The 230,686-nt window shown below is 52.5% G+C and carries 191 protein-coding genes, 6 tRNA genes and 4 pseudogenes (2 of these 201 cut by a window edge); 137 read left to right on the top strand and 64 right to left on the bottom strand.

What is annotated here, in order from left to right:
• The 4 genes in view from thiE to METLU_RS0112795 are tightly spaced (at most 3 nt apart) and all read right to left on the bottom strand, a layout consistent with a single transcriptional unit that may run on beyond the window.
• On the bottom strand, positions 1–105 hold the 5' portion of the coding sequence (thiE, locus tag METLU_RS0112810) for a thiamine phosphate synthase (protein WP_036243093.1). Its footprint begins 528 nt before the window's first position; the window shows 105 of its 633 coding nt (coding positions 1–105); it begins with the start codon at positions 103–105; the stop codon falls past the left edge of the window.
• A complete protein-coding gene (gene thiD, locus METLU_RS0112805; protein ID WP_027158558.1) occupies positions 105–884 on the bottom strand; it encodes a bifunctional hydroxymethylpyrimidine kinase/phosphomethylpyrimidine kinase in 780 nt (259 codons plus the stop codon). The genes thiE and thiD overlap by 1 nt, the downstream gene beginning before the upstream one ends.
• Positions 885–886: 2 nt before the next feature.
• A complete protein-coding gene (gene hemJ, locus METLU_RS0112800) occupies positions 887–1,312 on the bottom strand; it encodes a protoporphyrinogen oxidase HemJ (RefSeq protein WP_027158557.1) in 426 nt (141 codons plus the stop codon).
• Positions 1,313–1,315: 3 nt separating this feature from the next.
• Positions 1,316–1,816 (bottom strand): peroxiredoxin family protein, encoded by a 501-nt coding sequence (locus tag METLU_RS0112795; RefSeq protein WP_027158556.1) that lies wholly within the window; start codon positions 1,814–1,816, stop codon positions 1,316–1,318.
• Between the two features lie 95 nt (positions 1,817–1,911).
• On the opposite strand from METLU_RS0112795, the gene serA reads away from it, so the two are divergent.
• The 28 genes and pseudogenes from serA to METLU_RS0112645 all read left to right on the top strand — a co-directional run bounded on the left by serA (position 1,912) and on the right by METLU_RS0112645 (position 28,558).
• Positions 1,912–3,495 (top strand): phosphoglycerate dehydrogenase, encoded by a 1,584-nt coding sequence (serA, locus tag METLU_RS0112790; RefSeq protein ID WP_027158555.1) that lies wholly within the window; start codon positions 1,912–1,914, stop codon positions 3,493–3,495.
• A gap of 9 nt (positions 3,496–3,504) precedes the next feature.
• A complete protein-coding gene (locus METLU_RS0112785; RefSeq protein WP_027158554.1) occupies positions 3,505–4,146 on the top strand; it encodes an HAD-IB family phosphatase in 642 nt (213 codons plus the stop codon).
• Positions 4,147–4,214: 68 nt separating this feature from the next.
• Positions 4,215–4,970 carry a YebC/PmpR family DNA-binding transcriptional regulator gene (locus tag METLU_RS0112780; RefSeq protein ID WP_027158553.1) on the top strand — a complete coding sequence of 252 codons (756 nt, stop codon included), beginning with the start codon at positions 4,215–4,217 and terminating at the stop codon, positions 4,968–4,970.
• A gap of 51 nt (positions 4,971–5,021) precedes the next feature.
• On the top strand, positions 5,022–5,522 hold the full coding sequence (gene ruvC / locus METLU_RS0112775; RefSeq protein WP_027158552.1) for a crossover junction endodeoxyribonuclease RuvC: 501 nt from the start codon (positions 5,022–5,024) through the stop codon (positions 5,520–5,522).
• Complete coding sequence (gene ruvA, locus METLU_RS0112770; protein WP_027158551.1) at positions 5,519–6,118, top strand: Holliday junction branch migration protein RuvA; 600 nt, start codon at positions 5,519–5,521, stop codon at positions 6,116–6,118. The genes ruvC and ruvA overlap by 4 nt, the downstream gene beginning before the upstream one ends.
• Complete coding sequence (gene ruvB, locus METLU_RS0112765) at positions 6,115–7,149, top strand: Holliday junction branch migration DNA helicase RuvB (RefSeq protein WP_027158550.1); 1,035 nt, start codon at positions 6,115–6,117, stop codon at positions 7,147–7,149. The genes ruvA and ruvB overlap by 4 nt, the downstream gene beginning before the upstream one ends.
• A gap of 139 nt (positions 7,150–7,288) precedes the next feature.
• Positions 7,289–7,690: a tol-pal system-associated acyl-CoA thioesterase gene (gene ybgC / locus METLU_RS0112760; protein WP_027158549.1), complete on the top strand. Its 402-nt coding sequence runs from the start codon at positions 7,289–7,291 to the stop codon at positions 7,688–7,690.
• Entirely contained in the window at positions 7,680–8,357 is a 678-nt protein-coding gene (gene tolQ, locus METLU_RS0112755) for a protein TolQ (RefSeq protein WP_027158548.1), read from the top strand. Before ybgC ends, tolQ begins: the two co-directional genes overlap by 11 nt.
• Entirely contained in the window at positions 8,354–8,800 is a 447-nt protein-coding gene (gene tolR, locus METLU_RS0112750) for a protein TolR (RefSeq protein ID WP_027158547.1), read from the top strand. Before tolQ ends, tolR begins: the two co-directional genes overlap by 4 nt.
• 7 nt (positions 8,801–8,807) lie before the next feature.
• Positions 8,808–9,923, top strand: a complete 1,116-nt coding sequence (gene tolA, locus METLU_RS0112745) for a cell envelope integrity protein TolA (protein ID WP_027158546.1) — start codon at positions 8,808–8,810, stop codon at positions 9,921–9,923.
• A gap of 104 nt (positions 9,924–10,027) precedes the next feature.
• On the top strand, positions 10,028–11,314 hold the full coding sequence (gene tolB, locus METLU_RS0112740) for a Tol-Pal system beta propeller repeat protein TolB (protein ID WP_407939092.1): 1,287 nt from the start codon (positions 10,028–10,030) through the stop codon (positions 11,312–11,314).
• A 59-nt stretch (positions 11,315–11,373) separates the two neighbouring features.
• Positions 11,374–11,961 (top strand): peptidoglycan-associated lipoprotein Pal, encoded by a 588-nt coding sequence (pal, locus tag METLU_RS0112735; RefSeq protein ID WP_027158544.1) that lies wholly within the window; start codon positions 11,374–11,376, stop codon positions 11,959–11,961.
• Positions 11,962–12,834, top strand: coding sequence for a tol-pal system protein YbgF (gene ybgF / locus METLU_RS0112730; RefSeq protein ID WP_027158543.1), 873 nt, complete (start codon positions 11,962–11,964; stop codon positions 12,832–12,834).
• A gap of 2 nt (positions 12,835–12,836) precedes the next feature.
• Positions 12,837–13,481, top strand: coding sequence for a 7-carboxy-7-deazaguanine synthase QueE (gene queE / locus METLU_RS0112725; RefSeq protein ID WP_027158542.1), 645 nt, complete (start codon positions 12,837–12,839; stop codon positions 13,479–13,481).
• 6 nt (positions 13,482–13,487) lie between these two features.
• Positions 13,488–14,162 (top strand): 7-cyano-7-deazaguanine synthase QueC, encoded by a 675-nt coding sequence (queC, locus tag METLU_RS0112720; RefSeq protein ID WP_027158541.1) that lies wholly within the window; start codon positions 13,488–13,490, stop codon positions 14,160–14,162.
• 56 nt (positions 14,163–14,218) lie between these two features.
• Positions 14,219–14,294, top strand: a tRNA-Lys gene (locus tag METLU_RS0112715).
• A 144-nt stretch (positions 14,295–14,438) separates the two neighbouring features.
• Complete coding sequence (locus METLU_RS0112710) at positions 14,439–14,873, top strand: hypothetical protein (protein WP_027158540.1); 435 nt, start codon at positions 14,439–14,441, stop codon at positions 14,871–14,873.
• A gap of 871 nt (positions 14,874–15,744) precedes the next feature.
• The gene (locus tag METLU_RS0112705) at positions 15,745–18,384 is read left to right on the top strand and encodes a vWA domain-containing protein (RefSeq protein ID WP_027158539.1); all 2,640 of its coding nucleotides are present in this window, start codon (positions 15,745–15,747) and stop codon (positions 18,382–18,384) included.
• Positions 18,385–19,122: 738 nt separating this feature from the next.
• Positions 19,123–19,404 (top strand): IS3 family transposase, encoded by a 282-nt coding sequence (locus tag METLU_RS0112695; protein ID WP_027158537.1) that lies wholly within the window; start codon positions 19,123–19,125, stop codon positions 19,402–19,404.
• Positions 19,405–19,451: 47 nt separating this feature from the next.
• On the top strand, positions 19,452–19,763 hold the full coding sequence (locus tag METLU_RS27935) for an IS3 family transposase (RefSeq protein ID WP_155920550.1): 312 nt from the start codon (positions 19,452–19,454) through the stop codon (positions 19,761–19,763).
• Positions 19,685–20,074 (top strand): IS3 family transposase, encoded by a 390-nt coding sequence (locus METLU_RS25300; protein WP_051299904.1) that lies wholly within the window; start codon positions 19,685–19,687, stop codon positions 20,072–20,074. The genes METLU_RS27935 and METLU_RS25300 overlap by 79 nt, the downstream gene beginning before the upstream one ends.
• A gap of 247 nt (positions 20,075–20,321) precedes the next feature.
• The gene (locus METLU_RS0112685; RefSeq protein ID WP_027158536.1) at positions 20,322–21,422 is read left to right on the top strand and encodes an AI-2E family transporter; all 1,101 of its coding nucleotides are present in this window, start codon (positions 20,322–20,324) and stop codon (positions 21,420–21,422) included.
• Positions 21,423–22,214: 792 nt separating this feature from the next.
• Entirely contained in the window at positions 22,215–22,541 is a 327-nt protein-coding gene (locus tag METLU_RS0112675; protein WP_027158534.1) for a hypothetical protein, read from the top strand.
• Positions 22,542–22,557: 16 nt separating this feature from the next.
• A pseudogene (locus tag METLU_RS0112665) lies at positions 22,558–24,122 on the top strand (IS3 family transposase).
• A 161-nt stretch (positions 24,123–24,283) separates the two neighbouring features.
• Entirely contained in the window at positions 24,284–25,507 is a 1,224-nt protein-coding gene (locus METLU_RS26760) for an RCC1 domain-containing protein (RefSeq protein ID WP_196806540.1), read from the top strand.
• 77 nt (positions 25,508–25,584) lie between these two features.
• Positions 25,585–26,469 carry an IS982 family transposase gene (locus tag METLU_RS0112655; RefSeq protein ID WP_027156585.1) on the top strand — a complete coding sequence of 295 codons (885 nt, stop codon included), beginning with the start codon at positions 25,585–25,587 and terminating at the stop codon, positions 26,467–26,469.
• A gap of 784 nt (positions 26,470–27,253) precedes the next feature.
• Positions 27,254–28,237, top strand: a complete 984-nt coding sequence (locus METLU_RS28675; protein WP_231383603.1) for an NUDIX hydrolase — start codon at positions 27,254–27,256, stop codon at positions 28,235–28,237.
• Positions 28,238–28,558, top strand: a complete 321-nt coding sequence (locus tag METLU_RS0112645; protein ID WP_027158531.1) for a hypothetical protein — start codon at positions 28,238–28,240, stop codon at positions 28,556–28,558.
• A gap of 13 nt (positions 28,559–28,571) precedes the next feature.
• Here the strand turns inward: METLU_RS0112645 and METLU_RS0112640 are convergent, their stop codons facing one another.
• The gene (locus METLU_RS0112640) at positions 28,572–31,121 is read right to left on the bottom strand and encodes a DUF7948 domain-containing protein (protein ID WP_155920549.1); all 2,550 of its coding nucleotides are present in this window, start codon (positions 31,119–31,121) and stop codon (positions 28,572–28,574) included.
• Between the two features lie 433 nt (positions 31,122–31,554).
• On the opposite strand from METLU_RS0112640, the pseudogene METLU_RS27345 reads away from it, so the two are divergent.
• From METLU_RS27345 to METLU_RS28670, 6 genes and pseudogenes are all read left to right on the top strand, one after another.
• A pseudogene (locus METLU_RS27345) lies at positions 31,555–31,698 on the top strand (DNA-binding response regulator); the annotation flags it as partial.
• A 106-nt stretch (positions 31,699–31,804) separates the two neighbouring features.
• Positions 31,805–32,335: an SRPBCC family protein gene (locus METLU_RS0112630; protein WP_027158529.1), complete on the top strand. Its 531-nt coding sequence runs from the start codon at positions 31,805–31,807 to the stop codon at positions 32,333–32,335.
• Between the two features lie 455 nt (positions 32,336–32,790).
• On the top strand, positions 32,791–34,593 hold the full coding sequence (locus METLU_RS28385; RefSeq protein ID WP_231383602.1) for a DUF3450 family protein: 1,803 nt from the start codon (positions 32,791–32,793) through the stop codon (positions 34,591–34,593).
• Positions 34,590–35,114, top strand: coding sequence for a MotA/TolQ/ExbB proton channel family protein (locus METLU_RS0112620; RefSeq protein WP_051299903.1), 525 nt, complete (start codon positions 34,590–34,592; stop codon positions 35,112–35,114). The genes METLU_RS28385 and METLU_RS0112620 overlap by 4 nt, the downstream gene beginning before the upstream one ends.
• Complete coding sequence (locus METLU_RS0112615; RefSeq protein ID WP_027158527.1) at positions 35,111–35,545, top strand: ExbD/TolR family protein; 435 nt, start codon at positions 35,111–35,113, stop codon at positions 35,543–35,545. The genes METLU_RS0112620 and METLU_RS0112615 overlap by 4 nt, the downstream gene beginning before the upstream one ends.
• Positions 35,546–35,952: 407 nt before the next feature.
• On the top strand, positions 35,953–36,348 hold the full coding sequence (locus METLU_RS28670; protein WP_231383601.1) for an energy transducer TonB: 396 nt from the start codon (positions 35,953–35,955) through the stop codon (positions 36,346–36,348).
• Between the two features lie 703 nt (positions 36,349–37,051).
• On the opposite strand, the gene METLU_RS0112600 is transcribed toward METLU_RS28670, so the two are convergent.
• The 3 genes from METLU_RS0112600 to METLU_RS0112585 all read right to left on the bottom strand — a co-directional run bounded on the left by METLU_RS0112600 (position 37,052) and on the right by METLU_RS0112585 (position 41,105).
• On the bottom strand, positions 37,052–38,257 hold the full coding sequence (locus tag METLU_RS0112600) for a DUF21 domain-containing protein (RefSeq protein WP_155920548.1): 1,206 nt from the start codon (positions 38,255–38,257) through the stop codon (positions 37,052–37,054).
• 11 nt (positions 38,258–38,268) lie between these two features.
• Entirely contained in the window at positions 38,269–39,588 is a 1,320-nt protein-coding gene (locus METLU_RS0112595) for a ferredoxin reductase family protein (RefSeq protein ID WP_027158523.1), read from the bottom strand.
• Positions 39,589–40,448: 860 nt separating this feature from the next.
• Positions 40,449–41,105 carry a response regulator gene (locus METLU_RS0112585; protein WP_027158521.1) on the bottom strand — a complete coding sequence of 219 codons (657 nt, stop codon included), beginning with the start codon at positions 41,103–41,105 and terminating at the stop codon, positions 40,449–40,451.
• A gap of 332 nt (positions 41,106–41,437) precedes the next feature.
• On the opposite strand from METLU_RS0112585, the gene METLU_RS0112580 reads away from it, so the two are divergent.
• The 13 genes and pseudogenes from METLU_RS0112580 to METLU_RS26755 all read left to right on the top strand — a co-directional run.
• Positions 41,438–43,249, top strand: a complete 1,812-nt coding sequence (locus tag METLU_RS0112580; RefSeq protein ID WP_027158520.1) for a methanol/ethanol family PQQ-dependent dehydrogenase — start codon at positions 41,438–41,440, stop codon at positions 43,247–43,249.
• Between the two features lie 61 nt (positions 43,250–43,310).
• Complete coding sequence (gene moxJ, locus METLU_RS0112575) at positions 43,311–44,165, top strand: methanol oxidation system protein MoxJ (RefSeq protein ID WP_027158519.1); 855 nt, start codon at positions 43,311–43,313, stop codon at positions 44,163–44,165.
• A 7-nt stretch (positions 44,166–44,172) separates the two neighbouring features.
• Complete coding sequence (gene moxG, locus METLU_RS0112570) at positions 44,173–44,649, top strand: cytochrome c(L), periplasmic (protein ID WP_027158518.1); 477 nt, start codon at positions 44,173–44,175, stop codon at positions 44,647–44,649.
• Between the two features lie 199 nt (positions 44,650–44,848).
• The gene (locus tag METLU_RS0112565; protein ID WP_027158517.1) at positions 44,849–45,133 is read left to right on the top strand and encodes a methanol dehydrogenase [cytochrome c] subunit; all 285 of its coding nucleotides are present in this window, start codon (positions 44,849–44,851) and stop codon (positions 45,131–45,133) included.
• A 281-nt stretch (positions 45,134–45,414) separates the two neighbouring features.
• Complete coding sequence (locus METLU_RS0112555; protein ID WP_027158516.1) at positions 45,415–46,431, top strand: AAA family ATPase; 1,017 nt, start codon at positions 45,415–45,417, stop codon at positions 46,429–46,431.
• 242 nt (positions 46,432–46,673) lie between these two features.
• Entirely contained in the window at positions 46,674–47,303 is a 630-nt protein-coding gene (locus METLU_RS0112550) for a hypothetical protein (RefSeq protein WP_027158515.1), read from the top strand.
• Positions 47,304–47,308: 5 nt separating this feature from the next.
• Positions 47,309–48,163, top strand: a complete 855-nt coding sequence (locus METLU_RS0112545) for a DUF58 domain-containing protein (protein WP_027158514.1) — start codon at positions 47,309–47,311, stop codon at positions 48,161–48,163.
• A complete protein-coding gene (locus METLU_RS0112540) occupies positions 48,160–49,050 on the top strand; it encodes a hypothetical protein (protein ID WP_027158513.1) in 891 nt (296 codons plus the stop codon). The genes METLU_RS0112545 and METLU_RS0112540 overlap by 4 nt, the downstream gene beginning before the upstream one ends.
• Entirely contained in the window at positions 49,047–50,027 is a 981-nt protein-coding gene (locus METLU_RS0112535) for a vWA domain-containing protein (protein ID WP_027158512.1), read from the top strand. Before METLU_RS0112540 ends, METLU_RS0112535 begins: the two co-directional genes overlap by 4 nt.
• Positions 50,024–50,584 (top strand): hypothetical protein, encoded by a 561-nt coding sequence (locus METLU_RS0112530; RefSeq protein ID WP_027158511.1) that lies wholly within the window; start codon positions 50,024–50,026, stop codon positions 50,582–50,584. The genes METLU_RS0112535 and METLU_RS0112530 overlap by 4 nt, the downstream gene beginning before the upstream one ends.
• Positions 50,584–51,555, top strand: a complete 972-nt coding sequence (locus METLU_RS0112525; RefSeq protein WP_027158510.1) for a vWA domain-containing protein — start codon at positions 50,584–50,586, stop codon at positions 51,553–51,555. Before METLU_RS0112530 ends, METLU_RS0112525 begins: the two co-directional genes overlap by 1 nt.
• A 2-nt stretch (positions 51,556–51,557) precedes the next feature.
• Positions 51,558–51,983, top strand: a complete 426-nt coding sequence (locus METLU_RS0112520; RefSeq protein ID WP_027158509.1) for a hypothetical protein — start codon at positions 51,558–51,560, stop codon at positions 51,981–51,983.
• 48 nt (positions 51,984–52,031) lie between these two features.
• A pseudogene (locus METLU_RS26755) lies at positions 52,032–52,374 on the top strand (integrase core domain-containing protein); the annotation flags it as partial.
• A 24-nt stretch (positions 52,375–52,398) separates the two neighbouring features.
• Here the strand turns inward: METLU_RS26755 and METLU_RS0112510 are convergent.
• From METLU_RS0112510 to METLU_RS25275, 5 genes are all read right to left on the bottom strand, one after another.
• Positions 52,399–54,216: a hybrid sensor histidine kinase/response regulator gene (locus tag METLU_RS0112510; RefSeq protein WP_027158508.1), complete on the bottom strand. Its 1,818-nt coding sequence runs from the start codon at positions 54,214–54,216 to the stop codon at positions 52,399–52,401.
• Positions 54,217–54,232: 16 nt separating this feature from the next.
• A complete protein-coding gene (locus METLU_RS0112505; protein WP_027158507.1) occupies positions 54,233–54,934 on the bottom strand; it encodes a response regulator in 702 nt (233 codons plus the stop codon).
• A 105-nt stretch (positions 54,935–55,039) separates the two neighbouring features.
• Positions 55,040–60,175: an AAA family ATPase gene (locus METLU_RS0112500; RefSeq protein ID WP_027158506.1), complete on the bottom strand. Its 5,136-nt coding sequence runs from the start codon at positions 60,173–60,175 to the stop codon at positions 55,040–55,042.
• A gap of 545 nt (positions 60,176–60,720) precedes the next feature.
• The gene (locus METLU_RS26750) at positions 60,721–63,939 is read right to left on the bottom strand and encodes a PAS domain-containing protein (protein ID WP_051299901.1); all 3,219 of its coding nucleotides are present in this window, start codon (positions 63,937–63,939) and stop codon (positions 60,721–60,723) included.
• Positions 63,940–64,221: 282 nt separating this feature from the next.
• A complete protein-coding gene (locus METLU_RS25275) occupies positions 64,222–64,668 on the bottom strand; it encodes a hypothetical protein (protein WP_051299900.1) in 447 nt (148 codons plus the stop codon).
• 853 nt (positions 64,669–65,521) lie between these two features.
• On the opposite strand from METLU_RS25275, the gene METLU_RS0112485 reads away from it, so the two are divergent.
• A complete protein-coding gene (locus tag METLU_RS0112485) occupies positions 65,522–66,262 on the top strand; it encodes a TSUP family transporter (RefSeq protein WP_027158505.1) in 741 nt (246 codons plus the stop codon).
• Positions 66,263–66,551: 289 nt separating this feature from the next.
• Here METLU_RS0112485 and METLU_RS0112480 read toward each other — a convergent pair whose 3' ends face one another.
• A complete protein-coding gene (locus tag METLU_RS0112480) occupies positions 66,552–67,190 on the bottom strand; it encodes an MlaC/ttg2D family ABC transporter substrate-binding protein (RefSeq protein ID WP_036243750.1) in 639 nt (212 codons plus the stop codon).
• A gap of 75 nt (positions 67,191–67,265) precedes the next feature.
• Positions 67,266–67,640 (bottom strand): hypothetical protein, encoded by a 375-nt coding sequence (locus METLU_RS0112475; protein ID WP_027158503.1) that lies wholly within the window; start codon positions 67,638–67,640, stop codon positions 67,266–67,268.
• Between METLU_RS0112475 and METLU_RS0112470 the strand changes: the two genes are divergently transcribed.
• A complete protein-coding gene (locus METLU_RS0112470) occupies positions 67,632–68,489 on the top strand; it encodes an NAD(P)-dependent oxidoreductase (RefSeq protein WP_027158502.1) in 858 nt (285 codons plus the stop codon). The genes METLU_RS0112475 and METLU_RS0112470 overlap by 9 nt on opposite strands.
• Positions 68,490–68,875: 386 nt before the next feature.
• On the opposite strand, the gene METLU_RS25270 is transcribed toward METLU_RS0112470, so the two are convergent.
• Positions 68,876–69,355 (bottom strand): DUF6567 family protein, encoded by a 480-nt coding sequence (locus METLU_RS25270; RefSeq protein ID WP_231383600.1) that lies wholly within the window; start codon positions 69,353–69,355, stop codon positions 68,876–68,878.
• Between the two features lie 384 nt (positions 69,356–69,739).
• Here METLU_RS25270 and METLU_RS0112460 point away from each other — a divergent pair, with 384 nt between their 5' ends.
• The gene (locus METLU_RS0112460; protein WP_027158501.1) at positions 69,740–69,973 is read left to right on the top strand and encodes a hypothetical protein; all 234 of its coding nucleotides are present in this window, start codon (positions 69,740–69,742) and stop codon (positions 69,971–69,973) included.
• Positions 69,974–70,087: 114 nt separating this feature from the next.
• Here the strand turns inward: METLU_RS0112460 and METLU_RS0112455 are convergent, their stop codons facing one another.
• From METLU_RS0112455 to METLU_RS0112405, 11 genes are all read right to left on the bottom strand, one after another.
• Positions 70,088–71,029 carry a glycosyltransferase family 2 protein gene (locus METLU_RS0112455; protein WP_027158500.1) on the bottom strand — a complete coding sequence of 314 codons (942 nt, stop codon included), beginning with the start codon at positions 71,027–71,029 and terminating at the stop codon, positions 70,088–70,090.
• The gene (locus METLU_RS0112450; RefSeq protein ID WP_027158499.1) at positions 71,022–72,224 is read right to left on the bottom strand and encodes a glycosyltransferase family 4 protein; all 1,203 of its coding nucleotides are present in this window, start codon (positions 72,222–72,224) and stop codon (positions 71,022–71,024) included. The genes METLU_RS0112455 and METLU_RS0112450 overlap by 8 nt, the downstream gene beginning before the upstream one ends.
• A 72-nt stretch (positions 72,225–72,296) precedes the next feature.
• Positions 72,297–73,151 carry a glycosyltransferase family 2 protein gene (locus METLU_RS0112445; RefSeq protein ID WP_027158498.1) on the bottom strand — a complete coding sequence of 285 codons (855 nt, stop codon included), beginning with the start codon at positions 73,149–73,151 and terminating at the stop codon, positions 72,297–72,299.
• A gap of 5 nt (positions 73,152–73,156) precedes the next feature.
• Positions 73,157–73,972, bottom strand: coding sequence for a glycosyltransferase family 2 protein (locus METLU_RS0112440; protein WP_231383599.1), 816 nt, complete (start codon positions 73,970–73,972; stop codon positions 73,157–73,159).
• Between the two features lie 10 nt (positions 73,973–73,982).
• Positions 73,983–74,927, bottom strand: a complete 945-nt coding sequence (locus METLU_RS0112435) for a class I SAM-dependent methyltransferase (RefSeq protein ID WP_027158496.1) — start codon at positions 74,925–74,927, stop codon at positions 73,983–73,985.
• Between the two features lie 280 nt (positions 74,928–75,207).
• The gene (locus METLU_RS25265; protein ID WP_051299899.1) at positions 75,208–76,524 is read right to left on the bottom strand and encodes a lipopolysaccharide biosynthesis protein; all 1,317 of its coding nucleotides are present in this window, start codon (positions 76,522–76,524) and stop codon (positions 75,208–75,210) included.
• Positions 76,525–76,548: 24 nt separating this feature from the next.
• A complete protein-coding gene (locus METLU_RS0112425; RefSeq protein ID WP_027158495.1) occupies positions 76,549–77,799 on the bottom strand; it encodes an O-antigen ligase family protein in 1,251 nt (416 codons plus the stop codon).
• A 3-nt stretch (positions 77,800–77,802) separates the two neighbouring features.
• Entirely contained in the window at positions 77,803–80,163 is a 2,361-nt protein-coding gene (locus METLU_RS0112420; protein WP_036243086.1) for a polysaccharide biosynthesis tyrosine autokinase, read from the bottom strand.
• Positions 80,164–80,213: 50 nt separating this feature from the next.
• Positions 80,214–81,326, bottom strand: coding sequence for a polysaccharide biosynthesis/export family protein (locus tag METLU_RS0112415; RefSeq protein WP_027158493.1), 1,113 nt, complete (start codon positions 81,324–81,326; stop codon positions 80,214–80,216).
• Positions 81,327–81,340: 14 nt separating this feature from the next.
• Positions 81,341–82,765 (bottom strand): undecaprenyl-phosphate glucose phosphotransferase, encoded by a 1,425-nt coding sequence (locus METLU_RS0112410; RefSeq protein WP_027158492.1) that lies wholly within the window; start codon positions 82,763–82,765, stop codon positions 81,341–81,343.
• Positions 82,766–83,181: 416 nt separating this feature from the next.
• On the bottom strand, positions 83,182–86,832 hold the full coding sequence (locus tag METLU_RS0112405; RefSeq protein WP_027158491.1) for a hypothetical protein: 3,651 nt from the start codon (positions 86,830–86,832) through the stop codon (positions 83,182–83,184).
• A 363-nt stretch (positions 86,833–87,195) separates the two neighbouring features.
• Between METLU_RS0112405 and METLU_RS0112400 the strand changes: the two genes are divergently transcribed.
• The 5 genes from METLU_RS0112400 (at position 87,196) to METLU_RS0112380 (ending at position 93,256) form a co-directional block, all read left to right on the top strand.
• Positions 87,196–88,662 carry a sensor histidine kinase gene (locus tag METLU_RS0112400; protein ID WP_231383598.1) on the top strand — a complete coding sequence of 489 codons (1,467 nt, stop codon included), beginning with the start codon at positions 87,196–87,198 and terminating at the stop codon, positions 88,660–88,662.
• A 52-nt stretch (positions 88,663–88,714) separates the two neighbouring features.
• Positions 88,715–89,251, top strand: coding sequence for a hypothetical protein (locus METLU_RS0112395; RefSeq protein ID WP_231383702.1), 537 nt, complete (start codon positions 88,715–88,717; stop codon positions 89,249–89,251).
• 5 nt (positions 89,252–89,256) lie between these two features.
• Positions 89,257–90,858, top strand: a complete 1,602-nt coding sequence (locus METLU_RS0112390; protein WP_027158488.1) for a sensor histidine kinase — start codon at positions 89,257–89,259, stop codon at positions 90,856–90,858.
• A complete protein-coding gene (locus METLU_RS0112385) occupies positions 90,855–91,583 on the top strand; it encodes a response regulator transcription factor (RefSeq protein ID WP_231383597.1) in 729 nt (242 codons plus the stop codon). The genes METLU_RS0112390 and METLU_RS0112385 overlap by 4 nt, the downstream gene beginning before the upstream one ends.
• 599 nt (positions 91,584–92,182) lie before the next feature.
• Positions 92,183–93,256 carry a rod shape-determining protein gene (locus METLU_RS0112380; protein WP_027158486.1) on the top strand — a complete coding sequence of 358 codons (1,074 nt, stop codon included), beginning with the start codon at positions 92,183–92,185 and terminating at the stop codon, positions 93,254–93,256.
• A gap of 306 nt (positions 93,257–93,562) precedes the next feature.
• On the opposite strand, the gene METLU_RS0112375 is transcribed toward METLU_RS0112380, so the two are convergent.
• A complete protein-coding gene (locus tag METLU_RS0112375) occupies positions 93,563–94,279 on the bottom strand; it encodes a YebC/PmpR family DNA-binding transcriptional regulator (protein ID WP_027158485.1) in 717 nt (238 codons plus the stop codon).
• A 432-nt stretch (positions 94,280–94,711) separates the two neighbouring features.
• On the opposite strand from METLU_RS0112375, the gene METLU_RS0112365 reads away from it, so the two are divergent.
• The 3 genes and pseudogenes from METLU_RS0112365 to METLU_RS29300 form a co-directional block, all read left to right on the top strand.
• Positions 94,712–95,392, top strand: a complete 681-nt coding sequence (locus METLU_RS0112365) for a VOC family protein (protein ID WP_027158484.1) — start codon at positions 94,712–94,714, stop codon at positions 95,390–95,392.
• 43 nt (positions 95,393–95,435) lie between these two features.
• Positions 95,436–96,149 carry a hypothetical protein gene (locus METLU_RS0112360; protein WP_027158483.1) on the top strand — a complete coding sequence of 238 codons (714 nt, stop codon included), beginning with the start codon at positions 95,436–95,438 and terminating at the stop codon, positions 96,147–96,149.
• Positions 96,150–96,176: 27 nt separating this feature from the next.
• Positions 96,177–96,318: pseudogene (locus METLU_RS29300) on the top strand (IS701 family transposase); the annotation flags it as partial.
• A 14-nt stretch (positions 96,319–96,332) separates the two neighbouring features.
• On the opposite strand, the gene METLU_RS25260 reads toward METLU_RS29300, so the two are convergent.
• Both METLU_RS25260 and METLU_RS0112350 read right to left on the bottom strand, forming a co-directional pair.
• Entirely contained in the window at positions 96,333–96,908 is a 576-nt protein-coding gene (locus METLU_RS25260) for an Hsp20/alpha crystallin family protein (protein ID WP_081679095.1), read from the bottom strand.
• Positions 96,909–97,471: 563 nt separating this feature from the next.
• Positions 97,472–100,216, bottom strand: a complete 2,745-nt coding sequence (locus tag METLU_RS0112350; protein WP_027158482.1) for an Ig-like domain-containing protein — start codon at positions 100,214–100,216, stop codon at positions 97,472–97,474.
• 808 nt (positions 100,217–101,024) lie between these two features.
• On the opposite strand from METLU_RS0112350, the gene METLU_RS0112345 reads away from it, so the two are divergent.
• The 7 genes from METLU_RS0112345 to METLU_RS0112315 all read left to right on the top strand — a co-directional run bounded on the left by METLU_RS0112345 (position 101,025) and on the right by METLU_RS0112315 (position 110,432).
• Entirely contained in the window at positions 101,025–101,369 is a 345-nt protein-coding gene (locus METLU_RS0112345) for a hypothetical protein (RefSeq protein ID WP_027158481.1), read from the top strand.
• A gap of 395 nt (positions 101,370–101,764) precedes the next feature.
• Positions 101,765–102,406 (top strand): DUF4912 domain-containing protein, encoded by a 642-nt coding sequence (locus tag METLU_RS0112340; protein WP_196806539.1) that lies wholly within the window; start codon positions 101,765–101,767, stop codon positions 102,404–102,406.
• A 5-nt stretch (positions 102,407–102,411) separates the two neighbouring features.
• On the top strand, positions 102,412–104,073 hold the full coding sequence (locus METLU_RS25255) for a glycoside hydrolase family 57 protein (RefSeq protein ID WP_051299898.1): 1,662 nt from the start codon (positions 102,412–102,414) through the stop codon (positions 104,071–104,073).
• A 174-nt stretch (positions 104,074–104,247) separates the two neighbouring features.
• A complete protein-coding gene (locus METLU_RS0112330; RefSeq protein WP_027158479.1) occupies positions 104,248–105,753 on the top strand; it encodes an endonuclease/exonuclease/phosphatase family protein in 1,506 nt (501 codons plus the stop codon).
• Positions 105,754–105,779: 26 nt separating this feature from the next.
• Positions 105,780–107,372, top strand: a complete 1,593-nt coding sequence (locus METLU_RS0112325; RefSeq protein ID WP_027158478.1) for a phospholipase D-like domain-containing protein — start codon at positions 105,780–105,782, stop codon at positions 107,370–107,372.
• 359 nt (positions 107,373–107,731) lie between these two features.
• Complete coding sequence (locus tag METLU_RS0112320) at positions 107,732–108,976, top strand: MGDG synthase family glycosyltransferase (RefSeq protein WP_027158477.1); 1,245 nt, start codon at positions 107,732–107,734, stop codon at positions 108,974–108,976.
• A 397-nt stretch (positions 108,977–109,373) separates the two neighbouring features.
• On the top strand, positions 109,374–110,432 hold the full coding sequence (locus METLU_RS0112315; protein ID WP_196806538.1) for a glycosyltransferase family 4 protein: 1,059 nt from the start codon (positions 109,374–109,376) through the stop codon (positions 110,430–110,432).
• A 66-nt stretch (positions 110,433–110,498) separates the two neighbouring features.
• On the opposite strand, the gene eutC is transcribed toward METLU_RS0112315, so the two are convergent.
• Complete coding sequence (gene eutC, locus METLU_RS0112310; RefSeq protein ID WP_027158475.1) at positions 110,499–111,242, bottom strand: ethanolamine ammonia-lyase subunit EutC; 744 nt, start codon at positions 111,240–111,242, stop codon at positions 110,499–110,501.
• 2 nt (positions 111,243–111,244) lie between these two features.
• Complete coding sequence (locus METLU_RS0112305; RefSeq protein WP_027158474.1) at positions 111,245–112,621, bottom strand: ethanolamine ammonia-lyase subunit EutB; 1,377 nt, start codon at positions 112,619–112,621, stop codon at positions 111,245–111,247.
• A 796-nt stretch (positions 112,622–113,417) separates the two neighbouring features.
• Here METLU_RS0112305 and METLU_RS25250 point away from each other — a divergent pair.
• Complete coding sequence (locus tag METLU_RS25250) at positions 113,418–115,130, top strand: di-heme-cytochrome C peroxidase (RefSeq protein WP_051299897.1); 1,713 nt, start codon at positions 113,418–113,420, stop codon at positions 115,128–115,130.
• A gap of 53 nt (positions 115,131–115,183) precedes the next feature.
• On the opposite strand, the gene METLU_RS25245 is transcribed toward METLU_RS25250, so the two are convergent.
• From METLU_RS25245 to gdhA, 3 genes are all read right to left on the bottom strand, one after another.
• Positions 115,184–115,924 (bottom strand): glycerophosphodiester phosphodiesterase, encoded by a 741-nt coding sequence (locus METLU_RS25245; RefSeq protein ID WP_051299896.1) that lies wholly within the window; start codon positions 115,922–115,924, stop codon positions 115,184–115,186.
• A gap of 149 nt (positions 115,925–116,073) precedes the next feature.
• Positions 116,074–117,636 carry a coiled-coil domain-containing protein gene (locus METLU_RS0112290; protein ID WP_027158472.1) on the bottom strand — a complete coding sequence of 521 codons (1,563 nt, stop codon included), beginning with the start codon at positions 117,634–117,636 and terminating at the stop codon, positions 116,074–116,076.
• Positions 117,637–117,915: 279 nt separating this feature from the next.
• Positions 117,916–119,259 (bottom strand): NADP-specific glutamate dehydrogenase, encoded by a 1,344-nt coding sequence (gdhA, locus tag METLU_RS0112285; RefSeq protein ID WP_027158471.1) that lies wholly within the window; start codon positions 119,257–119,259, stop codon positions 117,916–117,918.
• A gap of 255 nt (positions 119,260–119,514) precedes the next feature.
• Between gdhA and METLU_RS0112280 the strand changes: the two genes are divergently transcribed.
• Both METLU_RS0112280 and METLU_RS27930 read left to right on the top strand, forming a co-directional pair.
• Positions 119,515–119,769 carry a DUF504 domain-containing protein gene (locus METLU_RS0112280; protein ID WP_027158470.1) on the top strand — a complete coding sequence of 85 codons (255 nt, stop codon included), beginning with the start codon at positions 119,515–119,517 and terminating at the stop codon, positions 119,767–119,769.
• 23 nt (positions 119,770–119,792) lie between these two features.
• Entirely contained in the window at positions 119,793–120,065 is a 273-nt protein-coding gene (locus METLU_RS27930; protein ID WP_155920547.1) for a hypothetical protein, read from the top strand.
• A gap of 27 nt (positions 120,066–120,092) precedes the next feature.
• Here the strand turns inward: METLU_RS27930 and METLU_RS0112270 are convergent, their stop codons facing one another.
• Positions 120,093–120,542, bottom strand: coding sequence for a PA2169 family four-helix-bundle protein (locus tag METLU_RS0112270; protein WP_027158468.1), 450 nt, complete (start codon positions 120,540–120,542; stop codon positions 120,093–120,095).
• Between the two features lie 232 nt (positions 120,543–120,774).
• Here METLU_RS0112270 and METLU_RS0112265 point away from each other — a divergent pair, with 232 nt between their 5' ends.
• A complete protein-coding gene (locus METLU_RS0112265; RefSeq protein WP_027158467.1) occupies positions 120,775–121,239 on the top strand; it encodes a CreA family protein in 465 nt (154 codons plus the stop codon).
• Between the two features lie 9 nt (positions 121,240–121,248).
• On the opposite strand, the gene METLU_RS0112260 is transcribed toward METLU_RS0112265, so the two are convergent.
• Positions 121,249–121,623 (bottom strand): DUF4870 family protein, encoded by a 375-nt coding sequence (locus METLU_RS0112260; protein ID WP_027158466.1) that lies wholly within the window; start codon positions 121,621–121,623, stop codon positions 121,249–121,251.
• Positions 121,624–121,815: 192 nt separating this feature from the next.
• On the opposite strand from METLU_RS0112260, the gene METLU_RS0112255 reads away from it, so the two are divergent.
• The 5 genes from METLU_RS0112255 to METLU_RS26745 all read left to right on the top strand — a co-directional run bounded on the left by METLU_RS0112255 (position 121,816) and on the right by METLU_RS26745 (position 127,807).
• Positions 121,816–122,139, top strand: coding sequence for a DUF1840 domain-containing protein (locus METLU_RS0112255; RefSeq protein WP_331271270.1), 324 nt, complete (start codon positions 121,816–121,818; stop codon positions 122,137–122,139).
• Between the two features lie 93 nt (positions 122,140–122,232).
• Complete coding sequence (locus tag METLU_RS0112250) at positions 122,233–122,862, top strand: LemA family protein (protein WP_027158464.1); 630 nt, start codon at positions 122,233–122,235, stop codon at positions 122,860–122,862.
• Between the two features lie 9 nt (positions 122,863–122,871).
• Positions 122,872–123,717 carry a TPM domain-containing protein gene (locus METLU_RS0112245; protein ID WP_027158463.1) on the top strand — a complete coding sequence of 282 codons (846 nt, stop codon included), beginning with the start codon at positions 122,872–122,874 and terminating at the stop codon, positions 123,715–123,717.
• Positions 123,718–123,762: 45 nt separating this feature from the next.
• On the top strand, positions 123,763–124,263 hold the full coding sequence (locus METLU_RS0112240) for a TPM domain-containing protein (RefSeq protein WP_027158462.1): 501 nt from the start codon (positions 123,763–123,765) through the stop codon (positions 124,261–124,263).
• Positions 124,264–124,555: 292 nt separating this feature from the next.
• On the top strand, positions 124,556–127,807 hold the full coding sequence (locus METLU_RS26745; RefSeq protein WP_051299895.1) for a hybrid sensor histidine kinase/response regulator: 3,252 nt from the start codon (positions 124,556–124,558) through the stop codon (positions 127,805–127,807).
• An 85-nt stretch (positions 127,808–127,892) separates the two neighbouring features.
• Here METLU_RS26745 and METLU_RS0112225 read toward each other — a convergent pair whose 3' ends face one another.
• Positions 127,893–128,099 (bottom strand): cold-shock protein, encoded by a 207-nt coding sequence (locus tag METLU_RS0112225; RefSeq protein WP_027158461.1) that lies wholly within the window; start codon positions 128,097–128,099, stop codon positions 127,893–127,895.
• A 347-nt stretch (positions 128,100–128,446) separates the two neighbouring features.
• Between METLU_RS0112225 and rpiA the strand changes: the two genes are divergently transcribed.
• From rpiA to METLU_RS0112205, 4 genes are all read left to right on the top strand, one after another.
• Positions 128,447–129,133 carry a ribose-5-phosphate isomerase RpiA gene (gene rpiA / locus METLU_RS0112220; RefSeq protein ID WP_027158460.1) on the top strand — a complete coding sequence of 229 codons (687 nt, stop codon included), beginning with the start codon at positions 128,447–128,449 and terminating at the stop codon, positions 129,131–129,133.
• A 61-nt stretch (positions 129,134–129,194) separates the two neighbouring features.
• Complete coding sequence (locus METLU_RS0112215; RefSeq protein ID WP_027158459.1) at positions 129,195–129,689, top strand: peroxiredoxin; 495 nt, start codon at positions 129,195–129,197, stop codon at positions 129,687–129,689.
• A gap of 170 nt (positions 129,690–129,859) precedes the next feature.
• Complete coding sequence (glyA, locus tag METLU_RS0112210) at positions 129,860–131,143, top strand: serine hydroxymethyltransferase (protein ID WP_027158458.1); 1,284 nt, start codon at positions 129,860–129,862, stop codon at positions 131,141–131,143.
• Between the two features lie 30 nt (positions 131,144–131,173).
• Positions 131,174–131,800, top strand: coding sequence for an SGNH/GDSL hydrolase family protein (locus METLU_RS0112205; protein ID WP_027158457.1), 627 nt, complete (start codon positions 131,174–131,176; stop codon positions 131,798–131,800).
• Between the two features lie 40 nt (positions 131,801–131,840).
• On the opposite strand, the gene METLU_RS0112200 is transcribed toward METLU_RS0112205, so the two are convergent.
• Complete coding sequence (locus tag METLU_RS0112200) at positions 131,841–132,536, bottom strand: hypothetical protein (protein ID WP_027158456.1); 696 nt, start codon at positions 132,534–132,536, stop codon at positions 131,841–131,843.
• 176 nt (positions 132,537–132,712) lie between these two features.
• Between METLU_RS0112200 and ppnN the strand changes: the two genes are divergently transcribed.
• The 4 genes from ppnN (at position 132,713) to METLU_RS0112180 (ending at position 137,850) form a co-directional block, all read left to right on the top strand.
• Entirely contained in the window at positions 132,713–134,083 is a 1,371-nt protein-coding gene (gene ppnN / locus METLU_RS0112195; protein WP_027158455.1) for a nucleotide 5'-monophosphate nucleosidase PpnN, read from the top strand.
• 47 nt (positions 134,084–134,130) lie between these two features.
• Positions 134,131–136,452 carry a DNA topoisomerase 3 gene (locus METLU_RS0112190; RefSeq protein WP_027158454.1) on the top strand — a complete coding sequence of 774 codons (2,322 nt, stop codon included), beginning with the start codon at positions 134,131–134,133 and terminating at the stop codon, positions 136,450–136,452.
• A gap of 109 nt (positions 136,453–136,561) precedes the next feature.
• The gene (locus METLU_RS26740; RefSeq protein ID WP_051299894.1) at positions 136,562–137,386 is read left to right on the top strand and encodes an NUMOD3 domain-containing DNA-binding protein; all 825 of its coding nucleotides are present in this window, start codon (positions 136,562–136,564) and stop codon (positions 137,384–137,386) included.
• 23 nt (positions 137,387–137,409) lie between these two features.
• Complete coding sequence (locus METLU_RS0112180) at positions 137,410–137,850, top strand: single-stranded DNA-binding protein (protein WP_027158453.1); 441 nt, start codon at positions 137,410–137,412, stop codon at positions 137,848–137,850.
• Positions 137,851–138,264: 414 nt separating this feature from the next.
• On the opposite strand, the gene METLU_RS0112175 is transcribed toward METLU_RS0112180, so the two are convergent.
• Positions 138,265–139,896, bottom strand: a complete 1,632-nt coding sequence (locus METLU_RS0112175; protein ID WP_155920546.1) for a DHA2 family efflux MFS transporter permease subunit — start codon at positions 139,894–139,896, stop codon at positions 138,265–138,267.
• Between the two features lie 6 nt (positions 139,897–139,902).
• A complete protein-coding gene (locus METLU_RS0112170) occupies positions 139,903–140,928 on the bottom strand; it encodes an HlyD family secretion protein (protein WP_027158451.1) in 1,026 nt (341 codons plus the stop codon).
• 1,183 nt (positions 140,929–142,111) lie between these two features.
• Here METLU_RS0112170 and METLU_RS0112155 point away from each other — a divergent pair.
• From METLU_RS0112155 to METLU_RS0112130, 6 genes are all read left to right on the top strand, one after another.
• A complete protein-coding gene (locus METLU_RS0112155; protein ID WP_027158449.1) occupies positions 142,112–143,686 on the top strand; it encodes a fatty acid--CoA ligase in 1,575 nt (524 codons plus the stop codon).
• Positions 143,687–143,732: 46 nt separating this feature from the next.
• Positions 143,733–144,635, top strand: a complete 903-nt coding sequence (locus METLU_RS0112150) for a TauD/TfdA dioxygenase family protein (RefSeq protein ID WP_027158448.1) — start codon at positions 143,733–143,735, stop codon at positions 144,633–144,635.
• Complete coding sequence (locus METLU_RS0112145; RefSeq protein WP_231383595.1) at positions 144,635–145,177, top strand: FcoT family thioesterase; 543 nt, start codon at positions 144,635–144,637, stop codon at positions 145,175–145,177. Before METLU_RS0112150 ends, METLU_RS0112145 begins: the two co-directional genes overlap by 1 nt.
• A 355-nt stretch (positions 145,178–145,532) precedes the next feature.
• Positions 145,533–151,364, top strand: coding sequence for a non-ribosomal peptide synthetase (locus METLU_RS0112140; protein ID WP_196806537.1), 5,832 nt, complete (start codon positions 145,533–145,535; stop codon positions 151,362–151,364).
• A complete protein-coding gene (locus METLU_RS0112135) occupies positions 151,354–152,784 on the top strand; it encodes an efflux transporter outer membrane subunit (RefSeq protein WP_027158445.1) in 1,431 nt (476 codons plus the stop codon). The genes METLU_RS0112140 and METLU_RS0112135 overlap by 11 nt, the downstream gene beginning before the upstream one ends.
• Before the next feature lie 364 nt (positions 152,785–153,148).
• Positions 153,149–153,607, top strand: a complete 459-nt coding sequence (locus tag METLU_RS0112130) for a hypothetical protein (RefSeq protein WP_027158444.1) — start codon at positions 153,149–153,151, stop codon at positions 153,605–153,607.
• Positions 153,608–153,641: 34 nt separating this feature from the next.
• On the opposite strand, the gene METLU_RS0112125 is transcribed toward METLU_RS0112130, so the two are convergent.
• The 12 genes from METLU_RS0112125 to METLU_RS0112070 form a co-directional block, all read right to left on the bottom strand.
• Positions 153,642–154,364, bottom strand: coding sequence for a type II secretion system protein (locus tag METLU_RS0112125; RefSeq protein ID WP_027158443.1), 723 nt, complete (start codon positions 154,362–154,364; stop codon positions 153,642–153,644).
• 182 nt (positions 154,365–154,546) lie between these two features.
• Entirely contained in the window at positions 154,547–154,978 is a 432-nt protein-coding gene (locus METLU_RS0112120) for an REP-associated tyrosine transposase (protein ID WP_027158442.1), read from the bottom strand.
• A gap of 148 nt (positions 154,979–155,126) precedes the next feature.
• Positions 155,127–156,584, bottom strand: a complete 1,458-nt coding sequence (locus METLU_RS0112115) for a type II secretion system protein (protein ID WP_027158441.1) — start codon at positions 156,582–156,584, stop codon at positions 155,127–155,129.
• A 73-nt stretch (positions 156,585–156,657) separates the two neighbouring features.
• On the bottom strand, positions 156,658–157,752 hold the full coding sequence (locus METLU_RS25230; RefSeq protein ID WP_051299893.1) for a hypothetical protein: 1,095 nt from the start codon (positions 157,750–157,752) through the stop codon (positions 156,658–156,660).
• 94 nt (positions 157,753–157,846) lie between these two features.
• The gene (locus tag METLU_RS0112105) at positions 157,847–160,264 is read right to left on the bottom strand and encodes a DUF3438 family protein (protein WP_231383594.1); all 2,418 of its coding nucleotides are present in this window, start codon (positions 160,262–160,264) and stop codon (positions 157,847–157,849) included.
• A gap of 28 nt (positions 160,265–160,292) precedes the next feature.
• A complete protein-coding gene (locus tag METLU_RS0112100) occupies positions 160,293–160,829 on the bottom strand; it encodes a hypothetical protein (protein ID WP_027158439.1) in 537 nt (178 codons plus the stop codon).
• The gene (locus METLU_RS0112095) at positions 160,826–162,046 is read right to left on the bottom strand and encodes a type II secretion system F family protein (protein ID WP_027158438.1); all 1,221 of its coding nucleotides are present in this window, start codon (positions 162,044–162,046) and stop codon (positions 160,826–160,828) included. Before METLU_RS0112095 ends, METLU_RS0112100 begins: the two co-directional genes overlap by 4 nt.
• A 49-nt stretch (positions 162,047–162,095) precedes the next feature.
• Positions 162,096–163,883 (bottom strand): ATPase, T2SS/T4P/T4SS family, encoded by a 1,788-nt coding sequence (locus METLU_RS0112090; RefSeq protein WP_036243079.1) that lies wholly within the window; start codon positions 163,881–163,883, stop codon positions 162,096–162,098.
• 169 nt (positions 163,884–164,052) lie between these two features.
• Entirely contained in the window at positions 164,053–164,745 is a 693-nt protein-coding gene (locus tag METLU_RS0112085; protein ID WP_155920543.1) for a hypothetical protein, read from the bottom strand.
• A 7-nt stretch (positions 164,746–164,752) separates the two neighbouring features.
• Entirely contained in the window at positions 164,753–166,147 is a 1,395-nt protein-coding gene (locus METLU_RS0112080; protein ID WP_027158435.1) for a hypothetical protein, read from the bottom strand.
• Between the two features lie 441 nt (positions 166,148–166,588).
• Positions 166,589–167,533, bottom strand: a complete 945-nt coding sequence (locus METLU_RS0112075) for a type II secretion system protein (RefSeq protein WP_027158434.1) — start codon at positions 167,531–167,533, stop codon at positions 166,589–166,591.
• A gap of 815 nt (positions 167,534–168,348) precedes the next feature.
• The gene (locus METLU_RS0112070; protein WP_027158433.1) at positions 168,349–169,425 is read right to left on the bottom strand and encodes a calcium/sodium antiporter; all 1,077 of its coding nucleotides are present in this window, start codon (positions 169,423–169,425) and stop codon (positions 168,349–168,351) included.
• Positions 169,426–169,650: 225 nt separating this feature from the next.
• Here METLU_RS0112070 and METLU_RS0112065 point away from each other — a divergent pair, with 225 nt between their 5' ends.
• The 3 genes from METLU_RS0112065 (at position 169,651) to METLU_RS0112055 (ending at position 171,072) form a co-directional block, all read left to right on the top strand.
• Complete coding sequence (locus METLU_RS0112065; protein WP_027158432.1) at positions 169,651–170,046, top strand: hypothetical protein; 396 nt, start codon at positions 169,651–169,653, stop codon at positions 170,044–170,046.
• An 82-nt stretch (positions 170,047–170,128) separates the two neighbouring features.
• Positions 170,129–170,620, top strand: a complete 492-nt coding sequence (locus METLU_RS0112060) for a macro domain-containing protein (RefSeq protein ID WP_027158431.1) — start codon at positions 170,129–170,131, stop codon at positions 170,618–170,620.
• A 62-nt stretch (positions 170,621–170,682) separates the two neighbouring features.
• Positions 170,683–171,072 carry a VOC family protein gene (locus METLU_RS0112055; protein WP_027158430.1) on the top strand — a complete coding sequence of 130 codons (390 nt, stop codon included), beginning with the start codon at positions 170,683–170,685 and terminating at the stop codon, positions 171,070–171,072.
• A gap of 169 nt (positions 171,073–171,241) precedes the next feature.
• Here METLU_RS0112055 and METLU_RS0112050 read toward each other — a convergent pair whose 3' ends face one another.
• Positions 171,242–172,117 carry a ribose-phosphate diphosphokinase gene (locus METLU_RS0112050; protein ID WP_027158429.1) on the bottom strand — a complete coding sequence of 292 codons (876 nt, stop codon included), beginning with the start codon at positions 172,115–172,117 and terminating at the stop codon, positions 171,242–171,244.
• A 14-nt stretch (positions 172,118–172,131) separates the two neighbouring features.
• Positions 172,132–173,667: a thymidine phosphorylase family protein gene (locus METLU_RS0112045; protein ID WP_027158428.1), complete on the bottom strand. Its 1,536-nt coding sequence runs from the start codon at positions 173,665–173,667 to the stop codon at positions 172,132–172,134.
• Between the two features lie 149 nt (positions 173,668–173,816).
• On the opposite strand from METLU_RS0112045, the gene METLU_RS0112040 reads away from it, so the two are divergent.
• The 6 genes from METLU_RS0112040 to METLU_RS0112015 all read left to right on the top strand — a co-directional run bounded on the left by METLU_RS0112040 (position 173,817) and on the right by METLU_RS0112015 (position 179,025).
• Entirely contained in the window at positions 173,817–174,374 is a 558-nt protein-coding gene (locus METLU_RS0112040) for a DNA-3-methyladenine glycosylase I (protein WP_027158427.1), read from the top strand.
• A gap of 7 nt (positions 174,375–174,381) precedes the next feature.
• Positions 174,382–175,248: an ion transporter gene (locus METLU_RS0112035; RefSeq protein ID WP_027158426.1), complete on the top strand. Its 867-nt coding sequence runs from the start codon at positions 174,382–174,384 to the stop codon at positions 175,246–175,248.
• Positions 175,249–175,295: 47 nt separating this feature from the next.
• On the top strand, positions 175,296–175,736 hold the full coding sequence (locus METLU_RS0112030) for a VOC family protein (protein WP_027158425.1): 441 nt from the start codon (positions 175,296–175,298) through the stop codon (positions 175,734–175,736).
• 69 nt (positions 175,737–175,805) lie between these two features.
• Positions 175,806–177,158 (top strand): chromate efflux transporter, encoded by a 1,353-nt coding sequence (chrA, locus tag METLU_RS0112025; protein ID WP_027158424.1) that lies wholly within the window; start codon positions 175,806–175,808, stop codon positions 177,156–177,158.
• A 553-nt stretch (positions 177,159–177,711) separates the two neighbouring features.
• The gene (locus METLU_RS0112020; RefSeq protein ID WP_027158423.1) at positions 177,712–178,263 is read left to right on the top strand and encodes a hypothetical protein; all 552 of its coding nucleotides are present in this window, start codon (positions 177,712–177,714) and stop codon (positions 178,261–178,263) included.
• Between the two features lie 126 nt (positions 178,264–178,389).
• Positions 178,390–179,025 carry a hypothetical protein gene (locus tag METLU_RS0112015; protein WP_155920542.1) on the top strand — a complete coding sequence of 212 codons (636 nt, stop codon included), beginning with the start codon at positions 178,390–178,392 and terminating at the stop codon, positions 179,023–179,025.
• 168 nt (positions 179,026–179,193) lie between these two features.
• Here the strand turns inward: METLU_RS0112015 and METLU_RS0112010 are convergent, their stop codons facing one another.
• Positions 179,194–180,375 carry a pyridoxal phosphate-dependent aminotransferase gene (locus tag METLU_RS0112010; RefSeq protein ID WP_027158421.1) on the bottom strand — a complete coding sequence of 394 codons (1,182 nt, stop codon included), beginning with the start codon at positions 180,373–180,375 and terminating at the stop codon, positions 179,194–179,196.
• Positions 180,376–180,483: 108 nt separating this feature from the next.
• Here METLU_RS0112010 and uvrB point away from each other — a divergent pair, with 108 nt between their 5' ends.
• From uvrB to METLU_RS0111950, 12 genes are all read left to right on the top strand, one after another.
• Positions 180,484–182,490 (top strand): excinuclease ABC subunit UvrB, encoded by a 2,007-nt coding sequence (uvrB, locus tag METLU_RS0112005; RefSeq protein ID WP_027158420.1) that lies wholly within the window; start codon positions 180,484–180,486, stop codon positions 182,488–182,490.
• 59 nt (positions 182,491–182,549) lie between these two features.
• Positions 182,550–182,626 (top strand) — tRNA-Val (locus METLU_RS0112000).
• Positions 182,627–182,692: 66 nt separating this feature from the next.
• Positions 182,693–184,600, top strand: a complete 1,908-nt coding sequence (thrS, locus tag METLU_RS0111995) for a threonine--tRNA ligase (RefSeq protein WP_027158419.1) — start codon at positions 182,693–182,695, stop codon at positions 184,598–184,600.
• A gap of 21 nt (positions 184,601–184,621) precedes the next feature.
• A complete protein-coding gene (gene infC / locus METLU_RS0111990; RefSeq protein ID WP_081679092.1) occupies positions 184,622–185,146 on the top strand; it encodes a translation initiation factor IF-3 in 525 nt (174 codons plus the stop codon).
• 72 nt (positions 185,147–185,218) lie between these two features.
• On the top strand, positions 185,219–185,506 hold the full coding sequence (gene rpmI / locus METLU_RS0111985) for a 50S ribosomal protein L35 (RefSeq protein ID WP_434487524.1): 288 nt from the start codon (positions 185,219–185,221) through the stop codon (positions 185,504–185,506).
• A gap of 15 nt (positions 185,507–185,521) precedes the next feature.
• Complete coding sequence (gene rplT / locus METLU_RS0111980; RefSeq protein WP_027158416.1) at positions 185,522–185,884, top strand: 50S ribosomal protein L20; 363 nt, start codon at positions 185,522–185,524, stop codon at positions 185,882–185,884.
• Between the two features lie 147 nt (positions 185,885–186,031).
• Positions 186,032–187,051, top strand: coding sequence for a phenylalanine--tRNA ligase subunit alpha (pheS, locus tag METLU_RS0111975; RefSeq protein WP_027158415.1), 1,020 nt, complete (start codon positions 186,032–186,034; stop codon positions 187,049–187,051).
• Positions 187,052–187,077: 26 nt separating this feature from the next.
• A complete protein-coding gene (pheT, locus tag METLU_RS0111970) occupies positions 187,078–189,453 on the top strand; it encodes a phenylalanine--tRNA ligase subunit beta (protein WP_027158414.1) in 2,376 nt (791 codons plus the stop codon).
• A gap of 4 nt (positions 189,454–189,457) precedes the next feature.
• Positions 189,458–189,754, top strand: coding sequence for an integration host factor subunit alpha (gene ihfA, locus METLU_RS0111965; protein ID WP_020157696.1), 297 nt, complete (start codon positions 189,458–189,460; stop codon positions 189,752–189,754).
• Complete coding sequence (locus METLU_RS0111960) at positions 189,738–190,091, top strand: MerR family transcriptional regulator (protein WP_027158413.1); 354 nt, start codon at positions 189,738–189,740, stop codon at positions 190,089–190,091. Before ihfA ends, METLU_RS0111960 begins: the two co-directional genes overlap by 17 nt.
• A gap of 90 nt (positions 190,092–190,181) precedes the next feature.
• Positions 190,182–190,258: transfer RNA gene (locus tag METLU_RS0111955), tRNA-Pro, on the top strand.
• A gap of 260 nt (positions 190,259–190,518) precedes the next feature.
• Positions 190,519–191,526, top strand: a complete 1,008-nt coding sequence (locus METLU_RS0111950; protein WP_027158412.1) for an IS630 family transposase — start codon at positions 190,519–190,521, stop codon at positions 191,524–191,526.
• A gap of 36 nt (positions 191,527–191,562) precedes the next feature.
• Here the strand turns inward: METLU_RS0111950 and METLU_RS0111945 are convergent, their stop codons facing one another.
• Positions 191,563–191,841: a hypothetical protein gene (locus tag METLU_RS0111945; protein ID WP_027158411.1), complete on the bottom strand. Its 279-nt coding sequence runs from the start codon at positions 191,839–191,841 to the stop codon at positions 191,563–191,565.
• 1,195 nt (positions 191,842–193,036) lie between these two features.
• Between METLU_RS0111945 and METLU_RS25225 the strand changes: the two genes are divergently transcribed.
• The 6 genes from METLU_RS25225 (at position 193,037) to METLU_RS0111910 (ending at position 200,799) form a co-directional block, all read left to right on the top strand.
• On the top strand, positions 193,037–194,086 hold the full coding sequence (locus tag METLU_RS25225; protein ID WP_051299891.1) for an endonuclease/exonuclease/phosphatase family protein: 1,050 nt from the start codon (positions 193,037–193,039) through the stop codon (positions 194,084–194,086).
• A 310-nt stretch (positions 194,087–194,396) separates the two neighbouring features.
• The gene (locus tag METLU_RS0111930) at positions 194,397–196,100 is read left to right on the top strand and encodes an ABC transporter transmembrane domain-containing protein (protein ID WP_081679091.1); all 1,704 of its coding nucleotides are present in this window, start codon (positions 194,397–194,399) and stop codon (positions 196,098–196,100) included.
• Positions 196,101–196,477: 377 nt separating this feature from the next.
• Positions 196,478–197,830, top strand: coding sequence for an IS1182 family transposase (locus tag METLU_RS0111925; RefSeq protein ID WP_027158409.1), 1,353 nt, complete (start codon positions 196,478–196,480; stop codon positions 197,828–197,830).
• Between the two features lie 450 nt (positions 197,831–198,280).
• A complete protein-coding gene (locus METLU_RS0111920; RefSeq protein ID WP_081679090.1) occupies positions 198,281–199,483 on the top strand; it encodes an ammonium transporter in 1,203 nt (400 codons plus the stop codon).
• Positions 199,484–199,497: 14 nt separating this feature from the next.
• Positions 199,498–200,211 (top strand): hypothetical protein, encoded by a 714-nt coding sequence (locus tag METLU_RS0111915; protein WP_027158407.1) that lies wholly within the window; start codon positions 199,498–199,500, stop codon positions 200,209–200,211.
• A gap of 135 nt (positions 200,212–200,346) precedes the next feature.
• Positions 200,347–200,799: a hypothetical protein gene (locus METLU_RS0111910; RefSeq protein WP_027158406.1), complete on the top strand. Its 453-nt coding sequence runs from the start codon at positions 200,347–200,349 to the stop codon at positions 200,797–200,799.
• 56 nt (positions 200,800–200,855) lie between these two features.
• Here METLU_RS0111910 and METLU_RS0111905 read toward each other — a convergent pair whose 3' ends face one another.
• Genes METLU_RS0111905 through METLU_RS0111895 form a run of 3 tightly spaced genes read right to left on the bottom strand, consistent with a single transcriptional unit; the run spans position 200,856 to position 206,772 of the window.
• The gene (locus METLU_RS0111905) at positions 200,856–204,575 is read right to left on the bottom strand and encodes an FAD-dependent oxidoreductase (RefSeq protein ID WP_027158405.1); all 3,720 of its coding nucleotides are present in this window, start codon (positions 204,573–204,575) and stop codon (positions 200,856–200,858) included.
• Positions 204,576–204,634: 59 nt separating this feature from the next.
• The gene (gene rsgA, locus METLU_RS0111900; RefSeq protein WP_027158404.1) at positions 204,635–205,522 is read right to left on the bottom strand and encodes a ribosome small subunit-dependent GTPase A; all 888 of its coding nucleotides are present in this window, start codon (positions 205,520–205,522) and stop codon (positions 204,635–204,637) included.
• Positions 205,522–206,772 carry a M48 family metallopeptidase gene (locus METLU_RS0111895; protein ID WP_027158403.1) on the bottom strand — a complete coding sequence of 417 codons (1,251 nt, stop codon included), beginning with the start codon at positions 206,770–206,772 and terminating at the stop codon, positions 205,522–205,524. The genes rsgA and METLU_RS0111895 overlap by 1 nt, the downstream gene beginning before the upstream one ends.
• 90 nt (positions 206,773–206,862) lie before the next feature.
• Between METLU_RS0111895 and orn the strand changes: the two genes are divergently transcribed.
• From orn to METLU_RS0111870, 5 genes are all read left to right on the top strand, one after another.
• On the top strand, positions 206,863–207,426 hold the full coding sequence (gene orn, locus METLU_RS0111890) for an oligoribonuclease (protein ID WP_027158402.1): 564 nt from the start codon (positions 206,863–206,865) through the stop codon (positions 207,424–207,426).
• Between the two features lie 6 nt (positions 207,427–207,432).
• Complete coding sequence (crcB, locus tag METLU_RS0111885) at positions 207,433–208,140, top strand: fluoride efflux transporter CrcB (RefSeq protein WP_027158401.1); 708 nt, start codon at positions 207,433–207,435, stop codon at positions 208,138–208,140.
• Positions 208,137–208,454 carry a DUF190 domain-containing protein gene (locus tag METLU_RS0111880; protein ID WP_027158400.1) on the top strand — a complete coding sequence of 106 codons (318 nt, stop codon included), beginning with the start codon at positions 208,137–208,139 and terminating at the stop codon, positions 208,452–208,454. Before crcB ends, METLU_RS0111880 begins: the two co-directional genes overlap by 4 nt.
• Before the next feature lie 23 nt (positions 208,455–208,477).
• Entirely contained in the window at positions 208,478–209,749 is a 1,272-nt protein-coding gene (gene serS / locus METLU_RS0111875; protein ID WP_027158399.1) for a serine--tRNA ligase, read from the top strand.
• A 290-nt stretch (positions 209,750–210,039) separates the two neighbouring features.
• The gene (locus METLU_RS0111870) at positions 210,040–210,552 is read left to right on the top strand and encodes a hypothetical protein (RefSeq protein WP_155920541.1); all 513 of its coding nucleotides are present in this window, start codon (positions 210,040–210,042) and stop codon (positions 210,550–210,552) included.
• Positions 210,553–210,976: 424 nt separating this feature from the next.
• Here the strand turns inward: METLU_RS0111870 and METLU_RS0111865 are convergent, their stop codons facing one another.
• Complete coding sequence (locus tag METLU_RS0111865; protein WP_027158397.1) at positions 210,977–212,164, bottom strand: OmpA family protein; 1,188 nt, start codon at positions 212,162–212,164, stop codon at positions 210,977–210,979.
• A gap of 159 nt (positions 212,165–212,323) precedes the next feature.
• Here METLU_RS0111865 and METLU_RS0111860 point away from each other — a divergent pair, with 159 nt between their 5' ends.
• The 5 genes from METLU_RS0111860 (at position 212,324) to METLU_RS0111840 (ending at position 214,626) form a co-directional block, all read left to right on the top strand.
• Entirely contained in the window at positions 212,324–212,773 is a 450-nt protein-coding gene (locus METLU_RS0111860) for a tetratricopeptide repeat protein (RefSeq protein ID WP_231383593.1), read from the top strand.
• 7 nt (positions 212,774–212,780) lie between these two features.
• The gene (gltX, locus tag METLU_RS0111855) at positions 212,781–214,184 is read left to right on the top strand and encodes a glutamate--tRNA ligase (RefSeq protein ID WP_027158395.1); all 1,404 of its coding nucleotides are present in this window, start codon (positions 212,781–212,783) and stop codon (positions 214,182–214,184) included.
• Positions 214,185–214,231: 47 nt separating this feature from the next.
• Positions 214,232–214,307 (top strand) — tRNA-Ala (locus METLU_RS0111850).
• A 29-nt stretch (positions 214,308–214,336) separates the two neighbouring features.
• A tRNA-Glu gene (locus METLU_RS0111845) sits at positions 214,337–214,412 on the top strand.
• Positions 214,413–214,550: 138 nt separating this feature from the next.
• A tRNA-Glu gene (locus METLU_RS0111840) sits at positions 214,551–214,626 on the top strand.
• Positions 214,627–214,871: 245 nt separating this feature from the next.
• Here METLU_RS0111840 and METLU_RS0111835 read toward each other — a convergent pair.
• Both METLU_RS0111835 and METLU_RS0111830 read right to left on the bottom strand, forming a co-directional pair.
• A complete protein-coding gene (locus tag METLU_RS0111835; RefSeq protein WP_027158166.1) occupies positions 214,872–216,224 on the bottom strand; it encodes an IS1182 family transposase in 1,353 nt (450 codons plus the stop codon).
• 141 nt (positions 216,225–216,365) lie between these two features.
• Positions 216,366–216,602, bottom strand: coding sequence for a hypothetical protein (locus tag METLU_RS0111830; protein ID WP_027158394.1), 237 nt, complete (start codon positions 216,600–216,602; stop codon positions 216,366–216,368).
• Between the two features lie 476 nt (positions 216,603–217,078).
• Here METLU_RS0111830 and METLU_RS0111825 point away from each other — a divergent pair, with 476 nt between their 5' ends.
• The 4 genes from METLU_RS0111825 to METLU_RS0111810 all read left to right on the top strand — a co-directional run bounded on the left by METLU_RS0111825 (position 217,079) and on the right by METLU_RS0111810 (position 221,612).
• Entirely contained in the window at positions 217,079–217,528 is a 450-nt protein-coding gene (locus METLU_RS0111825) for a host attachment protein (RefSeq protein WP_027158393.1), read from the top strand.
• Between the two features lie 359 nt (positions 217,529–217,887).
• A complete protein-coding gene (locus METLU_RS0111820) occupies positions 217,888–219,975 on the top strand; it encodes a V-type H(+)-translocating pyrophosphatase (RefSeq protein WP_027158392.1) in 2,088 nt (695 codons plus the stop codon).
• 18 nt (positions 219,976–219,993) lie between these two features.
• The gene (locus tag METLU_RS0111815; protein ID WP_027158391.1) at positions 219,994–220,308 is read left to right on the top strand and encodes a hypothetical protein; all 315 of its coding nucleotides are present in this window, start codon (positions 219,994–219,996) and stop codon (positions 220,306–220,308) included.
• A 122-nt stretch (positions 220,309–220,430) separates the two neighbouring features.
• The gene (locus tag METLU_RS0111810) at positions 220,431–221,612 is read left to right on the top strand and encodes a BaiN/RdsA family NAD(P)/FAD-dependent oxidoreductase (protein WP_027158390.1); all 1,182 of its coding nucleotides are present in this window, start codon (positions 220,431–220,433) and stop codon (positions 221,610–221,612) included.
• A gap of 511 nt (positions 221,613–222,123) precedes the next feature.
• On the opposite strand, the gene METLU_RS29175 is transcribed toward METLU_RS0111810, so the two are convergent.
• Positions 222,124–222,465, bottom strand: a complete 342-nt coding sequence (locus METLU_RS29175) for a transposase (RefSeq protein ID WP_407939113.1) — start codon at positions 222,463–222,465, stop codon at positions 222,124–222,126.
• 261 nt (positions 222,466–222,726) lie between these two features.
• On the opposite strand from METLU_RS29175, the gene METLU_RS0111800 reads away from it, so the two are divergent.
• The 8 genes from METLU_RS0111800 to METLU_RS0111760 form a co-directional block, all read left to right on the top strand.
• Entirely contained in the window at positions 222,727–223,449 is a 723-nt protein-coding gene (locus tag METLU_RS0111800; RefSeq protein ID WP_081679089.1) for a DUF445 domain-containing protein, read from the top strand.
• A complete protein-coding gene (locus METLU_RS0111795; RefSeq protein WP_027158388.1) occupies positions 223,449–224,222 on the top strand; it encodes an alpha/beta fold hydrolase in 774 nt (257 codons plus the stop codon). The genes METLU_RS0111800 and METLU_RS0111795 overlap by 1 nt, the downstream gene beginning before the upstream one ends.
• A 1,090-nt stretch (positions 224,223–225,312) precedes the next feature.
• The gene (hfq, locus tag METLU_RS0111785; protein ID WP_020160432.1) at positions 225,313–225,552 is read left to right on the top strand and encodes an RNA chaperone Hfq; all 240 of its coding nucleotides are present in this window, start codon (positions 225,313–225,315) and stop codon (positions 225,550–225,552) included.
• Positions 225,553–225,641: 89 nt separating this feature from the next.
• The gene (gene hflX / locus METLU_RS0111780) at positions 225,642–226,907 is read left to right on the top strand and encodes a ribosome rescue GTPase HflX (protein ID WP_027158386.1); all 1,266 of its coding nucleotides are present in this window, start codon (positions 225,642–225,644) and stop codon (positions 226,905–226,907) included.
• Between the two features lie 174 nt (positions 226,908–227,081).
• A complete protein-coding gene (hflK, locus tag METLU_RS0111775; protein WP_027158385.1) occupies positions 227,082–228,275 on the top strand; it encodes an FtsH protease activity modulator HflK in 1,194 nt (397 codons plus the stop codon).
• Positions 228,275–229,132 carry a protease modulator HflC gene (gene hflC / locus METLU_RS0111770; RefSeq protein WP_027158384.1) on the top strand — a complete coding sequence of 286 codons (858 nt, stop codon included), beginning with the start codon at positions 228,275–228,277 and terminating at the stop codon, positions 229,130–229,132. Before hflK ends, hflC begins: the two co-directional genes overlap by 1 nt.
• A gap of 100 nt (positions 229,133–229,232) precedes the next feature.
• Positions 229,233–230,423 (top strand): ATP phosphoribosyltransferase regulatory subunit, encoded by a 1,191-nt coding sequence (locus tag METLU_RS0111765; RefSeq protein WP_027158383.1) that lies wholly within the window; start codon positions 229,233–229,235, stop codon positions 230,421–230,423.
• A gap of 13 nt (positions 230,424–230,436) precedes the next feature.
• A protein-coding gene (locus METLU_RS0111760) for an adenylosuccinate synthase (protein WP_027158382.1) crosses the window boundary here: on the top strand, positions 230,437–230,686 show its beginning. Its footprint extends 1,043 nt past the window's final position; the window shows 250 of its 1,293 coding nt (coding positions 1–250); the start codon lies at positions 230,437–230,439; its stop codon lies beyond the right edge, outside the window.

Raw genomic sequence — 230,686 nt, 5'->3', positions numbered from 1 at the left:
GGCAGCGCCGCCGCGGATTGCCGCCGCGACTTCTTCAATAATCATGTCGATGGTTTTGTGGTCGGTCTGCGTGATCGCGTAGAGACCGGTCTGTGGGAATTTCATCAGTCGTCGATCCAGAAAAAACGGTTGGGGTTGTGCTGGCCCTGGCCGGGCTGGTAGGCGGCCTCCAGGGCGTGCCAGGTATAGTCCTGGGCTTCCATGGCAGCCTGGAAAGGGTCGAGGCCCTGCGCGATCAGGCCGGCCACGGCTGACGCCAGCGTGCAGCCGGAGCCATGGTAACTGGCCGGCAGCCGGTCCCAGGTAAAGGTTTCGAGGCAGCGGCCGCCATGGAACAGTTGATTGCTGACCGCGGGCGAAGTTTCATGCGTGCCGGTAATCAGCACATAATCGCAGCCTTTATCGAGCAGCGCCAGACCGCAGTCATGCAGATCGGTCAGGCCGGTCAATCTGCGCGCTTCCTCGCTGTTGGGCGTCAGCATAGTCGTGCAGGGCAGCAACAGGTTCGTGACAGCCGCAATCAACCGTTCGCTTGCCAGTTCGGCGCCGCCGCCTGCCGCCAGTACCGGGTCCAGTACAACCGGGATTTGCGGATGTCTGGTCAATATCGCATGAATGGCGGCGGCCGTGTCATGATGTCCGATCAGGCCGATTTTGATGGCCTTGACCGGCAGGTCGGCCAATAGCGTGGTAGCCTGGCTGATGATGTCGTCCGGCTTTTGCGGAATCAGCTTTTTGACATTGTGCGTATCCTGTTCGGTCAGGGCCGTGATCACGCTGGCGGCATGGCATTGGTGGCTGACCAGGGTCTCGATATCGGCCTGCACGCCGGCGCCGCCGCTGGGATCGTGGCCGGAGAAGCACAGTACAACGGGTCGGTTCATCATCAGAAGGGTTTAATGACGGCCAGAATCACAATGCCGAGCAGAAACAGGACCGGCACTTCATTCATCCAGCGGTAAAAGACATGACTGCGCCGGTTGCGGTCGTGCTTAAAATCGAGCAGCCAGAGTCCGCAGAAAATATGATAGACCGCCAGCAAGGCCAGCAGCGCCAGCTTGGCATGCAGCCAGCCGGCCGTCCCGTACAGGGCCCAGGCATAGTCGGCCAGCATCCAGATGCCGAAGACGAAGGTCAGGATCATGCCCGGCGTGGTGATGCCGTAATACAGTTTGCGCTCCATGATTTTGAAGCGTTCGTTGCTGATTTCGTCATCGCTCATGGCGTGATAGACATACAGGCGCGGCAGGTAGAACAGGCCGGCGAACCAGGTGACCATGAAAATCAAGTGAAATGCTTTTAACCAGAGCATGGCTTATCCTTTTAGCATAGCTTCAATACGGGTCTTCATGTCATCAGGGTCAAACGCGCCGATTTTCTGCAGCGCAATCGATCCGTCAGGCGTGATCAGGAACGTGGTCGGCGTGAGCCGTACATCGCCGAAAGCTCTGGCATGCTCGGCCTGCAAATCCAGTGCAACCTCGTAAGGCAGCGACTTGTCTTTAGTCAGGGTGACGACGTGATTGGGCGGGTCGTAGTACATGGCGACGGCGATGATTTCCAGTCCCCGCTCATGATAATTCCTGTAAAGATCGATCAGATGCGGGATTTCTTCCATGCAGCCGGGGCAATCGGTTGCCCAGAACGTGACCAGCACAGGCTTGCCGCGCAGCGTATTCAGGGCGATTTTTTTGCCGGTAATGGTCGTGAAAGTCGCATCAGGTGCCGGCGTCACGGTTTTGCTAAGGCCTATCCAGAGACCTGCCGCAATCAATGCCAGTAACAACAAACCCAGAAACCAGTCTTTAAATTTCATTATTCTAAAGTGTCAACTATTGTTAATATCGGGATTATAGCAAAGCTGTTAGTCTATAGGTCCATTTAGCGCGTCGTCTTCCGGAGAATTGCCTTATGAAGAAAATTCTTATTTCAGACAAATTGGCAGAAGCGGGTATCAATTATTTACATGATCAGTCCGATATACAGCTGCATATCGAGACGGGATTGGATGAAGAAGGGCTCTGCAATATTATCGGCGACTATGATGCGCTGCTGATACGCAGCGATACAAAAGTCACCAAAAAAGTGTTGCAGGCCGGCAAGCGCCTGAAGCTGATAGGCCGTGCCGGCATCGGCGTCGATAATGTCGATCTGGCCGCAGCCACGGAACAGGGCATTATCGTTATGAATACGCCTGATGCCAATGCCACGACCACGGCTGAATTGGCCATCGCACACATGATGTCGCTGAGCCGGCACTTGCCGGTGGCCGACCGCTCGATCCGCGCGGGCAAATGGGAGCGTTCCAGACTGATGGGGGCTGAAGTCGCGTATAAGACGCTGGCCATCGTCGGTTTTGGCACGATAGGACGCATCGTCGCTCAGCGCGGTTTGGGCCTGAAAATGCGCGTGATCGCGCACGATCCTTTTGTCACGCCGGAGATATTCGAGGAGTTCGGCGTGGAGTCCGTGGAACTCGACGAATTGTTGAGGCAGGCCGACTACCTGACCCTGCATTGCCCGCTGATCGAGAAAACACGCAACCTGATAGGCAGCAGCCAGCTGACCATGATGAAAAAAGAGGCAATGCTGATTAACTGCGCCAGAGGCGGGCTGATCGATGAGAGTGCATTATATGACGCCTTGAAGAACGGCCAGATCGCCGGCGCGGCGCTTGATGTCTATGAGCATGAGCCGCCAGCCAATTCACCCTTGCTGGAACTGGATAATATCGTGTTTACGCCGCATCTGGGCGCATCCACGTCGGAAGCGCAAGTCGCAGTCAGCGTGGAGATCGCCAGGCAGGCCGTGACTTTTCTGAAAACCGGAGAGGCGGTTAATGCCTTGAACCTGCCCAGATTGTCGGCCGAAGAGCTGAAACGGGCGCAAGAGTTTATGACGCTGGCCAATATTCTGGGCAAGGTGCTGGTTAATCTGGCTCCCAAGCCGCTGGAAAAAATCGAGGTGGCGCTGTTCGGCAAGGCGGCGGAGGTCGAGGCGCGCCCCGTTTCGGTGTCTGCGCTGATAGGCGTGCTGAGCGGACAGGTCTCGGTACCGGTCAATCGCGTCAATGCCGAAAATATCGCGCGGCGCCAGGGCATTTCCCTGATCGAGTCAAAAACGCACGAAACGCAGGATTACCTGTCGCTGATCAAGGTAATCGGGCATTACGCGGACCAAAGCATTGCGCTGGCCGGTGTCTTGCTGGGTGGTCGCCATCCGCGCCTCATTTCCATTGATCAGTTCGATATTGAAGTCGTGCCCGCAGGTACAGTATTGATTACCCGCCATGATGATAAACCGGGCGTGATATCGGCTATCAGTGCCGTATTGGGTAATGCCGATATCAATATCTCCCGAATGGAAGTTAGTACGGCCGATAACCAGAATCAGGCCATGGCAGTCATCAGTGTTTCCAAACCATTAACTGATGATTTATTGCAGCAACTGTGTGGCATTGCAGCCGTGCATAAAGCGACACAGATTAATTTGTGAGTTTCAATTATGAGTTTCAATATCGTTTGTTTTGATTGCGACAGCACGTTAAGCTGGATAGAAGGCGTAGACGAACTGGCCCGGCGCGTTGGTCTGGGCGAGGAAATGTCCAGGTTGACTGAGGCAGCCATGAACGGCGAGGTGCCGTTGGAAGCGGTTTATGGACAGCGTTTGTCGCTGATCAGGCCGGATCAGTCCAGTATCGACTGGCTGGCGGATTTGTATATCGAGGAAATCGTCCAGGGGGCCGAGGAGGTGTTTGAGACGCTGTCGGCGCAAGGCAAGGAACTGCATATCATCAGCGGCGGCATCCGGCAGGCGCTATTGCCTTTGGCCCGGTATCTGGATCTGGCCGAAAGCCATGTGCATGCCGTCAATGTTTATTTTGACGAAGAAGGCTGCTATCGCGGTTATGACCAGGCTTCGCCTTTGGCCAGAACCGGCGGCAAGGCTGAGTGTTGCCGGGAGTTAAGCAGGCCACAAGCCTCTGTCGTTATGATTGGCGACGGCAAGACCGATATGGAAGCCAAGCAGGCGGGCGCTTATGTGATCGGCTTTGGCGGTGTGATGGACCGGCCTGTTGTGCATGAACAAGCCGATGTTTATGTTGCCGGACCTTCCTTGACCGCCGTTCTGCCGTATATTTTATAAAGTGTATCGATTAGCGCCGGACAGAATGTTAAAATTGATAAATTTTAAACTGTTACTAGAGAGAGACAATGGCTGGACATAGTAAATGGGCTAATATCAAACACCGCAAGGCAGGACAGGATGCCTTGCGCGGCAAGCTTTTCACTAAAATCCTCAGAGAAATTTCGGTGGCGGCAAGATCCGGCGGCGGCGACCCTGCGACTAACCCGTCCTTGCGGACGGCGATAGACAAAGGCCTGGGCGCCAATATGAAGCGCGATACCATTGAAAACGCCATCAAAAAAGCCACCGGTACGCAGGAAGGCGTTCACTACGAGGAAGTGCGCTATGAAGGCTACGGCCCCGGCGGCACGGCGGTCATGGTTGATTGTCTGACCGATAACCGCAACCGCACCGTTGCCGAAGTACGCCATGCCTTCAGTAAAGCGGGCGGCAATCTGGGTACAGACGGTTCCGTGGCTTATATGTTCAACAAGGTCGGCATTATCACTTATGCCGATTCAGTTGATGAAGACGCGCTGATGGAAGCCGCCCTGGAAGCCGGTGCAGAGGATGTCGTGACCAACGATGACGGTTCGAAGGATGTCATGACCACGCCGGAGAATTATCTGGAAGTCAAGGATGCGCTGATTGCGGCGGGTTTTCAGCCTGACAATGCTGAAATCACGATGCAGGCATCAACCAACACCGAACTCGATGCCGAAACCGCGGAGAAAATGATGCGTCTGATAGAGCGGCTGGAAGACCTGGACGATGTGCAAAACGTCTATTCCAATGCCGACATCAGCGAAGACATCATGGAGCAGTTGTCTGAAAAGGCATAAGGCATATCGGCTTTTTAGCCTTGAAATTATTATCGGCAGGCACCATTCATTGTGACGCGTATTTTGGGGATAGATCCTGGTTCAAGAATTACCGGTTACGGCATCATCGAGGAATCGCCTCGCGGTTATAGCTATATAGCCAGCGGCAGTATCCGCGCTAAAGCCGATTATTTTCCTGACCGGCTCAAACAGATCTTTGATGGTATTCTGGAAATTGTCGATTTGTATCAGCCTGAGCAGATGGCCATAGAGCAAGTCTTTATGCATAAGAATGCAGACTCCGCGCTTAAGCTCGGACAAGCCCGCGGCGCGGCTATCTGCGCTGTGCAGGTAACGGGTCTGCCGGTGTTCGAATACGCCGCCCGTCAGGTCAAGCAGGCACTGGTGGGCAAGGGCAGTGCCGAAAAGCTCCAGGTCCAGCACATGGTGAAAATTCTGCTGAATCTTCAAGGCGAGTTGCAGATCGATGCGAGTGATGCCCTGGGGCTCTCGCTTTGCCATGCCCACTACCAGCAAACCGCGCTGCGTTTGCAGCAGGGGTTACTGCGATGATAGGTTTTTTACGCGGCAAGCTGGTACTGAAAGCGCCGCCGATGCTGTTGCTCGATGTGCACGGTGTCGGCTATGAAGTCGAAGCGCCGATGACGACTTTTTACAACCTGCCGGCTATCGGCGAAGAAGTCCAGTTGCACACGCACCTTGTCGTTCGCGAAGATGCCCATATTCTGTTCGGGTTTTCAACCGAATCGGATCGCCTGATGTTCAGGAACCTGATCAAGGTCAACGGCGTCGGCCCTAAATTGGCCTTGACGATTTTATCCGGGCAGAGCGCCGAAGAATTCCATCATTGCATCCTCAATAATGACACGCAGGCCCTGGTTCGCTTGCCGGGCGTAGGCAAAAAAACCGCTGAGCGCCTGATGATTGAAATGCGCGACAGACTGCCCAATTTAGGCGATGCGGCCCCGATGCGGGTCGATGTTTCGGCTGCTCAGGCGGCTAAAAATCCGAGGCAGGAAGCTATCAGCGCTTTATGCGCATTGGGCTACAAGCCGCAGGACGCCGCAAAAATGGTGCAGAGCATCGGCACTGAAGATAAAAGCTGCGAAGATATTATCCGCTTGGCATTGCAAGGCGCCTTAAGATGATAGAAAGAGATCGAATGGTTACCGCCCACAGGCTTTCCGATGAAGAGCGGCAAGACCGGGCTATCCGGCCCAAACGCCTGGCCGACTACGTTGGCCAGAAAGAGCTGTGCGCGCAAATGGAGATTTTCATTCAGGCGGCGACAGCGCGCCAGGAAGCCCTGGATCATGTCCTGATCTTTGGCCCGCCGGGCCTGGGTAAAACCACGCTGGCCAATATTATAGCGGCCGAAATGGGCGTCAATATCCGCCAGACTTCAGGGCCGGTACTCGACAAGGCCGGCGATCTCGCCGCGTTGCTGACCAATCTTGAAGCGCACGATGTCCTGTTCATCGATGAAATACACCGTTTGAGCCCGGCGGTTGAAGAGATTCTTTATCCGGCCATGGAGGACTATCAGATCGATATCATGATCGGCGAAGGGCCGGCCGCGCGCTCCATCAAGCTGGATCTGCCGCCATTCACGCTGGTGGGCGCGACGACCCGCGCGGGTCTCTTGACTTCGCCGCTGCGCGATCGCTTCGGCATCGTGCAAAGACTGGAGTTTTACACCATTGACGAGTTGGCCAGCATCGTCGCGCGTTCGGCAAACGTGCTGGGCGTCAACATGGAGCAGGCCGGCGCCTATGAGATTGCGCGCAGGTCGCGCGGCACGCCTCGTATCGCCAACCGCTTGCTGCGCCGCGTGCGGGACTTTGCCGAAGTCAAAGGCAACGGCATCGTGACGGAGGAGATCGCCAATCAGGCGCTGACCATGCTGAAAGTCGATAACAACGGTTTCGATGCACTGGATCGCAAGTTGTTGCTGACCATGATTGAGAATTTTGCCGGCGGACCGGTAGGGCTCGATACGCTGGCGGCGGCTATCAGTGAGGAGCGCGGCACGATTGAAGATGTGCTGGAGCCGTATTTGCTGCAGCAGGGATTCATCATGCGCACACCGCGCGGGCGGGTGGTGACGCAGCATGCCTATCTGCATTTCGGTCTGCAACCGCCGCAGCAATTGGGCGCATCGGAAGACATATTTACATAATAACTATTTATTTAATCAAGAGCTCAGTGGCATAAAAGGGTGGCTTTTTAGTCGCCCTTTATGCTTTAAAGCGTACCGCCTCTCAATTTCCAATATCAGCGTAGTTTTAGAGGACTCATCAATGAGGGAATAAAGAACAATGAAAAAATTTATCTGGCCGGTAAGGGTTTATTACGAAGACACCGATGCAGGCGGCGTGGTGTATTACGCCAACTACCTGAAGTTCTTCGAACGGGCAAGGACCGAAATGTTGAGGGCTATGGGGTATGAACAGGATCAATTGATGGCGGAGGGCATTATCTTTGTTGTGCGCTCTATCCAGGTTGATTACCTGATCCCGGCCCGGTTCAATGAGCAATTACAGGTCAGTGCCGACTTGAGCCTTATCAAAAAAGCCAGTTTTGATTTTGAGCAACAAATTACACGGGGCGATGAGGTCTTGTGCCGGGGCATGGTGCGAATTGCCTGCCTGGATGCGCAAACCATGCGCCCTAAAGCGATTCCTGAAAATATACAAGAGCAGTTAAAGAATGAGTGCTGATTTATCCATTTTTCACTTAATTACAGAAGCCAGTTTTGTCGTTCAATTTGTCATGCTGATATTACTGACGGCTTCGGTAGTATCGTGGACATTTATCTTTTCCAAACGCAAAGTGCTCAGCCGGGCTCTGGAAATTACCGACGAGTTCGAAGAACAATTCTGGTCCGGCGTGCCCTTGGCCGATCTCTACAGAAAGCTGACATCCAAGGACTTCGAACCGGAAGGCATAGAGAAAATATTCCTCGCCGGCTATAAGGAGTTCTCCCGCATGCGGCAGACCGGCAATGTCGAGCCCGGCGTGCAAGTGGAAAGCGCGCAGCGCGCCATGCGTATCGAGCTGTCACGTGAGCTGGACCGGCTTGATGAGCATTTGCCGTTTCTGGCGACCGTCGGATCGACCAGTCCTTACGTTGGCTTGTTCGGTACGGTATGGGGCATCATGAATTCTTTCCGTTCATTAGGAAATGTCCAGCAGGCGACACTGGCGCAAGTGGCGCCCGGTATTGCCGAGGCATTGATTGCAACCGCTATTGGTCTGTTCGCCGCGATCCCGGCCGTTGTTTCCTATAACCGGTTTTCCACGCGTCTGGATCGGCTGACAGGACGTTATGAATTGTTCGTCGAAGAGTTCGTCGTATTATTGCAAAGGCAGGCGCACAACAAATGAGTCCACAAGAAAGCAGTAAACGCGGCCGCGGCCGAAGAAAACCCATGGCGGAAATCAATGTCGTCCCCTACATTGACGTTACCCTGGTATTGTTGATCATCTTCATGATCACAACCCCCATGCTACAAACCGGTGTGAAAGTCGATCTGCCCAAGGCCGAATCGGCAACGGTGGAGCAGAAGGATGATCCTCCTCTTGTCATTACCATCGACAAACAGGAACAATACTTTATCAGTAATGGCGACGGCAAGGATGAGCCTGTGCAGCCTGAGGCAATAAGCGCGCGAGTGATAGCCATCTTAAGCGGTAAACCGCAAACCCAGGTTTTGATCAATGCCGATGAAACGTTGGGATATGGCAAAGTGGTCAAGGTAATGGCTGAATTGAAAAGGACCGGTTTGTTAAGCAATGTAGGGTTGATGACTAAACCTGAAGAGCAATAGAGAGTAGATGGATAGTCAAAAACGATTTGTATGGCCATTTATCCTGGCTTTAGCTTTGCATGTTGTTCTCTTTAGTCTGTTTGCTTTAAGTTTCGACACCAAACCTAAAGAGAGCAGTGAACCTGCGCCGGAGATTATTCAGGCTTCTCTGGAAGAAATTGATGTGCCTCCAGAAGCCGATGCTCGACCTGAGAAGCAGGATGAATCCCGGGTGGAGCAGCAGAAAGCTGCGGAAGAAAAACGGCAACAATTAGCAGAGCAGCAAAAAGCCGAAGCCGCCAAAGCCGCTGCGGAAAAAGCTGAGGCTGAAAGAGCTGCAGCAGCTGAAAAAGCCTCGGCTCAGGCTGAGGCAGAAAGAATGGCCGCCGCCAAAGCGGCGGCCGAGCAGGCCGAAATAGCAAAAGCCAAGGCAGTTGTCGAAGCCGCCAAAGCCAAGGCGGCAGCCGAAAAGGCAGCGGCTGAAAAAGCCGCCGAGAAAGCCGAGGCTGCTCGAGCCAAAGCGGCAGCCGAAAAAGCTGCCGCTCAAAAAGCTGCCGCTCAAAAGGCTGCGGCCGAAAAGGCAGCCGCTGAAAAAGCTGAAGCTGCCCGAGCCAAAGCGGCAGCAGAAAAGGCTGCGGTTGAGAAAGCGGCAGCCGAGAAAGCCGCCGCCAAGAAAGCTGAAGCCGCCCGAGTCAAAGCAGCCGCTGAGAAAGCGGCTGCCGAAAAAGCTGCCGCCGAAAAGGCCGCAGCAGCAAAGGCTGAAGCTGAAAGAATGGCTGCCGCCAAAGCGGCAGCAGAGCAGGCGGAATCAGCAAAAGCTAAGGCAGCGGCGGAAGCGGCCAGGGCAGCAAAAGCCGCAGCTGGAGAAAATGCTAAAAATGCGATTCAGAAAAAAGTAAATAACAGCTGGATCCGTTCACCTTCTGCCACAACTGGCATGAAATGTACCATAAAGGTCAGGTTGACTTCAGGCGGTCAAGTGATTGGCGAGCCCGTTATTATTGCATCCAGTGGCGATGAAATTTTTGATAACTCCGCAGTCAACGCGGTTTTAAAAGCTCAGCCACTGCCTGTGCCTACGGACAGGGAATTGTTTAACAAAGAGTTTAGATCGTTTACGTTTACATTTGAGCCAAGAGGATAAGTTTGTGCCTCCAACCCGTGCTGTTTTTCTGGGTAAAAGTGTTTAAAGGTAGATCAGGTAGTATTTCAACCGGTTTTTTTGAATTAAATGACAGAGGAAATGATGTGAGTTTTTTTAGAAGAATGTTGTTAGTCGGCCTGATCGGGTTTCATGTCCCGATTACTCAGGCTGAAATGAATATCGAGATCACCGAAGGTATTGAGAGTGCCATGCCCATTGCCGTGGTGCCTTTCGGTTTTCAAGGGACAGCCGGTATGCCTGTTAATATCGGCTCGATTGTTAACTCGGATTTGGGGCGTAGCGGTTATTTTAAAACGCTGGATGAACAGAGTATGCTGAGCAGGCCGAGCACGGCAGAAGAGGTCAGATTCAACGAATGGCAGTCTTTAGGGCAGAATTACCTGGTGATCGGGCAGGTGGCTGAAGAGGCGGGCCAATATAATATTCAGTTTCAAGTATTTGATATCTACAAAGGCACTCAGGTGTTGGGCTACCGAATGGTCTCGCCACCGCCTGAACTGCGCAGAACAGCCCACCAGATCAGCGATATCATTTTTGAAAAACTGACCGGCAACAAAGGTGTCTTCAGTGGCCGGATTATCTACATTACCAGCCAATCGCAAGGCAAAAATCAGCGTATACACAGACTGCAAGTCGCTGATGCTGACGGGTTTAATCCTCAAACCATCGCGTCATCGCCTGAGCCATTGATGTCGCCGGCCTGGTCGCCTGACGGCAGAAAAGTGGCCTATGTATCGTTTGAGAGAAAAACGGCGGGAATTTATGTGCAGACACTGGCAACAGGTGAACGGCAAAAAGTGGCCGAATTTCCCGGCATTAACGGCGCGCCGGCCTGGTCGCCTGACGGGCAGAAGCTGGCGTTAACCTTGTCCAAAGACGGCAATCCCGATATTTATGTGCTGAATCTGTCCACGCGCTCATTGACCAAGCTGACCCAAAGCTATTCAATCGATACAGAGCCGAGCTGGTCACCTGACGGCAGTCAGATCGTTTTCACTTCGGATAGGGGCGGTAAGCCGCAACTGTATATCATGCCCAGTAGCGGAGGTGGGGAAAAAAGGCTGACGTTTACCGGTGATTATAATGCGGGAGCCAGTTTTTCACCGGACGGTAAAAATATAGCGATGGTGCATGGCAACCGCGGCGATTATCGCATTGCCGTGATGGATCTGGCGACTCGTACCGTTAACGTATTGACCGAAGGGCGTCTGGACGAATCTCCCAGTTTTGCTCCGAACAGCAATCTGATCTTATATGCTTCGCGAAAAGGAGGCACCGGTTACTTATCGGCTGTGTCAATAGATGGTAAAATGCAGCAAAAGCTGGTCTTTGATAGTAGCGAAGTTCGCGAACCGGCATGGTCACCCTAGAGCTGTTGGCGGTACCCTATTTTTAAAACAGAATTAATTATTTATTTATGGAAGTTAAAATGAAATTCAATAAAGCAATATTGGCATTGGCAATCAGCGCAACCATCTTGACCGCTTGCAGCTCAACTGATGAGCAGGACGCAAGTCTGACCGACGGCAGCCAAAGTGGCGCGGCCGGTATCAATGATGCCTCGACCAGCGGCTTCAGCAGCGGTTCCGGCATTTCTGGCTCGGAAATGGGCAGCGGCTCGGGCTCGGGTTTTGGCAGTGCAGGCGGCATGGGTCCGGAATTTAGCGATCCGAATAACCCGCTGTCAAAACAAACTATATATTTCATGCTGGACAGCAGTCAGGTACAGCAGGATTTTGTACCGGTCGTTGCCGCTCACTCACAATACCTGCTTGCAAACCCCGGACAACACATAGTGCTGGAAGGCCATGGCGATGAGCGTGGTTCTCGCGAATACAACATTGCATTAGGCGAGCAACGTGCAAAAGCGGTCGCCAGCATGATGAAAGTACAAGGGGTCAATGAGGGTCAGCTTGAAGTTGTCAGCTACGGTGAAGAAAAACCGGCAGCATTTGGACACGATGAGTCATCCTGGGAACTGAACCGCCGTGTTGAACTGGTCTATCAAGGCAAATAAATGAAATCGCGCTTACTCATGCTGTTATGTGCCTGTGGCACTGCCTATGCGGAACCAGGGGCATTGCCACCCGTCATTGACAACTCAACCTATCCTGCTGGAGCGGCCAATCAGGGCTCAGTTCCTCCTAATGCTGTATATGAGCTAATGGCGCGTGTAGAGCAATTGCAGACTGAAGTGCAGCAGCTTACAGGCAAGGTGGAAGAGCAGGCCTATCAGATTGCAGAGCTGAAAAAAAGTCAGAATACCATGTATTCCGACTTTGATGAGCGCCTGAGCAGCATCGAGAATAATGCGACTGGTGGTGCTCCAGCGGGTGCTGAAACTGTACCAGGTCAGGAAGGTGCGGTTGACCCGGCTGCTAGCGCGGCCGATCCTGCTGCAGCACCAGCACCAGCACCAGCACCAGCACCGGCACCGGCAGCGAATACACCTGCACCGCAGCTTGAGCCCACAGTGCAACAACCGGCTGCGCCTCAAGCTTCTGAAAGTGAAAAACAGCAATATCAGCAGGCCTATGAAGCTTTAAGAAAAGGGCACACCAGTGAGTCAATCACCCAATTCAATACCTTTCTAAGCCAATACCCTAACGGCGCCTATGCAAGTAATGCTCAGTACTGGCTGGGCGAGGCGCATAAAGTCAATCAGGACATTAATTCGGCGCGTACAGCTTTTAACGCTGTTATCCAGAATTATCCGAGCAGCGCCAAAGCCCCTGATGCTCTGTTGAAGCTGGGGTATATTGAATTTGATCAGCAAAACTGGGTCAAAGCGCGTGAATATTTAACCCGAGTTACGGTTGATTTCCCTAGCTCGACTGCAGCCCATCTGGCAAAAAAGAAATTGCTGCAGCTTGAGGATGCCAAGCCCTGATTGTGAGTTCATTACGTATAACCGAAATTTTCCATTCGCTACAGGGTGAGTCGAATACGGTAGGTCTACCTACTGTGTTTATCCGGCTCACCGGCTGCCCGTTAAGATGTGTCTATTGTGATACCGCTTATGCATTTACTGGTGGTACTAAAACCGAGATCGATGCCATTATTGATCAGGTTGAGCAATACGAGACCCGCTATGTTACCGTCACGGGTGGAGAGCCTCTGGCTCAGTCATCGTGCCTGCAATTAATGACAAAACTGCTCGACAAGGGCTATGTTGTCTCGCTGGAAACAAGCGGTGCGCTTGACGTATCCGCCGTTGATTCGCGTGTAAGCAAAGTCATGGATCTTAAAACACCAAGTTCAGGCGAATTAAGCAAGAATCGCTATCAAAACATCGACTATTTAACGCCTAAGGATCAAGTCAAGTTCGTTATCGGCAATGATGAAGACTATGAATGGTCGAAAGCGATTTTAGCCGAGTATGATTTGCCCGGCCGCCGCTGCGAAATCCTGTTTTCGCCGACCATGGGTCAACAGAATCCGACCGAACTGGCCGAAAAAATCCTGCGCGACAGACTGCCTGTTCGCTTCCAGGTACAACTCCATAAAATACTTTGGGATGATGCCCGGGGTAAATAACCTGAAATGTCAAAAAAAGCCGTTATCCTGCTGTCAGGTGGGTTAGATTCAATTACCGTGCTGGCCCTTGCCAAAAAGCAGGGGTTCAAGTGTTATGCCTTAAGTTTCGACTATGGCCAGCGGCATAATGCCGAGCTGAAAGCGGCGGCGCAGATAGCGGCCGACTATCAGGTCGAAGAGTATAAAATCATCAATATCGGCTTAAGCTCAATCGGCGGATCTGCGCTGACTGATGAGCATATCGCCGTGCCTGATACGTTACAGGAAGGCATCCCGGTCACTTACGTGCCGGCCAGAAATACCATCTTCCTGGCCTTCGCGTTGGGTTGGGCGGAAGTTTTAAATGCCCACGATATTTTCATCGGGGTCAATGCCATCGATTATTCCGGCTATCCTGATTGTCGGCCTGAGTTTATCAAAGCGTTTCAACAACTGGCGAATCTGGCTACTAAAGCGGGTGTAGAAGGCGAACATTTTACTATCCATACACCGTTGATCTCGCTCAGTAAAGCCGAAATTATTAAGCTGGGCACCGAACTGGGTGTGAATTATAATCGCACCGTTTCCTGTTATTCTGCTGATGAGCAAGGCCGGGCGTGCGGCGTCTGCGATGCCTGCCGTCTGAGAAAAACCGGTTTTACCGAGGTCGGAATAGTGGATCCAACGCGATATCAAAAATAAATTAAAAAAGAGTTGCAAGATCTAAATTAATCCTTATAATAGGCATTCTTTGTTGAGGGTCGTTAGCTCAGCCGGTAGAGCACCGCACTTTTAATGCGATGGTCGTGCGTTCGAATCGCACACGACCCACCAACAAAACCCTTGATGTTCAAGGACTTCAATCAAATGCCATCGGTTGAAGACGCTTTAAACTCATCATGGTGCACAAATAAATGCGCAAATAGCGCATGAACAAATTGCGCTCTGATTGTTTAAATCGTTTCAGAGATCACAATCATGGCAACTATCAGAAAATTATCGAACGGCAAGTATCGCGCCGACATTCGCAAGAACTACACGTTCATTCAAGCGAAAACATTTCTATCAAAAAAACAAGCTGAACAATGGGCATCAGAGATTGATGCGAATATCGAAGCTATCTTGGCTTTGTCTCCCAGCAGATTGAAAAATCTGATACCCGAAATGGTCAGTGAAATGGGCGGCTTAGACCTGTTCCAGAAACTGGGCATCGAGTTGGAATTCATGACTTTCGAAGACCTTGCCAATGAGTACATGAAGCAGTGGTCCAAGAAAGATCCTAATCAAATCCCCGGAACGGCTTATTGGCTGGCTGTATTTGGTAAGCAGCCTATTAAAGCCATAGCTATCGACGACATCCGCAAAGCCATGGATCATTATGCCAAGGCAAGTGCCTTAAAGGCGATGGTATAGGCAAATCCCGAGCAACCAACAAACCTCGCTCCAGCAATACGGTATTAAGGCTGAAAGCAGTCTTGTCTAGTATCTTCAAATATGCCATCAGGCGAGGCTACCTGAAAGAGAATCCGGTCGAGGGTATTTTCATTGATGCCACTCCTAATCAAGTCGAACGGTTCCTGGACGATAGGGAACGGAAAGCACTCTGTAAAACAGCGTGCAATATTTACCAGTTTCAGCGTCCGTTTTTGCCATCCTAAAAAATAAAGGTATTTATAGGTCAATCAGATAGTAATTTTTAACTGGAAATCTTGACGCTGTTTGCTGGCAAATATTCGGCGCTGATTAACAAGTTATCAGTTGATTATGACCTTGGCACATGCTTGGGCTTAAATTCCTCCTTATTGACAGAGCCTGTTAACAAGGCATTGAGCTTATATGCCTGATCAAGAAAGGACGAATAATCTCGGTTGATGGGCGGGCTATCCACTGCCGAATTGTTCTAATCCCTGAGCCTAATCTCATTAACTGATAGTCCGTCTGCGCCTATCGAAAATTAACGCAACAGAACCGTAATATCCATACCAGTTTATCATGCATAAAATGCATGTTATCCCATTTAGAAATACAAGGCTTTTAGAAAACTATTGCTCTACATTATTTTCTAGTATATAAGATAAGCGGCTTAGATAATCGTTTGTTATATCATGCGAAAAAATCTTGAATTAGGTGAGCTATAACTCATATCTGTGAACTTAAATTCTATTGAAAAACCGCAAGCATGATACTTTGTTAATTGTGAGTTTTAACATCATTAATAGAGGTATTACAAAAAGAATAATTTTTATCATTATTAAGTTAGATTAATTTTAACAGGGAGCTATTTATGAAAATGATTAAGGTTATAAAGGTTTTAATATTTTTTAGTATATTGCAAAACAATGCATTTGCTTTTAAGCCTACAGCAGAATTTGGGCATGTAGGTATTGTAAGAGATGCCATTAAAGGGTCGCTAGATTCACCAAATCCAATTGAACGAACAACTTCAAATGGCAATACTATAAAATTCTCTGATCGTGCGATAAAAGAAATAAGAGATTCGGATGCAGAAGTTGACCATTCAATTGACTTTTTAAATGCATCCGCACATTGTGATAATGAACTGTTAGAAAACTGTAGTGATCGCATATTACAGATAAAAAACTTTATTATTGCTAATCTAAAAAGTGATCAATCCCGCAATGGCCCCTTAGCGAGATATAATTTAGGTAGATTACTTCATACTTTACAAGATTTTTATTCTCATAGTAATTGGGTTGAAAAAACAAATGGTTCTGAACCAAATTCAAATTTAGGTAACTCTATAATTAACAGTGTTAGTGATACCACTACCACTTGTGAAGCTGATGGTGCATCTCTTATCACTACTGGACTTACCTCTGGTTATTTTCCCTTGAATGAGACAAATAAATGTGCACATGGATTCGAAGGTACTATTGGTAACGTAACAATATTTCTTGAAGGTATTCACAAAGATGATCCTTCACGAAATAAACATGGAGAAGCCCGTGAGGCAGCGGTAAAGGCAACTCGAAATCTTATTGAAGAAATTCTTGATGCAGAGGGAATTAAAGGTAATGATTTAGCTATTGCTGAGTTTATGGATGCGTATGGCACATTAGGTTTTGTGGTAGACGATACTGGTAGTATGGGAACTGAAATTTCTCAAGTCCAAAATATTGTTACCAATGTTCTTCAGTTGGCTCAATCAGACCCAGACATCAGTCCCACAAACTATCTTTTTGAGCGCTTTGGTGATCCTGATGTAGGTGAGCCACTTATTTCTAAGTCTGTTTCTGAGATACTTAATGCGGCTTTTTCTCTTTCACCTAATGGTGGCGGTGATTGCCCAGAACTTTCACAAACTGCTTTACTAAAAGCGATCAATGTTGCAGAGGTACGAGGTCAGTTGCACTTATTCTCTGATGCATCTGCTAAAGACTCTGAATTGAAGAACAAAGTAACAGCAGCAGCGCAGGATAAAGATATTAAAATTAATTATGAAATAACAGGCTCCTGCTCTCCAATTGATCCGGCCTATATTGAAGTTGCTCAAGCAACTGGAGGCCAAGTATTTTTTATCGCCCCAACAGAAGTTGATAAATTGTTTAACCTTATTAAGCCATCACTATATGGTGATCTCGAACCAATGCTTTTAGTCCGTGGTGTTCATGATGGAGCTGTTAAAGAATATACAATACCAGTAGATTCAAGCACAACAGGGTTAACCATATCAGTAACCTCCGATAGTTTAACTACTGCTAGTATTTTTCGACCAACAGGTGAAGAAGTTACTGCATCAGATTCAGATGCCTCAATAACTTCTCTGGCTACTGCAAAAATAATATCACTGACTAAACCCGCCACTGGAGAATGGAAATTGGCAGTTTCAGGTAACGGCGTTTTTTCAGTATCAATTTCAGGCAATAGCACAATTAGTCTAAATGATTTTGATTTTGTTGAAGAAACTGGTCGGCCTGGGCATACAGGGCTTTTTTCTATTAACGGACAACCTGTAAAGAATAAAACCCCTATTACAGCAAAAGCTTTTATCACCGGAGCTATAGATACAGCAACATTTGATTTACGCACTGAAGAAGGTGCTCTTATTAAAACGATAGCTCTTGATAGAGGAACAGGGGAAGTTGCAATTGATGAATTTGTCGGTAATTTTGTTTTGCCCAATGAGCGATTTCGTGTCTATGTCTCTGGAAAGGATGCTTTGGGAAATGCCTATATGCGTGTTTTCCCTAATGTGTATAAAGCTCAAAGTGTGAGCATTTCGCCTGAGTTGGCAAGTGCAGAGCTAACGGCTAACACTACGACTACAGTTAAGTTGACAATCACTAACTTTGGAACCGCTGATCAGTTTACAATTTCTGCAACGAACTCAATTGGTTTACCTCTATCAATTAACCCTACCATTGTTTCTTTAGGAGAAAATGAATCAAAAATTATTGAAGTTACTTTAACAGCACCTGACGTACAAGCTCTAAGTAAATTAAGTGGCGGCATATTAATTGTAGAAGCAAATAGTCAGTCAAACAGTGGGATTAATAACACTGCTGTGGTTGATTTAACTATTGGGACAAGTAATAACTTAACTGTTAACATTGATGTTAAACCGGGTAATAGTAATAATACTATAAACTTGAGCTCTGATGGGGTTGTAACTGTTGCAATTTTAAATACACAAATTGCTAAGGGAGATACAATTGATTTCGATCCTGCTTTGATCGATCAAAGCACACTAAACCTTTCTGGATCAGTAGCTCGGCAAAAAGGTAATAGTGGTCATATTGGCAATCTCGTAGATATTGATGGAGATGGGGATCAGGATCTAATTGTTCAATTTGAAACATCTGCTTTAGAATTGTCCGAAGAAAATACATTTGCTATATTGCAAGGGGTTTTACTTGATGGAACTAAAATTTCGGGCGAAGATTTTGTTTCAGTAGTGCCGTAGAATCAGTTAATCGTTTTTATCGAGAGTTTTTAATATAATATAAAAATAATTACTGCAATTAATGACATGAAATTGCAGTAATTTTTTTGTATAAGGAGATGCATGTTCTATCAAATATTTAAAAAAATATTTATTTATTTGTTTTTGACGTTAAATTTAATCGCGGCATTTTGCATACTATATGTTGGAAGTGATTTCTTTTCTACAAATTGGGGCAGAGGTCACATATGGGCGGTAATTTTTTTAGCTTTATTTCTATTAGTTAATTATTTTCTATATGGTTTAATAGTTAAAACGAAATATGTGGGGTTTATTGCGGTAACATTTATTTATTCTTTTATTGTTTATTTTTTATTATATATCGTTAAAATCCAAATTAGATAAACCGTGGCAGAAAAAACGGATCTTCCGGATTTCCCGTGGACACCACAACATTTTGCTTTTATTTCAGAATTTGCTCTTATTAATTCTTAAACTCTGTTTTCCTCTGCTTCTGTCAAGTTCAATCCGTGGTTCTGTTGCTTCGCAAAGGCTGCATCGGTTTCGGTAAGCTATGTGCTCAACCAACACCGCTTAAATTTACTCGTATGATCGGCTTCAAAGGACACCTCATCGAAAAAGACATCATTCTGACCGGTGTCCGTTGGTACCTAGCTTACAGAAATGGACCCAAAAAATTAGACAGTGGCTTAAGTGATAAAACTGCTCTATTGTGATCTCAACGCATGAGGAGAAACAATGAGCAAGAAAAGAAGAAATCACTCGTCAGAGTTTAAATCTAAAGTGGCGTTAGCGGCATTAAAAGGCGATAAAACGCTATCAGAGCTTGCCCAACAATTTGACGTGCATCCAAATCAGATTACTCAATGGAAGCAACAAGTCGTAGACAATGTCAGCCAACTCTTTGCCAAAGATTCATCCGGCAAAGCGCATGAAGAAAACCAGATCAAAGAGTTGCACGCCAAGATTGGCCAACTCACGGTAGAAAACGATTTTTTGTCCAAAGTGCTCGGTCGCTAGATCGGGCACAACGCAAAGAAAAAATTGATCCTCAGGCGGAGCTAGCTGTGACTCAACAATGCAAATTGCTGGCGTTGAACCGCTCCAGCGTCTATTGCCGGCCTGTCGATGTCTGCCATGAGGATCTGAGGCTGATGAAAGCCATCGATGAAATTCATCTGGAGCAGTCGTTCAGAGGGAGCCGGCGGATACGCGACGAACTGCTTGATCGAAAGGTTGTCGCTTATATCAACCGCAAGAAAGTCCAACGGCTGATACCCATAGGGCACAAGTGCGGAAGATGGGCTTGGTCGCGCTCTATCCGAAAAAGAAAACCAGCCTGCCTGGCAACGGCCATAAAGTCTATCCTTATCTGCTGAAAGGCTTGAGCATTAGCCGTCCTAATCAGGTTTGGGCAACCGATATCTGTTATATTCCGATGGCCAAAGGTTTTCTCTACTTGGTCGCGGTGATGGACTGGCATAGCCGTAAGGTCCTGAGCTGGCGCCTGTCGAATACTATGGACACCCGCTTTTGCCTGGAAGCCTTGGAGGAAGCGATTGAGCATTCCGGAACGCCTGAGATTTTCAATACGGACCAGGGCAGTCAATTCACCAGCGAGGTCTTCACCAGCAGACTCAAAGCCCATCAGATCCAGATTAGCATGGACGGCAAGGGCCGCTGGGTGTAAATCAGCGTTGAATATTTTCCACCAACCGGCATGGTAGTAATTTAATAAACCTATTAAATAACAATTACTTGAGTAGTGGTTTGGAAAAAATTGGACGCTCTTTTTATTAAGAAAGTGGCAAAATTTCAATGCCGATTGACAGCCTGAGAACATTTATCTCGCCAATTGACGACGAAGAGTGTCCGGCATAAGAGCCCTTGCTCTACGCTGCCGACAACTTGACAGTACCAGATAAAGGAATGAAAACATGAATGTGCCGTCCAACTTTGATGCCGACCTAGAAAAGCGCTTGTCCGACCGACTGATGGATGTTTTCATCCGAACCGGATTAATTCTCGTCATGGTCATACTGTGCTACGAGATTTTCCCCCCCTTTCTTTCCCTGATGGTGTGGGCTCTGATTCTGGCGGTAACCCTATATCCGGCCCATCAAAAGCTGGCAAACAAGATGGGCGCTAAGCAGGGACGTGCAGCTACGGTGATAGTGTTGGCTGGCATATTGCTGATCGTGGTGCCCACTACCGTGCTGGTCAACTCGATAGGCGATGCCGTTGATCATTTGATCAACGGCATAAGGAATAATACTTTGCAGATTCCCCCGCCATCTCAGGCGGTGGCGGAGTGGCCGGTTGTTGGCAAGAAGGTGTACGGTGTTTGGTCAAAAACCCATGCTGATCTGCCGTCTTTTGTGCAGAGCATGCAACCGAAAATCGGTGAGCTGTCGAAAAAGGCCTTGGCGATGGTTGCCAGCATAGGAGGTAGTCTCGCTATGTTCCTGTTCTCCTTCATCATCGCTGGAATCATGATGGCCTTCGGTGAGGCCGGCGCCCAGAATATGCGAGCTATTTTCGATCGCATTGTCGGCACCGCGCGAGGCGGAGAACTTATAACACTCTCTACATCGACCATTCGCGCAGTCGCCCTAGGGATCCTCGGGGTCGCTTCGATCCAGGCCATTATTATTGGACTATTATTGATCATCGCCGGTGTTCCTTTGGCAGGAGGATTGTCCCTGATTGCGCTGGTTCTGGGCATCGCGCAGATTCCGGCCATCATTGTTACCTTACCAGTAATTGGCTATATCTGGTCCAGTGGGGACTATACTACCGTGGCAGCTATCAGCTATACGATTCTACTGTTCATCGGCGGCTTGTCTGACAACGTCCTGAAACCGCTGATGCTGGGTCGCGGAGTCGATGCTCCAATGCCCGTGATACTGCTGGGTGCTCTGGGTGGAATGGCAACCAGCGGTATTCTAGGCATGTTCGTTGGAGCGACCTTGCTGACACTGGGCTATCAGATCTTCATGCAGTGGGTGGCTGCTAATCCCGACATAAAACAGGCGTAGTTAGGGGCGTGGTTCGCAGAAAAAAGATTCAGACGACACGCATCATGCAAGCAAAGCCACGAGGCACGCAGGGGACTGCCTTGCTGGGGGGGGGCATGCTGCTCAGCGCCTGCACAATCGTTGGGCCTGACTTCAAGCGGCCTGAGGTACCTTGGCTCGATGCTTGGTGCCTGGGTTTAAATTCCTCCTTACCGACAGAGCCTGCTTACAAGGCAGCGAACTGATGCACCTGATCAAGACAGGGCAGAAGATCTCAGCCGACGAACAGAGTTAACCGCCGAATAGTTCTATGCCTTAGTGGCCTGATTCCGCCAGCCAATGGCGCTTGTTTACACTCATAGAAAATTAATGCAACAGAACCAGCTTGGCCAGGTAGCATGAGAGCTATCATCCCTTCTGATAGGGCAAAGTCATTAATACTTGGTAATTGTAGAGCAGGAGGTATGTACCTCTAGCTATGAGCAGTTATAGGTTAGGCCATTCGATGCCAACGCGAAGTTGGAGTTAAGGCTGGCGCGTTTATGAAGGCAGAGGCGAAGCAGAGCAAATTGTTCAGCTTTTTATCTATAATGACGTAAGCGGAAGTACGCTTTATATATTGCGTGATTATGATGAGCTTTTATATGAAGAACCTCATCTGATTGAACGCTTTTTTAAGAGTCGACATTAAAGACGAGTATTTTTGCGGTTCGAAAAACTTGCCCGAAGATAGGGGCTTTATCAGACTGGTTTCTACCTCCATTTGGCTGAGGTCAAATATCGACAGAAACTAAAATAAATCAATAAAGAATAATGAAAATAAAAATCAGACTGGCAATGTTGCCACTCCTTGGACTGGGCAGCATCGCCTATGCGGATAGCTATGATCCCGCCACCAATCAGCTCACAATACCAACCATCACTGTTGAAGGCACCACCTACGAGAATGTGCTTATCAGAGTGGGTAATGTGCTCAGCTACAATGAGGATGTGGATCTCGCAGGGACGGAGGATTCGTATGACCCAGTCACTAACATCCTGACCATCCCCTACATCGTTGTTAATGAAATGGCTTATACCAACGTGAAGGTGACGGTTGCCCCCTGTGTCAGGATAACTGTCGCCTCTAATTTTCATTGATTGACTATTAGAGGTAATGAAATTGAAAAAGAAGACTTATTATACGAAAGCTTTTCGCCAACAGGCGTTGGAGAAAGTTTATAACCGGGGCGATCGTACCGTTCAAGCGATTGCCGATGACTTGAACATAAACAGCTGGACGTTGAAGAACTGGATGAAATTACCGAAAAACGTGGTTGAGGGCCAAGCCGACCTGATGACAAAACGACCTCAAGACTGGAATCAGAGCGAACGTTTTCAACTGATCCTGGATAGTCAGGGCAAGGCAGGGGAAACATTGCATGCCTGGTGCCGGGAACAAGGGATTTTTCCGCATCATTTACACGCCTGGCGTAAAGCCTTTGAAACCGGCACGTCGGAGACTGCCGTCAGTCGCGCTGACTGGCGAGAACTGCAAGTGAGCCATCAAGCGTTACAGCGGGAGCTGAAGCGCAAGGAAAAAGCCTTGGCGGAAGCGGCGGCCTTACTGGTTCTGCAAAAAAAGTATCAGGCGCTCTGGGAGGAAAAGGACGCATGATTTCCCTGTCAGAGCGCCAACAAATTGTGTCTTGGCTAGACGAAGCCCACGCCGCCGGAGCCCGTCGGCATCGAGCCTGCGACTTATTGGGGATCACCTTGCGCACATTGCAGCGCTGGCAGCAATCGGGTGAAGTCGCGGAAGACGGTCGTCGCGGCCGCCAGCTGATTCCCGCGAACAAACTCAGTGAGCAGGAGCGTCAGTCCGTGTTGTCGGTAGCCAATTCGGCCGAATTTGCCGCGCTGGCGCCCAGCCAGATCGTGCCGATTCTGGCCGAGCGGGGTCAGTATCTGGCTTCGGAATCGACCTTCTACCGGATCTTGCGCGAGGCGAAGCAACTTCAGCATCGCCAGGCCAGTCGGGCGGCCACCGACTGCCGCAAGCCGAAAGCCCTGAAGGCCACGGCGCCCAATCAGCTGTACAGCTGGGATATTACCTATCTGCCCACGGCCGTCAAAGGGGTATTCCTGTATCTTTATCTGTTTATGGATGTTTACAGCCGCAAGATTGTCGGTTGGCAGGTGTACGAACGCGAAAGCAGCGAATGGGCGGCGGACATTGTGCGGGATATCGTGCANCGGGAAGGCNTCCCCCGTCAGCAGGTGACCCTGCATTCTGACAACGGCGGCCCCATGAAGGGCGCCACGATGCTGGCGACCCTGCAGGCCTTGGGCATCCTGCCGTCGTTCTCGCGACCGGCGGTGAGCAATGATAATCCGTATTCGGAAGCCTTGTTCAAGACCCTCAAATATCGGCCGGACTATCCGGTCCACCCCTTTGCGGATTTGAATCAGGCCCGACGCTGGGTGGCTGGCTTTGTGGACTGGTATAACCATGAACATCGGCACAGCGCCATTCAGTTTGTCACGCCAGATCAGCGGCATAGCGGACAAGACTTCGCGATTTTGAAACAGCGAAAGGCGGCCTATCAAGCCGCCAAAAAGCGCCGTCCGGAACGCTGGCGGAGCAAAACACGAAATTGGGAGCCTGTACTTGAGGTCTATTTGAACCCTGACCAGAAGGACAAAAATATAATTCGGCAGGCGCTGAAAAAAGCGGCCTGATTTAACTGTTGAGGCGACAGTTATTTTGACAATTACCGGTTGGGCAGGTGCTCAGACTGACAAAATCGGTCAGCTACGATCCAGTCACCAATCAGCTCACAATATCAACCATCACCGTGGCAGGGAAAACCTATAGCAATGTCCTCATTACCGTGGGCGAAGTGCTCAGCTACAACACGGGTACTCCAGGCGCTGCACTTTCATACGATCCGGCTACCAATATCCTGACCCTCCCCCATATTACGGTTGATGGCATAACTTATTCCAATGTGAAGGTAACGGTTGGGGAAGTGCTCAGCGCCGATGAGCCGCCAGCCCCTCCTGAAACCATTAAAACGGCTACCGACTTTACCTCGGTTTTTTCAAATGAGTGGACATTCGCCGCGTTCAAATCCGACGGCAGCCTGTGGACATGGAGCTACGATAGCTTGGTGCCCAATCAGATCGGTACTGACTATGCCGCCATCGCTCTGGGGAACGGTCACAGCGTGGCACTCAAATCCGATGGCACGCTATGGGCATGGGGAAATAACGCTTATGGCCAACTGGGTGACGGCACAAGGACCAGTAGCGATGTGCCTAAGCGGAAAGGGAGGGGATTCACCAAGATTGCCGCAGCGAATGCTCAAACCCTAGCCCTTAAGGAAGACGGCAGCCTATGGGGGTGGGGACAAAACAGTTGCACTTTTCGGAATATCAAAGGCACGGATATCCTTACACCCAAGCAGATAGGCACGGGTTACACTGATATTGCGGCCGGAGGAAACTCCATGGTTGCCCTGAAATCCGACGGCAGCCTGTGGGCAGGAAAACTCGGCTGCGTTAATGGCTCCCTCACCGATAGCTTTGTGCCCAAGCAGATTGATACGGATCAGTACACCGCTGTTTCGACATCAGAGTTTAACTCCCTTGCTATCAAGTCCGACGGCAGTCTGTGGGCATGGGGCTACAATACTGAGGGCCAGCTCGGTGACGGCACCCTCATCCCAAGTTTTGTGCCCAAGCAAATAGGCACGGGGTTCACTAAGGTTGCGCAGGAGCCTCATCATACCGTCGCCCTTAAATCCGACGGCAGCGTATGGACATGGGGGGCGAACCGTAGCTTGGCGCCCACACAGATTGGAACAGGCTTTATCGACATTGCCGCAGCAGGGAATGTCACTCTGGCCGTTAAGTCCGATGGCAGTCTATGGTGGGCGCGAGGGGACAGTGCCCTTGGCCAATCTGAGGATGGCCCCACGGGTTACACAGCGTTTGTGAATAGCCAGGGCAGGAAGGGCAGCGGCCTGACAGGTTCCTGGTGTCATGTTCACGGTTGTTGGGTCTTTGACAGCGAAACCGGCAGCACAACAGGAAAGTACTATGATAACCTGAGTTCGGGATAAAAAAGGGAGCAGGTTCTTGTTATAAAAGAGAAAATAAGTTTTCGACGCTAACTTTCTCCGAACAAAAACCTGCCTTTATGAAATTAACACACTTATTCTGCGATGTGGACGATTTTTGCCAAACCTTTATAGCGGACTGGCAAAAAAATCAATTAACCCAAGGTAAGAAGAAACGCCATCGTCTCCATCGGATGAGTGATAGCGAGATGATCACGATTTTAGTGGCTTACCATCAAGCCGGTTTTCGAACCTTCAAATGGTTTTATCTGAGGCATGTGCAGCGCTATTGGCGAGCTGAGTTTCCTAATCTGCTAAGCTATAATCGCTTTATCGAGCTGATGCCAAAACTGTTGGCGCCGCTCACCGCCTTTATGGCCAGTCGCCGAGGCGCTTCGGCAGGTATTGCCTTTATTGATTCAACACCGCTGGGCGTGTGCGAGAATATCCGTATTCCCCGGCACAAAACCTTCACCCAGGAAGCCGGGCGCGGCAAATCGTCGACCGGCTGGTTTTATGGCTTCAAATTGCATCTGATCGTCAATGACCAGGGCGAGATTCTGTCATTTTGCATCACACCGGGCAATGTCGATGATCGCAAACCAGTCCCCGATCTGGTGAAATCATTGACGGGAAAGCTGTTTGGCGACCGGGGCTATATTTCCAGGAAGTTAACTGACTTATTGGCCCATCAGAATGTCACGCTGATTACTACGCTGAAGAAAAACATGAAGCCGCAAGTGATGGATGTGTTTGACAAATGTTTGCTGCGCAAGCGTAGCATCATTGAAACGATCAATGATCAACTCAAGAATATTGGCGATCTTGAACACTCGCGGCATCGTTCTTTGAGCAACTATTTGTCCAATATCATCGCTTGTCTGGTGGCCTATACCTATCAGGAGAAAAAGCCGGCTCTCAATTTGCGCGATGTCGATTGGTTGCCTTTTATTTCGAATGCTTAAACCGAACTGAGGTTATGATAGCTTACTTAATAGCGCTGTTTATGGCTATGAGAGCAAATACGCGGGGACATTAACGAAGACCATGACCTGGTCTGTCGATACGGCTGCCCAAACATTGACTTATCGCTTTACCTGGGCTGAGCAGATCAACAGCAGCAGTGACTATTCTCAAGCTATGAGCGAGCCAGAACAGACAGCCTCATTTCAATTCCAAAATGACGGCTCGGAGTTGGTTTTTGAGGGTGGAACGTACTACAGAAGATAACCTTCAGACTTAGACTGAAGGGATTGACGCAGACAGGCTTTTCAGGCTGAATCGCCTGCCTGCAACCTAGCTGATCGCTTTTCGGCTCAAATAACCATAAGCTGATGAATGAGAACTGCTCCTCACCCCAAAGAGAGGCACATGCTTCCCAAGATGGTCAATCACCATCCCAGACTTCACACCCATCGTCATCAAGAGCTTTTCAGGTTGAAGCGTAGGCTTATTGATTTTTAATCGCTTGTTTGTACTATTTGAATCGAGGGTTATAAAGCAAATGGGTATTGAATATTTACCGGTCAGTCGCATGAAAATTGGCAGCCGCAAATGGAAATATGGGATGCTGATTCATAGTTAAACATCGCATTTGAGTGCACAAATAATGCGCATCTTGAAAAAAACACTCAACTATTCATCATTACCCGCCAGAAAAATGACCTCTATCAGCTTTTTGCAGGTGGTACAGCCGATGATCCTGATTATGTCGAAGAATGGGCCGGAGCACCGTTTATCATCGAGTCCATGCTCAATGACATTGCTGAAATGGGCGAGCCGGAGAAGCCGCAGTTGCAGCTCATTAACTGCGCCAATGAACTGGCGCCAGCTGATCCCTCTGAGTCCAATGTCGGCGATGATCCAAACATGAAAGAAGAAGATTGCAGTTACCAGAAAATACTCGATGAGCTCACTGAATTGGCCAAGATGAGCAAGCACCTGCAAGTCACTAATGGCGGTAATGAACAGGCCCAGCCTGATCCATCTGTGCCCGACATCAGTTCGTATCCGCCCATGATGCAGGAGGTGTACCAGAAATCGCTGTGTCCCGGCACACGTCTCAACGATGAAGGCGAACTGATTGATGATCCGGGCGTCTGTCATCCCCGGCTGAACGATAAAAGCGAATGGGTCTGGATCAAGCATCCTACCGCCCCTACACCGATGTCGGCCTTTGACGATGCCATGAAATGCGCCGTCATGCTGGCCAATGGCCAGTCACCGGCCTCATTAAATGGCATCGCTTTCCAGCCCTGGCAGAATGCGCCAAAGACCCTGGCCGAGTGGGTGCATGTGGAAGGTCAGGCTGGAATTGATGAACCACCCCTGGTGCCCAAAAACGGCAAGCAACTGGCTGCCGGCGTGGTGATTGAGGAATCCGATGGTCGCTTTTGGCTCGTGGCGCCGACCAACGGCTTTGGGGGCTATAAGGCGACCTTTCCGAAAGGCCGGTTGGAGCCGGGCATGGGACCGCAGGCAACCGCCATCAAAGAGGCGTTTGAAGAAGCCGGGCTGCAGGTTGAAATTACCGGCCTGATCGGCGACTTCGAGCGCACGACCACGATCACCCGTTACTATACGGCCAGACGGGTTGGTGGTTTGCCGACGCAAATGGGTTGGGAATCGCAGGCGGTGATGCTGGTGCCGGAGTCGCAGCTATTGAAGGTGCTTAATCACGCCAATGATCACAAGGTGATTGAAATATTGGAAGAACTCAGCGGCAAAGGCTGAGTGATAGTCAAAGAACAAGGCAGACCGCCCATCCTGGCCGGCGGCACCGATCGCCTGGCGCCGCGCCGATACCGCTGTTTTTCTATCCGGACATCGAGCAGGCTGTGGCGTTTGCGACGGAAAGCTCGAAAACAACCGATGGCGCTGAAGTATGCCTCGATGCCTGCCCGTGTTTGTATAGCCGGCAGCTGTCGGGCTTTGAATGGCGAAAATAAGGCACAGGTGCTGTTTGCCGAGGGTGGCTCATTCGGTGGGGATGTCAGGGAGTCGGCGCCCCCCGAGCTGCCGATCTCCCCGAGCTCCTCCCCTGGCGCGCACTGATCGTCTGCATGGTTCAGGGGGGCGTGGTGACGACGTTCACGGTCACGCGGGCCGCGTGCGCGACCGAGGTCCCCGGAAACCCGATGATCCACAGCGTGTACGTGCCGGGCGCGACGGTGGGTGCGACACCGATGGTGAGCGTGAAAAAGAAGGACCCATTGGGCGGAAGGGAGCCGATGTCCTGGGGGAAGCCGGGCGCCGTGAAGCCGGCTGGCAGCGCCCCTCCGGTCGGCTGGGCAAAGATCCCGAGCTTCACGGCCTCTCCCGTGAACCCATTCAGCGAGTTCACCGTCACCGTCGCCAGGCCCTGTCCGCCCGGGGTGACGTTGATCGTAGGAAGGGGCGAGAAGGAGTAGTCCCTGACGAGGACGAGCTTAGCAACGAACCCATCGCTGGCGCCACCGCCGTACCTCGGCTGAGCGGCTCCCAGCTGGTCTGCGTTGCTCTGTGGGATCTCGCCCGCCAGATACACGTTGAACCCCGAGATGGACGGCGGAACGGCGAGGGCAGTCGCTACATCGGACGATCCAAAGGATTCGAAGGCCGAGTTTCGGAGGACCGTCGGGTCCTTGATCGGGCTTTCGGCGAAGGCCTTCAGGTCGTACCCGAGTACCCACAGAAAGGCATCAGGGCCGGTGATCCCCTCCGGGTCCGTATCGCGTGACCCCGCCACGTTGACGACCGGTCCGGAGAACGAGCCGCCGATACCCAGCGCGAGCACCCGGTCGAAGCCGCTGGCTCCCACGAAGCTCGCCTGGATCACGCTCGCCAGGCTGGAGTTGAGACGCGCCACGAAGCCGTCCGTGGCCCCTCCGAACGTCGGAAAGAGCCCTCCCAGCGTTCCCGGGAAGCTCGAGGCAGTGGTCTCTCCGCCGACGAACACGTCCGGCCCTGAAACGGCTATGGCATGCGCGATGTCCTGACCAAGCCCTCCGAGGTAGGTGGCCCGCACGTGCGTGGTCAAATCGCTGGTCAGGAGCGCCACGAAGGCGTCGGACTGGCCGTCGGGATAATGGATCTCCTGAGCGCCCCCTCCTGTCTTCGGAAAGTCCGTCGAGACGGTTTCCCCCGTCGCGTAGACGAACCCCGCCGAGACCGCGATGGCGTTGATGGAATCGGAGGAGCGGCCTCCCAGGTACGTCGCCTGCGTCAGGCTCTTCAGATCAGCGGAGAACGCGGCGATGAAGCCGTCGTCCGTGTTCTGGCCGACAGGGCGGATGACCGGGTCCCCGTTCAGCGGCTGAGCGCTGTCGAGAATCCCGACAAGATCGTGCGAGGCCGTCCGGCCCGCCACGAACACGGCATAGGCGCCCCCGAAAAGAGCCACGCTGCTGGCGGCGTCCTCGTCGGTCCCTCCGAAGTAGGTCGCCTGGGTCAACGTCTTCAAGTCTGAGGTAAGGAGCGCGGCGAACGCGTCCTTGCCTCCCGCGTTCTGCGGTCGGGCGCCTCCGGTCGTCCCCGGAAAGTCTGTCGATGTCGTCGAACCTGTGACGTAGATGCCGGCTTCCGAGACCGCGAGGCCGCTCACAGAGTCGTCGTCGGTCCCCCCCAGGTACGTCGCCTGGATGATCGTCTTCAAGTCCGAACTGAGGAGGGCAACGAAGCCGTCGCTCGGGCCCGCCAGGGCAGGTCGGGCTCCTCCCTCCGTCCCCGGGAAGTCTGTCGAGTCGGTGGTCCCCGCCACAAGCACGTTCGACGCCGAAGCGGCTGAGGCGGTGACGCGGTCCCCGCCTGATCCCCCGAGGAAGGTGTTTTGGATCAAGGGATCGATCACGAGCTCCTTCGTCCGATCGTACTGCCCCACTTCGAAGCGGTAGCTCGTTCCATCAACCGCATAGGCGATCTCCACAGGATGTGCGTGCCCCGCAACCGTTTGGTAGGCCTTCGGCCTGCTGAAGACGACCGTGCCGAGCCCCGTACCCACCTCGAGTTCGCCCTTGTCGTTCGCCCGGAGGAACGTCGCGCCAGAGATCCTCACTCCGATCTTCTCGGGCCTCGCGCCAGGCTTGACGTGGAAGAGTTTCTCGACGGTTGCGCCCGCCGCCCTCAGCTCGACCTCGATCCCCTCGTACACATCACCGAGGGTCACGCGACCGTAGGTCGGGACGTTCGTTCTCCAGGCGGACTTCTCACTCCCGATCAGATAGTTCACCTCGGTTGGTACCTTCTCTGCGCCTTCCACCAACGCAGCGGCGCCGCCGACGAAGGCCTCTTTCAGGGACCAACCCGTCGTCCCGGCCTTGCCGGACACCTTCGGGAGGTCGTACACGATCTCGCCGATCCGGGTGACATAAACAGTGCCGCCATCGACCCCCGCATAGAACCTCACCCGCTCGTCGGTCTGCCCCTGGTTCGTGATGAAGGGCACGCTCGGATGAATGAGCTTCCTGCTCACCTGCGGCGAGGGCGAGCCCGAAGTCTCTCGCGGCTCGCCGCCATGCTTGGGCCAGGCGAGCACGGTCGCCCCCTGGAAGGCCAGCAGCCCCAGGAAAAAGTACCATAAGCCCAGAAACCGGCCACGGGAGCCCGGCTTCCTGTTCCTTTGCCGCATTGAGTATTGCATGATTCCTCCTCCGGGCTCGGGCCTGTCCATGGCGCGCATCCTCCGTTTGGGCAGAATCTGAGCCTCGCAGAGTTTGAGTTTAGGAAAAATAAATGCTTTTTTTCTAGAATTTCTATGATCGGCTTCGCTGCATCAAGTTCCGATCAGGGCTGTTCAATGCGTGATGCCCTGATAGTTTAAGATGCCCTCCTGGTTAATGGCGTTGTCATAGAGCCATCTGTGCCGGTCCAGGGTGAAGAATCAGGTGCGGTAGATTTGGGCCAATTTTCGCAGGATGATTGTCATGAACGGTAAGTTTTTTGTACATTCTGGCTAAACCTCTAAAGATTGCCCTGATCCAGTCGTGATACAAGGATAAATGTTAAGTTAACTCATCCGCTGCCCGAATCCCGGCCTTTCTTGATAAAGCCGGTTTCATCGATCACCAGCACGGACCCTGCATAAAATCTCCGATGAGCTATGTTTGGGCTTTAAAACCGTGGCCAATCACGGCACACTGATCAAAAGCAAGCTCAAGGTATCGACAACGGCAGAGTTGGCGCATATCGCCATGGTGCTGGATGTCATGAAAGGCTGATCTGATGAGATAAGGAATTATCCCCATTGATATCAGGAAATTTGCCCGATGCTTTTCAATTGAATTTATCAATACTATGCCATTTTTAACAAAGCATAGTATTGATATGAAGTTTACACCCGCAGCATTAATCGCTTTTCTGTTATTTCCTGTATTGTCCCTAGCCCATGGCCCGACACCGCAAAAAGCTAAAGAGAGCATAGTCATCAATGCCTCGGTCGATACGGTCTGGAATGCCATAAAACAATTTGACGGCATCTCGGGCTGGCATCCTGACGTCAAGGAAAGCACAGGCGACGACAGGCATGAGTCCGGCGGCAGGCGTACAATTACACTGCAAAACGGCGGCCAGCTAGTGGAAGAACTGGATTTCTACAGCGACAATGATCACGAATACAGCTATCGCCTTAAAACCGAAAATGTTCAGGCGTTTCCGACCAGTTCCTACTCCATCGGGATCCAGGTAGCTGCCGGGGAAACGGCCGACAGTAGCGTGGTCACCTTGAAAAGCCGCTTCTACCGCGGCGATACCGGCAATACGCCGCCCGAAAAACTTAATGACGAAGCGGCTGTCAAGGCGATGAACGAGTTTTTCAAAAACGGCCTGAGCGGCCTTAAGCGAAAGCTGGAAAAGTAAGCCTTTCAGATTTAACGCCAAGCATAGGCAAACGGATCGGCTGTCACGATCTAAGCCGATGGACAGTCAACCCCGGGAGAGGCGCAACAACCTCTCCCGCAATAGCTTCAATGACAGTAAAACACGATGCCACATACGGGTAAATTTATCTGTCTGCCAGCACGGCCAATAGATCACCATACCCTGCAACGACACGAATTTATTCGCATCTATACAGAACCCGATTCAAATCAGTTAATGAACAGATTTTAACTGTTAATTTCGGTTTGTTCTGAAATATGCTTATTACTGATAACACATGTAGGAATATTGTCGCTTTCAGGCGCTTTTCCCATTGCCTTATCAGTGCAATGCGATTATTTTCATCAATTCGACATCCAAGCCGAGACATATTCGCCTACCTAATGCTTGTTATGTTTCTTCACTGCCAAATGCGGTCAGTCCTTGCCGCCTTTATGCTGGCCTTCACTCCGCTGCTGGTTCATGCAGCGCCGCCCCCGCATGCCGACAGCCAGGGCATCAGACAGCCGGCGATGCCGTCCGCGGATGCCGCTGATAAAACGCATCTGCTTGAAACCCTCAACCAGCTTGACTCGCAGCTTCACAACCTCCTCAATAGCGCCGTTTCGGCCTTGAGGCAGAGTATTGATACCGCCCCACCGTTCCTGATCAAGGAGCGCCGCGCACGCATCGAACGGCTGGAAAAGCTGCTGCGCAATGCTGATACAGATTTGGCAGAGCAGTTTCGGCGCGTCATGGAAGCTTACCGGGTCGAGCTCGATTACGCGAAGACCGTCGAGGCTTATCGGGACATGCTCCGGATCGGCCAAGAGGAACGCCTGGTGGACTTTCTCAGCATCGGCCGTCTCGCGCTCTATTACCAGACGCTGGACGGCTACGAATCGGGCATCTGGCTCGACGGCCCGCAGCAATGGCGGCGGCTTTCCGGGGAGGAAAACGAAGCCATCACCCAGGGGCTGCGCACGGCCCGCAAACTGGATCCGCCCCAATTGATCGTCTTGCCGCTTCCTGGCAGCAAGCCTGGCATGACTGCTCAGGCCGACCAGATCGTTCCTGCCTCACCGGCAAAGGCCGGAAACGGAAAACTGGCGCCAGACTCGTCAGCGGCGGCGGATGCCCGATTGACGGCAGCACTGGCGGCCAAAGAGGGCTTATTCATGAACATCAGAGAAAGCGCGGCGCAGCTCAAACCCTATTACCAGCAGTCTTTGCCAACGGGTGACGCCGATAGCCAACGGAAACTGATCAGCCGGCTCGCCGATGACCGCCATATCCCTGTCACAGACGAGCTGGCACAGCTGTTCGCCAGCCTTAAGGCGCAGCTCGACGTCTCAGGACGCATCTCGACCTTCCGGGCTCCGGTTTACGCTCCCAACGGACAGGCGGCCGAGAAAGAAGTGCTGCGGCTCGGCAGCTTCAGCTTTATCGCCGATGGGCGTTATCTGGTGTATGCGCCCGAAGTGGACAGGCTGACCGAACTGCCTCGGCAGCCGGCCTCACACCTGCTTGATCTGGCGCTGGATTTTCCGAAGACGGATCCGGACGCGCTGGCGCCTGTGGCAATCGACCCCTCCGCAGGCCAGACCCTGCAGTTATTGGTGCAGGTCCCAAATCTGCGCGAGCGCATCGACCAGGGCGGCGTGGTCGGCTATCTGATCCTGGCGCTGGCTGCGTTTGCCTATGCGCTCAGCGGCTACCGCTATGTGGAGCTGACCCTGGCCGAAAAACGCATGCGCAGACAGCTGCAGTCATCCGAGTTCCGGCTGGACAATCCGCTGGGGCGCGTGCTCGCCCGGCTTGACGGCACCACGATGAACGACGAGGAGGCGCTCTACCTGACCGTCGAGGAAGCCTTGACCGGCGAGCAGACCCATCTGGGGCGGGCGCTGGCCTTCCTGAAACTGGTGGCCGCCATTGCGCCTATGCTGGGCCTGCTCGGCACAGTGACCGGCATGATCAAAACCTTCCAGGCGATCGCCCTGCATGGCTCGGGTGACCCGAAACTGATGTCGGGCGGCATTTCGGAAGCGCTGGTCACCACCGTCGAGGGGCTGGTGACCGCCATTCCGATTCTGCTCTTGCACAGTCTGCTGGCCAGCAAGAGCCAGTCGCTGGGCAGTCTGCTGGAGGCGCATGTCGCCGCCACACTGGCGCAACGGTTCGAGCGTCGGCATGCGGCCATGATGGCGGAAAGTCCCCGCAAAGTTCTGGTAAACCGGAAGGATGATGAAAGATGAATGGGCGAACCTTCGAGGCCTTCATGATCTTCCTGCAACAGTCCGAGCAGCACATCGAGGAGCTGATGGCGCTGGGCGGGCCGGTGATGTGGCCGTTGGTAGCCGTCTCCGTATGGCTGTGGATGCTGATTCTGGAACGCTACTGGTTTTTGCTCCATAACTTTCCGGCGCTTGTCAAACGCGGCGTGCCGGTCCTGCGCTCTTATGCCGAAATGGAGATCAAACAGGCTGAAATGGCCCTGGCGCTGCGCCGTCATCTGCGCCTGATCAAGACCCTCTCCGGCATTTTGCCGATGCTGGGTTTGCTGGGCACGGTAACCGGCATCGTCGCAACCTTCGATCTGATCCGCATATTCGGGAGCGCCGAAACGCGTATCGTCGCACACGGCGTTTCGCAGGCCTTGATCACCACTTTGGCGGGGCTGGTGATGGGGCTATTCGGCGTGGGCGTGGGCTATGATCTCAACCGGCGCGCGCGGGCCGGACAGCGTCGCTTTGCCGAGTACCTGAGGCGGTCATGAAAAGACGGAGCCTATTCAACCGCCGCCTCGATGGCGAAGAAGACAGCTCCGATGCGATCAACCTGACGCCGCTCATCGACATGGTGTTCATCCTGCTGATATTTTTCCTGGTGACGACCTCCTTTATCCACGAATCGACGGTGGCGGTGCGGCGTCCGAAAGCCGCGACGGCCACGCCCGCGCAGAATGCCGAAGTGGTCGTCACGATCGCCGCGGACGAGCAGATTTGGCTGAACAATGCCGCCGTGGATATTCGCCTGCTGCGCGCCCGCATTGAGCAACTGGGCCTGGCAGGCCCGACCCGGTCAGCTATTATTCTAGCCGATACCCAGGCCAGTACTGGACTGCTGGTCAAGGTGATGGACCAACTGCGTCTGGCCGGTTTCACGAACATCTCAGTAGCGGCCAGCACGGCCTCGGACCCGCCGTGAACAACACGGAGGAGGCCGGTAGGCCGAACCATTCGGTCCGCATCCTAGCCGGGGCTTTTGCTGCAGCTGTGGTTATCAATCTGGCCCTGCTGCTGATGATCGGCTTCTTGATCAGCCGGCGGGAAAGCCAGCAGGCTTCCGCTCCGAACCCGCAGCCGATCGATTTCATCCGCGTCGCGCCCAAGCCCGAAGAACCCAAGCCCGTCGCGCCCAAAGCAACAGTCAAGGATGCGAAGGACCTGCGGCCCAAGTCCGGTAGCCCGGCATCCGGGCCCGCCAAGGCTTCGGCAGGACGGACGCGCCGCCCCGGCGCGCCCAAAAAACCTGGGAAAACCAAGTCGGCAGCGCCGCCCGCCCGGCCCCGGATTGACGTCCCCGAGCAGGGCACGGGCACCCCGTTCGCCCCTGTGCCGGGGTCGGACTCACGCCTGACGGCGCCGCCATCGCAATGGCACGGGGAAAAAAAGCCCGCGTCCGATGATGGCAGGGAAGCTTCCGGCGGTGGCGGCGGAAACGGGTCGGGCGGCCGGAATCTGGTCGTGCTGCACCGCGTGCCGCCGCGTTATCCGTCCAGAGCCGAGGCGCGGGGCATCGAAGGCTGGGTACGGCTCGAAATTACTGTATCCCCGACAGGTACCGTCAGCAAGGCCCGGGTCGTTGACGCCAGCCCCAAGGGCGTATTCGATCGGGCCGCGCTCGAAGCGATCCGGCAATGGCGCTTCAAGCCTGCCTTCAGGGAAGGCCGGGCCGTCGAACAGCAGGCGGATCAGACAGTCAGGTTTCGGCTCAAAAAGCCGCACTGAACCGCTGCATGACAGAGGTTGACCTTTAGCATGTAGGTCGGGTTAGGCTTTGGCCGTAACCCGACATTTGCGATGTAGAATCAGGATAAAGATAAGTGCGGAAAATACATTTTATTTATAGCGTGTCATTGGGGCCTCGCTTTTCTTTGTAAACGGCGCGGCGGAAGCCCAGCCGTCCGCTGTCCATCCGAATCAGCCCGCTTATCCGGCGCAGCAATGGGTTCGTGATCCGTTCACGCCCAGCGCGCTGATGTATGAAACGGTCGGGGCGCAGTCCGGGATGGCGGGCAGTACGTATGGTTTCGTGCCTTCTGCGGAAAATGGCGGAATTCCTAAAATGAAGCTGCGGGGCTTGCTGAATCAGGAGGAAGGCAATTTTATCGCTTTGCTTGAGGTGGAGGGGGGGGTACCTTTATGGTACGGGAAGGGGATGAGTTCAATATCGATCCGTCACAACCCCAGAATGCGATTCGCGTCGATAAGATAACGCGTCTGAGCGTTACGGTTGAGACCGGCATGCTCGGTTCAATCCGGGTTCTGAGATGATTTTCGCAAGATACTGTATCTGAGGAAAGAAGACCGTTGGCTTCGATGCCGATCAGTTAGCAGCTGTGCGGAGTCTTGGCGAAAAACCGGCATGGGCGGCTAACCTGAGTCCATCACAGGTTGGAAAAGTGTTTGTTCGCACCCGAATCGCTGCCCGTTAAGGCGTTAACGGCGCGGCGTGAGGGGCGATTTTGCGTAACAAGCGCCCGAGCAGGTCCGAACCGGTAATGATGCGGCGTTGAGCCTCCTCCCAGACCAGGATCAGATCTTCGTCGATGACGTCATCCCCGGGCTTTTCCGACCGCACGGTAAGCCGGTGCAGTACATGGCCGAGCGGCTGGGCCGGATCGGATACCACCAGCGGAAAATGGCAGAGTGTTTGCGGATCAAATGGCGTTTCTCCGAACAGCGCGGCGCGCAGAAACATTGGAGCGTTTATTATACGGCGAGGTGCGTTGCGATCGTCCACCAGCACGACCCATTTTTTGCCGGAGGCGGCTATTTCGCTCAGGAAGGGGTCTTCCGCGCTGCGCTGCAATTTTGGGAATACGGGGCGACCGCCCCGAAACGGCAGGCGAATAACGCTGCGCGGATCCAGCGGCTCACCTTCCTCGCCGACCGGGATGTCATCGAGCATCAGAAAATTGATGGCGCCGATGGCCTCGGTCCGGCCGATCTCGGTATCGTTTTCTCGCGCATGATGCTCAAGCAGATGATGCAGTTCACGCTCCCGCAGCCAGGGTATGCCTTCCGGGCCGATCCAGGCATCGAGCAGTTTTCCCGACGGCCAGGCCAGCGGCCACAGCAGCACCTGATAGAAGCGCAACAAAGGCATGAGCGAACCCGCCACGCGCAGCGCGTGATGTGAAAAATAAGCTTGAGGGACGATCTCGCCAAACAGCGTGATCACCACCGTGGAAAAGAAAAACGCCGACAAACCGGCCAGCACCGAATCGGCCAATAAGGTTATCACCACATTGACGGAGACGTTGCTCCACAAAATGGCGGTGAGGGTGAAATTGGAATTCCGGCGCAGGGCCAAAACCCGCCGGGCGTTCCGGTCGCCATTTTCGGCGATGGTCTCGAGATGCAGGCGGCTCAAGCTGAAGACCGCCAGATTCAGGCCCGACAGTGCCGCCGATTGAGACAGGCAGATGAGAATGCCGGCCCAGATTGGTAGCTGGTCCATAGGCCATTCTTCAGCGGGCTGAACATCGCCGAGAGCCTCGCGCCAGCCGGCCAAAATAGCTGACCATTCGCCAGGATCGACTCCGCCGATACGCAACACGGCCAACGCCAGCGCAATGATGACCAACAGGGCGGAGGTGACAGTGCCGGAGTGGCGGGCATGGACATGGAGCATTGGCGTCTCCTTTAGACTAGATTGAAACGTTCCGAATAAACCCGGTTGAGGGCGGCTCCGCGAGCGATCAGGACCGGCTCGACGCTGTCCATCATAGGCGGCGGGCCGCACAGAAAGTACTCGATCACGCCGTTGTCCTCGGGCAGATAGCGGTCGAGTAAATCCGCATCGACGTAGCCGGTCTCTCCGTGCCAGTCTTCCGGTGGCTTCGTCAGGACATATACCAAAGTCAGCGGCAGCTTGGCGGCTATTTCGTCCAGTTCGGCGCGGAACAGGATCGAATCGGCGTCCGAGTTGGCGTAAATCAGGCATAACGGAAAATCGCTGCCCAGATCGCGGTAGGTGCGCAGCATGCTGATGATGGGCGTGATGCCGACGCCGCCGGCGATGAAGACCGCGCCGCGCGAACTGGCCGCATCATGGAAGAATACGCCGTAAGGCCCTTCCAGCCAGGCACGGGTGCCTGGTTTGACCTCGCTCAGACCGTCGGTGAAGTCGCCGAGCGCCTTGGCGGTGATCGCCAGCCTGTCGGTACGGACCGCGCTCGAGCAGATCGAGAAGGGATGTTGTTGGAGCGAAAATGGCGTATCGCCGAGCGTCAGCCACGCGAACTGGCCGGGGCGGAATTTCATGCCGGTGTGGCCTTCGGCCTCGAACACTAACGTCGTGGCATCCCCGGGTTCTTGTATGACTTCAACTACCCGCCACGGTCGCCGGAGCATTCTGAAAGGGCGCAGCAGGCGCGAATCAAGAATCAGCAACAGTCCTAATCCGACCAGGCACACCAGGACCCACTTTTTCCAGTCCGGCGCGAAATAGTTGTCTACCAGCAATGCGTGACCGAGTCCGCCTGTAACGATCAGCAGCGACAAGACGCCGTGGAGGGTGCGCCATCGCTCGTAGGAAAGCCCGAATGTCAAGCGCAAGAGAGAACTGGTGACTAAGACCAGCGTCGCGAAAACGACGAAGCTCAACGATGCGGCGCGCATCAGGTCTGCGCGCGGATCGAGAAAAGCCAGATAGGCTGGATCGGCGCTGAGCATCGCGGCCGGATGAGCCAGCACTAACAGCAGGGCGAAGATGCCGAGCTGACGATGAAACTGCAGTACATTATCCATCCCCGCTCCCTCGGCAAACCAGCGGTGGCGCCCTGAGACGGCCGGCTGCATGGCCAGCACGCCGAGCGCAAGCAGGCCTAGCATGGCGCCGAATTCAGCCGGGAATGACCGTGCCGGCGGCACTTGAAACCCGATCGCCAGCGCTGTCGGCAGCAGCGCTAGCCCCAAGTAAATGATAATCCATGACAGCGTTTGCCAGAAACCGTATTTCAATTGCGTACCCTCGTTATCGTAATCGACAGTTCGGAGGCAACCGTCGGCTGTTAAAGCCCTGCGTGCTTTAAATCATGATGCTGCCGCGCGCGAGGGGCGTAGGAAACGTTTTTGAACGATTGGGTCAAAAAAGACCACGGCCACATTAAGACTTGCCGGTAGTCCTTGTCGGATCTCGAAGCGGCACGCATCAACCTTTCCTGACGCATAGGAAAACTGGCCGCCGGTTCAGAATATACTCGCCGCGCCCGTTTCCGGTCAAGAAACTAAAAAATAGCCGGGTCGGCTTCATCGCAGTTCAGCCCGAAGGGCCGGAAAAGGCGTTGCAGCGGGAACCGGTTTTCGAACCGCCGCCAAAGCTCAGGGGCCAATGGCGAGATCAATTTCAGCAATGCTAAGGGCAATGGACGAGAAACGGATTCGCCCACCGGGCCGGGATAAGTATCCGGCCAGTACGGGTTTGAGTAAACAGGCGGTCTTTCTTGAGGCATGGTCCGGCAACAATACCCGTTCTGGCCTCTTTGACCAATCGGTTATGACTTTTGTCCTGTACTGGCACTTTAATTAACTGATGTTACGCAGCTGTAGGGTCGAATTCACTTGTGCCCCATGGGTATTCGACCCGTGACCCCCGCGATATACCGGCAGTGCGAATGAATTCGCACCTACAGCGCATAAAATAGCCGTGCCGTCAGATCTGCCGTTGGCATTCGTCCCCGAGACGCCTGAAACGATTTATGGGTAACATCAGTTAATTAAGGCGGTCGAAAGCCTGCCGATTAGCCAGGGTGCTTGACTAAAGCGCAGTAACCGGGGCTGAATTGCCGGACGTCGCTCATGAAGAGCGGGAAACTCGGCGCTCATTCCACCTCATGCTCCAAAATCCCCTGCCGGCCGGCCAGCAAGGTCATTTCGGCTATCGTGGTCACGCCCAGTTTTTCCTTGATCGCCGTGCCATGGTTGCAGACCGTCTTGTAGCTCAGGCAGAGCTTTTCGGCGGCCTTGTGCGTGTTGTAGCCACGGGCCAGCAGGCAGAAGACGTCGAATTCACGGGGTGACAGCAGCCCGATCCTTTCCGACTCGTCATGGCCCGTCCCCATCGTGATCGCCAGCTGCTGCGCCAACTCCGGGTCCACATAGGTGCCGCCGCCGGCAATCTTGCAGACCGCCGTCACCAGCGTCTCGGGCATGCTGTTTTTAGTGATATAGCCTTTGGCGCCGGCTTTGATGGCGCGTGTGGCATAAGTCAGTCCGTCATGAATGCTGAACACCAGAATCCTGCAGTTCGGGTCCCGGTTGATCAGCCGCCTGATCGTTTCAAAACCGCCGATGCCCGGCATCGACAGGTCCAGCACCACGATATCCGGCTGATGCTGGCTGAAAAGCTGGCAGGCCGTCTCGCCCCGATCCGTTTCATAAATCTTCCCGATGTTATCGGATAACGCCAGATAGGTCTTATAGCCTGCCCGGACGACGGCATGGTCATCCACCAATAATACATCGATCTTACGTGACACTCAGTTGCTCCCCTACAAATTCACTCATGATGCGTTGTTTTAGCGGACAAGACTATGGGAGCTTTTCCCGTTTTATCGATGCGGGCCGGACAGGGGAAAATTTCACGGGCATTTGAGGCAAATTTCCCGGTCATTTCGGGGCTAATTCCGTAACCCGGGCAGAGCCGCCTCCCGTATCATTTCCGCCCAGCATAGCCTTGCGCGCCGATGAACGACAAGGCATTTCGTTTTGATCAAGAAAGCTGACTGCTGCAAGTTCTCACAAACAAACACCTTCGGCGCGCATGGGCTAGGCCTTATTAATCAGTGCATAAAAATAACCTGGAGGAAATATGCGGATTTCGAAATTTGCTCGTCATGTGGGGACGACAACGGCGCTGGCGGCGGGCATTCTGCTGGCCTTGTCGCAACCGGCGCAAGCCAATAAAGAGCTGGACCAGATGTCGCGCCAGAACACCAATTGGGTGATGCAGACCAAGGACTACAGTTCCACGCATTACAGCGAGTTGTATGACATCAATATCACCAACGTCAAGAACCTGAAGCCAGCCTGGAGTTTTTCAACCGGCGTGCTGAATGGCCACGAAGGCGGGCCTCTGGTCGTTGACGGCATCATGTATGTTCATACGCCTTATCCGAACAATGTTTTCGCCATCGATCTGAATAATCCTGACAAAATATTGTGGGAATTCAAGCCCAAGCAAAATCCGGCGGCCCGTGCGGTAGCCTGTTGCGACGTCGTCAACCGCGGTCTGGCCTATGCGCCGCAGGGCAAGGATTATCCGGCCACGATCTTCCTGAACCAGCTTGACGGCCATATCGTCGCGCTGAACGCTAAAACCGGCGAGCAACTGTGGAAAATGGAAAACTCCGACATCGCCATGGGCTCGACCCTGACCGTCGCGCCGTTTGTCGCCGAGGACAAGGTCATCGTCGGCACGTCCGGCGCCGAACTGGGCGTCAGGGGCTACGCGACCGCCTATAACATCAAGGACGGCAAGCAGGCCTGGCGTGTGTTCGCGACCGGTCCCGATGAAGACATCAAATTGTCGAAAGACTTCAATAGCGCCAACCCGCATTACGGCCAGTTCGGCCTGGGTCTGAAGACCTGGGAAGGCGACGCCTGGAAAATCGGCGGCGGCACCAACTGGGGCTGGTACGCCTATGATCCCGACCTGAGAATGCTCTACTACGGATCAGGCAACCCGGCGCCATGGAACGAAACCATGCGTCCCGGCGACAACAAGTGGACCATGACCATCTGGGGCCGCGACATCGATTCCGGGGAAGCGAAATTCGGCTATCAGAAAACGCCTCACGACGAGTGGGATTATGCCGGCGTCAACTACATGGGCCTGTCCGAGCAGATGGTCAACGGCAAAATGACCAAACTGCTGACCCATCCTGACCGCAACGGCCTGGTTTATACCCTGAACCGCGAAAACGGCGATCTGGTCAATGCCTTTAAAATCGACAACACCGTCAACTGGGTCAAGCACGTGGACCTGAAAACAGGCCTGCCGGTGCGCGATCCCGAATATTCGACGCACATGGACCACGAAGCCAAAGGCATCTGTCCTTCGGCCATGGGTTACCACAACCAGGGCATCGAGTCCTACGATCCGAACAGACAACTGTTCTTCATGGGCGTGAACCACATCTGCATGGACTGGGAACCGTTCATGCTGCCTTACCGCGCCGGCCAGTTCTTCGTCGGCGCCACCTTGAACATGTATCCGGGACCTAAAGGCACCTTGGGCCAGGTCAAGGCCATGAATGCGGTCACCGGCGAATTCGAGTGGGAAGTCCAGGAAAAATTCGCGGTCTGGGGCGGTACCACGGCAACAGCGGGCGACCTCGTGTTCTACGGCACGCTGGACGGCTACATCAAGGCGCTCAACTCCAAAACCGGCGAAGAGCTGTGGAAGTTCAAGCTGCCTTCCGGCGTGATCGGCCATCCGATTACCTATAAACACGACGGCAAGCAGTACGTCGCGATTTATTACGGCGTGGGCGGCTGGCCCGGCGTCGGTCTGGTATTCGACCTGAAAGACCCGACAGCCGGTCTCGGCGCGGTCGGTGCGTTCAAGGAACTGGCGCACTACACCCAGATGGGCGGCGGCGTCATGGTGTTCTCTCTGTAATCATCTGAAAACGTAGTAGGGCGGGCGGCAATGAACCGCCCGCCATTACCCTGAGGACAATATGCGATTCAAAGCAACTATTTTAACCGCTCTTTCCCTGGCGATGGGCCTTGCGGTCTCCGGCGCTTATGCACAGGAACCGCTGAAAGTCTGCGCCGCGGAAGATGAAATGCCGTACTCCAATAAAAAAGGGGAGGGCTTCGAGAACAAGCTGGCGCAACTGGTCGGCGAGGAACTGGGCCGGAAAGTCGAATACGTGACCTGGACCGATCCGCGCTTCTACCTGCGCGATTACCTGGACAAAGGGCTTTGCGATGTTTCCATCGGCATGGATACGGGCGATACGCGCGTCCTGACCACGCGGCCTTATTACCGGTCCGGCTACGTGTTCATCACGCGCCAGAACGACAATCTGGATTTGCAGAACTGGGACAGCGAAGTCCTGCGCAAGGCTGAGCGCATCGCCTATGTGCCGGGTTCGCCGGCCGAGGTCATGATGCGCGCCATCGGGCGCTACAACGACATGTTCAATTACGAGCAGGAACTGGTCGGCTACAAGTCCAGGCGCAACCAGTACGTCAAGTACGATAACGCCAAACTGGTCTCCGAGGTGGCAGCGGGGCGTGCCGAAGTCGCCGTGCTGTGGGGGCCTGCCAGCGCACGGTATGTCAAGGAATCGGCAGCACCACTCAAGGTGACGGTGATCCCTGACAACAATGCGCGCGCCGACGGCGAGAAAGTAGGCTTTCACTACAGCACCTCCATGGGCGTGCGCAAAGGTGACGAGGCCCTGCTGGCGCAGCTGAATCAGGTCATCGAAAAACGACAACAGGATATAAGGCAGATTCTGGAAGCAGAAGGGATTCCCCTGCTGCCCGAACCGGAACCCGCTTTAGCCATGAAGAAACAGGATTAACAACAAAATGAAATGTAACTATTTAACAGCCGCCGCGTTCGCGGCCCTGGCTTTGTCGAGCGCCGGCGCTCAGGCGGACATCACGCTGAACCATGCTATCACCGGCGAAGTGCTGGACATGAGCGTCGCCAAATCCGGCGGCAATACCGATGCGTTCAAGCAATTCATGCAGAAAGGCAAAAACCCCTATAACGGCGACAAGGGAGCGATCGAGAAGGGTAAAAGCCTCTACATGACGGGCTGCTCCGGCTGCCACGGCCATGAAGCGGAAGGCAAGCTGGGACCGGGTCTGGCCGACGACTACTGGACCTATCCGGCCAACGCCACCGACAAAGGCCTGTTCGAACTGCTGTTCGGCGGCGCCAACGGCATGATGGGACCGCAATACGTCAACTTCAGCACCGATGAGATGCTGCATATCATGGCCTTTTTGCGGGATATCTACAAAGGTGACCCGAAAAAAGCCAAATGGTTGAAAGACTGACGTTACGGCATCTCCGTTATCTATCCCGTTTGCCGCGCCGGGCGCCGCCGCTTTTAACCGGGGTAGGCTGGGTTGATAAACCCAGCATTCGGAGCCGCCCATGCCGGGTTTCCGCTAAAGCTCCAACCCAGCCTACACGTGCTGTAGGGTACGCATTGCGTACCTTTTCAGCTAAGCACTAAATAACGAGGACACGACAATGAAAAAATTACTTTTACTCGGCTTCGCAAGTCTTATGGCCACGCTGTCATTTTCCGCATCGGCCTATGACGGCACCAACTGCAAGGAGCCCGGCGTGTGCTGGGAGCCCAAGCCGGGCTATCCGGAAAAGGTCGCGGGCAGCAAGTATGACCCGAAGCACGATCCCAACGAACTGAATAAACAAGCGCAGTCCATTAAGGAAATGGAAGCCCGGAATGAAAAGCGCTGGGAGCATTTGAGCAAAACCGGCAAGTTTGTTTATGACGTAGAGGAAATCAATTAAGGATTTCCACAGGGACAGGCACGAGCCCCCTCTCATGTTTGTCCTGCACCGAAGCCTGAAGCGATAGGCTTTGCCTCAGGCTTCAATTCTCATGCATTTTTTTAAGACTAAGGATACGGTGGAGGATAACTTCCCCGAATTTTGGCAAGTGCGTGTAGGGGCGATTTTAATCGCCCTGGGCGAATGAATTCGCCCCTACATAAGCGCTGATTTTAGCCAAAGACTTAAACCATACTTGCTCCGTTAAGACCTCCCCTTAACGGAGTTTTTTTATAGCAAACATGACAGACAACCAGCTCAACGACTGGCGCGCCAAGGCGCTGCAGTTCGAACAACAGATCAACGGGATTGTGATCGGCCAGCCCTCCGTGATCCGCAATATCGTCCTCGCCGTGTTCGCGCGCGGCCATGTATTGCTGGAAGGCCAGGTCGGCGTCGGCAAGACGACGCTGCTGCGCGCCATTGCCCATGGCCTGGGCGGCGATTACCAACGCGTCGAAGGCACGATCGATCTGATGCCCGCCGATCTCGTCTACTACACCTACCTGGACGAAGCCGGCAAGCCGCGCGTCGATCCGGGGCCGTTGCTGAAGCAGGGCAGCCGGCTGGCGACTTTCTTTTTCAACGAAATCAACCGTGCCCGCCCGCAGGTGCATTCGCTGCTGCTCCGGGCTATGGCGGAGCGCAGCATCAACGCCTTCAACCGCGATTACGAATTTCCGCACATGCAGGTGTTCGCCGACCGCAACCGTGTGGAGAAAGAGGAAACCTTCGAACTGCCGGCCGCCGCAAAAGACCGTTTCATGTTTGAAATCGGCATGACGACGCCGACGGACGACACGGTACTGGATGAACTGATGTTCAACCAGCGCTTCCATGACGTCGACCGGCTTGTTGCGGGCATGGAAACCGGCGGCATCGCTTATTACGAACTCAACGATCTGGCGGTCATGCTGCAAGAGAACATACAGGGCACGCCGAAACTGCGCGCCTATGCCCTGGCGTTGTGGAAAGCCTCGCATTACCCGCAGGACTACGGGATCGAACTGACCGACGTGGACATGAGCGCGCTGCTGCAGGCCGGCGCCAGTCCGCGCGGGATGAGCTACTTCATCCGCGCCGCCAAGGTCCGCGCCTGGCTGGAAGGTCGCGATGCCTTGCTGCCCGAGGACCTGCAGGCGGTCTATCCGGTCACGATGGCGCATCGCATCTTTTTGAGCCCGATGTACGCCTACCGGAAGGATGAACTGATGCCCGAATTGATCAACGGCATTCTTAACCAGATTGCCGCACCGTGATTGAATGGATGTCAGAGTTGAAAAGGTAGGGTACGCATTGCGTACCTTTTGCGGCTGGGCAATTGGAACGCTCGGCAAGGTACGCAATGCGTACCCTACAGTTCTGTAGGGTCGAATTCATTCGACCCGGGACATTTGCATGCTGGGCAATATGACTGTTTTTGTAGTGCGAATACCCTATAGGGCACAAGTGAATTCGCACCTACGCCTTGATAGCGATAAGTTATTCAGATGAGCAACCCATGAGCGTTAAAAAATACTTTGATTTAATCAAACCCAAAACGGATCTCGGCGATTTGGCCGAACAATACCTGACCTGGGCCGGCGTCAGTTTTATCTGCTTTTTTATTGCCGACGGCTTCGATCATCTGGCGGAAGCGTCCTACGCGGCCTATTACACGGGCGCCATTAACGAGGCCGTCAGTACCCGGTTCTGGGTGTTGCTGGGCGTCACCGGCCTGTTGCTGTTCTGCATGGCGTTGCCTGTCGTTTTTCTGGCGCGCCGGCTGCCCGCGCTCGTTCAGGTTTCCCATTACCTGCGCCGCATCACGCAGGCCTTCTGTCTGATCGCGTTCAAGATCGGCGCTCTGATTGTCGGCATATGGACCGCGCATTTCCTGCACTTCAGCGACAAGGACCACATGCTCGCCTCGAAATCGCTGCTGATCGACGATATCGGCTTTTTCTCCATACTCGCGCTCGGCACATTAAATACACTGTACTGGCTGATCGGCGAGGGGATTTACAACCGCGACGACCGGAGCTATTCGGGGCTGGTCGGACTGATCCTGGATTGGCCCGTCAAGTACAGCTTGCCCGCCTACACCGTCTTCACCGGCGCCGTCATGTATTTAATAGCGAGCCAGCAGTAAACGCCATGTCAACCGCTCCCGAAACCTTCCGCTACCGGCTGGCAAGTCCCGCAGGCAGCGTTTTTCCCGGCGCGCATCCGGGACAGATGGTCAGCAGCGGCCAGCTGTTCAAACGCCATGAACCGCTGATCGCGGCGCCCGACCCCCGGCGCATCGATCTGCGCGCCAGCGTGCTGGACCCGTTCGGCAGCTATCAGGTGCGCGTCTACCAGCAGAAAAGCACGCTCGATGTCTACCTGATCGCCGACCTGTCCGCGTCGATGTCGTTTTCCGGCAGCCTGAACAAACAACAAATCCTGATCGATTTTCTATTGTCGGCCGCCAGCTCGGCTTTCAGTTACGGCGACAGTTTCGGTTTTATCGGCTGCGGTCGACAGCTGGAACAGCGCTGGCTGCTGCCGGGCTGCCGGCAAATGGGGCGCATCCGGGCGCTGGCGAAAAATCTGGAAAATCATGTTCTGGCACAAGGCTGCGAAAGTCTGCCGCAAACGGCGCGCTTGCTGCCTGCGAGCCGGGCGCTGGTGTTTCTGTTGTCCGATTTCCACTTCGGCGCTGACAGGCTGCAGAGCCTGATGCATGCGCTCAACCGGCACGACGTGATTCCTCTGGTGCTGTGGGACAGCGCCGAATACGCCGATCTGCCGCCCTGGGGGCTGATCAGATACCAGGACATGGAAAACGGCGCCATGCGCACCCTATTCATGCGTCCGGCGCTACGGCAGAAAATCGTCCGGGCCTTCGAGCAGCGCCGGCGGCAGCTGCAGCAGGCATTCCGCGCCTTCGGGGCCGAGCCTTTGTTTATCGACGGGCGTTACAAGGCCGAACACATCGATCATTATTTTCAACAGAGGGCCGCATGAGAACCCTATTGACCGGCATCCTGCTGGCGCTGTCGCTGCTCGGCTGTTCGGACAAATCGTCTGTCGGCGAGGTCGAACTGCTCGCGCCGCGCCCGTTCGGGTATGTCATCGGAGACGAGATTCAGCATCGCATCCGGGTCGAAACCCGCAACGGAGTCAAGCTGCAAGCCGGCAGCCTGCCCCGGCAGGGCGCGCTCAACCGCTGGCTGAATCTCAATGACATCAAGGTCGAAGAAAGCAAGACCGGCGGCGGTTTCCGTTACACGATCGACCTGACCTATCAGGTCTTCTATGCCCCTAATGAAGTCAAAATGCTGACCATTCCGGGCTTCAATCTCGTGCTCGGGCAAGGCGACAAGACCGCCGAACAGGCCGTGCCGGCCTGGCCTTTTACCCTGTCGCCCCTACGTGGGCTGGCTATAAGACTGGATGAGTCCGGCGAATACAAGCGTTCCGACGCCATGCCGCCCGCACTGCGGACCGACGGCCCGGTGCTCGGCATGATCGTCGCCGGCCTGATCGCCTTGGCTAGCGGGGGCGGTCTGGCCTATCTGTACGGCTATCTGCCGGGGCTGCCGCGGCGCAGCATCTTCAAGCGCGCCGGCGGGAAACTGGCGCGCCTGTCGGGTCAAGAACTGGAGCAGGGCCTGACGGTGTTCCATGAGGCCCTGAACGCGCTGAACCGTCAGCCGCTGTTCAAGCACAAGCTGGCCGGCTTTTACCGGCAGCATCCGCAATACCGGCAACTCGGCGACCAGCTGGAATGGTTCTTCAACTGCTCCAACCGCTATTTCTTCGCCGGCGAAGCCGAGTCCGGCGTGGAAGCTCTGGGCCGGCTCAGAAAGCTCTGCGCGACCTGCCGCGAGATCGAACGGGGCAGCAAATGAATTTTGCCGTCGAAACGCCGTGGGTCCTGGCGGGCCTGCTGTTCATGCTGTGGCCCCTGTTCGATGACGGGGTGCGGCTCAGCCCTTATCCGTGGCTGGCGATGCTGCCGCCCGATGCCGTTTCCGCCGGGCTGACCACTTTGCTGCGCATACTCGGCATGGCGACGATCGCGGCGCTGGTGCTGGGCCTGGCCGGCCTGCACCGGACCGAGCAAAGCATCGAACGCATCGGCCACGGCGCCAACATCGTCCTGTTGCTGGACCGCAGCAACAGCATGGACAACACCTTCGCCGGCAAGGCGCCGGATAGCGCGGAAGAATCCAAGGCCGCGGCGGCGCGGCGCCTGCTGACCGAGTTCGTCGCCGGGCGCCCGCACGACATGCTCGGCATCGCCGAATACAGCACCTCGCCGCTGTTTGTGCTGCCGCTGACGGAAAACAAACAGGCGATCCAGGCGGCCATCAACGCTACCGCCGCGCCCGCGCTCGCCTATACCAATATCAGCAAGGGCCTGGCCATGGCCATGTCCTTTTTCGACAACCGGGAGCTGACCGGCTCGCGCATCGTGCTGCTGGTGTCCGACGGGGCCGCGGCCATCGATCCGGACAGCGAACTGCAGCTTCGGCAATGGTTCAAGCAGCAGCAGATCCGCCTGTACTGGATTTTTCTGCGCACGGCCAACAGCCCCGGCATTTACGAATTGCCGACGGACTCGCGCAACGACAACGCCGAGGCCATGCCGGAGCGCTATCTGCACCTGTTTTTCACCAGCCTGAACATTCCCTATCAGGCTTATGAAGCGGAAAGCCCGGACGCCATGCAGAAAGCCATCGCCGATATCGACCGACTGGAACACCTGCCCCGGCATTATCGCGAACGCATCCCCAGACAGGATTTGTCGGCGCTCTGTTACCAGTGGGCCGCCGGATTGATGCTGGCGTTGCTGGCTTTGAAATTGTGTGAGGTAAGAAGGTGACAAGAACCTTGAGAAACGCCGCGCTGTGGGGCGTGCTGATGGCGAGCAGCTTCGCCGTTTTTTATGAACTGTGGGCGCTGTACCGGATCGACCGGGAAAACGCCTGGATGGAGCAACTGGCTTCGGGCCATGATATCGATATCGAAAAACTGGTCGGCGCGAAACCGGAAGTCAGGCTGGCGAGAGCGGTTTACTTCAAGAGCAAGCACCGTTACGACGAGGCCCTGGCGACGCTGAGCCTGATCATGGATGCGGGCGATCGTGCGCTGCAGGCCAAAATTCGCTACAACCTCGGCAACGTCTATCTGGAGCAGGCGGTTGAACAGGCCGAAGCTAAAAATTTCAATGAAGCGCTGCCGCTGGCGGGGCTGGCGAAGCAGGCTTACCGGCAGGCGCTGGCGCTGGACAGCCGGTTCTGGGACGCCAAATACAACCTCGAGGTCGCCATGCGCCTGCTGCCGGAAATGGACCGGGTGACCATCAAGGACGACAGCCCCGACAACCGCAAATCGCAGCCGTGGACGACCGTGCCGGGCTTTCCCAGAGGCCTGCCTTGATGAGCTTTTCCGGCGTGCACAAGGATTACCGCTTCTGGTGCCTGGTCCTGGCGCTGACCGCCATGCTGGCGCTGTTCGCGCATCCCCGTGAGCGGCAGAAGCGTCCGGTCTATAACCTGGCCTTCATCGTCGATATTACCCGCAGCATGAACGCGCAGGACTACCGGCTGGACGACAGCTCCGTCAGCCGTCTGCAGTATGTCAAACAGACACTGCGCGAATTGCTGCCGAAGCTGCCGTGCCAGTCGAAAGTCGGCCTGGGCGTGTTTACCGAGCGGCGCTCGACCCTGATGTTCGAGCCGATCGAAGTCTGCTCGGGCTTCGCCGAGCTGGATGCGGCCATCGCCGAACTGGACTGGCGCATGGCCTGGGCGGCGGACAGCCGGATCGCCGGCGGCCTGCTCAGCGCGCTGGAAATCCTGCAAAACAACGATTCCAGGGTGGTGTTTGTGACGGACGGACAGGAAGCCCCGCCCGTCAATCCGCGCTATCGCAGCGATTTTTCGGCTATCAAGGGCAAGCTGGACGGCATGATTCTCGGCGTCGGCGGCCTGCAGCCCGTGCCCATCCCGAAATTCAACGCCAACGGCGAACCTGCCGGCTTTTACAGCGCCGAGGATGTGCCGCACCGTTCCTCGTTCGGCGAGTCCAACCTCAATCCCGAAAAAATCGAAGGCTACGACGCCCGCAACGCGCCGTTCGGCCGGGAGGCGGCGACGGGCAGCGAACACCTGGCTTCCCTGCGCGAGCCGTATCTGCAACAGCTGGCGTCGGAGGCAGGCCTGCGCTATCACCGGCTGACCGATATCGATGCCTTGAACGAGGCCCTGCAAACGCCCGATTTCGCCGTACAGAAACCGGTGGACGCCGATGTGCGCTGGAAAGCGGCCGTCGCGGCGCTGGCGCTGCTGCTGCCGATTTACGGCGGCCTGTTTAAACGATACTTACATAGAGCAATAACCAGAGTTTGACTATGCAAAACTTAAAAAAGACCTTCACGTTTTCGCCACGAATGATCCTGCTTGCCTCAACCCTGATCGGCAGTCCGGCCTGTTTTTCAGAGCAGCAAAAAGAAGATATCCCCAATCTGGTCGGTGTCTGGACCGGAGAAAACACTACTTATTCAGAACAAAAGGGACATTCAAGCTGGGTTAAAACGGTCGAAATTTCCGAGCAGAAAGGGCGCATATTCAAAGGACACTTCACTTTTTCGGCCGGGACTAAACACTTTTTTGGGGTTATTTATCCTGATAACACATCATTTACCTGGGTTGGCGCGGATAGCAAAGGCTATAATCATGGCCGTATTCTGAGCAAGGATCATGTCAGCGCCTGCTATGCTGAGTCTGGATCGGACGCCACTATCGGCTGTGCCGATCTGGTAAAGAAAAACCCATGAAATTTCAATCGAACTGACGATTCGGAGCGCTATCGCCACAGGCCGAAAGAGGCGATCGTTCATGCTGACCGGGGCGGCTAGTATTGTTGTGCCGCTTACCGGCGACTGATCTCAAAATACCCATTGATTTGCAGTATGAGTAAAAAAGGCCTGTTACGATAATGCGGCCATGGAAAGCTGGAACCATAGCTTCAAAGTCGAAGCGGTTCATGGTGAGCGATTTCTAACCCGAGCAGATGCTAAGCATCAAGTGTTCGACTGGTTTGAGGTGTATTACCATCGCAAAAGGCTTCACTCCCAACTAGGCTATCTCAGCCCGGAAGCTTTTGAAACAAAAAAAATCGCTGAGTCGAGCGTCTATAAAATCAGGGCAAGATCAATTTTGCCCTGATCCATTAGAGACACAAGGACGGGCTTAACCTGGTATTCGGTCGGGAAATGATGGCTGGGTCAGGGCACACAGTAGTTCGTCAAAATCGACCGGTTTGGTCAAATAACCGTTGAATCCGGCTGTTCTCGCCTGTTCATAATCCACTTGACGCCCATAGCCGCTCAGGGCGATCAGATGCGTCATTTTCAATGCGGGATGTTGCCTGAGCGCCCGCGCAACCGCGTAGCCATCCATACCGGGCAGACCGATATCGAGCAGCACGACCTGCGGCCGTTCAGCCAGCGCGGCTTCCAGGGCCGTATAGCCATCGTAAGCCAGCAATACCTCGTGCCCTTCGCTGCTCAGCAACAGGGACAGACTCTGGGCGGCATCGCGGTTATCGTCGACCACCAGAATGCGGAGCGAACCTTCATCCGGCTTCGAATCTGCCGGATAGAGAACCGGGCAAACCAATGATTCCCGCAGGCAGGGCAGACGGATGACAAATTCGCTGCCTTGGCCGCGACCTTCGCTGTAGGCCCCAACCTCGCCGCCGTGCATCGTCACCAGGCTTTTGACCAGCGAGAGGCCAATGCCCAAACCGCCTTCCGCGCGGTCGATGGTGCGGTCCACTTGATAGAACAGTTGAAACAGGCCAGGTAATGCCGAAGGATCGATGCCCCGGCCGTTGTCGCGGACCCGGATGAAGACCTTATTGTCCGCTTGTTCAACGCTCAGACTGATGCAGCCACCTGCGTCGGTATACTTGGCGGCATTGTTGAGCAGGTTCGAGACGACTTGCGACAGCCGGACCAGGTCGCCTTCGACATAGACAGGTTCAGGCGGCAGGTGTACGGTGAATGCATGACGGCGAGCCTCGATCAGCGGCTGACTGGTTTCCACCGCCCGCTGCACGATAGCCGCTACCGCGAGAGGCTCCTTCTTGAGTTCGATCTTGCCGCGGCTGATGCGCGAGACATCCAGCAGGTCATCGACCAGCCGGACCAGGTGTTCGACCTGGCGACCGATGACGTTGTAACACCAGGCCTGTCGCGTTTCGTCCAGGCTGGAGCGCTTCATGATTTGCACGGCGTTGCTGATCGGCGCCAGCGGATTGCGCAGTTCGTGGGCCAGCATGGCAAGGAATTCATCCTTGCGTTGATCGGCTTCGCGCAAGGCCGCTTCGGCCTGCTTGCGCTCGGAGATATCACGGCTCACAGTGGCGATACCAACTGGCTCGCCGGTATTGTCTTTGATGAAGAACACGTTGTAGATCATCCAGATGGGGGCGCCGGTCTTGAAGTGGCGGAACCTGATTTCTACATCAGCGTGGCCCTCGCGCACAACGCGCGGGAAGAATTCATCAAGGATGAATCGCTGGTCTTCAGGAAAAAAAAACGCCTGGATTGGCGTTTGGACGCATTGTTCCATGTTGTCGAGGCCGATCAGGCGCATGCCGGCTTCATTGATGTAGAATGGATTGAAATTCATGTCGCACATGCCGATGAATTCCATGCTGTTTTCGGCCAGTGAAACGAATTTTTGCCGTTCCAGCTCCATGTGCTTGCGTTCGGTAATATCGCGTAGGGCGATGACGTAGCCGGGTTGTCCATCCCATTCCAGCGGCGAGGAACGCATTTCTGCCCAGGCGAGTCCGTTCGGGCGGATCAGATTAATATCCTGATGGCTGTTTTTATCAGGATTGAGTGGAATCGCCAATGATTGACCTATTATCGGACTGCGTGCCAGCAAGACTTCGGCAGCCTGGTTGGCATAGAGCACGACACCTTGGGTGTTTACAACCAAAACACCATCAGTGATGGTGTCGAGAATCAGGTCAAGCTTGGAGGAAGGGGCTGCCATAGTGCGATAAGTTTGCTTAAACGATGATGGTTTGTACGCCGATTCCTTTAGCTTCGGTAGTAATGGCTGCAATGATTGAAGGTACCCGCGACAGATCGCCGAGCAGTTTCAGCACGGGTTCCGGCACATCGCGCACCAGCATCGGCGTCGCAAACACGTCTTTTTCCAGCGCTTTTTCCGGCATGCCCAATACTTCGACGACGTCCAAAACCCACTGTCCGGGGTCGTAAAGTTTGGCGAGCGCAACGGTAATCTGCTCGACCATACGGCGGGTTTCGTTGTTCAACGATACCACGTACAGGGTTAGAACCAGTTTATGCTGCGTTGCGCGCCGTACTTGCTGAGGAGAGGCATTACGGGCAATCTGGGCGATATTGCGAATTTGTTCGGAAGACAGCGGCTTGCTGGCCAGTTCGAACTGAAAGCCTTCCTCATGTATGTCCTTCAGTTGCTCCATGTATTCGGAGGCAAAGGCGGTGACGATATAAATGTTCAGCGCTTCATCAATGGCTTTCAGACGGCGCAAGGTTTCCACTCCATCAATGCCGGGCATGCGCAGATCAAGAAAAATCAAATCGGGACGTTCGGCAAGGGTCATTTCGATGCCTTGCAATCCGTTCTCGGCTTCGCGAACCGAGAAGTTGTCATTTTCCAGGATCAGTCTGAAGGCGCCGCGCACCGCAGGATCGTCGTCTATTACCAGAATTTTACTTACCATATATCGTCTTTTTTGTGTATTGGGTTTTAAATGCTCAAACACGGGGGGAAACTTAGCCGCAAACAGCAGAGTCGTTCCAAGTCGTGTCTATTGGGGTTTGAATACTCAAACATGGGGGAATCGTAGCCGCATGCAGCAGCCGTGTCCATGCAAACTCTCCACCTGTATACTGCCTCCGATATCCTGAACCAGACGGCGGATGACTGACAAGCCCAGGCCGGTACCTTTTCCGGGGGGCTTGGTAGTAAAAAATGGATCAAAAATTTTGCTTTGCACATCTTGCGGAATGCCGGAACCGTTATCGGCTACGCTCAATTCCAGCATCCTCTCCATGGGCCTGACTATGATTTTGATTTGTGGTTGCTGGCTGCCGGCTAGCGCGTCGCGGGCATTAATGATCAGATTGACCAGAATCTGCTGCAGACTGTCGGCGCAACAGTGGATGGCCGGCAGATTGTCGGCGGCATCAAGCTCAACCTTTATGTTATTTTTGCTCAATTCGCCTTCCAGCAGCAGCAGACTTTGCCTGATCACTTCTACCATCTGACACTTGCCGCTTGGTGTCGATCTGTTGTGAACAAACACCAGCATGTTGCTGACAATCTTCTTGATGCGGTGAATTTGCTGCAGCGCCTGATCGAGCACTTCCTTTGATTTTTGATCGGGGCTTCTGTCCGCGGCGAATTCGACAAAGTTCATCACGCCCATCAGCGGATTATTGATCTCATGCGCCACGCCGCCGACCAGCGTCCCCAGTGCCGAGAGTTTTTCCATCTGCAGCATGTGCTCCTGATTCTCCTGCAGTTTTGTATAGGCCAGCCGGGTTTGCTCCAGGAGGCGGGCGTTTTCCAGGGAAATTGCAGCCTGGGCGGTCAATAGTTCGGTCATATCGGTTTTTTCGGCGGTAAATACACCAGTCGACAGCCGATTTTCCAGGTAGAGCAGGCCGATGAGTTCGTTTTGCTTGATGATCGGCAGGCACAGTACCGAACGTAGCCTTTGCGCTTGCACTTCCGGAGTATCCTGAAACTCGCCTTCGGTCATCGCATCGTGCAGCAGCACTTTTTTACGCGTGCGCAGCACGTAATTGACGATGGCGTGGCTGATGTCGCTGTGGGTCTGGTTAAGACTGAGATGCTGGCGATTAACGATGTGTTTTTTGCCGACATGGCTTTCCGCGGCGATCAGCAGTTCATCCTTATCTTTGATTAGCAGGTAGCCGTGCTGAGCCCCCGAGCTTTCCAGCACTACGGTCATGATTTTTTGCATGAGCCGATTCAGATCGACTTCCGCCGACAGGGCCAGCGCCGATTTTATCAGATAATTGAAGTCGAGATTCGGCAGAGTAGCCTGCACGTCAAAGGCAACGTTTTTTTCGGCGCGGGTTGCGTTGTCATGGTCGATATAAGGGTGACGTTGCTGCAATAATGCGCTTTTGCGGTCGGCGCGGCACATCCGGTACATGCGCCGTGCCGCGTCGTAATAAAGTTCGGCATCGCCGAGATTGCCGGCTGTCATCACCTCGGCCAAGGCTTCGTATAAATGACCGGTGAGCAGCCCGTAGTTTTGTGCCTGGGCGATCGCGATGGCATCCAGATACAAGTTGCGCGCTTCGCGCATCTGGTTTCGGGCACGGGCGATCTCAGCATGAACAAAGGCCAGAAAGGGCTTCAGCAGCGGTCCGAGACGGGCCCAGGTTTCCAACTCTGCCAGCAGCGGCGCGATTTCCGCTTCAAGCGCCGGCCAGTCGGCATCCTCCGGCCAGCGCAGGCGATTGACTATACGGAAGACATACCAGAGACGCTTCAGCACGTTATCGGTCAGGCCGTGCAGATAGCGTTCCACCGTTTGCAAGGACACTGCCGCCGCCGCGTAATCGCCCAGATAATGCTGCGCGAAACCCAGCAGCGCAAAATAACTGCCGGAAGCGGCGACATAATTGTCGGTTTCCCATCGCGCCAGCGTATCGGTCATATCCACCGGCTGGTAGTCGGGTTTCATCGGCGCCACCCAGCCGGCCAGCACGGCTTCGGCAAGGCCGACCGAGAATGACAGCTGGTTCTTGCGGGAAAAATGCAGGCATTCCTCGGCGGCTTCTTCAACCAGGCGCAGGTTTTTGCCTTGTACCTGCAAATTCCACATCAACGGTCCGTAGGACAGGCCTGCGTTATACAAATCGCCGCAGTTCTTGCCGCACTGTATGGCTTTGTGACTGTAATCGACGATCTCGGCCGGATGGCTGCGCGAGTGCATGTTGCACCAGACAATGCCGTTCATGCCGCGGGTGGCGCCGAAGGTATTGGGGTGTTTTTCGCACAGGTCGTGGGCCAGATCCTGGTAAAGGAATGCCTGTTCGAACTTGCCCTGTTCGCCGAGATTGAGGCCCATGATCGAAAACGAATAAATCACCGATTCGTCCATGCCGCCCTGCAGACAATGCAGCGTTGATTGCGCCGCTGACAGGTACAGTTGCGGCACCAGGCCGGACATATAGAGATCGGGGATCAGCTCGCTGTAAAACGCCAGTTCGATCTTGCTTTTGCGGTCCTGGGTAAAAGGCATGTGCAGAATGGTCGTCCAGACATCGCTCTGTTGTTCGATATCCGCCATTAAGGTCAGCATCCGCTGTTGGGCTACCTCGGGCTGCTCGGGAATTGGCTTGTCAAAATAGGCCAGGCCGCGGTTGGCGGTAGCTATCGCCTTGTTGAAATTGCCGAATGAAGACAGCGACGTGGTCTGTTCCGCCAGGGCTTCGGCCTTGTCCAGGTCGCTGACGGCGTGTTCGATCAGATAATTGATCAGCACTTCCGATTTTTCGTAACGGCCGCACATCAGCTCAGTCTTGGCCAGACGCTGGTAAATGCGAAATGTCAGATCGTAAGCCTGCTGCCAGCAGTTGTCCGGCAGATAGTCGTGAGCTTTCTGGAAAAAATCGTTGGCGGCATCGCCGGCCAATGCATCCAGCGCCTTGTTGCCGGCCTGGAAGTTGATATTGACCAGCCGATAGGCCAGATCAGGATCCATGTCCGCCGGACGACCGAGATTAAGGTGGGCGGCAATGGTAAACAGGTTGTCAAGGGCTTCAAGAGGGGTTCCTGCCGGTACCGCTTGCAGCAGACGGTTGCCGATGCGCCAGTGGATAGCGGGCTTGGCCTGGGCGTCGACCTGGCGCAGTACCGCTTCCTGAACCCGGTCGTGAACGAACTGCAGATCGGATTTGTTTTCCAGCAGCATGCCCAGATTCAGTACCGGCTTCAAATCCTCAAACAGCTGTTCGATACGGATATCCAGTACCAGCGCCACATCTTCGGCGCTGAAACGGTTGCCCATGCAGGCGCAGTGGTCGAGGATATGCAGGGTTTTGATGGGCAGCTTGCTCACTTTGGAGCTGAACAGTTCCACCACCGAGGTCGGCATCCGCGTGTCGCGAATCCGCTTCATGTCCCAATGCCAGTGCTGTTCGGCATCGGTATTGAGCAAATCCTCGTTATACAGCCAGGCCAGACTTTCGCTGACGAACAGCGGGTTGCCTTCGGTGAGGTGGGCGATAAATTCCGCCAGATTGGCCGTGGTTTCCAGCGAGGAATTGAGAATGTAGGCCACCATCTCGTGGCAGTCGGCGTCGGTTAAGGCCTCTACGCGAATTTCCGCGAACGGGCTGTGGTTTTCCTGAATCTTGCGGATCAGCTTGCTGAGCGGATGGCTGCTGTCGACTTCGTTGTGCCGATAGGCGCCCATGAAAAAAAGGAAAGGGTGCTCATGATGGTTATCGAACAGGTTTTGCAGGAAATCGAAGGTTGCGCTGTCGCACCATTGCAGGTCGTCGATAAACAGCACCAGCGGATTATCCTCGCTGGCCAGACAGGCCAGAAAGCGGCCGAACAAATTGTTGAAACGGTTGCGGGCTTCCACTGGCGGCAGATGCGGCACTTCCGGCTGACGGCCGATGATGAATTCCAGTTCCGGCAGTACATCGACGATGACGCCGCCGTCGTCACCGACGACATCGAGTATTTTCCTTCGCCACGCCTGAACCTGCACGTCGCTTTCAGTCAAAAAGATGCGTATCAGATTGCGCAAGGCCTGGATCAGCGAACTGTAAGGGATGTTTTTCTGGTATTGGTCGAATTTGCCGGAAGTGAAATAGCCGCGATTTTTGACCAGTGGTTTCTGCAGTTCCTGAATCAGCCGGGTTTTGCCGATGCCGGACAGGCCGGAAATAAATACCGAGCGAAATTTGCCCTCGATGACCTCGTTGTATTGCTGCTGTATCAGCTCACTTTCGGCCTGACGGCCCACCATCTTCGAAATAAAGATGACCCGGCGGCTACGATCGTGCTGGCCAACCGTAAATGCCGATACGCTGCCGGTGTCGGTGTATTCCTGTTTGCAGCGGGTCAAGTCGGCCAGCAAACCCGAGGCGCTTTGGTAACGCTTCTCCGGTTGCTTGACGGTGAGTTTGGCGATAATATCGGCCAGGACCTGGGGAATCTGCGGCTTGAGCTGATTGACTTTAGGCGTTTCCTCGGCCAGATGCGAGTGAATCAGTTCCAGCGGATCGCTGGAAAAAAACGGCAGCTGACCGGTAAGCAGCTCATAAAACATTATCCCTAATGAATACAAATCGGTGGAAAAATCTACTCTATAGTTGATGCGGCCGGTCTGTTCCGGCGAGGTGTAGGCCAAAGTATGGCGTACGAACTCCGGGTCGTAGATAAAATGGCTGACGTCACGAATGTCGAGAGGCGTGATGAAATCGGTCAGCCGCAGGGTTAGCGTCCCTGGCTGGACCAATATATTGTGAGGCTTGACGCCGCCGTGGGTAATGCCGGCATCGTGCACCGCCTGGAGCGTATCGGCCAGTGTACAGGCCAGCGTAAAAAAATCCTTGAGATCGAGTTTATCTTGCTGTTTTGCCCAATAGTTCAGCGGTTGTCCGGCAAACCAGGGCTGAACGATAAACTGCTGGTTGCCGTATGATTCCAGCGCAATCGGCGTGGAAACCCGCGGATCGTGCAGCACTTTCAGGCGTTCAATTTTCTGGCGCAGGTGTCGGGATTGATCCTCCCAGCTCGACAGCTGTTTCAGCAGTTTGATGATCAGGGGCTGGTCGGGGACGTGTCTGTGGTAGCCTTTGAATACCACGGCCTGCAAGCTTTCTCCTAGCTTTTCGGTGACGATGTAGTTACCCAGTTTGGACGCGCCCTGCGGTTGATTTTTTGTTATCGCTATATCAATCATTTGCTATTGTAAGTCGCGTGTATTGGCGCGATTGAATTTTGAGCACTGTTTTGTGCCCAATCTCTATAGGAAGCTCGCCATGCTTCGCGAAATAGTCATCCGATGTCCAGCGGATTCAAGTACGTCAATAATTTCATTACGGGAGAATAATTTTTATATAGCTATTAAGGTTATTAGGGCTGAAAGGAAAAGTCTTAATAGTAAGGCTGAAAGTAAAATAAAAAAATAAGTACAAATACCTACCAAACTCATGCTGAATTTAATATTGCACGATATTCCGCTTGTTAACCTGATGTATGGATGGCTGCATCCAAATGGCGCTCCAGACTGTAAACAGTCGGGTAGAGATGGCGTATCAATGCGCCATTTCCTCGCCGTGCGCGCAAGTCCCTGCACACGGCTCAAGTCTCTACAAAGGCGTTTTTCGATACCCGATTTTCACCCGGTTACAGGATGACCTTTGCTTTTTCCTTATTCCTCTACCCGCACTGCCATCGGCGTTCCTTACGGTTCGCTTGCCGACGGGTATCGGCGGCGATACGGGCTTAGATTGGTATCTGGTCGGGAAATGATGGCTGGGCCAGGGCACACAGTAGTTCGTCAAAGTTGACCGGTTTGGTCAGATAATCGTTGAATCCGGCTGTCTTCGCCTGTTCTCGATCCATCGCCCTTCCGTATCCGCTCAGGGCGATCAGATGCGTCATTTTCAATGCGGGATGTTGCCTGAGCGCCCGCGCAACCGCGTAGCCATCCATACCGGGCAGGCCGATATCGAGCAGCACGACCTGCGGCCGTTCAGCCAGTGCGGTTTCCAGGGCCGTATAGCCATCATTGGCCTGCAATACTTCGTGCCCTTCGCTGTTCAGCAACAGGGACAGGCTCTGGGCGGCATCGCGGTTATCGTCGACCACCAGAATGCGGAGCGAACCTTCATCCGGCTTCGAATCTGCCGGATAGGAAACAGGAGCGGCTGGTGATTCCCGCAGGCAGGGCAGGCGGATGACAAATTCACTGCCTTGGCCGCGGCCTTCGCTGTAGGCCCCGACCTCGCCGCCGTGCATCGTCACTAGGCTTTTGACCAGCGAGAGGCCAATGCCCAAACCGCCTTCCGCGCGGTCGATGGTGCGGTCCACTTGATAGAACAGTTGAAATAGACTGGACAGTGCGGAAGACTCGATGCCCCGGCCGTTGTCGCGGACCCGGATGAAGATCTCGTCGTCTGCCGGTTCAACGCTCAGACTGATACAGCCACCTGCATCGGTATACTTGGCGGCATTGTTGAGCAGGTTCGAGACGACTTGCGACAGCCGGACCAGATCGCCTTCGACATAGACCGGTTCAGGCGGCAGGTGTACGGAAAATTCATGGCGGCTGACATCGATCAGCGGCTGGCTGGTTTCCACCGCCCGCTGCACGATAGTCGACACCGCGAGAGGCTCCTTCTTGAGCTCGATCTTGCCGCGGCTGATGCGCGAGACATCCAGCAGGTCGTCGACCAGCCGGACCAGGTGTTCGACCTGGCGACCGATGACATCGCGGCACCAGGCCAGCCGTGTTTCGTCCAGATTGGGCCGTTTCATGATTTGCACGGCGTTGCTGATCGGCGCCAGCGGATTGCGCAGTTCATGCGCGAGCATGGCCAGAAATTCATCCTTGCGGCGGTCCGCTTCGTGCAATGCCTCTTCAGCTTGCTTACGCTCAGTGATCTCCTCGACTATGACGCCGAAACCGGTGATCTCTGCAGCATTATCATACAAAGGATACCAGTTTGCGTTCCAGTAGCGCCTTACGCCGGGCATTGAGGGAGTTTCGCCGCTGATCTCGTGGTTTTTCACAGGCTTTCCTGTCATTAGCATCCGGTCAACAGCTTTTTCCACAACAGGCAGTAGCAACGGCGGTACGATGTCGTGGATGCGTTGACCGATATGGGCGGCGGCCGGAAGGCCATTGAGAGCCGCGAGCTTGTCGTTGATAAGAAGATGGCGCAACTCGCGGTCCAGGTAGGCAAAGCCGACGGGAGCCTGTGCCAATAACCCGTCGAGGAGCGCATGAGCCTTGACCAGCGCCTCCTCAGCCTCTTTGCGTTCGCTGATATCGAACTCATGCACCACGAATCCCCGCACTTGGCCATCGGCGTCGACGTCCGGGGAGTACGTTGCGTGAACCCAGCGTGGACCGCCTTTGGAAAAGGGTACTTGATGTTCGAATTCGACCTGTTCTCCGGCCAGGACCCTTTCCAGGTAAGGGCCGAGGGTTTGCCAGGCCGGCTCACCGATAACGTCACGCATATGATGTCCACACACCTGTTCAGGAGTATAGCCGAACCACAGTTCGTAGTTCTTATTGACACGAAGGTATCGACATTCCCTATCAATATAAGACATCAGTGCCGGTGCGTTATCCATAGTAATCTGGAGCAGATCACGCGCTTCCTCCGCTTCATGTCGCGCCGCCTCCAGTTCGGTCGTACGCTCGGCCACGCGTTGCTCCAGTGACGCATTGGCTTCGCGTAGCGCCTGTTTGGCCCGCTTCATTTCAGTGATGTCGATGCCCACTTCCATGATCATCGGTGAGCCGTCGGTGTCCGTGAAGGGGAAGTCGTGAATCTCGTAGTCGTGGTCGTCCGGGCCGGTCCATTGCCATTCCTGCGGTGTATGGGTTTCAAATACCTTGAAGGTTTCACATTCGGCGCATGGCTTGTTGCGGTTGAACAGATAGTTATAACAGGACCGCCCAAGGGACTTGCCGTAGCGCTGCGCGAAGAAGCGGTTGGCGAAGGTTACCTGGTAATCCTGCGACAGCAATATCACATAGACCGGCAGCGCTTGCAGCACATCATGCAGGCGCTGACGTTCCGCCTGCACGGCCGTGTAGGCCTGGGCCAGTTCATCCGTGCGCAGTTCCACCTGACGACGAAGCTGCCAGGTCCACAGACCTAACAAAGTCAATAGGCCGGCGGCGGCTAATGCGCCCCGGACCACATATTTAACCGGAAAAGACGGCGTCTCATAGATGCTCAGCCACTTTCTGTAGAGCCGGTCATATTCGCCGCTGGCTTTGACGATGGCCAGGCCCTGATTGAGGCGATCGCGCAGTTCGGTGTCGCCTTTGCGTACGGCGAAGCAGAACTCCCGCCGGTATTCCTTGAGCAGTGGGCCGGGCGTGACGATTTTCTCCAGGCCGATGTTATGCACCAGCGCGTTGCCCTGTAGCAACGGCGCCAGCACTGCGTCATAGTGGCCTGAAGCCAGCAGGCGAAAGCCGTCAGTCAGACTGTCGACGAGCACCAGTTGCTGATTGAAACCGCGGCTGGCAAGCGCCTCGTGAGAAACGTCCGAGCGCAGCACGATGATACTCAGGGTACGGGCCTGCTCAATAAATTTTATAGGATCACGCCCTTTGCGGACGAAGAAACTGTCATGGGCGATCGTGTGCGGTTCAGTGAATTCCACTTGGTCTTCGCGTTCCAGCATGCGCGCCACTATTGGCAGCGCATCTATCTCGCCCGTCTTGAGTTTTTGCCAGACCGTGCCCCAGCGGTCTGGCTGAAAGGTGACAGGAATATCCATCACGGCGGAAACCGCAGTGAACAGTTCAACGGTAAAACCGATCGCTTGGCTCCGATCATCAATATCGGCATAAGGCGGAAAGCCGATACTCGATCCAACGCTTAAGGGCGATTGTTGTTCCGCGTTCACGAAACCGGGAAAGCTCAGGATGGCCCAAGCCAGTGGCAGTGCCAATAGCCTGATCCAGCGCTTCATAGGGAGTGCGCACGCATTATCAGGCTGAAGTGCTGAAAAGTGATACGGTTGGCCAGAAAATAGAGTAGCGGCAGCATCTGTCGCAAGGCTTGATAATATTTTCACAATCAACGTCCTATGATCGGCTCAAAAATAACGGGCCGCTTAAAATATTCCAAAGTCACAGTAGCCGCCATATTGCACCAGCCTCATGTCCATGCTTAGGTGAGCGCCTATTGGCTGTAGCTATCATGGCACTAGTTCCACTATTCTGAATATAGGTGAAATTACATAGGTTAGGATTTACGCAAGGCGCATAGTCAGGGAAGGCTTTCTGAGTTGTTGAATCAGGAAGTCTTCCATTAAGCCCTGTTTTAGCTGATGGACGGTACGACCAGCTGATCGGGCGAGTTCCTTGAGCCGGCCCCAGGCCAGCAAAGCGCAGGCGATATGATTGCGCTGAATACGCATCGTGCGCCGCTGACCGCGCTCAAGCCCGGCCAGATGTTTGTTTTCGCAGCTTCCAGCGAAAGCGGCACGCCTCTTGTGCTGTCGTCGTGGCGATCCGGGGCGGTCATCGGTCACGGCCCGAACCGTGCGGCGGATGGACAGCTCAACCCGGAACAAACGCACCTTGTGGTCTTTGGGAAAGCTCTTGTTCTTGATGGTCTTGCCCTGTCCGAACTCCGTCGGGCGCCAGCCTGACGCATCGCTACGCCGATAAGGCCGCGCACCACCGGAATCATCCACTTGGCGATTAGCCGTGAGCGGGCAGTCATAGACTTTGTGCAGGGATTCAATAACGGCATCAGCGCGTTCAAATATCCTTATTAATCTAGGATTCTGCGTAAGTCCTAAGTTATAAAGTTATCATCTCTAACTCTTCAATAACCATAGAATGTTCATCAAAAACCAATTTATTTATGATTAAAAACCAATCTATTTTTAATTAAAAATCAAATTATTAGCGGTATATTATCCAGACTGGCGCGATATAGGTTTCCAGGGATTATGAAGTAATGGAGCTAATCCGACTGTTGGCTTCTGACTGAACTGCGTCATTCGCGAAAGACCGAACTCGAATCACTCCGGTCATTCACTTATTTTTAAGAACTGATGTTACGCACGGGTAGCTTTTTATGCCGTTTGCCGCTCCCGGGTACTACAGGCGCTTGACGTATGGGCAAATTGTCTGCGTAACATCAGTTAAGAAGAGATACCGGCTGAATTAATCGATTGGCGCGGTTTTTGGCGCAGGCCCGGTGTAATGATGGATTGGACATGTTCGGTTCATACCGGGCACATGGGATTTCCGGTTATTCTAGCACCTATAGTCATGCGCCACAGGGAAAGAAGATTATCCTGACGGAAAGAGGCATGACCAGGGTAGAAACTGCGGCACTTATGGAAGATACAATTTCATCAGCCAATCAAATAATATGATTGATCGGCGAAAATGCTGTTGATGTCGACAAGCGAATGCTAATCTACCCGGTTACCCGCTACAGAGGAAAGCGATGAATATTGCTCACAGACAAAAGACTGATAAAAGCGGACACTGAAAATTGATAATTGTTGGAAGCGGTTTTGGAATTTTTTGACTATGTTACTCGATTTCTCGCTTGGCCAAACGCTGGTCATTGCCTTATTGTTCGTCTGGACCGGCTTTGTACGGACGGGTCTTGGCTTTGGCGGCGCCGCGCTGGGTTTGCCGCTGATGCTGTTCGTACACAACGATCCGCTCTTGTGGCTGCCCCTTATCGGTACGCATTTACTGTTTTTTTCCGGCCTGACATTGCGTACCCGCTTGCATAATGTTGATTGGCGGTATTTACGGTGGTCTTCGATTTACGTTATTCCCCCGGCGGTCATCGGCGTATTTGGTTTAGTGAATCTGCCGACCCTGTGGTTGAATGTGTTCATTTATTCAATCACTTTGTTTTATGGTTTGACGTGGTTATTCAACCGCGCCATTGAAAGCCGCAAAAAGTGGGTAGATAAGGTACTGCTGGTTTTGGGAGGCTATGTCGCCGGCACATCCTTGAGCGGAGCGCCCTTGATGGTCGCCGTATACATGCGTTATGTCAGCAAGGATCAATTGCGCGACACCTTGTTCGTGTTGTGGTTTATCCTGGTCAGCATCAAAATGACGACGTTCATTGCTTTATCGGTTGACTTGCATTTTCTGGCCGCGCTGGCGCTGATACCGATTGCCGCGGTTGGACATATGCTGGGTCTGAAGGCGCATAACGCCATCATGCGCAATGATTCGCTATTTAAACGATGGATTGGCGGCGGCCTGGTCATTGTCAGTGCTTTAGGACTATGGCATTTGCGGATGTGAAACAGTGGCTGTTTACTTAGTAATGAGCATTGAATAAATCAGGGAATTGTAGGTGCGAATAAATTCGCACCTATATCAGAAAATCATCCGCACGCTTGAGGAAGTTATTTTATGCTCGATCCTTAGCATCAAGACTGAACGGCAGCAATGTCCATCACATCGTTTTTTCATTAACGGTTCATTTTCAATTGAGTGAAAAAGTGGCAGCCGAAAGCGGAAAAAAGAAAGCTCCGATCCACCGCCTTGCACCATTACTTGTCCCTGATAAGCTGTACTTGCCCGGGCGTTCTTAGCTCTCGCCTTTGGGCACGGGTTTATTGTTTTTGTCGATCAGCTGTTGAATGACGCTGTCAATCGAGCCGGTTTTCGCAATTTCCTCGTTAAAAGAAGTGCGATAGTTAGTCACCAGGCTGATGCCTCCAATGATGATGTCATAGACCTTCCACTCGCCTTGTTTATTTAGCAACATGCGATAGTTGACATCAATTGGTTGCTGCCTCGGTTGGTGCACCTGCGTTTTTACAAGGGTCCGGCCATCGTCTTTGTCGTCTTTATAAGGGCTGTAGGTGATGCTCCAATCTTTATACTCCAGAAATGCCCTGGTATAGGTGCGCACCAGCAAGGTTTGAAACTCCTTGATGAAGCGCTGTCTTTGGTCGGGGGTGGCTTTGCGTATATTCTTGCCTAATACCAGCAGCGACACTTTGGACATGTCGGCGAATTGAGCCACGATCCCGTCGACGAATTGGACCGACTTATTAAAGTCGTCTTGATAGACGGATTGTTTTAACGTCTGCTTGATTTGTTCCGAGCTGTTTTCAATGATCTGCCGGGCCTGGGCGGTATCCTCGGCGGCGAGCGCGGCAGGGGACAGGGCGATAAAGCCGAAAAGGGGTATCAGTAGAGACAACAGTTGCCTGTGAAACATAGAAATCTCCAGAAAATATGTTAGAGCCAGTTGAAAATTGACCAGCTTCATAGCCTGATTTCGGCTTTATATTAGTCAAAAAGCTGACAATATTCTTCCTGTAAATTTGTAAGTTTGGAATCGAAACGCTTGCTCAAACTTCAACCGGTAAGGAGGCAATTTGCAACCTGCGCCAACATCAATCTTATCTTTACGGATATTGCTGTGCAGCCCCGTCTTATATTCCAGGTTATACCATTCAAGATACACATCTGGCTGACTAATAAGAGTAATGATAAGCCTATTTCTATCCATACTGTATGTGTTCGTAAAACGGACGATATAAACATCGCCAGCCACCGGCCCGGACTGATGATATGTTTTGGGCATAAGTGGAATAGAAACCGGATTAATGATAAAAAAGTTAATTTGGCCACTGGTTTTATTGGAAAGGAAACGATCATGACGCATACAAAACCCAAACTTGCCTGGCTCGGCGCCGGACTGATGGGAAATCCGATGGCTGGCCGGCTGCTGGCTGCAGGCTACCCGGTCCGGGTCTGGAATCGCACCCGCGCCAAGGCGGAAGCGCTCACAAGCCAAGGGGCAACAGTCGCCGATACCCCGACCGATGCCGTAACCGGCAGCGATATCGTTTTTACGATGCTCAGCGACGCCGAAGCCGTTGAGACGGCCTTGTCGGGCGTCGAGTTGCCGGGCAAGACGCTGGTGCAGATGTCGACCATCGGTCCCGGCGAAAACCGTCGCCTGGCCGGACGTATCGAGGATGCCGGCGGCGCTTATCTGGAAGCGCCGGTGCTCGGCAGCATCCCGGAGGCGAAGTCCGGCAAATTGATCATCATGGCGGGAGGCTCCGAAGCTACGTTTGCCGAAGTGAAGCCGATTCTGGCCTGTCTGGGCCCGGAGCCGCGCTTGGTTGGTTCCGTCGGCGAGGCTTCCGCGCTGAAGCTGGCACTGAATCAGCTGATCGCTTCGCTGACCGTGGCCTTCTCCACCAGCCTGGGATTCGTCGAAGAAAACGGCGTGGACGTAAACAGTTTCATGGAAGTGCTGCGGCAAAGCGCCCTTTATGCGCCGACCTTCGACAAGAAACTATCGAAAATGCTGGAGCACGACTACCGCAATCCCAATTTCCCCACCGAGCATCTGATCAAGGACATCGACCTGTTCAAACGGGAAGCCCGGAGCGTCGATACCCAGGCGCTCGAAGTGCTGCTTCAATTATACGGGCGCGCCCGGGCCAGCCATGAACGGGAGGATTACTCCTGCGTGTATGACGCAGTCACGAAACGTTGCTGAATTGAGCCGGAACAGGCCGGGATAAACCCTCGCTGCGAGGCGGGAAGCCGAGTAGTCCCCAGAAGCGATAGTGCTGGGCGTTTTCCCGAAGCGTTTTTTGCGTAGGGAAAATGCAAAGCTTTCCGACATCGCGTCGAGTCATTGTGGACTCATGCCTTAACCCCTTGCTGGGTTAAGGCGAAGGCCGCAGGACGGCTGGGGCGCCGCAGGCATAAGCGGTCGCGTGATTTTTGCTGCTTGCTTGGGCTGGGATGCCCAAAACAAGCTTTCGCAAAAATAGCGACTCCCCGGGCCTTCGAGCAGCCATTGGTAACGTTTCCGTTAACATGGCTGCCCGGTCAGGCATTTCATTATCTGTAGCATTCGACATTCTGGATGCGCGCTTCCTAACGCATATTTTGGGTATCCGGGACGCTTATCGGCTCCGCATTATCGGTAAATTCGATAACATCGGCTCGAACAGTAATCTTGGGCAGAGCGAATAGAATAAAATAAGTCGATGTCTGTTCATGCATCACATTGACAAGCGCCTGTGATTTTCCCTCGGTAACACCGGCTGACTGGTAAAGTTGGGTTATTGCCTCTTCGTAACGTGGAGACTTGAAGTTGAAAAGGCCCAGAAAGCTGAACCCGACACTTCGGCCAGACGCATTCGCTCTTATGATCTTGAAATTTTTCCTCGATAAATCGACTGAAGTGGCCGTTAATATCTGAGTTCCAGCAGGTGCCGGGACCAGCCCGGATAAGGCAGGAAGCGACGGGAGCGCGGCAGCGCAACCGGTAAGCAACCACAGGATTGACAGTATCTTCAATGATTGCATCATAAAACAATACCCCCAAATTGCTTGTTGGTTATTATCGCCCATATTCAATGGACAATATAAATAGGCTCACAGTTGCCTTAATTTGGGTTCATTTAAGCCGCTCACGCACCAGCATTGTGCAGTCTGACGCAATTACAAGCTGATGTTACGCAGACAATTTGCCCCTGCGTCAAGCGCTTGTAGGGTCGAATTCATTCGACCCGAGACGCTCGCTCAAGCTTTCCAGCAATCGATATGGCGCTTGTTGAGTGCGAATGAATTCGCACCTACACCACTGTAGTGCCCGGGAGCGGCAAACGGCATAAAAAGCTGCCCGTGCGTAACATCAGTTACAAGCTTAAAAGATCTGATTGACTGATTCAGATAATGGCATCTTTTATGCTTCCATAAAGCTTATTTTTCAATTCAATAATTTGACCTTTCGAAATGAAAAAACTAACCCTGGATCAGTTTAACCAAGTTTATCTGGAATGCCTGGAGGAATCAGAACGCGTGGAACATACAGAAATGATTATCGCTCGATGTTATCACGCCAGTTTGGGGCAGATCTTATTAATTATGGATACCAAGGAAGGCATAGTGATCATTCACCAGGATTACGACTCTCTCGGTTTGGGAAGGAGTCCCGCATTAGGCGGCAAATTTGAAAACTGCTTGTAGCTTATCGGAAAGCCCAGGCTTTATGATCCGAAAGGGTCAGCTAATTGAAGAGAGCGATCCTGCCAGAAGCAGTTTATGGCTTTAGCAGGATAACTTTCTCTAAGGCAGGCGTTTTTACATTTGTTTATATTTTGCGGCAGAACCTGGCAGGGCGGTAAGCCAGTAAGATCGATGCAGACTGAAACAACGACTGACAGACCGGGGCAGGGTGCCGCCCATCTTGAAGCCCAGCCATTTAAGCGCCGTCCGCAGCATGGCGGAAGGAATCAGCCAGGGTGCTTTTTTCAGGAGATAACGCATCTCCGATATGACGTAGCGCCGTCCTTCGCCGGATGCCCCGCCAAATAGCTGTTGGAGCCATGGCGTATGGGTGTGGAAAACGCCGATGTCGAAGTAGCGCTTGAATTCGTCCAGAAAATGGTAGTCGTGAGAATGGAACACCTGCGCATCGGCGCAGTAGGCTATTTTCCAGCCAGCGGCCAACATCCTTCCGGCCACATAAGTGTCTTCATTCATGATGGTGTCGACGGGGAACCCGCCCGCCTGCATCAGTGCGCTGCGCCGATAGGCGGCGAAGGAGTTGGATATAAAGGCCGTTTTGATGCCGAAGCGCTCTCGGTCCTCCAGGCCGCGCAGCTGGCTCTCGGGCGGATAATTGAAAAGACGGGCGTGGGCAGCAATCGGGCCTGCGTTCCGATGCGGAAGCTGGCGCCCGTAGGCCGCACCGACTTGCTCATCCTCGAATGCAGCCAGCAACTGCTCGACGGCATCGGGATTGGCCAATAAGGCATCCTGAGTCAGGAACGCGATGATATCCGCCTCCCGCATCATATCCACGCCGCTTTGGCGAGTCCCGCCATGGTTGAACGCGGCCTTGGCAATAACCTTCACGGTAAAGCCATAGGCACGTGCCAAGGCTGCGGTGTCGTCGCTGGACGAAGAATCGATCACCAACAGATAGTCCGGTTTCCGGGTCTGCTGCTCGAAGGCTTTAAGCCAGGAGTGCCAAAGCCTGCCGGCATTCAAGGTAGGGACGATCAGGCCGACCTTACTCATACGATGAACCCTCCGCCAGTTGTTGCGGCGCACTGCCAAGACCCGATTTAGTCAACGCTTGCCAGACCCGGTCGCCAAGCTTGACGGGATCGAGCTGTTGCTCGACATACTGCCGGCCATTGGACGACATCTGCTGCCACTCCGGCCTGTTCAGCGCTTGCGCTTTACGCAGCACTTTGCATACCGAAGCCTCATTTCTGTCGAAAATGAAGCCGGCGCCAAACGATTCGACATTATCCCATGCCAGTCCTCGAGCCACTAAAACCGGGCGTCCTGCCGCCAGGGCTTCGGCCACCACATTGCCAAAGTTCTCGCGCATGCCGCCGGCTTCCTCCAGCCCCGAAGGCAGCACCAGAAAATGACTGGACGCCAGCAAATCCATGACCTCGTCGCGCTGCAGATAGCCCCGGTAAGTGATAGCCCCTTGCGCCTGTTCGACCAGCGCCTGGAACTCTTCGAAATAGTCGCCGTCGACGCTTCTGCCGGCGATCACCAGCCGATCGGTAGGCTGGCGAACCTTCAGCCATGCCCTGATAAAGGCGTTGATGCCTTTTTCCTGCTGAATGTGGCCCAGAAAGCAGAGTTTCATGCCTTCTCTGGTCGGATGTGGCGCCACTTTAATTTCACGGCTGTCGATGCCGTTGGGAACCAGCAGTATGCGGGCATCATCGCCGAGCACGTTGCGCACGCCTTCGGCCTCGGTGTCGCTGGTGCAATGCACGGCGATGGCCCGGCGCAGGGTCGGAAAGGTCAGCCATTTATAGTAAAGCCATTTATGGGGTTTTTGCCGCCGGATCAGATCGACATGCTCAGGCATCAGTCCCCCATGCACCGCGACCATGAACGGACGGCGCAGCAGCACACAGAAAACAGCCGCAAGCGTGGACGGCCAGGTGGCGATGCCGTGGATATAGACCACCGGTGCCCGCTGGCACAGTTTAAACAAGGCGGGAATGGCGCCAAGCCCGAAGCCCCATCGTCTGAAGCCATAGCAATGATAGAGATCAATCTCCACCTGTTCGCCAAGCTGCACCTGCTCGGGGCGCAGCCGGCCGTCGATGGACTCGTCGGATGAAACCAGCGCCATCCTGTGGCCTCGTTCCGCCCAGGCCTTGGTCAAAACACTGGCTGTGACGGATACCCCGCCGTAACCTTTGGCCGGCGGTACATGCGTAGTAACGATACCTGCATTCATAATATTTTTCCTGAATCTGTCTGTGAATAAATAATGATTATCGAGTGACCCATGTTGGTCTTGTGTAACGCATTACCGTCCATACGCCAGGAACCCGCGCCAGATGCCGACGAGATTGTAAAAAGAATAGGTCAGCTTTTTCGGGTTCAATAAAACCAGCGCCAGCAGCATCTTGATGGCGGGAGCTACGAACATCTTGCGGACGATGTAATACAGAATGAACACGTCCTGCTGATTGGCGAATTTTCTGATGTAAGCCCCGACCCCGGTGGAATACATCAGCATCCTGCCGGTTCCGAGCTTGTAGTGATCCTTGTCGGCGTGATAAACCTTAATGTCCGGGTTATAGAAAGCGGTGCAGCCGGCGCGCAGCAACCGGTACAGCAGTTCAAAACCCTCGCCGCCGGAATATTTTGAGCCGATGCCGAAGTCGTGATCCATGTGGAATTGCCTGCGATCGATCCGGTTCATATTGAAAAACTGCGTGAATTCGACGCCCATCATCCGGAAGCGTGAAAAATACTGGGCTTTCCGGCTGTTGACGCCAATGCTGAAGCGGTCGGATGAAAAGTCATATGACCCCGCCACCAGGATGGCGAGATCTTTACGCTGCTCAAATTCCGCTACGACATTTTTCAGGACATCCCTGTCGTATACGCAATCATCATCAGGAAAGGCGATGATGCCGCCCTTGGCAAAGCCGATGCCGTAATCCCGTGCCCTGGCGTTGCCCGCAAAATCCACTTTGACATGGTTAACCTCAAAGCTGTTTTTGAACGATTCGACGATAGCATCAATTTTACCGTCCTTGTTCTGATCGATAATGATCAACTCAAAGTCTTCATAGGTCTGGTACCGTAGGGACTCCAAAAAATCAACCAGTTCGGTATCTCTTCCCAGCGTTGCCAAAACGAGTGAAACTTTCATATTTATCACCTTGACTGAGTGGCGGCCTTTGCCTGGACATAGATGGTTGCCTCATACCAGGTAAACATGAGCGCAAACTCCAGCCCTGCAAAACCGTCCAGAAAACCACCTCGCAACACAAAGTGGTATAAAAACCGGGCGACAACCCTGAGCCAGGATCGCCCCAACAGGACGCTTAGTCGCCCGCGCGTGGTCATTACGGCGCCCGCTGTCGGCTTAAGCCGCACCTCTTGTGCGGCCTTGCCGACATGTTTATGCATCCATTCAATGATTTCGCCGTGATAAAAATAGTGTTCATAAGGAATATCGGAGTAGCCGATCCGGCACGTATCGATAACGGCTTCGCCATGTCCGGTATGGTTGCGGACGAATCGGACGGTCTCCCTGCGCACCAGCCTTGGATGATAAATGGGATAGCCGGGCGCGTGGTTCAGGCGCTTTTCCCGCAGATACAGGATCGACGGCACCATCAGCACATCGATCGAGTCGATGCCGGACATCCCGGATTCAAACCAGTCATAGAATTTTTCGGGATAGATTTCGTCGGCATCGACAAACAGGATCCAGGGCGTATCTATCCCGCATTGATTGATGGCGAAGTTGCGCTGCTCGGCAAAACCGGGCCATGGATTGGTGTAAATTCTGCAACCGCGACTCTCGGCGATGGCCAGCGTGTTGTCGGTACTGCCTGAATCCACGATGACGATGGGATAGCGGTCAGGGATGGCCTCCAGGCAACGGGGCAGGTTGGCTTCCTCGTTTTTAGTCAAAATAGCGACAGTCAGCATAGGTTCTTTCTGAAATTTCTGGTTTGAACGCACGGCAAGTCTGTTATTTCTTGACCGCATAGAGGTTAATGTAAATGCCCAGTCCAAAGAAGTTCATCAGGCCGGCAAACGGGATCTGCAGCAGCCTGACCAGCGCGTCGGCGGCGACAGCCGGCCTTCCTCGCAGGCCCAATCGTTTCGATAGCGCGTTGAACGGCACCCGGGTTATCTGCTCCACCTTGACCACATGGAAGCCGTTTTGCTCGACCAGGGCTGTCAGGCCTTTCTCGGTAAAGTAATTGACATGCTCCGGCACCCATAAACAGGCGTTATCCTTCGTCCCCAGCAGCTTGACCAGAAACGAATCGTAATTAGGCACGGCGCAGGCCAGAACGCCGCCGGTGGTCAGCAGGTCGGATACCTTGCGTATCGCACGATTCGGCTCAAGCAGATGTTCCAGTACCTGCGACATCAGCACCACGCCGAACGGTTCGGAGGGTTCAAAGTCCTCGAACATGACAGGGACCGGCTCATCGCCATTCAGCTTGCGGAACACCTCGTTTTCGTATTCGCCAGGATTGATGCTGACCGTTTGATAACCCGCTTTTTTGAGCGCCCGCGTGTAGAAACCGAAGCCTGAGCCAATGTCCAGCGCCCGGTGGTTATCCGAATAATTGAACTGGTCCGCCTGCCGGGCCATGCGTTCGGCATCCACCGTGCAGTTGGGAAACTCGGCCTCCCGGTCCAGCACGTCCTCGATAGTGACCGGCTGGGTCAGCGCCTGGCCCGAGTATTGATAGATGGCCTGCAGCCATTGCGCGTGCGGCGGCTGGTTCAGAAAGCCTGTGCCGCAACTGACGCAACGATAGATATGGAATTCCTTGTTGTCCGCGCCGTCCGTATACTGAAAATTTTTCGTCCGCCAATAGCTTATTTTTATGCTGCCGCAAGCCACACATTCGTGCAGAACGTCGCCATATATTTCTGAAACTGCTGGTGCATATGCCATAGTATTTTTTCTTTTGATAGGGCTGTTAACAAAAAACAGGGTTGACTGATGTTACGCACGGGCAGCTTTTTTAATCCCGTTTGCTGCGAACATTGCGGTTCTCCGTAGGTGCGAATTCATTCGCACTTAACAGAGCCATGCCGCCTTCCGGAAAGCTCGGCGGGCGTCCCGGGTCGAATTAATTCGACCCTACAGGCGCTTTGACGTAGGGCAAATTGTCCGCGCAACATCAGTTAAATAATTTTATATTTCGAACATTAGCCGAGCATTACGAGCAGCTTCAGGCTGCGGCATTGCAACTTGCCGCCTCGATTTCGTCATTGTGCTGCAAGCTGATGATCCGCCATGGCTTGGCCAAGAGCGCCAGAACCAATGTCTCGACACCGTAATAGATAGGGTTGGCCATGGCCGCCCCCATCAGGCCGTAGTATTTCACCATCAGCGGAATGCTGATGACCGCCGCCACAGCGCCGCAGACGCGGCCAAGCAAAAACAGCCGGGTTTTTTTATTGGCTAGCAGCGGCTGGGCCACTACGGTTCCCAGGGCATGCAAGGCAGATCCGACCGCTATGGCGGGCATCAGCGCAACCGCTGAATGATACGATTTTGCCAGCAGCAAAGCCGCCACCCAGTCCTTGGTAAACAGCAACAGCGACACGCCAATAATGCCCATGGCAATCACGCAGCCAATCCATAGCCACAACAGCTTGAAGCCTTCCTTCATGCGGTTCTGCGAACATTTCTGAAAATAGGCCGGCTGAAAAGTGCGCAGCAGAACCATCGCGCTGCGGTTGAACGCCTCGTTGATAATCAGGTAAGTCGCCGCGTACAAACCCACATCGGCGGCCGTCATCATGTAGCCGATGACATAGCGGTCGCCCAGGCCGTTGAGCCAGAAAATCAATTCCATCGGGATCAGGGGCAGGGCATAGGCCCAGACATCCTTTCTGAAATTGCGCGACCTGACCGGCCGGCGCTCCTTGTTGGCGTCGGCTTTCACGCGCTGGATCAGCGACCAGACCGTATTGGAGATCAGGCTGGCCAGGATGTAGCCCAGCAATATCCATTCAGCCTGACGGCCCAGATACCAGACCAGCGAGATCGAGAGCACCGGCCGCAGGATGCTGTCGGTGGTCTGCCACAGGCTCGCCCCCCGTTGCCTGCGCTCACCGATCAGCAGTTGAATGCCCAGCTCCCGCCGCACCGTTACCGCCAGCAGGACGCCTGCAAGCGCAAACAGCCAACTGTCATTATGGGTAAGATAACCGTATACGGCGCCGCTCGACACGAGAACAATGATCGCCAGCGTCGTGGACCGTGCCGTCAGGCTGGCCACGACGCCATGCAAATCGGCGCGCTCCAGCTTGTTCTGGCACTCCGGCAATATCCGCATGCCGGCGCAGATGAAAGGATAGGAAAAAAGACTCACGCCCAGCGCCACAAAGCCGTTCAGCAAGGCGACCTGCCCGTAGGTCTCCGGCGTGACCAGTTCGGTCAGGATGCGAGTGCCGGCCAGCAACGCGATGGCGGACGCCAGTTGCCCGAACAGCGCCCAGAACGCATCGCCGAATAATCGTTTTTCTTTCAATAGTCCCATAGTGTGTCCTTTAAAGGCTCGCTGTCAGTAGGGGCGCCGATAGTAGGAATCCGGAATTATCGGGCCGTCCTTCAAGGGAGCCGGGCTGGACTGAAGCCCGGTTCCCAATACCAATCCCCACAGGAACATGAGCATCGCGTTTTGCGGAAAATACTCCCACATATTGAAGGTCAGTCCCGCAACGAAAATAAACATGATCACCAGGCCCTTATTGGGGTGGACGGACATCCTTGTCGTCATCCATAGAAAACCGACATAGGCCAAAAGGCCGATCAGGCCATAACCGTTCAACAGGAATAAATACAGACTGTCGGAGTCGAATTGCCCTGGAAAATGCTCGGCGCCGTAGAGGACGTTGATCGTATTGGAACTGAGCCCCAGGCCCCAGCCGAACAGCACATCCGCAGGCCCGTCGATATAATTGGAAAATATCCGCTGCCACAAATCCAGGCGGCCGTCCTGGGTGGGGTCCGCGTCATCGCGGCCGCTGAGCAGGGGGCTGGATGCCAGTATCAGCGCGCCGACGGCCAGAATCGGCGCCGGCATGACCAGCGCCCAGCGGTCGCGCGGACGAAGCGCCGCATAAATCTGAAAGAACACCACCAGCAGTGAGCTGATCAGCGCGGTGCGCGAACCGCTCAGCAAGGCCAGAAAGATGCTCACGCCCATCCACTTGCGCATGCCCGGCACCACGGCGAAAAGCAGCGAGCAGGTCGCCATGGCCGCGCCGAACAGGTTGGGGCTGACGAAGGTGCCGAAAGGCCGTCCGCCGCCCAGTAGCGACACGCCCAGTATAGGCGGCGCCCACAAGGCCTGGGTGATCGCCAGTACGGTCTGGAGCGCAATGTAATAACGAAGATAATACGCGAATTTATAAAGGACATATTGACCCGCGCCCAGGCGACTGGCCGCGAAGCCGATCAATGCCACGGGCATGTATTCGAAAACGCGCAATCCCGCCATCGGCACCACCAAAGGCAGGTCCAGATAGAGCGCATAGGCGACTTCACACAACACATAAGTGGCTATCAGGCTAAGGAATGCAAACACGGAGCCGGTCAAAATACCTTGCCGCAAGCGCGGTTCAAGAAATCCGTATACGATCAGCACCAGCAGCATGACTTCGCGCAGTATCCGCAAACCGAAGTCCTGTTCGCCGTAAACCTCTTTCACCCCGTTCCAGTTCGACTCCATCTGCGGCAGGGCGGCCACCGTCGAAGCGCAGACCAGCGCGAACAGCAGAACCGGCAAGTCTTTCTCCAGGCGCAGGTTCATCGCTTAAACCTGTTCATCATCCATCGCTAAAGAGGACAGCACCTCGGGTTCCTCGTTTCTTTTGAACCAATCCTCGACCGCCTGATAACCGGGTATTTTTGCGGACAGGCTTTTTTCCTCCGTATCGATCTGACTGCCGTAAGCGTAACCGTAATAAGGCGAATACGATGAGCCTTCTTTCATGTTGTTGATAATAAAACCGTTCGGTTTGATGCCGACCTGCTGGAAGCGTTTAAAACTGACTTCCAGTTCCTGCGCCGTATAGCGGCCTTCCTTGACGACCAGGAAGGTGGCATCGGCGTACTTGCCCAGAATGGCGGGATCCGTCGCGCCCAGAATCGGCGGCGAATCAATCACGACATGGTTGTAAAAGCTCTTTAACTGTTCGATCGTCTCCTCCAGATTGCCGATCACCAGCAATTCCGCCGGATTCAGAACCGTGCTGCCTTTCGGTATGAAATCCACCCCGACTTCGGGCAGGCTGACGATCACCTCGCCCAGCGTGGCCCTGCCGGCCAGCAGGTCGGAAAGCCCCGGCTGGCGGTCGACGGAGAACGCATCATGCAGCCGGCCGTTGCGCATGTCTGCGTCGATGATCAGCACGCGTTTTTTGATGCTGGCCAGCAGTGCCGCGAGGTTGGTGCTGACGAAGGATTTGCCCATGCCGGGAGCCGGGCTGCTGACCATGATGACCTTACTCTCGTTGCTGGCCAGGGTCGCTTCCAGGGTGGTCCGCAGGCCGCGCAGCGACTCGACGGAGATATCCTGGGGGTCCTGGCTGGCCAGGATGCCGGGCTCGCGCGTTTTGCCCTGGTCGATCAGGCGCGCCAGCCGTTGCTGCTTCTTGCTATGAGGAATGGCTGCGTACAGCGGCAGGCCCACCTGATATTCCAGCAAGGCCGGATAATTGTCGTGGCGCTGCAGGGAATGTCTCAGGAATACCATAGCGGAGCCCCCGGTCAGACCCAGCAGGCCAGCGATGGCCAACAGCATGCCGGGCCTCGGCCAATAGGGCTTTTCCGGCGTGACCGCGAAATCGACGATACGGGAGTTGCCCAGGGAACCGGCGGCGGCGATGCGCTGCTCCTGGGCGCTGTTCAACAGCGAGGTATAAAGCTCGGTATTGACCTGCACATCACGTGACAGGCTGACCACGCTCTGTTGGGTGCGAGGCAGATCCCTGATGCGTTTTTCCAGTTTCGACAGCTTGCTATTGACGCGCTTGATTTGCGCGTTGGTGGCTTGCATGTCCGGATGAGCGGATTCCAGGCGCTGGCTTTGCTCGTCGTATTTCTGTTTGAGCTGGATGCCCAGGGTTTCCATTTCCGCGGCCTGCTTCAGCAGTATTTCGGCCTCGGCAGAGATGTCGACCGCGCCATGTTTTTGCCGGTAAACGCTCAAACCCTGCTCCGCCTTTTCCAGGCGATCCTTGACGATAGGCAGCTGGCTTTCCAGGAAAGCCAGTTTTTGCCCGGCTTCCGCGGACTCCCAATTGACCGTCGCGTTGACATAAATGGCGGCAATATCGTTGACCGATTTAGCCAGCTGCTCCGGGTCCTTGCCTTTCAGTTCGACGCTGAGAATATCCGTATCCTTGGAAACTTCCTTGACGGAAAAAGCCTTCTGCAACGTTTCGATGGCTTCCAATGAAGTTTTCCGGGTCAACTTGAAATGCGTGCCGGGACGCGCTTCGAGCTCGGCGATTTTGACGGCCACAGGCGCGCTCTCGCCGATGTCGGCGGTGACGGATTCGCCTACGGGTCCTTCGGCCAACGGCTCATCCTTCGGACCCAGCAACTGGAAACGGCCTGCTTCCAGCGCGATCAGGGTAAATTCCTTGCCCAGATAGCGATCAGGCACAGTGAAGGTGTCGACCTTCAGCTTTTCGCCGCCCCAGGCCCAGCGGCCAAATCCCCACCAGGGACTAGCGAGGCCGTCGTGGGCATCGTGTTTGCGCGCCAGGGTCTCGCCGATGACGGGAAAATAACGCGGGGAGGCTTCCACCGTCAGGTTGAGATTTTCCACCACTTTGCCCAGAACCGAACGGGAACGGAGGATTTCCACTTCGCGTTGCGCTCTCGGGCTTTCGGCTTCGGACGGCGCCTGGTTCGCTTCGCTGCGCAGCGGCGCCGCGAGCAGCGCCTTGTTCTTGTCGATCCGCAGCAGCGCGTCCGCCTTGTAAGTGCGCGGCGCCAGCATCAGATAGACTGTCGCGACCAGCAATACTGACACTAAAGCCAACAGAATGGTCTTTCTGCCTTCGATCAACAGGTCGACATAATCTCGAATACTTACGCTACGCTCTTCAATCCGGGGGAGCGGATTCAGCGGTGGAATTGAGTTAACTTCATTCTGTAAATACATAATCTTTTTTTCCTGATCGTGTGAGAACAAGCTCTTTCCCTCGAATGCCATTACATCCCCATGAAGGCAGCGCGCGACATGACCGAAGTGAAAGATGACGGTAGGATCTGGTTAAGTACGCGTGACCACTGGGTGACGCCCGCCGTGCCCACGAAAACGGTATCGTGCGCCTGCAGCGGAAACTGGTCCGCAAGTATCAAGGCGTCAGGGGATTCCGCGTTCAACTGGAAAATTTCCGGTTTTAGCTCGCCTGTGCGGATCACGTAAATCTCTTCCGGCCGCGAAGAGTTGAAATCGACGCCATAAGCTTCCGCGAGCGCCTGTGCGAGCGTCATCCGTTGGCCATTGCCGATTTGCAGGGCCTGCTGCCGGCCTACCTCGCCCATGACGAATACCTTGCTGTCCCGGCGGTCGGGGATGTTAAGCACGTCGCCGTCCCTGAGCAGCAGGTTCTGGTCAGCGCCGCCTTTTTCGTATAGCTTCAGCACATCGATCTTATAGAGCTTGCCATCGCGGGCCAGGGTTACGTTGCTCGAATCGGCTTCCTCGGTCACGCCGCCGGCGCGGCTGATGGCTTCTGCAATGGTCAATGGCGTCTCGTTCATGGACTGGACGCCCGGCGTTTTGACCTGGCCGACGACGGCAGCCCGATGGCTCTGGAAAGACAGCACGCGGACATCGAGTTTGACTTTCTTGAAGTATTTGGAAAGCCCTTCGGTCAGCAGTTCCCGAACTTCGGCGACGGTTTTCCCTGCCACTGGAATATTGCCCACATAGGGGTAATAAAGCGTGCCGTCATCCTGAACCGTCTTGCCGGCCAGTGTGGGGTCGATTTTCTCGCTGCCCGGATCGTTCAGCTCCGGATGGTCCCAGACCGTGATTTGCAGTCTGTCGTGCGGACCGATCTTATAAGCGGTCATGGGGTTGGTATCCATCGGGAGATTATTGACCTCCTGTTTCGCATTTGCCCGCTCGATGATCAGATCGGCGGTGATCGGGATGATCTTCGCTTTTTCCTTGACCAGCTTGCCGTCTTTCATCGTTGGAACCTCGATATGCGATAACGGGCTGTTGGTCTCCATTTCCATGCCCGGCGTCAGAGAACACGCCTGCAGCAGCACGACCGGTATCAGAGGAATTGATCTAAACAGGGATCTAAACATAGCGGGTGTATTCCTTAGTAGGCATTTTTGTTGATAAAACCGGACACCAGGGTGCGCAGTGCAATTTCCAGATCGAACCAGATGGACCAATGCTGGATGTAATACAAATCGTGTTCGATGCGGCGGTTCAAGTCGGTATCTCCGCGCCAGCCGTTTACTTGCGCCCAGCCTGTCATACCTGCCTTGACCATGTGCTTTTTCATGTAATTCGGCACTTGTTCCTTGAATACTTCTACAAAATCCGGGCGTTCCGGACGCGGGCCCACCAGAGACATGTCGCCCATCAGTACATTGATCAGTTGCGGCAACTCGTCCAGGCTGGTTTTACGCAAGAAGCTGCCGAAGCGGGTAGCGCGATTCTCGCCAGCTTTAGCCCAGACCGCGCCGGTTTTGGATTCAGCGTCCACCGGCATCGAACGGAATTTTAAAATGGTGAACTTACGGTTGTTCCAGCCGACCCGTTCCTGACGGTAAAACACCGGCCCGCGAGAACTCAGCTTGACGCCGAGGGCGATCAACAACATCAGCGGACTGATCAGCGTCAATATGATAAAGGCGAACAGACGGTCTTCCAGCTCCTTGACATAGCGGTTGACGCCATGCAGAGGAGAGACCGAGACATCCAGCGTCGGGATGCCGGCCACCGTGTTCAGGCTCAGGAACTTGCTCTGTTTGAAGGCGAAACAATCGATGACCAGCCGGATGCTGACCGGCAGATGACGCAGTTCATGTTGCACACGTTCGGCTTGCGATACGCCTTCTAACGGGAATGCGACCCAGACCTCGTCGACGGCTTCGCGCGTTACGATAGCGGCCAGATCGTCCAGTTTGCCGAGGCAGGGCAGAGAATCGTCCACGGGAATCGGGTTGCCGGACTGATCGTCTACATAACCGATGACATGCAGGCCTGCCCAGGATGATTGATTCAACTGCCGGCTGGCCGCAATCGCCATCTGGTTCAGTCCGACCATGACGACCCTGCCCTGCGACAAGCCATGAGCGCGCAACCAGCGCAGCAGATGGGAAAACAGGCTGCGGGCAATGAGGACGTATACTAGACCCAGTCCTCCCCAGGTGGCGATCCAGCGGTAACTGGAGCCGAACCAGAATTGCAGACGAACCAGGGCGACGATGGAAATGACCGACACCAGGGCCGATGCCCAGGCCCTGACGATGCGGGCTATTTCGCCGCGCATCACATCATTGTGCCAGGGGCGGTAAACCTGCCCGATTTCGAAAAAAATGATGGCTCCCAGAATGCCAAGGGCGATCACTATGCGGTGGTAAGTATCGATGACGAACTGTCCATGCCAGAAGTAGTAGGCAGTCCAGGCGGCGAAAAACAGCATTGCAATGTCGATAAATCTCAGCAATAGGATCGCCGTATGTCCATATTGCTTGAAGAGCCCGTTGAAGATGTTTCCAACACTGGGTGGCATATTCGCTAAACCTCTGTTTTTTATGTTCACAATAATGAGCGGCCAAACCGCTTATCCTGAAGGTCAACGCGGGATTCGCATTGATTTAGGGTAAAGACTACAGAGGCAACATGAGGGAAAACCGAAGAGTTTGATTAAGATTGGATGAAGATTTTATTAATTTTTGATGAGGAATCGCGCGGGGCTGGAATGCCCCGCGTCTAAATTACAGTCAATGTCAGTTTCGGGTCAGGCTGTAGGGTCGAATTCACTTGTGCCCCATGGGTATTCGACCCGAGACGCCCGCCCAAGCTTTGTAAAAAGCGTTATGGCTCTTGTTGAGTGCGAATGAATTCGCACCTACAAGCGCATTGGGTCGATTGACTACCCTTTCTTTACGAAGCTTGAACCGAATCGAGGTTAAATTACAGTCAATGTCAATTCCGGGTCAGCCGTTCATAGTCGGTTCGGGTCAGCACATAGACCGGGCTGGCGGAAACGGGGATATTGGCGTTCCCGGCAGCATCGACCGGGAGCGCCCGGACATGGCCTACCACATCGGCCAGCACCCAGGATTTGCCCGAATCCAGCCGCAGCGGCCAGTTGCCGGCTGTCTCATCCGTCCGCCAGAGCATCAGGGTCGGGCCGAAATGGGCGGCCTGAATGTTGGCGTCCCTGGTGTCGAAAGCCTTATAGGGCAGGCCGTCGATCAGGGCGCTCGCGGTATACAGCGCCGCCTCTCCGGGCTTGTGGCCCATGGAATAGTCCCAGAGCCTGCCATAAGCCAGGTCGTATTCATGCGCGATGCAGAACGCCAGCCCCAGGTAGTCGCTGCGGCTGTTGACCCAGGCAATTACTTTCGCGGCCTGTTCCGCCTGCCAGCGGCGTCCGGTGAAGCCATGCATGGCCTTGGCGCCCGTCTCGCCCAGCCAGAACGGCAGGCTGTTTTTCTTGCCCAGGCTGGCGTAGGCGGCCAGCACGCCGCGCTCATCCTCGCTGTCGCCATTGCCGATAGGTCCGCCGAAACGGGGCGGTTTTTGCGGATAGGCGTGGATGTCCCAGGCGTCCTGATACTGATCCAGGCCAAGTTTCAACACCTCCTTGAACCACTGGCCCGAGCCCTGGCCGTTCATGTCGCCGGGCCGGACCAGGCTGCCGCCGACGTAATGAGCATCGCCGCGCGCCTTGTGCGCCTGTTCGTATTCCCACTTGGCCCGTTGCACCCAGTGCTCGGGGTTGCGCAGTTTTTGCCATTCAGCCTCCGGGCGGATGTCGATCTCGTTAGTCGATTTGAAAAATCGGGTAAACGGCGCGGCCGCGCTAATGAATTTCTGGCCGTCTTCAGGATTGTCGTTGAGCCATGAGCTGTCGCCCGAGGAATCGGCGAACAGAACCAGGCCGCGTTTCTTTGCCTGCTCCCATTTCGCGCGATACTGAGGATCGAAGCCCGGATAAGTGCCATAGCTTCTGTAGATGCCCATGCGTTCCAGCCAATTGAAATAGCCGCCTTCCTGCCCAAAGCTTTTATCGCCGTCGGCCAGGGCGTAATAGTCGTTGTTCCAGAGTTTCTTGCTGTCCAGCCGCTGCTTTTGCTCGGCAGTTCCTGCCACGACCGTGAAGCCGTCGGCGGGATAGGTCATGATCAACCGGCCTTCCGGCGTATGCAGGGCAGCGTAAACGGCGTAATAGCCGGTCTCCGGCGTTTTGCCGAAATCGACCTCGACTTTGCCGGGGAACAGTCCCGCTATGTCTTTCGTCGCAATCTCGTTGCCGCTGTAATCGACCAGGCGCAGGCGCAATTTGGCCTGAAACCGTGGTAGCGGCGCCTGCAATTCGGGTTCCTCCAGAATCGGATGCCAGCGCATGTCCACGCGCAGTTTGAGCGGATCGCCCGGATGGGGCAGATTGGCCGGCGCGTCTACGGAGATCAGCGGGCGCAACCTGGCGGCCGTTACGTTCAGCGCCGGATCGACGGTGGGATCGGTCAGTTGCGTCTTGATCGAATTCAGCGGCCGACCGGACGGATCGGTAAATTGGCCTTTAAAGAAAAAACGCTGGCCCTGGCCGTGCTGCATCACCAGTTTGACCAGCAGGCTGTGCCAACCCGGCGAAAGGTTCAGCGCCGCGACCTGCGGCGCTTCGGGCCGCTCCGACAGCGCAGTCGCCACCAGACCTTCGGTGGTCAAGCCCTTAAGCAGACTTTTTACCGTTTCGCCGACTGACGAAAATCCGGACGGTGGATTAGGGTCATTGTCCAGTTTGACTGGCTGCCCGTCCAGCCAGCCCGCGGTCCTGATGCCGGATTGCTTCAGATGCAGCAGGGCCTGCGTGGCCTGATCGACATGCAGATAGAGCTGCGCATAGCCGCTGCCGCGCGACCAGCCGTAGGCGTGTTGGGTGTTGGGTTCGATGGCCGCGGTGCCGTCGGATTCTATGGGGGCCATCCGCCAGGTTCGCATTTCCCCGCCCATCATTTGCAGGCTGAGGTAGGGCTGATCGGGATTCGGGCGCAAAACAGTCTCGCTATCCAACCCGTAAACCGAAACACCGGCCAGGCCATCCTGCACACCGCCGACCAGCCAGGCAGCGGGCACGCCTCCGTGCAGCGGCTTTGGCTCATCCTTTTTGATTTCAGCCGGTTTGGGCATCATGCCGGCTTTAGCCGGATCGGCAAGAAATCCGGGCACATCGGCTTCGCTTTTGGGATTGGCCAGGACGCCCAGCATGCTGTAGTGATCATCGGTCATCACGGCAGCGGGCAGCGCCGGCAGGTTCAATTTCCGGGCCAGGGTTTCGGCTTCCGGTCCGACCAAATAGGACACTGAAAATTTGTCGTAACTGGGCCGTGCGGCATCGGCAGCCAGGCCGCGGAACAGAATCTCGTCGTTGTCGCCTTGGCCGTCGAGTACATAGAGATGCTGCCTGGCATTAGACTCGGTTTTGCTCAGCGCCAGAAAGCGGTTTCTGGCCTGGGCCTGCGCGGGTTTCATCCAGTCTCCGAGCGGCGTTTCCAGCTTGAGCAGGAAGGCGTCGAACACTTTGGCGCCGTCCGCCTTGCCGGTATTATTGATTTCCAGCCAGCGGTCGCCGGGCAACACGGTGACGGTTGACGGGGCTTGCAGCCACTGATATTCCCATGGCGAGGTGTTGGTCAGATCGAAGTTGCCGCGTGTGGCCAGTTCTTCGGGCTTTGCCCCGGCCTTGACCGTGAAGTTTTGAGTTACCTGGGAGACTTCCCCGCCGCTTTTGTAACGGGCGAAGACATGATACAGGCCCGGCGTCATCGCCGGATCGAGTTCAAAGCGAAAGTTCGCGCCCCAGTTTCCGAAACCCTGATGGAATACCTGAACCTCGTCCTTTTCCGTCGTCAGCGCTCCGGCGCCGGGACCGGGCGCGGCGGTGCCGAGCCGGACCTGCACGGTAGGGTCCTTTTCCGCCGAGGCGCTTGGTGCTTTGCCCAGATCCAGCAGCACCAGCGGCCGGTCCGTCGTGCCGCTTGCCGGCAGAGGCGGGGAGAGCAGGAAGGCGTCGAAGACCTTGGCGTCATGCCCGGCGCCAGTATCCCTCACCTCGATAACGGCATCATCCGCCTTGAGGTTGACGGGCGATTCCGCGGCTATCCAGGCGTAATCCCAGCCCTTGGGTTTCATGGACAGTACGGCGCGCTTCTCCAGTCTGGACTGGTCGGGCCCGGCCCAGACTTCGAAGGACTGCACGCAGACATCGGGTTCTCCGCCCTGCCGCCAGCGCGCCCAGAAAGTGTAAGGTTTGGCGGACTGGCCGGGTTTTATCTTGAAGCGGAAGTTGACCTTCCAGGTGCCGAAGCCGGGGTGCAGGGAAGTGATTTCATCCTTGTCCGTTTGAATCGAAGCGTCACCTTCATGGGCGGATACCTCCCCTCTGTAGACCTGCATGGTCTTGTCGTCGACGCCGCCCGGTTCACTGCCCAGCTCAAGCAGGAGCGCAGGACTTTCGGCTGTGCCCGTTGCCGATAATCCCGCGAGTCCGGCGGCATGGGCGGGGGACAGTCCGGCCGGCACAACCAGCGCTGTCTGTATGGCAAGAAAAAATATTTTCAATGATTTCATGGGGTTGACTGTTTCCGGGCGGGGTGGCCTGATGCGGCAAAATGAAGCTCAACTTAATCTCGATCTATTAAGCCAATATTAAAGGTCAAAGCCTAAGATGAGCTTAAAACTTCACGGGGTCTGATAAATAAATGTATCATAGAGACAAAAAGCCGAACCAGAGTTGCATGGAATATTGGGTTTTCGATGCCGGAAAACAGACTTCCATGCCGCTCCGGCGTCTCGAATGGATTATCGGAAAGCGAGGTTACTTTTGACGATCCAACACAAAAATCAATGAAAGAGTCCATTACCGCCTTTATTCAAGAAAATTTTAGAAAACCGGATTTATCAATACTATCAAGATGGTTTGCATCCGCTTTTATGCGGCTGAAGTTCAAAAACCTCCTGTCGCTGAAATCGCTTATCGTTCTGGGCTTTGTCGTTGCGGTTATTCCTCTTTTTCTGGACGTGATGTACGCGGCTTATGCCATGCGCGACACGGCGACATTGGGCAGGACCATCAATTTCCAGGTCTTCGAACAGACCAAGACCATCCGCCAGGTTTTGCAGAAAGCTTCCGATATCGAGCGAAAAGCCAGACTGTTCGTTCTGCTGTCGGACCCGGCTCTGCGCCAGCCTTATGAACAGCAATCGTACGAAAATGCGCGGGCATCGTTCAAGCAAGGCTTGAGCGAATTGCTGAAATTGCATGTGGATAACAAAATCGCTCTGCTGGTCAACGAATTATCGGAAAAGGAAAATCTGATTTATCAACAGATCATGGGTGCGGCGGGTGAGAATAATCCCGAATTGCCGATTGATGAGGCTTTCCAGGGATTGCGGGAAGCCTCCAATACGCTTTCGCGCGAATTCGAGAGTCATGTCGACCATGAATTCAATGAATTGCGCCAGCAGTCCGAATCCCTTGAACAAGGGCTTTTGATCAAGGGCGCGGTCCTGTTGCTGATCTCGGTGATCTTCATTGTAATACTGCTGGTCGTGCTCTCGCGTTCAATGCGGCAGCTGGATGTCTCCATTCGCCGCCTCGGATCAGGAAATCTCGCGGAGCCCATCCTGGTCACAGGCCCTTCGGACCTGCGCTATCTCGGCAATCGCCTGGAATGGCTGCGGACGCATTTAATGGAACTGGAGGTTTCGAAGCAGCAGTTCATGCACAACGTTGCCCGCGAGATCGAGATGCCGCTGGAGAGCATCCGCGAAGACGCGCAACGGCTTGCGGACGCGGCGGAGCATGAATCAGACAGGGCGCGGCAGGAGATCGCGCTGACCCTGTGCGCCAACAGTGAAAAGCTGAAAACCGTGTCCGAGGAGCTGGTTCGCTATAGCCAGATCAACTCGATGCCGGAAATGAAACTGAAAAATACCGTCAATATGAAAGACTTGCTGGAGTCCGTCATCGGGGAGTTTCAGCCCCTTCTGCAAGCCAAAGCGATCGTTTTGAAGAAACTGGTCCGGCCGGTCGAGATTTCCGGAGTCCATGAGCAGTTACGAGGCATTATCGAACAGTTGATTTCCAATGCTGTGAAATACTCGCCGATGGATGGCGAAATACGCATCATGCTTCGCGATGCGGGCATGCAGATGGAATTGGAAATCGAGGACGAAGGACCGGGCATCGGCCCTGACGAGCGTTCGCATGTCTTCGAACCGTTTTATCGCGGCAAGGCCGCCCAAAGTAGCGATCATGCGGATGGCCCCGGCCTGGGGCTGGCTATGGTCAAGGAATATGTCGCCAATCATCAGGGGAGAGTCGATATTATTGACTCAAGAGAAGATGAATGTGGGGCCCGCGTCCGGGTTCAAATACCGCTAACCGGAGAGGCCTGAGGAATCTATGTTGTCATTACCTATTCGATTAATAAGCCTGGCGTCAGCTTTGATGCTGATGACCGGGTGCGCCCAGCTCAATTCCGGTATGAGGGGCGGATTTTTAAACAGTTACAGCGATCCCTATGCCCGGTCAGATTATGAAGAACTTCTTACTTTTGGTGACAACATGGCCCACATGTCGGCCTCATCGCGCGCCGATATGTGTCGGACATTAGTGAAACGTCAGAAAGGATCGCGCGATCCCGGCGTTCAGTTACACCTTATGGTGGGCCGTTTGCTTTCCGATTCCTGCGGTTCGATTTCTAAAGTTCTGAGAGGGGTGGACACGATTCCGCCGGGATACCTGTCCGACTCGCGTCTGCAGAGATTTGTTTCCATTAATACGGAAGCCTTAAAACGCATGAACAGTGGGTCGAGAAGGTCCGGCTCCGTGGAAAGCAGACAAAAAAAATCCCAGACCGTGCTTGAATCGAATGATTCAAAAGGATCAAGGAAAGATGAAAACCGGCTGCTGCGGGAAAAGCTGGAAGCCATCAGATCCATGGAAAAGCAAATGGATGAGAGCGAGAGCGTCGACGAAAATTAGACCGTATGTTTCGTTTCCGATTGGCGGTAGTTATCGCTGTCTCGTTTGGTTTTGTCCTGTTTCTGGGGTTTATACTCCATTGGGGGTCAAACCGGGTTGAACTGTATTTTCAGCGCAGCCAAACGGCGTATGAGACTTTCGATCATTATGAGCAACTGTCTCAGGAGGCTTATCGTCACTTCAAACAGCGCATGGATCGGCTGATAACGGAAAATCCAGTTGCGGAAACCGGTGTGCAATTATCCAAACAGCATCTCTACGAAGCGATGGATGAACTCAGAAACACCGCGATAAACACGCAGGATGCCGGGGATTCTACTGAAGATTGGCGGGACAATCGGGCGGAACTGGAAAGGGTTGCCCGTTTCACCGCTTTCCTGGAAGCCAGCGAATATCGGTTCGATGAAGTTGAACGGTTGCATCAGCAGGGCAAACGCGATATGGCAGTGCTTGCGCTATCGAAATTTTCGAAAGAGGAAATCGACGGAAAATTTCAGCCATTGATTGATGCCGCCATCGATGCTGAACGGGAAAAGGCCAGACAAGCCAAGGAAGAACTGGAAGGATTGCTTGCCCAGTCGCGTTGGCTTGCCATCCTGGCTTCATTGATCGCGGCGTTGTTTAGCCTCGCGTCCGGCGTATTGCTCTTTCGCGGCGTCAGGAAGCCTATCGAAGCGTTGATGAACGGCACCGACGAAATAGCCTCGGGCAATCTGATTCATCGCATTGCCCTCGATACGCGTGATGAATTCGCCTATCTTGCCGCGCACTTCAATGAAATGGCTCAGAAGCTGGAGCTTCAGCAGGAAAAACTGCGCGAGGGACGCGCCGTGCTGGAGAAAAAAGTGGCTGAACGCACCTTCGAACTGCATCAATTGAATGAAGAATTAAAACGCATGGATATTGAGCGGTGTGAGTTTTTAGCCGACATCAGTCATGAACTGCGCACGCCGATTACCGTCATTCGCGGCGAGGCGGAGGTGACATTGCGGGAAGACGAACTGGATGCCGAAGCGTACAGGGACGCTTTGCAGCGGATCGCCGAACTGTCGATGCAGCTGGGGAAATACGTCAACGATCTGTTGTTTCTTGCCCGCGCCGAAACCGCCAACATGCAATTTGAATGGGACAGGATGGATCTGGCCGAACTGGTGGCCGGCACTGTCGAGGATTTTCAGGTCATGGCCCAGGAAAACTCGATTTCCGTTTCCCTGAATGCGCCTGCTGAACCGGTGTGGGTGCTCTGCGACAAACAGCGGCTTCGGCAGATGTTGTTCATTCTGGGCGACAATGCCTGCCGATATTCGAATCCGGGCGGGCACATCGCGGTCGACTTGTCGACAGACGGCGGCGAGGCATGCCTCAGCGTCAGCGATCAGGGCATCGGCATACCCGCCCAGGATCTGGAGCGTATTTTCGACCGTAACTTCCGCAGCAAAAATGCGCAGCATCTGCGGGACGATGGCACAGGCCTGGGCTTGCCCATGGCCAAGTCGATCATGAAAGCGCACGGTGGGCGCATCACCGTAACCAGCACCGAAAATTCAGGCTCGAAGTTTACGGTAACGCTGCCGCTAATTTCGGCAGAACAGGATAATGCCATATGAACGAGAAATACTTTAAACACGACAGCCTCTTAAGCACTGGTTATATGCGCGTGCTGCTGGTGGAAGACGATGAGCGCATTGCCGATTTTGTCCGCCGAGGACTGAAGGCCGAAGGCTACGCCGTAGAGGTGGCCCGCAGCGGGCATGAGGCCATACCGCTGGGCACCGAGGGGCAATTTCAGGTCATCATCCTGGATCTGGGCCTGCCTGATCTTAATGGCCGGGAGATTTGCGAGCGCTTGCGCAGCAATGGCGTCGATACGCCGATTCTGATGCTGACGGCCAGGGATACGGTACAGGACAAGGTGGCCGGCCTGCGCTCCGGCGCCGACGATTATATGACCAAGCCCTTCGCATTCGAGGAACTGCTGGCGCGCATCGAAGTGCTGATGCGCCGCCGTGGCGTTGAGATCAAACCGGAAACCAAGGAATTGCGGATAGCCGATCTGGCCTTGAATATTGAAACCCATGAAGTCAGGCGCGGGGATGCATTAATCGACCTGACGCCCAAGGAATTTGCCCTGCTGGAATGCTTCATGCGCATGCCGGGCAAGATGCTGAGCCGCACCCGGATTCTGGAGCAGGTATGGGGCTACAGCGCCGATCCATTGACCAATGTGGTGGATGTCTACATTCGCCAATTGCGGCGCAAGATCGATGACGACTATGAGCTGAAACTTCTCAAGACCGTGCGTGGATTCGGCTACAAAATGGACGCTTCCTAGATTCGAGCCTGCTTTCAGCCAAGACCTCGGCTGTCAAAAAGCGTTGGGTTACAGGCAAGATGGCACATAAACAAAATGTAACCGCAATGCAGGGATTTATAACAAGCCGAGAAAAGTGCAAACAGCAGATTTGGTTAAACAGACAATAGTTACAGATGAGAAGCAGTTTTATGATTGACAGCGAACCGTCTGTTGATATCCTGCAAAACTCAATTAGAAATATGCACCTTTAATAAGGCACTTTTGTTGACAGATGCAAAATTTGTGTCTAGTTTTAATGAATCATCTAAACCATCTGAATCAGTATTATCGCTAATTGCATAACAAAATTTACTTGTAAGAATCCGGTATTTTTAATGTTTCTGGCTAAGCGTGCTCTTTGATAATACCCATCCGTTTGTTGTTAGTAGGTTGAGAAAAACCATAAAAACCGACCAAAATCCCCTGTCTGATGCCTTTATATAGTCAATATGTAATAAATCGATATCGGATACAGATGATTGTGAAAAACATTCGTCCAAATGAGTTTTGACTTACCTGCTAATACCCGATTGATTGATAAAGTGGTCCTATTTATTTCCTAACAGGAACCATCCTCAGTGCTATTCAAAAAAATTCGTGGCGCCTTTTCTAGCGATCTGTCCATCGACCTTGGAACTGCCAACACCTTAATCTATATTGCGGGACAAGGCATCGTCCTGAATGAACCTTCGATCGTCGCCTTCAAGAAAGATAAAGTCCGCGGCACTCAGTCGATAGCGGCCATCGGCGCTGATGCTAAACGCTTTGTCGGCCGGACGCCCGGCAACATTACCATCATTCATCCGTTGAAAGACGGCGTGATCGCAGACTTTGCGGTCACCCAACGCATGCTGCGCTTTTTTATCGAAAAAGTGCAAAAAAGTAAAATTTTGCGTTCGAGTCCACGTATTTCGATCTGTGTGCCTTCCGGCTCGACCCAGGTCGAGCGCCGGGCGATCCGCGAATCCGCCATCATAGCAGGCGCGCGGGAAGTGTTTTTGATCGAGGAGGCGATGTCCGCCGCTATCGGTGCGGGGCTTCCGGTCCATGAAACCATCGGCTCGATGGTACTTGACATTGGCGGCGGCACGTCCGAAGTCGCGGTGATTTCAATCAGCGACATCGTGTATTCAGCATCGATACGGATTGGAGGCGATCGTTTCGATAACGCAATCATCAACTTTATACGCCGTAACTATGGCACATTAATCGGCGGACCGACCGCCGAAAAAATCAAGATCGAAATCGGCGTTGCCTGCCCCGGTAGCGAGGTCAAGGAAATTGAAGTGATTGGGCATAATCTGACCAGGGGCGTGCCGCATGGTTTTGTGCTGAACAGCAATGAAATTCTCGAAGCGTTACAGGAGCCGTTATCCGCTATCGTCAGCATCGTTAAGACTGCACTTGAGCGAACTCCGCCCGATCTGGGCGCTGATATCTCAGACCGCGGGATCTATCTGACTGGAGGTGGCGCGCTGTTGAAAGATATTGACCGACTGATTGCCAAAGAAACCGGTTTGCCCGTATTTATCGCAGATGACCCGCTTACCTGCGCCGCTCGCGGCAGCGGTAGGGTGCTGGAAATGATGGGTAAAAAAGGAGTCTCTGCTTTTTCTCTGTGTAACGCGGCTACACCGGCTTTAATCAGATAGATAGGCTGTTCGACTTCATAATCGATCGTCTTATCGAGGAGCCTGGACAAGTACGCGCAGAGTCAGTATACAAAGGCCGAGCCGCACTGAATACAAGGGCAACTGCTAGAGCCGAGGCAATGAATGCTGGAGGCAAAGCGATTTCGACTCATTGAGCGATTGGAGTAATACCCTTCAGTAGACATGATTAGCAAAACTCACTGATCGCTTAGGGTCGCTGTGAGACTTTCAACCTTATCGAAACTATCGATTGCTGACTGTCTGCTTTATCAGCCGTGCACACGGCTGATAAGGCGGACAACGCTGTCAAAACTCGACATCGTGATAAACATTCTGCACATCATCCAGATCATTCAACATATCCAAAAACTTCTCAAACAACGCAAGATCATCACCGCTAATTGTCGTGGTAGTTCTTGGCAGAAACTGAATTTCGTCCACCTCAAAATCAATCTCACCAAAAGAATCCGATAAAGCCTGTTTGGCTTTGAAATAGTCGGCTTGAGGCGTGAACACGGTGACTTTCCTCTCATCGCTTTCAATATCGGTAACGTCGACATCGGCCGAAAGCAGCACCTCAAGAACCGCATCCTCGTCGGCATTGTTAAACGCCAGGATGGCAGCATGGTCAAACATGTGGCTGACCGTGCCTTGCGTGCCGATTTTACATTTTGTTTTGGTGAAACACTGGCGCACATCGCCAAAAGTACGGTTAGGGTTGTCGGTCAGGCAATCTATGATCACCATGCACCCTCCCGGGCCAAAGCCTTCATACCGCGCAAGCTCGAAATCTTCGCCGCCGCCGCCTTTAGCCTTGTCGATGGCTTTCTCGATAACATGGGCAGGGACCTGGTCTTTCTTGGCGCGCTCGATCAAACCGCGCAGTGCCAGATTTCCAGATGGATCTATGCCTCCGGATTTAGCGCATACATAGATCTCACGGCCATATTTGCTGTAGACCTTCGCCTTGGCATCAGCCGTTTTGGCCATGGATACTTTACGGTTTTGATAGGCTCTACCCATTTTGCTGCTGCTCCAAATGAAAATAATAAAGCCGCAGATTTTACAGATAAGTGTTGGCATAGGAAACTGATGAATTCCAAACAATGCTGCCTGTCAGGAATTCTCGGTCATGCCGCATGAGTTCATTGCACTACATCGTCCGATGTAGGCTGGGTTGGAGCTTTAGCGGAAACCCAGCATAGGCGACCGAAATGCCGGGTTTATCAACCTGGCCTGTCGCTGTTAAAAGCGCCGGTGTTCGGCACGGCAAACGGGATGAAAATTACCCGTGCCTAACATCAGTCAAAAAAAATGCGAATCATCAGGTCAAACGTTATAGAACGCATGATATAGCGCTAATAAATTGATTTTTGATCACCGATGTCTGTCTATTGAAGCGTTGAATTGGGTAGCTATACGGAAACTTATAATTGTTTGTCCAGGAGGCACGCCATGATCCGATCGCACATGGATCACATAGTCATTACAGCCCCTTCGCTGGAACTCGGCGCGGAATACGTCCGGCAGACGCTTGGGGTGAACCCGCAAGTTGGCGGCGAGCATCCTCGCATGGGCACTCATAACTGTTTGCTGAAATTGGGAGAAAAGCGCTATCTCGAAGTCATCTCCATAAATCCGAACGCTCCCCGGCCAGTCCGGCCGCGCTGGTTTCAGCTCGACGAACCTGATCCGTCTCAACCCGTTCGGCTGGCTACATGGGTTGCCCGCACGGACGACATCCATGCAGCGACAACGGCTTCGCCAATACCTTTGAGCGAGGTCGAGCCCATGAGCCGTGGCCAACTGAACTGGCTGATAACCCTGCCTGCGGACGGCAGCCTGCCTCTGTATGGGATTGCGCCGACTCTCATCCAATGGACCGCCGGGGGGCATCCGGCTGCTACGCTGCAGGAAAGCGGATGTGCGCTTGTGCGCCTTGAAGGATTTCATCCGGAACCTCAGGAGGTCATTAACATGCTTGGGTCCATCGGTTTTGACGGTGATTTTCGTGTCTGTGAACTGCCGCCAGACCAAAAGCCGTATCTTGTTGCCCACATTCAGACAGCCGCGGGTATGCGGCAGCTGAGCGCCCCTGGCTTTTCGCTCAATCCAGATGCGCCGCAGGCCGGTTAGCTCCGCGTTATACTTTCGTTATTCAGGAGGAGGGCAGGTGCACATGATTACAAGAAGTCTGGAAATTCGTCGCGCCGGTATTTTCGTGCTCCTGTGTCTTTCAGCCATCGGCGCTTATCCGGGGCGGGCGCAATCAACTGGAACCGTAAATCATCCCCAAAATACATTCACTGGACCCTGCGTGGGGTTCCATGCTCATCTTTTGCAAAACGGGCCAGCGGATTCCCAAGGGGTATACCATGCTGAGTGGGCCGGATGGGCCGGTTATGCGACTTTCTATGTCAACTATCACTCCGGGTGGACATATAGAATCACCCAGTCGAAACCCGTCAGTAACGGTTATCAGGTTTGTGTTAAACCCGCTGACCTCAAGGCTAATTTTTACTCATCAATCACGAAGGACATTCTTCGGTGGACTCCAAAAAACCAAGTTTCACCGGCTTGCTCCCAGGAAAATGCCGATTGGACCAAGGCGGCGCTGGACCATGAAAATGACCATGAGAAAATCACCAACCGGTACATCGAAGAAAAAAACCGGACCTGGAGCCCGGCGGGTTTTCAGCCCGAAGCATGCGGCGAGGGCATGAACGAAAACGAGGCCGGGGATAAAGCCAGGGCGGCATTGGAAGAAATAATCAATTCCCGCCTCCAGACGGAAGCAGAGCAGTTAAAAGAAAAGATCATGAAAAAGCACAAGGCGCATGACGAGGCACATCCGGTCAGGCTGATCAATTGCAGTATCTGTGAGGCGGACTAATGCGCTATCTGCCGTTCAAATCGAGCCGGTTGCTCCATTTATGCTGTATTCAAGTTGGAATGCCTGGCGTTGAAACACAAAGCGAGCCATTCCAGGCTGAGAGCAAAGCGTTTCATTAAAGCTGTCCCGCCGGGCTTATACTGAACTCCAGGCCCGGCGGGCTGCGTAACCTCAGCGATTAAGCTACTGTATTTCTATAGATTTGCGCTGGCTTTGTGCTGTCTTTGGAAGGGTAATTCTTAATATCCCATCGCTAAACGACGCCTTGACATTTTCAGTATCGACATTGTCGGGCAAGGATAAGGTGCGCTGATATTCGCCTCGCGATATTTCTCGGCGTAAATACCGGCCTTCCTGCGTTTTTTCCTCTTTGGTGGAGGCACGGATGGTCATGATCTGATTGTTGATTGACACATCCAGATCTTCCTTTTTAATGCCGGGCAGTTCCGCCTGAACCTCGATTTCGTTGTCGCGATCCACGATATCGACTTTGGGAAAGCCTCTTGCCATCCCCAAACCCAAGCCTCTCTCCTGACCCATGGGAAAATTCCAGTCAAACAATCGAGGCCATTTGCGCGATAAAAAGTCATCAAACAAATTATCGAGTTCATCAAATGACATCAGACCTCTGCCCGATGATCGCTGCATGCCTTGCTGCCCTTGCTGCTGCGTACCTTGTTGGGTATCAGATCCACCCGTATTCTTTTGTACATTGACTTCGCCGGTACTCTTTTCTGTACTAGGTTTGCTACTATTCATGAGGGTCTCCAAAAAATTCAATCACTATGTAATAGCCACTGAAGAATCCAGAATCAGCAGGCGTTCACTATACGACGATCATTTCTTGTAACTACGCTTTCCGCTCCTGGCCAGCCATCAAGTGCTTAGTCTGGCTTGCCTCATCTGAACGCTTAATAGATCTGTATGGCCTATCCGTACACTGCAAGATGCTTAATGTATTCCAAAATTATTATCACTTTCTCCAAAAAAAGGAATTCGTCCCAATACCTATTCAGAATCCGGAAGACGAAAGGGAAAAGTATTGGGCGTGTGTAACAGACGTCATACCCGCTATTGGCTTATCTTGAAAGAAGCGACGAGGCAGGCTGTTCCTTCAACGGTAGCCTGTCGGTGCAGGCGATGCCAGCCGTTGCAAGCACGTGTTGTGAAGGCGGCACAGGAAGGCCGGCACTAAAGGTGAAAGCTTTACAATGGTTGCTGACCAGGTGGCGCCGGGTGCGAAAGGCGCCTTTTTACCGGCATGGCCTTATTGACAGGAAACCAGCAATCTTCGGGCATCATTGCCGGCTTAGTGGCTATTATTATTTTTTGGCGGCAGGGGCATAGCGGGTCAAGCTAAACTGCAATGGATCAGAGCCTGTTACCAATACCATTTGGGCGCTTACCGGGCCTTGGCTGGCGCCATTTTTTATCAGTTTTACAAAAGGCAGAATGACTTTCCCGGTTTCAGGGATAAAAGTCACGGCATCATCCGAAGTTGCCGCGGTCTGATCAGCGGTTTCCAGCATGAAACCAGCGCCGGTCGGGCTGCCAGGGAGATTGATGAGTCTCAGGATTGCCCGAAATTTTTGATTGCCGACAATAACAACCGGCAAGGTCAGAATATTGCTGTCAAAAGAGAAAGAGGCTGTATGCGAAATATTCGGAAAGCCGGGCTCTTCCAGGATAAACCGCATGGGATCAGAGCCTGCTAATAGCGTCAATTGAGCATTTTTCGAGCTTGTCTTGGCGCCGTTTTCTATCACATCTACCGACGGTATCAGCACTTTCCCGGTTCCACTGTTATACGTTGCCGGATGCTCCGAAGATGCTGTCGTCGGTACGGCGCTGTTCAGCACGAAGCCATAGCCGGTCGGACTGCCTGCGAGTGTAACGAGCCTCAGCGCTGCACGGAATTTTTGGCTGCCGACATTGACGACCGGAACTGTTAGCGTAGTTCCGTCAAAAGAGGCCGTGCTAAGGAGAGGGGGCTTTCCTCCCGGCGAGTCGGTATCTCTAGGCGGTGGCGTGCCTTTAACGGGGGGAGGCGGCTCCGTCCCGCCATCGGTCTTGGGGGGGGATGTTGTTGCGACGATTTCCACAGCGGCGTAGTTCCAGCGATTACCGGTCGGCTCGGTGTCATGGATGTCGACCAGGCCGAGGGCATCGGACGGCGCGGCGGTCGATTGCACCCAAAAGGTATTGCCTGTTGCCGTATCGACCCATTGGTGGGCAATCACCTGTCCATCCACCGGCTTTCTGGCGACTGCACCGCTCCAGTCGTTGCCGACCGCCCATACCCAGTTACCGGCCTCTATGCCGGGCAGAGGGATATCCGGGGCGCCGGACGAAGCGCCTGTGGCGCCCTGAACGCCTGTGCCGGCGGCGTTGGTGAATGCACCTACAGCAAGCGAGCCATCATAAGCACCGTGCTCAGGTGTTGACGTGATAATGGCATTGGTCAGCACTCCAGACGCTCGCGCCGACCAGATTTCTGATGTGCCGCCTTGGGTATTGCTGCGTTTAACCAGCTTCCAGGGCAGGCCGGCACCCCTTACCGTAGCTGTCTGCGCTTGGTTGGGCGGACCATCGTAGGCAACGAAAGCAAGAAGCAAATCTCCCGATCTCGTGGTGGAAAATGGGGGCGTGGTTATTGCTCCAGATCCGTTTTGGGCAACAGCGGCATCTTTTCCGATAAGATTAGGCGGCGGCGCAGAATTGTCTACAGTGACGGTCATTTTTGCCAATTTGCCCGCATTGTCGGTATGGCCGGTATGGCCGGCCGCGTCGCTGGCCGAGGCGGTCAGCGTATGCGGGCCGTCGGCCGTTGCCTTCGTGTTCCATCGGGTCATGAAGGGCGGGCTGGTCACTGCGGAACCCAGCGGCTTATTGTCGATAAAGAACTGTACTCTCGAGACGTGGATATTGTCGGTCGCGGTCGCAGCGACCTGAACAATGCCTGATACGGTTGAATCAGCCTCAGGATCAGTTAATGTGATGGTCGGCGAGGTGGTATCCGACTCGCCCTGGGCCGCAGGCAGCACCTCCACGACGGTTGAGGTGCCGGTGCGGTTCGCCGCATCGGTGATCTGGGCAGCGAGCCAATGGCTGCCGTTCGTTACCGTCGTCGTGTCCCAGGCAAAGGGATAATCCGGTGGTGAGGTACCCATGCCCAGGGGGGCGCCATCGAGGAGATACTGCACGCCGGCCTTGCTGGTTGTCTGCGTATTCACTCTGAGAGAGATTGTGCCAAACAGGTGGTCGCCGTCCTCCGGCGATATCATGGCGATACCGGGCGGTGTCGAATCCGGGAAGACGGGCGCAAACGTCTGCACCACGGTGTTGTCTTTGATCACGATCCGGATGTCGGTAATGTTGTTTTTCTCGTTATCCTCGATGAGAAAATTGTTCGGGTCGGCGATAGCCCGGAACCAGTAAGTGCCGTCAGGCAGACCGGGCTGTCCGGTGGCGGAATCTGTAGGGAGTGTAATGGACTGGCCAGGGTCCTTATAATCGTAATTATCCACATAACCGACGGCTTGCCCGCGCAGAGAGGTCGGGTCGGTACATGGGCCCTGGTTGAGGAAGGCGCCGAAATTCGGCAATGTCTTATCATAGGCGAATGAGTTGCCAATACAAAAACCGATTTTGGGGCTAAGCGCCACGGGAGCCCCGACGCCACCATCCGATGCGACCGAGTAAAGTCCGAAGGCTGCCATGGGGAAATGGAAATGTCCATGTTCTGGGTGAAACTCGAACGCGCCAGGCACACGAATCTTTCTGGAGATCGACCATTGATCAGCGTCGAGCGAGTAAATATGCTGGAGTCCCTGATAATTACCAGAGGCCTCGTTGTAACTAGGCTGAATCTCGAGAGGGCCTGGGCCGGCGTTAGCGATATTGTGCGTGTAACGGAACTCCAGTCCGGACTCTGCCTGTTCAATCTTCATCTCATCTGCTGGGATAATGTTCCACAAATCAGGCAGTTGTTCGATGGCCTCCGCAGGGGGCGGAGTAGCAAAGCTGCTCATCGCCAGGAGTAAGACAAGAATAGCTTTTCTAGACATACTAACTCCTTAGAAATCCAAGTAATAACAGACTCGTCCGGTAAAACCGAATGTCTGCTTCTTTCGATAAGGTCAGCGCTTTTGGCAATATTGATTAGCGCTCAGTGAGTTATGTAATCATGCGGCGATATAGCATTGCATGCCTTATTCCCTGCCGACTTATATCGCACGCGAAGGTAAAGCCGTTTGTACTTTACTAATCTTTAATGTCTAACTATCTTTCAATGTCTAACTATCTTTCCTGTAACTTATTTTTAACCTCTGCATCTGTTTGATCCGCTTTTGCGAAAGCCTAATCTTGCAGAGGAGGCAACAGGGCTACTCCTTTCTCTCTCTTGCAGAGACCCATGCATGGATAAACCGAATATCTTCCAGTTATCAAATTATTGTGCATGTTTATGATCGGTAATTATTTCTGCTTCTTACTTAACCAGGCAATGGGTACAAATACTTAAGAGTCTGTCCAATATCTCCATGGCAATAGTGCCCAAAAAGCCGGATTGAAAACGCGGTGGACAATATCTATAAGGCTTAAGAAAAGGTCTCAGCCTTCTTTTCCCGAGAACTGAAATGAACTACGGGCTGTCAACAGTTTCAGCAGAAGCAATAGCAAAGTGAACGGGGTGGCATGGAACTCGAATTGAGAGCGGCAGTGACTAAACAGCTAAATCAAAAATGTTAGGCTGTCTGAAAAGCTGTTTCAGGTAGTTGCCGCACATGACATCCCGCAGCAATCAGATCCCCGTCAAGCCGCCTGGAAAATTCGAATCCTGGATGGGTAACCCGCTACCGATAGAGGAATTAGAAAATGAAACAAGTTACTGCAAGACAGCATCTTAACGACATCGTAGCCAACATACGCGCTGCCGAGGTTCTAATTGTGCAGGCCAGCAGAGAAACATCCGATGTAGTAACGCTTATTCAACTGAATACTGAATATTTGGCATTAGATTCCTATCTATCTCAGGTTTTGCACACACTCGCACTTTTGGATGACGCGCTTTTTCAAACAGCTACTGACGCCTTAAAACAGCAATCAGTCGTATTGCAGCAAGAAGAGGAAGATATTGGACTGACTGTCCGTAATCTTGATCTTGCTTCAGAAATTGCGGGTTATCTGGCGCAGGCTGCGCAAACCGCGGAAAGGTTGTAAAACCCATTTAACCAAGATAAAGATGAGTTGAGCGTCCATATGAAGCTCATGAACGGGCGGCCCGATAATGGTTTTTTTCGCAGTCCTGTAAAGTTCCAGGCGGGCACGGTTGTAACCCCCGCATCTTTCCGTCATGAGCGAATCCGGATTGCGCCAGAAGGATATGACCAGATATAACTCACCGGACGCTGCTTTTGTTTTGTAAAGCCATCGGCTGTTTAAACAGATCATACGGTTCTGCAGGCCGGAGAATTGCTCTAGACCATACGGAATTTACTCCGTATACTTGGGTGCCTGTTTCTCCCGGGGCGTCTTCAAAGACAGCCTAAGAGAAAACGAGCTGTATTTATGCTGTATTTATTCAGTTGCACGGATGAATTTTAGACAAAGTAATCGTGACATTTAAGGCTGGTGGGGTGGCGTTTTTGCATTCGGGATATAGTTCCAAAATCAATTTATCGACGGAAGAAATACTTGGAATAAGTCAGGAGATCAGTCGGGATTTTGCGCCATGCTTTTCAAGCCAGGTGCCGGAACTTGTCGAAAAAATCAGGCTTTCGCCAAGAGAACTGTTGGATATCGGCGAAGAAATCAGCCGGGACTTTGCCCCGAAAACAGCTTACAACAATCCTGAATTAGTGCTTTTGCCCGTCGATCCCCAGCACCTTTATGCCTACTGGCACCTTGGGGAAAACCGGGAAACTCCCCCGTCTGATGATGATTCCAGGACGCAACTGACCTTGAGGATTTATCCGCTGCCCGATGAAGAGCGGGAAACCGCCGAAACGGCATCATGGTTCGACATAGCCATTGATGATTCCAAGACTCAACAAAAAGTAGCCTTACCAGAGACAGTTGATGAAACCGCCTATTCAGCTGCCATTGGCACATGTTATTCGGATAATAGCTTTATCGCTTTCGCATACTCGAACATCGTTCATACGCCCCATGGGCAGATGACATGGCACCAGGACCATGAAAACACCGCTCCATGCGGCGCGAGCAAAAATGCCTCGGGCCGAGGAATCAGCAGATAACCGTGATGGTAAAAAGCGTATCGCGTCCTGCTCGGCAAGGGTTCCTGAGCATCATTCTCCACGCGCACCTTCCCTATGTGCGGCATCCTGAGCATGACAGTTTTTTTGAGGAGAACTGGCTGTTTGAAGCCATCACCGAATGTTATCTGCCGCTTATCGGCGTGCTTGACAGGTTACATGCGGATAACGTGGATTACCGGCTGACGCTGTCATTGTCGCCGACGCTGATATCCATGCTGCGCGATGACCTGCTGCAAACGCGCTATCTGAAATATCTGCATAGCCGGCTCGAATTGGCTGAAAAGGAAATCATCAGAACCCGCAGGCAGCCGGAGTATCAAAAATTGGCAAGGCTGTACCGGCGCTTTTTTTCAAATGCGCTGAACACTTACCAGGACCGCTATCAAGGCGATTTATTGACGGCTTTTAAAAAACATCAGGCCACCGGCAGGCTTGAGTTGATAACGACTGCCGCGACCCACGGTTTTCTGCCGCTGCTCAATGTCAGTGAAACCGCAGTCCGCAGCCAGATCAATACGGGCATCGCAACGTTTAAAACCTATCTGGGTTGTGCCCCGGCCGGCTTCTGGCTGCCTGAATGCGGCTATTATCCCGGTCTGGAGGCCGTGCTGGCCGATGCCGGCATCCGGTATTTTTTTGTCGACACCCACGGCATCACGGATGCCAGCCCGCAACCCCGTCATGGCGTTTATGCGCCGATAGACTGCGGCAACGGCGTCGCGGCTTTCGGGCGTGATCCTGAGTCGTCACGGCAGGTCTGGAGCGCGAAAGAAGGCTATCCGGGAGATGCGGACTATCGCGAATACTATAGCGATATCGGTTTTGAGCGGGAGCTGGATTATATCTCCCCCTATATTCTCGACGGGAAAACCCGTATCAATACCGGCATCAAGTACCATCGCGTGACCGGCAGGAACCAGCCTAAGGACATTTATAATCCGAGGCAGGCACGGGCGAAGGCGCACGAACATGCCCGGGATTTCATCGACAAGCGCCAGCGTCAAATTGATCAGCTTGGCGCCACCATGGACAGGCCGCCCATTATTGTCGCGCCTTACGATGCCGAACTGTTCGGTCATTGGTGGTTTGAAGGCGCCTATTGGCTGGAATGCGTGTTGAGACTGGCCAGTGAAAACGCCAACGGCGTCGAGCTCATCAGTTGCGGCGATTATTTAACACAGCAGCCCGCGCCGCAGGTTTCTACACCCGCGGCATCAACCTGGGGTGATGAAGGCTATTCCGGTTACTGGATAAATGAGGCCAATGACTGGATTTATCCTTTGCTCCACAAGGCGGAACTGGACATGGAGAAATGGGTTCGGGATGTTCGTGGCTTGACGCTCACCCCGTTACAGAGGCGGGCTTTAAATCATGCGGCCAGATCGATTTTGCTGGCCCAAGCATCTGATTGGCCTTTCATCATGAAATCGGGGACAACCGTCGACTATGCGAACAAGCGCATTACCGACTATCTGGCCAGATTTAACTATTTACACGACAGTTTTCGCAAGAACAGACTTAACGAGCGCTATTTAACCGCTCTGGAGATCATGGATAATATTTTTCCGGACATTGATTTTCGGGATTACAAGTCTTCAAGCGTAAGGGCGGGGCCCAAATCTCATCCGTATCAAGGTAAGGCTTAAGACTGCGAAGACACGAAGAACAGGAAGTTTTACCCTGTTTTACAGCGCCCTCCGTGGTAAATTAATCAATCTGTTTACACTCGATTTTTTGTCAGGGGCTGGTTTTTGATCCGGCATGCCTGATTATCTTTTCTTCCGGCTTGTATTTCATGGCAGGAATCGCGGGGACAAGGAATGAACAAAATCCAACTGCTGTACGTTGAAAATGTGATTAGCCGAAAAAAGGCAGGCGTTCGGCAAACGTTACGCTTTTTTACGCGGGTCGAAGACGTCAGTTATGACAAGCGGATCGATGTGGTCTGGGCAGGTGAAGATGGTGTATGGCAGACTTTGCCCGCAAGCTGGCACAGCAAGCCGGAACACGATAAGGAGTACTGGCAGGCCCGGATGGATTTTAGGCTTGCGCCTGACAAATCACTGCCCGGCAATATCCGGTTTGGATTGCGCTATCAGGTTTCGGGCGTCGAGTACTGGGATAACAATCAGGGACTGAATTATTCCAGCCAGGCCGATTCAGGCGTCAAGCTGACTTGCGCTCTCCCCGTTTTGAATATCGACTTTGCGAATAAGCTGGACGACGGACAAAAAATCGTCCCGGTTACGGTAGCGGCAGACAAGTTCACGGATGCCGACAAAGTGACCGTACACTGGACAACGGATAACTGGCGCCACACCCATAAAACCCCCTGTCATTTTAAAAGAGACCACTGGGACAAGGAGGCGCTCAGCAATGCCCGAAATCCCAATCAGTACGGGATTGCAATCTGGAAAGGCTGGCTCAGGATCGGCCAGGCTTTTCGCTTGCAATACAGCATCTCCGTTGAGCGCGACGGCCAGGTTTTTTGGGACAACAACTTCGGCAAAAATTATTCGGTCAGCCGCGAGCCGCTGAAAATCCTGATTCTTAATCTGCATTGTTATCAGGAGGACAACCAGGATTATAAGTTTTCCCAAATAGCCAGGGCGATTGAAGAACTGAATATCGATGTTGTCTGTCTACAGGAAGTGGCTGAGCTTTGGAATGACGGGGCAGGGGACTGGGAATCCAACTCCGCCAGGATAATTAATGACCGTCTGGCCAGCCCCTATCATATCCACACTGACTGGTCGCATCTGGGATTTGACAAATACCGTGAGGGCGTTGCCATTTTAAGCAAATATCCGCTTACCAAGCACGACGCCAGATATGTGTCGGGCAGCCATGATGTCTACGACATTCACTCCAGAAAAGTGGTCATGGCGCAAATCAGGGTGCCTTACATAGGGTCAGTTAATGTGTTTTCAGCGCATTTAAGCTGGTGGGAAAACGGGTTTTCCGAGCAGTTTAAACGACTGTGCGAGTGGGCCGATGCCAAACAGTCGGCACACGTCAAAGCCACGCTGCTGTGCGGCGATTTTAATATTGCCGCCGGATCGGCCGGCTATCATCTGGTGGTCGATGCCCATCAATATGAAGACCAGTATCTGGCCGCTAATTCGCAGGGCCTGTTTGAAAAAATCTTCAGAGTCAACGATCCTCACTGGCAGGATTATCTGAATGATGATTACCGTATCGATTATATTTTTTTGAATAAAGCCAGCGGGCTGCGTGTTACTTCAGCAAGGGTTTTGTTTACCGAGCAGGATTATGGGAGGGTTTCTGATCATTGTGGTTACTTCATGGTCTTTGAACCTAAATAAAAATTATAGGATACAAGGATAAAGATATGCAGATAGCTGAGCAGTGTGCCTATCCCACTCATGGAAACCTGGGCGGCGCTTTTGAACGGGTTAATGATTTTAATGATAAATTCTATATTCGTTGGGGAAAAATAGATTTTGATGTGTTTTTTGGCGCTCAGGCCAATGTAAAGGTGATTTTAAAAGTCTACCGCGATGCGGTCTGTGAAACCTACATTGTCGATACCGATGCCTATGATATTCAGTGGAATCGTCACAAGCGTTGTACACGGGATTTTTATATCCACCGGTTTTCCAGACATTTCGGGCCAATCAACTGCGTCAAGTTCGCCTTTATTGTGCATCTGAATGAGCGCTCCATCGCCTCTCAGAACGAATACATCTTCATGGATTCGCAGCAGTTGCAGGGAGACCAGCCGCAGTACCGAAAAATTACCGCGGATTGGGCCACAGCCAACAGCTATCGGACGTACGAACTGGATGCCGGTGAATTGCAGCGGGATGTGGACTGGTATAACCATCATTTCGAAGCCTTGCAATTGGTGCCCAAGTTCACCAAAGGACAACAGCACCATCCTTATCATCCCAAACGTTATATTCACGACCTTATCGACAAGGTTATCCGCTGCAAGCACCAGAATCCTGAACGCTTGTGCACCATAAAAGTCAGTGTGGATTGCATTGACGACCATGATTTTATCAGTCATCTGCTTCATGCCAGCCATCAGGGGGTTTGGGTTCAGTGCATCGTGGACTGGCGAAAAATGACTTTGACCAATAGCCACAACTATGCGCGATTAAAGCGCTCCCGGATTGAATTGATCGGCGTGTTTTGCACTCCCAGACATCATCTGATCGAAGTGGAGCCGGATATGCATACCAAATTCATTATTTTTAATGACGAGGATTGCATACTAGGTTCATTCAATATCACCTTCGATCGCTGGTGGGCTAATTGGGAATCGGGGATGACCTTCCATTCCAAAGGCATCTGCCGTCTGCTGGACAATATCTTCCAAAGCCAGCGGGGCGGCATGAATCAAAAATACGGCATCAATCCTTTAAGCCACTTCAACCTGCTCTATACCTTCGGACGGCACGTCATGCTTAACGGCAAGCCTTACCGGCCTCATCAGGCCATATTGGCCGAAATACACCGGGCCAGACATTCGATCAAACTGACATTATTCCTGATCGGCGACTTGCTGGGGGATCATCATGACAGCGTGGTCAATGCTCTGATACATGCCCATAACAGGGGCGTCAACGTACATATCCTGCTTAACGGCCATCTGGCCAGACAGGGGCGCATCGGTATAGAACGGCCGATGGCCGAAGAACTGGCCCGCCCGTTGCTGCCGGCCATAGACCGCTTGAAGTCTGCCAATATTCCGGTGGGGCTGGTTTACGGACAAGACGACCACCCGGTGCCTTATTCCCCGATTCATTCCAAATACTGCATTATTGATGATTATATAGTGATCGAAGGCAGTTTTAACTGGTACAACACCTCGGTTTTTTCCCATGATCTACTGGTCGTGGCCGCCAATCACGAAGTGGCAAAGCCTTACCTGCATGAGTTTGAGCAAATACAACGATCATTCAGGGTATATTACTGAATCAGTTTGAGGGGCAAACAGGGCTCCATCGATGAGTTGCAGCATCGGCGGTATCGGTTTGCCGCCCGGTCGGCGCGGCATAACTCAATCGTTAGTTGGAAATTGAACTGTTTTTGACTAAGGCCGGGTTTTCGGAGAATACCCTCGTGATCGTATTTGGCGCCTGTTTGTATCAGTTACACTGGCTTGGTCAGCCAAATAACAGGTCAGTCAGGATTGATAATAAAGGGCGCCAAGAAAATCCTGAGCAAGCCTGGGCAGGCCGTTGTACTCGATATCCAGGAACAAGTCGGATTGGACATCCTCTAATTGAAAATCTTGTCCAGGTTCCAGACAACTCAAACAGGTTCATTATATTAATGAAAAAACGGGTTTTGATCATATCGGCGGGTGTAGGAACGGGTCACATCAAAGCGGCCGAAGCTTTGGAGAAATCCTTTGCCGCCGACGGCCGGGTTGCGGAAGTCATCAACAACGATGCGCTGCAATACACCAACAAGCTGTTCCAGGAATTTCATTCCGGCTTTTACACATCACTGGTACGATCCGCGCCCAATTTCCTCGGCTGGTGGTATAAAACCAGCGATGAACCCTGGTACACGGACAGCATGCGGCACATGATAGACCGGCTCAATACCAAACCGCTGGTACGGTTCATCCGGGAATTCGACCCGCATATCACCGTCTGCACCCACTCCATGCCCGCCGGCATCATCTCCCATCTCATTGCAAGTCAACAGTTGCAAGCGCATCTGTCCATTGTGGTCACGGATCTGGATTTTCATGCCAAATGGCTGTCGCGCGCATTCCATCGCTATTTTGTCGCCATCGATGAAACCAGGGCGCACCTGGAAATGCTCGGGATTCCCCGCGAAAGAATCACGGTATCCGGCATACCCATTGATCCCGTTTTTCAACGGCCCGTCAACCGGGCAGAAGAACGGCTTCGGCTGGGATTGCATCCTGAAAAGCCGGTTTTGCTCCTGTCGGCGGGCGCTCTTGGCCTGGGACCTACCGAGTTCATGGCGGAGCGAATGCTCAACCTGAGTAGCGATGCGCAGACGGTGGTGGTTTGCGGACACAACGATGAACTGAAACAGCGCATCCTGCGATTGGTCGACAGCCGAAGCGCCCGCTTTAAGGTGCTGGGTTACACCGAGGAAATGCACAAGCTGATGAAAATGGCCGACATATTCATTGGCAAACCCGGCGGCATGACCACCTCCGAGGCTATCGCCTGCGGATTACCCATCTGCGTGGTTTCGCCCATCCCCGGACAAGAGGAAAGAAATAGCGATCATTTATTGGAAGAAGGCATTGCCGTTAAGTGTAATGACCTGACTACGCTGCCTTTCAAACTGGAGCGGCTGCTGGAGGATCCGGACAGGCTGAGCCGCATGAAAGCCAATGCTTTGCGCTTTGCCAAACCAGCGGCTTCGACAACCATTGTCGATACGCTGCTCGAAGACCGTCTTCCGGCATTATCACTGACCAAAAGTCAGCAAGCGGCAATTGCTCTGGCCGCGGGGCCGGAGAGCCAGCGCCGGTCCTATATTGCCGGCCCTGTCCCTTACAATACTTTTAAATTTCGCAAACAACAGTAGCGGGCAGTTCGTACTGCTGTCTGTGCGTTGGAAGTAAAAACCAGGTTTCTCCTGGGCTTTCCATGCGGGCGATTTGAAAAGGCTCTGCCGCAAATATTCATTTGGCCTGAACTTTTACTTTCAGTAACCACATAGTCCGGCAAAAATACCCGTTTTGGCCTATTTCATTAACAGGATATGACTTTTTATCCTGTACTCGGATCAAAGATACGAAAAGCTTTTTGCCGGCATGGTTTCATTAAATGGTCATATTCAAGCTATAGCATTGGCGGTTGGCAACCCATCCTGTTGAGTGGAAGATCCATGGTTTTGATTTAAAGACTCAGCACGATTGGCGAATGCCGGCCGCCTATTCCACTGTTGACGGATATAAACATACACCTTCCAGGAGAGCTTTATGACATTGCGAATTGCCTTCATCAGTGATGCCTGGCATCCACAGATAAATGGCGTTGTGACAACCATCGAAAATACGTGCTCAACCCTGGAACGATCAGGACATCGGGTTAAACTCATTACGCCGGATCAATTTAAAACAATGCCCTGTCCGACTTACCCTTCAATCCGATTGGCGCTTGCCTGTTATGGAAAATTGCAAAGGCAACTGGATGATTTCAATCCTCACCACATTCATATTGCCACGGAGGGACCATTGGGAATGGCGGCGAGACGCTATTGCCTTAACCGGAATCTGGCCTTCACCACGTCATTTCATACATTATTTGCGGAATACGTTAATTTGCGCTTTAAAATCCCTGTATCGTGGAGTTACGGCTTTTTACGCTGGTTTCATGCGCCGGCAAAAAGGATCATGGTTGCGACTCCCTCGGTGGAATCGGATCTGATTGCAAGGGGATTTAAAAACAGCATGGTCCGCTGGTCCCGTGGCGTGGATACGGATCTTTATCATCCAAGGGATAAGGCTTTTATATCACTGCCTCGCCCTGTCTCGATGTTTGTCGGAAGAGTGGCCATTGAAAAGAACATCGATGCTTTTTTATCCCTGGATATTTCAGGCACAAAAATTGTGGTGGGAGATGGGCCGCTGCTGAAAGAACTTAAAGCCAAATTTCCTGAAGCGGTGTTTGTCGGTTTTCAGACAGGCGAACACCTGGCCAACTATATGGCGGCCGCGGATGTGTTTGTGTTTCCCAGCCGCACCGACACCTTCGGCATTGTCATGCTGGAGGCATTAGCCAGCGGCATCCCTGTCGCGGCCTTTCCGGTAAGGGGGCCGGTGGATGTGATTGCCAGCGATAAGGTAGGGAAGCTTGATGAAGATTTAAAACAGGCGGTTACCAAGGCTTTGCAATTAGACGCCAAAGATTGCCGGAATTATGCCTTCAACTATTCCTGGGCCAATTGTACCGAGCAATTTTTTAATAATCTTGTCCCGGCTTTTGAACAGAATAAACAAATGATAAGTCACTCAGTCATTGAGCATCTTGAAAAATAACGTTTGTTCAGCGGCAAAAGCCAGAGTAGCTGATCCTGAACCACCAACGCCAGATATTAGATATCATTAGCCGAGCAACTGTTTCGGCATGTCATCCTTGAGCCGTACGCCTGAAAAACCGCGTTGCAATGCTTCATGAATCAAATAGGCCAGTTTGGCCGCCGCAGCCTGATAGGGCAGGCCGTCAGGCGGACGGATATTGGAGATGCAGTTGCGTTCGGCATCCGTATTACCGATACGAGGCGCGTACGTTAAATAGATGCCAAGGCTATCCGCGGCGCTAAGTCCGGGCCGCTCGCCGACGATGATCACGGCCAGACGCGCATTCAGCAGCGCGCCGATTTCATCCGACAGCGCCACCCGGCCATCGGGCGCCAGGCAGACCGGGCCGAGACGCAGACCACTTCGTTGATAAGTATCGACGATCGCTTCCAGCAGCGCCAGTCCATGGCTGTCCACGGCGGTCGACGACAAGCCGTTGCTGATGATCAGCGCTACATCGATGGCTTCGGCTGTGCGTGACTTGAGCCGTTGTCGGCTTGCCTCGTCAAGACAGCGGCCCAGGTCGGGCCTAAGCAGATACTGCACTCGGCTGGTGATCGGTGTTGCCAGGATCAATGCTTCCAGGCCGAGCATTTCGACCGCCTTCGCGAAGCGATCAATCGCCCAGGGCTGATGCACCGCGTCCCGGGTCGCTGCATGGGCGAGCTGGAAATCGAGCAGGGCCGATGTCGGCAGACTGCAACCTGCCCGGCCCTGGGCAATTCTGGCTTGCGTAAACTGGCGCAGCGTGTTCCAAGGATCGTTCATGTTTAAGCTCCCGAAAGTCCGGAGAAATGGCTCAATAACGGGGTGGCGGCACGACCGTCCGCCAGACTGTTCCGGCCATTGAAGATGCCCATTCTATCCAGCCAGGCTTCGAACTCCGGCGCGGGCCTTAAGCCCAGCACCTGCCGCAGGTAGAGGGCATCGTGAAATGAGGTGCTCTGATAGGCCAGCATGATGTCGTCAGCGCCCGGAATCCCCATGATGTAACTGCACCCGGCAACGCCGAGCAGGGTCAGCAGGTTGTCCATATCGTTCTGGTCCGCCTCGGCGTGATTCGTGTAGCAAATGTCGCAGCCCATCGGCAGTCCCAGCAGCTTGCCGCAGAAATGGTCTTCCAGGCCGGCGCGAATAATCTGTTTGCCGTCATAGAGATATTCGGGGCCGATAAAGCCGACGACGGTATTGACCAGCAGCGGTGAAAACTCTCTGGCAACGGCATAGGCCCGCGCTTCGCAGGTCTGTGCATCGACGCCGTGATGGGCATTCGCAGACAGCGCGCTGCCCTGGCCGGTTTCGAAATACATCAGATGATGGCTGCCGCGCCCTAGCGATTCGGCCATGGCCTTGGCTTCCCGCAATACGGCCAGATCGATGCCGAAACTCCGATTGGCCGCTTCGGTGCCGGCGATGGATTGGAAAACCAGGTCGACCGGGGCGCCGCGCCGCATCAGTTCCATGCTGGTCGTAATGTGGGACAGCACGCAGGACTGCGTCGGAATTTCGTGACGTGTGATGATCTCATCGAGCAGGTTCAGCAGTGTATGGACGTTATCGAGATTATCGGTCGCGGGGTTGATTCCGATGACGGCGTCGCCACTGCCATAGAGCAGGCCGTCCAGGATACTGGCGGCGATGCCGCGCGGGTCGTCCGTGGGATGATTCGGCTGCAAACGGGTGGAAAGACGTCCGGGCAGGCCGATGGTGTCGCGGAAACGGGTAACGATCCGGCAACGGCGCGCCACGGCGATCAGATCCTGATTGCGCATGATCTTGCTGACGGCGGCGACCATCTCCGGCGTCAGCCCGGCCGCCAGCGCCGACAAATCGCTGCTGTCCGCCAGCAGCCAGTCGCGAAATTCCCCGACGGTCAGAGCCGCGATGGGGCCAAAGGCCGCGGCATCGTGTTGATCCAGGATCAGCCGGGAGACTTCATCGTGTTCCGGCGCAATCAGGGGCTCCTCGATGAAGGTCTTTAACGGCACTTCAGCCAATACCCGTTGAGCGACGGCCCGCTCGACTTCGGAACCGGCCGCCAGTCCGGCCAGTTCATCAGCCGCCCGCTGGGGGGAAGCCCTGGCCATCAAGGTCCGCAGGTCGCGAAAGTTAAAATGCTTGCCATGCAAGGTCGTGTAATAGTTCATGTTTTAGCCCGGTTGCCTGACTCATCCTGTCATTCGATAAACTCACGAGAGTAAGACAAGTATATGACCCGAATGTGTCAGTCTGAATAACGCGCCGACGGCTATTGATTGATATTGCCGGTTTTTTAACCGGCGGATTACGCTCCCATGCCCGTTAGCTGGGTGAGGCGGTCTTGCTATGGCAGGATTGTTTTTGTAGCCACTCAATCTAAATATTAGAAAAGATCCGGCGAATTCATGGCAAGAGAGGTTGTTTCTTTCTTGCCGGACACAGTCCGATATAACCTTCGCAGACGCTGTGTTGTAAATCGTTGTATCAAGTCCAAACAGAATAATACAATTTTCAAAGTCATGACGATTAAACTTATCTTTAAGAATTATTAATTGATTATTACTGAATCGACATACACTCCTTATTAAGGTATCCGAAAAATTGACTATGCTTGTTAGGATAATAAATTTAATATATTAAAAGGGTTATTATGTTTTAAATGCATTTCAACTCTAAATTTCCTGCCATAAGCTATTCAATATCCAATAAGCGTTGATTAATAATGTCAAAATGAACCAGTAAAAACTCTAAAATAATCCTATGCTTTTAGTAAAAACAGCCCCCCTTGAAAGTTATTATCCTGTTCCAGGTCAGGCAGGAGATTCGATAATCTCCAGGCTTGACTGCGGCGTTATCAGATTTGCTGATAGTGGTCACGGAAAAGAAAAAATAATAAACAACAGTCAATTGCTCACGATGCCTTTGCGTGGTTCTGGGCAGATTTCATACGATTGAGGATCAAATATGCAATTTCGTAATTTTAAAATCGGCCTCTTCGCCGCCTTGCTGTCCGGCTTGGGCCAGGTCGGGGTTTCGGCTGCGGCGGCGGATCATGCCGGTAAGGACAGCGTCCTTTACCTGAATCAAAACTGGAATGATGAAGAGCGGCACAGCTTTTATTTTACGCCGCAAGGATCTTATCTTTTGCCTTATGCGTGGTTTCTGGCGCTGGAACAGCCGGATAACGACGAGCCGTTCATCAGTCCAAAATACGTCGAGCGGTTCGGTTATCTTGCCGATGACGAGGCCTATGCGTCCGGCAATCCGGACGGATTACCGATCGGATTCGCCAGGGAACCGGCAGACAATGGCGAGGACTGGGTCGGCATGACCTGCGCCGCCTGTCATACCGGAGAAATCCGCTATCAGGGGCGAACCATCCGAATCGACGGCGCGCCGACGCTGGGCGATTTCACCACATTTGAGAAGAGCCTGATCCAGGCGCTAGGGGCGACGCTGGAGCAGCCGGAAAAATTCGACCGATTTGCTCAGGCTGTATTGGCCGATCCAACCGAGGCAAACAAGGCGGTATTGCAGGCGCAAGTGTCCGATCAATTGGCTTGGCTGGCGCAGAATGACGCTCGCAGCACGCCGACTCATCCATACGGCTATGGCCGCGTCGATGCGTTCGGCATCATCATGAATGAGGTCTTTGGCCGCGATCTGCAACAGCCCGGCAATGTCCGCGTACCCGATGCGCCGGTCAGTTATCCGTTCCTGTGGACCTCGCCGCGACTGGATTGGGTGCAGTGGAACGGGTCGGCCAATAATCCCTTTGGCCGCAACGTCGGCGAGGTGTTGGGTGTATTCGGCCACGTCAATCTGACCGGCCCGCTTGACCAGTTGGGCAAGAGCACGGCCAGGCCGAGAGAACTGTTTGAACTGGAGAAACTGGTGGGCAGTTTGACATCACCGAAATGGCCGGTATTGGCGCTGGGGCCGATCGATAGCGAAAAGGCCGCCCGCGGGCGCGTGCTGTACTCGGCATCGCGCGGCAACGAACCTAGCTGCGAGTCCTGTCATTCCCTGCCGGATGCGAACGGGCTCTATCCGATGACGCCGGCGGAAGAGAACCTCTTCGGCGTCAGCTTCATCAAAACGGAGATGACCGAACTCGCCAAGATTGGCACCGATCCGGCGATGGCGTTGAACTTCGCGACCCGCAACGTCAATACCGGCGGTCTGGCGCCGCTACTGCCGGCGCCCTTCACCGGAGCAACGGAAGTTCCAGCGCCTGCACTGCTGTCGATACTGGTCGGCATGGCCGTATCCGACGGCATCGCCAATGCCTATCCGCCGTTCAGTCCAGCGGAAACCGCCGAACTGATCGGTTACCGGCTCAAGGCGCAGGGCTTGCCTCCGTACAGGCCAAAAAATCTGCTCGCCTATCGCGCCCGTCCGCTGGATGGCATCTGGGCAACCGCACCGTATCTCCATAATGGCTCTGTCCCTAATCTGTATCAATTGCTGCTGCCGCCTGACGAACGTCAGCAAACGTTCTATGTGGGAAGCCACGAGTTTGATCCGGAAACAGTCGGCTATCGTTCGAAACCGGGCCAGCGTGCCTTCCTGTTCGATGCGAGCCTGCCTGGCAACCTGAACACGGGGCATTATTACGGCACTGATCTTACCGACGATGAGCGCCGGGATCTGATCGAGTTTATGAAGACCTTATAGCATTTCGGGAAGCGGCGCGCAGGGTTATCGGGTCTGCGCGCCGCTCACCAGGTTCAATGCGAAATCCAGTCCGGCCAATTAACGGTGGTTCCATCGCAACCCGCATCGATGGTTGTTTGTATCAATGCCAGGACTTCCTCGCGACTCCCGTTTACGCCCCAGGCTCTGACTTCAGGCACGACTGAACGGGCAAGGCGGACAGCTTTTTTCGTGAGCAGGTCCGCGCGGGGGCAGATTTGAAATACTTCAAGCGCCCTGGCTTTTGAAAGTACGTCATCATCTATTTTCCGCACCAGCCAGCCTAAGCGCAAACAGGGAGCAATGGCGCTGACTCGCTCCAGCGTTTCGTATGAAAAGCTCGTAATGATGACATGGTCGCCTAAATTAAAATCCTCGATAACGCGGCAAACCTGACCGGGGAGTTTGTCGGATTTTCCTTTCAGCTCTACATGATAGGTAATTTCAGAGCCGCATTCCTTAAACAGGTCCTGGAGCCTTAGTATTTTTTCGCCATGAAACAAATAGGGTGAGAACCAGGACCCCATATCCAGTTGCGACAGTTCCGCCCAACTCATGGCCTCGACATAGCCTGGGTGACCATAGCGCTCCAGCGATAAGTCATGGCATATTACCACTTCGCCATCTATCGACAGTTGAACGTCCAGTTCGATATCTTTTACGCCCATATCCACGGCCAATTTAAAGGCGGCCCATGTGTTTTCGGGCGCATAGGCAGACGCCCCGCGATGGGCGATGATCCTGAAAGGCCTTTTAACGATGATAGGCAACTGCATGGGCTTTCCTCTTTTTAACGTACGTTAGGGATAGAGGTACGGAGACCCTGCATGGCAAGGAGCGTTGTCAAAATGGACAGGCAGCCATTTTGACAACCTTCAAAGGTAGAGGCAAATCTGCCGGAAGCAGATTTGAAATCGCCTAAAATTTAGGCATTGGGCTGGAATTTGCGGAAAAGGCTTTTTAGCTGCGTTGGGATTTTCTTGTTCGCCCCGTCAGTATTATTTGCCTCATTATTGGAGAGCTGTTGCGCTGCCGCAAGCGCCGACAGAGTCTCATATTCATCCTGTTTTTCTTGCGCGGCCCGTGACTCCTCCGCAGACGATTTCCGGGTGCCGAACAGGTTTCTGATTTTTCCGGTTACGCTGTCGGATTGTTCCTTAACGGCATCAGATGGCTGGCGTTCCGCGCTTGGAGATTCTGGTTGAATGTCTTCTCTGGCATTTTCTGAAAGAACGGCCCGGGGTTCTTCGGCCGTTTTATCGGTTGTGGCTGTTTCGCCGGCCAGTTTTTCATCCAGTTTGGCTATCTGCTGCATGGCGTTGCCGAACATGTGTTTGAGTTTGCCGGAAAACTTGGGGGATTTTTCTTCAGAAAGCTGCGATATTGCGCTGGAAGGTTCGGCTTGAATGATTTCTATGTTGCTTTCAACCAGGACAGGCTGGGGTTCTTCGGTTGTTTGATCGGCTATAACAGGCTCAGCGGCCACTTCTTCATTCAGTTTTGTCGTCTGTTGCTTGGCACCGCCAAATAGGTATTTGATTTTGTCGTTTACATCATTGGTGTGATTTTCAACGGGTGCCAGCGGTGGCTGTTCGATATCAATGGATACGGCAGGCGCCTCGCTCACAGTCTCTTCCGGTTCAACCGGAGCCTGTTGCTGTTGCTCAGTAACGGGCGGTTGAATTTGTTCGGATTGTCTGGCTTTTTCCAGTTGCGCAATAAGAATGTTCTGCGCAAATATTTTTTCTTCCAGCTGCAATTGCTGTGTTTTCGCATGCGCCCATTCGGCCGCCAGTTTCTCTAATTCAGCCAGGCGTGTCAGATCGGAATGCTGTTTTTGAGCGGTGTCTGAGATTTGCTGTTGCAGCAAGGTGTTCTGTTTTTCCAGTTTGGCAAGCTGATGGGTTTGAGTGTCCAGCTGGGCTTGCAGCGTTTCAAGCAGCGTTTCCTTTTCAGTCAGCTTGGCCGTTTCTGCCTGATAAGCCTGCTGCAATTCGGTTTTGGTTTGTTGCTCGGCGCGCAAGCGTTCGGTTAATTGCGCAATGGCGGCACTGTATTGCTGCCACAAGCCTTCCAAGTCTAGATTACCTTCAGCAGAGGAAGTCGGCCTGTCCAGATTGAAGCTGATTGTCAAGGCCCGAAGGCTATCGTTTAGCTGCATATTATGCTCGGTAATGCGCCTTTCGAGGTCCAATGCACGTTGCGTTGCCGTATTGGCGGCTATCTCTGATTCCTGCATGCGTGCGGTATTGGCGCTTAACTCCTCTTGCAGTTTTTGTGTCTGCTGTTGCGCGGCATCAAGGCTATTTTGGGCTTCTTTTACTTTGGTACGATTTCTTCTGTTTATAAAGGCAATTCGGGTCCAATAAAACAGGACCGTCAGCAACCAGACAGATGCCGCCAAAGCCGCGGCATACGCAGCATTATCAAGGGTAAATTGATACCATTGGAAAAGCAGATCTTGAATAATGGGTAAATAGGCTTGCATAGGAATGATCCTTGATCAAGATAATTGAAAAAAGCAAATGATAACCGTAAAAGATAACCTGTACGGCAAACAAATACCAGTCTGATCTTAATGATTATTATTAAGAAAAATCGCAGTAAAGTTATCGCTGCGGTTTTGAAGATGGGGTTACGTCGGAACGGCTGATTGCAAGCACCCGACGCCAATATACATATTGGCGTCGGGTGCTTGCTTTAAATTGTCCGTCTTAGAGACGGGCCGCTATTGCGGCTTTCGGCGCAAAGCTGGCTGGCTTTTGCCTCACAGGACCCCTTGCGCCAACATGGCATCGGCCACTTTCACAAAGCCGGCCACGTTGGCGCCGTCCACATAGCTGAAGCTGCCGTCTTCACGTTCGCCGTATTGCACGCAGGCTTGATGAATGCCCTGCATGATTTCCAGCAGACGATGGTCGACTTCTTCGCGCGTCCATGACAAACGCATGGCGTTCTGGCTCATTTCCAGCCCGGAAGTGGCTACGCCGCCGGCATTGCTCGCCTTGCCCGGTGCATAGAGCACGTCGTTGGCTTCGAACAGTTTGACCGCTTCGATGGTCGTGGGCATATTGGCGCCTTCCGCCACGCATTTTACGCCATTCTTGATCAAGGTAGCGGCATCCACGGCATCCAGTTCGTTTTGCGTAGCGCAAGGCAGCGCGACATCAACGGGCACATTCCAGGGCTTAATGCCTTCGTGAAATTCGCTGCCCGTGCGTCTGGCGTAATCGCTGACGCGGCCATAGAGATGATTTTTCACTTCCATCAGCTCGGCCAGTTTTTCAGTGGTGAAACCTGCGTTGTCCACGATCGTGCCGCTGGAATCGGACACAGTGACGACCTTGGCGCCCAGTTCCATCGCTTTTTCCACGGCGTATTGCGCCACGTTGCCGGAACCGGATACGCTGACGCGCAGCCCTTCAAAAGAGAGGCTCTTCCGTTTGAGCATTTCCTGAGCAAAATACACAGTGCCGTAGCCGGTCGCTTCAGGACGGATCAGGGAGCCACCAAAGCTCAGCCCCTTGCCGGTGAGCACGCAGTCAGCCCGGTTGGTCAGTTTTTTCATCATACCGGCCATAAACCCGACTTCGCGTCCGCCCACGCCGATGTCGCCTGCAGGCACATCGGTATCGGCGCCGACATGACGGAATAATTCAGTCACGAAAGCCTGGCAGAAGCGCATGACTTCACCGGGGCTTTTGCCTTTAGGATCGAAGTCGGAACCGCCTTTGCCGCCGCCCATGGGCAGCGTGGTCAGCGCGTTCTTGAAGGTTTGCTCGAAGGCCAGGAATTTCAGGATCGAGAGATTGACTGACGGATGGAAACGCAAGCCGCCTTTGTACGGGCCAATGGCCATGCTGTGCTGAATGCGGTAGCCGCGGTTGACCTGCACGGATCCATGGTCATCAACCCAGGCGACACGGAACATGACGATGCGCTCGGGTTCGACCAGCCGGTCCAATAAGCCATGCTCGGCGTATTTCGGGAAGCGCGCAATGTAGGGCCACAGGCTCTCCATTACTTCCGTCACTGCCTGCAGGAATTCTGGCTGGCCTGGGTTAAGTTGGGCCACATGGGCCAGAAATTCTTCACAACTTTTGTATTTCATTGATCTTGTTGCCTCAGGGTTAGTGGGCTTTAAAAAAGCCTCTTTTTGTGTATAAAAAATATCGATTCCATACTATAGCGATTCTACACTATTAATTTTCAGAGGCTAAATTGTTAAGAAAAAAAGGAGGTCGGCATGGCATTCATGACGGAATTTCGCTGTTGATCGGCAATGCGGTTTCTTGTCGCAGCATGGCACAAAGTGACTAGACGCCAGTCAAAGCTTGATATAACGAAAGTGCCAGGTTTTTCAACCATGCTGCCCATTCAAGACCTGCTTAATCGCATCCGCTGGGACGAAGAGTTCGGCCGTGCGGAATTTCGAATCGGCTATTATGACCGCATCGAGCGCAGCCTTGTGGTGAAGGCGCTTGCCGACATCAAGTTTCCCAAAGACAGCCATAGTGTTTTTGAATGGAATGACAGCGAAGGGGAAACCCATACCGTCCCGCTGCATCGCATCAAGGCTGTATACCGTAATGGCGAGCTGATTTGGCAGCGGACTCATTGATGCCATGACAGGAGCGTTTCATTTTGACAAGCCCAGCCGCGAAGCCAGATAAAAAAGCTCGTGATGGCCTGGAAGACGTGTTGCGCGTGGAACGGCTCAGGATCAATATTATTTCTACAACAGGGCCGGCGATAGATATCCCGGAACTGTCCCGCCTCGTCAGCGCGGGGGAGCATCAGGATGCGCAGGATATGGCCCGGCGTCTCGGCCTGACCAGGCATCCGGCTGAAGGCATTTATGACGGTGGGGGCGATTGTCGAAAGCAGGCGTTTCAGGAGCAGCCGCCCCCACATTAAAGACATGAAAAAGCTATTGACCGGGACTTATTGCTGCATCTGACCTTGTAACAGGGTATGTACGCGTTCCATATTAGCTATGACGCCATTATGCTGCATTTCAACCATCTCGCGAACATCGGGAGGCAGATCCTCCTGCAAGGCTTTTTCGTAAGCCTCCACGGCATGCTGTTCACCGCGTTCGCATTCTTTCAGTATTGAGGTTTTATCGGCACCGGTTACTGCCGATTTCAGATTTACCCACATGCGATGAGCGGCGCCCGAAAAACTGCCTTCGGTTTCCGGCTCGCCTCCAAGGCGGCGCACTTGCTCCTGTAGCATCGCAGCGCCTTCAGCGCACCGCTGAGACGTTTTAGTGAAAAAATTCAAGAGTTCCGGATCAGTGACTTCCTCTGCGCAATCGTGGAATTCCCGTTCGCCGTCTTTAGATACTTCGATCAGATCATTAAGGACGGAAATTGTTTCTTCGTTAGTCATGGTGATACTCCTCAGAAATGTTTCTTGATAGGGAGTGTTACCGTGTTTGAGATTGAGTAATGTTCATCGATAACAACCACTTAGACTGAATTAGTCTTTTGTAAGTTCATGCCTGCTGCTAATGAATACCCGGCCGGAATCGCCGTCGTATCAATTCTTTATTCAAAAACTACCCGCATTGAATTCCCGCTGTTACAATCAGGGCACCGATAAGCCAACCGCAGGAATTAACATGAAACAGAAACTGGTGTATTGTGCCTTGCTTTTCAGTTTTTGGATGCCCGCCGCGCACTCCGAGGAGGTTGGCTGCGTGATGACAGCCTGGAAATTGATCGGCGCCAACCACAAGGTGTGCGTACAAGCCTTTGATGATCCCAAAGTGCAGGGCGTCACTTGCCATATCAGTCAGGCCAAGACCGGCGGCATTGCCGGCACATTCGGCGTCGCCGAAGACCCGTCCCAGTTCTCGATTTCCTGCCAACAGGTCGGGCCGATCGTTATCAATGGCAAACTGCCGGAAGAGGAAACCGCGTTTAGCGAAAATACCTCGCTGCTTTTTAAGGAAACGCGCGTTTCCCGTCTGTTTGACGCTAAACGCAATACGCTGATCTATCTGGCCATCAGTCGCAAGCTGATTGAAGGCGCGCCGGCCAGCAGCGTCTCCACCGTGCCTATCATGCCGTGGGGCGGCCGGTAGTATTGCCGGCTACAGCATGTTTTCATCAATGGGTTTGTTGGAATGTAGCGCATACCAGCCAACAGAGATGCGATAGATCAGCCACAGCACGGCCGCAATCAGTACATAGCCGCCGCCCATAAACATCATCAGCCCGCTGATCGCAAACAATGACAAAGCGATCCAAACGGTTTTTATTTGCCAGTTGAAATGGGATTCCAGCCACGTTCCCTGGACTTCCTTACGCTTCACCAGATTGATAACGACGCCTACCAGCAAAGGCAGTCCCGCCAATGCAAATGTCAACACCTGACACAGGTAAACAAAGGCGGTAACTGTTCTTAATGTTTTCAGTCTCTCATCTTTTTCCGATTCGTTTTCTACAGGTGTAACACTGTCAGCCATGATCAATCTCCAAATTAATTTAACTCGGTCTTGGACGGGGCTTTCTCATACCCGACGCAGAATTTGCAATTAATTAACATAAAGAAGATGATTTTTATGTCGGCTAGCGCACCGAACGTTTTAAAAGAAGAAGAATATATTGCTAAAAAATGGGTATAACCTCAGCGGGCCTGCTCTCGCGCAAATTAGGAGATGTATATGCTGGTAAAGTTCATGACTAGATCTCATGCGGATATCATTCTGTTTGGCGACATCGCGCAGCGGTTGCTGAAAATGATGGGTCATAGCGGCACAGTGCCCAGCGCCATTCAGGCCGAGGATGTCCCGGCAGCGCTTGAGCGCTTGAAAAACGCCGTCGAGATAGATGCGCCGGCACCTGTCGATTTGCCTAAAAATGCTCAGGAGGACGAGGCGAAGGAGCCGGTCGTCAGCCTTAAACATCGGGCTTTGCCTTTAATTGAACTGTTCATCACTGCGGCACGGAATAATAGTTATGTGATGTGGGAAAAAATGTAGCCGACGTAGGCGGATGAGCTTTCGCATCACGATGCATTGCTAGATCAGTCATGCTGATGTTGACGCAGAAAAATTTAAATTAAGGAGAATGCCATGCGTAAAAGTATATTTTTAATAGGGTTCGTGTTGATGACCCTGTCTTTAAACGGCTGCGGCTACAATACGCTTCAGACCACGGACGAGCAGATCAAGGCAAGCTGGGGCGAAGTGTTGAACCAGTACAAGCGCAGAGCTGATCTGGTGCCGAATCTCGTCAATGTGGTAAAAGGCTATGCCAGTCATGAACAAGAGGTGCTGACCCGCGTCACGGAGTCCAGGGCCAGAGTCGGCGCCATCCAGGCGACACCGGAATTGCTCAACGATGAGCAGGCTTTTGCCAAATTTCAGGACGCCCAGGGCGAGTTGTCTTCCGCCTTGACGCGCCTGCTGGCCGTGGCGGAAAGCTATCCGCAATTGCAGGCCAATACCCTGTTTCGGGATCTACAGGCGCAGCTGGAAGGCACGGAGAACCGCATTGCCGTTGCGCGCAATCGCTATATCCAAGCGGTACAGGAATACAATGTCACCGTGCGTTCTTTCCCGACCAATTTGACGGCGATGATGTTCGGTTACAAAACCAAGCCTTCCTTCGCGGTGGAAGATGAGCAAACGATAACCACGCCGCCAAAAGTCGATTTCAACGCGCCCCCTGCGGGCATGCCCTCGCCTGAAAGCGGCCGTTAAGCATAGCGCATGAGAGCGGTGGTCCTGGCGTTACGCTCAATGGCTGTAGCGGTATTTCTGCTGGCAGCCGGGCTGGCCATAGCCGATGTGCCCGTTCCTGCTCTGCAGGCTCGGGTCACCGATTTGACCGGCACGCTGTCTCCGGCTCAACAAAGTAGGCTTGAGCAGGCGCTGATGGAGTTCGAGGCGCGCAAGGGCAGTCAGATCGCCGTGCTGATCATTCCGACGACACAGCCCGAGGCCATCGAGCAATACGCCATGCGCGTGGCGGAAACATGGAAGCTGGGCAGGAAAGGCATCGATGACGGCGTGCTGTTGCTGGTCGCCAAGGAAGACCGGGCATTGCGCATCGAAGTCGGTTACGGGCTGGAAGGCGTCATTCCAGATGCCGTGGCCAAGCGCGTGATCAGCGAGATCATCATCCCTTATTTTAAGCAGAATGATTACTTCGGCGGCATCGAAGCCGGTGTAAGCCGTCTGATCCGCCTGATCGACGGCGAACCTTTGCCGCCGCCGGTCGAGAAAGATGTGTCCTGGTCCGGTTTCGAGGATTTTCTGCCGCTCGGGTTTCTGCTGGTTTTGGTCGGGGCCGGGCTGTTCCGCATGATTTTCGGCCGCCTGCTCGGCGCTTCTATCGTCGGCGGTCTGGTAGGGATTCTATTCTGGCTCATCGTCGGTTCACTGTTGGGCGCGCTGATCGCGGGCCTGTTCGCCTTTCTGTTTTCGCTGGGCGGCATGCGTAGCGGCGGCTTTTGGCCCGGCGGCGGAGGCTTTGGCGGAGGTTTTGGCCGTGGCGGCGGATTCGGCGGCGGTGGCGGCGGTTTTGGCGGCGGCGGCGCGTCGGGCCGTTGGTGAATCGCTTTAGCCGCACCACTTATCACAGGTTGAGATTAATAATTTATGAATCTTAAACGCATTATGAGGCATCTGTGGACAGACCGCTGGACGGTTCGGCGGGCTTTTCCGGCCCATGCCATGCAAACCATTGAAGCTGCGATTCGTCAGGCCGAAGCCGGCCATCAGGGGGAAATTCGTTTCGCCGTTGAAACGTCGCTCGACTGGGGGCCCTTGTTAAAAAGCCAGACAGCGCGCGAGCGGGCCATTGACGTTTTTGCCTTGTTACGGGTCTGGGATACGGCTCAAAACAATGGCGTGCTGATTTATCTGTTATTTGCCGATCGTGATTTTGAAATTGTCGCGGACCGGGGCATAGATGGTCATGTGGGCAAACAGGGATGGGAAGCGATCTGCCAGGATATGGAGTCGGCATTCAGGCATAAGCAGTTTGAGGCAGGCGTTATTGGCGGCATCAAGGCTGTCAGCGAGCATCTGGCAAGGCATTATCCGGGGGGGCAGGGCGCTCAGGCCAATGAACTGCCCGACCAACCGGTTCAGTTGTAGAAAACAGAGGACATATAATCAGGCGCGCCATAGCAACCGAACTCATGCGATTTATTTGCTGCCGCTGATGTTGCACGTAAGGGGGGCAGTTTTCCGGATCACTGCCTGAAGCATCGGCAGGATGGTTAAAATGCCTTGCCCATACCGAGCAAAACGGTATAGAGTTCAGCCCTGATAATTAAAAAATTACTTCCAAATTCCGAGCCCTTAAGCGGAGGGCCGAACCAAATCCCTGGATAATACGTTGCCTGAGTCAATCTATTTAAAGCACGAAAGGTCTTTATGGAACCGAATGGCATGGCTCCCGATTCCCGTCCTGCTTGCTGCGATATTGATATTATGGGCAGCGGATTCGCAAATATCGTATGAATTACCCTATCTCCAGATAGGTCTGTCATTCTGTTTCTCGACGCTGGCATCACTGCTCATCGCTTACCTGATTGGCCGCAGTTTCATGGTCTATGGCATGCCGGGACTGTTGCTGTTGGGCTGCGGCGTCCTATTCTGGGGCTCTGCCGGATTTCTGGCCGGTATCGCCACATTGATAAGGGATGGTTACGAACGTATCGATCAGAACACTCTGGTAACCATTCATAATATTTGTGCCTGGCTATCGGCCTTGTGTCATTTGACGGGCGCGGCCTTTTCATTAAGGTGGAGACTTACCCTGCGTGCATCGTATCTCTGGCTTGCGATAAGCTATGCGGTCGTTTTTGGCGCTGTGGGGCTAGTCGTTTGGACGGTGTTCTCGGGCTGGACTCCGGTTTTCTTCGTACAGGGCCAGGGCGGGACGCCGGTGCGCCAGTTCGTACTGGGCTCGGCTATCGCCATGTTTGTCTTCACTGCTATCCTGCTGCGGCCGATTAGCTGCTCACGCCCGTCCTTTTTTATGTACTGGTATTCCCTGGCGCTGCTGTTGCTCGCGGACGGACTATTCGGCGTCATGATCCAGTCCGTCCATGGCAGCCTGTTGGGCTGGACAGGGCGCGGAGCGCAATTCCTCGGCGGCGTCTATATGCTGGTTGCGGCCTTCATGTCGATGCGTGAGCCGAGCGCATACGAGATCCGACTGGAGCTCCCGGCGGATAATAGGCGCTATTATTACGGCATTACTGTTGCGATAGTCATTGTCGCCGCTATCGTGCGCCTGGTGTTCCTGCAGGAGCTGGAGATGCGTGTCGCCTTCATAACCTTCTATCCGGCCGTGATGATCGCCGCGTTCTACGGCGGCATGCGGGCCGGCTTGCTGGCTATCGTGCTATCCATTCTTTTGGCGGATTATTTCTGGGTCGGCCAGGAAGGACAGTTTTCCATTGAAGAATCAAGTGACTGGCTAGGTATAGCGGTTTTTGCTGCCTCAGGGGTCTTGATCTCATGGATTACCGAGACCATGCACCACGCTCAGGCACGAGTTGCCGTGGCCGAGACCGAAGCCCGATTTGTCGCTGAACGCAAGAGTAAGGAAGCCGAGCTTCAAAAGCTTAACCGGACGCTCAGCGTGATCATGCGTAGCAGCCAGATAATGATGCGTGCCACTGATGAAATGGTGTACCTGAATGAGATATGCCGGATCATTGCCGAAGACTGTGAGCATATAATGGTGTGGATAGGTTATGCGGAGCATGATGAACACAAGACTGTCCGGCCGGTCGCCCATGCCGGCTTCGAGAAAAGCTATCTCGAAAATCTGAATGTCAGCTGGGCGGATAACGATCAGGGGCGCGGCCCTACCGGCACGTGTATCCGCACCGGAAAGCCCAGTATCTGCCGCAATACGCTGACCGATCCCAACTTCAAACCCTGGCGTGAAGAGGCTTTAAAGAGAGGGTATGTCTCGTCGCTCGCCTTTCCCCTGCTGGCTCATGATGTAGTCTTCGGCGCCATAGCCATCTATTCCACACAACCGGATCACTTCTCGGAGGATGAAATTGAATTGCTCGCCGAGCTGGCGGACGACCTCAGCTTCGGTATCGCCGCGCTCAGATTGCGTCAGGAGCACAAACAGGCCGAGAAGGCGCTGCAACGCAGCGAGGCGCGGTACCGCTCGCTTTTCGAGACGATGACCGAAGGGCTTATGTTCAATGAAGTTATTTGCGATGACTCAGGCAATCCTTGCGATCTGCGTGTCCTGGAAGTCAACCAGTCGTTCGAGCATCAGACAGGACTGAAGGCCAGTTATATCGTTGGTCACACCATTATGGAAATATTCCCGGAAACAAAGCCGTCACGATTTGAAATTTTTGGCAAAGTGGCTCTAACTGGCGAGCCCGCGCACTTTGAAATGTGGGCGAATACCCTGGGACGGTGTTTTGAAATGAGCGCCTTCCAGACCGAGCCGGGCCGGATCGGGGTCATATTTTTCGATGTAACCGATCGCAAGCGCGCCGCGGAAACACTGCAGGAAACCCATCGCCGCAAGGATGAGTTTCTTGCCATGCTCGCTCACGAGTTGCGCAATCCGTTGGCGCCTATCTGCAATGCCGTGCAGGTGCTGAGGAAAATTGATCGTGCCAATCCTACCGCCGATTGGGGGTATGATGTCATTGACCGGCAAGTGCAGCACATGGCCCGGCTTCTGGATGATCTGCTGGATACGGCCCGCATTATTCAGGGTAAGATCATACTGAAAAACCAGCTTATCAATCTGGGCGATGTCATCGCCTGCGCGGTTGAAAGTTGCCGGCCGTTCATCGAATCCAAAAAGCACCGCCTCGCTATTTCACTGTCGACGGAACCGCAATGGCTGGAAGGCGACGCCATGCGGTTGGAGCAAATTCTGATAAACTTGCTGAACAATGCGGCTAAATACATGAAGGAGGGAGGCGATATCACACTGAGCGTTGCGAGGGAAGGCGATTGGGCGATGATTCAGGTTCAGGATGCCGGCATCGGTATTGCGCCCGAACTGTTGCCGCATGTTTTCGATATTTTCACGCAAGCAGACCGGTCACTTGCACATTCCCAAGGCGGCCTGGGGCTGGGACTGAATCTGGTGCAGCGCCTGGCTGAACTGCATGGCGGCTCTGTCACGGCTGCCAGTGCAGGCCTTGACCTGGGCAGCGAGTTTACGGTGCGGCTGCCGCTCCTGCCGGCCGAGCATGTGGCCGTTGTCTCGGCTGGTGAGCTGATTCCGGCCGGTTCTCTTGAAACAATCCCGCAACTTCGGATTCTGGTAGTCGACGACAATATCGATGGCGCTGAAAGTCTTGCCGTCCTGCTCCGTTTGTCAGGGCATGAGGTGGTGACCGTGGCATGCGGCACTGATGCGCTGGCATGTTCTATCGATTTTCGGCCTCAAATCGTTATACTCGACATTGGCCTGCCTGACTTAGACGGTTATGAGGTCGCGCAACGGTTGCGTGAATTTCCTGAAACGCAGTATGCGAAATTGATTGCCGTGACCGGTTATGGACAGGACGAGGATCGAGAGCATTCGCGGATGGCCGGTTTTGACTACCACTTTCTTAAACCGGTCGATTTTGATGCTATCAGCGGGATTTTAATGACAGTTTCCAGCAGTTTTGCGCCGGAGTTGCAGCCTTAATATGCGGGCTAACTAATAGGTTGGGTTGTCAACTAGATGCAGACGGCAACGCAATTGCTTGTGTCGCCGTTTGCTGGAGCGTGCTTTAGCCGATTACAGTTACGTCTTCAGCTTGCGGGCCTTTTTGGCCTTGTGAAACGTTAAACTGTACTTTTTGTCCTTCATCAAGCGATCTGAAACCGCCTGCGCTCAGGATATTTCTGAAGTGTACGAAAACATCAGGGCCGGATTTTTGTTCGATAAAGCCGAAACCTTTCTCGGAGTTAAACCATTTAACGATGCCAGTAGTCATTGTAGACATAATAAGTCCTATAAATATATTGAATTAAAGCCTTAAATCAGGCTGGAAGAGCTGGTAAATTTGGAAATTACAAATGAAGTACAGGACGAGAAACTAAAGAAGAAACATCGAAATGGAAAACAAAGGGTAAATCATATTTTCTAGCTGGCGCCCATTGTAGGCGTTATTTCAGAAGTGTCAAACTTTAATTTTGAAAGTGGCGGGTTTTTATCTCGAGCGCCACGGTGTCAATCGAGGGTTTTTCAGGATTGTAATTTTTTGAAAATACCAGTGGTCATCTCCCGGCCGGCGGATGTACTATTTATTTCAGACTGCTTGAATCAGCCCAGGAGCGCAGCATGAACGATAAAGAACTGGTCGCCCGGCATGCGGCCCAGCAGGTCAAGGATGGCATGATCGTCGGCCTTGGCACCGGCTCGACGGCCAATTATTTTATTGATGAGCTTGCGCGTCGCCGTTCCGAGGAAGGCTTGCAGGTAACCGCGGTGGCCAGTTCTATAGTCAGCACGATCAAAGCTCAGGAACTCGGGTTGCCGTTGGTGGCGCTGGAACACCTGACCCGGCTCGATCTCTACGTCGATGGCGCCGATGAAGTGACGCCGGATATGACGCTGCTGAAAGGCCGCGGATACGACCTGGTTCGGGAAAAGCTGTTGGCAAGAGCCAGCGATACGTTTATTGTGCTGGTCGATCGGACCAAGCAGGTGGGCCGTATCGGTGAACATTTTCCTGTGCCGGTCGAGGTCATGCCGTTCGCGTGGCAGCTGGTCAAGAAGAGGCTCGAGGCGCTGGGCGGACATGGCGATCTGCGCCGGAATGCGGCTAAGGACGGGCTGGTCGCGACCTCCTACGGCAGCCTGGTGCTCGATATGGTTTTCAACCCGGAGCTTGACAGCCAGGCGCTGGATGCCGCCTTGAACGGTACGCCGGGCGTCATAGAGCATGGCATCTTTCGCGGGCTGGCCAGTGCTGTTTTTATCGCGGCAGAGGGGCAGATTCAGGAATACTGGGCCGCGCCTTGTTAGCGGCCGGATCGAGCTTTAACACGATTTTCACTGTAGATTTTATAGAGACCAAGGAGTACATATGTTAGAGAAAGACCAAGAAGCACCATTTTTCAGAGCGATTGATCAGAACAATAAATTAGTGTATTTATCAGATTACTATGGCAAGAATGTCGTGCTGTATTTTTATCCGAAAGACGATACGCCCGGTTGCACGATAGAAGCCAATGACTTTACTTCGCTGGCCCAGGATTTCGCCGATCTGGATACCGCCGTGATAGGCGTCAGCAAAGATACCTGCGAGTGTCATAGAGCTTTTATAGATAAATACAACCTGAACGTGCAATTGCTGGCCGACACCTCGGGCGAATTATGCAACAAGTACGGGGTCTGGCAGGAAGTCGAAAAAGAAGGCGAAAAGAAAATGAAAATCGTGCGTTCGACTTTCATCATCAATAAAGATGGCGTGGTGGAAGAAGCCATGTACGGCGTCAATCCCGAAGGGCATGCGCAGGAAGTATTGGAGAAGGTCAGCAAGTTATCTCCTAAAACCGAAACCGAAGAAACTGCCGATTGATATCTTTGATTAGCCACAGAGGATACGGATATTTTAAGTAAGTTCTTCTGTTCTTCTGTGGTTTCATTTCCTCTAACACTTAGAACCTACCGTCTGATCTCGCTTTTTACCCGATATTGCCTTCACTGTGGCGAACTATTTTCTACGACCATCGCTATTCCAACCCGACAATGACCAGACCCAAGCAGGACTTTTTTTCAACAGGGCTCAGTGAATCCGATCCCGAAATATGGCAAGCCATTGCTGGCGAATTAAACCGTCAGCACGATCAGATTGAATTGATCGCTTCGGAGAATTTTGTCAGTCGCGCGGTATTACAGGCGCAGGGCTCCATCCTGACCAACAAGACCGTCGAAGGCTATCCGGGTGGTCGCTACTACGGCGGCGCCGAGTTTGCCGATCGTATAGAACAACTGACGATCGACAGAGCCTGCCGCCTGTTCAACTGCCGCTACGCCAACGTGCAGCCGCATTCGGGCAGCAACGCCAATCAGGCGGCTTTTTTGGCCTTGCTTGGCTACGGCGATACGATATTGTCCATGGATGTGGTGGCAGGCGGGCATATCAGCCACGGGCATCCGGCGACCCAGACAGGACGGCGCTACCGCATCGTCAGTTACGGCGTGAGCCGCGAGAACGAATGCATCGATTATGTCGAAGTGCGCCGGCTCGTACAGGCGCACAGGCCAAAGCTGATCATTGCCGGTGGCTCGGCTTACAGCCGGATTATCGATTTCCCCAGGTTCAGGGAAATCGCTAATGAAGCCGGAGCTTATCTGCTGGTTGATATGGCGCATTTTGCCGGCCTGGTCGCGACCGGCTATTATCCCGATCCGTTTCCGCACGCCCATGTCGTGACGACGACCACGTATAAGAGCCTGCGCGGCGCGCGCGGCGGCATTGTTCTGGCCAACGACGAGGCTATCGCCAGAAAAATCGCGGCAGCGGTCTTCCCCGGCGTGCAAGGCTCGTTGCTGCTGCATGCGATTGCCGGCAAGGCAGTGTGTCTGGGTGAAGCGCTGCAACCCGAATTCAAAGCCTATAACGGGCAGGTGCTGGCCAATGCCAAAACCCTGGCTGGAGGACTGGCAAAAGCGGAGTATCGTATCGTGTCCGGGCAAACCGATACCGGACTGATGCTGGTCGATCTGACAGCTAAAGGCCTTAACGGCGCCCGGGCCGTGGTCGCGCTGGAAAGGGCAGGGCTGACCTGCAATAAAAACCTGATCCCCTACGATCCGTTGCCGGCCGAAATTGCCTCTGGCATCCGCCTGTCGGCCAACGCCGGCACGACGCGCGGTTTCGGCATGGCCGAGTTTGCACAAATCGCTGGCTGGATTGCCGAAGTATTGGATGGGCTGGCTGAAAATGCCGATAATGCGGCCGTGGAAGGCCGTATCCGCGAACAAGTGACAGCCTTGTGCCGGGCATTTCCGATCTACTCTGAAGTTTAACTATTCCATTCCAAAAAAGGCTGCAAACACATGAAGACGATACTCTGTTATGGCGATTCCAATACCTGGGGCTATATTCCGGGCCAGGGCCGGCGCTATGCGCCTGACATACGCTGGCCCGGCATTCTGAGCCGCGAGCTTGGCGATGATTACCGTGTGGTCGAGGAAGGCCTAAGCGGACGCTATACAGTCTGGGATGAACCGTTCAGGCCCGGTCGCAACGGCGCGGTGCTGCTGCTGCCGTTGCTGCAATCGCATGCGCCGCTGGACCTGGTGATCCTGATGCTGGGCACGAATGACGTGCTGCATTTCAGGGATAACACGGCGTTCGATGCGGCACGCGGCGCGGGCATACTGATCGATATCGTGCAAAAAAGCGGCTGCGGGCCGGATGATCTGCCTCCTGATGTGCTGTTGGTCAGTCCGCCCAGAATCACCCGGCTTTCCGCCGAACTTAACCTCAAGTGCCATGGCTTGCCTGAGAGGTCGGCTGAATTCGAGCAACATTACGCCGCCGTCGCCAGTGCGGCCGGCTGTTATTTTATCGATGCCGCCGATTACTGCGAGCCCAGCCCCTCTGACGGCGTGCATCTGGATGAAGCCGGGCATTTGGCGCTGGGCATGGCGATGGCCGCCAAGGTGCAGGCCTGTGTTTAGTCTGACCGGGTAAAGAAGCGTTTTCGCCAGCGCTTTATTCCTATCGACCGTCCTGATGCCGGTTGCCGCGATCGGGGCGCTGTTTTCGATCTTGTCCAGGCGCTGTCATTCTGCGTTCATCCCTCCGATTCCCGTGCTGCTGGCGGTCACCGTTCGAGGGTCTTTGCTGTTGGGCTCGGTCCGGCATTCTGCGCTCCTCCCGGCGAGGCCCGCGGCTTTCATGCTGCCAGCGGTGATCGTCTCTTGCGCCGCCAAATTGCCTTGGATCAGAGCGGCCGGCTACAGGCGCTGTATAATCATGCCGGGCCCCGTTCTTCCGGCGGTTGTCATCCCGGAATCTTGGCTGTTCGGCATGATCCGGCATTCGGCGATCTTCCCGATGAGATCCGTGGTCTTCGTGTTGCCAGCGAGGCTGCACCCAGTGATGCGAGTTGTCTTGTGGTCTTCGAGCGGGATAAGAGCGGCTTTCATGCTGATGGGGCGGTTGATAATGGTCATGAGACGGTCTGCCATAATCAGCCTGCCAGCGTGGCCGGTAGACATCATGAAAATGATTGCCCCCCGGACTGTAATGGCCATAACCCGGCGTGCTCCGGTAATAATCTCTTTCGACAACCGTGTAGCCGCCGCCGCCATAAGATACGCTATCGGGATAATAGGCTCCGGAATAATGGGCGCAGGCGCTCAGCAGCAGCATCAAACCGATAGCAAATATCTTTTTAATTAATGCATTCATTTGTTATATCCTTCGATATACGGGTTTTGACTGGAGCATAGGATAAGAATGCTGAATGATATATGAACTGCCGGAAAAATAGTGCTGTATACAACCATTTTCTCCGTCCGATACGTACCGAACCTGAGAATGCAGGCGGTAGGCAATTAGATAATACAAACATTTAAAGGAATACAATGAAACATAAAGTAGTCGATGCACTCATTTCCCCTGAAGGCCGTCTCGATGTGCTGTCCAAGGTTGAAGTCAGCAAACTGCTGGATACCAGCCAGGGCGGACTCTACCAGGTATTCCGCAACTGTTCGCTGGCGGTGCTGAACTGCGGCAGCGCCATGGATGACGGCAAGGAACTGCTGGAACGGTACGCGTCGTTCGATATTCACGTGGTTCAGGAAGAGCGCGGCATCAAGCTGGAAGTGACAGGCGCGCCCGCGCATGCCTTTGTTGACGGCAAGATAATCAAAGGCATCAATGAACACCTGTTCGCCGTGCTGCGCGACATTGTTTATATCAGCGACGAGATTAACGACAATCCGAAAATCGACCTGGAAACTACGGACGGCATCACCAACGCCGTTTTTCATATCCTGCGCAACGCCAACATCCTGCGCCCGATGACCAACCCGAACCTGGTCGTGTGCTGGGGCGGACACTCGATCGACCGCATAGAATACGATTACTCCAAGCAGGTTGGGCATGAAATGGGCCTGCGCGGCCTGGACATCTGCACCGGCTGCGGGCCGGGCGCGATGAAAGGGCCGATGAAGGGCGCCGCCGTCGGCCACTCCAAGCAGCGCATCAAGAGCGGCCAGTATCTGGGCATCTCGGAGCCGGGCATCATCGCGGCCGAATCGCCGAATCCGATCGTGAACGATCTTGTGATCATGCCGGATATCGAAAAGCGTCTTGAAGCCTTCGTGCGCACCGGTCACGGTATCGTCGTATTCCCCGGCGGCGCCGGCACGGCCGAGGAAATCCTCTATATTCTCGGTGTCCTGCTGCATCCCGATAATGAAGACATGCCGTTTCCGCTGATCTTTACCGGGCCTGACACAGCCATCGACTATTTCAATGAAATCGACCGCTTTATCGGCGGCACGCTGGGGCCGAAAGCGCAGCAGCGCTATCAGATTATCGTCGACAATCCCGTGCAGGTCGCGCGCGAAATGCATGAGGGCATCAAGCAGGTGCGCCATTTCCGCAAGGAAAAAGGCGATGCCTATTATTTCAACTGGTCATTGAAGGTCGATCCGGTCTTCCAGCAGCCGTTTATTCCCACGCATGAAAACATGCGCAATCTGGCCCTGCACAAGAATCAGGAAACGCATGTGCTGGCCGCCAACCTGCGCCGGGCCTTTTCGGGCATCGTCGCCGGCAACGTCAAGGCCGACGGCATTCGTACGGTCGAGCAATACGGCCACTTCGAAATTCGCGGCGACGCCGGTATCATGACGCTGATGGATTCCCTGCTGGCGTCGTTTGTCGCGCAACAGCGCATGAAACTGCCCGGCAAGGCCTATACGCCCTGTTATCGCGTCATCAAATAAGGGCATTTGGTACAATGGGCAGGATTCAGTCTTGCCCCCTTTGTTTTATGAAAGTCATCTTAACGGAAAAGCCGTCCGTCGCCCGCGACATAGCCCGCTGCCTGAACATCCGCAACAAGCGCGACGGCTATTTCGAGGGCAATGGCTACCGGATCACCTGGGCCTTCGGCCATCTGGTCGAGCTGAAAGAGCCGGACGACTATCACAAGGAATGGAAGCGCTGGTCTTTGGAAGCGCTGCCCATCATCCCCGAAAAATTCGGCCTGAAAGCGCGCGGCGATGCTTCGGCTAAAAAACAGCTCAACACGATCAGGCATTTGTTCAAGGAAGCCGATGAAATCATCTGCGCGACCGACGCGGGACGGGAAGGCGAGCTGATCTTCCGCTACATCCTGTCCTGGAGCCAATGCCTGAGCAAGCCGTTCAAACGCCTGTGGATCAGTTCATTGACGGACGAGGCGATACGCAAAGGCTTCGCCCAACTGCAGGACGGCAGGCTTTACGACAATCTCTACCGCGCCGCCAAATGCCGCAGCGAATCGGACTGGATCGTCGGTCTAAACGCCACGCGGCTTTACACGCTGAAATTCGGCCAGCACGGCACGCTATGGACCATAGGCCGTGTGCAGACGCCCGTGCTGGCGCTGATTGCGCAGCGTGATATGGAAATCGCCCACTTTATCCCCAAGGACTTTTGGGAATTGCAGACCCTATACCGTGACACGGCTTTTCAGTACGCCGGCGGGCGCTTCGATCGACAGGCCGATGCCGAGGCACTACTGAGCCGGGTTGACGGGCACCCGTTTCAGATCACGGCCGTCAAAGGCAAAAAGGAAACGGTCAACCCGCCCTTGCTGTACGATCTGACCGATCTGCAAAAAGACATGAGCATCCGCCATGGCTTCACAGCCGATCGCACCCTGACCTGCGCGCAGCAATTGTACGAGAGGAAACATATCACCTATCCGCGCACGGACAGCCGTTATTTAACTAATGACATGAAAGCCGGCATGAAGCCGCTACTGGAAAAACTGCGTGGACCGTTCGGGCCCCAGATAGCGCCGCTCGACCTGGACAAACTCGCTTTGAGCGCGCGCTATTTCAATAATGCCAAGGTCACCGATCACCACGCCATCATCCCGACCACGACGCTGCCCGGCAGCCTGTCCTACGACGAGGAAAAACTCTACCAGGCCATCGCCATACGCTTTATCGCGGCCTTTTATCCGCCCTGCATCAAGCAGGTCACGACGGTTCAGGGCGAAACCAATCAGGTGAAATTCAAAACCACCGGCACGGTCATCGTGTCACCGGGTTGGCAGGCGCTGTACAAAAACGACGAGAAAAAGGACAAGGAGCAAAAAATCCTGCCTGAATTCAGACAGGGCGAGACAGGGCCGCATCAGCCCTCGGTCAGCCAGGGCAAGACTACGCCGCCCAAGCCGTACACGGAAGCGACCTTATTGAGCATGATGGAATCGGCCGGCAAAACCTGCGACGACGAAACGCTCAAGGAAGCGCTCAAGGAAAAAGGCCTCGGAACCCCGGCGACACGGGCCGCGATCATTGAAACGCTGATCAGGCGCAACTACATCGAGCGTCAGAAGAAAAACCTGTGCAGCACCGAAGCGGGCCGCCATCTGATCGCTATCATCGCCGATGACCGGCTGAAGTCGGCGGCTATGACCGGCGAATGGGAGTCCAAACTCAAGAAAATTGAACAGAACGCCTATGATCCGGAACAGTTCATGGCCGAGATCATCCAGTTCACGCAAAAAATCAAGGATGAATCGACCAAGCCGCTTTACGATGCGGGCAGGCTGGGCGAATGCCCATTGTGCCGCAAGCCGGTGATTGAAGGCCGGAAAGGCTACGGCTGCAGCGGCTGGAAAGAAGGTTGCCAGTTCGTGCTGTGGAAGGAAGTGTACGGCGTGCCAATCACGCACGAGCTGGCTAGCCAGTTGCTACAGCATGGCCGGACCCTGAATGCTCATGCCGTCCATATCGACGATGACGCGTTCAATGCCCAACTGACCCTGAACGGGCAGGGCGAGACGGGCTATATCAAAGCCATGGGTCAGCCGATGCCAGCCATAAAAGAAGCCATTGCCGCCTGTCCGCTGTGCAACGGCCAGATCATCGAAACGGCCAAGGCCTACAGTTGCAGTGAATGGCGCAACGGCTGCAAGGCCGTGATCTGGAAAACCATCGCGCACAAGAAAATCACGGCCGCGATGGCGAAAAAAATGCTCAATACCGGCCAGACAGGCGTAATGAAAGGCTTTAAATCGGCTAAAGGCAGCGCTTTCGACGCCAATCTGAAATTCGTCGACGGCAAGGTTCAGATGGACTTCAGCAAACCGGCTTGAGGTCTCGATATAAGGTATAATAGCTGCTTGATCAATCACGAGAGATAAAGATGAGCAACGTATTCAGCTTTACTGGCACAGTCTAAGCGGATTTTATAGGTGATGTATCATGGAAGAAACAGGAATACTTTATAAGCTAACATTTCCTAACGGAAAGTCTTACATAGGTATAACTAAGTACTCCATTGAACATCGTATAAAAATACATATCCGTGCCTCAAGGAGTGGCAGAAAGTTAGCTATTTATAACGCCATAAGGAAATATGGAGAGGACTCTTTTGAAGTGCAGGTTCTTGCAATAGCTCATCCAGACGATTTGCCAAGACTTGAGATAGAGGCTATCCGTGAACATGATACGTTTGGACCTAATGGATACAATTTGACCGCTGGTGGAGAAGGTACGCTTGGCAGGTCTTTTATTGTTTCAGAAGAAACTAAAGCGAAAATATCTAAAACAACGAAAGGAAGAATCGGAAGGCCTATTTCAGAAGAAACAAAGCAGAAGTTAAGGAATGCAAACTTAGGTAAAAAAGCATCTGAAGCAACAAAAAAGAAAATATCAGCTTCTCTTATAGGAAAACAAAAAGGAAAAATTATTTCAGAAGACACAAAAGCAAAAATATCAGCCTCTTTAACAGGCAGGAAGCTAACAGAAGAGCAAAAGTACAATCTTACTAAAAGCCGTGCTGATAAAGTTACTGGCATGACAGGGAAATCACATTCAGAGAATACAAAACAAAAAATAGCACTATCTCGTATAGGCAAGCGCATTGATTACCAACACTCAGAAGAAACAAAGCGAAAAATTTCAGAGGGTAATAAGGGAAAGATAATATCGGAAGAATCAAAAGCAAAAATGTCAGCCGCTGCTAAAAATAGATACGCAAAAAATAGACTTGAAAAAGATAACGCTACATTGTCTATGATTTTTTAACTAGAGAAAATAAGAGGATAAACATGTCAAATGTTTTTTCATTTCACGGGACTGTAGGTCGTGACGCGGAAGTCAGGTATTTGCCATCGGGCCAGGCCGTGTTGAATGTCACGGTCGCTAACAATATCGGCTTCGGCGACAAGCAGCAAACGTTATGGGTGCGAGTGGCCTTATGGGGCAAGCGCGCCGAAGGCCAGCTGCAGAATTACCTGAAAAAAGGCCAGCAGGTGTTCGTCTCCGGCGAACTGACGCTGAGGGAATATCAGGCCAATGACGGTTCCACCAAAACCAGTCTGGAACTGAACGCCAACATCCTGGATCTGGTCGGCGGCCGTAACGCCGAAGGCAGACAAAGCGAGCCGCAATCCCAGCGAGGGGCTAAACCAAACCAATCGTCATCCGCGCAACAGGATGCAGGCTACGATAATTTTGATGCGCCGTATGATGACGATATCCCGTTTTAATTGAGAATTTTACTTTAGTAACTGATGTTACGCAGACAATTTGCCCATACGTCAAGCGCCTGTAGGGTCGAATTCACTTGTGCCCCCTGGGTATTCGACCCGAGACCGCTCGCCAAGCTTTCCAGAAATCGGTATGGCTCTTGTTAAGTGCGAATACCCAGAGGGCACAAGTGAATTCGCACCTACGCGAGCATTTGGCCGCTTTCGGTAAAGTAGGCTCAAGCGCTGTCGTGCCCGGGAGCGGCAAACGGCATAAAAAGCTGCCCGTGCGTAATTCAGTAAAGAATATAAAAAGCCACTGTTTTAAGTGGCTTTTTTATTGGCATAAAGAAAATTAGTGTTAAGTGTTTTTTGATCTTGCCGTTCTGATTTCAAAAGAGCGGCGTTGGGCCTCCGTGTTTCACTGATGATGGGTCAACGCCGGCCAGCCGCGGCGCCACCCGCCGCCGGCGCTATTCTGACCAACGGTATCAGCAATAATGCCAGGAAGAAAACCAGGGCCAGGTGATGGAACAGGGTATTGACGGTGAGCACTTCCGCTTCGCGCCTCACCAGACCGTAAACCTGCTTCAGCGCGGCCAGATCGTTGTCCTGCAATGACGCAGTGCTGAACCGTTCCTGTAAGCCGCTCAACAGGGCTTGCGTCGCTGTCGAACCGGGCTTCACCGCCTCGCGCAATAGAGCGTAATGTTCCTTGTTCAGCCGAATCATAAGCGTATCGGCGATTGCCAGGCCTATGGCTCCGCCCAGATTTCGCATGAGATTGTACAGCCCGCTGGCGTTTTTCACTTCTTCAGGCGGTAGCGTGCCGAAGGTCAGGTAATTGATGGGCAGGAAGCAGAACATCAGGCAGAAGCCCCGGAGCGCCTGCGGCCAGAAAAATTCCCAGTAACCGGCCTCATGGGTCAGATTGCCGTTCATCAAGGTCCCGAGGCCGAAGCCGAACAGCCCTACCGCCAACGTCAGGCGCGGACCCAGCTTTTTGACGACCCGCCCGACGATGAAGGCGGATGCGAACTGAAACAGTCCGGTGACCATGATGTACTGGCCGATCTGCAAGCTGTTCAGGCCTTTGACGGTGGCCAGATAGGTCGGCATCAGGAAGATGATGGAGTAAAGCCCGATGCCGAGAATGAAGCTGAACAGGCAGCCGATGGCGAAATTGCGGTTGCGGAACGCCCACAGGTCCACGATCGGGTGTTCGATTGTCAGTTCCCGATAGAACATGGCGATGCCGGAAGTCGCCGCGATCAGAGTGAAGAACACGATCTCGCGGCTTTCGAACCATTCTTCGCGCACGCCTTCTTCCAGCACGAATTCCGTGCTTCCAAGGAATACGACGATATACAGGATGCCGCGGAAGTCAATCCGCTTAAGCAACGCCCAGTCCGGCTCGTCCAGCCTCAGAAACAGTCCGGTGGCCACGGTTACCAGTATTCCCGGCACCAGGTTGATCAGGAACATCGTGTTCCAGGATGCCGTTTCGGTGAGATAGCCGCCCAGCACCGGGCCCGCCGTGGGCGCGACCGTCACCACCATGGCGACGACGATCGTCATCGTGGGCTGAAGATGGCGCGGGAACAGCGTGTAGGTCACCGCGAACACCGACGGGATCATCGCCCCTCCGAAAAATCCCTGGAAGGCGCGGAACGTCACCATGGACGGCAGATCCCAGGCGAGCGCGCACAACAGGCTCATCACGGTGAAGCCGCCGCAGGACAGGGCGAACAGGTAGCGCATGGACAGCGCCCGCCCGAGCCAGCCGGACAAGGGAATGATCGCCACTTCCGCTATCAGATAGGCGGTCTGCACCCAGGTAATCTCGTCCTGGGTCGCCGATAGCGCGGCCTGAATCTGTTCCAGGGAACTGGCGACGATCTGGATATCCAGCACCGCCAGGAACATCCCTAAGACCATGGCGAAAAAACCGATCCATTGCTGGAGGCTGACGGTCTTCTCGGCAGGATCATTCGAGGCCGCGATCTCGGGCGGCTTTTCGTTGGGGGCCGGCGACCGGGACGGGTCGGGCTTGACTACCGCTGCCATGCCGGCCTACCCGACCCTGACCTTGACCACCGTGGACAGGCCCGGCTTCAGACGATTCAGGTCAGTGCCGGGCCTGAACCGGATCTTTACCGGCACGCGCCGCACGATCTTGGTGAAATTGCCGGTCGCGTTTTCCGGCGGCAGCAGGCTGAATTCGGAGCCGGAAGCGGGCGAGAAGCTGTCCACCGTTCCTTCGAACCGGATGTCGGGATAAGCATCGACCAGGATGTCTACCGGCTGTCCCGGCTGCATGCGTCCGATCTGAGTTTCTTTGAAGTTCGCCTCCACGAACAGGCCGTCGGTCGGAATCAGGTACGCCAGCACGCTGCCGGGCTTGACCAGTTGCCCCACCTGCACGCTGCGATTACCGATGATGCCGGCGATGGGGGCCATAATGCGCGTGTTCTCCAGGTCGATGCGGGCCAGTTCCAGGGCGGACTGGGCCGCCTTCAGTTTGGCCCGTGTCTCGTCGATCCGTGCCTCCAGGGAGGCCAGTTCGCTCTCCGCTTCCTGCCGTGCCGAGAGGGTTTTCTCCCGTTGAGCCGCCGCCTGCTTGAGGGCGGAGTCGGCGGCGTCGCGGGTCTGGGCCGAAACCGCTCCTTCCGCGGCCAGGTTGGCGAAACGTTTCGTATCTTTCGCGGCGCGTTCCAGATCGGCTTCCGCGGCGGCGATGTTGGCTTCCTGCTGACGGATTTTGGCGCTCTGCGTGCGTTTGTCGGTTTCCAGCGTATGGATGTGCGCCATTTCTATCAGGACTTGCGCTTCCGCCTGGGCGGCCCTGGCTCGGAAATCATGATCGTCGATGACGACGAGCAGATCGCCCGGCATCACTTTCTGATTGTCCTCGAACAGTACCTCCTTGACGTAGCCTGTCTCCTTGGGGCTGACCAGGCTCAGATGCGACTTGAGGTAGGTGTTGTCGGTCGTCTCGAAGGGGCGAATCTCCTTGAGCCAGTACATGATGCCGAGCGCTATCGCCGACGCGAGTATTAGAACGGTGAGGATTATTCTCGGAGAAAGGGAGAGGCGCATGTTCTTTCGTTGCCTTTTCAAACGGTGTAGTAGTCCAAAAAACAGAAATCCGTCAAACCCGAAAGCGGATGCCCGGGTTGACAGTCGTTATCCGGCGATTAAGTGGATCAAGCTGCTGGCACAGGTGCCGGACGGTCTGCTGACTTCACATTTTTTCAATCCCATTTTTTGCACAATTTTTTCCTGCGTTTTAAAGATATATAAATTGTTAAGGGCACTGAAGAACTCCAAAGTCCTTAAATAACACTCACGGGAAAACGGCCCGGCTATCTTGAAAAACCAGGCCCCGTGGTTTTCCGGGGGCGCTTCTTTCTTATGTAACAGATTACGCGGACAATTTGCCCTGCGTCAAACGCGCCTGTAGGGTCGAATTAATTCGACCCGGGACGCCTTGTCAGTCATTAGTGCGAATAAATTCGCACCTACAAGCGCATGGAATCGTTTTCGGTAAAGGCGGCTCAAGAGCTGTATTGAGCGGCAAACGGCATAAAAAAGCTGCCCGTGCGTAACATCAGTTATGTAACAGCGATAGCATCCTGAGCCAACGGACAGGCATACTCCCAATCGAAAACTTCAGCAAATACCATGCCAGTCGATGCGGGTACTCCGTGGCCGGCGCACCGGCATCCGGCTGTTAATGCCGGCTTTGCAAGTCGGGTGAATAGAGAAACAATCCGGTCTTCAACGGCTAACGCATGCATATCGGCAGGCCAGGGATACCGGCGGCGGGATCGATACCTTATATGAAAGCCTTGTCGACGGCGGATCTTCGGGCGCCTCGAAGCGGGTACTGTTTGACTATACACGTCAATTATTTGCGAAGCAGGCCAAATGACACAATCCAATGCACTGGCGGCACAGCAACGCATTGTTTTTAATGATTATATTTATTCATCCGGTCAAATCACCCAAAACAATTGCGGTAAATAACATAATTCATTGATAGAAATTAATGAATGCCGGGAAATCGATGAATGCGCCGGGAATTTTCCGGATAAAGTTGTGCGACTCATGCTCGAACAGGGCTGTTTAAAATCGGTACACTCCCCGCCAAATCTGGCTCTCGGCTTGTTTTTCCGCCCGGCAATCCGGGTTGGATTGTCGATTGGCACAGCTATTGCTGACAGGTTAAGCAATATCTATTTCCTCCAAGAACGGGCCTATAAGAATGAGTCTTTCCCCCATGAAATCCAGTGAGTTTCAGACCCTTGCCGAGATGTGTATCCAACAAGCCAAAGCGAGGCCGGATGCCGTCGCCTTCCTATCGGGTAACCATCGACAAACGTTTCTGCAGATCGATCTAGGCAGCAATCAAGTCGGCCACGGATTGACGGCGGCCGGCGTTAAGTCCGGCTCCAGAGTGGCGATACTCGGCAAGGACACCATCGCTCACTATGAGATTCTGTTCGGCTGCGCCAAGATCAAAGCGGTGCTGGTCGACCTGAACTGGCGGCTGGCCCTTCCTGAGATACTTTATATCCTGAATGACAGCGAAACTGAAGTGCTGTTTGTGGCGCAGGAGTTTTTCCCGTTAGTGGAGTCTCTGGTTCCGCACCTAGCCTCTGTCCGGACGATCGTCGCCCTGGACGGTGCGCATCCGGAATGGTCGCTCTACGAGGACTGGAAAACGGCGAAACCGGCTACCCCGATCGCTTGCGAATACTGCGCCGACGATGTGGCCGTGCAGATGTATTCCAGCGGCACGACCGGGCGGCCGAAAGGCGTGCAGCTCGCAAACTACAGTTTTTTCAGACTGATGCAAGGCATGCGGAAGGCCGGCGACCCGTGGATGTCGCTGAATCCGGGCGATACCCTGCTGCTGTCCCTGCCGCAATTTCACATAGGCGGGCTCTGGTGGGCCATGCAAGGTTATGCGGTCGGCGCTGCCGGCGTCATCGTCGACGCCTTCGTCGCCTGGCAGGCTTTACAGTTAATCGAGCAGCACCAAGTCACCAAAGCCGTGCTGGTGCCATCGATGATCCAGCTGATGCTGGAAGAACCCAGCTGCGCGAAAACCTATTTATCGTCAATCAAGGGACTGGTCTATGGCGGCTCGCCGATCTCCCCGTCACTGCTGCGCAAGGCCATGGAAATCTTCGGCTGCGACTTCTTCCAGATATATGGCCTGACCGAGACCGGCAATATGGCGGTGTGTCTGCGCCCCACCGATCATTGCCCGGAGGGCAATCCGAGGATGAAAGCTGCCGGCAAGCCCTTGCCCGGCGTCGAAATCAAGATCGTCGACGGGCAAGGCCGGACGTTGCCGGCAGGGCGCAGCGGCGAAATTTGCATTAAATCGCCCAGCAACATGCTGGGCTATTGGAAGAATGAATCCGCTACCGCCCAAACACTGGTCGATGGCTGGGTACATACCGGCGACGTAGGTTATATGGATGAGGAGGGCTACGTCTATGTCTGCGACAGGATCAAGGACATGATCATCTACGCGGGAGAAAACCTGTTCCCCGCCGAAATTGAAGCCGTACTAAGCGAGCATGAGGCGGTTGCCGAAGTCGCTGTCATCGGGATACCCGATGAAAAATGGGGGGAGGTTGTAAAAGCCTTTGTCGTGCCGCGGCAGGGCGGCGTCATCAAGCAACGGGAGTTGATTGATTTCGCCAGAAGCCGTATCGCGGATTTCAAAGTGCCTAAATCGATAACGTTTGTCGATGCCTTGCCGAGAAATCCGAGCGGTAAAGTCCTTAAACGGGTGCTGAGGGCGCCGTTCTGGCAGGACCAGGACAGACAGGTTAGTTAGTCAGTCAGTCAATTCACAATCTAGAGCATACAAGGAACAATAAATCATGAACGCAGTGGTATCAGAAAATCAAGTATCCATCACCGAAGCCGCGCCAGGGAAAATCGGTGCCGAGGTGCATGGCTGGGATGTTACGACCTTCACCCCGGGTTGTCCCGAAGCGGAAATGCTCCGGCAATTACTCTACCGGAATAAACTGGTTGTCATGCGCGGTCAGCGTCTTGACATGAACGAACAGGAACAAGTCAACTTCACCAGGGCGGTAGGCCGGCCTCAGGTTTATTTTCAACCGAATTATCACCACCCTGATTACCCCGAAATTTTCGTTTCCAACAACCTCAACGAAGACGGCAAAAAATTCGGTGTTTCCGGTACAGGCCGCTACTGGCATACGGATTGCTCTTTCGAGAAACATCCTCTGTCCTTTACCTCGGTACGCCCTATCTTCTTCCCCAAATCGGCCAGGGAAACCTCGTACATCGACATGGCCCGCGTCTACCGCGAACTCCCCAATGATCTGAGACGTTATGTGGATGGCAGGATGGCCATGCAGGAAGCCTGGCCGCGCTATAAAGTGCAACCGTGTGACATCGACCGTTCGATTGAGGAACTCATCGAGAACTTCAAAGCAGAATGTCCGCCACAGGCCCATCCTGCCGTCATTGAACATCCGGTGACCGGCGAGAAAATCCTTTATATCAGCAGCGGTTTCACCAGCGGACTGGTCGGCCTGTCCTATGAGGAAAATCAGCGGGTGATGAAGGCTCTGTTCGAATTCGTCGAGCAGCCGAAATTCATCCACACGCATTTCTGGGAGGAAGGCGACATGATTATCTGGGAAAACCGTACATTGATCCATAAAGGCTCCAAGGCCAAGCCGGGCGAATTCAGCAGAATGTACCGCATCGGCATCTACGACGATTTGCCGTTTTATGTGGGGATTGAATAATGAGTATGCTAAGGATGGTCGACCCGCTGGAAAACGTCATCGTTTCGGATATTGACGATGGTTTCATGAACAAGGTGCTGGAGCCTTACTTCAACCACAGCCGTTACCTGAAACACGCCTGGTTTCTGCAATCGGAAGGCAATGATTCGCAAGACCTGGTCATGAATGGAGAATTCTCGATACCCGAGTCCTGCTATATCGACAATACCGGGCATTTCAACGCCGTTGAGTTCAATATCTGCTTCAACCAGATTTGTTACGTGCATATGGCGCATTGCATTAAACACGCCCTGATACCGGAATTATCGGAAGATTACGACATGGAGACGTTTTTCGAGAAACAGCTTCCTAACGTCTTGATTGCCAAACTCAGCTCAAGCTACCAGAGCCAACTGAACGCCAAGCAGTTTTACGGCACTTATGGCATCAATAGCATTAAGAAGACGTCCACCTGTACGTTCATCAAAACCTACTGCCGTTTTCACGATGACGCCAACGGCAGAAGTAAGGGAGAAGTGACACTCGCAGTACTGGCGCCATAAAGACCGAAGCCTCGCCCGTTTTCCATGAAACCTGAAATGGGGCCATCCCCTCCCGATTTCAGGCGCGGAAAATGGGCGACGGTTGCTGCACGTTCCTTCAAGGCCTTAGGATTCGGTTAAAAATAACTTTCCGATTTGTCGATGAAATCATGTAGGGGCGAATTCATTTATGCCCTTCGGGTATTCGCCCTGGGCGACTAAAGTCGCCCCTACATCTGTTGCTCATCAAAATTCAGGGAAGTTATTTCTCACCTTATCCTTGGTTTTTCATTTCAATAAGCCATCAACCGTTATGTATCCCAGCTCGATTATCACCACGTTACAACAAGCCCAGCCGATCCAAAGAAAGCCGATATTGAACGCCTATATTCGCGAGTTACTGGCGAATTTTATCGGAATGGACAGTCCGGAAGACATAACGCCCGATCAAAACTTTATCGAACTGGGCACCGATTCCCTGCAAGCCGTGGAATTCAAAGCCAGACTGGAATCGAATCTGTCCTGTTCACTTCGCACGACTTTGCTGTTCGATCATCCTCGGATGGATTTGCTGGTTGACTATTTAATCGACGATATCCTGCCGTTAAACACGGCACCGTCCGAACAAACCGAGGCCGTCGCCGCAATCACGCCGCCGCCCATCAGCAGCGATCCGCTGTCCTCGGCCCGGACGCAACCGATCGCCATTATCGGCCTAGCCGGACTGTTTCCCGGCGCCGATGACGCGGAATCGCTCTGGGAGAAAGCCTTGGCCGGCGAATGTCTGCAGCTGGATCCATGCGCGCCGGCAGTCGCGTTCGGATACGGTAGTATCGGCGAAAGCGCCCCGTCCCAAGACACCGACATCGCCGATCGCCAGCTGCAACTTCTGAGCTTTCTTCTTGCGCAGGTACAGAACGATTACCAAATTACCGGGCGGATGCTCTCTACGGATACGACCGGCGTTTTCATAGCCGCTCAATCGTTCGTTGATCGCCTGGGTTGCCGCGATGATGGCAGTCAGCCGTATCGGGTTCCCATCGCCAACCAGATATCCTTTCAATTCGACCTGAAAGGCCCCAGCGAGGTGATCAATACGTTTTGCACCAGTGTCCACGTCGCGCTGCACCGTGCCGTGCAAAGCATCCGCTCCGGCGAATGCGGACAAGCCATCGTCGGCGCCGTCAACCTCATAGACGCCGACGAATTCGCGTCCATGGCAATGCATGGTCTTTACGACCAGCTGCTGAGCAGCCGTAACCGGACGCGCAGCTTCTGCGAGGAAGCCGACGGATTCGTCCGCAGCGAAGGCGCGGGCGTCGTCATCATCAAGCCGCTGGCGCAGGCCCTGGCGGACGGCAACCGGATTCTGGCGCTCATCAAGAGCAGCGCAGTGCATCACGGCGGCCGCGGCTATTCGCTGGAAGCCCCCAACGTGCAAGGGCTGAAACACGCCATAACGACCAGCATCGCCCAGGCCGGCGTCAGCACGGATACCATAGATTATGTGGAAGCCCACGGCATCGGCAATACGCTGGCCGACGCCCTGGAATTGACCGCCATCAGCGACGCTTACCGGCTGTTGAGCGCGAATCCCGACAAAACCTGGTTCGTCGGCAGCATCAAGCCCAGCATCGGCCATCCGGAAGTCGCATCGGGCATGGCCTCGCTGATCAAGGCCGTCAAAGCCCTGGAGCACCAGGCCATACCGGGCATAGCCGGCCTCGGTGAAATCAATCGCGAATTGCCGAGCGACCATGCCCTGATTCTGCAAGACAGCGCCACGCACTGGCAAAACGACGCCGGCCCGCGCCGGGTAGCGCTCAACAGTTACGCGATCGGCGGGGTCAACGCGCACATCGTGCTGGAGGAGTATTGCGAACAAGCGGCGGTTGATTCAGGCGCAACTCTCACTCAACCGTTTGGCGATGCGATAAGCGCTCAGCCAGCGCAAGCCGCCGGCTTGACCGGGGATGTCGAGGCAGCGTTAGCGAGTGTGGTCGCCGAGGTGTTCGGCAGAGACCTGCCGGAAATCGACCGTTCGCTATCGCCCGTGCATTACGGCTTCGATTCGATCCAGGTGGTGCAATTCATCAAACGCCTGAACGAACGGCTGGGCTTAAACATCAAGGTCGCCCAGGCGATGGGCGCCAAAAACTTCGGCGAATTTTTCGACATGCTGGCGCGGCAAACGCGCAACACGGACAACGTTGCGCCTGAAACGCCGCGAACGGCGGCGAGCGTACTGGCGGCGCCGCAGCCCTTGTCGGAAACCCAGAAAGGCCTGTGGTATATCCAGGAAACCTTTCCCGAGTCCACCGATTTTAACGTCCCGCTGATTTTCCGGCTCAAAGCCCCGGCTGACCCCGCCTGCCTGCGACTGGCCCTGCTTGCGGTGCTGGAAGAGCGCCCGCTGCTGCGCTGCCGCTATCAATCATCGGGAGAAGACGTCGTTCAAATGGCAGGCAGCGCCGCCGACAACCTTGTGATCGAGCACCTGGCCCTGCCCGAAAACCAGCAGACGGCGCCGTTTTTGCGCCAGTTGCTGCGGCAGCCGTTCAATCTGGAAACCGACCCGCCGCTGCGGCTCTATACCGTGGAGTGCCCGGCAGACCAGCGCTACTATGTGTTCTTCGCCATACACCACATCGTCATCGACGGCTTTTCCGGCATGTTGTTCGCCAACGAGTTCTGGGACAAATACCACGTCCTGGCCGCCGGCGGCAAGCCTGCCGCGCAAGCGCCCGACACGGCCTTTTTCCACTTCATCGCCTGGGAACGCGCTTATCTGAACTGCGCTCGGGCCCAAGACGACCTGGCCTGGTGGAAAAACCGGCTGGCCGGTGTACCGGCGACCATCGCCCTGCCTTACGATACCCTGCCGCAGCCCGGTCTGCCCGATTTAGGAATGGGCTGCGAAACGCTGACGCTGAACAGCGCCATGCTGGGCGCGCTGAAATATCTCGGGTCCATGCTGAACCAGAACCTGTCGGCGCTGTTGCTGGGCGTATTCAATATCCTGATTCACCGGCTGAGCGCGGAAGACGATATCGCACTGAATATGCCGGTGGCCGGCAGGCCGATGCAGCGCCATGAAAATACGATCGGCTGCTATATCAACCTGATGATCGTCAGAACCCGGATCCGCCCGGACGATACCTTTCTGCAACTGGTGAAACAGATAGGCGCGAACCTCGCCGAGGGACTGGATCACGCCCATTATCCTTTCGCCAGGATAATGCCCGAACTGGGACTCACGCTGCTCAACCCGAGCGAAGTGCCGTTTTCGGTGTCTTTTACCTACCAGAATATCTTCGACGGCATCCTCGGAACCCATGAACGGCTGGGCGGCGTCGAGCTGTGCTACGACGTGTATCAGGAAACGATGGACAGCTATATGCTGGAAGTCTACGATTTTCGCGATACCGTGGAACTGCATCTGAAATACCAGCGCAACCTGTTCGAGGCCGACACGATCCGCCGTCATCTGGGCTATCTGGAAACGCTGATAGCGGCTATCGCCGAAGATCCCGGCCGGCGCATCGACGAATACGACTGCCTGCCGGAACAAGAGCTGAACCTGTTGCTGGATGGCTTCAACGATACCGCCAGCGAGTTTCCGAGCCAGCACTGCGTTCACGAACTGTTCGAAGCTCAGGCGGCCCGGACGCAGGACAACACGGCTCTGATTTTCGCCGGCCGGCAAATCGCCTATGGCGCCCTGTTGGAGCGCAGCCGTCGTCTGGCGATCTACCTGCAAGCCCAGGGGATCGGGCCGGATCGGCTGGTCGCGGTGTGCATGCATAGATCGGCGGACATGATCGTTGCGGTGCTGGGTGTGCTGCGTGCCGGCGCGGCTTACCTGCCCATCGATCCGCATAACGGCGAGGACAGAATCCGCTATATGCTGACCGATGGCTGTGTGAGCCTTTTGCTGACCCAGTCCCATCTGCAGCCGCATCTGTCCGGCATATTAGCAGACTGCGGCTGCCGGGCCCTGGCTGTCGATGACCCTGCCTGGACCGATCAGATACCCCGTAACATCGAACTGCGCCGCGAGGTCGGTCCACAGGACCCGGCCTATGTGATCTACACGTCCGGCAGCACCGGCAACCCGAAAGGCGTGGTGATCGCCCACCGGTCTCTGGTGAATCTTTGCCATGCGATGACCGTAAAATACGGCATTACCGACCAGGACAGAATCCTGCAGTTCGCCTCGCTGAGCTTCGATATGTCGGTGGAGGAAATCTTTCCGTATTTATTGGCCGGCGCCGGCATCGTGATCCGTCAGGACGCCGATATCGAAGTGGACAATTTCTATCGGGTCGTCGTCGACAACGGCGTCACGATACTCAATCTCCCGCCGCAGTTCTACGGCGTGATAGCCGCGCTGGAGCCGGAGCGGCAACAGCAGCTATTCAGCCAGCTGCGCCTGATCTCCTTCGGCGGCGAGGCGCTGCCAGAGGCGACGCTGCAAGCCGTGCAGGACCGCGGCGTCAGGCTATTCAATGCCTACGGCCCAACCGAATACACCGTCAATGCCGCGATCGCCGAGCTTGGCGCCGGTCAGCGCCTGACCATAGGCAAACCCATCGCCAACACCCGCCTGTATGTGCTGGGCAAACACCTTGATCTATTGCCGATAGGCGTAGCAGGCGAATTGCATATCGCCGGCGAGGGGCTGGCGCTGGGTTATCTGAACAATCCGGAGCTGACCGCCGAGAAGTTTATCGACAACCCTTACGCGCCCGGCAAGCTGTACAAAACCGGCGATCTGGCGCGCTGGCTGCCGGACGGCACGCTGGCCTATGTGGGCAGAACCGATCACCAGGTCAAAATTCGCGGCTTCCGGGTCGAACTGGGCGAGATCGAAAATGCGCTGACCGAGTTGCCGGGCGTGAAAAGCGCCGCAGCGGTCATCGCAAGACCCCGTTCCGGCGACGGCCGCCTGGTGGTCTATTACACGGCCGACGCGGCGGCCATCGGTGCAGACGGACTGCGCGAGCAATTGCGCCGCCGCCTGCCCGATTATATGCTGCCGGCCGGATTCTTCCGTCTGGAAGCCTTGCCGCTGACCAGCAACGGCAAGATCGACCGCAAGCAGCTGGAGCAGACACCGGTTGAATTCGACGCCGGCGAGCACTATGCCGCGCCGCAAACCCCGGTCGAACGAGAACTGGCCCGCATCTGGGAGGACGTGCTCGGTCTTGCGCGCGTCGGACTCAACGATAACTTCTTCGAGCTTGGCGGCCACTCCCTGCTGTCGATACAGTTGGCCAACAAAATCAATCAGCAACTGCCGTCCTCGCAAATCGGCGTTGCCGACATCATCCAATGTCCGACCGTGCGCGAACTGGCCGACCGCATCGGCGACGCCGGCGAAAAACCGGCCGGCTCGCCCTGTGTCGCCAGACTGCGCGACGGCATTCCGACCTTCATCATTCCGGGCATGCCGGGGCTGAGCGACGGCTATCATCAACTGGCGGCCCAAATCGGCGATAGCGGCCCGGTGTACGGCCTGCAAATGAAAGGTTACGCCGGCAGCGCGCCGGCCGGCTCGATGGAGGAAATGGCCGCCCACAACATCGCGCTGATCCGGGACATTAAGCCGCGCGGCGCGATCAGGCTCTATGCCCACAGCTACGGCGGAACCGTGGTTTACGAGATGCTCAGGCAGTTGCAGGACACCGGGATTCAGGTCGAAAGCGTGGTGTTGATAGACAGCGGCATTGCCAGCTGGCCGAAGCAAATGGACAAACTCTCGGTCATCGGTTTCTGCCGGATGATTCTCGAAAATGCCGGCATCGATCCGTCCGGCCAGGAGGCATCCATTACAGCCATCCTGGAGAACCAGCCTTATCCGGCCTGGAAAACCGGATTGGCGAGACTGCTGCACACGGCGATGGGCATTGCCCCCGACTATTTTCTGGATTTGTGGCATGTGGTCGAGACGTCGCTGGCCGTCGATTACCGCTATCCGCACGGCAAATTGCCGTACCGGCCAACGCTGATCATCGCCGAGGAGAGCGGGAGCTGGCTGAGACCGGGCTGCTGGGACGATTACTACGACGACGTCAGGGTCGTCCATGCCGGCGGCGGCCATTTCTCCGTCGTCGCCGAACCTTATTGCTCGCAATGGCTGAAAGAACTGAAGCTCGGGCACTGCTCCAGCCCGGAACTTCCGGAAGGGCACTACTATGGCGCTTAAGGCCGGCTATTTAATGCTGCTGTGCAGTCTGGCCGGATGCACCATGGGACCCGATTACCGTGAACCCTCTTTCGCCCTCCAGGATCGCTGGCAGGCTGAAAAGGACGCCGGCGCGGGCCTGAAACCCATAACCCCGGAGAAACTGAGGAGCTGGTGGAAGAGTTTCGGCGATCCCCAGCTGGATCGGCTGATGGAACTGGCGCTGGCCGACAATCTGGACCTCAAGATAGCACTGACGCGCATCGATCAAGCCCGCGCCGATCGCCGTTCGGTCCGGGCCGAGCTTTTCCCGCAGATTGACATCAGTGCGGGCGGCCAGCGGCATCAGAACCTTTCCCCCATTTATGCGAAAGGTGTCCGTTTCAATCTGTTCGAGCTGGGCTTCGACGCCATATGGGAACTCGACCTGTTCGGCCGCCTGCAGCGCCGACTGGAGTCGGCCAGCGCCGATCTGGAGGCGGCGAAGGAGGAACACGCCCAGGCGCTGGTGACGCTCACGGCCGAACTGGCCCGCTCTTACGTGGAATACCGCAACCTGCAGAACCAGCTGCGGATCACGCGCTCGAACCTGGAAGCGCAGCGGCACACCCTGAAGCTGACTGATAGACTGTTCAGTGAAGGCGTCGGCACGCGGCATGACGTAGTGAGGGCGAGGGCTCAGGCCGAGACCACGAGCGCCCAGATTCCCGCACTGGAAGCCGAGGTGATTGCCACGCTCAGGCAGCTGGAAGTGCTGGTCGGCCGGCAACCCGGCGCACTGGACGGCGGACTGAATGCATCAGCCGCACTGCCGGTGGCGCCGGCGCAGCAACTGCTGACTTCGCCAGCCGAAACCATTCGTTGGCGACCCGACATTCACGTCGCCGAGCGTCGGCTCGCGGCCGCGACCGCCATGCAAGGCGCGGCCATTGCAGAACTGTTTCCGAAAGTCTCGCTGTCGGCCTTTCTGGGGCTGCGCAACACCGACATCGAAAGCCTGTTCAAGTCGGCGGCCTTCTCCTACAGCACCGCAGCCAACCTGCTGCAGCCGCTGCTCAATTTCGGCCGCATCCAGGCCGGCATCGATCTGACCGAGGCGCAGCAAAAGGAAGCCTATCTGGCCTATGAAAAGGCGGTGCTCGAAGCGCTTCGCGAGACCGAAACCAGTCTGACCCGCTACCTGAAGGAAGAGGTGCGCCGGCAAACCCTGGCCCGCGCCGTGGCGGACCAGCGCGAATCCGTCCGGCTGTCCCAGTTGCGGTATCAGGAAGGGGTCATTACCTTTCTGGACGTGCTGGACGCCCAGCGCGCCCTGTACGCCGCCGAAATCGAGCTGGCCCGCTCCGAAGCGGACACTTCCACGAATCTGATCGCCTTTTACAAGGCGCTGGGGGGCGGTGCGAACGCCATGTCGCCGGAAATCGCACAGGAGGCATCGTAACCGAAGTCACGCAGACCTCACCTGTAGGGTCGAATTCATTCGACCCGAAACTCCCGCCAGGCTTTTCCGAAGGCGATATGGCCCCTTCAAGCGGGCCGGGGTTTGCAACCCCGGCCTAACGTTTCCATGATGTCTGGGATAAGTGGCTGCTCTTGACTAGCGTCAAACGTTTCGGATGGGGCAGCAGGCCCCGTCCGGCTTCATGGGACTGCACCTGACAGCCGTAGGGTACGCAGTGCGTACCTTTCGGGGCTTGAATTAAGAGAATTTTTCCCTCGAGCCTTCGATTGCTGTTCCAGACGCCATTCTGCCTTCCCCGTAGTGGTTTATAATGCACAGGAAAAATTAATAGACAGGCTACAGGATGGATAAAAAACAGAGTAACTCCGAATCAAGCCGGCCGGCGGCCTCGGTCCAAGAAATAGGTCTGGTCTTGCAGCCGGGCGGCAGCAAAAAACTGGCTGAGATACGCCGCAAGGCACAAGCGAACCCGCCGCCGCCCGTTGAAGCGACTGACGCCGATCATGAAATACCAGCGGACTTAAAAGCCGAGGCGGCAACGGAGCTGAAGATCGCCCGCAAGCTCATCGACGAGAAAATAGCCGCCATCATGCGTGGTTTTCCTGCCGGCAAGCAGAACAAATTGTTCAGTTTTAGGTACGGCTCTGTTGACGCTATAAAACGCATGGATCTGAATGCCGCGTTTAAACGGTTAGGCATAGCGCACAATCAGGTTAACATGAGGCTGATTGCCGGGCTGGATTATTATGGCGATGCTGCGGGAACAGAGGAAACCAGGTCAAACCCTCCGACCGCTGAGTAGATTCATACGACAGCACTGGTTGGCTTGGCGGTTATCACTCATCACAAGGCTTGTTCTTGCCAAGGTCGGGGCCGTTCAGAAATAAAACGCGATCATCGTCGCGCTCGGATGCGTCAGGGGATTGAATGATGGTATCAATTCCAGCTTCATCAGATCCGAGGCCGTTGCCGGGGCCTGCGGAGACCAATCTGGCATTTTCCGGATGATAATCAGCGGTATTAGGTCCCTCGTCATCATCGTCATAATAGGGTATTTGCAACACAATCGGCCGGTGCCAGCCATCAAAAATATGTTCGCCGGTATCGGTCGTTATATCGACATGCACATAAGCATCGGTTGCAGGAGCGGCAGGATTAAAAACCGTTCCGAAACTATCATGCAGGAGAGTACCGCTAACGGGACCGCCGGTTGACAGGTACGGTCCGCGCCAGCCCACGCCGGTTTTGGGGTTGTAGTCCGGCCATGAGCCTTTCTCGAACAGATATTTCAGATTGTAGGCAGTGTCAGTGCTTGCCTGACTGGCCTTAGGGTAAGTGCCCAGTGTATCGGCATAATAGCCAGGCCCCGCCTTGCCGCCCATGATCGCCTGCTTGACGGCCTGCAGGGTCGCATCGGTCGCCTTACACATGGCTGCGCCGCCCGTGCCGCCAACATAAGGTACAACAAGGCCGGCCAGTGCGATCAGCACCAGCAGCACTACCGTTATTTCCAACAGCGTCATGCCTGATTGCAGTGTTTTATGGAACCGTTTCATCATATTGCTCTTCATGTTGTAGTTATGTTTCGGGTCGAATTAATTCGACCCTACAGAATTGGCCGGAGGCACGGATAATCCACGTAGATGCGAATTCACTTGTGCCCTATGGGTATTCGCACTAAATGTCAATGTCAATGCGAAGGTGCCGCCTCGGGTCGAATACCCTACAACCATACCGCATCCTATAAGGCATAGTCGCCAATGTGTTCGGCCAAACCCGCGCGCAACGGATTGGCCACGATATAGCGCGCGATTTCTTTAATATCCTCATTGCCGCGCGGGGCATGATCGTAATAAGCCCTTTGCCAGAGCGATCCGCGTCGCTGCAGGAAATCATTGACGCGCCGCGCCGACGATGCCTTGAAGATTTTGACCGCTGCCGATAATTCAGTATGGTCTCCCAAGGCTACCAGCCAATGCAGATGATCCGGCATCAATACCCAGGCCAATGTGGTCAGACGGCCTTCAATTTCGCTTCGGCGCATTTCATCGACTACCAAACGGCCCGTGTACAAACACCGGAATAATGGTTCCCGGTTGGCCGTTACCGTGGTGATGAAATAAATCTGGCCCGGGATGCTGACCCGGCCTTTACGCAAATCGTCATATGCCATCGCTTTACTCCTTGTTTACACCGGTTGGGTTTCGGGTCGAATGAATTCGACCCTACGGGACACATGCCTTACGGCATGCGCGCTCCATACCATGTAGGTGCGAATTCATTCGCACTAAAATATAAAATTAAAGACCAATTTTGACATTTTACCAATTGATGACCGGCAAACCGGCGCGCGGGTGGAAATCCACCTGAATTGGATTTTGGCGGTCGGCGGGGTAATGTGTATCGGTGCAGATTATTCCATTGTGTCTATATATACCTATAGCGTTGGTTCCAATCGGTATATCTGTAACTAAGCTATTGCTGCTTGAGTCTCTAAAATTTGTAAACCTGATTGTTTGAAAACTGCCATCTGCAATAATTGATTTGGAATCATAATTCACAGTTGTTGCGTCATTGGTTATATCTTCATCACTAATCAGTACTCCGATAGAAGAATCTGATTTTCTATAGAAAATTTTCATACAAATTCGTAAATCGGATGAGGTATTAATAGAAAAAATATTGTTCCCATACCATATTTGATCAGCGCTTAAACATTCGTTTTCAGTTGTTATTGTTCCGTCATCGGTGCAACTGCGCCAAGTACCAGTACACAATGCTTTGTTAGATTTGGATTGGTCGGAACAACCAAAACCTTCGCCATACCAGATTTTACCTGCTGATTCACAAGTTGATCTGGTTATATAGCTTGCTTCGGAACAAAAAGACCATGTTCCTGATACTGATAGATCCTCGCAACTAGATTTATTGTAATAGCCTGCTTTGTTACAACCTCCATACCATGCTTCAGGTTCTGGACAAGTTTCTTTAGTTATTTTTGTTGGATCTGAACAAACCGAAACAGGTGGTAATTTTTCAGTTGATTTTATGAAATTGACATTAACTCCTCCGGAAATATTGACTAGCCAATCCTGTTGGCGCGCAACAGGATTGGGGTAAAAGACTGTACCATTCGAGTGATTATTAGAAGGGTAATCATTTTCATAGTCTTCAGTTGTTGGAATAGAGTTGTCCTTTTGATGATTTTTACCAAAGCTTTGAACAATCAGATTGCCACTGTCTAATGCGTTGCTTGTAAGACTGAACAAATCAAAGAACCACCAGCCATAATTTTGATCAGTCTTCGCCGCCGCTTCATTTCCCCAGCCGTCAACAAAAGCATCATCATCCAATGCGCTGCCGGAAATATTCAGATAAGGTCCGCGCCATCCGTACCAAAGGCCGCTAGCAGAATCAAATGCCCAATCTGGCTGGGGTTTCCATATTTTGCCAGCCGCTTCACAAGTTGCTTGAGTTGAATACGTTCGATCAGAACAAAAGTTTTGCTCCAACAACTCATGCAAATCTACCGGCAACCGCCCCATATCCGCCACAAACCCGCTCACCGCCTGCTGGCCGTTGATGATCTGCCGGGGGTTGCCGAGGATGGCTTCCCTGATGCGCTCCAGGCGCTCCCGGGTCTGCTCGTAGCGGACCTGAAAACTCAAGCTATTGGTTTCGCGTATAGCGACGCCGGCCAGCAGCGTCATGATCAGCAGCACGACCGTCATTTCAATCAGTGTGAAGCCGTGGGCCAGGGTGGGGGATGCTTTGTTCATAAGCCGTTGAGTATCCGGTTGTCGGTTGCTGTCATGAAATATCCGCGCCAGGCGGTCTGCCCGCTTTACGATGTTAAAACCTGTAGTCCATGCCCAGATTGAAGCCGTAGGAGTCCCAGTTCACGCCGTTGAACCGGGTTTCGCCGACATAACCATCGGAAAAATAGGTCGTGTCGATGCCCCCGTTGTTGGCTTTCCATTTCTGATAGTCGGCCGACAGGCTTATCCCCCAGGCCGGGTTGATGCGGTAGCGGCCGCCTGCCGAGGCGACAATGCCTTCGCCTTCCGCCTCGTGCGCAAAACTTTTGGGATGCTGGAAATCGTCGCGCAGGTTCCAGTTGCCGGTGCCTTCGTAATCCACCCAGTGATACTCGACCGATCCCTGCAGGGAGAGGCGGTCGGTCAGGAACAGTTGTGTTTCCAGCCCGCCCCAGGGCCCGAAGAAGGTCGCCTCGTAAGTGCTGTCCAACCCGCCGAAATGGCCCAGTGCCGGTATGGTCTGAAAGCCGTTGGTCGTATTGAACTGCTGGGTGTGAAAGGCGTAGCCGATTTTGGGCGTCAGGCGCAGGCGGGGTGCAGAGCGCTTGCCGGCGATGTCGAAGTGATAGCCGAGCGCGCCTGAGACTTCGATCGTTGCGCCGTCGTCGTTCACGTTGTTGGAGCGCGAGAATTCGCCCTGGCGATTGTCCAGCAGGTAATCGGAATCCTGATTGCGGCCCTCGACAATCTCGCCGTAAGCGAACTTGCCTTCCGCATGCCAGTGACCGGCATAGGTGATATCGATGCCGGTTTCAACCATGGCGCTTTCCACGTCCTGCCATTGCAGTTCGGACAGGACATCGGGCGAGCCTGTCGGCGCGGCGATGGTCCAGTCCAGATCGTCCTGCCGGTAGCCGCCTTGAAGGTAATAGTCCATCTGGAATTCCGGTGCAGGCTCCGGTTCCTGATCGTTTTCGACGACGGCCGGGCGGTCGGTGGCCAGGCCGATGGTCTGGCCGCGCTCGGTCGTTGCAGGCCCGCCGGAGGGCGGTTCGGTAAAGATGACCATGTGCATCGGCCCGTTGCGGCCGCCGTCGTTTTCGCGCCTGTCGGTCAGCGGCGGCTCGTAGGCAGGGGCTTCAAACACATGCATTTTCATGTCCGGCGCGGCGTTTGATGCGATGCCCATTGCCTGCGCCGCCAAAGGACAGCAGACGAGTAATGGAGCCATCCCTGTCAAGTTGCATTTCTTAACCATGATTTCCCTTGAGTTGCCGGTGCATCTAGTGAGCCGCACGGGTCACAATTTCCTCGAACGGCTGGGAGGAAATCAGGTAAAGATAGGTCGTCGCATGGCTCTGGTCACTTTGTCCGGCCAGCGTTTCGTTTTCGATCGTGGAAGCCAGCCAGCGGCCTTTCAGGTGGCGGTAATCGACCGTCACCCGATCATTCGAGACATTGTGCAGTTCCACGGCCGTGACATAAATCCCTCCCTGGCGCCAGCCGGCAATCGGCAGGGCCTTGATCCTGGAGTCGTAGGTCAGGTCGACCGGCACGAATTCGCTCAGTCTGACCGGCGTGATCCTGGGATCGATCCTGCGCTGCTCGGGCGGCAGCCGGATGGCTTCCGATGCATAGCGGGTCAGGTCCACATAAATCTGCTGGGCAGGCGAGGGTGCCGCCGCCGCTGCCGTTGCCGCCCTGCGGTTTGCCGGAAAGTCCCTGGAATCGCCGCGGCCACGGTATTTATCGAAGGTATCCTGTTTGCTGTATTCCTTGTACGGCTGATCCAGCACATAGCCTTTATGGCGCCTGTCCGGGTTGGAGTAGATGTCTAGTGTGCCGGCATCCAGCGCATTCGGATGAATGCTGTTTTCCTCAAGCACCTCGTGGCTGACGCCAGCCGCTTCGGTAGGCGTTTCCATGATATGCGGCTTGATGATGATGACCAGTTCCCGGCGCGTGCGCGACTGGCCGTCTTCCCGGAAAAAGAAGCCCAGCACCGGGATGTCGCCGAGTATGGGCACTTTTTTCTCGCTACTGCTGGCCGCTTCCTGGATCAGGCCGCCGACGGCGACCGCGGTCGAATCCCTGGCGACGATCGTGCCGCTGAACGTGCGCTCCTGCACCAGGTCGATATTGGCATCCTGAAGCTTATCGCCGATTTGCACCGGAATCGTGCCTTTGCCGGCCGACAGGGTGGATTGCTCGACCAGGATCTGGATGCCGACTGTCCTGTCCGAATTGATGTTGGGCGTCAGCAGCAGGGTAGTGCCAATGGCGCGCAAGTCGGTTTCAGGGACCAGAATCGGCTGTTGCACGACGGTTCCCGTGCCGAGCCCGACGCCGCCGGCCACTGTGGACGATGCTGAATAGCCGCTGATGATGGGCCTTTCCTCGCCGACAAATACGCGGCTGACTTCCTGATTGGTGGTCATCAGCATGGGCGTGGCCAGTTCCGTGACCCGGCCCTCCCGTTCCAGCAATTGCAGACGAGCCTCGAAATTATTGCTGACCACGGTAGCCAGCAGGGACGGATCGAAAGCCGCCGATGCGGCTCTCAAACCGGTATCGAAAATCTCCTGAGCCCCGATGCTGTTGACGGCATCCAGCGTGGACAAATTGGCGTCATTGGTTTTGAGCTTGAAATCGAACAGCGAGTTGTAGCCGTCCGATAAATCGATGGACAGGACTTTGACCTCCATCAGCAGCATCGAGCTTTCGGTGTCCAGTTTCTTGTACAGCTGGCGGATTTCATTCATCGCATCCTGGTCGCGGGTACGGACCAGCACCCGGTTCTGGTGCTTGATCACGCCGACATAAATCGGCGCCTGGTGGCGGATGGTCTGATCCAGCAGTCCGCTGCTCTGAGCCGCATCTCCAGTTATCAGACCCTGTACGCCGTCTTTGGATTCATTGGCGAATTTGCGCAAAATCTCGGTGCTGACCCGCAGCTGCTCGTCCATTTCAATCTGTCTGTTACTGTGTTCCTGCCCCTCGACAGAAACGCCTACCCGGTTACCTGAGAAACCGCCGCTGCCGGCATTGATACTGGTCGAGTTATTGCCGCTTCCAGTGCCGCCGCCACCGCCAGAGCCGCCTCGGGCCGAAGTCAGGGTCGAGCGGCCATCGATCATGTTAAAGCGCTGGAAGCGCTGGGACAGATCCGTCATGAGTTCCTTCTCGTTTTTTCCATAACTCAACGTGACGCGTTCCGAAAACAGGTTCTTTATGGTCTCGGCCAGATCCAGCGCATTCTTGGCGTTCTTCATCGTGAAGATTTCCGTTTCCTCCTTTTTGAATTCGACCTGTTCCAGGCGATATTCCTTGACCGTGTAAATGCGCACGATATTGGAGTTCCAGTCGCGCTGATACCAGAGGTTGTAGGTTTTGGCGATGGCTTCGATCACTTCCATGGACGTCACGCGGCGCAGGAACATGGTGACGTGTATATCGGCGGCTTCCCTGGAGGCGATGATATTCAGGTCGGATTGCTCCGACAGGATGCGCAGGGCGTCGCCTACGGTAATGTCGCGGAATTCGATCTGTTCAATAACCTGCCCGGGGCTGGCGTGCGCAACTGTCGGCAAAGCGGGCTGCAGCAACGATAAGGCCAGCACGGCGGCGGTAAAACGGGATTTTGAAAAAAACTTAGGCATAAATAATGAATTCTGGCGTTGCAGTCGTGAGGATTTCGGCATCAGGTCGCTCTCATGCTGCAAATCGTCATCAGCGTAAAATAATGGTCTCGTTGCTCGGGGTGATCCTTACCTGCACATGATCTTTTTGTATTTCCAAGACGTGGATTTCTATCAGTTGATTTTTCTCGATATAGGTAATCCTGTCGTTGACGCTCACCATCTCGGTCTTGCCGTTAATGCGCAGCATGGCGTGGTTCTTGCCCTTGTGCATGTTGCAGGCGCTGGCGGCCAGCGAGATGTCGGGCAGGTTGGGGGCGGCGGAAACGGTGGTTTCGCTGCCCGCTACAGCGGAACGGCTGGTAACGTGTTTTAACGCATCCCTGAAGTTTTCGTTCATACGGGTCGGGTCCTGCAGCTCATCCTTTAGTTTGTTTTTCTTGACCGGCTCGTGCTGATCGGCAGGCTCCTGCGACCGCCGCAACCGTTGCTCGATTTGACTGTTGATGGCAGTCGGGTCGGACAGGTCGTCTGCCGCCAGGCCTGGCGCAGCGTTGTCTTGCCCGACAGACAGGGAAGGGCAAAACAACAGCCATAGCGCCGCCCGTTTAAGCGATTGCATCTTCATGAAGGGCTTCCTCCCGCAGCGGAAAACATGGCCACTAAGAAAGCGGCATAAACAAAGCCGACGAGAGCGCCGACAAAAATGGTCATGAGCGGCGCGATCATGCCGGTCAGCGTGGCGATGGCCTGTTGCAGCAGTTCATCGTGGTATTCGGTCATTTCAAACAGGATATCGTCGAGCATGCCGGAATTTTCGCCGATGCGCGTCATTTGCAGTAACAGGGGCATATAGCCGGACCCGGTTTCCAACGGATCGGCCAGCGACGAGCCTTGCAGAACGCGGCTGCGCGCAAAGGCGATGCGGCTGGCCATGTATTTGTTGACATGCAGTTTTTCCATCGTCTCCAGGGCGTCGACCATGACCACGCCGCTGCGCAGCAACAGGCCCATGGCCCGTGAGAACAGCACCGTGCCGGACAGGCGCAGGACATAGCCGAAGATCGGCAGTTTCAGCGCCCATTTGTCTATCAGCCAGCGGCTGGACGGCAAGTTATAAAGGACAATAAAAACGACTATCGAGGCGATTGCGAGAACGGCAATGGTCAGGCCATTGGCCAGCACCCAGTCGGAGGTGTTAATCAGCGCCTGCGTCACCGGCGGCATTGGCTTGCCCATGATTTGCAGCAGTTTTTTAATCTCGGGAATGATGCTGGTCAGCATGAAGATCACCAGGCCGATCGCGAACAGCATGGTGAAGGCCGGATAGCGCAGGGCCGTGACGATCTGCTTTTTGAGTTTGCGGCTGGATTTGACTTCCTTGGCCGCCTCGTCCAGGACTGTGCTCAGATGGCCGGTCTGTTCGCCGACGTGGATCAACTGGATCGTGAATTCGCTGAAGGCTTTGTGTTCGGACAAGGCATCCTTGAAAGAGCTGCCCTGCTGGATGCGTTTCGCCAGCCTTTCCCAGGTGGCGCGCGCGCCGGGCCGGCAAAACTTTTGGGTCAGGCTCAAGGCATCGAGCAGGCTGATGCCGCTGCGCAACATGACCGCGATCTGATGAAATTCATGTTCGATGTCGGATGCATTGAACGCGCGGTAAGCAAACGGGTTCAGGCTGAAGGATTTGACGGCGCCGCCGTCTTTTTTAAGCTCTTCGATTTTAAGCGGCAGCAGGCCCTGCTCGCGCAATGCCAGAATCGCCGATTCGCGGGTCGCGCTTTCGATGGCGTCAGTGCGTTGCTGGCCGCTGCGGTCGCGGGCGAGATAGGTGAATACAGGCATTAGCGGACCGCCGGATTGTTAAACAGGCATAAGTTTTCAATCATTGGCTTTACCACGACGAGGCGATCTGGACGACTTCGTAGACCGACGTGACGCCGGCGATCAATTTGGATACCGCATCGTCCAGCAGGCTCTTGATGCCGGACGCGCGCATTTTTACCACCAGCTCGGCTTCGCCTTCGCCTTCGGCAACGGCGCGCGCCCAGTCTTCGCGCAATTCCAGCAATTCGTAAAGCCCGATACGGCCCGCATAGCCTTTGCCTCCGCAATAAATGCAGCCGGACGGGTCATGGATAATCCGGCCGGCCAGTTCCGGATGACTGATCGATACGGCTTCCAGCTCCGTCATTGGCCTGGGGATGCGGCAGTATTTGCACAAGCGCCTGAGCAGACGCTGGGCCACGGCAAGCCGCAGCGCGGCCGCGACCAGATACGGCTCGACGCCCATGTCGGTTAGACGCGTGACGGTCGCCGCGGCCGAGTTGGTATGCAGCGTGCCCAGCACCATGTGCCCTGTCAGCGCCGCTTTAATGGCGATATCGGCGGTTTCCTTGTCTCTGATCTCGCCGACCATGATCACATCGGGGTCATGACGCAGCACGCTGCGCAGGGCTTTGGCGAAACTCACCTTGTCGGCGGCATCCACCTCGACCTGCGCGACGCCGCCGATTTCGTATTCGATCGGGTCCTCAATGGTGATGATGTTGACGTGCCGCTCCTCCAGCAGCATGCGGATGGCTGCGTACAGCGTCGTGGTTTTGCCGCTGCCGGTCGGCCCGGTCATGATCATCATGCCCTGGATGCGGCGCAGAAAGCCTTCGATCCTGTTTCTGTGGTCCGGATCGAAACCCAGATGCTCCAGCGTCAGCGAGTCGGTCTGTACGGCCAGAAGACGCATCGTGACGCGTTCGCCGTATTTGGTCGGCAAGGTCGCCACGCGCACGTCGATGCGCCGTCCGCCGGACACGAACTGATGCGAGAAGCGGCCGTCCTGGGGTTGGCGTTTTTCGGCGATATCCAGATAGGCCATGACTTTCAGGCGGCTGACCAGTTCGGTGTAAATGTTGGCATTGATATGGCTGTACTGCTCCAGCTGGCCGTCGACGCGGAAGCGGATGGTCGCGCCGTTAAAACCCGGATCGATATGGATATCGGAAGCCTGGCGCATGTAGGCGGCGTAAAGCAGCTCGTCGCCGGTGCTGACGGCGTTGGAACTGACCTCGGTGCTCTTAGGCGATGCCTGAGCCTGATGGCGGTTATCGCCGTAGACCTGCTTGAGTTTTTTATCCAGCAAAGCCTCATCGCCGGCCCATAACTGGACGGGCATTTTTAGCAGCCGTTCCAGCAGGTTGGCCAGCGCCGGGTTTTCAATATCCTGGCAAACTACATGCATGGCGCCGTCCAGCTCGATAAAGGGCAGGGCTTTTTGCCGCAGCGCAATATTGGCGGGCAGCTTCAGCGCACAGGCCGGATCGATGCGCGCCAGGCCGATATCGAGCTGGTGTGTCCGGGGATCGAGGCCGACGTGATCGATGTATTCGACGGCCACTTGCAGTTCATCGCCTTCGGCCTGCACCCGGCACACCCTGGCCTTGCGTGTAAAACGCCGGTGTTGTGCCTCGATGCTGACCGTGATGGTCTGGTTATCATCGATCTGGCCGGCGTGGCCCGCAAAAATCAGACCGGCGCCGCTTTCGGATGCGTCCTTGACATCGGCATGACTGACCGTGGCGCCGTCTTCGACAAACACGGTCGCACGCCAGCCGCTGACAGGCTGGCGCTCTGTGCTTCCTTGCCCGGAAGCAGGCCGTTCAAGCTCTGAGGATTTTTGTCTCATGTTTTTATAGTTATTTTTTATCGCGTGGAGAGCGCTCTGGCATTCTCTACGTCTGCTTATTATTTAGTTGTACAGCCAGGGAGCCCGCCTGAAGCGCTTGTTTTAATACCCGCCATGAGCGAGTGAACCTGCCCCCGCAGGTGTTCATAAAACGCATATCCGATACAGCTTACAGCCACAATTTCAATAGCCACTCCTGTTTGCCGGTGCCCTTGGCGTAGGATTTCATCGTCAGCGATACCGGCAGCGCTTTAATATTGCTATCGGCCAGTGTCGCCAGAGCCTGGTAAGTATCCAGATAGGTGCCGGAAAAACGGATATTTCTGATATTTATGGCAATCCCTTTAGGATTTTTCTCGTCAGGGGCAACGGGCTTTTTAGCTTTGGAATCTTTAGCTTTAGGATCGACGGTTTCTTCCGGCGTTAGAAGATCCTTGAGCCAGTTCCGCGTACTTTGAAGTGATTTGGACAGATTTTTTTCGCCCGACTGGTCATTGGGAATCTCTTCAAGTATCTGCAAATGGTTGTCATCGAAAATAACGGTAATGCGGTCTATGGCGTCATTGGTCGAGCGTTCGGGAGATAAAAAACCGCTTTTAGCCGCCAGTGCCGCATGGAGGGCTTTACTTTCCTGTTCAAGCTGGGTGACCTCTTCCTCCAGCCGTTTTTTCTCCTGTTCCATGCCCGGCATCGAATCCGCGTTGATGCCCTTACTGAACATCTCCATATATTGTTGCTCGGCTTTTTTGGACTTTTCCGTGATAAAGCCGCTGATAATCGCAAAATAAACCACCAGCACGCCCAGCGCCGGCAGGATGCGTTTAAGCTGTTGCTCTCGTTGTTGTTCGGGTGTCATAGTCATTCAGGCGTTAATTCGTTTTTTTATCCGGCTCATGATGAAACCCTTCGATGCCTTTATCGCGCAGGGCGATTTCAAATTCCCAGGGGCCGCCGTCTTCAAGCAGGTTCATGTTCTTTTTGGTCGGCGCCAGGATTTCCCAGCCAAGATCCGCCAGTTTCAGCTCCAGATAACCGGCCAGTTTGTTGGTTGAGACGGCATCCAGACTGATGCCGCGAATTTTTATGTCATCGTTTTCGGCGATAATTTCCTCCAGCACCAGATTTTCGGGACGGCCCGAGGCAACGGCGGCCAACAATCGCGAGGGGCGGTGCTGCAGCGCCTTGATCATTTGCGGCAACGTGTCCGAGTCGGCCTTAAGCTTGTCGAGTTTTGTTTTCAGCTTGTCGCGCTTGTCGCGATCGCCGCCCATGGATTTGCGTAAGGCGGTTATCGATGTTTCGACCTTTTTCAGCGCTTCGGACTCCTGGGTGAAATGCCGGGTTTGATACAGATGCCAGCTTAAATGGCCTATACAGATCAGTACGGCCACGGAGCCGCCGGAAGCCATCAGCAACAGATCCTTGTTGAGCCTGGACTGATAGCGCAGCATCGGGACCGGGGGCGGCGTTTTCTTGACTAGCGTGCCGGCCCATAAGGCCAGCCATTCCGGTATCCGCTCGGCATTGCCTAAGTGCAGCGTATAAGCGGTTTCAGGCAATAACTCGATTTTATTGTTCAGCAGGGTTTCGGTGTGCGGGGCCGCGCCTTGTTCGTTCAGCCATTGTTCCAGTTGCGTATGCCAGTGGCGATAGTCAAAAGAGAATAGCTGCATGGAAAGGCCGCTGTCGGGATGGCGCCGCAACGCGACCAGCTGGTTGGACCAGCATTCCATTCTCAGCCAGTCCTCATGCGCCGGGTTGGCCAGTGATTGCGGCATGGCGGCAGGGTGCAGCAGGCCGCCCAGCTGGCTGCCGGTTTTTTTTACGGCTTTATGGATGTCTTCGAAATGCAGCTGATTGATCTGGCTCACCCAGTATGTGCTCATTTCATCCTTGTTGCTGAGCAGGTGATAGGCCAGTTGCATGTCCATTGCGGACTGGCCGGTCAGCCCTTCCAGTTCGAATTGCAACGCCTGCAGCAGTGTGGCCTCATCAACGCCCTCCACCTGCATGGAGGGGATGCTCAGCAAGGCGATCGGCAGGCGCATATACAGCAGCCAGACCTTACGGCCCAACGGTCTGCCATTGCCGGCGATCTGCCCGAAACAGTCGGCCAGCTTCGCCGTCGTCGGGCAGTTAACATTTATTGTGGCCATTTCGTTGATCAGTACGCCCGCCTTATCGACGTCGACACGAAAGGTTTTAGCCTCGGTGATGAACAGCACGCTGTGGGCCGGGCGTTTTTTAAACAGGGGGAATTTCATAGGTTTGCAGTTACAAATAAAACCTTGGGTTCGTTACAGCGTTAAAGACGCACAGCCGGGACGGCTAAGTGTCTTAATGCCCATACCGCTGCATTCTTATGAAAAATGCAGGGGTATGAGGTGGATGAGGAGGCATCCGTATCCTCTTCATCCGTCATCCGTGATAGGCATCTCCTTGGGTATCTTTCCGTCATCCTTTGCGGAAACCGCCGGGCGTCGGTATGGGGTGCCTAGGGCCCGGGTTAGCGGAGTTGTTTCTGTTTGATAAGATGGCCAATGATGTTTTGGCCATTCTGTTAAGCTGATGCGGAGCGGGCGCGAGAGGTGTGTGCCCGTTCTGCCTGGCTTTTAAATATGGCGGATTCGCTGGCCGCTAATCCGCCTTGGAGGTTAAGGTTGGGCTGCCGGACGGCATGGCAACCCAACCTGAGCGACTACGGATTAGTTAGCAGCAGCTCTATTGTTCCAGCCTTGAGCCAGCAGCGTATTTACACCAACCAAGGCAGCTGATTCAGTAGTTGGCACGTTAGCTACTATGCCCAAAAACTTCGCTGGTTCGGTGATAGTGGAGCACGCGCGGGTAGTATTGATCGCATCGTTACCGGTGTTAGCGGCATCTACCTGCAAGATTGCAATGAAGTGGCCGTAAGCTTGCTGAGGGCCAAATTGAGCGTCTTGAGGGAAGTACACAGGTGCAGCTGCCATCGTGGACTGGATCAATTCATTGTTGTCGCCAATACCAACAGCAATGTAATCATAGCAAGTGTCGCTGTAGACCATAGCGTCGCGACCTAATGCTTGTGCTAGATGAGCTTCAGTAGAGTCTGTGTAATCAAGCATACCACCAACCATACCGCCGACCCCTGCAACGCCCTGAACAGCTGCAAATATAGCAGAACCGTCAGAATATGCGCCACCAGCCGGGTCACCAAGCATAAGCATGCCTGTGCTGGTGCCAAACGTTTTATTTTGGGCGTTAGGATCGTTTGCTACCGCCATGTTGATTCCGGAGGCTGCTAGCGATTGTGCCTGAATAGAGTCAGCAGCAAAAGGCGCTGGGGTGAACAAGCCTGGATTCGCCAAGCCGCAATAGACTGCGCCTGCTGTTGCACCTGTACAAGCACCGCCAGCGCTGCCCGCATCAGCCAGACCGTTGATTAACGTGTCCACATGCGGCGGCAGTTTATTTTTGTCAGTTACGTAACGACCCACCGCATTGTTCAACTGCGTCAGGTTATTGGAGTTGGTGCTGTCATGGGTGGTCTGGGTAAAGCTGCCGACATAAGGCACCAGCAAGCCCGCCAAGCCGATCAGGATCAACAAGACAACGGTCAATTCAATTAAAGTCATACCCGCCTGGCGAGCCATATTGTTATAATGCTTCATGAAGGGTTACTCCCTATTTTTATTAGTTAATGATTAATTTAAAGTTGCCATTAACAAAGTTGTTGGCGGCAGAGCTCGACCCTCTGCCGCCAACCGGGGGTAACCTTTCCCCCACACTCCCAAACTTCCTTTAGCTCGCCATCCCGGCTCTGCCCATCCGTGGAATGAATTAACTCGTATGGTCAGCACATATAGAGCAATTGCTGTGCCAGAGTTGTAAGCAACGGATTACTAAGAAATTATTATTTCTAGATACAAGGCAATTTAATAAACTGTGTGAAATGCCGCACTTTTTATGGATTGTATGTGGCATTTGACTTAGTTTTTGTTATAAGTAATTGAATTAAAAATAAATTATTATTTTTTTGATTGAGTCGTGCCTTAAGAATAAATGTGTGAAATGCATCACTTTTTTGGGGTTATGCATGACATACGACCGGCTTGTATTTGTAATTTGTTGATTACAAAGAACATTATTTTTTATTGAGTTATCCTTAAAAATAAATGTGTGAAATGCCGCACTTTTTGTAGGGTAGATGTGTGCGGATCAGTCTGGTAGGGTACGCATCGCGTACCTTTTTTGAAAGTTAAAAATTGTTGGCATTGAATAAGGTACGCGATGCGTACCCTACAGAGTTGCAATGCGTGGTAGGCTGGGTTGATAAAACCGGCATTTCGGGGCTGCCTATGCCGGGTTTCCGCTAAAGCTCCAACCCAGCCTACCGTACTTGCAAGCGCATGCGGATGCAAGAGGGGAGCCTGGCAGGGGTTACATGGCGGAATTTTGATAACCATCCGGACATGGGGACACAGCATTAGGAACGCTTCCGCTTTCTTTTGGCCAGAATATGGCGAATCAGCAGGATAAGCAGGGTCACGGCGGTCAGAGGCATCACAAACGTCATCATGATCCTGCTGAATATCGGCAGCGAATCGTGCTGTATCGAATCCATGATCAGGTACGAGGTATAGGCGGCGTAATAGGCCATAAACAAAAAGCCTTCCCAGCGGTTGATTCTAAAGCCGGTAAAAAAGACCGGCAGGCACGCGATAGCGACGGCGATCATCACCGGGATGTCAAAATTCAGGGCGGCAGGAGACACATCGATGCCTGCCGGCGCGACTATGGAACTCAACCCCAGCACGGATAATACATTGAAAGTATTGCTGCCCACGACATTGCCGACAGCGATGTCGCGTTCGCCTTTCAGGGCGGCTACCACCGACGTGGCCAGTTCCGGCAGGGAGGTGCCTATCGAGACGATGGTCAATCCTATGACCAGCTCGCTGATGCCGAGAGCATGTGCCAATGCGACGGCTCCCTCGACAAGCCACCTGGAGCCCATGACCAATAAAACAAGCCCGGCCGCGATCCACACTACGTCTTTAAACCAGGGCTCCGGTTTAACCTGTATTGGGTGTTCAAGCTCGCGCGCGGCATGGTTTTCCCTGCGGCTCTGCCAAATAAGAAAAACGGTATAGAGCACTAACAATGCGAACAACAGGCCGCCTTCCAGTCGATTGATTGCACCGTTCAGACTCAGGCCATACATCAGAACAGACACGCCTATCATCAGCGGAACATCAAGCCTCATCAACTGGCTCGACACCACGAGGGGGCTGAGCAGGGCGGAAAGGCCAAGAATGAACAATACGTTGAAAATATTACTGCCGACCACGTTGCCGACCGCCATGTCCGGCGATCCCAGGTAAGCCGCCTGCAAATTAACGGCAAGCTCGGGCGAGCTGGTGCCGAAAGCCACAATGGTCAGGCCGATGACCAGCGGTGAGACTCCAATGGACAGCGCCAGTTTGGAGGCGCCTCTTACCAGCCACTCAGCCCCCGCCACGAGGCAGAAAAAACCGGCAATCAACTGGATGGCAATGCTCATATGTTTACAATCCCAGGGTCATGGCAAGTATTTGATATTACTCAATAGTCGAAAGTTTTTACGCCGCACGTTGTGAGGAAAAATATAATTTGGCGCCGCCCGTTACCGGGCATTCATTTTTAGCCTGAATACCGTGCCAAAATTGATCTGATAGAGGAAAATCGGACCGGAAAGCGCTATGATAATCCCGCACAATCCGCTGAATTTAATCAATAGGACAATTACGTGAATAAAAATATCTTACGCCACTTGGCACTATTGGCTTTGATGCCCATTGCCGTCCATGCCCAGTACCCTAACATGACTGAAGAACAGATGCAGAAAATGATGGAACAGGCCCAGAAGATGCAGGCTTGTGTCAGCCAAATCGATCCGGCGGTCATGGAAAAAATGGCTAAACAGGGCGAGGCTTTGCAAGCCGAGATTTCAGCCTTGTGCAAAAGCGGCGATCGCGATGGCGCCCAGGAACGGGCCATGGCCTATGGGAAGGAGATAATGAATGATGAAGGCATGCAAGCCATGAAAAAATGCGGCGAGGAGATGGTCCAGACAATGCCGCAAATGAATCTTGCAAAAGATTACGGCGATAAAAAACAAGGTCATGTCTGTGACAACTATTAGCGCTTAAGGCTGGCCTATAGACAGGACTGATGTCCATTGCCTCCAGGCGTTGTATAACAATAAAGAACCATGAGAGGGTATTATGATATATCAAGTCGAAGGTGATATTTTGTTGAGCAAGGCACATGCCATGGCACATGGCGTAGGTCTCAATGATCCGATGGACAAAGGCCTGGCGCTGGCGCTGCACACCCGGCATCCAACCATGCGGAAGGATTTCGAGCGCTGGTGCCATCAGCACAATACCAGGCCCGGCGAGGCGTGGCTGTGGGTCGGACCCGATAATGCCCGTATCATCCATCTGATCACGCAGGAAAACGTGGATTCTCCCGAACATCATTTCGGCAAGGCGACGCTCGGCAATGTGAAGCATGCCCTGGATGCCCTGGTGAAAATCATTTCAAAAGAAAAAATAACATCGATCGCCCTGCCGCGACTGGCGACAGGCACGGGCGATCTGGACTGGGACGACGTCTGGCCGCTTATCGAGAACAGTCTGGGCGAACTTGATATTCCGGTGTATGTCTATACGGCCTATCATGCCGGCCAGCAAGCCCATGAACCGATAGTTTGAAACAGTGCTGCTAAGAAGTTTACCGGCACAAAATACCTTAGACCATAAAAGAGAAGATTATCTTGCCTGAAACTATTCAATTAAAAATTCATCACGTCAGTATTATTGTGGCCGATACGGCGAAATCACTGGCGTTTTACAGCGGAGTGCTGGGCCTGACAACCTGCGAGCGACCTAATCTGCCGTTTCCGGGCGCCTGGATGCAGCTTGGCGTGCAGCAGCTTCATCTGATCGAACTGCCCAATCCCGATCAGGGCAGAATAGCGCCTGAACACGGCGGTCTGGATCGCCATACCGCTTTTCTGGTCAATGATTTCCAGGCCGCTCGGCGCAAGCTGGAGCAGCAGGGCATTAAGTATACTTTGAGCAGGTCGGGCCGGCCGGCCCTGTTTTGCCGCGACCCGGACGGCAATGCCGTGGAGCTGATTCAGGACCCTGATGTCGCGCATTAATTGGCGCCTGCCGTAGGGTCGAATTAATTCGACCCGAGGAACGTCTGCTATTATTAAAACGTCGTGTCACTGTCATTCAGTGCGAATACCCAAAGGGCACAAGTGAATTCGCACCTACGGAAGCTTTGTAGCCCCAAAAGGTACGCAGTGCGTACCCTGCCAATTCCCGTTAAATAATCGCTTTGATCGCATCGGCCAGCAAGGCGTCGAGGTTTATACAGGATGTCGGATGATCGATGCTGTCCGTGCTCCAGATAGCTTTGATGCCGGCTTCGAGGATGTGGGTTTCGGCGTCGCCACAGAACAGCGGATGCGTGACGGCGACATAGATATTGCTGGCGCCGGCCTCCTTCAGCAATCGGGCCGCCTTGGTCAGCGTTCTGCCGGTGCTGGCCATGTCGTCTATGATGACGACGGGCTTGTTGTCGTAGTTGTTTGCCGGCAAGGTCATTTCAACGTGTTTATCACCCAGTCGCTCTTTATGCGCGATCGCATAGTCGAAGCCGATTTGCCGCGCGATGGCGGCGACCCATTGTTCCGATTCGCTGTCCGGCCCCAGCAGTACGGCGTAATCGAGTTGCTTCTTCAGGAAGCGGCCGATCTCATCGGCCGCGGTCAGGCTGATCGCGTTTTTGATCGGGATTGCTTGAGCCAGTGATGAGATGCGGTGCAGGTGCGGGTCGACGGTCAGCACGTCATCAAACAGGCCGGCCAGCATCTTGCCGATGATGCGTTGACTGACCGCCACGCCGGGTTGGTTGGCGAAATCCTGACGCATATAACTCAAGTAAGGCGCGACGAGGGTCAGGCGTTTGACGCCCAGTTCGCGGGCCGTGGAGGCGCACAGCAGCAGTTCGATCAGTTTGCCGTTGGGCTGATTGAGGCTGCGGCAAACGATAACGTGTTCCGGCAATGGCGACGGCAACTGAACAAAGCTCTCGCTGTCGGGGAAGTGGTGTACCGTGACTTCGGCCAGTTCGGCATTCAGGCGAATGGCAAGCCGTTGTGCCTGGCTCAGATAATCGGGGAAGGCGAGTATGATCATGGTTGGATTCCGGATTAGAAGGCGATCAGCGACGTAAGGGCCAGTTCGTCATCGCCAATGGTATAGCCGTTATTCTGCGTGGACAGATTCTTGGCGAAGGTGAAATCGGCAGGGAATTCGGCATGGATGCGGTATAAAACATCGCCTTTTTTTACTGCATTGCCCAGTTTCTTAAACAAGTCGACCCCGGCTCTTTTCAGCATGGGGGCGCCGGCAAGGCTCGCGATTTTGGCCATCTGGAAGTTGTCGATATTGGTAATGAAGCCGTCGCGGTCGGCATAGACTTCATGACACAGCTTTCCGACACGCAGGTCGATCTGTTTGGGACCTTGCGCCTGAATCAGCGCGTTCATCTTGGCCCAGGCCCGGCCGGATTCCAGTATATCGCGGGCGATGGCGTAGCCCTGGCCGCCGCGCACGTCGGGGTCGAATTCAATAATCCGGCCGGCCAGTTGCAGGGCTTTCTGGCGCAGATCCGTCGCCGCATCAGGATCATTCTGCAATACCTGCATGACATCCCGGGCTTCCAGCACCGGACCTATGCCGCGGCCTATCGGCTGGCGGCCGTCTGTAATCATGACTTCCAGATGGATATCGAGGCGGTCGCCGACGAATTCAAACAATTTGCGCAGGGCCAGGGCCTGTCGCATGTGCCGGACTTTGGCCGTGGGGCCGACGGGAATATCGATCAGCAGATGCGTGGAGCCGGCGGCGAGCTTCTTGGACAGGATCGAGGCCACCATTTGCCCTTGCGAATCGATGCCCAGCGGGCGTTCGACGGAAATCAGCATGTCATCGACCGGCGCCAGTCTGGCCGTTCCGCCCCAGGCCAGGCAACCGCGTTCCTGGCGCACGATTTCATGCATCTGATCGGGCGACAGATTGACTTCGGCCAGCACTTCCATGGTATCGGCCGTGCCGGCCGGCGAGGTGATGGCGCGGCTGGATGTCTTCGGAATCAGCATGCCATGCGCGGCGACAATCGGCACGACCAGCATCGAGGTGCGGTTGCCGGGAATGCCGCCGATGCAGTGCTTGTCGGCGACCAGCGGTTCCTGCCAGTTGATTTTTTCGCCTGATTGCAGCATGGCGCGGGTCAGGTAGAACAGTTCGTCGCGGTCCAGATTATTTTGCCCCGTTGCGACCAGAAAGGCGGCCATTTCCATTTTCGAATAGCGGGCTGCGGCGATATCGGTGGTAATGCCGATGAAGTCATCCTGATCGAGCCGCTCGCCATTGATCTTGCGGCGCACCGCATCCATGGATTTGGGATGTTCGGCATGATCAACTGTTACGAGGCTGCCTGCGGCGACATTCAGTTGCGCGAACGCCTGCTCGGATAAGCCCAGTTGGTCCGGCAGCACGATCGATGAATCGTCGACGACATTGAGCACGGCAACCACCTTGGCGCCATCCGTGCTGACCAGGATTTTGGACAGAGCCTGGAACCCTTCAGCGCGGTAAATGCCGCATTCGCGATGCATATAGGCGACGTTTTCGTGATAGGTATCGATGGCGATACGGCGTATTTGTAAGGTATCGGTACTCATGGATCAACTGTTCAGTCAGATAGTGGGGTCGATGATGCGATCTGGGCTGGCTAATGTCAACAAACGAATGATCGGATTCGGGATTTGCATAGGCTCCGGCCAAGTCCTATCATGCGCTTTACTTTGCCTTTTAATTTTGGGGAACATACATGGAAAAATGTGCATGGGCACTGGCAGGCCCCCTGGAAGAACAATACCATGATCTTGAATGGGGCGTCGCTGTGCATGACGACCGGCTGCTTTTTGAATTTCTGATACTGGAAGGCGCGCAGGCCGGCTTGAGTTGGGCCACGATTTTGAAAAAACGCGCCGGCTATAGAAATGCTTTCGATGATTTTGATGCCGAGGCGATGGCCGGCTATGACGCTATAAAAATCGATACGCTATTGAGCAACCCGGAAATCGTCAGGAACAAACTGAAGGTGCATGCCGCTGTCAGCAATGCTCAGGCGTTTTTAAAGGTCCGGCAGGAGTTCGGCGCATTCGATGAGTATATCTGGCAATTTGTTGACGGCCGGCCTGTGCGCAATGCCTGGAAAAGCGCGGCCCAAATCCCCGTGACGACGCCGGCATCCGATTCAATGAGCAAGGATTTAAGACGGCGAGGCTTTAAATTCGTGGGCAGCACAATCTGCTATGCCTATATGCAGGCTGTCGGCATGGTCAATGATCATACGATCGATTGTTTCAGATACGGACAAATCTAAAAAATTCATGCGTGCACGAAAAGCATCAAGAACAACCTATCATCATTACAATGTCGGCGAAGCGCTGTCGCCGTGGCGGGAATCGCTCAATACGGTTATTTTCGGCTCCGAGACCCCCATGGGCAGGGCGTTCGATATCGGTTTGAGCATCAGCATCGTGCTCAGTGTGATTGTGGTCATGCTTGACAGCGTTGAAACGGTCCAAAATCAGTACGCGCAAACCTTGTATATTATTGAATGGATGTTTACCTTGCTTTTTACACTGGAGTACGGGCTGCGCTTGACCAGCGTGAGACGGCCCTGGCTGTATTTCAAGAGTTTCTTTGGCCTGGTCGATCTGATCTCGATATTGCCCAGCTATCTGATCCTGCTGTTTCCGGGCGCTCAGGCCATGCTCGCTATACGCATTTTACGGCTGCTGCGGGTTTTTCGTATTCTCAAGCTATCGGCCTACATGGACGAAGCCGAAATCATGATGACGGCATTAAGCAAAAGCTCGCGTAAAATCATGGTGTTTCTTTACTCCGTGTTTATGCTCGCGATTGTGTTCGGCTCATTGGTGTATGCCGTGGAAAGCAGGGAAGCGGGCTTTACCAGTATTCCGACATCGGTCTATTGGGCTATCGTGACACTGACGACGGTCGGTTATGGCGATATTTCGCCGCAGACGCCGCTGGGTCAAGTGTTCGCTTCGACAATCATGATCATGGGTTATGGCATTATCGCGGTGCCTACCGGCATTTATAGCGCCGAGTTGATCAGAACGTACACGGCTAGAAAAGTCAGGAATGACGCCTGTCCCGATTGCGGTCAGACAGGACATGATTTCGATGCCGATTATTGCAAATACTGCGGCCACGCCTTGGAAGATTAGGTAGCATGGCCCAAGCCGTTTAATCCATTTAGAAGGAGATCATTGCTATGCGTTATCTACATACCATGGTCCGGGTCCATGACCTGGACGAATCGCTCGATTTCTACTGCAACAAGCTGGGGCTGGTCGAATCCAGCCGGATAGACAACGACAACGGCCGTTATACGCTGGTTTATCTGCACGCGCCGCGCGATGCCGAACTGGCCGCCAAGAACCATGCGCCGCTGATCGAACTGACCTATAACTGGGATGCCGAGGACTATGACGGCGGGCGCAATTTCGGTCATCTGGCGTTTGAAGTCGACAATATTTACGAAACCTGCCGGAAACTGATGGATGCGGGGGTGCCGATTAACCGTCCGCCGCGTGACGGCCATATGGCATTCGTGCGTTCACCCGACAACATCTCCATCGAATTGTTGCAAAAAGGCCATGCGCTGGCTCCTGAAGAGCCATGGTTTTCCATGCAAAACACAGGCAGCTGGTAATATGAAATTTCCGGTACATAATCCTAGGGTCCGCAGCTGAAATTCAGACCGCGGCGATCAAATTTTCCTATGTCCATTATTTCAGAAACAGTCAGTGAGCGGCCGTTGCCCGTCTCTTTTCGGGAAGCTTTTTTTTACTGGCTTAAGTTGGGTTTTATCAGTTTCGGCGGCCCGGCCGGACAAATCAGCATGATGCACCAGGAGCTGGTCGAAAAGCGCCGGTGGATATCGGAGCACCGTTTTCTGCACGCCTTGAATTACACGATGGTGCTGCCGGGCCCTGAAGCGCAGCAGCTGGCAACGTATATCGGCTGGCTGATGCACGGCGTCTGGGGAGGCATCGCGGCCGGCGCGCTGTTTGTTTTGCCGTCGCTATTCATTTTGTGCGCGTTGACCTGGATTTATCTGGCGTTCGGCGATGTGCCGGCCGTGGCCGGCATTCTGTACGGCATCAAGCCGGCCGTGACGGCCATTGTTGCCGTTGCCGCGCACCGGATCGGCAGTCGCGCGCTCAGGAACAATGTCCTGCGTGCCATTGCCCTGCTGGCATTTGTCGCGATCTTCGCCGCCGATGTGCCTTTCCCTCTGATCGTCGGCGCGGCCGGACTGATCGGCTATCTGGGTTCGCGCATAGCGCCCGACTCGTTCAAGGCGGGCGGCCATCATGCCGCTGCACACAAGTCGTATGGTCCCGCTCTGATCGATGATGATACGCCCATACCGGATCATATGCGCTTTAAGTGGCCCCGGCTCCTGCTGTTTGCCTGCACGGGGCTTTTAATATGGGGAGCTATGATCGCTGCATTGGCCGCAAGCTATGGCTGGACAGGCACGTTGACGCAAATGAGCTGGTTTTTCACCAAGGCGGCCTTGCTGACCTTCGGCGGTGCCTATGCCGTGCTACCTTATGTCTATCAGGGCGGTGTCGAGCAATATGCCTGGCTGACCGGTACGCAGATGATAGATGGGCTGGCCTTGGGCGAGACTACGCCGGGGCCTTTGATCATGGTTGTTGCATTCGTTGGCTTTGTCGGCGGCTGGACCAAGGAAATTTTCGGTCCGGAATTGCTGCCATGGGCAGGCATGGCCGGAGCGGCGATCGCGACGCTATTCACTTTTTTGCCTTCCTTTCTGCTTATTTTTCTGGGCGGACCTTCCGTGGAAGCGACACGTCATGATATGAAGTTCACGGCTCCGTTAACCGGCATTACCGCGGCTGTTGTCGGCGTCATCGTCAATCTCGCCTGTTTTTTCGCCTACCATGTGTTATGGCCACAGGGCTTGGATGGTGCATTCGATTGGCTATCGTGCCTGATCGGGGCTAGCGCTTTTATCGCCTTGTTCCGGTTTAAAGTCGGCATCGTTTCGGTAATTGCCGCTTGTGCCGTCATAGGGTTGGTTCATTCCTTAGTGCTTTTGTAATGATAAAAATAGGCCGATTTTTTATCTTGGCTTATTAAACAAGGCTCTTAAAATGCTGAGTACAACCGGGTGATTTTAGTCGACAGGCAATATTTTTCATGCATAAACTGCGAGGCCTGTCACAAATTTGGCAACCGGTCCTCGTCTTCAGGTTGAGCAGCTTGATGGATGTGGTGACGCTTAAGACTTAAGTGAAAACCTGCTGCATGGATACACAAAACCGTCTTTTTAAGATCTGCTTGCTGAGCCTGTCCTTTTTCATTGCCCTGATACCGTCCTGTGCTGGTTAATGCCTGCGATGGCGACAGCGTGTTCAACTGAGGCAACTATTTTTGTTCGTGCTGAAAGCCCACATTAAGCGTTTGTTCATTACCGATTACGGCAAATTCTTAACCTGAATCAGTTTTAAAGACTGTCCTTAACATCATTTGATTTTCAGAGCGCGCGCTTTCGAGAAATTGAAAGCTTTCTCTAGCTTTGGCTGATATGATTCGTTCATTTTTTGCCGGATTCCATGGAGCGGTCCGGCAAGCTATGAATGATTGAGGTGACTATGCAAGAACTTACCAACCAAGAACTCTACCAAGCCCTGGAATATGCCAAGAGCATTGACGAGGACACGGGCAGGAAAATGCTTGAGCAATTCCAGCTTGATCAGACCGCGCTCGCCCAGACCATTTTCGGCATATTTCCGCCGATTATTGCCAGGGAAAACCAGGACATGTCTTATTTGTTCATGGACCTGTGTTTCGATGTGCTTTGCGTTTTTCAAAAAGCCTTCGGTCCTCTGCCTTCTCAAAATGACATGGATTTTGACTGGGCGGCAAAGCAGGCGCTGCTTCTGGACGCGGAACTGCAATCGTTGATCAGGGAAAATCCTATGGATGACAAGATCAGAGCCAAGCTGCAGGATAGATTCGCAAGTCGGGCAGTCGAGGATACTCCTCAGATAGGGTTGGTCAAGCTCATGAATGAAGTGATCGATGATTATGCCTCGGAAAGCCCTAGCCGGGTTCCGGCCATCAAGCCCACTCAAACCATGATCGCTGTCGTAATCCGCCTGTTTAACAATCTTTACAGTCAGGCAAATGGCGGAGGGCTTTAGGCTATCTGGTCTCAAATGGATTATCAGTAGTTTTCCTATTGAAATACGCCATTCTCTGGGTTAGATGCTAAACGATAAAGAAGGATTCTTCAGAAGACGTATGTTCTGCTGGAATAATCGTTTAGCGTGATGAGAATACAAGCCGCTTGTTTGCATCTGCAATGTCGTTTTGCAATTTGCCTGATCTTCGTACTGTCGATAGGACTGATGAGCGGGTGTGCGACGCGTGTGGCGCCGCCACGGCAACTGAGTGAACCCGTGTCCGTGTTTCTGCTGGATCATGGGCATCATTCCAGTCTTGTGCTCCCCGGCGAAAACGGAGGGTTGGTACGATATTCCTACGGCGATTGGCGGTATTACGCCCTGGGTCAGACTGATCTGTTTACTGGCTTTAAGGCTTTGTTCAGAAAGACTCCGGGAGCGCTGGGCCGCCGCGAATTGCCGGGTCCGCAGACCGCAGCAAACGTACGCAGCCTGATACGCATAGGAATCGAGCAGCTATTCGAACTGCATGCAGAAGCATCGGATGCGAGCCGATTGCGTGACGATTTGGATAATTTGTTCAACGCGGGGCTGGCATCGCGGGTCTACAATGCGAAAATGGATCTGGACTTTGTGCCGCACCCTGAACCCTACACACTTTGGCATAATTCCAACCTGATGGTGACTCGGTGGCTCGGTGTTTTGGGGTTTGATGTGCAGGAGGAAAGGCCGATAGGTTCGAACTGGAGCGTAGTCGGTGATCGATCGACGCATAGATGACTGAATTGGGAAGTTAATCGATTCGCTTGTCCAGTATAAGCATCTGTTATTCTGGGTTTAACCGAAGCTGATTGACGCTAAATCTGTTTAATCCATATGGGTTCGGTATAAAAAAAGGCGACTGCGCTTATGCAGTCGCCCTAACAGGTATTAACATGAATTAATTTTTCAGATGGCGTTTCTGATCCGCTCCAGGGCATTTTCCAGATTGGCCATGCTGGTGGCAATGGAGATGCGGATATGGCCGGGGCAGCCGAACGCGGAACCGGGAACCAGCGCGACGCCAGCCTGTTCGATCAGGTATTCGGCAAACTCAAGATCATCATTGATGTTGTCGAGTTTCGCAATCAGCTTTTCTACATTCGGGAATACATAAAACGTGCCGTCTGTGCCTATGCAATCGATGCCGTCCATTTTATTGAATTCCGCGACAACGAAGTCATGGCGCTTTTTGAACTCGATACGCATGTCGTCGATAAACGATTGATCGCCGCTCAAGGCCGCTTCGGCGGCGACTTGCGAAATCGAGGTCGGGTTGGAAGTGCTTTGCGACTGGATCGTGCACATGGCAGCGATCAGGTCGACGGGTCCTGCGGCATAGCCGATACGCCAGCCGGTCATCGAGTAGGCCTTCGAGACGCCGTTCATGACGACAGTACGATCGTACAGTTCAGGGTGCGCATTCAGGATATTAACGAACGTGCCTTTTTCCCAGAGGATATGCTCATACATATCGTCAGTGGCGATAATAATGTTCGGGAAGTCCTTGAGCACATCGCCGATGGCTTTCAGTTCATCCAGCGTGTAGGCGATACCGGACGGATTGGACGGGCTGTTGATGAACATTAACCGGGTCTTGTCGGTGATGGCCGCGCGCAACTGTTGCGGCGAGATTTTAAATTGCTGTGCCTGTGTGGTTTCAATAATGACCGGCACGCCGTCTCCTAGCAGCACCATGTCAGGATAAGAGACCCAAAACGGTGCCGGAATAATGACTTCATCGCCGGGATTGATCAGTGCTTGAACCAGATTGTACGAGCTTTGCTTGCCGCCACAGGAAACCAGGATCTGCTTGGGCTGGTAATCGAGGCCGTTGTCGTTTTTAAACTTATTGATAATGGCTTTTTTTAAGCTTGGAATGCCATCCACTGCAGTATATTTGGTAAAACCGTTGTCTAGTGCATTGACCGCGGCTGCTTTGATGTGATCCGGCGTATCGAAATCCGGTTCGCCTGCACCTAGGCCAATAATATCTCTGCCTGCAGCGCGCATTTCCGCAGCTCTGGCGGTAATGGCCAGAGTAGGAGAGGGTTTAACTGCTTGCACTCTATCAGATAGTTTGATGCTCATATTCCGCCGTGTAAAATCAATGTCAAAAATAACGAGAATTATACTCTATGTATAATGGCTTGCTAATAGTCCGCTATTAAAAATGATTAATTTCTTGAGAAGTATTGAGTGAAAAAACAATTTAAAATTCAAAGTCGATTCAAACCAGCCGGCGATCAGCCGACAGCCATAAGGCGGATCGTTGAAGGCTTGAATGACGGAGAAGTCCACCAGACACTGTTGGGCGTCACGGGTTCCGGCAAGACTTTTACGATCGCGAATGTGATCAACGAGGTCCAGCGACCTGCCATGATTATGGCGCCGAATAAAACGCTAGCGGCGCAATTATACGGCGAAATGAAAGAGTTCTTTCCCGAAAACAGCGTCGAATATTTTGTCTCGTATTATGACTATTACCAACCAGAAGCCTATGTGCCAGCTTCAGACACATTTATTGATAAGGATGCCTCGCTGAACGAGCATATCGAGCAAATGCGCCTGTCTGCCACCAAAGCACTGATCGAGCGGCAAGATACAATTGTGGTCGCGACTGTGTCAGCGATTTATGGCTTGGGTGAGCCGGAATCGTATTTCAAAATGGTCTTGCATTTGGTCAAGGGCGATATGATTGATCAACGTGCCATTTTGCGCCGTCTGGCAGAAATGCAGTATACGCGTAATGATGTGGAACTGCGTCGTTCTACGTACCGCGTGCGCGGCGAAATCATCGATATTTTCCCTGCCGAATCCGATCAGGAAGCCTTGCGCGTTGAATTGTTTGATGATGAAGTTGAGCGTCTGTCACTGTTCGATCCGCTGACTGGCGAAGTCTTACGCCGCGTGGCGCGCTATACGGTCTATCCGAAAAATCATTACGTCACGCCGCGCGAGCAATTGTTATCCGCCGTCGATGCGATCAAGATCGAGCTCAAAGAGCGCCTGGAGCAACTGCGCTCGTTAAACAAGCTGGTCGAAGCGCAACGGCTGGAGCAAAGGACATTATTCGATATTGAGATGATACTGGAGGTCGGCTATTGCTCCGGCATCGAAAACTATTCGCGTCATTTGTCGGGCAGAGGCCCCGGCGAATCACCGCCGACTATGTTTGATTATCTGCCGACTGACGCGCTGGTCATTATCGATGAAAGTCATGTCACGGTGCCGCAGATCGGCGCAATGTATAGAGGTGACCGCTCACGCAAGGAAACGCTGGTAGAATACGGCTTCAGATTGCCTTCAGCGCTCGATAATCGACCGTTGATGTTTGAAGAATTCGAGGCGAAATCGCCGCAGCGCATCTATATATCGGCAACGCCCGGTCCCTACGAAAAAGCACACTCCGGCGTATTCGCCGAACAGGTGGTCAGGCCGACCGGGTTGCTTGATCCTGAAGTAGAAGTGCGCCCGGCCACCACGCAGGTTGACGATTTGCTGTCGGAAATCAACTTGCGCATTGAGTTAAAGGAGCGCGTGCTGGTGACGACGCTGACTAAAAGGATGGCCGAAGATCTGACCGAATATTACCTGGAACACGGCGTGCGTGTGCGCTATCTGCATTCCGACATCGATACGGTGGAGCGTGTCGAGATTATCCGGGACTTGCGCCTGGGGCAGTTTGATGTATTGGTCGGCATCAATTTGTTGCGCGAGGGACTGGATATCCCGGAAGTATCCCTGGTTGCCATTCTGGATGCCGACAAGGAAGGTTTTTTGCGTTCGGTCGTATCGTTAGTGCAAACCATCGGTCGCGCCGCCAGAAACGTCCACGGCAAGGCTATTCTGTATGCCGATCGCATGACCAAATCCATGCAGCAGGCGATCGATGAAACCGACCGCCGCCGTGAAAAACAGCGCCGCTTCAATGCCGAGCATCATATAGAGCCGGCCACTGTTTACAAATCCGTGACCGATATCATGCAGACGTCGATTCCCGGCGCCGGCATCTCGTTCGGTGGCGAGAAGAGAAAGGTCGCAGAGCTGGCGGCGGATTATAAGGTTATGACGCCTAAGCAACTGGGCAAAAAGATGAAGCAGTTGGAAGAGGTTATGTATCAGCACGCCAAGAACCTTGAATTTGAGCAGGCGGCAAAAATCCGCGATGAAATTAAGGCGCTCCAGGAGGAAATGTTAGTTTAAAAAGTTGCATAATAAAATTCTGTCAGTATAATAGCCGGCTCTGAAGTTACACAGGCTTCAGGCGCGTAGCTCAGTTGGTTAGAGCACCACCTTGACATGGTGGGGGTCGTTGGTTCGAGTCCAATCGCGCCTACCAGACTTTATAAAGCACTGCTCGGCGGTGCTTTTTTTATTGTACTAACTAAACTATAGTTGACGAAAAATGCCGGTAATTACCCTTCCTGATGGCTCTCATCGCGAGTATGACCAAGCTGTTACAGTGATGGATGTTGCCCAGTCCATTGGTTCCGGATTGGCCAAGGCGACTTTGGCGGGCAGGGTGGATGGAAAACTCGTCGATGCCAGTACCTTAATCGATCACGACGCCACTCTTCAAATCGTCACGGCAAAAGACGAAGACGGTGTCGATGTCATTCGTCATTCCACTGCACACCTTTTGGCCCAGGCTGTCAAAGAATTATTCCCTCAGGCGCAAGTCACTATCGGTCCGGTTATTGAAAACGGCTTTTATTACGATTTTGCCTACGAACGACCTTTTACTCCCGATGATCTGGCTGCCATCGAGAAAAAAATGCAGCAACTGGCCGATGAGGATTATCCGGTCAAGCGTTCTGTATTGCCCAGGGATGAAGCAGTAAAATTCTTCAGAAATCAGGGCGAAGAATACAAGGCCGAAATCATCGAATCCATTCCCGCCAACGAAGATTTATCTTTGTATGAGCAGGGCGGATTTACCGATTTGTGCCGTGGTCCCCATGTGCCGAGTACCGGTAAATTAAAAGCCTTCAAACTCATGAAAATTGCCGGCGCCTATTGGCGTGGTAATTCCGACAATGAGATGCTGCAGCGTATTTACGGGACGGCGTGGAGCGATAAAAAAGAATTACAGGCTTATCTGCATCGTCTGGAAGAAGCCGAAAAGCGTGACCACCGTAAACTGGCCAAAACCCTGGATTTGTTCCATTCGCAGGATGAAGCGCCCGGCATGGTGTTCTGGCATGATAAAGGCTGGACCATTTATCAGCAGGTTGAGCAGTATATCCGGCAGAAACTGCGTACTAACGGATACGGAGAAGTGAGAACCCCGCAAGTTGTGGATCGTTCTTTATGGGAAAAATCCGGACACTGGGATAAATTCGGCGATATGATTTTCACGACGCATTCGGAAAATCGTGACTACGCCATTAAGCCCATGAATTGTCCTTGTCATGTGCAGATTTACAATCAGGGTATTAAAAGCTATCGGGACTTGCCGATCCGTCTGGCGGAATTCGGCTCCTGTCACCGCAATGAGCCTTCGGGTACTTTACATGGTCTGATGCGGGTCAGAAATTTCGTGCAGGATGATGCGCACATCTTTTGTACGGAAGGTCAGATTCAGGATGAAGTATCGACTTTTATTGACTTGCTGTTTGATGTTTATAGGGATTTTGGCTTTGAGGAAGTCATCATCAAATTATCGACCCGCCCGGAAAATCGTGTAGGTGATGATGCAGTCTGGGATAAGGCTGAAAATGCGCTGGAGCTGGCGCTTAACAACAAAGGCCTGAAGTGGGATCTGCAGCCGGGCGAAGGTGCTTTTTACGGGCCTAAAATTGAATTTTCATTAAAAGATTGTATCGGTCGTGTCTGGCAGTGTGGCACGATTCAAGTTGACTTCTCCATGCCTGGCCGGCTGGGCGCTACTTACATCGCCGAAGATGGATCTAGGCAAGTTCCGGTTATGTTGCACAGAGCTATACTTGGTTCGTTAGAGCGGTTTATCGGTATTTTGATCGAACAACATGCCGGCACATTCCCGGTCTGGCTGGCGCCGGTGCAGGCCGTATTGATGACTATTACTGATCGACACGCCGAATATGCGTCAGAACTTGCGCAAAACCTCGGTAAACAAGGCTTCAGGGTGAAAATAGACTTGAGAAATGAGAAGATCGGGTTTAAAATTCGCGAGCATTCAATGCAGCGCGTGCCATATCTTTTGATTATCGGGGATAAGGAACTGGAAGATCAAACCATCTCAGTGCGCACGCAAAAGGGTGAAGATTTGGGTAGTCTGTCAATTAGTGCATTTACCGAACGGTTAAAAAAAGAGATTGAAGACAGAAGTTAACAATATTTGGAGGATTAAGATATCGCTGCTAAAAAAGATGAAACGCGCCTGAATGATGCCATCACTGCAAGACGAGTGAGGGTGACAGGAGCAGATGGTGAAGCATTGGGCATTATCTCGTTAGACGAAGCCAAACAGATTGCTTATGCTGCGGACTTGGATTTAGTGGAAATATCGCCAAACGCGGATCCTCCCGTTTGTAAGATAATGAACTATGGCAAATACCAGTTTGAGCAAAACAAAAAACTGGCGATTGCCAAGAAAAAACAAAAACAGATCCAGGTTAAAGAAATCAAATTCAGGCCCGGAACTGATGAAGGGGATTATCAAGTTAAACTTAGAAGTTTAACTAAGTTCCTGAACGATGGCGACAAAACCAAAATTACCGTGCGGTATCGCGGACGCGAGATGGCCCATCGGGAAATCGGCATGGATTTGTTGAAGCGTATAGAAAAAGATTTGGAAGAGTTAGCCACCGTCGAGCAGTTTCCTAAGATGGAAGGTCGTCAAATGGTCATGGTCATGGCGCCGAAGAAGAAAAAATAAACCGCCACCTTTTCCATTAGACATTTTAAAGATATCAGGCAGCACAAGATGTGCTGCTGAAGGCGTCATTCTATGATGCGCATAATTCTTCAGGGCCATGCATTTTGCCTTGCTGGGTTATTTTCTCAGGGATTCTGTATTTATAATTATTGGAGCAAACAAATGCCAAAAATAAAAACCAACCGTGGCGCGGCCAAGCGTTTTAGACGCACAGGCAACGGCGGTTTCAAATGTGGTCAGTCGCATAAACGTCATATTCTGACTAAGAAAACCACTAAAAGAAAAAGACAGTTACGCAAGCCGGCAACTATTCATCCATCAGATGTGCGCATGGCAGCACGCATGATGCCTTACAGCTAATAAAGGAGCGGAATAATGCCTAGAGTAAAACGCGGCGTAACAGCCAGAGCAAGACATAAAAAAGTTTTAAAGCAAGCGAAAGGCTACTACGGTGCGCGTAGTCGCGTTTATCGCGTTGCCAAGCAAGCGGTAATCAAAGCAGGTCAATATGCTTACCGTGACCGTAAGCAGAAAAAACGCCAATTTCGTGCGTTGTGGATCGTCCGTATCAATGCGGCAGCCAGATTATGCGGTATGTCATACAGTCGCTTGATCAATGGTTTGACCAAAGCGAATGTAGCGATAGACCGCAAGGTTTTAGCAGACATAGCTGTACGTGATATGGAAGCTTTTGCTGAAATAGCGAAAATCGCTAAAGCAAATCAAAGTCCACTTTGAAATAAAGAAGACGATTGCTCTTGCTGAGCAATCTGATTATTCCCCCCTCTCCGGTCGGGGAGGGGTGGGGTGAAGGTTTAACCCTCCCCTGATTAAAAAATCCTTTTGGATCATCCTCCCCATCTACTTAAATAAGCGAGTTGAGCAGTGTCGGCCACTCTAGAAGAAATTCTCGCGCAGGCATTACAACAGCTTGCGGAAGCACAAGATCTTAATCAACTCGATCAGGTCCGTGTTCAATATCTCGGCAAAAAGGGTCTGTTTACCCTGCAGATGAAAGAACTCGGTAAGCTTGATCCTGAGCAGCGCCGTTCCGTTGGGCAGATCATCAACGAAGCCAGAGATCAATTTCAGGAACAGCTGGAAACCAGAAAAAATACGCTGGAACATGCTGCATTGGAAGAAAGGTTAGCCAGCGAGCGTGTCGATGTTACCCTGCCGGGACGAGGGCAGTTCGTTGCCGGATTGCACCCGGTGACAACTACATTAAGAAGAATTTCCAAGATTTTTGCCAGTGTCGGCTTTAAAGTAGTCGAAGGGCCTGAGATCGAAGACGATTATCATAATTTCAGCGCCTTGAACATTCCTGAGCATCACCCGGCGCGGGCCATGCATGACACATTTTACTTTGACGCGCATACGGTCTTGAGAACACATACCTCGCCTGTGCAGATCCGAGTCATGGAATCCGAGCAACCACCGCTCAAAGTCATCGCGCCAGGACGCGTATATCGCTGCGATTCGGATCTCACTCACTCGCCCATGTTTCATCAGGTAGAGGGTTTTCTCGTCGATACCGATGTCAGCTTCGGCGATTTAAAAGGTGTGATTTTCGAGTTTTTACAGGCGTTTTTCGAAAAAGATGTTCAAGCCCGTTTTCGTCCATCTTATTTTCCGTTTACCGAGCCTTCGGCGGAATTTGATGTTTCATGCGTGATGTGCGACGGTCAGGGTTGTCGTGTGTGTAAGAATACCGGTTGGTTGGAAGTAGGCGGGTGCGGTATGATCCACCCCGAAGTCTTCAAATCGGTGAATATCGATCACGAACAATTTTCAGGATTCGCATTCGGCATGGGCGTGGAACGTCTGGCTATGATGCGATACGGCATCAACGATTTGAGATTATTTTTTGAGAATGATCTTAAATTTTTAGAACAATTCAAATAAGTTGCAGTTACGGGAAAGCTTGAATCATGCAAATTAGTGAAGCCTGGTTAAGAGATTACGTCAATCCGGCCATAAACACAGAAGAACTGGTCGCGCAATTGACTATGGCAGGCCTTGAAGTCGATTCCGTGACGCCTGCGGCTGCCGTATTCAGCGGTGTCGTTATCGGTGAAGTGTTGGAAATGCAACAGCATCCCGATGCTGACCGGCTAAGAGTGTGCAAAGTCGCTGTCGGTGAAGCAGAGCCTTTACAAATTGTTTGTGGCGCCAGTAATGTGCGCGTCGGGCTAAAAATACCGGCGGCATTGATTGGTGCCGTACTGCCCGGCGATTTTAAAATTAAAAAATCCAAACTGCGGGGTGTGGAATCGTTCGGCATGCTGTGCTCGGAAAAAGAACTGGGCTTGGCGGTTGATGCCAGCGGCCTAATGGAGCTGGCGGCTGATGCTCCTGTAGGCACAGATATTCGTGAATACCTGTCACTGAATGACACCATTATTGAAGTCGATTTAACGCCTAACAGAGCAGATTGCCTGAGCGTGGAAGGCATTGCGCGTGAAGTGGCGGTATTAAACCGCATGAACTGGTCACCGGTTCATGTTGAAACAGTCGCAGTAACTCATCAGGACTCATTGGCTGTCAATGTCGATGCCACAGAGGCTTGTCCGCGCTATCTGGGACGCTTAATCAAGGGCGTAAACGCCAAAGCTGAAACACCTTTGTGGATGCAGGAACGCTTGCGTCGTTCCGGCTTGAGAAGTTTGGGGCCTCTGGTTGATGTCACTAATTACGTATTGATCGAGTTGGGCCAGCCCCTACATGCCTTCGATGCCTCTAAGCTAAATGGCGCCATTAACGTGCGCTGGGGTAAAGCGGGCGAACAACTCTCTTTATTGAATGGCCAGGTTATTACGCTGGATCCTGAAGCGTTGGTAATCTCAGATGATCAACAGGCACTGGCGCTTGCCGGTGTCATGGGGGGCAGCGAGTCGGCCGTCAGCGACGAAACGCAAAGCGTATTTCTGGAATGTGCGTTTTTTGCGCCGCAGAGTATTGCTGGAAAAGCACGTCGATTTGGTCTCCATACCGATTCATCTCACCGCTTCGAGCGTGGCGTCGATCCCACCTTGCAGGAAAGGGCGATTGAGCGGGCTACCCAACTGATCGTTGAAATCGCAGGCGGCAGCGTCGGGCCTATAGCCGAGGTAAAAGCTAAATCTGCATTGCTGAAGCGTCCGGCAGTTTTGCTCAGACGTCAACGCATTGAAAAGATACTGGGTATCTCCTTGGCTGATGAAGAAATCGTAGCGATTTTTCAGCGTCTGGGCATGTCCGTAGAAGCTCAGATCGACGGCTGGCAAATTACACCGCCGGGCTTTCGTTTTGATATAGCCATCGAAGCGGACCTGATCGAAGAATTAGCGCGTATATATGGCTACAATAACCTGCCGAGCAGCAGTTTGTTAATGCGCTCTGAATTAGGCAAGGCGACAGAGACTGTGCTGGACATCGATCGGGTTAAAGACCTGTTGGTTGATAGAGGCTATCAGGAAGCCATTACTTATAGTTTTGTTGATGAAGACATTCAGAAGGCAGTGGCGCCTGATGACACTTTTATCAGTTTAAAAAATCCGATTTCTTCGGAATTGTCGGTCATGCGCACCACGTTATGGTGTGGTCTATTGAATGCCGCATTACACAATACCAATCGTCAGCAGAACAGGGTGCGTTTGTTTGAAACCGGTCTGCGCTTCATTAATCAAGATGGGGAAATCCATCAGCAAAAAATGTTGGCGGGCCTGGTCTTGGGAAGCGCCTATGCCGAGCAATGGGGCGAGAAAACACGAAAAGTCGATTTTTTCGACATAAAAGCCGATGTGCAAGCCATGTTTGCATTGACGGGGTGTGACGTACAATTTGCGCCGGCAAAGCAAGCGGCGTTACATCCTGGGCAGACGGCTGAAATTCTGACTCCGGCAGGTGAAAGGATAGGCTGGATCGGCATGCTGCATCCAAATTTGGAAAAACAGCTGGGTTTTGATACTCAGGTTTTTTTGTTTGAATTGGATCAGAACTTATTGTTAAATAAGCTGATTCCGGAGTTCAAGCCGTTGTCGAAATATCCGTCGGTACGTCGCGATTTAGCCTTGATTGTCAAAGAAGAGATCTCGGCCAATGACATCATTAATGCTATTAAAGGTCGTGATGAACAGGCTCTGCAGGACATAGTGATTTTTGATGTGTATCGCGGCAAAGGCGTAGAAGAAGGTTACAAAAGTGTGGCTTTAAGTTTAACCATACAAGATTATTCACAAACGCTAACAGATTCTGAAATAGATACTATATTTAACAGAGTGTTAGACACAGTAATGAATAAAATTAGTGCAAAGCTGAGAGATTGATTTAATGGCATTAACCAAAGCTGATTTTGCCGAAAGGCTGTTTGACGAGCTTGGCTTAAACAAGCGCGAAGCAAAAGAGATGGTCGAATTGTTTTTTGAAGAAATTAAAGGTTCTTTGGAAAATGGTGAGCAGGTAAAAATTTCCGGTTTTGGGAAATTCGAACTCCGCGATAAAAATAGCCGTCCTGGCAGAAACCCGAAAACAGGTGAAGAGATTCCCATAACCGCTCGGCGTGTGGTAACATTCAGGTCAGGTCAAAAACTTAAAGCCCGAGTAGAAGCATATGCTGGAGCCGAGTAATAATAACGAACTGCCGGTCATACCGGCCAAACGGTATTTCACTATAGGTGAAGTCAGTGAATTATGTGGTGTAAAACCACATGTGCTTCGCTATTGGGAGCAAGAGTTCGCTGAACTCAGCCCTGTTAAAAGACGTGGCAATCGCCGTTATTATCAGCGCCATGACGTGCTGATGATTCGGCAAATCCGGTCTCTTTTATATGAGCAAGGTTACACGATCGGTGGCGCCAGAGCTCATCTATCCAGTGATGATGCCAAAGAAGATTCAACCCGCACCAAGCAGTTGATTCATCAGTTGATTGGCGAACTCGAAGATATTTTAGAATTACTTAAATAGATTTAATATAGCAAATGTAGTACAATTTGCCGAATAGCTAGGGGTTGTGTTCGCAATCCTTTCTCAGACACTATCTATATTTCAATACGTCGGGGCGTAGCGCAGCTTGGTAGCGCACTTGCATGGGGTGCAAGGGGTCGGAGGTTCAAATCCTCTCGCCCCGACCAATTGAATCAATGATTTTAAAAGTCAATAAAATCAAAAATACAAAAAATCTCTTTCAGACTAACTCTCGGGCAAACAGTTTTTTCTGTAATACTTGCCGATCATCAGATATAAAAAACCGGCACGGTTAAGTGAGTATGCTCTTGGATCCTTCCAAATGGTTGGCTGCTGCGGATAATTTAACCCGTATTGTTTTGGAGACTTTCTATAGATACGGCCCAATGAAGTTTGAACTTTTTAATTCTGAGCCTGTCGCAGAGCTATGGATAAAGAAGACGCAAGATATCAAACACTGGAACAATTGCACGAAAGGCGAAAGCAAGTTGTGCGCTTACATAAACAAAGCATCAAGGTCATGAAAATTGTCGATCTGACGGGGTTGAGCTATCCAACGGTCAGAAACACGCTGGCTCTGTACGAGCAAGGTGGCTGGAAAGCGATCAAGCCAGCCAGTCGTGGTCGTGAAACCGGTCAAGGCCGTCTGTTGACGCCGGAGCAAGAAAAACAAATTCAAGATGCGATCATCGATAAACGCCCGGAACAATTAAAGATGGACTTTTGTTTATGGAGTCGTGCCGCCGTCATGCAACTGATTGAACAGGACTATGGCATCACATTGCCTGTCAGAACAGTCGGCAAATATTTGCGCCGCTGGGGCTTTACCCCTCAGAAGCCGATTAAAAAAGCTTATGAACAGCGGCCCGAAGCGGTGCAGGCTTGGCTTGAAGAAACCTATCCTGTGATTGCCGCTAGAGCAAAAGCCGAAGGCGGCGAAATTCATTGGGGCGATGAAACTGCATTGACGAACACCGATGTCCGCGGGCGAAGTTATGCGCCGGGCGGAAAACGCGAAAAACTTTCGATGATTGCCACGGTGACCAATCAGGGGAAAGCCCGCTGGATGATTATTGACGAAGCCTTCAATGCGACCAAACTGATTGAGTTCCTGCAAGCTCTTATCAAGGATACAGGCAAAAAAGTCTTTTTGATTGTCGACAATCTACGTGTACATCATGCCAAGCCGGTTAAAGTTTGGTTAGCCGAACAGGTCGACAAAATCGAAATGTTCTATCTGCCCAGCTATAGTCCGGAACTGAATCCGGAAGAACGTTTGAATGCTGATCTCAAACAGGCCATAGGTAAAAAAGTACCTGTGAGAACGAAGGCTAAGTTGCGTGATGCGGCCAATGAATATATGACTGGTTTAGAAAACGCTCCTGAACGGGTTCGGAGCTTTTTCCAGGACAAACACGTAAAATATGCCGCTTAAAACTTCAAGGGGCCGGATCAATAATATAGCGATGATCTACGGCGAGCATTCTGCATGAAATTCTTCCTCGAGCACGTTGAGTTGCTCCCGGTCCGCTTCCAGTTCATCCTCCAGCTCTTGAATTCCACTCATAATCTCCTGGATTCGTTCAGGATCTGGATTAGGCTGGCGTTGCAGTTCACTAAGGTGCTCTCTTTGATTTTCAATTTCGCCCTCCTTGATTTTGATCGCTTGCTTCAAAGAATTAATTTCTTCCGCCGTCCTCTCGCAGAAAGTTCCGGTTGGATGATCACTCTCGGGTGGTTGAATATGCATGAGTAACCCTCCTTTCTGTTGATGGTGAAAATTAGTGCTATCAGTTCCTAATATGCTAGATAACTAGCTAACGACGACATACAGCGTAGTAGAAAAACCGAGTGATACGATGGTTAATCACTTATGCTGAACTGCCTTGGATTTTCATTATTTTTGCAATAATTATTGTTCATATTTTTGGTTGGATTTCTATTCGTGCCAATACTGTCTAACTTATCAGGCACTGAGCCGATTATGGTAATTTTATGGAAAGAAATTGCCTGTTTGGTTTTGGCCGAACTGCATCATTTGCGAAAGACCGGGTTCGATCAATATAATCCTTCCGTCCAAATAGTAGCTATATCCGATAGCCACTTTTAATCGGGAGCCTCTGCTTTGAAATTCCGCTTCAGTAGATTAGTGCAACAGATAAGCAACAGAGATGCCTTTAATATCTTTGGTCAGCAATTGATTGGCCTGGTTTTATCCAAAACCGGCCTATGTTTCCAGTGGGAATAGCCACTGAGCGAAACCGATGCCATGCGACGACAGATCAGGCCAATGGAGAATTGATTTTCGTTAGCCTTGATCATGACGTATTTCACCTTGACGGCCTCGCAAAGTACGCAACCGCTTTTTCAGAAAAGTCACTTCCTCTTCCAGGCGGGCGTTTTCTCGTTTGAGCCGCACCATTGCAGCTTATTGAAGCTTTTGATCTTCGAATGATTGCCCTTCGGGTTTGGAGATTGCTTTCTTAATCGAGTTTCCGCTAGATCACTACAAGATCACTGTACGTTTCATCATTATTTAAATCCAAATACCCGCCAAGATACACTGGCTGAGGAGCGAATTAGATATGATTGAGAATGTCCCTGGCTGCGGAACTGTTTGAAACGGGCGGTCGTTACAGCGTATGACTTAAGTATTTGTACCAATTTTATGCCGGGTAAAAACGGAACAATATCCTAATGCCAAGCATTTAGCCGAATTGAGATTGATTCAATAGCGTGTCGTCAACGTGGCGGTTATTTAAACCGGGCTCTCGCCTCAATAAGCGAGTCATTTTTTGTATAGTCAAAAGAAAGCCATTAAAGAAGAAACCTCTGGCTGTCGCTGGCTTTTGCCGTGCCTGGTTTTCGACGGGGGTATTCAGCGTGTGCTAATGGGGCAAACAACCCGTGCATAACAACGATTCAACTATGACTTGAACAATAAAATGAAAATCTCAATTGCTACATTTAATGCAGAAAACCTTATCACAGCAGATAAACCAATTTATGACGAGTCCTGGCCTCATTACAATCAGGATCAATACCAGAGAAAAACAGACTGGATAAGGAATCAACTTTTGAAAATGAATGCCGATATTATTGGCTTTCAAGAAATCTTTGAAGAACAAGCGCTCAGAGACTGTTTGACGGGAACTTGCATGGAAAACTGGCCCTTTTTTGTTGCCAACCCTACTGGCAAATACCCTGTGAATGCTATTTTAAGTAGATTTCCCATTGTTGAAACGGAGGTGATTGAGCATTTGCCGTTCGTTTTTGACTTTTTTGATGACAAAGAAATGACTGCGCCTTTAGAAAGTATTCCGGTCAATATCCCTTTGAAAAAGTTTTCAAGAGGCGTTTTAAATGCAGAACTCAAGATCAATGAAAATTTTTCAGTTTTAGTGATTGTTCTGCACTTAAAATCAAAAAGGCCCATATTGCCTGATGGCATTGATCGCGATACAGCAACTTATCCTGAATTGGCCAAAGGCTGTATCCGGTCTTTAATCAGAAGGTCAATTGAATCCTGTGGCGTCAGACAAATTCTGTCAGACGAAATAAATAAAGACGAGTCAAAGCCGATTTTTATTTTAGGCGACTTGAACGACAACGACACTGCCGTGACTAGCCAAGTTATTCTTGGAGAAGAGCCCTTTCGCAAGCTTCTGCCAGAGGAAAGAATAAAAAGATGGACGCATGTTTTTCAAAACTGCAGAGACATTCAGGCACGAAAAAGCATTGAGAATTATCAATACACATATATTCATAATGGGCATTATGAAAGCCTGGACAATATTTTTGTCAGCAATCATTTTGCCGATTTAAACTCCAAAAGAATTGGGCGGATAATTGACGTCCGCTTATACAATGACCATGTCATCGACGATAAAACGTCAATGGATAAAAAACCAGTTTATGTGACAGATCATGGACAGGTTGTGGTCAACATCGACTTGCCTGAGCCAAGCTCTCTGGTTCCGACCGATGCTGGATAGATAGCTATTTGAATAATACGAGAAGCAATGGATCTCGAACTCAATAAGTCTACGTCTTTGGCCGGCGCCATGCCTGTTAATATTCAAAGCACTCTGGTTTTTGCACAGTTAATAGCGGCTATTACGGAAAAATAGTAATTCTCCTATGCAAATATTTTCTCATTTTAATGCTTTAACATTGAGAAAATGAAACACATGCCAACCAACACGACCGGGGCTATCTATCTCGAAATCAATCCAACCTGACTCTACTCGGTATCTATCTTCCCTGAAAGGACTGTGGCCTTTTCTCCGTCCTTATCGAGGGCGAATGGTTCTGGCGTTTATCCTGCTGTGTCTTGGTTCGGCCACAATCCTCTTGGTGCCGTTGGCATTCCGCGACCTGATCGATGCTGGTTTTGGGCAACGGCAAAACGCCAACACTGGGCTATTAAGTTCGCTAAGCTTAAACGGGCGCTTCGCGGTTCTGTCCGGATTGGCGGCCCTGTGGGCATTGACCGTCGCGACGCGTTATTACATAGTAACCTGGCTAGGCGAGAGGGTTACGGCGGATTTGCGCAGTGCCGTGTATGCGCGGGTGCTGGCGCAGACCCCACAATTTTTCGAGACCTTGCAAACCGGCGAAGTGCTGTCACGCCTGACCGGCGACACCACCCTGATCCAGACCGTGGTCGGCAGCTCGGTTTCGATGGGCTTGCGAAGCCTGTTCCAGCTGGTCGGCGGCATGGTCATGCTGGCGGTGACCAGTTTTTATCTGTTCTCTCTGAACCTGGGCCTGATGGCCTTGCTGATGCTGCCTATCTTGGTCATCGGCCGCCAAGTGAAAAAGCTCTCCCGGGAAGCGCAGGACAAAATTGCCGATGCCTCAGCACTGGCCGGCGAGATTCTCAACGCGGTCTCGACGGTTCAGGCTTATACTCAGGAGCAGCGGGAAACCCAACGCTTTGCCGGCCGCGCGGAAATAAGCTTCATCACAGCCATGCGGCGTACCCGCGTGCGTGCGACCCTGACTGTGCTCATTATCACGGCGGTGATGGGCGTCATTATTTTTGTGCTGTGGATCGGTGCGAACCAAGTGCAGGCAGGCCTCATGACGGGCGGACAACTCACTTCTTTTATTCTCTATGCGGCTTTGGTGGCAGGTGGGTCAGGCACCCTGGCAGAAGTATGGGGCGATGTCATGCGGGCGGCAGGCGCAGCCGGGCGCTTGCTCGAACTGCTCCATACCAGGCCTACCATTACCGATGCTCACCCGCGACAGCCTGTCCCGCAACCCGGAAAAGCAGAAATTCAATTCGAGAAGGTCACCTTCCGTTACCCGTCGCGCATTCAGGTGGCTGCGCTTGATGACATCACGCTCGACATTGCCTCCGGCGAAAGCGTCGCGCTGGTCGGTCCTTCCGGTGCGGGCAAGACGACGCTGTTCCAGCTGTTATTGCGTTTTTACGAGGTAACAGAGGGTAACATTCGCTTCAACGGGCAGGATATCCGCCAGGTTTCTTTGCATGACTTACGGGACAAAATTGCCATTGTGCCGCAAGATCCGGTGATCTTTTCGGCCAATGCGCTGGATAATATTCGCTACGGCCGTCCCACTGCCAGCGATGACGAAGTCATAGCCGCCGCCCGATCAGCGCAGGTGGAAGAATTCATATACCGCCTGCCGGAAGGCTATCAGACGTTTCTGGGTGAACGCGGCACGCGCTTGTCCGGTGGACAGCGCCAGCGCATTGCCATCGCCCGTGCGATTTTGAAAAATGCACCGCTTTTGCTGCTCGACGAAGCCACCAGCGCACTGGATGCGGAATCCGAAATTCTCGTACAAGAGGGATTGAATGCGGCCATGCAGGGGCGTACGACCCTGATCATTGCTCATCGGCTGGCTACGGTGAAGAAGGTCAGCCGTATTATCGTGATGGACCAGGGTCGTATCGTCGAAATTGGCGCGCCGGAAGATTTACGCCAACAGAGCGGGCTTTACGCCAGGCTCGCACGCTTGCAGTTTGATGTTTAATCATGTAATCCATAAATTGAATATGTTAAAAAGGCTGGTGGGTTTTCAATAAGGTGGATGACAATAGACACGAAACCAAGCATAGCCTGATAGTTGCTGGCCAAGAAGTGTTCATGGCTTGCGGCAAAAAACGCTTCAATTTTTGACAGAAATGTCCACAGGATTACGTTTCTTTTGTGAAGGCGTTGACCAAAATTTCTGGCTTCTTTGCAGTTTACTTTGGACAGGATTTCTCGTATTGCTTGGCTTTTTCTGCGGTCACGGAGATAAACCAAGTTGAATTATGATCTCTAGGAGTCTGTCGGACTTATCAGCATTTAAATCTCATCAGTTGTAAAATAGTGATGAGTTCAATCATTTTACCGCCATGATTTCTGATGAGTCGCTTTATTCAGTTTGATCGTAACCAACAGTATTTGCTTCCGCCGTCCGTGGACGAATGGTTGCCGGAAGACCACCTGGCACGCTTTATCGTCGAAGTGATCGATCAGCTCGATCTATCAAAACTGACAGGCCATTATTCTGGACGGGGTTCAGCGGCTTATCATCCGGCACTGCTGTTGGCCCTGCTGATCTATGGTTATGCGACCGGCACGTTCTCCAGTCGCAAGATCGAGCGGGCAACCTACGATTCAGTGGCGTTTCGGTTCATTGCTGCCAATCATCATCCCGATCATGACNCCCTGGCTCATTTCCGCAAGACCTTTCTGGTGGAGTTGGAGGACTTGTTCGTACAAGTGCTGACACTGGCGCAGACGATGAAACTCGTCAAGCTGGGACAGATTTCGCTGGATGGTACCAAAATCAAGGCCAATGCCTCGAAGCACAAGGCCTTGTCCCATGGCCACATCGAAAAGCTGGAAGCGCAATTGCGTGAGGAAGTGCAGGCCCTGCTGAAAAAGGCAGCGGACGTTGATCAGGAAGAATTGGCCGACGGTATCGATTTGCCGGCGGAAGTCGCGCGTCGGGAAGATCGCTTGAAAGCCTTGGCGGAAGCCAAGGCCAAGATTGCCGAACGGGTTAAAGAACGGGACGAACAAGCCCAAAAAGACCACCAGGAGAGACTGGCTGACCGGGAGCGCCAGCGCCAGGCGGGCAAAAAACCCCGAGGCCAGGAGCCCAAGGCGCCCGAAACCGGCCCCCAAGCTAAGGACCAGATCAACCTGACCGACGAAGCATCGCGGATCATGCCGAGCAAGGACGGCTTCGTGCAGGGCTACAATGCCCAGGCGGCCGTCGATGTTGACAGCCTGCTGGTGGTTGCCGCCACGCTCAGCCAGCATACCAACGACAAGCGGCAAGTCGAGCCGATGCTGAAAGCGCTGAACGCCTTGCCGGACAGCCTCGGCAAGCCGGAAATGCTGCTGGCCGACAACGGCTACTTCAGCAAAGACAACATCCAGGCCTGTGTGGAGCAAAAAATTACACCCCTCATCGCGCTGGGCCGGGAAGCCCATCATCTGCCATTGGCGGAACGCCTGACGCCGGATGCACCGGAACCTGAAAGCGATGACCCGCTGGTCAAAATGGCCTGGAAACTCAAAACCCAGAGTGGCCGCACGCTTTATGGTAAACGCAAAAGCACGGTCGAGCCGGTATTTGGGATCATCAAACAGGTACTGGGCTTCCGCCAATTCTCGCTGAGAGGTCTTGATGCGGTAGCTGGTGAGTGGAAACTGGTGACTATGGCCTTCAATTTAAAGCGAATGCATGTGCTGGCGGCCGGATAACGGAAAAATAACCCGAAATAGCTCTTGGTTGGGCAGAACCGAAGACTCAATGCCGCCAATAATCCATATCGGTCAAATAAGAATCATAATACTGAACCCTGTCCGACAGACTCCTAGTACACAATAGCCTGTCTCAAGTCCTTAGATAAGCGCATTTGCCTGTCCTATGTTGCCCGCTGTCAGTAACAGTCGCGTAATGTTGTTTAAGGCTTCGACTGTTATTCGCACCAAATCAGTGCTGACTATCTTTCTGACAGATTAAATTTGCACCATATCCATTCGCTACCGTTATTTTCCACTCAGACATAATGAAATAGATTTTTTGAGTTAAGGATGACTATGAGTTTGAGCTAGCCCATATGCACTGTTTTAAACACTGAATAGTTAAGCCTTGTATCGCTTGGCCCAATGTTTGCTTAGGCCATCTCAACTTTAACAGTAAGGATGATTATGAACGAACTACAAGTTATTTGGATGGCAATGTGTGTGATGCTGGTGTTTTTTATGCAGGCGGGCTTTGCTTTGTTGGAATCGGGTGCTTCAAGGGCGAAAAACTCGATTAATGTGTTAATGAAAAATTATATGGATATGTGTCTGGGCGGGCTGATTTTCTGGAGTGTCGGTTTTGGATTGATGTTTGGGGATACTTCAACGGGCTGGCTGGGTACTAACCATTTTTTCCAGCAACAATTCACCACTGCTGAAGCCGTTAAGCTGGCTTATCAAACCATGTTTGCAGCGACTGCCGCAACCATAGTCAGTGGCGCGGTGGCAGAGCGTATGCATTTTAGCACTTATCTGATTTTCAGCGCTTTTGTGACGGGCATCATCTATCCGGTATTTGGCAGTTGGGCCTGGAATGAGCACGGCTGGTTAAGAGCCTTGGGCTTTGTGGATTTTGCGGGTTCAACCGTGGTGCATTCGATTGGAGGCTGGTGTGCTTTGGCAGGAATTATCGTTCTGGGACCTCGTTTGGGGCGCTATTCAAGACAAGGAGAAACGCGCGAAATTCCGGGGCATAATTTGCCGCTTGTAGCTTTGGGCGGGTTTATTTTGTGGTTGGGCTGGTTTGGTTTTAATGGCGGCAGCATCAGCAGTCTGGAGAAAAATAATTTAGGGCTGGTGCTTTTGAATACCCATTTAGGCGGTAGCGCCGGGGCGCTGAGTGCTCTATTGTTTATGTATTTCAGAAAGCAGCCGGTTTTACTGTCGGCGACAGTCAATGGCAGTATTGCCGGATTAGTCAGTATTACCGCAGGAGCGGCTTATTTGTCGCCATTGGCGGCGGTTGCCGTTGGCTTTACAGGTGGTGTTTTTTACCTGTTGGCTGTAAATCTGCTGGACAGATTACAACTTGACGATGTAGTCGGTGCGGTTGCGGTGCATGGTGTTGGTGGTGTATGGGGCACACTGGCAGTGGCTTTGTTTCCGCAGGGCGCCTTTAGTTTTTCTACACTTTTAGTGCAAATGACGGGTATTGTTGCTTGTTTTGTATGGGCATTCCCTACGGCATTCCTGTTTTTTAAATTGCTGGACAACTACCTCGGCGTTAGGGCTTCAACACTGGATGAGCAGCGCGGTCTGGATTACACCGAGCATTATGAAGTAGGTTATCCTGAGTTTCAGAAACGTCTGGATTCAAACGCAGCATAAGGACGATTGACGCTATGAATGATCTTAACAAACGCAGAAGACAAGCCGCCTGGATTTGTTTTGAACCGTATCTTGCCGAGGAACAGCTTTTTAAGGCGATTCATATACTGGAGCGAGGCTATCAGACAGACAGTGTAAGCAATTCGATAGCCTATATCGGCAGAGTCTGTTCAGAGTTCGATATTGGCTCGGAAATCCGCAAATCCCTCTATGGTCAATTTCATAAGTTAATGTCGGAGGGGGCTGATTTACGGATAGATTCCTTGGCATTAGCCCTTAAAAAAAATCAAGCGAAGCCGCGACAAGAAACGGCGGCATCAAAACCTGTGCAAGCGTCGCCAGCACCGGTGTTGTCAATGGTTGAACCGTTAGAGCAACAGGATAAGACTGCCTCGCTGCCTCCGCATACAGTGGTGTTTTCGTATTTTATGCGTCAACTGATTGCGTATCTGCCGGATAAACCGGCCTTATTTGAGATTCTGATGGAATTGGCGAAGAATAAAAGAAACAGCACCGATCATATCAGCCGATGGGCAAGCAATCCTGATAAGTTTGACTGGACGGAAGGTCTGGACGAAAAGACACTCGCCAGCCTGGTGCATCGGGTTTACACGGCCTTTTGTGAGATTATGGGGCCTGTTGCCGCGGATGAATGTTTTCACAAAGCCATGGCGGCTTGTGAACAAAAACCGGAGTCCAGGCAGTTTTCGCCCGCGCGGTTTCTTTAAGCAAAGGCCGACTCGGGCCTTGCCGTTTGCTTTAAGCCGAAGCCTATTGCGCAGATATTGTGTACGTTTCCGTACTGACATTATCTGATTTTATGGATAATATTTCGATTCAAATGCTTCATAAGGAGGCTAGCGATGAGCAATATCGTTGATACTTCAGACAGGGTGCGATCCCACACCTCACGGGCTATTAATCGCCATATAGATCGCGAGATCGAGGCTCGGGTTCGTCGGTACGCGGCCCGAAGCAGAGAAGACATTACACACCGCATATGGGAGCTTGATCACGAGTGGGATATAGAGCGCGTTTTGGAAACCAATGCTTCAGTACTGGCATTTACCGGCCTTTTTCTCGGCAGAAAATACGATAGGCGATGGTTTTGGCTGCCCACTATTGTGCTGCCGTTTCTGTTTCAGCATGCCATTCAGGGCTGGTGTCCTCCGGTCCCGATTTTGCGCCGTTTAGGCGTTCGCACGCGTAAGGAAATCGATCGGGAGAAATATGCCTTAAAGATTTTACGTGGTGATTTTGAAAAGAGCCATGTCGGCGATCGCGCCGAGGCGGCTTTAGCCGCAGTGAAAATGTAATCGGCATTACGATGCCATGCCGGTGCGGTGACAAGCCACACCGGCATGGCATCGGGTTATGGGTGCTCCGCTTCTTTTTGTTTTTCCAGCAGATAGTCCAGCCAAAGATTCGACAGCTTCTCCTGTACCGAATTTTGCCGCAGCCGCTCATGCAGATGCGTGAAGTCCACGCGATCCAGTTCCTGGTCCTGGTTATAGCAGGAATAGACAAAGTATTCTTCGCCCGTTGCCGGATCGGCATGCTTGCACAGGCACTGAGCACAGACGCCCTTCATCATGCACTGCATCGGCGAGTTGATGGAGCCGATGGCTACGTGCTCTTTCAGGTACGGCTGCAATACACCAAAGCGGGCTTGCTTGACGGCCGCCATCATGCGGTCAGAGCCAATGACAACCATATGATCGACTTCGGACAGACTGATGGGCTGATCTCCCAGATTGCCGGTGGCATAGGCGATCATGGCCTCCAGGATATTGCCGATAAAGGTCTTGTCCTGGGGCCGTGACGGCATGATGGGTTCTTCAACATCAGGCGTTTTATTGACGGACCAGATGATAATATCCGAGGCCGCTTCGATATCCTCGACTTTGAAAACATCATGCTTGTTTTTGTAACCGGCAAAATAAATGACGCGGTTGCCGGCCGCCCGCAATGCCTTGCCGATAGAGAACAAGACGGCATTGCCTAAGCCCCCGCCCAGCAGCAGCACGGTTTTATCATGCGGGATTTCCGTCGGCGTGCCCGTGACGCCCATGACGATGAGAGGATCGTTAATATTCCAGTTGGCACACAGACGCGTGGAGGCGCCCATCTCCAGAGCAATCAGCGAGATCGTACCTTTTTCCTTGTCGACCTCGGCGCCGGTCAGGGCGATGCCTTCCGCCGCCAGCACCGTGTCTTCGACGACCGGCGCAAGGGCTTCAAAGTTCTGCACCCGGTAGAATTGCCCCGGCTGGAATCTCCTGGCCTGCATCGGTGCCTTCACGATGACTTCGATAATGTTTGGCGTCAGGCGGTTGATAGCCACTATCCTGGCCGTCAGGGCTTCGTCTAGGGCCGAGAACAGGGTTCGCAGCGCTGTATCGCGTTGCGTCTGCTGTGCGGGGTCCAGGGCGGCCAGTTCTTCTTCGAACAGTTTGACAATATAAGGATAACCGTCTCTGGCGCTGGCCATGGCCTTGACGACATTGCCGGCATAGACCGGATGGTTGTCGCCGCCGAAACTGATGAATTTATTGCCTTTCCGGTAGGAGGTCAGCGGAGCCGGCTTGCCCAGTTTCGGAGCGGTCTTGTCAGCCATGGGAACCAGTTCCAGGTTGCTGTCCAGCCATTCGGGCTGGTAGCGCTGGAAGAACTGCTTGTCCATCTCGAAAGTGCCGGGATGCTCGCTTTGATAAATCGTATTGGGCGATGTGCCGGCGGCGATATAAAGGTTGCGCAATGGCACGGTCACGTTGTTTCCTGAGATGACCCAGCTGTCGCCTTCCAGAACCATTTTCTCGAACAGTACCGCTTTCAGATGGCCATGCTCATCGGCCAGTGCCTGCTTAGGGCTCATACCTTCGGCCAGGGCGATGCCTTCAGTCAGAGCCGAGGTAATTTCCTCGTGATTTTGCCGATAGGCCGGGGAATCCTTGATACCCTTGCGGTAGAACAAAGTAACGCCGCCCCATTTTTCGAGCAGCGGATGAAAGTCCGGTTTCTCGCCGGCAGCTTCGGCGCGCTGGCGTTCGGCCCGTATTTCCTGGCCGTGGGTCAGAAATTCATCCAGTATTTCGATTTCTTCCTCGTCATAACGGATGCGTACGGTTTTCTCTCCGAACACCTGCACCAGCTTTTCATAGCGCGTCAGTATTTTCTCGACCTGTACCGGATAATAGGCCAAGAGTTCCGTGCAGGTGTCGATCGCGGTCAGACCGCCGCCGATGACGCCGGCCGGCAGGCGCACGTGCAGGTTGGCCAGCGATGAGGCTTTGGCCGCGCCGGTCAGTTGCAGCGCCATCAGGAAGTCGGAGGCTTTGCGGATGCCTCGGATCAGGTTGTTCTTCAGGTTGATAACGGTCGGCTTGCCTGCGCCGGTCGCGATGCTGATATGGTCGAAGCCCATGTCCCAGGCATCGTCGATAGTCAGTGTGCCGCCGAAACGGACGCCGCCGTAGGCCCGGAAATTATGGCGGCGAAGCAGGTTGACATAGATGACTTTCAGGAAATTCTTGTCCCAGCGCACCGTGATGCCGTATTCGGCCACGCCGCCGAAACCGGCCAGCCTGCGCTTGTCCAGTTGCTCGTAGAGTTCGCTGAAATCCCGAATCGGTTCGGGCGGCGTGTCGGCATCGCCGATCAGGTCATGGGGCAACGGCTCCAGTTTCAGGGCGTCGATGGCCGCGACGCCGAAGCCTTCATTCAGCAAGTAATGGCTCATAGTGTAGCCGGCCGGCCCCAGCCCGACCACCAGCGCGTTTTTGCCGTTATAGGGCAGGGCATAAGGGCGCTTGACGTTCAGCGGGTTCCAGCGCGTCAGCAGGCTGTAAATTTCAAAGCCGTAGGGCATGAACAGCACGTCGGTCAGGACATTGGTTTCGATCTGCGGAATATTGACAGGGTCGGTCTTTTGGAAGATACAGCCCTTCATGCAGTCGTTGCAGATACGATGGCCGGTGCCGGGGCACATGGGGTTGTCGATGATGATGATCGCCAGTGCGCCGATATTGTCGCCCTGGCGCTTGACCACGTGCATCTCGGAGATTTTTTCATCGAGAGGACAGCCGGTTATGACGACATCCAGAGGATTGGTTTTATAAGTATGGGTTTTCTTGTTGCGCATGCCTTTGGAGCAAGAGTCCGTGTCCCGCTCGTGGCAGTAGATGCAATGGTCGACTTCATACAGTACCTGTCTTTCATTGAAACGCGGATCGGTCAGCGCAAAGCCATCGCGCCGCTTGCGTAATGTCTTGGGTCCTATCCAGGTTTTGTAGGGTCCGTGATCGATGATTTCATGCTCGACGAGATCGTCGAAATCCTGTTTGCCAGGCGTTTTGAAGCTGAGCCAGTCTGTGACTTTTTGGCCGACTTGTGGGTCTTCGAGCGCGACGAAGCTCCAGCGCTGAACGATGTCCAGCAGGCGGCTTACGAATTCGGGCGCATCCTGTAGTGCCAGTATGTCGGCAAAGACGATAGCGGCCGATCCGTGCGCGCTCAGGTTCCGGTGCAGCGCCTCCACGGCTTGATCCGCATTTCCGTAGTCGCTGTTTTGGCCTTTGGCGATGAGCGTATAATGTTTGGCCAGTCGCGCCAGTTCAGAGCCTACGCGGGCTACGCGATGCTCATCATCAGTGTCGGCATTGGTTCCCGGGAAGCCCGCCTCGATCAGCAGTTCAAAGCGGCTTGTTACAGTTGAAATGTCCCATTGGCTGATATCCTGGCCCTTGAATAGCGTACCGAGCTTTCCGACGACTTCGTGTTTGTAGGCATAGATCGTATCAAACTCGTCCTTGATTTTTATGGTCTGCGCCTGTTGTTGCCCGGTTACATTGAACAGCCTGGCGACGAATTGGCCGACATAAGGTCCCATGCGCACCAGCAGGTCGGAAATCTCCACCGGCTCCAGGCCTGCGCCCTGAGTCAGCCGGTAGTCTTGAAATGCCGCGAACAGTTCAGGATTTTGCTGCTCGACCGTCGTATCGAACACATCCAGCAAGTCTTTCAGACGTGCGGAGTTGTATAAATCCGCGTAGGTGAAGCCGGGGATGCCCGGCTTAAAGGTGTTCTGTGCCATACTTTCTGTACTCCGATCAGCTCAATAATCTGTTCATCGATGCTCTTGATGGTAAGAGGCTATGTAGGCGGCATTTTATCCCTAAGCTTCAAAAACCGCTCATACCGCTTCAATGATATATCGCCAGCTTCGGCCGCCGCGCGCACGGCGCAGCCCTTGTCATTCAAATGGCGGCAGTCATTGAACTGGCATTGATCAATCAAAGGTTGAAACTCCCTGTAACCGTAGGCCAATTGCCGTTCGGTAAGACCCGCCAATCCGAAAATGGCGACGCCGGGACTGTCAATCAGATCGCCGCCCTGATCCATGTGATACAGCGTCGCGGCCGTGGTCGTGTGGCGCCCGTGTTTCGTCGTTGCCGAGATCGTATTGGTCTTGAGTTCCTTATCAGGGATCAGGGTATTTGTTAAGGAAGATTTGCCGACACCCGATTGGCCGGCGAAGATGCTGACCTGGTCTTTTAGCGCCTGTTTCAGTTCTTCCAGCCCTTTATGCCCTGGAATTTTAGTACTGACCCGGTACAACGCATAGCCCAGCTTCTGGTAATCGAGTAACTCCTGTTCGATAGCATCCGATTGGCCTAGGTCGATTTTGTTGAATATTAAAGCCGCGTCGAAATGATGGTTTTCACAAACGGCCAGATATTGATCGATCAGTAGGAAATCGCAATAAGGTTCGATGGCAAAGACGACGAAGACGGTATCGATATTGGCGGCCACAGGGCGGACTTTGTCGTTTCTGGACGGGCGGGCCAGCAATGATCGCCTGGGCAGAATCTCTTCTATACGACCCTGATCGGGCGCCGATTGTATCCATAAAACCTTATCGCCGACGGCGACGGTGTCAAGCCGTCGCCGGGTCTGGCACAGGTAAATTTTGCCGTCGGTTTCCACGGCAATGCCTTGGCCTAAATGGGAAAGGACCAAGCCTTCAAGAAGATCAGCCATTATGCACTTTGTATTTTGGATTCCAGATGCGCGATACGGATAGCCGCCGGCGGATGGCTGTAGTGGAAGGCCGAATAGAGCGGGTCCGGCGTTAGCGTGCTGGCGTTTTCCTCATACAGTTTGACCAGCCCGCTGATCATCTTGCTGGCCTGGGCGTTTTTCGATGCAAAATCGTCGGCTTCAAATTCAAACCTGCGTTGAAAATAAGCACTGACAGGTTGCATGAAAAAAGTAAAAACAGGCGAAACCAGCATGAATAACAACAAGGCCGCCGCGTTGGACGGCTGTTCTACACCGAGTCCGTTGTAAAACCATTGCTGATCGATCAGCCAGCCCAGGATCGCCAGACTGATCAAGCTCATGATCGATGTGGCGACCAGCATTTTGATGACATGTTTGCATTTGAAATGTCCCAGTTCATGAGCCAGCACGGCTTCCAGCTCTTCATCATCCAGTGAATTGACCAGCGTGTCGAAAAATACGATGCGCTTGTTATTGCCAAGGCCCGTGAAGTAGGCGTTGCCATGGCCCGAACGCTTGGAACCGTCCATGATGAAAATGCCCTGGCTGTTAAAGCCGCAGCGAGCCAGTAGTCCCTGGATTCTGTCTTTCAGAGAACCTTCCTGCATCGGTGTGAACTTATTGAATAGCGGGGCAATGACGGTAGGGTAAAGCCAGCTCATCAGCAGTGAAAAACTGATCAGAATAGCCCATGCCCACAGCCACCATAGGGAGCCGATACTGTCCATAATCCACAAAATCAGGGCCAGTAAAGGCAGACCGATCACTGCGACTAAAGTCAGCTGCAGAAACTGGTCTTTGACGAACTGTTTGGGGGTGCTTTTGTTAAAGCCGAATTTTTCTTCAATAACAAAAGTCTGATAAATGCTGGTCGGGAGATCAATCAGAGACATGACCAGAAAAACAGTGGCTATGGCTCCGATACCGGCCATCAGCGGTGACAAGTCAAAAGACGCCCAGAATTCGAAGGCGGCATTGATGCCGCCGCCTACTGTCAGCAACAGCAAGACGATTACACCGATAACACTGTCGATATCCCCCAATTTTCCTTTTTCAATAGTATAGTCAGCCGCTTTTTGATGAGCTTCCAGAGGAACTCTGTTTTTGAACGCTTCGGGCACGGCGTTGCGATGACTTTTGACATAAGCGGCCTGGCGTTTGGACAGCCAGAATTGAACCGAATAGGAAATAATCAATGCGATTATAAAGATAATGGTAAAGGTATTCATGGGTTTAAAACAAAAGTTTAAGAATTAGGCATACAGATTAGCCAATGCTACAATTTACCGCAACCTTATTAATATTATGGAATCAATAATATGGCGCAGGACTCACAGAATCTCATCTGGATAGATCTGGAAATGACCGGACTGAATCCCGATACTGATTTAATCATTGAGATTGCCACGGTCATTACCGACAAGAATTTGAATATCCTGGCTCAAGGGCCTGTGCTGGCGGTTCATCAGTCCGATGCGGCGCTGGCGGCTATGGACGACTGGAACCAGAAATATCACGGACAATCGGGCCTGATTGATCGAGTCAAGGCTTCAACTATTGATGATGCCGAAGCGGAACGGCTGACCCTGGAATTCATCAGGGAATGGGTGCCGGAAAACAAGTCGCCTATCTGCGGCAACAGTATTTGCCAGGACCGGCGTTTTCTTTACCGGTATATGCCTAAACTGGAAGCTTATTTCCATTACCGTAATCTTGATGTTTCGACGCTGAAAGAACTGGTTTCCCGTTGGGCGCCGGAATTGAGAGGCGGCTTCAATAAAAAAGCGACGCACATGGCTTTAAGCGATATTATCGAATCCATTGAAGAGTTGCGTTATTACCGGGACCATTTCATTGCCTATAAGGGCACGGGCAACGCCTGAGAAGACATGAATCAATTGATTGCTGTGGCGCTGGGCGGCTCGCTCGGCTCGGTGCTGCGTTTTTTAGTATCAACGGGAACTTATCAGTGGCTGGGGCGAGGCTTTCCTTACGGCACGTTAGCGGTAAATGTCATTGGTTCGTTCTTAATCGGATTATTAGCTGAAGCCCTTATTCTTCAACGTATTGCCTTTGCCTTGGAATACCGGGCCGGGATTCTGGTGGGTATTATGGGCGGTTTCACGACGTTTTCGAGTTTCTCGCTGGAAACAATTTATTTGATAGAGCAGGGCAGTTTTACGAAAGCCGCACTGAATGTGTTGATCAGCCTTATTGCGTGTCTGTTGGCTGTCTGGCTGGGGCTGCTTTCCGGCCGATCGTTATTTCTGTATTCGGACGGCGTTATTCAATGGCCGGGCGGAATGTTTCCTTATGCACTGGTTGTCGTGAATGCCATTGGCGCTTTTTTAATAGGCATTGTAGCGACTGTTTTATTGCAGAAAGTAGCTATGTCAATGGAATATCGGGCCGCGATTATGATCATAATAGTGGGTCTTTATTTAACCTTGTCCGGTCTGTATTTAATTCTGTATTTGATAGAGCATGGTTATTCATTTGAAACCCATTTGAATTTAATGCTCGGCATTTTTGTCGGCAACGGTTTGATCAGTATCTTGGTGCTCTGGGCGGGCTTATGGGTAGGCAGGCAGATATGACTACAACAGATATAAAAATTGCCAGAGTTTATACGATGGAAGGGCGTGATCATCTTGATCGCGTTCTGAATATTCTGCGCGACGAGGAAAAAATCATGGGTGTCACGGTGATGCGTGGTATCGCCGGGATGGGGATATCTGGTGAGATTCATACTTCCTCACTGCTTGACCTGTCGCTGGAATTACCGTTGATCATCGAGTTTTACGATGAGCCTTTAAAAGTTGAAAAAGCCATCCATGAGCTTCAGTCAAGACTGAAGCTCAAACATATCGTTAGCTGGGCAGCGACGGCCCATACTCATTCAATTTCTTAATTTTAAAAGGTAACTACACCGTCATGTTAGATCCCCATTTATTTAGAGCTGATCTTGATTTTGTGAAGGAACAATTAAACAGGCGTTCGTTCAGTTTTAATTCGGAGTCTTACGTTCTTCTGGAAGCCAGGCGCAAGGACATGCAGGTTAAAACCCAGGAATTACAGAATGACCGTAACAGCCGGTCCAAAGCGATTGGGCAGGCTAAGGCCAAAGGCGAAGATATTCAGCCGCTTTTGGATCAGGTTCAGCATTTGGGCGATCAGCTGAAAGAGGCGGAAACGGAACTGTCCGAAATCCAGGTGCAAATGACAGCCTTGATGGAAGGCATTCCCAACATCCTCGACGTCAGCGTGCCGGACGGCAAAAACGAGGACGACAATGTTGAAATCAGCCGCTGGGGCGATATTCCTGTATTTGATTTCGAACCCAGGGATCATGTCGATCTGGGTTCAAAGAAGGGCATGGATTTCGAGCTGGGCGCCAAAATCGCCAGTGCCCGGTTTGTGGTCTTGAACGGTCCATTGGCAAGGTTGCAGCGCGCGATTATCCAATTAATGCTGGATACGCATACGCTGGAGCATGGTTACAGCGAAACCTATGTGCCGTTTTTGGTCAATGCCGAAAGCCTACGCGGCACTGGCCAGCTACCGAAGTTTGAGGCTGATCTGTTCAGGGTCGACAATGATACTCCTTTCTATCTGATCCCAACCGCCGAAGTGCCGGTCACGAACATCGTCAGAGACATCATCGTCGACGCCAAGGACATGCCGCTGAAATTCGTCTCACACACGCCATGTTTCCGCAGCGAAGCCGGCGCTTACGGGCGCGACGTGCGCGGCATGATCCGCCAGCATCAGTTTGAAAAGGTCGAGCTGGTGCAAATCGTCAAGCCTGAAGATTCCGCCAAGGCGCATGAAGAACTGACCACGCATGCCGAAAACATCCTGAAAAAACTGAAACTGCCTTACCGCAAGGTGTTGTTGTGCGCTGGTGATACCGGTTTCTCCTCAGCGAAGACCTATGATCTCGAAGTCTGGCTGCCAGGGCAGGGGGCTTATCGCGAAATATCTTCGTGCAGCAATTTCAAGGATTTTCAGGCCCGTCGTTTGCAGGCGCGCTGGCGCAATCCGGAAACCGGCAAACCCGAGTTGGTGCATACATTGAATGGCTCGGGTTTGGCGGCCGGCAGAACCCTGATTGCGATTATGGAAAATTATCAGGACGCCCAGGGACGCGTTCGCATTCCCGAAGCATTGCTGCCTTATATGGGCGGGTTGGATATTATTGAGTAATTGAATATTGATGGAATCAAATAAGTGAATGGCTGATTTCTATTATCTGCCGTGTTATTTTTTATCAGTCAGAATGATTATCTGCTAATTCTGCATCAGTATTGGGCTTGATGCTCATTCCATTAAGATTCCGGTTCGGCATATTATTTTAAGTGGATTATAAACTGATAAGTAATAAGATTATTAAAAGACACTTATAAAACTGTGAACTGATTAATGTTTCGTTAAGCTTTAAAACTGTAGGATATCAATACATGTGTCATGGTGATGCGTGTTTTTGGGAGATAATAATGAAAAAATTTGGTTTAAGTTCTTTAGTTGCTGGTTTACTCATGGCTAACGTGGCAGGAGCAGAGCCTGTTGCAGTTAAAGATGGGGCGATTTTTATAGTGAGTAATGGTCAACTGTCTGTACAAGCTGTTGATCCAGTAGCTGCACCCTTGCCAGCACTGTGTGAATTGGCTACAAAGCCACAGTTAGTTCCAAACGGAACTGATGTTGTGATCAACGATGGTAAAGCATTCGTTACTGTCACTGATCCTGTGACGAAAGCGGTTTCTTCCGTTGAATCTTTTGATGTCAGTGAATGCCTGTCAAGCTACTGCGATGCTGAGCCAGTTGTTAACTTAAATGATGGCCATAAAGGAGAGCTATTCATTCCTTGCTTAGAAGTTAACGGTAAAAGATATGATATTACAATGGAACAGCGCGGTAGTTCCATGAACTGGGAAGTTGTTGGATTCCCTGACTCAGAACATCATCACGGTCATGACGATGATCATGATGATGATCACAAACATTAATTTGTAAGTGATCATCTAAGAAGCTGAGGGTGCAGAGTTGCATCCTCAGCTTTTGTTTTTCTAACGTCATGAGTGGCGGGCATTGTGCTTGTGAAACTTCAACCTGATCTTGCTGCTGCTTAATAAAATCAGTTCAATTTCTTGTCTATCCGCTTTTATTCACTCAATAATTATTTTTTATTGGCGGATTTGGCATATTGACCTATCCGGCAAAATGCTCTGGCAACTTGTTTAATATCGGCTCGGTTAAATCGACGCTAGTAAATGATCAAATACAGCCTTAATGGTACTTGCGTAAATAATTACTTAATGTTGGGTTAACCGGCACAAACTGATTATGCCTGTAGTTTTATCATAGGGATAATCCACCGGCATTGGCCGGTGGTTGTTATCGAAGTTTTTTGAATGCGGAATCAAGTGGAAATTATTTAATAACTTCCAGTTGCACGCGACGGTTGTTAGCCCGGCCTTCTTCGGTCTCGTTAGTGTCTATAGGACGAGTCAAGCCATAGCCTTGGGCCGATAATCTCACATCGGTAGTGATTGCACGGTCTAAATATTTTTTAACCGATTGTGCACGGCGTTCTGATAATTTCTGGTTATACTCGACGGTGCCTTTGCTGTCGGTGTGGCCTTGTATTTCAACTGTAAGGCCGGGATTGTTGTTCAGAACGGTGGCGACCTTGTCCAGTTCTCCATAGTATTCGGGCTTAATATTGCTTTTATTGAAATCAAATTTCACACCTTCAATAATCCAGCAGCCGAATTTGTTGACATGAGCGCCTTTAGGTGTGCCTGGGCATTGGTCCTGGCTATTGGGGACGCCGTCGCCGTCATCATCGCCGTCAACTGCGATTGGTGCGCCAGCTCTTAAGAAAATGCTGCGGACAAATTTGCCCATATCGTCAGGGTTGGCGATGCTGTCGGCTGTTACGCCGTAGCCGCAGCGTGTAGTATTCCAAAACTTAGCCAATTCATTTTGGCCTTGTTCTTCGTCTTTATTACCGACCCAAATCGTATAAACGCATAATCTGTCGCCATACTGTTGTTTTAAGGATTGAAATGCAGTCACTGGCTGGTCGCTCAGATCATGACCGTCACTAAGCATCAAAACGGCTATGTTACCGGATGTTGCCGACAAGTCTTTAGCCATTTCATTAATTGCCGCACCCATGGGTGAGCCGCCGCTGGCGCAGGTTAACGAATCAATACCTTGGCCGAAAACTGATTTTGAATAATTTGTAGGAGGGAGATTGAGCTTGCTGAATTCCCATGACAAGCAAGGGCCGAAACCAAAACTGCGGATGCTTGAAGTTAATCGCAGGTCGTCGGGCATGGTCTGATTTATTCTGTTGAGTATTTCTTTTTCAACAGCAAATTTTGTAGGGGTAGGCTGGCCAGGATAGCCTGATCCCTCATATTCTTTATCCATGGATGAAGAGGAGTCATTGATAACAAAGAAATTATCAGTTTTTTGCTGAAATTGTCCCGAGCTAACAAGCGCATTAAAATCATTGGCGTGAAATACCTGAAAGGTGGTAACCGGTTGTGATGCACAGCCCGACAAAATCCCGACAGTTATAAAAGCAGTAATCATGATTATTTTTTTCATTTTTTTCTCCTTGATCATGCTAAATAGAAAAATTGATATTTCTTTTTATTATCAATTGGTTATAAAATGCTGCACATTGAGTTTTTCCTAAATGAATAATTCATCTTTATAATAGGACATAAAATAATACAAATGGTTTATAAATTATGGGTTTGGCGAATGATTAGATTATTAGCTTTATTATCGTTGTTAATGTCAAGTATTGCCATACAAGCGGCAGAAAACGATATCCAACAAATGGCGGAGCGGGGCGATGCTTTAGCCCAGGCGAAATTAGGGGCGATGTATATATTGGGTCGGGATGGCGTCGAACACGATGACCAGAAAGCGGCCGAATGGATGCTGAAAGCAGCAAAGCAAGGCCTTATTGAAGCAGAAGTGGTTATGGCGGCGTTATACGATAGAGGGATGGGTGTTCCGCAAAATGTTGATACGGCAACGCAATGGTATGAAAAAGCGGCTGTCAAAGGACATGGTGCTTCCCTTGCGCTTCTGGGGAGAAATGACACTACCAAAGGTAGCGTTGCTTTTAATTACAAAACAGCTCGCCTAACCGCGGCACGGCAGATTCCAACAGAATATGCGAAAAAAATTTTACTGAAGAAATAAATATCAAATGAGTATAAAAACACGTTTTGCCCCGAGTCCGACGGGTTATCTGCATGTGGGTGGCGCTCGTACCGCCCTGTTTTCCTGGCTTTACGCGCGCAAGCATGGCGGAAGGTTTATCTTAAGGATTGAAGATACCGATCTGGAGCGTTCAACGCAGGAATCAGTGAATGCCATTCTGGAAGGTATGACTTGGCTGGGGTTGGAGTATGATGAAGGGCCTTTTTATCAAACTCATCGTTTTGATCGCTACAAGGAAGTTATTCAGCAATTGTTGGATCAAGGCGACGCATACTATTGCTACTGTAGCAAGGAAGAGCTGGAGCAGTTACGTACCGAGCAAATGGCTAACAAACAAAAGCCGCGTTATAACGGTAAATGCAGGGATTCTGCTGAACCGCGCGGGGAAGGGATGCCGGTCGTTCGCTTCAAGAATCCGACTGAAGGGGTTGTTGTTATCCCTGATCTGGTCAAAGGTGAAATTGTTGTCGCCAATAAGGAACTCGATGATTTGATTATTGCTAGAGCCGATGGTACGCCGACATACAATTTAACCGTTGTGGTTGATGATATGGATATGGGCGTGACGCATGTTATTCGCGGCGACGATCATATAAACAATACGCCTCGGCAGATGAATATTCTGAAAGCGTTAGGCGCCGAACTGCCTAAATATGCACATTTGCCTATGATACTGGGTTCCGATGGGGCTCGATTGTCAAAGCGCCACGGTGCCGTCAGTGTCATGCAATATCGTGACGATGGGTATTTACCGGATGCTCTGCTTAATTATCTGGTCAGGCTGGGTTGGTCTCATGGTGATCAGGAGATTTTCTCCTTGGATGAAATGGTTGAGTATTTTAAATTGGAAAATGTCAACGTATCGGCCTCCACATTTAATCCAGAAAAGCTGTTATGGCTGAACCATCAGTATATTATGAACAGTGATCCTGTTCATGTTGCGCGTCACTTAAGCTGGCATATGGGCGAATTGGGTATTGATCCTTCAGAAGGACCGGATCTGATCGATATTGTAAAGGCGCAAAGGGAGCGCAGCAAAACATTGGTTGAAATGGCGTCTGCAAGTATTTACTTTTATAAAGACTTTGATTCCTATGATGAAAAAGCCGCTAAAAAGAATTTTACTGCGGGGTCAGAGGAAGTATTGGCGCGATTGCACGATGAATTTTCCGCAGTCACCGAATGGGAAGGAGAGAAATTACACCAGATTGTTATAAACCTTGCCGAAGCAATGGAGCTCAACCTGGGAAAAGTGGCCCAGCCTTTACGAGTTGCGGTTTCCGGCACCTCTGTTTCGCCAGCAATCGATGTGACTTTGTCGCTGCTTGGCCAGGAAAAAACCTTGTCCAGGATACTGCAAGCTATAAATTATATAAAAAACTCAAATTAATGGTGGACATAACTGAAAAATTCTGTAAAATGGCGGTTCTTAACTAAGGGGCCATAGCTCAATTGGGAGAGCGCAACACTGGCAGTGTTGAGGTCGGCGGTTCGATCCCGCCTGGCTCCACCAAGCAGTTAAAGGCTGACTAAATCAATTTAGTCCCCATCGTCTAGTGGCCTAGGACACCGCCCTTTCACGGCGGTAACGGGGGTTCGAACCCCCCTGGGGACGCCATGAATTTAATAGATTCATGTTTCATGATCTTTAAGTTATTAGATCATGAGGGTTGTACAATTTAGTTAAGAATTAAGCAGTAGCTATCAGCAGGTTTTTTGAGATCTGCTAAAAATTAGGCTGACTAAACCAGTTTTAGTCCCCATCGTCTAGTGGCCTAGGACACCGCCCTTTCACGGCGGTAACGGGGGTTCGAACCCCCCTGGGGACGCCATTAAATAGAGGGGTTATCCTATGTGGATAACCCCTTTTTTTATGCCCGCTAATTATTATCAACTTTTTAAAGTTGAATCTCAGCCCCTTTCATTAAAGTGCCATTTCGGCATACCTGTCGTGTTATACCTAGGAGTCTGTCGGACAGGGTTCAGTATTATGATTCTTATTTGACCGATATGGATTATTGGCGGCATTGAGTCTTCGGTTCTGCCCAACCAAGAGCTATTTCGGGTTATTTTTCCGTTATCCGGCCGCCAGCACATGCATTCGCTTTAAATTGAAGGCCATAGTCACCAGTTTCCACTCACCAGCTACCGCATCAAGACCTCTCAGCGAGAATTGGCGGAAGCCCAGTACCTGTTTGATGATCCCAAATACCGGCTCGACCGTGCTTTTGCGTTTACCATAAAGCGTGCGGCCACTCTGGGTTTTGAGTTTCCAGGCCATTTTGACCAGCGGGTCATCGCTTTCAGGTTCCGGTGCATCCGGCGTCAGGCGTTCCGCCAATGGCAGATGATGGGCTTCCCGGCCCAGCGCGATGAGGGGTGTAATTTTTTGCTCCACACAGGCCTGGATGTTGTCTTTGCTGAAGTAGCCGTTGTCGGCCAGCAGCATTTCCGGCTTGCCGAGGCTGTCCGGCAAGGCGTTCAGCGCTTTCAGCATCGGCTCGACTTGCCGCTTGTCGTTGGTATGCTGGCTGAGCGTGGCGGCAACCACCAGCAGGCTGTCAACATCGACGGCCGCCTGGGCATTGTAGCCCTGCACGAAGCCGTCCTTGCTCGGCATGATCCGCGATGCTTCGTCGGTCAGGTTGATCTGGTCCTTAGCTTGGGGGCCGGTTTCGGGCGCCTTGGGCTCCTGGCCTCGGGGTTTTTTGCCCGCCTGGCGCTGGCGCTCCCGGTCAGCCAGTCTCTCCTGGTGGTCTTTTTGGGCTTGTTCGTCCCGTTCTTTAACCCGTTCGGCAATCTTGGCCTTGGCTTCCGCCAAGGCTTTCAAGCGATCTTCCCGACGCGCGACTTCCGCCGGCAAATCGATACCGTCGGCCAATTCTTCCTGATCAACGTCCGCTGCCTTTTTCAGCAGGGCCTGCACTTCCTCACGCAATTGCGCTTCCAGCTTTTCGATGTGGCCATGGGACAAGGCCTTGTGCTTCGAGGCATTGGCCTTGATTTTGGTACCATCCAGCGAAATCTGTCCCAGCTTGACGAGTTTCATCGTCTGCGCCAGTGTCAGCACTTGTACGAACAAGTCCTCCAACTCCACCAGAAAGGTCTTGCGGAAATGAGCCAGGGTGTCATGATCGGGATGATGATTGGCAGCAATGAACCGAAACGCCACTGAATCGTAGGTTGCCCGCTCGATCTTGCGACTGGAGAACGTGCCGGTCGCATAACCATAGATCAGCAGGGCCAACAGCAGTGCCGGATGATAAGCCGCTGAACCCCGTCCAGAATAATGGCCTGTCAGTTTTGATAGATCGAGCTGATCGATCACTTCGACGATAAAGCGTGCCAGGTGGTCTTCCGGCAACCATTCGTCCACGGACGGCGGAAGCAAATACTGTTGGTTACGATCAAACTGAATAAAGCGACTCATCAGAAATCATGGCGGTAAAATGATTGAACTCATCACTATTTTACAACTGATGAGATTTAAATGCTGATAAGTCCGACAGACTCCTAGGCACGGGAATGATGTATCCCGGCGTTATAATAATTTAACTTCCATCATGCCAAACTAATGTTTTTGTTTAGTTTCAATGAAAAGCCCTTGTAACTGATTGATGCCATGGCATGATAGACATTGGCCTTCGTTGAAATAAGTTTCTAACTGCGGATTTTGAACAAGGATTTTGGCGGCAATATTTTTTTGTTGTGTTTTTTGATACTGCTTCTGATCTTTTGGAAGTTCTGATGCTTGAGCTGTGGCAAGTATTGTAATGCACGTTAAAGCGACAATAATGAAATATTGCATAGTCATTAATCAGTAATGGTTTAAAGTCGCTTTATTAAGCATGAGTTTATCGCTCGTTATCATGTATGACTGCTAATTCAGAATAATATATAGATTCAACAATCATATTCCGATATTCCTATAGTTCCATATCGCTTTAGAATATCTTGATTGTAAGGAATGAATATGAAGTGACTCATTAGTGTAAGAAGCAGCCACTTTATTTTTCTCCTGTCTTGTTGCATGGCCAAAGAAACTCACACCTAAACATTAATTTAATGTTTCTATATAACCATTTTAGTTTTTTAAACCTTTATAACGTAATACCTGGAGCAAATAAATTAGTGCAATAACTTAAGTAAAAGCACTTAGAAAATAAATGTAAGGCAGTAGTTCTGGCTAAATAGCCCTATGTAAGTATACGTATGGATCTTTTTAGTAATAAAGAATAATGTTGAAGAGTCTACTGGGAAATTTCTTACTAAAGGAGAACAGCTATGAAATCATTCTGGATACTTGTTGCCGATAGTAGTCGTGCGCGAATATTTACTGCCGATACGCCTTCTTCATCTTTAGAAGAACTTGAAGATATTGCCCATACGGAAGGGCGTCTACATGATAGGGAGATCACTTCTGATCTGCCGGGAAGAATGCGGCATGTTGGTGGTGGTGTAGAAGGGCATCCTTACAATCCATCTAGCGATCCGAAAAAACACGAAGCCAGTAATTTCGCTCATTCCATTGCTCAGCATCTGCAAGAGGCACGTGGTGAAAATAAGTTTGAGCAGTTGGTGATCATTGCAGAGCCTACGTTTTTGGGGATGCTTCGCAATAATTTGCCTGAACAAGTTAAAAAAACAGTTTGTCTAGAGCTCGATAAATCCATTACTACGCATAGCGCTGCTGAAATTCGAGCGCATCTGCCTATGTATTTGCCTAGCTTGTGATTAAGTTGGAACAAGTGGTAGTAATGTATTGTCATCTGTTTACTTAATTTTAATTCGGACATTTCAATAAATTAATTATTCAATTACTTTCACTTGGATTAAAAAATTTAAGATGATTGTGAGTTATAAAGTTATTTAAAGTAGTAAAAATCTAAAATGACTTAGTAAGGTAAATATCTATTTTTCTATGGCTTAATTCTATTTTTAATCCATATTATGAATTTTTTGTTTATAACAGCTTAGAGCGGTTTAAAGTAGGCATCGTAAAGAACCAATAATTATTTTAAATAATAAATATTACTGAGTGATGTTAACTATTTAATATCGAATGGATTAATAATAAAAAATGGGGAATACTAATGATGCAAACAACTTTTATTCCGCCGTTGTTTGGCCTATTCGGGCTGCTAGTCGCTTTCATAATTTTTCTAAAGGTAATGCGTTATCGCGAAGGTGGTGAAAAGGTCACTAAAATTGCACGCGAGATTCATCTAGGAGCAATGGTTTTTATGCGGCGCGAATATACGATGCTGAGCATATTTGCTGGCGTATTAGTTGTATTGCTGTTTTTTTCGCTGGGGTGGATGACAACGTTGGCATTTATTGTCGGAGCAATAACCTCAGGACTAGCCGGTTTTCTTGGCATGTTTACCGCCACCAGAGCCAATGTCAGAACAACTACCGCTGCTTATGAGGACGGTATGTCCGCTGCATTATCAGTCGCTTTTTTTGGCGGTTCCGTGATGGGATTGGCCGTAGCTTCCTTAGGTCTGCTTGGATTGGGTTCGCTCTATTTATTTTTTGGTGGCGATGCGGAGACGGCCCATGCAATTCACGGATTTGGCATGGGGGCATCAACTGTTGCCTTATTTTCTCGCGTAGGCGGTGGAATATTTACCAAATCAGCTGATGTCGGCGCGGATCTGGTGGGTAAAATCGAAGTTGGTATTCCTGAAGATGATCCACGCAACCCCGGCGTTATTGCTGATAATGTTGGCGATAACGTAGGTGATGTGGCCGGCATGGGGTCAGACATTTTTGAGTCCTACTGTGGAGCGATGATTGCCACAATTGCTATGGCCGGTTCTATGGCGGCTGACGTTATTGATCCCTTGGGTTTGCGTGAGGATCTGATGTTTTTGCCGCTAGCCTTATCTTCTACGGGACTGATCTGTTCCATAGCGGGTATTGCTTTAGTGCATCAAGCGGGTAACAAACAGACTGAAGTTCTTCTAAAGTATGATGTTTTAGGGTTTCTTGCTAAACCTCTGATGGAACTCAAGTTAAATGCCAGCGAGAAACCTGAATTGGCCTTGCGTAGTGGTACATTGGGTGCGTCTATTTTGTTTATCCTGACATCTTTTCTTGTGGTAGCCGGCATGGGGATTAGCTTAAAAGTTGCATTAGCTGTGCTGGCTGGTGCTGCGGGTGGCGTAATTATCGGTCTGGTAACTGAATATTACACGGCCAGTAAGCCGGTTCATCGAATTGCTGAATCAGGGGAAACCGGACCGGCTACAGTGATGATCACGGGCCTGGCTGTAGGTATGGAATCCGTCGTCGTACCGGTGGTGACAATTTGTGCAGTAATTTTAATTAGCAGTTCATTGGTGGGTTTATATGGTGTTGGTATTGCGGCAGTGGGTATGCTGGCAACTGTGGGCATCACCATGGCGATCGACGCCTATGGACCCATTGCCGATAATGCCGGCGGCATTGCCGAGATGGCAGGGCTAGGGGCTAAAACCCGTGCAATTACAGATTCTCTTGATGAAGTGGGCAATACTACGGCTGCAATCGGTAAAGGCTTTGCTATCGGTGCCGCGGCTTTGGCGGCCTTGGCAATTATTACTGCTTATGTTGAAACTGTGAGTGTTCGCATCGAAGATTTCCAGTTGAATTTAAATAATTCGGATGTACTGATTGGTCTTTTTATTGGCGGTATGCTGCCTTATCTTATCACTGCAATTACAATGACAGCAGTTGGCGATGCCGCATTCGAGATGATCAAGGAAATTCGCCGACAATTCCGCGAGATTCCTGGTTTGCTGGAAGCAAACGCTGATCCGGATACCGCAACCTGCATTGACATAGCCACTAAAGCAGCGCTTAAAAAAATGATTTTGCCCGGAGTGATTGCTATTGCCGCGCCGCCCGTGGTAGGTTTTATACTCGGTCCTGAAGCGCTGGGCGGCATGCTGGGAGGCGCGCTGCTTTCGTGCGTTTTATTGGCGCTGATGATGGCGAACGCAGGCGGTGCCTGGGACAATGCCAAGAAGTATATTGAAAAAGGCCATCATGGCGGCAGGGGATCTGAAGCCCATAAGTCCGCCGTTGTCGGAGATACAGTTGGCGATCCCTTTAAGGATACTGCCGGTCCATCAATGAATATTCTTATCAATGTCATGGCTATTGTTAGTCTGGTTATTGCTCCCTTGTTAGGTTAGCAGAGAGGAGGGTCAATTGTGAAAGCGTATTTATTATTCTCTGGCAGCGGTACTTTGGTGGTTCTTTCGCAGCATGATGATGTTGAACACGAGTTGTTTCTGGAAAAATTGGCTGGCAAAGGCATCTATAAATTTATCGCTCACGAAATTCCTTTGGAACTGGCAAAAGAACGATATGGCAAACATTTCGATATCGCAACCCATGATTTATATGAAACCGATCATCTACGAGTGGTCGATTACAATGGTGAGCGCGCTATGAGATTGTTTAAATTCAGTGAGCTTGGTCCTGAGATCATGCATGAGCCGGATAGTTTTCCTGAACTTTTCTAGAGGTTTAGTGAGCCGCAATATTTCCAATATAAAAAAAGCCTGGCCATATAATCGGGCTTTTTTATGATTAAAATATGACCGGATTTGCTGTATAGTTGCCCGCTTTTGTGTGAGTGCAGGTCATGATTGAGGCCGATGTCATCATTATAGGAGCGGGCGCCTCGGGATTAATGTGCGCAGCCGAGGCGGGCAAACGAGGCCGGAAAGCCATCGTTCTGGATCATGCCAATAAGGCCGGCAAAAAAATCCTGATGTCGGGCGGCGGCCGCTGCAATTTTACTAATTATGAGGTTGGGCCTGATAATTATATTTCGCATAATCCGCATTTTTGCAAATCAGCCCTAAGCCGATACACACAGTGGGATTTTTTGGCCCTAGTCGGGCGCTACCATATTCCATTTCATGAAAGAGAGCACGGGCAACTGTTTTGTGATGAAAGTGCTCGTGATATTCTCAATATGCTGTTATCGGAATGCAATAATGCCGGCGTGGTTATAAAGTTGAACACGAGCATAGATACTATTGAGCCAGCAAGCAATAAGGGCTTCCATCTTAAAACAAACAAAGGCAACTATATCTGTCAGTCACTGGTGGTTGCGACCGGTGGCCTGTCCATACCGAAAATGGGCGCTACGCCGCTGGGTTATAAAATCGCTCAACAATTTGGCATAACAGTGTGGCCTACGCGTGCAGGCTTGGTACCGTTTACCTTGCAGCCAGAAGATAAAGCCAAATTCTCGACTTTATCGGGAATCGCGGTTCTGTGCGTCATCAGTAACAAAAGCCGGAGCTTTAGAGAAAATATTTTGTTTACCCATCGTGGATTGAGTGGCCCGGCTGTCTTGCAGATTTCATCGTATTGGCGACCCGGAGAGGAAATAATGATTAATCTGCTGCCGGATATGAATCTGAGCGTGGAACTGAAATCAAAGCGGCAACAAAAGATAAAAAGCAAGATGAAAACGTGTCTGGACAGCTATTTACCCAAACGATTGATCAATAGCTTATTCACTGACGATGTGCTGGAGAGCTCCTTGCAGGATCTTTCCGACAAACAGATTGAACAGATTTCAAAACAGATTCATAACTGGACCATTAAACCTAACGGCACTGAAGGCTATCGTACTGCTGAAATAACTAGCGGCGGAGTTGACTGTGAAGCTATTTCTTCGAAAACAATGGAAAGCAAGGCTGTGCCGGGACTTTATTTTATTGGCGAAGTACTGGATGTTACCGGATGGTTGGGCGGCTACAACTTTCAATGGGCATGGTCGTCGGCCTGGTGTGCGGGGCAGTATGTGTAGATGTGTCTAAGCCATTTAGTCTTCTGTGAAACAAATCTCAGTATATTTTTATCTATGGTTTATATTCTGGTTTGGGTTGTTGACTGTGATGCTTGGCGGAGTCAGACATTAGATAACCTGACTCTGATCTTGCCCGGATTTTATAGACACTCGACTAAGCGGCTTTTTTTGTTTCAAAAGCTTCCGGGCTGAGATAGCCTCATTGGGAGTGAAGCCTTTTGCGAGGGTTACACCTCAAACATTTCCTGGCCGCTTTGGCTCCCCAGTCGTTGCCTCGCATGATTCTGCCCCCCTCGATGTCGGCTAGCCGGTACACCTTCTGCCTGGAGTCGTCGAGTGATTCCGGGTCAACCTGGCCGGCTTTTCTCATCATCAAAAATGCGTTTAATGGCTTCAGCCAGCCCTAGATTGGCCTGTTTTCTATCGGAAAGCGGCCTGTGTCTCCAGCGGTGAGCCACTACGTGAAACCGATGCCATGCGGCACAGCATAGCCGTGGGGAATTGATTTTCGTTAGCCTTGAGCATGGCGGACTTCACTTGGGTCGTTTCGCGAAGTACCCAGAGGGCATAAATACGCGGCCGCCTTGTTTAGGCAAGCCACTTCCTCTTCAAGACGGGCATTTTCTCGTTTGAGCCGCGCTATTTCAACGTGTTGAAGCGTCTGATCTTCGCATGACTGCCCCGTTTGACGGCGTTTGGCTCGCCATAAATACCACATCGATTCGGAAAGCCCTAAACCCTGAGCTGCCCTGGGGATGCCATCGTGTTCTGCGCGTTCCAACGCCTGTTCTTTAAACGGGGCTGTATATTGACTGCGAACAGCAGGCGCAGTTGATTCTTTTTTGTTTTTTATTGTTGACCTCGGGCTCAGAGATTACTCTCTTAACCGAGTTGTCCGCTAGATCGGGGCAAGATCATTATCAAATTTATCAATATCACATACACTGGCAAAGCCTTGATATAATAAAAATAACAATTCAAAACAGAAGTTCTGGCAGAGAACATCTGCATTGAAGACTTGGTGTTAGTTGTTCATGCACACCCGTTTCAGCCAAAATTTTGGATTTTTCAATAGTGATGGTTGGAGACGCTTACCAACGCTATCTTAAAAACAATGGAAAAAATAATTACTAAAAGTTTTCTTACTAATCTGATCGCTATTGCGATTATTATCACGGGCTATATCTGTCCAATACAACAGGAACTGATAAAAGCGATTGGTTATTTTGCCTTGTCGGGGGCAATTACCAACTGGTTGGCTATTTATATGCTATTTGAGAAAGTGCCTTTTTTATATGGTTCTGGCGTAATACCTAATCGCTTTGAAGAGTTTAAGAACTCCATCAAACGACTCATGATGCAACAGTTCTTTACAGTTGATAATATTGAAAATTTTATTGAGGCTGAAGAACAGGAAGGCGAAAAAGTGTTGAATTTAGAGCCATTATTAAACGCGGTCGATTATGACAAAGTGTATGAAGGTTTGGTTGCATCGATCATGGGCTCTTCTTTTGGTGGCATGTTGATGATGATGGGAGGGCCGGAAGCATTAGTGCCCTTAAGAGAACCCTTTACTGAAAAGATGAAACATACGTTGACAGAAACAGTTGAATCCGACCGCTTTAAAGCAGCGCTGCAGCAAGGCTTGAATGCACATAAAATCGGCGAGGACATTGTTGGTAAAATTGAAACAGTGATTGATAAGCGGTTGAGTGAACTAACACCTCAATTAGTTAAGGAAATGGTTCAGTCGATAATTCGCGAGCATTTGGGGTGGCTGGTTGTTTGGGGTGGTATTTTTGGTGGCTTGCTGGGCGCCGTATTCAGTTTCGCCTAATGAAAACTGTCGAATTAGCATTTGAAGAGCTGGGTAATTCGGATGATTGTCACTTAATTATCCTGCATGGCTTTTTCGCTTCCTCACGCAACTGGCGCCAGGTAGCGGAAAAGCTTTCGGCTAAATTTCATGTTTATATGCCGGATATGCGTAATCATGGTTCATCGCCTCATGACCCATTGATGGATTATCCTTCTATGGTGGCCGATCTTAAACTCTTTATCGATCGGTTGGGATTAAAGAAGGTCAATTTATTGGGGCATAGCATGGGCGGTAAGGTTGCTATGTGGTTCGCGCTTAATTATCCCGAGCATGTGGATAAATTGATTGTCGTTGATATCGCTCCGGTCAGTTATAAGCATAGTTTTGACCATCTCATTCAGGCACTGAAGTCCTTACCACTTAATGAGATCAGCAATCGCAAGCAGGCCGAAGCTATGCTGGCCGCTGACATACCGGAACTGAGCTATCGTCAATTTTTATTGCAAAATCTTGTACTGAACCACGGCGAATATCGCTGGAGAATTGATCTGGATGTTTTTTACCGAATGGCACCGAATATAATTGCTTTTCCAGATGCCGGGCAACTGCCGCCTTTTGCCGGAAATACACTGTTTATTGCCGGAGCGGATTCGGATTATGTCCAGCCTGATGATATTGCTGAGTTATTTCCTGAAGCTACGCTCAGTATCATTGCTAATGCCGGGCATTGGCTGCATGTGCAACAGCCGGAAATTTTTATAGAGTGGGTTAAGAATTTTTTATTAAATTAAAATAAAAACCTGTCTGTCACTCACTAAAGAAAAGTCCTTAGTTGCAAAGATACGGATCGTGGATTGATGCCTCATTAAAGGGTCTACCTAAAGCAGAGTTTCTTCTGATATTAATATAAAGACTCGTATAGAGGCCCGCGTTTTCCGTATCTTCGATCAACTTTAGCCCGAATTGTAAAAAAATCTTAAACTGCTGCAAAAAACTACGGTCTGTGTTGTTGTGGATGATAATTCCTTCTTCAGTGATGTCGGGCTGAGTTAAAAATAGAATAGTCAGTATGTCCAAAACTACAGTCTGTTTTTGAGTGAAGTCCACAATCGTTGAAAACGGATTGTTGGCAAAATTCGAGATCAAAAATTACTGATTACATAAGTTAAAGTAAGGGGCAATATGAGCGGTCATTGCCAGTAAAAATGACGATAGCAGCGAATATAGATAACAAATGGTTTGCACAAAAAGCTAATGTTATTGTCATAGAATTGACGCGTTTGAGCACAGTAAAAACTATTTGTCTATTTGGCTGATATTTTTCTCGGTTACGGGTGACAATATAAAGAGAATTGACGTGAGCGGCTGGCTCGGTTCAGTGAGACTATTTAAAGAATTGAATTTAAATGTTTCGGAAAATGGCGGTTATGTTTAGTGGTTCATGATGGGCTTGAGTATTTTTGCCGGGCAAACGGGGTGTCAGTAATCATGTCAAAAACAGAGACTCAAAAAACAGCAATCAAACGTTGGCTTGGCAAGCATAAGATTTTGGCATTGTCTGAAAAGTTAATGTGTTTGCGGCTATAAGCGTGCAAATAAAGCTTTATGAAGGAGACAAACCGGTCAAGAAGATTCGATTTCCTGCCGGATGCAGGCAAAATAAACAGGTAGAGATCAGTTCAGTCAGGTGAATATTTAACGATGATGTCAACTACATAATATTTTTATTCATGAGAAAGTAGGAATATATGAAAATTCAGTCTGAATGGCGTTAAAATATCTAGAAGCAATTTTTGGGTTATTTCATAAACGTTTGGCATGACTTTTAATTGCAATTGTCTTAAGCAGCTTTTTTTATAAAAAATAATAAGGAGAAACCGGATGTCAAAAGGTCAGAATTTGCAGGATAATTTTCTAAATACGCTTAGAAAAGAACATACGCCTGTTTCAATTTTCCTTGTTAATGGAATTAAATTGCAAGGAAAGGTGGATTCATTTGATCAGTATGTGATTATGCTCAAGAATACAGTCAGTCAAATGGTATACAAGCATGCCATTTCAACGATTGTACCGAGTAAAGCCGTAAAGCTGACGCGTGAAAACGAATCTAATGAAGAATAACTCTTTGTGCGAGTAAGTCTTGGTGCTGAAAAACATTAAAACACAAGAAAATATCAATCTTTTTATAAATATGGCACTGGAGCGCTTAATTGTTTGATCGTCCTGACTCAGGTGAACGAGCGGTTCTGGTTCATCTAACACTTCATTCCGGGCAGGAAGATCTTTTAGAATTAAAGGAATTGGCTAAATCGGCCGGCACAGATCCTGTTCATGTGGTGACCGGCAGTCGACGCAGCCCTGATCCGAAATATTTTGTTGGAACGGGTAAGCTTGATGAGCTTAAAAATGTTATAGAAAGCCAGTCTGTAGATATCGTTTTATTTAATCATCCGCTTTCGCCTAGTCAGGAAAGAAACCTTGAGAATGCATTAGGTGTTCGAGTGGTCGACAGGAACGGACTGATTCTTGATATCTTTGCCCAGCGTGCGCAAACATTTGAAGGCAAATTACAGGTTGAACTGGCTCAACTACGTCATTTATCAACTCGACTAGTCAGAGGTTGGACGCATTTAGAGCGCCAAAAAGGTGGTATCGGCCTGCGTGGTCCAGGTGAAACTCAGCTGGAAACCGACCGGAGACTATTGGGTTTGCGCATTAAGCAGATTCAACAGCGATTGGAAAAAGTTGACAAACAAAGGCATCAAGGACGGAGTAAAAGAAAAAAAGCCGAAATTCCGTCCGTTTCGTTGGTGGGTTACACCAATGCCGGGAAATCAACATTATTTAATAAATTGACTGGAGCGAATATTTACGCAGCGGATCAGCTTTTCGCCACCCTGGATCCAACATTACGTAATTGTCAATTGCCCAATAGTTCGGAAATAGTGCTTGCCGATACGGTTGGCTTTATTCGTCATTTGCCGCATGAACTAGTTGCATCATTTAAATCGACTCTGCAGGAAGCCAGTGAAGCCGATTTGTTGTTGCATGTAATTGATGCTAATGCCGAAGACAGAGATGAGACTATAATTCAAGTCAATCAGGTTCTGGAAGATATTGAGGCTAACGAAGTCAGGCAATTGGAGATTTTCAATAAAATCGATTTATTGACTGGCATTAGTCCTCGTATTGATCGTGATGATGCCGGAAATCCTGTGCGTGTATGGATATCTGCCGAAACCGGGGCGGGCGTTGAGCTACTTTATCAAGCATTGGCGGAAATATTTTCAAGCACTAGAATCAAAAGAAAATGCTATCTAAGACCCGATCAAGGTGATGTGAGAGCTAAACTATTTTCTGTTGCTAAAATTCTCGAAGAGCAAGTTGATGATTTCGGTGGTTATGAATTGGTTATCGAGATTGATGCGAAACATTTGGGCTTGCTCAAATCAGTAGAAATTGAAGAAATACTCTAGCTTAGGTTTGTACAAAGTGTTTTTTTTTAGGATAATTTCCCAGCTAAACAATCAGAATTGGATAAAAATGTAAGATTTGCATGGATAGGCTAGGCCTGTGGTTTATGCTGAGAGTTGAATATCCTTCGGAATAATCTTAAATAAATTATAAATAATCCCATATGGAGCATATGTATGTCCTGGAATGAGCCTGGCGGCGATAAGAAAGACCCCTGGAGTGGTCGGGGCGACCAAAAGGGTCCACCTGATCTCGATGAAGTGATTCGTTCATGGCAAGAAAAGTTGGGCGGCATTTTTGGTGGCGGTAGAGGTGGTGGTGAAGGTTCTTCCGGTGGACCAATAAAAGGTCTTGGTTTTTTGGCGGCAGGTGCTGTGGTTTTGTGGGGCTTAACCGGTTTCTACATTGTCGATGCCGGGAATCAGGGTGTTGAAACACGCTTTGGCAAATATATCATTACAACTCAGCCGGGCTTAAACTGGCATTTTCCTGCGCCAATTGAACAGGTTGAAATTATCAATGTTAAGCAGCAGCGTTATATTGAAGTAGGTTATCGGAGTGCCGGTAGCGAGCAGGCTCTTGGATCAGTGCCAAAAGAGGCGTTAATGCTGACCAAGGATGAAAATATTGTCGATGTCCGCTTGGCTGTTCAGTATCAGGTTAAAGATGCCAAGCAGTTTCTCTTTAATGTGGCTAATCCCGTGGCTACCTTGAAACAGGCTACGGAGAGTGCGGAGCGTGGTGTTATTGGTAGCAGTAAAATGGACTTTGTTTTGACTGAAGGGCGTAGTGAAATTGTGGCTCAGATTAAAAAGGAAATTCAGGATATTATGGACAGTTATCAGTCGGGCATTCAGGTTACTAGTGTAAATCTGCAGGATGCACAGCCGCCTGAACAGGTTCAAAACGCATTTGAAGATGCCATTAAAGCACGCGAAGATCAGCAACGGTTGATTAACGAAGCGGAAGCCTATTCTAATGATGTCGTACCGAAAGCGCGTGGTGCGGCAGCTAGAAAGATCCAGGAAGCCGAGGGCTATAAGGAACAGGTTATCGCTCGGGCAGAAGGTGAAGTCAACCGTTTTTCCAAGTTGTTGGCAGAATATAAGAAGGCGCCTGAAGTAACAAGACAACGACTTTATCTTGAAGCTATGGAATCCGTATTAAATGAAAGCAATACGGTTGTGGTTGATGTTAAAGGGGGTAATAATGTACTTTATTTGCCAATAGATAAGATGACCCAGCAGCCGTCTTCGGATCTACAACCTCATGTTCCTCAAAGCGCCGTAGAGCAGCCTGAGCGGGCAGCAACTATGGAGCAACCTGCTTTGCGAAGTTCAACTCGCGGTCGTGATGCAAGGGGACGCTAATGACACAGAATAATAAGATATTGTTAGGCATAGCTGCACTGTTGCTTATAGGCATGATGTGCATATTTACAGTTCATGAAACAGAAAAGGCAATTAAATTTCGTTTAGGTGAAATTGTAAAATTTGATTACGAGCCTGGGCTTCATTTCAAAATACCTTTTATTAATAATATTAAGAAGTTCGATGCGCGTATCCAAACCATGGATTCGAAACCTGAGCGCTTTTTAACAGCGGAAAAAAAGAACGTAATTGTTGATTCTTTTGTTAAATGGCGAATTGGAGATGTAACCACTTTTTATACAGTGGTCGGGGGCGACATAGATCAAGCTAATCTGCGTCTTGATCAGATTATAAAAGACGCCTTCCGTAGCGAATTCAGTAAACGTGACATCAGGCAGTTGGTTTCGACTGACCGTCGAGCTATTCGTGAAATTTTAATTAAAAATTCCAAGGTTATTGCGGCTAGTTTGGGTATGGAAATTGTCGATGTCCAAGTGAAGCGTATCGATTTGCCTAGCGAAGTCAGTAGCTCTGTTTACCGCAGAATGGAAGCGGAGCGTGAAAGAGTTGCTCGTGAATTCCGTTCACAAGGCTCGGAAGCCGCCGAAAGGATTCGTGCTGATGCGGACAGACAACAAGTTGTAACGCTGGCTAATGCTTATCGCGATGCGGAAAAGCTGCGTGGTGAGGGTGATGCTAAATCCGCAGAGATTTATGCAAATGCCTATGGGCAGGATGCTGAGTTCTTTGCTTTCTCTCGTAGTTTGAGCGCTTATAAAAATTCTTTTTCTGGCTCGGATATAATGGTGCTCGAACCCGATTCTGATTTTTTTAACTACTTTAAGAAGCAAAAATAGCCATGATGGTTTTAGTGAAATAGGTTCATTCACTACATTGTTTTAAAATATAAAAACGCTCCGCCCGTGCGGGGCGTTTTGTTTGAGTGGACACACAAATATGCAACAAAAAGACTCTTGGCTGTTGCCAGATGGCATTGATGAGATTTTACCGGAAGATGCTAAACATCTTGAAAGTTTGCGCCGTAGGATCTTGGACATGTTTGCTTGCTGGGGCTATGAGCAAGTCATTCCTCCGTTTATAGATTATCTGAACTCATTGTTGACTGGTTCAGGGCATGACCTGGAATTGCAAACTTTTAAACTGACGGATCAGATTAGCGGTGAAATGCTCGGAGTAAGGGCTGATATGACGCCGCAGGTTGCCAGAATAGATGCCCATAATCTTAAGCATGAATGGCCTACGCGTCTTTGTTATGTCGGCACTATTCTGCATACACGTGGCGATGCTTTGGAGAAAACCAGAAGCCCAATGCAAATTGGTGCTGAACTTTATGGTCATGCCGGCAAGGAAAGCGATGTGGAAGTCATTCGTCTAATGCTGGAAATGCTGGCGATAACAGGGCTGCAAAATGTTCATCTGGATTTGGGGCATGTAGGCATATACCGGGCCTTGTCGAGACAGGCAGGATTAACGGAAGTGCAGGAAACTGCATTATTTGATGTATTGCAGCGCAAGGCCAGGCCTGAGCTTCAGGAATTGATGGCGGATTTCACTATTGACAACGAGCTTAAGGCGATGTTTTTGAAATTGCCGGAATTGAGTGGTGGTAAAGAAATCCTTGGTAAGGCACGCGCAATATTGTCAATTGCCGATGGGAAGGTGAAACAGGCTTTGGCTGATCTGGAGGCGATCGCGGAAAGCTTGGCTGTCATCTATCCATCGTTGCCGGTCAGTTACGATTTGTCGGAATTGCGAGGATATCATTATCATACCGGTGTCGTATTTGCAGCTTTCGTGCCGTCGGTCGGAAGAGAAATCGCCCGGGGTGGCCGCTATGATAACATTGGTGCTGTTTTTGGGCGTGCACGTCCGGCAACAGGCTTTAGTGCCGACTTGAAATTATTGTCGTTATTAAGCAAGGAAATCTATCAGAGAGAACGGAGGGCGCTGATTTTCGCTCCCTGTTCGGACGATTTAGCACTGAACGAAAAAATCAGGGATTTGCGCGCGCAAGGTCAGGTTGTTATTCAGCAGTTGCCAGGTCAAACTGGAAATGCCGGGGATCTGGGTTGTACATCTATTTTAGAAAAAGATAATCAAGACTGGGTCGTAAGGGCCTTAGCTTAAGTTTGGAATAATTATGGGAAAAAATGTCGTTGTCATCGGTACTCAATGGGGTGACGAAGGTAAAGGTAAGCTGGTTGATCTGCTGACAGATCAGGCGGAAGCGGTAGTTCGTTTTCAGGGCGGACATAATGCAGGTCACACTCTGGTTATACGGGGGGAGAAAACCGTTCTGCATCTTATTCCTTCCGGTATCCTACGGGATGATGTGCAATGCATGATCGGTAATGGCGTAGTATTGTCGCCGAATGCCTTGATGGAAGAAA

The sequence above is a fragment of the Methylobacter luteus IMV-B-3098 genome, from assembly GCF_000427625.1.
Classification (GTDB): Bacteria; Pseudomonadota; Gammaproteobacteria; order Methylococcales; family Methylomonadaceae; genus Methylobacter; species Methylobacter luteus.
This window is presented reverse-complemented; position numbering and strand designations above follow the sequence as displayed.

Coding starts and splice junctions, on each gene's coding strand:
- thiD (WP_027158558.1), bottom strand. CDS start 884: ATGAACCGACCCGTTGTACTGTGCTTCTCCGGCCACGATCCCAGCGGC.
- hemJ (WP_027158557.1), bottom strand. CDS start 1,312: ATGCTCTGGTTAAAAGCATTTCACTTGATTTTCATGGTCACCTGGTTC.
- METLU_RS0112795 (WP_027158556.1), bottom strand. CDS start 1,816: ATGAAATTTAAAGACTGGTTTCTGGGTTTGTTGTTACTGGCATTGATT.
- serA (WP_027158555.1), top strand. CDS start 1,912: ATGAAGAAAATTCTTATTTCAGACAAATTGGCAGAAGCGGGTATCAAT.
- METLU_RS0112785 (WP_027158554.1), top strand. CDS start 3,505: ATGAGTTTCAATATCGTTTGTTTTGATTGCGACAGCACGTTAAGCTGG.
- METLU_RS0112780 (WP_027158553.1), top strand. CDS start 4,215: ATGGCTGGACATAGTAAATGGGCTAATATCAAACACCGCAAGGCAGGA.
- ruvA (WP_027158551.1), top strand. CDS start 5,519: ATGATAGGTTTTTTACGCGGCAAGCTGGTACTGAAAGCGCCGCCGATG.
- ruvB (WP_027158550.1), top strand. CDS start 6,115: ATGATAGAAAGAGATCGAATGGTTACCGCCCACAGGCTTTCCGATGAA.
- ybgC (WP_027158549.1), top strand. CDS start 7,289: ATGAAAAAATTTATCTGGCCGGTAAGGGTTTATTACGAAGACACCGAT.
- tolQ (WP_027158548.1), top strand. CDS start 7,680: ATGAGTGCTGATTTATCCATTTTTCACTTAATTACAGAAGCCAGTTTT.
- tolR (WP_027158547.1), top strand. CDS start 8,354: ATGAGTCCACAAGAAAGCAGTAAACGCGGCCGCGGCCGAAGAAAACCC.
- tolA (WP_027158546.1), top strand. CDS start 8,808: ATGGATAGTCAAAAACGATTTGTATGGCCATTTATCCTGGCTTTAGCT.
- pal (WP_027158544.1), top strand. CDS start 11,374: ATGAAATTCAATAAAGCAATATTGGCATTGGCAATCAGCGCAACCATC.
- ybgF (WP_027158543.1), top strand. CDS start 11,962: ATGAAATCGCGCTTACTCATGCTGTTATGTGCCTGTGGCACTGCCTAT.
- queC (WP_027158541.1), top strand. CDS start 13,488: ATGTCAAAAAAAGCCGTTATCCTGCTGTCAGGTGGGTTAGATTCAATT.
- METLU_RS0112710 (WP_027158540.1), top strand. CDS start 14,439: ATGGCAACTATCAGAAAATTATCGAACGGCAAGTATCGCGCCGACATT.
- METLU_RS0112705 (WP_027158539.1), top strand. CDS start 15,745: ATGAAAATGATTAAGGTTATAAAGGTTTTAATATTTTTTAGTATATTG.
- METLU_RS0112695 (WP_027158537.1), top strand. CDS start 19,123: ATGAGCAAGAAAAGAAGAAATCACTCGTCAGAGTTTAAATCTAAAGTG.
- METLU_RS25300 (WP_051299904.1), top strand. CDS start 19,685: ATGGGCTTGGTCGCGCTCTATCCGAAAAAGAAAACCAGCCTGCCTGGC.
- METLU_RS0112685 (WP_027158536.1), top strand. CDS start 20,322: ATGAATGTGCCGTCCAACTTTGATGCCGACCTAGAAAAGCGCTTGTCC.
- METLU_RS0112675 (WP_027158534.1), top strand. CDS start 22,215: ATGAAAATAAAAATCAGACTGGCAATGTTGCCACTCCTTGGACTGGGC.
- METLU_RS0112655 (WP_027156585.1), top strand. CDS start 25,585: ATGAAATTAACACACTTATTCTGCGATGTGGACGATTTTTGCCAAACC.
- METLU_RS28675 (WP_231383603.1), top strand. CDS start 27,254: ATGCTCAATGACATTGCTGAAATGGGCGAGCCGGAGAAGCCGCAGTTG.
- METLU_RS0112640 (WP_155920549.1), bottom strand. CDS start 31,121: ATGCAATACTCAATGCGGCAAAGGAACAGGAAGCCGGGCTCCCGTGGC.
- METLU_RS0112630 (WP_027158529.1), top strand. CDS start 31,805: ATGAAGTTTACACCCGCAGCATTAATCGCTTTTCTGTTATTTCCTGTA.
- METLU_RS28385 (WP_231383602.1), top strand. CDS start 32,791: ATGCTGGCCTTCACTCCGCTGCTGGTTCATGCAGCGCCGCCCCCGCAT.
- METLU_RS0112620 (WP_051299903.1), top strand. CDS start 34,590: ATGAATGGGCGAACCTTCGAGGCCTTCATGATCTTCCTGCAACAGTCC.
- METLU_RS0112615 (WP_027158527.1), top strand. CDS start 35,111: ATGAAAAGACGGAGCCTATTCAACCGCCGCCTCGATGGCGAAGAAGAC.
- METLU_RS0112600 (WP_155920548.1), bottom strand. CDS start 38,257: ATGCTCCATGTCCATGCCCGCCACTCCGGCACTGTCACCTCCGCCCTG.
- METLU_RS0112580 (WP_027158520.1), top strand. CDS start 41,438: ATGCGGATTTCGAAATTTGCTCGTCATGTGGGGACGACAACGGCGCTG.
- moxJ (WP_027158519.1), top strand. CDS start 43,311: ATGCGATTCAAAGCAACTATTTTAACCGCTCTTTCCCTGGCGATGGGC.
- moxG (WP_027158518.1), top strand. CDS start 44,173: ATGAAATGTAACTATTTAACAGCCGCCGCGTTCGCGGCCCTGGCTTTG.
- METLU_RS0112565 (WP_027158517.1), top strand. CDS start 44,849: ATGAAAAAATTACTTTTACTCGGCTTCGCAAGTCTTATGGCCACGCTG.
- METLU_RS0112555 (WP_027158516.1), top strand. CDS start 45,415: ATGACAGACAACCAGCTCAACGACTGGCGCGCCAAGGCGCTGCAGTTC.
- METLU_RS0112550 (WP_027158515.1), top strand. CDS start 46,674: ATGAGCGTTAAAAAATACTTTGATTTAATCAAACCCAAAACGGATCTC.
- METLU_RS0112545 (WP_027158514.1), top strand. CDS start 47,309: ATGTCAACCGCTCCCGAAACCTTCCGCTACCGGCTGGCAAGTCCCGCA.
- METLU_RS0112540 (WP_027158513.1), top strand. CDS start 48,160: ATGAGAACCCTATTGACCGGCATCCTGCTGGCGCTGTCGCTGCTCGGC.
- METLU_RS0112535 (WP_027158512.1), top strand. CDS start 49,047: ATGAATTTTGCCGTCGAAACGCCGTGGGTCCTGGCGGGCCTGCTGTTC.
- METLU_RS0112525 (WP_027158510.1), top strand. CDS start 50,584: ATGAGCTTTTCCGGCGTGCACAAGGATTACCGCTTCTGGTGCCTGGTC.
- METLU_RS0112520 (WP_027158509.1), top strand. CDS start 51,558: ATGCAAAACTTAAAAAAGACCTTCACGTTTTCGCCACGAATGATCCTG.
- METLU_RS0112510 (WP_027158508.1), bottom strand. CDS start 54,216: ATGGCAGCCCCTTCCTCCAAGCTTGACCTGATTCTCGACACCATCACT.
- METLU_RS0112505 (WP_027158507.1), bottom strand. CDS start 54,934: ATGGTAAGTAAAATTCTGGTAATAGACGACGATCCTGCGGTGCGCGGC.
- METLU_RS0112500 (WP_027158506.1), bottom strand. CDS start 60,175: ATGATTGATATAGCGATAACAAAAAATCAACCGCAGGGCGCGTCCAAA.
- METLU_RS26750 (WP_051299901.1), bottom strand. CDS start 63,939: ATGAAGCGCTGGATCAGGCTATTGGCACTGCCACTGGCTTGGGCCATC.
- METLU_RS0112485 (WP_027158505.1), top strand. CDS start 65,522: ATGTTACTCGATTTCTCGCTTGGCCAAACGCTGGTCATTGCCTTATTG.
- METLU_RS0112480 (WP_036243750.1), bottom strand. CDS start 67,190: ATGTTTCACAGGCAACTGTTGTCTCTACTGATACCCCTTTTCGGCTTT.
- METLU_RS0112470 (WP_027158502.1), top strand. CDS start 67,632: ATGACGCATACAAAACCCAAACTTGCCTGGCTCGGCGCCGGACTGATG.
- METLU_RS0112475 (WP_027158503.1), bottom strand. CDS start 67,640: ATGCGTCATGATCGTTTCCTTTCCAATAAAACCAGTGGCCAAATTAAC.
- METLU_RS25270 (WP_231383600.1), bottom strand. CDS start 69,355: ATGGGCGATAATAACCAACAAGCAATTTGGGGGTATTGTTTTATGATG.
- METLU_RS0112460 (WP_027158501.1), top strand. CDS start 69,740: ATGAAAAAACTAACCCTGGATCAGTTTAACCAAGTTTATCTGGAATGC.
- METLU_RS0112455 (WP_027158500.1), bottom strand. CDS start 71,029: ATGAGTAAGGTCGGCCTGATCGTCCCTACCTTGAATGCCGGCAGGCTT.
- METLU_RS0112450 (WP_027158499.1), bottom strand. CDS start 72,224: ATGAATGCAGGTATCGTTACTACGCATGTACCGCCGGCCAAAGGTTAC.
- METLU_RS0112445 (WP_027158498.1), bottom strand. CDS start 73,151: ATGAAAGTTTCACTCGTTTTGGCAACGCTGGGAAGAGATACCGAACTG.
- METLU_RS0112435 (WP_027158496.1), bottom strand. CDS start 74,927: ATGGCATATGCACCAGCAGTTTCAGAAATATATGGCGACGTTCTGCAC.
- METLU_RS25265 (WP_051299899.1), bottom strand. CDS start 76,524: ATGGGACTATTGAAAGAAAAACGATTATTCGGCGATGCGTTCTGGGCG.
- METLU_RS0112425 (WP_027158495.1), bottom strand. CDS start 77,799: ATGAACCTGCGCCTGGAGAAAGACTTGCCGGTTCTGCTGTTCGCGCTG.
- METLU_RS0112420 (WP_036243086.1), bottom strand. CDS start 80,163: ATGTATTTACAGAATGAAGTTAACTCAATTCCACCGCTGAATCCGCTC.
- METLU_RS0112415 (WP_027158493.1), bottom strand. CDS start 81,326: ATGTTTAGATCCCTGTTTAGATCAATTCCTCTGATACCGGTCGTGCTG.
- METLU_RS0112410 (WP_027158492.1), bottom strand. CDS start 82,765: ATGCCACCCAGTGTTGGAAACATCTTCAACGGGCTCTTCAAGCAATAT.
- METLU_RS0112405 (WP_027158491.1), bottom strand. CDS start 86,832: ATGAAATCATTGAAAATATTTTTTCTTGCCATACAGACAGCGCTGGTT.
- METLU_RS0112400 (WP_231383598.1), top strand. CDS start 87,196: ATGCGGCTGAAGTTCAAAAACCTCCTGTCGCTGAAATCGCTTATCGTT.
- METLU_RS0112395 (WP_231383702.1), top strand. CDS start 88,715: ATGCTGATGACCGGGTGCGCCCAGCTCAATTCCGGTATGAGGGGCGGA.
- METLU_RS0112390 (WP_027158488.1), top strand. CDS start 89,257: ATGTTTCGTTTCCGATTGGCGGTAGTTATCGCTGTCTCGTTTGGTTTT.
- METLU_RS0112385 (WP_231383597.1), top strand. CDS start 90,855: ATGAACGAGAAATACTTTAAACACGACAGCCTCTTAAGCACTGGTTAT.
- METLU_RS0112375 (WP_027158485.1), bottom strand. CDS start 94,279: ATGGGTAGAGCCTATCAAAACCGTAAAGTATCCATGGCCAAAACGGCT.
- METLU_RS0112365 (WP_027158484.1), top strand. CDS start 94,712: ATGATCCGATCGCACATGGATCACATAGTCATTACAGCCCCTTCGCTG.
- METLU_RS0112360 (WP_027158483.1), top strand. CDS start 95,436: ATGATTACAAGAAGTCTGGAAATTCGTCGCGCCGGTATTTTCGTGCTC.
- METLU_RS25260 (WP_081679095.1), bottom strand. CDS start 96,908: ATGAATAGTAGCAAACCTAGTACAGAAAAGAGTACCGGCGAAGTCAAT.
- METLU_RS0112350 (WP_027158482.1), bottom strand. CDS start 100,216: ATGTCTAGAAAAGCTATTCTTGTCTTACTCCTGGCGATGAGCAGCTTT.
- METLU_RS0112345 (WP_027158481.1), top strand. CDS start 101,025: ATGAAACAAGTTACTGCAAGACAGCATCTTAACGACATCGTAGCCAAC.
- METLU_RS25255 (WP_051299898.1), top strand. CDS start 102,412: ATGGTAAAAAGCGTATCGCGTCCTGCTCGGCAAGGGTTCCTGAGCATC.
- METLU_RS0112330 (WP_027158479.1), top strand. CDS start 104,248: ATGAACAAAATCCAACTGCTGTACGTTGAAAATGTGATTAGCCGAAAA.
- METLU_RS0112325 (WP_027158478.1), top strand. CDS start 105,780: ATGCAGATAGCTGAGCAGTGTGCCTATCCCACTCATGGAAACCTGGGC.
- METLU_RS0112320 (WP_027158477.1), top strand. CDS start 107,732: ATGAAAAAACGGGTTTTGATCATATCGGCGGGTGTAGGAACGGGTCAC.
- METLU_RS0112315 (WP_196806538.1), top strand. CDS start 109,374: ATGACATTGCGAATTGCCTTCATCAGTGATGCCTGGCATCCACAGATA.
- eutC (WP_027158475.1), bottom strand. CDS start 111,242: ATGAACGATCCTTGGAACACGCTGCGCCAGTTTACGCAAGCCAGAATT.
- METLU_RS0112305 (WP_027158474.1), bottom strand. CDS start 112,621: ATGAACTATTACACGACCTTGCATGGCAAGCATTTTAACTTTCGCGAC.
- METLU_RS25250 (WP_051299897.1), top strand. CDS start 113,418: ATGCAATTTCGTAATTTTAAAATCGGCCTCTTCGCCGCCTTGCTGTCC.
- METLU_RS25245 (WP_051299896.1), bottom strand. CDS start 115,924: ATGCAGTTGCCTATCATCGTTAAAAGGCCTTTCAGGATCATCGCCCAT.
- METLU_RS0112290 (WP_027158472.1), bottom strand. CDS start 117,636: ATGCAAGCCTATTTACCCATTATTCAAGATCTGCTTTTCCAATGGTAT.
- gdhA (WP_027158471.1), bottom strand. CDS start 119,259: ATGAAATACAAAAGTTGTGAAGAATTTCTGGCCCATGTGGCCCAACTT.
- METLU_RS0112280 (WP_027158470.1), top strand. CDS start 119,515: ATGCTGCCCATTCAAGACCTGCTTAATCGCATCCGCTGGGACGAAGAG.
- METLU_RS0112270 (WP_027158468.1), bottom strand. CDS start 120,542: ATGACTAACGAAGAAACAATTTCCGTCCTTAATGATCTGATCGAAGTA.
- METLU_RS0112265 (WP_027158467.1), top strand. CDS start 120,775: ATGAAACAGAAACTGGTGTATTGTGCCTTGCTTTTCAGTTTTTGGATG.
- METLU_RS0112260 (WP_027158466.1), bottom strand. CDS start 121,623: ATGGCTGACAGTGTTACACCTGTAGAAAACGAATCGGAAAAAGATGAG.
- METLU_RS0112255 (WP_331271270.1), top strand. CDS start 121,816: ATGTATATGCTGGTAAAGTTCATGACTAGATCTCATGCGGATATCATT.
- METLU_RS0112250 (WP_027158464.1), top strand. CDS start 122,233: ATGCGTAAAAGTATATTTTTAATAGGGTTCGTGTTGATGACCCTGTCT.
- METLU_RS0112245 (WP_027158463.1), top strand. CDS start 122,872: ATGAGAGCGGTGGTCCTGGCGTTACGCTCAATGGCTGTAGCGGTATTT.
- METLU_RS0112240 (WP_027158462.1), top strand. CDS start 123,763: ATGAATCTTAAACGCATTATGAGGCATCTGTGGACAGACCGCTGGACG.
- METLU_RS26745 (WP_051299895.1), top strand. CDS start 124,556: ATGGCATGGCTCCCGATTCCCGTCCTGCTTGCTGCGATATTGATATTA.
- METLU_RS0112225 (WP_027158461.1), bottom strand. CDS start 128,099: ATGACTACTGGCATCGTTAAATGGTTTAACTCCGAGAAAGGTTTCGGC.
- rpiA (WP_027158460.1), top strand. CDS start 128,447: ATGAACGATAAAGAACTGGTCGCCCGGCATGCGGCCCAGCAGGTCAAG.
- METLU_RS0112215 (WP_027158459.1), top strand. CDS start 129,195: ATGTTAGAGAAAGACCAAGAAGCACCATTTTTCAGAGCGATTGATCAG.
- glyA (WP_027158458.1), top strand. CDS start 129,860: ATGACCAGACCCAAGCAGGACTTTTTTTCAACAGGGCTCAGTGAATCC.
- METLU_RS0112205 (WP_027158457.1), top strand. CDS start 131,174: ATGAAGACGATACTCTGTTATGGCGATTCCAATACCTGGGGCTATATT.
- METLU_RS0112200 (WP_027158456.1), bottom strand. CDS start 132,536: ATGAATGCATTAATTAAAAAGATATTTGCTATCGGTTTGATGCTGCTG.
- ppnN (WP_027158455.1), top strand. CDS start 132,713: ATGAAACATAAAGTAGTCGATGCACTCATTTCCCCTGAAGGCCGTCTC.
- METLU_RS0112190 (WP_027158454.1), top strand. CDS start 134,131: ATGAAAGTCATCTTAACGGAAAAGCCGTCCGTCGCCCGCGACATAGCC.
- METLU_RS26740 (WP_051299894.1), top strand. CDS start 136,562: ATGGAAGAAACAGGAATACTTTATAAGCTAACATTTCCTAACGGAAAG.
- METLU_RS0112180 (WP_027158453.1), top strand. CDS start 137,410: ATGTCAAATGTTTTTTCATTTCACGGGACTGTAGGTCGTGACGCGGAA.
- METLU_RS0112175 (WP_155920546.1), bottom strand. CDS start 139,896: ATGGCAGCGGTAGTCAAGCCCGACCCGTCCCGGTCGCCGGCCCCCAAC.
- METLU_RS0112170 (WP_027158451.1), bottom strand. CDS start 140,928: ATGCGCCTCTCCCTTTCTCCGAGAATAATCCTCACCGTTCTAATACTC.
- METLU_RS0112155 (WP_027158449.1), top strand. CDS start 142,112: ATGAAATCCAGTGAGTTTCAGACCCTTGCCGAGATGTGTATCCAACAA.
- METLU_RS0112150 (WP_027158448.1), top strand. CDS start 143,733: ATGAACGCAGTGGTATCAGAAAATCAAGTATCCATCACCGAAGCCGCG.
- METLU_RS0112145 (WP_231383595.1), top strand. CDS start 144,635: ATGAGTATGCTAAGGATGGTCGACCCGCTGGAAAACGTCATCGTTTCG.
- METLU_RS0112135 (WP_027158445.1), top strand. CDS start 151,354: ATGGCGCTTAAGGCCGGCTATTTAATGCTGCTGTGCAGTCTGGCCGGA.
- METLU_RS0112130 (WP_027158444.1), top strand. CDS start 153,149: ATGGATAAAAAACAGAGTAACTCCGAATCAAGCCGGCCGGCGGCCTCG.
- METLU_RS0112125 (WP_027158443.1), bottom strand. CDS start 154,364: ATGATGAAACGGTTCCATAAAACACTGCAATCAGGCATGACGCTGTTG.
- METLU_RS0112120 (WP_027158442.1), bottom strand. CDS start 154,978: ATGGCATATGACGATTTGCGTAAAGGCCGGGTCAGCATCCCGGGCCAG.
- METLU_RS0112115 (WP_027158441.1), bottom strand. CDS start 156,584: ATGAACAAAGCATCCCCCACCCTGGCCCACGGCTTCACACTGATTGAA.
- METLU_RS25230 (WP_051299893.1), bottom strand. CDS start 157,752: ATGGGCATCGCATCAAACGCCGCGCCGGACATGAAAATGCATGTGTTT.
- METLU_RS0112105 (WP_231383594.1), bottom strand. CDS start 160,264: ATGCCGAAATCCTCACGACTGCAACGCCAGAATTCATTATTTATGCCT.
- METLU_RS0112100 (WP_027158439.1), bottom strand. CDS start 160,829: ATGAAGATGCAATCGCTTAAACGGGCGGCGCTATGGCTGTTGTTTTGC.
- METLU_RS0112095 (WP_027158438.1), bottom strand. CDS start 162,046: ATGCCTGTATTCACCTATCTCGCCCGCGACCGCAGCGGCCAGCAACGC.
- METLU_RS0112090 (WP_036243079.1), bottom strand. CDS start 163,883: ATGAGACAAAAATCCTCAGAGCTTGAACGGCCTGCTTCCGGGCAAGGA.
- METLU_RS0112085 (WP_155920543.1), bottom strand. CDS start 164,745: ATGACTATGACACCCGAACAACAACGAGAGCAACAGCTTAAACGCATC.
- METLU_RS0112080 (WP_027158435.1), bottom strand. CDS start 166,147: ATGAAATTCCCCCTGTTTAAAAAACGCCCGGCCCACAGCGTGCTGTTC.
- METLU_RS0112075 (WP_027158434.1), bottom strand. CDS start 167,533: ATGAAGCATTATAACAATATGGCTCGCCAGGCGGGTATGACTTTAATT.
- METLU_RS0112070 (WP_027158433.1), bottom strand. CDS start 169,425: ATGAGCATTGCCATCCAGTTGATTGCCGGTTTTTTCTGCCTCGTGGCG.
- METLU_RS0112060 (WP_027158431.1), top strand. CDS start 170,129: ATGATATATCAAGTCGAAGGTGATATTTTGTTGAGCAAGGCACATGCC.
- METLU_RS0112050 (WP_027158429.1), bottom strand. CDS start 172,117: ATGATCATACTCGCCTTCCCCGATTATCTGAGCCAGGCACAACGGCTT.
- METLU_RS0112045 (WP_027158428.1), bottom strand. CDS start 173,667: ATGAGTACCGATACCTTACAAATACGCCGTATCGCCATCGATACCTAT.
- METLU_RS0112040 (WP_027158427.1), top strand. CDS start 173,817: ATGGAAAAATGTGCATGGGCACTGGCAGGCCCCCTGGAAGAACAATAC.
- METLU_RS0112035 (WP_027158426.1), top strand. CDS start 174,382: ATGCGTGCACGAAAAGCATCAAGAACAACCTATCATCATTACAATGTC.
- METLU_RS0112030 (WP_027158425.1), top strand. CDS start 175,296: ATGCGTTATCTACATACCATGGTCCGGGTCCATGACCTGGACGAATCG.
- chrA (WP_027158424.1), top strand. CDS start 175,806: ATGTCCATTATTTCAGAAACAGTCAGTGAGCGGCCGTTGCCCGTCTCT.
- METLU_RS0112020 (WP_027158423.1), top strand. CDS start 177,712: ATGCAAGAACTTACCAACCAAGAACTCTACCAAGCCCTGGAATATGCC.
- METLU_RS0112010 (WP_027158421.1), bottom strand. CDS start 180,375: ATGAGCATCAAACTATCTGATAGAGTGCAAGCAGTTAAACCCTCTCCT.
- thrS (WP_027158419.1), top strand. CDS start 182,693: ATGCCGGTAATTACCCTTCCTGATGGCTCTCATCGCGAGTATGACCAA.
- rpmI (WP_434487524.1), top strand. CDS start 185,219: ATGATGCGCATAATTCTTCAGGGCCATGCATTTTGCCTTGCTGGGTTA.
- rplT (WP_027158416.1), top strand. CDS start 185,522: ATGCCTAGAGTAAAACGCGGCGTAACAGCCAGAGCAAGACATAAAAAA.
- pheT (WP_027158414.1), top strand. CDS start 187,078: ATGCAAATTAGTGAAGCCTGGTTAAGAGATTACGTCAATCCGGCCATA.
- ihfA (WP_020157696.1), top strand. CDS start 189,458: ATGGCATTAACCAAAGCTGATTTTGCCGAAAGGCTGTTTGACGAGCTT.
- METLU_RS0111960 (WP_027158413.1), top strand. CDS start 189,738: ATGCTGGAGCCGAGTAATAATAACGAACTGCCGGTCATACCGGCCAAA.
- METLU_RS0111950 (WP_027158412.1), top strand. CDS start 190,519: ATGGATAAAGAAGACGCAAGATATCAAACACTGGAACAATTGCACGAA.
- METLU_RS0111945 (WP_027158411.1), bottom strand. CDS start 191,841: ATGCATATTCAACCACCCGAGAGTGATCATCCAACCGGAACTTTCTGC.
- METLU_RS25225 (WP_051299891.1), top strand. CDS start 193,037: ATGAAAATCTCAATTGCTACATTTAATGCAGAAAACCTTATCACAGCA.
- METLU_RS0111930 (WP_081679091.1), top strand. CDS start 194,397: ATGGTTCTGGCGTTTATCCTGCTGTGTCTTGGTTCGGCCACAATCCTC.
- METLU_RS0111920 (WP_081679090.1), top strand. CDS start 198,281: ATGAACGAACTACAAGTTATTTGGATGGCAATGTGTGTGATGCTGGTG.
- METLU_RS0111915 (WP_027158407.1), top strand. CDS start 199,498: ATGAATGATCTTAACAAACGCAGAAGACAAGCCGCCTGGATTTGTTTT.
- METLU_RS0111910 (WP_027158406.1), top strand. CDS start 200,347: ATGAGCAATATCGTTGATACTTCAGACAGGGTGCGATCCCACACCTCA.
- METLU_RS0111905 (WP_027158405.1), bottom strand. CDS start 204,575: ATGGCACAGAACACCTTTAAGCCGGGCATCCCCGGCTTCACCTACGCG.
- rsgA (WP_027158404.1), bottom strand. CDS start 205,522: ATGGCTGATCTTCTTGAAGGCTTGGTCCTTTCCCATTTAGGCCAAGGC.
- METLU_RS0111895 (WP_027158403.1), bottom strand. CDS start 206,772: ATGAATACCTTTACCATTATCTTTATAATCGCATTGATTATTTCCTAT.
- orn (WP_027158402.1), top strand. CDS start 206,863: ATGGCGCAGGACTCACAGAATCTCATCTGGATAGATCTGGAAATGACC.
- crcB (WP_027158401.1), top strand. CDS start 207,433: ATGAATCAATTGATTGCTGTGGCGCTGGGCGGCTCGCTCGGCTCGGTG.
- METLU_RS0111880 (WP_027158400.1), top strand. CDS start 208,137: ATGACTACAACAGATATAAAAATTGCCAGAGTTTATACGATGGAAGGG.
- serS (WP_027158399.1), top strand. CDS start 208,478: ATGTTAGATCCCCATTTATTTAGAGCTGATCTTGATTTTGTGAAGGAA.
- METLU_RS0111870 (WP_155920541.1), top strand. CDS start 210,040: ATGAAAAAATTTGGTTTAAGTTCTTTAGTTGCTGGTTTACTCATGGCT.
- METLU_RS0111865 (WP_027158397.1), bottom strand. CDS start 212,164: ATGAAAAAAATAATCATGATTACTGCTTTTATAACTGTCGGGATTTTG.
- METLU_RS0111860 (WP_231383593.1), top strand. CDS start 212,324: ATGATTAGATTATTAGCTTTATTATCGTTGTTAATGTCAAGTATTGCC.
- gltX (WP_027158395.1), top strand. CDS start 212,781: ATGAGTATAAAAACACGTTTTGCCCCGAGTCCGACGGGTTATCTGCAT.
- METLU_RS0111835 (WP_027158166.1), bottom strand. CDS start 216,224: ATGAGTCGCTTTATTCAGTTTGATCGTAACCAACAGTATTTGCTTCCG.
- METLU_RS0111830 (WP_027158394.1), bottom strand. CDS start 216,602: ATGCAATATTTCATTATTGTCGCTTTAACGTGCATTACAATACTTGCC.
- METLU_RS0111825 (WP_027158393.1), top strand. CDS start 217,079: ATGAAATCATTCTGGATACTTGTTGCCGATAGTAGTCGTGCGCGAATA.
- METLU_RS0111820 (WP_027158392.1), top strand. CDS start 217,888: ATGATGCAAACAACTTTTATTCCGCCGTTGTTTGGCCTATTCGGGCTG.
- METLU_RS0111810 (WP_027158390.1), top strand. CDS start 220,431: ATGATTGAGGCCGATGTCATCATTATAGGAGCGGGCGCCTCGGGATTA.
- METLU_RS0111800 (WP_081679089.1), top strand. CDS start 222,727: ATGGAAAAAATAATTACTAAAAGTTTTCTTACTAATCTGATCGCTATT.
- METLU_RS0111795 (WP_027158388.1), top strand. CDS start 223,449: ATGAAAACTGTCGAATTAGCATTTGAAGAGCTGGGTAATTCGGATGAT.
- hfq (WP_020160432.1), top strand. CDS start 225,313: ATGTCAAAAGGTCAGAATTTGCAGGATAATTTTCTAAATACGCTTAGA.
- hflK (WP_027158385.1), top strand. CDS start 227,082: ATGTCCTGGAATGAGCCTGGCGGCGATAAGAAAGACCCCTGGAGTGGT.
- hflC (WP_027158384.1), top strand. CDS start 228,275: ATGACACAGAATAATAAGATATTGTTAGGCATAGCTGCACTGTTGCTT.
- METLU_RS0111765 (WP_027158383.1), top strand. CDS start 229,233: ATGCAACAAAAAGACTCTTGGCTGTTGCCAGATGGCATTGATGAGATT.